Consider the following 196,380-nt stretch of genomic DNA (forward strand, 5'->3'; position numbering starts at 1 on the left):
ACGGCATCCCCGTCGCGGCAGCCATCTTCAAGCCCGAACTGCTGGTGGAGTTCGGCAAGAACATCCGCTACTTCAACACCTTCGGCGGGAACTCCGTCGCCATCGCCGCCGCCCAGGCCGTCCTGGACGTGATCCGCGACGAATCACTCATGGAAAATGCCTTCAAGGTCGGCGAAAAGATCATCACCGAACTGAAGGACCTCACTCAGGGTCTGGACCAGGTCGCCGAAGTCCGCGGAAGCGGCTTGTTCGTTGGAGTCGATATGGTGACTGATCGCTCCACGCTAACCCCTGACGGCGATACGGCCGCTGGCATCGTAAATAGGCTCCGGGAAGAACGTATTCTGATCTCGGCCTGCGGCGCCCAGGGTAATGTCCTGAAACTCCGCCCCCCGATGCCATTCTCCATGAATGATGCCGATCGTCTGATCGAAGCACTGGGTCGGGCCTTCAAGGAACTGCGCTAAGGCTCAACATCAAACCGGTCGGCGTACGTGCTGACACCAACTGCTTAGGGAGTGCCTTCCACCGTGAAGGCACTCCTCAAAGCGTTAAACGCCCGGATTCGCGCCCGTCCAGCGTTGGACGAGAGGCACGCGACCCGCCCGCGCGAGGTTAGCGAGATGCACTCTCTCAGGTTTCGCAATAGTCTGGCCGGGTGGATACAAGCACCGTGAACCCCGGCGAACAGGTTGGCAGGCAGTCGCGCATTCTCGAAGCGGTGCTGGACCTGCTGTCGCGCCACGGCATCTCAGGTGTCAATATGCGGGCTGTGGCACGGGAAGCCGGCGTCGCACTGGGGCTCGTGAATTACTACTACGAAGACAAGTCGAGCTTGATCCGTGCTGCCTTGCACCGGATGGACGAGCACGATCTTATGCTGGTCGCGCCCGACCCAGGGTCGCCCCCGGACGAACAGCTCCGTAAAGCCCTCCGGCGCGTTGCGGCCGCGGAATTCCTGACCACACGATATCTGTCTCTGCGTCTCCACCTGTGGGCTCTCGCGCAGGCCCATGAAGACTTTGCACTGATCAATGCGGCAGCGTTCGAACGGTATCTCGATGGGCTCGCTACGCTGATTGGGAATGCTAAGCCCGAACTTTCCCGCGATGAATGCAGGGAGCGGGCCGCCGACATTGTCGTCGTGCAGAACGGCATGTGGCTGACAGCACTCCTTGGCGTGGACAAAGCATCCATCCAGCGAAGCATCGCCCGCACGGAGCAGATCGCCTTCGCCGCTTCGCGATAAACGCACGGCCTGCGCGTCAGGTCTCAGAGGTCCCAAGCCCACTTCGCCCGGCGTGGACCGCGCGATTATTCTTGAACATTTGTTCAGCGCAGGTCTTGAACAGTTGTTCAACCTGAACTATTCTGCTTTATATGACCCACGCCACACCAGTCCAGCTCCGAATGCTCCTGGTGGGCGGGCTGCCCACGGACAACCACGGCAGCGCAGCTTCAAGTATCAGACCTACCCGGTCCAGAAGAACCTGACGGACCGGCACAGCGGTTGGAAGTAGCCATGGCTATAACCCCGTGGCTGCTTCCCGCCCAAGGCGGACTGGAAACCCGACTGCAAGACCGTCGATGAGCCTGTCGCCGTCGTACTACTAGTCGCCGCACTACTAAAGGAGACACTATGACCGAAACCGCATCCACCCTGTTCATCAACGGCTCGTGGGAGCCGGCGGCGTCCGGCGCGGTGCGCAAGATCCGCAACCCCGCCGACGGCGAACTGGTCGCCACAGTGTCTGAGGCCGGCCGGGAAGATGCCGAGCGCGCCATCGCTGCGGCCCGTGCTGCCTTCGACTCCGGCACCTGGGCCTCTGTCCCGGCCCCTGAGCGCGGAGCCTTCCTGATCAAGGTCGCCGCGGAACTGCGCGAACGCCGCGAGAAGTTCGCCCGCGCCGAGTCGTTGGACACCGGGAAGCGGATCGCCGAAAGCCGGATCGACATCGACGACATCGCCGCCTGCTTCGAATATTTCGGAAGGCTTGCCGGGCAGCAGGCGGGCCGCGTGGTCGACGCCGGGGACCCCGCCGTCGTCAGCAGGATCGTCTACGAGCCGGTGGGCGTCTGCGGGATGATCACCCCGTGGAACTACCCCCTGCTTCAAGCCGCTTGGAAGATCGCACCCGCGCTGGCCGCCGGCTGCACCTTCGTGCTCAAGCCCTCCGAGCTGACCCCGTCCACCGCCATCCTGGCCATGCAGCTCCTGCATGACCTGGGCCTGCCGGACGGCGTCGCCAACCTCGTTACCGGCGCCGGCGCGGAGGCGGGCGCACCGCTCTCGGAACACCCCGGCGTCGACATGGTCTCTTTCACTGGCGGATTGGAGACCGGCAAGCGCATTGCCGCGGCGGCCGCCGGCAGCGTGAAGAAGGTGGCGCTGGAACTCGGCGGCAAGAACCCCAACGTGGTGTTCGCCGATGCGGACTTCGACGCCGCCGTCGACAATGCGTTGAACGGAGCCTTTGTGCACTCGGGCCAGGTCTGCTCCGCCGGAGCGCGGCTGGTGGTCGAGGAATCGATCGCCGAGCGCTTCGTCGATGAACTGGTCCGCCGCGCGCAGGGCATCCGTCTGGGCGGCCCGTTCGACGAGGCTGCCGAAACCGGGCCGCTGATTTCCGCGGCCCACCGGGACAAGGTCCACGCCTACGTCCAGCGCGGCGTGGAGGAGGGTGCCCGGCTGCGGTGCGGCGGTGCGGCACCTGTCGGGGAGAAGTACGACGCCGGTTTCTACTACCAGCCAACCGTCCTGGACCGCGTACACAAGGGAATGTCCGTCGTCGTGGACGAAGCCTTCGGCCCGGTAGTGACCGTCGAGACCTTCCGCACCGAGGACGAGGCCGTGGAGACCGCCAACGACACTATCTACGGGCTGGCCGGCGCTGTCTGGACCCAGGACGCGGGCAAGGCGCAGCGCGTGGCCGGCCGGCTGCGGCACGGCACCGTCTGGATCAACGACTTCCATCCCTACCTCCCGCAGGCCGAGTGGGGCGGCTTCGGCCAGTCCGGCGTCGGCCGCGAGCTCGGCCCGACCGGCCTGGCCGAATACCAGGAACCCAAACACATCTACCAGAACACCAGCCCACAGGTAACCGGCTGGTTCGCTGACCACGGCAAGGAGAACTAGATGCACATCGACAACGTGGAGAACCTCACCGACCGCGAGTTCGACTACATCGTCATCGGCGGCGGATCCGCCGGCGCTGCGGTCGCCGCGCGCCTGAGCGAGGACCCGGACGTGTCCGTGGCGCTGGTGGAGGCCGGCCCGGACGACCGCGGCGTGCCCGAGGTACTGCAGCTCAACCGCTGGATGGAGCTGCTGGAATCCGGCTACGACTGGGACTACCCCATCGAACCGCAGGAGAACGGCAACTCCTTCATGCGCCACTCCCGTGCGAAGGTCATGGGTGGCTGCTCCAGCCACAACTCCTGCATCGCCTTCTGGGCCCCGCGCGAAGACCTGGACGAGTGGGAGTCCAAATACGGCGCCACCGGCTGGAATGCTGAGGCCGCCTGGCCGCTGTACCAGCGGCTGGAGACAAACGAGGACGCCGGCCCGGACGCGCCGCACCACGGTGCCTCAGGCCCCGTACACCTCATGAACGTGCCCCCGGTGGACCCCGCCGGCGTCGCGCTCCTGGACGCCTGCGAACAGGCAGGCATTCCGCGCGCAAAGTTCAACAGCGGCACCACCGTGATCAACGGCGCCAACTTTTTCCAGATCAACCGCCGCGCGGACGGCACCCGCTCCTCCAGCTCAGTCTCTTACATCCACCCGATAATCGAGCGCACGAACTTCACCCTGCTGACCGGGCTGCGCGCCCGTCAACTGGTGTTCGACGCTGACAGGCGCTGCACCGGCGTCGACGTCGTGGACTCGGCGTTCGGCCGGACCCACCGGCTCTCAGCCCGCTGCGAGGTCGTCCTGTCCACCGGCGCCATCGACTCGCCCAAGCTGCTCATGCTCTCCGGCATCGGCCCCGCCGGGCACCTCGCCGAACACGGCATCGAGGTCCTGGTCGACTCCCCCGGTGTCGGCGAGCACCTGCAGGACCACCCCGAAGGCGTCGTGCAGTTCGAGGCCAAGCAGCCGATGGTGCAGACGTCGACGCAGTGGTGGGAGATCGGCATCTTCACGCCAACTGAGGACGGCCTGGACCGCCCGGACCTGATGATGCACTACGGCTCCGTCCCGTTCGACATGAATACCCTGCGGTACGGCTACCCCACCACGGAGAACGGCTTCAGCCTCACCCCGAATGTCACGCACGCCCGCTCCCGCGGCACCGTCCGGCTGCGCAGCCGCGACTTCCGCGACAAGCCAGCGGTCGACCCGCGGTACTTCACCGATCCCGAGGGCCACGACATGCGCGTCATGGTCGCCGGTATCCGCAAGGCCCGCGAAATAGCCGCCCAGCCTGCCATGGCCGGATGGACCGGCCGCGAGCTATCCCCCGGAATCGAGGCGCAGACTGACGAAGAACTGCAGGACTACATCCGCAAGACGCACAATACCGTTTACCATCCCGTCGGCACCGTTCGCATGGGACCGGCCTACGACGACATGTCGCCTCTCGACCCCGAGCTGCGGGTCAAGGGGGTCACCGGCCTGCGCGTCGCCGATGCCTCTGTCATGCCTGAGCACGTCACGGTCAACCCCAACATCACCGTCATGATGATCGGTGAACGTTGCGCTGACCTCATCCGCGCCAGCCGGGCTGGCGAAACAACGACGGCGGAAGCTGAGCTCAGCGCGTCCCTCGCCTGACCGGCAGCGCGCCCCAGTTGGATCCGGCGCTGGCAAGGCGAACGCGTGGAGGGTGCTCCAAGCTCCCTCCACGCGCGTTTTCAGTACCAGCGCCGGTCCACGCTTATCCACAGCGCCCGGCTAAACAGTCGCGGACATTGCCCGCGTCGTTCCTCGGCCACTCCATCCCGGCGGCACGAGGCGCAATTAATCTGGACATTTGTTCATCCACAAGTCTTGAACACATGTTCAACATCAACTAGTCTGCATCGTATGACTTACGCCACACTTAGGGGACACCGCGGAAATGCGATTCTCTGTCCCCGACGAGGAGCCGACTGAGCTCGGCAGCGGGCCTCGACGAGTACCGGAGGCATGCACATCCGCGGCACGTCGAGCCCGTACGCAACTGCTGGCCTGCCTCATCCGCTGAGGAAACGGGGGCAGGCGCAGCCGGCTAGGCATCAACAATTTGGGGGAAAACGCCCGAGCACCCGCCACACGGGGGCCGGCCGATGATTTCGCCCGCGTCCAATGGCGGCCGCGGGTCATCACCACCGTGCTTTTCTGACTTAGGAGTTCAGATGTTGGAACCGAGCAAGAGTACTGATTCAAGTGGCATGGACGAGTTCGGCTATGCCCAGACCCTGGACCGGAGCATTGGCAAGTTCGCCAGCTTCGCCGCCGGCGTCAGTTACATCTCCATCCTTACCGGTGTTTTTCAACTGTTTTACTTTGGTTTCTCCATGGCCGGACCGGCCTACGCCTGGTCCTGGCCCCTCGTCTTCGCGGGCCAGCTCATGGTGGCCCTGTGTTTCGCTGAACTGGCCGGCCGTTACCCGGTGGCCGGGTCGGTCTACAACTGGGCCAAACAGCTCTCGTCAGGGACCTTCGCCTGGCTGGCCGGCTGGCTGCTGTTGATCTCTTCGATCGTGGCGCTTGGCGCCGTGGCCCTTGCGCTGCAGCTCACCCTGCCGCAGATCTGGTCCGGTTTCCAGATCATCGGAGACGGAACGGGCCCGTACGACTTCGCCGTCAACGGCGTCCTGCTGGCCAGCATCATGATCAGCATCTCTACGCTGATCAACGCCTTCGGCGTGAAGCTGATGACCAGGATCAACAGCATCGGTGTCTTCGTGGAGCTCGCCGCTGCCGTGCTCCTCATCCTGGCCCTTGCCTGGCATGTGGTGCGCGGGCCTGAGGTCCTTTTCGACACCGCAGGCTTCGGGGAGGGCCATGACCTTGGCTTCTTCGGGGTGTTCCTCATCGGCGCCATGGCGTCCGGCTACGTGATGTATGGCTTCGACACAGCCAGCTCCCTCGGCGAGGAGACCAAGGACCCGAAAAAGACCGCTCCCAAAGCCATCCTCCGCGCAATCACCGCGTCCTTCGTGCTGGGCGGCCTGATCCTCCTCGGCGGTCTCCTGGCCGCCCCTGACCTGAACGACCCTAAGCTGGGGGCCGCCGACGGCGGTCTGCAGTACATCGTGCTCTCCGTGCTGGGCGGGCCGTTCGGCAAGGCTTTCCTGGTGTGCATTGTCGTGGCCGTGATCGTCTGCACGCTCGCCGTCCACGCCGCCGCCATCCGCATGATGTTCGCCATGGCACGGGACAACAACCTGCCCTTCAGCCGGCAGCTCAGCAAGGTCCACCCCGAGCGGAAGACCCCCACTGTCGCTGCCATCGTGATTGGACTCATCGCGATCATGCCGCTGATTGTTAACATCTCCCAGCCGGCGATTTTCACCATTCTCTCCAGCATCAGCATCGTCCTGATTTACCTGTCCTACCTGCTGGTCACCGTGCCGATGCTGCGGCGGCGGTTCCTTAAGAAGTGGCCTCTGCAGGACGACGGGGCAGAAGCGGGATTCAGCCTCGGCAAATGGGGCCTGCCCGTGAACATCCTCGCGGTGCTCTGGGGCGGGGCAATGACCTTGAACCTGATCTGGCCTCGGCCGGAGATCTACAACTCGATGCCGCCCTTTGAGTGGTACCTGCAGTGGGGCGGCGTCATGTTCGTCGCTGCCGTCACCATCGGCGGCGCGCTGCTCTACCGTGTGAAGATCCGGCACCAGACAGGCGTCCTCGCCGAGCACGCCGCGGCCGCCGCAGGACATCCGTCGCCGGGCTCCGCCCAAACCGTAACTTCGGCAGCCACCGAGCTGGCGTCAGATCCTATCCAAACCGGAACCACGTGGTCCTCCGCGGACATTGAAAGTGAGATCCCTGACGCGCTGACGGTCAATAGTGCGACATCAAAGAATGGATCATAGGATTCGCTCGCGAGGTCACTGAGCACCAGCACCCGCAGCCCCGGACGGGCATCTCTTCGCCAGCGTCACCGGCGGAGGGGTGCCCGCCGGGCGTCTCTCCCCCACCTGCCTCTGGACTCTTAGTGCTTGCTGGAACGGCGCGGTGACGAAAGGTCCTGCAACATCATGATTGCCCGCTGAAGTGCTCTACGGCGCTCTCGATGGTGGAGAAATGGTGGGACCGGTCGAAGCGGTCGGCCAATCCAAATTTAGCCAGCCTGTCCTTCACTGGCCCCTTAAGTTCGGCAAAGACCAGGCTGATGCCTTTGTGCTCCAAGTCTTCGTCCAACTGAACCAGGTGCTCGACGGCGGTGGTGTCCACGCCGGTGATGCCCTCGGCGGCCACAATGACGCAGTGGACCGGCTGTGGCGAGACGTCCACGATATCCCGAACGTGCTCGACGAAGACCTGACCATTGGCGAAGAACAGCGGCGCGTCGAACCTGATCAAGGCCAGCCCAGGAATCCTTCGGCCCTCCGGATGGCGGGTTATATCGTGAAATCCCGGCCTTCCCTCGACCTTAACCAGTTCGGTCCGGTAAGGAGAAAACGCTGCCTGGACGAACACAGCAAGCGACAACACGACTGCGAGGACCACGCCCGGCAGGACTCCGAGAACCAGCACGCCCACGAACGTCCCAGTCATGAGGGCGGTTTCGATCCGGCTGCTTCTGATCAGGCCCTTCATGCCCCCGATATCTACCATTGAAGCCGCTGCCACAATGACGACGCCTGACAAGACACTGGAGGGCAGGTGGGCGGTCACCCCAGGCAACGTCAACATGAATACCAGTAGCCAGATTCCCGCTGACAGGCCAGCTAACCTGGTGCGTGCGCCGGCGTTCAAGGCCACCGGCGTGCGGGATGTACTGGCGGAGATGGGGAACCCGCCCAGGACACCGGCAGCTGCGTTGGCACTGCCCAGAGCCAGCATTTCCTTGCCCCCATCCACCCTCGCGCCGTTGCGCTGGGCAAGGCTGCGGGAGAGAACAGCGGTATCGGCAAAGGCGAGCAGGGCGATTCCGGCAGCGGGACCTGCCAGTGCGGTAACGTCTCCCCAGCCGAACCCGCCAAGCGCGGGCATGGGGAGGCCAGATGGGAGTGCGCCCACAACGGGCAGCGTCTTGTCCAGGCCAAGGGTCGCGGACGCCAGCATGGAACCCCCAACCGTCACAATGATGCCTAGGAGCCGGAAGTTCGGCGGGAGTCGAGCGGCAATGAGCAGTATGACGATGGTTGCGCCACCGATGAGTGCGGCGACGACATTGAAATCGCCCCGCACCAAGCGGTCCATAGCGGAGGAGAGTTGGCTCCAAGGCTCATTGGCGCCGTCGGAATCCCTGCCGAGGAGACCCGCCAACTGGCTCAGCCCGACGACGGCGGCCAACCCGGCCAGGTAACCCGTTCGGATCGGTCTGGACAGCAAGTTGCTCAGGAAGCCAAGCTTCAGGAAGTAGCCCAGGATCAGGAAGCCGCCGACGAAGATTGCCAGCAGCCCGGCCAGTGCGAGGGCCCGGCGCGGGTCGCCTCCTGACAGGGGAATCACAGCTGCTGCGATCAGGGGAGCCAGCGCTGAATCCGGGCCCAGGATCAGTACGCGTGAGGGACCGATCAGGCCGTAGACGATGAGGGAGACGATCGAGGCGTAGAGCCCGGCCACCGGCGGCAGGCCGGAGGCTGTGGAGTATGCCATGCCTGCAGGAACCAGAAAGGCGCACAGCAATAGCCCGGCAGTCACATCCGGCACTACGTTTTTCCGACGGAATCCATTGGCTGGATTGGTTTTCAGCGCGGCTTCGGAACCATCCTTTGCGGCCATGCGTCCCTCCGGTCTCCTCCGGTACTCAGGACAGCAGCGTACTTCTTATCCTTGGGCAATCCATGAAATGCCACAAAGGGGTTGGCGTAGGCATCGTCAATGTGCGTTGACGCCTGAAAGGGCGTCAACTATCGTTGACACCATGGAGGTGGACCGAATGAAAGCCCTTGTGGGCTCAATGGATGGAAAGGGGCCCGCAGAGGCGCTCTCCGCCGTTGCGGAGCTGCAAAAAGAGGTCGGGCGGGCAGAGGCTGCGCTTGTCCGCAGGGCGCGGCAGGAAGGTCTTTCCTGGGAGGCGATCGCCCTCTGCCTGGGCATCAGCAAGCAGGCAGTGCACAAGAAGTACGGCAAACAGTAACGCAACCGACGGCGATACTCCCCCGGCCGCGGCACTGCACAAATACATCCGCTGGTACAACATCGAAAGAATCTCAACAAAGCTCAAGGGTCTGAGCCCGGTGCAATACCGTGCTCAGACCCTCGCAGCTTATGCACTATTGGAGAGCCAGTCCGTCTCACTTAGACATGCCGGGACCTAGGCACTGTCACCTGACTGACGCTCTAGGATTTAGAACCGGGTTTAGAGACCGAGGTGCTTGTTCAGCTCGTCCAGGGACTTAACAGTGAAGATGTCGTAGCCCGGAGCGAAGGGCTCAGCGCCACGGTCCAGCATAATAAGGTCTCGGAAACCGATGTTGTGCATCGGGATGTGGTCGTACAGGGGGTGCGAGGAGACATGCAGGAAGTCCGCCGGGGTCGCATTGAGCTGGTCAAGCATGTACTCGAACGCCTGGAGGCGCGGCTTGTAGGCCCCGGCCTGCTCAGCGGTAAACACGGCATGCCAATCTGCACCTAGCTTGGGAATACTGATGTCCAGGAAGCTGTCGTCCGCGTTGGACAGAGCCACCAGCTTGTAGTTGTCGCCTTGGAGCTTCAGCGCAGCCGGCACGTCCTCGTGGGCAACGGCGTTGCGTACAGCCTCAGCCAGCTCTGCACCGGCACCGGGGGTCGGCCCAAGGCCAAACCGCTTACATGCGCGGTCAAAGGCATCCTGAAGGATCTGCTCGTAGGGCTTGTAGTCGCCATTGACCTCGTCGAACCGGTATGCACGGAAAATCTTCTTAAAGGCCAACCACTGCTCGTCTGGGATGCGGCCATCGAGCAGGCGCTGGGTGGTGGGATAAATGTTGAAGTTGATCAGCGTGCCGTAGACATCATAAGAGATGTACTTCGGCCGGAAGTTCGTGTCTGCCATGATTATTCCGTTCCTTGTTATCTTGTATTTTTCAGGGGCTGTTTCAACAATGGCGACACCTAGCGGATCGCCTTACTGAATGATTGATACTTAGCTCAGCGCCAGTGACGTGAGCCGTGTGTCTGGTCCGAGGAACCGCGCTGGGTTCATGAAGCTGACGTCGGTGGCCGTTGCTCCGTCCAGCAGGAGCTCGGCGGTTATAGCTCCGAGCGCAGAGGCCATCTTGAATCCGTGGCCGGAGAACCCGGCCGCCACGACGACGCCTTCCATTCCGGGCACTGTGCCGAACAGCGCGGTCATGTCAGGTAAATGACCGTCTGCGCATGTGGCAACCCGCACCGGGTCAGGAGTCAGTCCCGGAATGAATTCCCGGACCCATGCCCGGATGGTGTCCAAATGCTGAGGATCCCAACTAGGAGGCTTCTCCATGGACTCAACCTCGTCCAGAAATATGCTAGCGACGACTTTCACTGTCCAACCGTCAGCGCTCGGGAACCCGTAGAACTGGGCGTTGTCCGACCTTCCGTCTTCCTCCGCCCTCCTGAGGAAGACCGGCATGTCTTCCCTGCAGAATGCTGCCGGGTCCGCAGCGGGGAACCATGACAGGATCTGCGGCCGAACGGAAAGGTGAACACCGAGTTCCTTGCAAACTGCTCCCGCACCATTCCCCTGCGAGATGATCACCCGGGAGGCGATGATTTCTTCTTGATCGGTCCGCACGATGTACCGGTCACCGTACGGCTCCACGCTGTGCGCTTTCCGGTTTCCCAAGAACTTGGCACCAAGCCGTGTGGCCTCGGCCAGGGCCGCTGTCACGGCCCTCTCAGACTTCAGGTAGCCGCCCTCCGGATCAAGGATCGTGACATCCGTGTCCCTGATCACATGCTCAGGGTACTTAGCCCTGGCCTCGCCGCCCCGGAGAAACTCGTAGTCAAGGCCATTGTCTTTCCCGGCTGCAAGGAGCGATGCCAGCCGCGGATTGCGCTCGTCGTATATCGTGACAGCGCCCGTAGTGTTGAGCAGCCGGGTCCCGCTGATCTTCTCCAGTTCACGCCACAGATCCTGTGACCGCTGCAAGAGGGGCGTGTAGTGCCCGCCTTCCGCATATACCTTGCGGAAAAGGCGCGATTCGCCGGCGTAGGCAGAGAAGGGGCCAGGGATCGAAAACCTGTCTACTCCAATGACCCGCTGACCACGGGAGGCGAGCTGCCAACTGGCCATGCTTCCTACGGAGCCGACTCCGACGATCACGACATCCGTTTCGAGTGCAGTCATGCTTTTACCTTGCTTTCCCTTATTGCACGCCGTTGTCCCGATTCCGGGCTTGCCTCTGAAGGGCTGCCGTCGGCTGTGCTTCCAGTCAGATCAGCGTACGACACAAGAAGACACTGAATAAGAGCGCATGAGAGAATGCATTGTTGCCAAAAACGAAAGAAGTACTAAATGGACCTCACATCGATCGATGACTTGGAGTTCTTTGAACAGATTTCCCGTTCCCAGAGCCTTACTGAAGCGGCGAGGAACTGGGGAAAGTCGGTGTCAGCGGTGAGCAAACGCCTTACCGCCCTTGAGTCGCGGCTTGGGGTCCCACTGGTCCGGCGCAGCACCCGTCGGCTAACCCTCACCGAAGAAGGGGAACTGTATGCGACAGGCGCCTTGACCATCCTGCAGCAGAAAACTGATCTCGAAGAAGCTCTGTCCATGCAGCATGGTGAGCTCAAGGGACGCATTACTGTGCATTCGAGCCTGGGGATCGGCCGTAAGCACATTGCGCCGCTCCTGGGGGAGTTCGTCCGGCAGCACCCGATGATCCAGATAGACCTGGAGCTTTCTCCGCTGCCCTTGAACATCTCGGGTACAAATTTCGACATCGCCATCCGTGTTGGAGGACTGTCGGACTCCAGGCTCAAGGCAAAACTCCTGGCACGGAACCGGAGGATTGTGTGCGCGGCGCCCAGCTACTTTGACAGCGCCCCGCCGCTGCGGACCATCAGGGACCTGGAACGGCACAACTGCATAGTCCTACGCGAAAACAACGGCGATTACTCACTGTGGCGCTTTGGCGAGAAGGAGCAGGAGTACGTTGACGTCAGGGGAAGCATGATCAGCGACGACGGGGATGTTGTGACCGACTGGTGTATCCAGGGCCTCGGCTTGATCATGCGCTCCACGTGGCACGTCAACCCGCTGATCCAGCAGGGAGTACTTCAGCAGGTCCTTCCAGACGTCCCGACCCCCAGCGCCGACATTTACGCTCTCTACCCCGCCACGGCCAGGACACCCCAGAGGATCACCGCGGCCATTGAGCATCTTCGGCACGGCCTTGCGGGGAGGATAGGTTCTCAGTCTAACGACGCGCCGATGCCATCACCCTGAGGCTCAAGCGGTTAGAAGACACGCCGTAGCGTCGTGCGCCGTGGTCTTGAATCGTGCGTCTTGGATCGTGGCGACCCCCGCCTATGCGCCACGGGGCGCGGTCGTGGAGGCCGAGGGCGCCCTCGACGACGACGATCATAGAGCTGTACCGGCGCCCTCTCGAGGACGCCGGCCTGAGCTTTAGGGGACGCCGCCGACGGCAACGGTGTCAAGGGCGGTTTTGGACCGGAGTGCGATAGACCCCTACTGATCGATAGAGTAGAATCGTCAACAATTCACAACCCCGTGGAAGGAAAATCATGCGTCCATACGTATATGTCCCTGCAGCAAAGGTTCAGGGCGAGCTCGAGCCCAATGGCCACCGCGCCGGCTACGACTCAGGTGACCCCAAGACAGCAATCCTGAAGTTCGACACCGAGGTCAAGACCGGTGTTTGGGAGTGCCAGCCCGGCGGCTGGAACATTACCCCCCGCGAGGACACCGAGCTGTGCTACATCGTGAGCGGCCGCGTGAGGGTCACCGACGATGGCACTGGCAACGTGTATGAGGTCACTGCCGGCGACGTTGTCGTGCAGCCCAAGGGCTGGACGGGCCGCTGGGAGGTCCTTGAGACCGTTCGCAAGGTCTACTGCCACGGCTTCGACTGATCGTCGTCTGATCTGTCGCTAGACTGGCGGGCCGTACCCTCATAGAGGGTGCGGCCCGCTCGCGTCTCCGGCACCGCAGCAGGATCAAGTCGCGTCATCGGCCAGATGGTGCCGGACCCACTCAGAATCTTGCACGTCTCGCCATTGGGCCGGATAGCCTTGGACACTCCCGGTGTTGCCTCACAGAGACCCACCTTGAAGTCGTTCCTGGCCCAAAGGCGAAAGGACACAGCGGCTTGGCCGGGCGTAACCGAATTTTGCCTGGGCGCGCGTTCCCCCGGATTTGCGGTTGTTGCATCGCTCATCACAGTCGCCTTGACCATAGCTGCTCCTTCCCGTCTTTCACTCGTTGAATGCGACGTCCCGATTCCGCCTTTGACTTGCTACCCGTCAGACGAACGTACCAGACAAGAAGCGCAGGACTAACCGCACTTGAGGCAATACATTGTTTCCAAGAACGAAAGAAGCTGGAGGTAAGCCCTATCGATTGAAGGCCGCGGTGCCTAAGAAATGTGGTCCAGATATCTCGCGTGCACAATGCCAGGGGCATCGCGGGCGTGGTCCACGACCGCGGTAGTGCCGGATCGGAGTGGGCCCAGTCGAAACCCTGCAGCCCGTCCGCCGCTCACCCCACACCAAGAATGCGCCTGCCCGCTCGCGCAAGCAACCACCCGGCAGGCATCGTGCCACGCCCCTGCCTCTGGCGTAGACGGCCGTCGATCGACGGCCCGCATGCTGCTTCTTTCTCCCTTGGAAAAAATGCATTGCCTCAAGCGCAGTTAACCCGCATCTTCTTGTCTGGTACGTTCGTTTGGCTTTAAGTAAGCAACCCGGAATCGGGACGACGCATCAACGAGTAAAAGACGAGAAGGAGCAGCTATGGTCAAAGCGACCGTCATGAGCGATGCAACAACCGCGGACCCAGGCGAGCACAAACCCAAGGAAACCGCGATTCAGGCCGGGCAAACCGAAGCGTCCTTCCGTCTTTGGAACAGGGACAGCCTGAAGACCGGCATCTGGGAGGTAACACCGGGAGAATTTAAGAGCACTCGTCCCGGCTACGACGAGATCTGCCAGATCCTGAGTGGGCGCGGAACCATTACCGAACCAGACGGCAACAGCTTCGATATCGGACCCGGCACCCTGTTCGTGACCCCGGCTGGCTGGGAGGGTCACTGGACCATCCACGAAACGGTCCGCAAGATGTGGGTTGTGGCGGATGTTCCTGCCGCTGCCGAATAATCCCGGAAGATCAACAAGGCGAAACCTAGCGGGCAAGAGTCCCTGATCACGCTGAACTGCTCCCCGGAAGTTGGATTGAGAGATCAGTCCCGACTCCCGGGGAGCAATTTTTATGCCCTGACGCCGAGCATCCCCTACTTCTTTCGTTTCCAGAAATAATGCGTTCCCTCTTGAGCCGATAATCAGCATCTTCTTGTGTCGTACGCTGGTCTGGCTGGAAGCACAGCCGGCGGCAGTGCCCCCAGAGACAACCCGGAGTCGGGATAACGGCGCTCAACTAGGGAAACCCAATCATGACAAGTCCTACCTTCCAGGCCGGGTGGGCGCCGGCCCCTGCACCCGAACAAAAGTCAAGCCGCAGTTATCGGCCGTCTCCGTCAGAAAGAAAATCATGAACTCACCCTTGAACACCATCGCGATGCTGCACACGGTGCCCGGCCTGGTGTCGGACATGGAAGCCCGGGCCCAGGACACGGTTCCCGGCCTCCGTGTCCTGCACTACGTGGACGAGTCATTGCTCCAAGACACCATTGCCAAAGGAACAACGCCAGGACGTGTTCGACGGCGGCTGGTCAACTATGCCCGCTACGCCGAGGAATCAGGTGCCCAGGCACTGTTGGTGAGTTGCTCCTCCATCGGCGAAGCGGCAACCGCCGCCGCCGACTTCGTCTCCATTCCTGTCCTGCGAATCGACACTCCAATGGCCACGCTCGCCGTACAATCCGGCGAGCGGGTCGGCGTGCTCGCGACCCTGTCTGCGACGCTTGGACCCACCACCAGACTCGTCCAAGATTCAGCCACGAGTCAGAACAAAACGCCTATCATTACCGCCAGAATTGTCGACGGCGCTTTCTCCGCCCTGCGCGCGGGTGACCGGGCGATGCATGACAGGTTGGTTCTCGCCGCTTTCTCTGAGCTGGCGGCGGAGTGCGATGTCGTCGTTCTCGCCCAAGCATCCATGGCCCGGGTCATTGAGCACAGCAAGGACCAGCCTGGAGGACCAACCGTCCTGACTTCCCCCGACTCCGGGATGACCCAGCTCAGCGCTCTTTTCCCTTCCAAAGACTCATGAGCAGTTATCGCTGACGATTTCAGGAGCTGTGGTGATGCCGAGGCTGCTGGCGACAGCACCGGAGATTTCACCATGTGGCCAAGCATCTCCCCCGCCGTGCCATGGCTGATAACGGAAACCACCACCTCAGGAGTTATCCATGAAAATAGCTGTTATCGGAGCAGGAATCATCGGCGTGTCCATCGCCTCCGAGGCAGCTGCCCGTGGTGCTGATGTAACTCTTATCGACAAGAACGCCCCGGGCTCCGGGACTTCCTCGACCTCTTACGCATGGGTTAACTCGAATGGCAGGGAACCCATGAGCTACTACGAACTAAACCGCGCCGGCCTTAAAGCACACCACCGCCTTGCCGGCACCGGCGCGGACTGGTTTCGACCCACCGGTCACATCGAACTCGCAGCTACGCCTGGGCACGCCAACGAACTCCAGCGCCGATTGGAACGGCTGGGTCAGTTCGGATACGAAGCCACAGGCATCAGCAGTTCAACCGCCAGCGAACTCATCCCGGACCTGATCGTTCCTAAGGACTGCACCGCAGTAGCCTACTCCCCGAATGAAGCACACTGCTACCCTGCCCTTTACATTCGTCATCAACTACAGCGTGCCAAAGACCTCGGTGTTCGTCTCCGCGTCGGAGCGGCCGTGGAATCATTTGAAGAGATTGCTGAGGGCGTGAACGTCATCCTCAGCGACGGCACCAGTGCCGTTGTGGATCAAGTGATCAGTGCCGTTGGACGCTGGACGAACGACATCACAGAAGCCGCAGGATTGGGTTCGGTTGTCGCCGAGTACCAGGAGCCGGGCGATGTGACAGTGGGGTATCTTGCCGTCACGAACCCCCTGCCTGTAGCCATAGACCGGATTCTGACCAGCCCGAGGCTTAATATCCGCCCCGGTGGCGGGGGGCGCTTGTTGCTGCAGGCACTCGATCTTGATGCGACCGCGACAGCTGATACTGTCCCTGCCATCGATTCGGATTTGGCACGCGAGTTTATCCACCGGCTCCAAGAGATCCTGAAGAATACGGGAAACGCTCGTATCACCGAACTCCGTGTCGGAGTCCGAGCAATGCCTGCTGATGGGCACAGTATCATCGGTGCCGTCCCGTCCAGGTCTTGGCTTTACCTCGTCGCTACTCACAGCGGCGTGACCTTGGCCCCGTTCTTGGGACCGGCAGTCGCAGCTGAGGTGTTTGGTGAGCCCGAGCCGCTTTTCGATGAATTCCGGCCCACCAGGCTGTTGGACGGCTACCCTCACCAGGTCTTGGCCGCACCCCGTCATCCCGGGCAGCAATAGAGAACAGCGCCGCTATCCCTCTGGCTGGATTACGCTGCCCCCGAGCTCACGCTATGGGGACTCAAGCAAATGAGCGTGAGGGACCCCGGCTGAGCTGGGCGTCGAAGTGGCGTCTATATTCCGTCGGCGTGGTGGAAAAGGCCCTTGCGAAGTTCTGTCGGAGGGTCACGGCGCTGCCAAAGCCGCAATCAGCGGCAACCTGATCAACGGACAAGTCGGTGGTTTCAAGCAGCCGCCGGGCGGCATCGAGCCGTCGCGTGCGTATCCAGGCGGACGGGGTCGCCCCTGTTGAAGCCCGGAAGGCGCGGACGAAGGTTCGACGACTCATATGCGCCTGGGCGGCGAGGCGATCGACGTCGAGGGGCTCACCCAGGCGGCCCAATGCCCACTCGAGCAAGCGCGCCATCGGGTCGTCTGAGGAGCGGGGCGGAAGCGGGTGTTCAATGTACTGCGCCTGTCCGCCCTCCCGGTGTGGGGCGATTACCAGACTGCGTGCAACCTGGTTCGCTGCCTCCGCACCCAGACGGCCCCGCACCAGATGGAGGCACGCATCGAGTCCGGACGCCGTGCCGGCTGACGTCAACACGTCACCATGATCGATGTACAGCACTGTTTGATCGAGGAATACATCAGGGTGCCGGACAGCGAAGGAACTGAAGGCCTGCCAATGCGTGACGGCAGAACGTCCGGTAAGCAGACCAGCGTCGGCAACGGGGATAGCGCCAAGGCAAAGCCCCAGGATTGTCACGCCCCGCTCATGTGCCTGCTGAAGGACCTGCCGCAGTGATTCGCTGGAAGCGCGGCCGTCGTCGAACCACGAGGGTACGACGACGACGTCCGCGTCTGCCGCTGCTTTCGGACCCTGGACCTCTCCCAGCAGATAGCCCTCCGTTGTTCGAATGTGGCCCTCCTGGTCGGAGAAAAGAACGGTCTTCCACTCAGCGAGTCCCTGGCGCGCGACCTCGTCGAACACCATCTGCGGAACTGCGAGGTGGAACATTGTCACGTCGTTAAAGGCGAACACCGCGATCAGCATGCACCGCTCCTAGATAGTTTTGGCCTAAATCAATCGTACACAGGCATACGTGCCACTGGTGGACGATAGCTGACACGCGAAAGATGGAGGGGTTGCCAGCAGGCGGCCACTAAACCACTATCCGGGAGAACATCATGAACACCCCCCGTCGCGCCCTCATCCTCATCGACGTCCAGCAGCAATACTTCAATGGACCCCTCGAGATCCAGTACCCGCCACACCAGGAGTCCCTGCCGATGATCGCGCGAGCTGTCGACGCCGCGGCCGCCGCCGGCATCCCCGTTGCGGCCGTGCAGCACAGTGCAGGCGAAGGCGCACCGGTCTTCGCGCCAGGCACACCGGAATTCGAACTCCACCCCGACATCGAACGCCGCAGGACCGGGGCATGGAAGAGTGTCGTCAAGCAGTACGGCTCCGTCTACGCGGACACCGACCTCGCCGGTTGGCTGCGCCGGCATGACGTCGACACCGTCACCCTAGTCGGCTACATGACCAACAACTGCGTCCTCGCCTCAGCCGTGGAAGCGGAGTTCCTCGGCTTCAAGACCGAAGTACTCTCAGACGCCACCGGGGCCATCAACCTCGCCAACGATGCAGGCTTCGCCGACGCAAAAACAGTGCACACCACCCTGCTCACGCTGTTGAACTCGAACTGGGCCGCCGTCAGCACCACCGACGCTTGGACCGATACCCTTGAAACTCAGCAGGCCCTGGAAAAGAGTGATCTTGGAAGCTCGGCAGTAGCCGGGGCCGCACGCCTGACGCGAGCATAACCGGCTGCCTCGGCTCCTCCATCGGTGGAGCCGAGAACCCGGCTAAATCAAGTCACAGCGATCAACGACTCTAAAAGGACTAAATGCATGAAGTGGATACTTCTGGCCGGCGCGATCATCAGTGAAGTGGCCGCGTCCCTCTCCCTGAAAGCGGGGCTGACTGATCCGGCATTTTTCATCATTGTCGTTGTCGGGTATGTCGCCTCTTTCGCCTTCCTTGCAGGAGTCCTCCGGGCGGGGCTGGCTTTGGGAGTTGCCTACGGTATCTGGGCCGCGCTTGGCGTGATTCTCACCGTGCTGCTCGCAGCCCTCCTTTTCGGCGAACCATTGACGCCGATGATGCTTATGGGGGTCGCCCTGGTTATCGGCGGCGTCCTCTGCGTTGAAATCGGTTCGCATAAACGTCCCAACGAGGAGGTTGCGCGATGATGTGGCTGCTCTTAACGGCGGCAATCCTCACCGAGGTGAGCGCCACCCTATGCCTGCGTGTGGCTTCTCAGGGGAGAAGCGTCTGGTACGTCGCCGTCGGAATCGGCTACCTGCTCGCGTTTACGCTCCTCAGCCTGACCCTGGATCAGGGCATGAACCTAGGAGTCGCCTATGGCACATGGGCTGCCGCCGGCGTCGCTCTTACGGCGGTCGCAAGCCGTATCTTCTTCAAAGAACACCTGACCCCCGTCATGATCGCCGGCTTGGGCCTCATCATTTCCGGCGTTCTCCTTATTGAGTTGGGCGCAGCGCACTAGCTAGGAGGACACCTCCTCACAGCCGGCAGCGGCCGATGTGCTTTTCTGTGTCCCTTAGCCCGCTATTGGCCTGCATCACTCGCGGCCGACTTCCCAGATGCCTGCCCTTGCCTGCCCAGGAAGCTCACGCTCTTCCTTCCGATCGGCAATCGCGACGGCGGCACCGGCCTCGGCGAACGCCCTCGCCATCCCGGCGCCGTCCCCGCACTCGCGCCGCAATGCTCGGCCTCCTGCAGAACGGGGACATCTTCGCCCACCACCCTCATGGTGTTTTCCATCGGGACACGAGAATCCTTTCCCGCTGGTGCCTCACCGTTAACGGCCAGGAGTTGGAGCCGCTGGGTGCCTGGACTTCTTCCCCGTTTCGCGCAACCTACACATGCAGGGCTGTACGTGCGGACGGCCGGGCGGATAGCCCGCTAACGGTTATACGCAACCGGGAGTTGGGGGCCGGAATACTGGAGGACATTACCGTTCACAATTACTCCCGAGAGCCGTCTGACTGTGAAATCGTGCTCTCCGTGGATGCGGATTTCGCTGACCTCTTTGAAGTCAAAGATGGACGGTTCCATCGGCAATGGGAACAGACGCGCCGGCCCGAGGACGGGTCGCTGAGGATTGAGGCCATCTGGCAAGGGGTGAGGAAGGACGTCATCGTACGGGCATCTGACTGCGAGGTCAGCACCGATGGTCTCCGGTTCCACACGGTTATTCCTGCTCAAGGAGAGTGGAGCGTACGGACGACGGTAGTTCCGGAATTGGGGGACGTCGCGGAAGGACTGCTTTTCCAGCCGGCTCCGGACATCGTTTCTCCCCAGGACAGGCGGCAACAGGCCTGGGTTGCAACTATCCCTGTTGTGAAAATGGGCAATCCTTCCGTGGAGCGCACGATGCATCGCAGCCATGACGATCTCGGCGCCCTGCGCATCGTCGACCCGAACCATCCCGACCGCATGGTCGCCGCCACGGGTGCGCCCTGGTTCATGGCGCTGTTCGGGCGAGACTCGCTGTTGTCCTCGTCCATGATTCTGCCGCTAGATGCGTCGCTGGCCCTCGGAACGCTGCAGACACTGGCCGACCGGCAGGGATCAGTCGAGGACGTCCTGACGGAAGAGCAACCCGGGCGGATCCTCCACGAGGTGCGGTTCGGCGTCGGCACGGGTCTGGCACTTGGCGGCAAGTCCGCCTACTACGGCAGCACCGACGCCACGCCCCTGTTCGTGGCCCTGCTGGGCGAAGTCTCCCGCTGGGGGGTTCCCGCGGAGGACATCGCGGCACTGCTTCCGCACGCGGACCGTGCCTTGGACTGGATCCGGGACTACGGCGACCGTGACGGTGACGGGTTCGTTGAGTATGAGCGCCTTAATGATCAGGGCCTTATCAACCAGGGCTGGAAGGACTCCTGGGATGGAATCAATTCTGCCGACGGTAGCCTCGCGGAGCCTCCCATCGCGTTGTGCGAGGTGCAGGGTTACGTTTACAGCGCTTATATCGCCCGTGCCTGGATGGCCCACGACGCCGGCGACCGGGACTTGGCAGCTGAGCTCCAGGACCGGGCAGCGCGGTTAAAGAAGCGGTTCAACGAGGTGTTCTGGTTACCTGAGCGCGGGTACTACGCGATCGCGCTTGACCGGGACAAGCGGCCGGTCGATGCCTGCGCCTCCAACATGGGCCACTGCCTGTGGTCCGGCATTGTGGATGCCGACAAGGCCCAACAGGTGGCCGACCGGCTCATGTCTCCGGAGATGTTCAGCGGCTGGGGTGTCCGCACCTTGGCGACGGACATGGGTGCGTACAATCCGGTCAGCTAGCATAACGGCTCTGTCTGGCCGCATGACAATGCGCTCATAGTTGCGGGCCTCATGCGCTATGGATTTGTGAAGGAGGCGCAGACCCTTTCCACCGCGCTGTTGGAGGCCGCCGAATATACGGACAACAGGCTGCCGGAGCTGTTCTGCGGGTTCAGCCGCTCCCAGTGCCCTGAGCCGCTCCCTTACCCGACGGCCTGTTCTCCGCAAGCATGGGCGTCCGCTGCACCGGTGATGCTCCTCCGCAGCCTGCTGCGCTACGAGGCTCATGTCTCCCTAGGTGGGCTTTGGATGGACCCCGTGCTGCCGGAATCGTGGGGCTTCACGCATGGTTCAAATGCACCGGTGGGCACGGCACGGGTCACCGTGGACATCACCGGAACGCGCGCGGCGGTGGAGGGACTGCCGGAAGGAATGGTCTTCCACAAAGGAACGCGGCCTCCGCTGGACAACTTTTCAGAGCTGGAATTGCTGCGCCGCGACAAAGCGCCCAGACCTGACGGCTAATAGCCATCGATCACCATTGACCGCCCCTCGGCGACAGCACGATACCTAGTGGCGCCACCACCGGCGCCGCGTCAGTGAGCGCGCCGGCGTCTTTCGCGTGCCAGCGCTGCCTGGACTGGACGCTCTCCACTAACACTTATGCGTGCCAACGCCGCGTAAGGATGCCTTGACAATTAACTGAGCATGGTCATAATTGAGTATGCTCATTTACTAGCGGCACGAGCTTCAGGACAAGTCCTCCTCGCGCAGGCAGGATGCCAATCAACACATGTGACAGAAGGAGCACCACCCGATGCGAGCGTTCGTTATCACCAAGTACAAGGAGCCGCTGCGTGAAGCGGACGTCGCTGAGCCGACCGTCGGGGACCGCGATGTGCTCGTTCAGGTTCATGCAGCGGGCCTGAACCCGTTGGACGAGAAGATCCGGCTGGGTGAGTTCAAGCAGATCCTTCCCTACAAGCTCCAGCTGATCCTCGGCAACGAGGTCGCCGGCACCGTCATCCGTGTCGGGGCGAAGGTGCGGGGGTTCAGGCCCGGCGATGAGGTATACGGCCGCCCCAACAAAGACCGCATCGGCACATTCGCCGAGCGCATCGCCGTCGCAGAAGGCGACCTGGCACTGAAGCCCGCATCGGCCAGCATGGACGAGGCAGGTTCATTGCCGCTCGTGGCACTCACTGCGTGGCAGGCCCTCGTCGAGAAGGGCAATGTGCAGCCGGGACAGAAGGTTCTGATTCACGCCGGCGCCGGCGGGGTCGGCTCGATCGCGATCCAGCTCGCTAAACACCTCGGAGCTGCTGTTGCAACCACCACGAGCGGCCCCAATGCCGAGTTCGTGCGCGACCTCGGCGCGGACACCGTAATCGACTATCGCACGCAGGACTTTGAGCAACTCCTCACCGGATACGACCTGGTGCTGGACAGCCTGGGCGGGGAGAACCTCGAGAAGTCACTGCGCATCCTGAAGCCCGGAGGGAAAGCGATCGGAATCTCCGGGCCCCCGGACCCTACATTTGCGCGCGATGCGGCCCTGAGCCCTGTGCTGCGCCTGGCCGTCGCGGCACTCAGCAGCAAGATCCGGAGGCAGGCGAAGCAGCTCGGCGTCAGCTACGAATTCCTCTTCATGCGGGCCAGCGGCGACCAGTTGCGTGAGATCGCAACCCTCGTGGACAAGGGCGTGCTGCGCCCGATCGTGGGGAAGGTCTTCGACTTCGCCCAGACCCCCAAGGCTCTGCAATCCCTGGCCGAGGGCGGCATCCGAGGCAAAGCCGTCGTCGCCCTCAGCAGCTGAGCCTCCGACAGCCATGCATCCCAGCCATCCAGGAGAACCAGCATCATGAGTAAGACCGACACTTCGAACGAATCCGTCATTACCTCGTACGCCAAGGCACCGGCCGGCACTGTCACCGCCGGGGGCGTCACCTATGCATACCGCGAGCTGGGCCCGAGGGGCGGCATCCCCGTGGTGTTCTTCGTGCACCTGGCCGCGACTCTGGACAACTGGGACCCCCGCATCATTGACCCCATCGCTAAGAACCGCCACGTCATCACCTTTGATCAGCCCGGCGTCGGAGCCTCGACGGGTCAGGTTCCCGACAGCATCGAAGCCATGGCCGACGACGCCTACACCTTCATCCAGGCCCTCGGGTACGACAAGATCGACGTCTTCTCCTTCTCGATGGGCGGCATGATCGCCCAGGACCTGGTCCTTAAGCATCCCAACCTTGTCCGCAAGCTCGTGCTGACCGGTACCGGTCCGCGCGGCGGCAAGGACATGGACAAGGTCGTCGGCACCACCTACCGGGACATCCTCCGCGCGACCCTGACGCGATCGGACCCCAAGGAGTTTCTGTTCTTCAACCGCAACGCCACGGGAAAGCAGGCCGCGAAGGCGTTCATCAGGCGCCTTCAGGAGCGCACCGTGGACCGTGACAAGCCGATCAGCACCCAGTCCTTCCAGACCCAGCTGAAGGCAATCCAGAAGTTCGGCCGCTCCGCCCCGTCGGACCTGTCGAAAATCACCCAACCCACCCTTATCGCCAACGGCGACAATGACCGCATGGTGCCATCGATCCTCTCCGAGGACCTGCACCGTCGCATCAAGGGATCCGAGCTGATCATCTACTCCGATTCCGGTCACGGCGGCATCTTCCAGTTCCACGCCAAGTTTTCAACCGTCGCCGTCGAATTTCTCGCACGTTGACCAGCCCCGCCAAAACGGCATGGACTGCTGGACGCCCTCGCGAATGACCTTGGGAGGGGGCCGGGGACCTATACTCACAATTGAGTCCAGTCAGTTTATTCCGGGAGGAACCGTCATGTCTGTCGCTTCCCATCCACTCGGACGGCGCGAGCGGAACAAGCAGCAGAAGCTCGACCGCATCACTGCCGCAGCCAGCGAGCTGTTCGCTGAGCACGGCGTCGAGGATGTCACGACGCAGCAGATCGCCGACAAGGCTGATATCGGCACAGGAACCCTGTTCCTCTACGCCAAAACCAAGGGAGAACTCCTCCTGCTCGTGCAGAACGCCCACTACGCTGAAGCCCTTGAACGGGGTCGGGCTGATGCCGAAACCATCCCGGAGCTGTTGGATGCTGTGATGTCCATCGTGCGGCCGATCGTGGAATGCAACCGCGTCCAGGTCGACAACGGGCGCACCTACCTGCGGGAGATGGTCTTCGGCGATCCGACGGAGCCGCACCACGAAACGGCTCTCTCCATCGTCGCGCAGACCGAGGAAGCCGTTGCTGCCGTTCTTGGCAGGGATGAGCGGTTCGGGCCGGGTAACGCCGCAACGACGGCACACATTGTCACGGCGATCATGTTTCTCAGCATGGCGGTGAGTGTGAACGCCGCCCTGACCATCGACGCCATCGTGCAGGACATCCGGGCACAGATCAGCGTGCTGCTGACCCGCTGACGCCTCCGAGAATCTGCGTCGTATTCCTGGCGCGGCGACATCCTCCCTTGCGTTGACCTCTGAGCGGCAACACGCTTCAGCGCCGCGATACGCGACCGTTTTGTTCGGGCCCCCACCGACTGCCGAGGACGCCATTACCGGCCTCACCAACGAATTGGCCAAACCGAACCACCACTGAAGTGGGCGCGCTGGATCCGAGCTCCGCCTTCCGGCGGCGAGCCGGTATGGATACCCAATAGTGACGGGCCTGTAACACGGAGTACACATGCCGTTCGTAGCCTTGCAGTAGGAACTTTCCCGGAAGGACATGTGCATGAACGCCGCAGACACCGCAATCAAGCCGATCATCGGCCTGACCACCTATCTTGAGCGGGCCGGCACCGACGGGTGCGGCGACGTGCGCGCGGCATTCCTCCCGGAGAAGTACCTCACCCCCATCCTTGGCGCGGGTGCAGTTCCTGTCCTTCTCCCGCCGCAGCCCACGACCGGGGACATGATCGAGCACCTGGTCAGCAGGCTGGACGGGCTGGTCATACCTGGCGGCTGGGACGTGGATCCGGCCCGATACGGCCAGGAGCCGCATCCGGAAACGGACTCTCCCCGGCCCGAACGCGACGAGTGGGAAGCCGCCCTGATCCTTGAGGCGATCCGCCAGGATGTTCCTCTTCTCTGCATCTGCAGGGGTGAACAGCTGCTCAACGTCACGCTCGGCGGCACCCTGCACCAGCACCTGCCCGACGTCCTGGGAACCGGGCATTACCAGCTGGGCGGATACCAGTTCAATGGCATCCGTGTTGACATCCGGCGCGATTCCCGGCTTGGCCGCCTCCTGGGGGCTGACGCACTGGAAGCCGTTCCCGTTTCGCACCACCAGGCCGTGGACCGCCTTGGCGAAGGGCTCATCGCCACCGCCTGGAGTGAAGACCAGATAGTCGAAGCAATTGAGCACCCCGATGCGGGCTTCTGTGTGGGGGTGCAGTGGCACCCGGAACAGCTCGCGGAAGAGAAAGCGCTGTTCCATGGCTTCGTGGAGGCGGCCAGCGCCAAGATGCTGTCGCGGCTTCGCCCGGCTGCTGTGGATTCCCTGGAGTTTGCCCACGAAATGGCTGCTAACTGACTCGTATCTGACGCCCTGCTCCTTCTCTCACGGTCGAGGGGCGATCACGGGCGCCAAAGTGAGCGGCGGGCCGGCCAACGCAATCGATACCGCAGGGATCTCTTCCTAGCACACTTTCGCGTGCCGTAGTCTGGGCACGCCAAACCCCGCCTTCGAAGGTGAAGAAAGCGGAGAAGCAGGACACGTGACGCTTGGAAGGGGCCCGCCATGCTGATCTGCGCAACCTGTGCCGTCGAACGCGACGAACCTACCCCCGAGGTCTGCCCGATCTGCAGTGATGAGCGGCAATATGTGCCCGAAGACGGACAAAAATGGCTCACGCTGGACGGGCTGGCGCACGAGGGACAGCAGACACTGTTGACGGAGAATGAGCCGGGACTTATAGCGATCAAAACCGAGCCAAAGGTCGGGATCGGCCAGACCACTCAGCTTGTCGTGACACACGGGGGTTCGCTGCTGTGGGATCCAGTCGGCTACGTCGATGACAGCGCTGTGAAAGCAGTGCTGGAGCGAGGCCAGGTCCTGGCGATCGCCGCCAGCCATCCACACATGTTCGGCGTGCAGGTCGAATGGTCACATCGGCTCGGTGGGGTCCCCGTACTGGTCGCCGAGGCAGACCGGCGATGGCTGGGGCGCAATGATCCGATCATCGAATACTGGTCCGGCAGTCAAACCATCGCCGAAGGGCTGACGCTTCACCAGACCGGGGGGCACTTCCCGGGCAGCGCGGTGGCGCACTGGGCTGCAGGAGCGGGCGGCAGAGGAGTTCTGCTGAGCGGTGACAGCGTGTTCCCGAATCCAGATCGGCGCTCAGTCGCCTTCATGCGCAGCTACCCGAATCATTTGCCGCTATCCGGCGCGGTGGCGTTGCGACTCGCCGCCCAGCTGGGAGAGCTCACGTTCGATCGGATCTACGGCAACTTCAACAATGTAATCGCGTCCGGAGCCAAGGCCGTTCTGAAAGATTCTGCCAACCGGCACGCCGCATGGGCGCGAGGAGACTTCGACCATCTGACCTGAACCGCTCATCCCCCCTTTAGCGTCAGTTGGGGATCGAAGTGTCACTCACGGTGCCAAGCCCTCAAGCCCTCCGGGCGTCGCCGTCTCTGAGGTTGGCTGCGGCCTGGCTGGCCCTGAAGGCGCTGCGCCGTACAGGTCCCCGATGATGGCCTGGGCAATTGTCGACGCGGGGTCCCGTCCGTCGGGTGACGGGGCAAGGTTGGTCCACACCACCAAAGTCACTTTGTTCTGTGGATCCCTGCCCATGAAGGTGTTGTAGCCGGGGAGTTCGCCGGTGTGTCCGTAGAGCGGGCCGAACTGGGCCAGGGCCATGCCATACAGCGCCGCGCCTGGGTTGTCCGCGTCGATCGGCGCAAGGCTGTCCATCCGCCTCTTTTGAAGGTCCGGGTTGAGCAGCTTGCCATCAGTGAGGGCCTCGGCCAAGGTCATGAGGTCCCCCGCCGTGGAGACGCCCTGCCCGGCCGCCCATGTCCAAGAAGGGTTGGCGTTTGTGTAGTCATTCGGTTTCAATGAGCCGTCCTGTGCCTTGGCAATCAAGTCCGCCGGAAGCTTGGTCGTGGACAGGGTAAGGAGGTTGTCCATGTACATGTAGCCGCGGGAGAAGGGCTCGGGAAGGCTCGAGGAGTTCGACGCCGGAAAGGATGTCTGGCTCAGGCCGTGTGGTCCCAAGATTCGGTCGCGCACGATCTGGGCGAAGCCCTTGCCATCCAGCTTCTCGGCTATGAGTCCCAGCAGAACCGTATTCGTGTTCGAATAGTGAAACCCTTCGCCGGGCTCGAAATAGGCGGGCAGCGGCAGTGCGATGGCCACGAGTTCCTCAGGCTCCCAGACCCGTTGCGGCGTGGTATCGAGGGCCTTGCTGAGCTCGTACGACTCCGAGTAGTTGTAGATTCCGCTACGCATGGTGAGGAGTTGCTCGATGGTGATGTTGTCCCCGTTAGGTACGTCAGAGCGGTACTTCGAAACGGGATCCTCAAGCTTGAGTTTGCCTTCCTGTACGAGCTGCAGGATGACGGTCCCAGTCCACGTCTTGGTGACGGAGCCGATGCGGATGTGATCGCCGAGTGAGACAGGTGTTGTCCCTCCCGCGCTCGTCACGCCGTAGGTGAGGCTGATGTCGCCTTGAGTGGTGCGCAGCATCATGGCCGCTCCCGGCACGAGCAGTTCCTTGGCAAGAGCCTGGAAAGTGTTCTGGATCCTACCCTTGTCCAGTCCGCCCAGAGTCCCCGATCCCGTCTGTTCTCCCGTCGTGCCGGTAGTTGAAGCGGCCCCTGACGGCGGTGCAGTGGACGACGGCAGTGCAGCGGACGACGGTGGGGCCTCCGTGGGCGTGGACGTGCACCCGGAGATCGCCAACACACCTGCGGTTGCAATGCCGAGCGCGATGAGGAAACGGGAGGGTACATGCCGATTGTTCTTGGGCCTGCTACTGGTCACGGTTGACTCCCCGGCGACGCTGATAATAGCGCTCAACCTACTCCAGCGGCGTCGCGAGATCTACCCCTTCCCGGCGGTCGCTGCTGGCTTTGAGGCTCATGAGCGCCGTTCCGCTGCAGGACGCATTCCGGCCGCGTCGAGATAAAATGGATTGATCATGATCGGTGTCCAGCTCCGCATTCTGGCCTGGTTCGTCGTCCCAGCGACGCTTCTTTCGGGCTGCACGCCCGCCATCAGCCTCGATGAGGCTGCCACCGATCGGCCGGTCCAGACCTCCTCGGCCCCGCCAGCCGCACGCGACGACGTCCCCGCTCCTCACCAGCCCCCATCCCCCACCCCGACATTGGTTCCCACGCCGACGCCGGTGCCCCGGGCGTTCGCCCTCAACCTCTACCAGGAGGGGGACTTCGTTCCCCAATACACCTTTGAGTGGTGTGTGGCGGCGAGCATCCAGATCATGCACAACCTCATCGACGACACGAAGGCCCGGACGTGGGCCGATCCCGTTCAGCAGGGCCAGCTGTGGGAGATGGCCCGGGCACGGTCGTCCAACTCGTTCAACGGCGCCAATCCCTTAGGTTGGGCGCAGGTGCTGACCAAGGTCGGAATGGGTCCGTACACCGTCGTCAGCATTGCCGACTACGAGGAAGCGCTGCGGACCGCGGCGCGCGCCATCGCTGACACAGGCCGGCCGGTCGGGCTGGTCATGTGGCGCGGTCGCCACGTTTGGGTGATGAGCGGCTTCGCGTCAGTCGGCGATCCCGACCAGTTCCCCGATTTCTCGGTCACCGGTATCCGCGTTCAAGATCCGCTCTACCCGTACGGCGACCAGCGGTGGGGACCGTCCCCCGCGCCCAACGCCCTGCTCACCCCCAAGCAGTTGGCCACGCAGTTCGTCGTCCGCGAGCCGCGGCGCTGGAGCAGCAATCTGCCGACCGGCTATATGCTGGTGCTGCCGGTCGCCAAGGCCTGATGAGCCTTAATCGAACGTTGCGGAACCCGTCATGTGGAGCAGCTTCCCGGATCGCGAAGCTTCCCCGACTGCGGACAAACACCCGAGGAGGTCACCATGACGGTCGCTTTCAACCACACCATCGTTTACGCAACGGACAAGCGCCGTTCGGCGGAGTTCCTGGCCCACGTGCTCGGACTGCCGAAGCCCCAACCCATGTGGTCGTTCATGACCGTCCCCCTCGACCACGGAGTGGCCCTCGATTTCGCCACGGCGGACCGGCCCATCTCCCCGCAGCACTACGCCTTCCTAGTCAGCGAGGAGGACTTCGACGGAATCTTCGCAAGGATCCAGGCCCAGAGCATCCCCTACTGGGCGGACCCGGGACGGTCCCGGCCGCAGCAGATCAACCACAACGACGGCGGCCGTGGCGTCTACTTCGCGGATCCTGACGGGCATTTCCTCGAGGCGATCACGCGTCCATACGGAGCGGGTGCTGCATGAAGTCCAAGATACGCTGACGGTCGCCTTTGGCGGTGTTGCTAATCCAGAACGGCGGTTGCTTCGATCTCGACGAGCACGTCGGGCTCGAACAGAGACTCGACGCCGATCAGCGAGGTCGGCGGCATCGGCGTGGGCAGTCCGATCTCTGCGGCGGCACTTTCGATACCTTCCATGAGAGCGGTGATCTTCTCCGGAGCCCATAAGGTCACGTAGAACGTCAAACGCACCACGTCGTCGAAGGTCGCGCCACCGGCGGCCAGCCCGGTCGCCGTATTACGGAGAGCCTGAGCGACTTGACCGGCCAGATCGTCCGGCGCCACGGGCGTAGCATCGGCCAGACGCGAGATCTGGCCGGCAACGTGAACATGACGCGTACCGGTGCCGACGGCGACGTGGTGGTACGGGACGGGCTGCATCAGGCCTTCTGGGCTGAAACGCTGAACAGACATGAGACTCCTTAGAAGAGAGAGATGAACTTGGTATATCTTTGATACTTGGTAGATGCAGGACACTTCAACGAGACCAGGTTTCATGCCAGATACCACTAGCCATACTGACGCGCTGGAGATCAGCGCCCCACACCGGGAATTGCTCGATCAAGTTCTCGACAAGTGGTCACTGAGCGTGCTCAACGAACTCTGCGAGCGGCCGTGCCGGTTCAGCCAACTGCGGCGCGCGATCCCCGCGGTGTCGCAGAAGTCCCTGACGGCAACGCTGCGGCGCCTCGAACGCAACGGCATCATCGAACGCAAGCTGCTGAGCTCGCGCCCCGTGGCGGTCGAGTACCGCATCACACCATTGGGAAAGACACTTCGCCATCCCATCGACGTGCTCCTGGAATGGGCTGCAGAGCAGATGCCCCACATCGAACAGGCACGCGATGCCTTCGACCTCCAGGACCTGGCCCAAGACACCTGACGATTGAGCCTCCCGCGTAGTTGGCGCCGGAACAACGAGGTGCCGGCTTCAATCCTCGCGCCAAGGGCACTGTCAGCGCGTAGACCTCTGACGCTGCCTATCCTCGCTTTGCCCGAGCACGCGGCTAATCAACTCTCAGATGGACGGGTCCTCTCGCGGAGCACGCCGTCCGTCGAACGTTGCGCTGCTGCTGCTCTGCGGTACCACCACATGCACGGCGTTGCGCTCAATCGTGAAGTAGGCCGGCGTGACAGTCGCGATCTCGCCGTCGAGGTTCACCGACAACGGTGGCTCAGTGACCAGCCGGACACATCGGCTGGTCAGGTGGTGCACTCGTTCGTGCTCGACGAAACTTCCGTCCTTGAACAACCTAGCGATCCTTACGTGCTCCCGCAGCGGCGCAGCCAGGATGGCGTAGATGTCAAGAGTGTGGTCGTCGATCCCCGCCGTAGGCGAGACCGTGTTGCCGCCGCCATAGTGCCGGCCGTTGCCGACGGCCACTTGAAGCAGGTCCTCAAGCTCCATCGGCTCGTGGTCCCCCTCCGGGAATTCGAGACGGGCTCGGAACGGCTTGTGCCGAGCGTAAGCGCGCAGGGTGGCAACACCGTACGCCAATGGCCCGATATGCCGCTTCAGGCGGGGGCTGAGGGCCTCCGTAACAGTAACCGACAGGCCAACGGAGGCGACGTTGAGGAACGGCTGGCCCTTCGCCCGGCCGAGGTCGACGTCGACCACCTTCCCGTCTGCGACGACAGCGCACGCCTCTGCCAAATTGTTCGGTATCTCAAGCGTGCGGGCGAGGTCGTTGGCGGTGCCCAGCGGAAGGACACCAAGCATGACGTCCGTGCCGGCAACTCGACCGGCGGCGCAGGACACAGTCCCGTCGCCGCCACCGACCACGACCAGGTCGTGCCCGTCCGCAACCACTCGGTCGAGCGTCTCGGCCAACTCCGCTCCCGACAAGACGTGATGGACGGAGGTGATCGGCACGCCTGCCTTTTGCATCTTGTCCACCGCAAGTTCGCGCGCCGCCGCCCCCCGGCGTGATCCGGCATTAATAACCACAGCAGCAGAGCGCGCCTCTCGGGCAACCTTCATATGGGACATGTTAGGTCGATGGACCGAGCATTTGGCAATGTGGAACCAGGTTCGCATCAACGACTGCAACACGAAGAGGTCCGGTCGGTTCCTCAGCCACAAGCCGCTGCTTCCACCTGCGACGACGACTGCCACTTCTGCCGTGGGCCAGAAACCGACTGACAGCATCCATAACTGAATTCCGTTCCGGACACCGGATCCACACTCACCGGAACCTCCCGATTCTCGCAACCCGGGAGGTTCCGGTTTTCCGCTTCAGATGATGGGCTGGCCGATGAGCGATTCTGTAATGTCGATCAGACGTCGACGGGCAACGCTATCGTATGCCTGGGCCTTGGCATTGACAGGTCTGGTGATGTTGAAGTACGCCCCGGTCGTGTCAGAGAGGCTTGGATCAGCGACCAGCCGTGCGGTGGCCTCGACCCCTGTTTCCAGGCTGTCGATGCTATGCCCCACGGATTCCAGCACCATCTTGGTTGGCATGTAGGTCCCGGGGTGGAGGCTGTTGATCGTCACCTGAGGTGCCGGGATGCGGTCCGCCAGGATGAACCCGAGGGTGATGAGCGCGAGCTTGCTTTGGCAGTATGCCTGAGTCCCGCTGTATCCATGGGTAAGCATAACGTCGTCGAAGTCGATGGGTTGCTGTCCCGCGGACGCGACGTTGACGATCCGGGATCCTGGCCGTTGTTGCATGGTCGGGAGGAGCCGGGACATCAGGATTGCGGGCGCGAGGTAGTTCACGGCGAATCGCAGCTCGTGGCCGTCCACCGTGGTTGCACGTGTGGTCGTGTCGGGCTTCCCTATACCGACACCGGCGTTATTAACCAGCACATCGATGCCGATTCCGTCGACAGTGAGTTCGTCGGCCATGGTACGTACCTGGTCGAGTTCGGCCAAGTTGGCCAGCACAGTAGATACTTCGACGCCGAAATGGCGGATGTCGTCGGCGGCCCGTTCGAGGACGTCGGGTCGTCGACCGTGCAGGATGAGTGCGGCGCCGTCCTTTGCGAGTCGGCAGGCAAGCGCGTAGCCCAGCCCATCGGTCGCTCCTGTGATCAGCACGGTTTTGTCGATCAGTGTGGTCATGCTTGGGCTCCCGTGATGATGAAATTGCTCAGTTCGTCGATCACCGGCCGTTAGGGCAGCCCGACGGCGGGGTTCTGGCAGAGAGCAGCGAGAAGCAGGGCTTCGGCAAGGATCGCGTTTCGCAGTTCGCCCAAGTGAACGGATTCGTTGGCTCCGTGCGCACGCGAATCGGGGTCTCTGGGTCCTGTCAGCAGGATGGAGCAACGGGGATGGTGGCGGGTCAGTTCGGCCACGAACGGGACTGACCCGCCAGTGCCTCTGGTCACCGCCTCGGCTCCCCATGCCTCCCCAAGTGCCCACAGGGCTGTCTGCGCCATCCGGTCGCGCGGCGCCACCGCGAAGGGCTTGCTCTTTGTGCCCGGAGTAAATGTCACTTCGGCGCCAAAGGGGGCATGCTTCAGGGCGTGCCGGCGGACGGCTTCCATGGCCTCGTCCGGGTCATTGCCGGGCGGAATCCGGAGGCTGAACTTAACGGCGGCCGTCGGAATCAAGGTGTTCGGAGCGGTTGCTATTGGCGGGGCATCGAGTCCGACGAAGGACAGCGCGGGCTTGCTCCACAGTCGGGAGCTGATCTTTCCTGTTCCCGCCAGCTGAATGTGATCTGGGACGCCGGCATCACGCCGAAATTCATCCTCGGAGAAATCCGGACCTTCGATGCGTGCTGTTGCGAGGCCTTCCACGGCGACCGAACCGTCTTCGTGGTGGAAGGTGGCCATCAGGCGGGCAAGGACTGTGGGGCCATCGAGGGCGGGTCCGCCGTAGCTGCCTGAGTGCAGCGCATGATCCAGGGTTCGTACTTCGATGGTCCCGTCGACCAGTCCTCTCAGACTCGTGGTGAGCGCAGGGGTTCCGATTTTCCAGCTGCCCGCGTCAGCAACGATGGCTGCCTCTGCCTGGAAGCGCGGCTTGTGCTGTGCGAGGAGGGCCGGCAGCGTGGGCGACCCCCATTCCTCCTCTCCCTCGATAAAGCAGGTCAGACCCAAGCCGTGGCCCGGTCCTAGGACTGTGTCCAGAGCCCGGACAGCAGCAACGTGCATGAGGATTCCGGCCTTGTCATCGGCCGAGCCCCGGCCCCAAAGACGTCCGTCCCTCACCACAGCAACAAACGGGTCACTCTCCCATTCCCCGGCCGGCCCAGGCGGCTGGACGTCGTGGTGGGCATAGAGGAGCACCGTCGGCAGCCCGGGAGCGGCAGGCCTGGCGGCGAAGACCCCGGGTGCCCCCGGTGCGCCTGCCGGATCGGTGGCGCGGATGATCTCCGCGTCAGCAAAACCTGTCTCATGGAGCAGCATCCGGACGTTCCCCGCACTGTGCTCCAAAGCATTCGGATCGAAGTCGGGCCAGGCGATGCCTGGCACCGCGACCAGCCCCGCTAGGACGTTCACTGTCCCTGGCATCCCGGCATCAACGGCGGATACCAGCCTTGCAACGGTCTCCCGCGGCAGCCTGCCTGCGTCTTTCATGGGACCATGGCTCCTACCGTGCCCCTTCGTGAATCGATGGATCGTGATAAGCGTACTTCTCTTTTCCTGCTTGGGGTTGAAGCCGTTGCAAGCTGCCGTCGCCCGCGTTCAAAAATTGTTTATTGGAGGTCCACGACAAGGCCGCGAACCCTCGCGTGTCCTCCGGATGGAACATTGACCGGAACGGTGGTTGTTTTCAACTGCAGGCTTGCCCACCATGGAAACGTGGGAACAAAAGGAAAGGGGCACCGGCTTTCATTTGCCCTGTGCCTGCTGATCCCTATAAGCGGAACGGCGGGGTGCGTCTATGAATACTCCGAGCCCGAGCGCACGCCAGCAGGCCCCGAGACCGTGCACACACCAACAGCTGAACCGGCGCCGGTAATAGGGTCACCGAAGGCCTACAGCGACCCGCATGTACTGGAGCAGGAGGCTAAGAACTACGCTGAACTGGACCGACTGCTAGGGGCAGGGCCGGAGCCAGTCCTCCTTTCCGACGTGGGGCCACTGGACGGCCCCGTCAGGGGGTTTGGCAAATTCCAGAAAGTGCCGGTTGCCGGGCAGTACACCGTCACCGCAGCCTGCGTTGGTGCTTCCGGTGCGAAGGTCTTCGTTGGACAGGAGTATCCCGGTGCCACCTTTCGGCCTGTGGAGCTCGCGGTGGATTGCGCCGGGGTCACTTCGCAGGTCATTGCACTTCAGCAGGGGCATGTCTTCGCGCATCTGTTCCTGCCCGGCCCGGGCGATACGCCGTGGACCGGGGCGGTTGGCGGTGTGCGTGTGAGCGGGACCGTTGAGACGCCGCACCACTCCTTCCCTGCGTCCTCTTCTCTGTCATCCTTGAGCTCGCCGGCGGTGATGCGCTCGTGGGAATGCTCATACAGCCGCCGGTCCCGTCTTGGAGACCGTCACCCTAGTGGAAGGTTCCTCCTTCTGCATCTCTTCGACAAACGGCGATATCCATCCGTAAGCGAATCTGCTACTGGGAACATCGCGTTGAATCCCAAGTTCTCCTTGATCCAAGGTTTGATGTTCTTCGTCCTCTTGGACCAACCTCTACCCGAACAGTTTTCGCCTGCATGTCAGTCCACCGGGTCGGCAGGGTCATAGATCGATCCCCGACGTCTACCGGGCCGGTATCAGGGACAGAACCTCTCGGACCTCTTCGGCTATGAGGGCTTGGGCCGCGCGCGTACGTGCATCCGCTCGCCCTGCTGTCCAAACAGACTGAGGAACTCGACGGGTCTGCCGTCAGCGCTGGCGAACCAGTGCGGCGTGTGGGTGTCGAATTCCGCGGCTTCACCGGGGCGAAGTTCAAAGTCCTTGTCGCCCAGCACCAAACGCAGTCGTCCGTTGAGGATGTAGAGCCATTCGTAGCCTTCGTGAACGCGGGGGTCGGGCTCGGCCCCGCGGGCATCACCGGCGAGCACCATCTTAAAGGCCTGTAATCCGCCTGCGCGGCGCGTGAGAGGAACAGCCGTCATGCCGCCATGGGTGATGGGCCGGAGATGAATTCTCGGATCCCCGGTAGGCGGGGCGCCCACCAGGTCATCGAGGGGAACACCGTACAACCTCGCGAGGGGCAGCAGGATTTCGAGGTTTGGCCTGCGCCGGCCGGATTCGAGGCGGGAAAGGGTGCTGACCGAGACTCCTGATGCGGAGGACACCTCTCCGAGCGTGAGGCTCCGTTCCGCACGGAGTGTGCGAAGCCGGGGGCCGACCGCCCCGAGAAGATCGTCAAGCTCAGTTGTCATAGCGCCCAGTTTGCCATAACAGCAATTTTGGTTGCCAATCCGGGATCGTGCGATGGACGCTGGTGTTGCTACCCAGGAACTCTGGGCGGCAAACGATCGGGACGCGAGGAAGGACACATCAATATGGACACCACACACTATGACGCTGTAATTGTGGGCGGCGGTGCGGCAGGACTCAGCGCAGCCACGACGCTGGGCCGGGCGCTGCGCTCGGCACTGGTCATCGATTCCGGAACCCCGCGCAACGCAGTCGCAGCTGGTGTACACGGTTATCTATCGAGGGACGGTATGACCCCAGGGGAACTCCTGTCCATCGGACGCCGCGAAGTTCTCTCCTATGGAGGAACGGTCATTGATGGCGAAGCCGTTTCGGCACGGCGAACCCCCGACGGATTCGAGGTGATACTCGCAGATGCCCGCCGGTTCTTCGGGAGACGCCTCCTCGTCACCACGGGACTAAGAGACGAGCTGCCTCCCATCGTCGGGCTACGGGAACAATGGGGAAAGGGCGTCGTGCACTGCCCCTACTGTCATGGCTGGGAAATCCGCGGGCAGCGGATTGGAGTGCTTGGCACAGGCCCGCTGTCCGTCCATCAGGCACTGTTGTTCAGGCAATGGTCCCGTGATGTCACCCTTTTCCTTAACGACGCCGTGGAACCCACCGACGAGGAGTGGGAAAAGCTCGCCGCCCGGCCCGTAACGGTCGTTGACGGCGCCGTGGCTGCCGTTGACGCTGTCGACGGTGTCCTCACAGGGCTCACGCTTCGCCAGGGTTCCTCGTTCGAAGTACAGGCGCTGGCTGTCGGAACACGAATGGAGGCCAGATCCGCGCTTCTGGAATCACTCGGGCTAAGTCCTCTGGTGCACCCATCGGGGGCCGGACGGTTCATCGAGACCGACGCTATGGGTGCGACGGACGTTCGCGGCGTGTATGCGGCGGGCAATGTCTCCAATTTAATGGCACAAGTGATCGTTGCGGCCGCCGAGGGTGTCGTGACCGGCGCAAGAATCAACGCCGACCTCATCGAAGAGGAAACCCGGTGGGCCGTTGAGGGGCACTTCGGGCCGTTCTCCGCCGCCTCGGAGGCCGCCGTCGCTAAAATCGTCCTGGATCACCGCCGCCATGGCTTTGATGACGGGCAGAAAGCCGCCGACGTCGGCCCTGCGGCAACAGTAGAAGGCTGATTAGCATGGATCACCAGCCAAGCCGGACGCCGGACAACGACCACCAGCCCCAGCGCTCTGGCAGTCACGACCAGCACCGCGTCCTCAACCTTGACGCCGAGTTGTTCGGCTGAGACGACTGCCGGCAGGAACGGTGGAAGCGCCGTATCTGCCGCTCAACACTGGATGCCCACTTCCCCAGCGGGGTTTCGTAGTCATAGCGATTGCGTGAAGCTAACTTTCAGGGAGACGGTCGGATCCCGGCTTAGGGGAAGAGGGTCCGGGCACCTCCAAAGATCCCAGCCATGGTCCAGGCATCGAAGGAGAGCAGCCTCACGGTACCCTCGGCGGCCAGGCTTACGTGCTCACCGCCCAAGGTCGGGTAGACCCGGGCCGTGAGCGGCTTGCCGTTGGCGAAAATTTCGACGGCGGATCGGTCCACCAGGACACGCAGGTGTACCCGCCCGTCGGGCATCGGGAGCGGTCCGGACTTGTCCTCCACATCAAGGGTTGGATCGAGGCTGCTCCGAGTACGGTCGAGGCGGAGTGTGCCTTGGCCGCCGCCTTCAGTGGCCCGGCACACTTCGATCACTGTCTCCTCCTCGGATTTGCCGGACACACCAGTGTCAGCCGCCAGCAAACCCAGTCGCAGCACAGCACCCGGCTCGAGCTGCAAGTCCAATTCAAGGTCCAGTTGGCTGCCGGACACCCCCGTAGCCACAGATGCCGCGGCACCCACCAACTCCTGTCCCGGCAGGCCCACGTGGTCCCGGCGCAGCTTCTCGATTTCGGGCACGGGTGCGAAACGTAGGGTTCCGTCGTCGGCCAGGGTGGTGACGCGCGGCAAACTCATGACGCCCGACCACCCTGCCTCCACCATTGCGGCGTCGCTGCGGCCCTCCTGAAGCCAACCAAACATGATGCGCCGGCCGGACTCATCCAGGAACGACTGCGGCGCGTAGAAGAACCGCCCACCGTAGTCGAGCCGATGCAGCCCGGCGGGCTCGAAAGAGTCTCCCGAGTAGCGGCCGGTCCAGTACAGCGGGTGCCGGGTGTCGCCGTCGTCCCATGCGGAAAAGACCAGCACATCGGGCGCGTCACCAGAAGGAGGAACCGTTGCCAACGAGCCCCGGCCTGCCCGGAACAGGTCCACGCATTCCCACATGGTCCCGGTCCAGTCGGTATCGGCAGGATCGCCCTGTGAGGCGTCGCCGATGAACAGCGGGCCGACGTATTCCCAGGAGCGCAGATCCTCCGACTCGTACAGGAACGCCGTGCCCCCGCGCCCGCGAATGCCTGATCCCACCAGCTGCCGCCACTTTTTACCCTCGCGCCAGACGCAGTGATCGCGATACGCCGTGATGTCCACTCCGGCCGGCGGGGCTGGGATGACCGGGTTCTGAGGCAGTTTGCTCCAGCTCAGCAGGTCTGCGGATCCCACGGCAACGCATGGCAACTCCTGCTCGCCTAGCCGTCCCGAGTACACCAAGGTGGGCGTGCCGCCGTCGTTCACCAACACCCCCGACCAGCAGCCGTCGGCGTCCGGACCGGCCGACGGTTCCAGCGCCACCGGCTGGTCCGTCCAGTGGACGAGGTCGATGCTGGTGGCGTGGCCCCACTGGATGCGGTGGTGGAAGGCGCCTTCGGGGTTGTACTGGTAGAAGAGGTGGTAGGTGCCGTTCCATTGGCTCACGCCGTTGGGGTCGTTCAGCCAACCGGCCGGGGAAACAAAGTGGAAGCGCGGCCGGAGGGAGTCCGCATCGGCGCGGGCAATCAGTTCGTCCCGGGGAACGGTGGCGAGCGGGTGCGTCGATTCAGTCATGCGGAGGCCTTCTTGTCCGTAGGTTCAGTTGCCAGGGCGTGGCCGCCTGCTCCAACCTGCGGGCGGTAGCGGTGGCAGCGCACCCAGTGGCGGTTTTCGGGGTCGCCCACGCGGTGGCGGACGGGTTCCTCGGCCGAGCAGGCCTGGTTCGGGTCGCCGTCGAAAGCGCAGGTGGTCGACGCCATCACAGCCTGCCGCAGTTCGGCACGGCGGACGGGATCGTAGGAGCCTGCCCGGGCCGGATCCGGGACGGCAGAGACCAGCAGCTGCGTGTACGGGTGGGCTGGGTTGGCCAGGAGGTCCAAGGACTCGCCCTCTTCAACGAGCTCCCCCGCGAACATGACCGCCGTCCGGTCCGCCAGGTATCGGGCCGAGGCGAGGTCGTGTGTGATGTAGAGCATCGAGATTCCCTGCTCATCGCGGAGCTTCCGCATCAGGTTCAGCACGCCGATCCGGACCGAAACATCCAGCATGGACGTGGGCTCGTCGGCGAGAATGACCTGTGGTTCCACGGCAAGGGCCCGGGCAATCGCGACTCGCTGGCGCTGCCCGCCGGAGAGCTCGTGCGGGTAGGAGTTCAGCATGTCGGCCTGCAGGCCCACGGTGGTCATGAGCTCCTCGAGTCGCTGCTGCGTCTCTGTCTCGGAGCTGCCGCCCTTCCGGTGGATCGCTAGCGACCGCCGCAGGAAGTGCTCGATCCTGTGGGCGGGGTTCAGCGAGCCGAAGGGGTCCTGGAAGACCATCTGCAGCTGGGAGCGGAAGGCCCGGGAGGCTTGGAAGCGGTCGCGCTTGCGGACGTCGACGCCGTCGATCAGGATCTCGCCGGAGCTCGGCTTTTCCAGCCGGGCAACGCAGCGGGCCAGGGTGCTCTTGCCCGACCCGGACTCCCCCACCAGTGCGACGATTTCGCCGCGGCCAATGGTCAGGTCGATGCCGTGCAGAGCCCGGACGGACTCCCGGGAGAACAGGCCGCCTATGGGGAACGACTTTCCCAGTCCGCGGACCTCGAGTGCAGGTGTCCCGGTAGCAATGGCAGACCGCTGTGAAGATAGTACAGAGTGGCTCATCGTGCGACTCCTTCCAGAACGGCTGCTTCAGCGTCGGTACCAAACCCGGCCACGAGGTGGCCGGGTGCCGCCTCGGTGAGGTCCGGGATGTTCCGGAACTTCACGCCGTCGGGCAGTCCCGCCAGCGGAACCCGCGGGCCGCTGAGCGGCGGGAACGCACCCATCAGCGCCTGCGTGTAGGGGTGGCGGGGGCTGGCGTAGACGTCCTGGGCCTTGGCGGTCTCTACGATCCGCCCGCCGTACATGACACCCATGCGGTGCGAGAGTTCCACCATGAGGGACATGTCGTGCGTGATGAAGAGGACCGAGAAACCCAGTTCACGCTGGAGTTCCTTGATCTGCGCCATGATTTCCTGCTGCACCACCACGTCCAGCGCGGTAGTGGGTTCGTCGAGGATCAACAGGGACGGCTTGAGCGCCACAGCCATGGCGATCACGGCGCGCTGCCGCATGCCGCCCGAGAGCTGGTGCGGGTAGGACTTGAGGCGTGCGGGGTCGATCCTCACCAACTCGAGCAACTCACCGGCACGCCGCAGCGATTCCTTGCGCGAGTAGTCCGCATGAGTGGTGAAAATGTCCATGATCTGTTCGCCGATGGTCAGCACCGGGTTGAGTGAGTTCATGGCCGACTGGAACACCATGGCCACGTCCTGCCAGCGGAAGCGCCGCAGCTCCTCCGGGCTCATGGCCAGGACGTCCTTGCCGCCGAAGGAGATGCTGCCGCCGGCGATCTTCGCGGGATCCTTCAGGAGCCGCATGATCGAGTTGGCGATGGTGGACTTCCCACAACCGGACTCGCCCGCCAGCCCGAACACCTCACCGGTGCCGATGTTGAAGGAAACACGGTCGACGGCGGTGGTGGAGCGGGTGTCGCCGACGTACTTGACGGTGAGGTTCCTGACGTCCAGGACGGGCTCGTGGGAGCCGAAGGAAACTTGGGAGACAGTCACTTTGCGGCGCTCCTTTCGGTAATTTTTGGGGTTTTGATGTTCCGCAGCCGCGGGTTAGTAACCTCGTCCACGGCGTAGTTGATGAGGGCCAGGGCGAACGCGACCAGTGCGATGCAGACGCCCGAAGGCACGAACACCCACCAGCTGCCGGTTAGCAGGGCTCCCTCGTTGCCGGCCCAGAAGAGGTTGTTGCCCCAGGAGACCGTACTGACGTCGCCCAGGCCCAGGAACTCCAGGCCGGCCTGGGCTCCAATGCCGTAGATGACGCAGGCCAGTAAAGTCCCCATGACGATCGATGCCATGTTCGGCAGGATCTCCCGGAACATGATCCGGCCTGCCCCTTCGCCGGACACCACGGCCGCGGCCACAAAGTCCTTGGAGCGGATGGACAGCGCCTGCGACCGCAACACACGTGCCGACCCAGCCCAGCCGGTGACCACGAGGACCAGGATCACGGTTCCCAAACCCGGCGGCAGGAACGCAGCCAGGATGACAAGGAGCGGCAGACCGGGCAGGAGCAGGAAGACGTTGGTCATCAAGGACAGTGCTTCGTCAATGAACTTGCCAAAGTAGGCCGAGGCCAGGCCCACCAAAATGCCGATGAAGGTGGATGCGAAGCCCACAGTCAACCCGACGAACAGGGAACTGCGGGAGCCGTGGACAGTCAGGGCAAGTACATCCTGACCTTTGGCTGTGGTGCCGAGCCAGTGCTCGGGAGACGGTTCCAGCGAGGCCATCGCGGTGATCCGCGACGGGTCTCCGGGGAACAGCACGGGGGCCAGCAACGCAAGGGCGATGAACACGAGCATCACGGTCATGCCCAGCAGGGCCTTCTTGTTGGTGATAAGTCCGTGGACGAAACTGCGGTTGGGCTTGCGGGCAGCTGTTGGCTGAGTGGGCTGCTTCAGAATTGCGGTTGTCATGATGGTCCCTCTAGTTGCTGCGCACGCGCGGGTCGAGGCGGACGTAGAGGATGTCCACCAGGAAGTTCGCCAGCAGCACGGCGGCGGTGATGGTCAGGAACAGGCCCTGCATAAGCGGGTAGTCGAGGCCCTGGACTGCGTTGAGGAGTTGGTAGCCAACACCCGGGTACGCGAAGACCACCTCGGTGAGCAGCGCACCACCCACCACGAAGCCCAGGCCCATGCCGAAGCTCGTGACCGAAGGGAGCATGGCGTTCCGGGCCGCGTAGCGGAGCATGATGCGGCCCGGGCGGAGTCCCTTGGCTTCGGCCATGGTGATGTAGTCCTCGGAGTTTGTGGCGATCATTGTGTTCCGCATGCCCAGCATCCAGCCGCCGATGGAGACCAGCACGATCGTCAGCGCCGGGAGCACGAGGTGGGCGCCGACGTCGCCGATGAACTCCCACGTGAACCCGGGCTCCAGTCCGTCAGTGAAGGCGTGGCGGATGGGGAACCAGTTCAGCACCACGCCGAACAGGTACAGGGCACCCATCGCGAGCCAGAAGTACGGGAACGAGCCGATGAACACCAGCAGCGGCGGAAGCGCGGAGTCGATCGCTCCGCCGCGCCGCCAGGCTGCCAGGACGCCCAGCAGGTTACCCGCGACGGCGGCAATCACCAGTGCGGTTCCACCGAGCAGGAGGGTCCAGCCGATCTGGGACGAAATGACCTCGGTGACCGGGGTGGGGAAACGTGAGATGGAGACGCCCATTTGCCCCGTGAAGATGTTGTGAAGGTAGTCGATGTATTGCTCCCAGAGGGGCCGGTCGTCAACGCCGAGCAGCTTGCGCAGGGCCTCGATCTGTTCGGGCTGCATTCTGTCCTGGGAGCGGGCGAACATGCGGGAGACGGGGTCCCCGGGCATGAAGCGCGGGAGCAGGAAATTCAGGGTAATGGATGCCCAGAAGGCGATCAGGTAGAAACCCAGGCGGCGCAGGATGAAGCGCACGGTTTCCCTCCATTTCGGGAATTGCGGAAAGTTTGGGGCCACGCCCGGCGGGGCGATACGGCACTACGCCGGGCGTGCTGTGTTGGGGGCTGGTCGCCGGGTGTCCGGCGACCAGCGGTGGGACTACTTGCGCGGTTCCAGCGTGGTCAGCACCAGCACAGTGGTGGGTGACCGTTCGGACAGCGTGGCGTACGGGTTCTCCTCCGTGGGCCAGCCCGTGAACCGCGTGTCGTTGAAGGCACCCCATACCGGGCCGGAAAAGAGCGGCACCAGCGGCGCGACGTCGTTGTACTCTTCCTGGAGTTTGTCGGCGATGTCCTTCTGCTTGGACTCGTCCGCCTCCGCAGCGAACTCGGCCAGCAGGGCATCGGCCTTGGTGTCGCCGAAGCGGTGGTAGTTGTCGAACGTCTGGGTGCCCACCGGCTTGACCGTGGACGTGCCCATCATGCCTGCGAAGTACTTGTACGGGCTGGGGTCGTTTGGACTCCACACAATGCCGGAGTCGAAGTCGCCGGTCTCGTAGCCAGCCACCACGGCGGCCCAGTCCGGCGAGTCCACCTTGGCCGTCACGCCAACCTCGGCCAGATTCTGCGCGATCACGTTGGCCACGGACAGCCAGTCAGAAGAAGACGCGCCCACGGAGATCTTGAATTCGAAGGGCTTGCCATCCTTGAGCGTGCGCTTGCCGTCAGCACCCTTCGGGTAGCCAGCCTTGTCCAGCAGCTCGTTGGCCTTTTGGACATCCAGATTGGTCCAGGTGCAGTTGTCCTTGACCTCGTTGTTCTTCCAGCTCTCGTAGTTGCCGGAGAGTCCGGTGCAGTCTGCAGGCTTGGCGTAGCCGCTCATGCCGATCTTGGTGACCTGCTCTCGGTCAACGGCCATGCTCAGGGCCTTGCGGACATCGACATCGTTAAAGGGGGCCTTGGTGGTGTTGAGTTGCCAGTTGATCATGGCGCCCGTGGCCGGGAACCAGTAGTGGCGGTGTTCCTTGTCCTTGGAAACGAACGTCTTTTCGATGTTCGGAATGTACTGCGGAGCCCAGTCCACATCGCCGTTCGCGGCGGCGAGGTTGGCGCCGTCGTTCCCTGCAAAGGCGAGCATCTTGATACCGGCGATCTTTTGCTTTTCCGGCTGCCAGTAGTTGGGGTTCTTCTTCAGCACGAACGACTGGGCTTGGAAACTGTCAACCTCGGTGTAAGGGCCTGTGCCGACGGGCTTGGCGTTGGCGTTCTTCTCCGGATCGCCGAGGGTGGACCAGATGTGCTTGGGCAGGATGGTGAGTTGGCCGACGTCGTAGAGCGCCGGGGACCACGGCTTGTTGAAGGTGAAGGTGACCTTGTTGGTGCCTTCGGCGGCAACGGTCTTCAGATAGTCGTAACCACCCTTGATCTTCTTCTGGAGCTCGAACGTGTAGGCGACGTCCTCGGCCACGAACGGTTGGCCGTCGGACCACTTCACGCCGTCGCGCAGGGTGAAGGTGATGGATTTGCCGTCGGCGGCAGCCTTCCATTCAGTGGCGAGCCACGGCACCGTGTTTCCCTTGGCCGGGTTGAAGATCAGCAGCGACTCGTAGATGGACTGCTGGACCATCGGGTTGACGGTGGGCGCGAACGGGTTGAAGTTCTGCACGAACGTGCCCATGTCCTCACGCGGAATGGTCAGAAAGGCGCTGGCGTTCGCTGCGGCGTCGGTGCCGGCATCCTTGTTGACGGTGGCTGCACAGCCGGTCAGCAGCAGTGCGCCCACCGCCAGCCCGGCTGCCGTGATTCGGGCAGACCTCAGGAATCGGGGTTGTGTCATGATGGTTATCTCTTTCCTATCTTCATCAGCAAGGTGAAGGGGTGGGTAAGGGGTTGCTCTTCGCTATTGATTTCGCGGTCAGACCGAAGAGCGTTCTAGCAGCGGACAGCCGACTAATTGGTCGGCAATTATCGGCTGTCCTGCTGTAAGAGCTGCGAGCGTCTGGACTCCCAGGGCGCCCATTTTTGCGAACGGCAACGCAACTGTGGTCAGCTTGGGCCTGAGGTAGGCCGCAATCAGTTCCTGGTTGTCGAAGCCGATCACGGCGATGTCTCCGGGGATGGTCAGGCCCCGTTCTTTGATGGCGTCGTAAGCGCCCATCGCCATGCGGTCGTTGAGGCAGAACAGCGCGGTTGGCCTGTCCTTTTTCGGGTAGTGGTCCAAGATTTGGCACGCGGCCTCGTACCCGCCGTCCGCCGTTGCGTGTCCGGGCACCACGAGCTCCGGGTCCAGCTCGAGGCCGGCTTCGGCGAGTGCTTCGCGGGCACCCTCCAAACGCCCGACGGCGGCGGGAATGTCCGGGTCCAGGTTGATGACTCCGATCCTGCGGTGGCCGGCCTGGAGCAAACGTTCGACGGCGACGCGGCCTCCGGCGCGTTCGTCCGGGACAATCGAGGGCAGGTTCCCGTCCGCGTCGAAGCAGTTGATCAGTACGGTGGGTACTTCCTGGGCGCTTTCAGGCACGTGCACGCCACGGTGGTACGTTGCCGCGTACAGAAGTCCTTCCACTCGTTGTTCCAGCAGCTTTTCCACGGCTGCATCTTCCAAGCCCTGGTTGGGTCCTACCGCATCGGCCTGGTCGGAAGGCGCAATGAGGAGGAACCTGTGGTCAAGCCAGGCTTGGTCCTGGGCGCCCTTAATAATGTCCACCGCGAACGGGGCCGTCACGATCTCGGTGACGATTCCGTACCAGTCACTGCGCTGGGAAGCCAGTGCGCGTGCTCCAGCATTCGGGCGGTAGCCCAATGCCTGAACGGCGTCGTTGATGCGGGTGCGCGTTTCCTCAGAAATGCTGGCGTTTTCGCGATTGCTCAGCACGAACGAGACGGCCGTCCGGGAGACACCGGCGTGCTTGGCGACATCACTCATGGTGACACCCCGCTGCCGCACAGCCGCGGCTTTGTTGGGGTTCGTGGTTTTCGCCATTGAATGCTCCGGTGGTCTTGTTGATGCTGGGCGGTGCCAGCCGTTCGGGATTTGGGGCGTGTTTTGCTTTGCTGGACTTGCCAGTAACGCGCGCTAGTAACGCGGGTAACCTTGAACGTGTGACCTAGGTTACCCGCGTTACTTCCCCGCTGTCAACGATTCCCTCTACCTCTGGAAACTTCGCGTAGCGGCGTTCCTTGTCGGGGCACCCGGTCACGGCGAGGACGGTCCGACGTCATACCTTGAGGGACGCACTGTCGGGTGGGAGCCGAGGGCTGCATGCACTCAGTGTCGACGTGACTCTGCCCGCAGACAGGTCCCTCACTGCAACAGGTCCGGCCTGCTCCCCCGTTACTAGAGAACCTGTTCTACGGGCTCAGATTGCCCAAACAGGACAGTCACACCGAACCACGCTGCAAACGTATGACCAAGGAACCAGGGATCCCGGCTCGGACCGACCTCCAGAAAAAGCTCCAAAAGCCCTTTCTGTTGCTTTGACTTTCTCCGCGGCGCCAGACATCACTCCATGCCATCTCGGCATTGAGTGCTCAGGTAGACGAAATCGCGCTGATCGGCGGTCGACCCACAGCAATGAACGCCACGTCCAGTGGCTAGAGCCAAAACGCTTACTTTTATACCCCGTAGGGGTATATCCTAGCCGCAGGCAACACCTGGTCAGCAGAATTGAAGCTACAGGATAGCGCCGGTCACGCCGCTCTCAGTTGCCGGAACGTGTTGGGGCCCGAAGTCGTGTTCGTAGAGCTTGTATTCTGGAGCGCACCACCAATGGGACCGTCTCTGTCCGCAGGCTAACCCCTTATGCCGGCACTCCCTTCATGCTGCCCTGACTGAAACCAGTTGAGCTCACGCGTTCGGTTTCCGGTGCAGGTGCCGGAAGTCGGCACCGGCACCGGTCACAGCAGTGCCCGGACTATCTGGTGATTGACGGCCGGTTCGCTGGCGTTTCACCATGGTGGCACCGGCCCGACAGGTCATGTCCTAACTCGACACACACCATCACCCCCCCGGAAGGATCCCTTCATGTCGCAGACGCCCGGATATATGTATGGAGATCGAACGCTCGTTCAGAGTCCTGTGTCACTGGAGGACCTTGCCAAGCTCAAGGCCACCGTGCTGTGGAGCGAGGAGGACCATGCACTGCTGAAGCGGGCAGGGGAAGTTCTCGTTCCACGTGCCGACCGCGTTCTTGACGTCTGGTATGGCTTTGTTGGAAGTCTGGACCATCTCCTTGTGAGCTTCTCCGACCACCAGGGCACACCCGATGCCGACTACCTTGCCGCTGTGCGGCAGCGGTTCGCCGTATGGATTTCCGATTTGTGTATGCGCGAATACGACCAGGAATGGCTCGACTACCAGAACGAAATTGCCCTTCGGCACACCGCGGCCAAGAAAAACGAAACTGACGGAGTCGACTCAACCAGTGAGATCCATCTCCGCTACGTTGTGGCCTTTATCGTTCCGCTGACCATAACCATCCGTCCATTCCTCGCTGAAGAGATCAGCGACCAGGATGAACTGGATGCGGTGTACCACGCATGGCTGAAAGCCGTGACCCTGACCGCGACCTTGTGGGCCCAGCCGTACAGCCCATCCTGGTAATCGCGCCGAGCCGGCGAGCTGGCTAAGTGTGCCGATAGCGGCATTCCCAAGTCCGTTCTTGCCCGCGATTACGGGATCAGTCTGGAGACGATTTGTCAGGTATCTGGGCCTGACATCCGCCGCAGATCCGGTCAGGCCAGCCAGCGCCACCAGCGTGACCGCTCCGGTTCCGGCGTCGGTTCCGACTCCGGCTCCTCGCCCAAGGCCCGCGCGGCCTCGACGATGTCTTCCGCGGTGAGCGTCATGACGGCCTCACGATCGAGCGCGTCGAGACTTTGTTCCTCGTCGAGTGACAGCCGCAGCGCCTGGCGGTTGAGCGCCTGCTCGAACAGCGTGCGGGCGAACCGTGCGTTACCGGAGTCCTCGCCCGCGTGGAGCCCGGTGAGGATGCGGCGCAGCATCTGGTCCGCACCCGGCTCCAGCGTGTATTCGTGCTGGGCCAGCATCTGGTGGAAGATCGTCTGGAGTGCGTCGACGGAGTAGTCGGGGAACGTGATCTCTCGGGCGAACCGGGAGCGCAGTCCGGGGTTCGAGAGCAAGAAGGACTCCATCAGCCGCGGGTACCCGGCCACGATCACGACCAGGCGGTGGCGGTGGTCCTCCATCCGCTTGAGCAGAACCTCGATCGCCTCGGGACCGAAGTCCATCCGGCCGTCCTCCGGGGCCAGTGCGTAGGCCTCGTCGATGAACAGGACGCCGTCCAGCGCGCGCCGGATCACCCGGTCCGTCTTGATGGCGGTCGCGCCCACGTACTGCCCCACCAGGCCCGAACGGTCGACCTCGACCAGGTGGCCTTTCTGTAGCAGACCGACCGCGCGGTACATCTCGGCCAGGAGACGCGCCACGGTGGTTTTGCCCGTGCCCGGGTTTCCGAGGAACACCAGATGCTGTGATGTGGCTACCTCCGGCAGGCCGTGCGCCTTACGGCGGGCCTGAACCTGGAGCAGTGCGACGAGGGCCCGCACCTGTTCCTTCACGGTCTCCAGTCCGACCAACGCGTCGAGCTCGGCCTGCACCTCGGACAGCGGCCGGGCCGGCCCGGGCCTCGCACCGATGAGATCGCCGACAAGGTCGTCGACGCGCTCCGAAACGGGCAGCTTGAGCTGATCGGCCAGATGGCCGATGGTTTCGCGCAGGTCGTCGAGCGGATTGCGGCCGGAAGCCATGCATCTACTGTAGTACTCGACTCCCGACCGGGGTGGAGTTGGCCTCACCAGTATCAAACCCTTTTGGTCGTAGTACTCACGCGGAACAGGCAGTCTCCGTTAGATAATGCGGGCACTGGCCGTGCTTTCGGTGCTGACTACGGCACCAAGGATGAAGCGATTGCTGCCGGCCGGGACGCGGCGAGAGCCGACAAGGTGGAGCACGTCATCCAGAACCAGGACGGCAAGACTGCTGAGAAGAACAGCCATGGCAACGACCCCAACAACCACAATCAGGCCAAGAAGAAGGTCAAAGAAGCCCAGCCCATGGCAACGCTCACCATCAAATCCCGCGCCGACCTGCCCAGCTTCATCACACACCCTCGGCTTCTGGCCACAGGAGAACCTGGTCTGCATCACCGTGGACACCGACCGCCTCGGCGCCACCCTGCGCGTGAACCTCCCCCGGCATAACGGCGGCGAGTTCGGCTGCCAAACCCGCTGTGAATTCAGACCGCGCCTGCATCATCCTTTGGTGGGTGGGGTTTCCTGGATCAGGTTCCCATTCCCAGGTGTGCTCCGCCTGCCACGTCGAGGGACACGCCGGTGATGTAGCGGTTGTTTGGGTCGGCAAGGAAAAGGATGGCGCGGGCGACTTCGTCTGGTTCGGCGAACCGGCGCATGGGAAGTTGCGCGGCGCGCTTGGCCCGGTTGGCGGCTGCGTCCGGGCCGGAGTCCTTAGCGAACTGGGCCCACATGGGAGTGTTTACTGGGCCTGGCGCGATGGCATTGACCGATATGCCGTTGGGGCCGAGCAGCTCGGCGAAGGACCACATGATGTGAAGTACTGCGAGTTTGCTTGCGTTGTAGGGCAAGTAGTTGAGGCGGGCTTCTTTGGCTGCAACGGAGGAGAGGATCACGATGGCACCTGGAGTTCCGGTCCCAATCATTGATTGTGCGGTTTCCCGGACCATGGAGAACGTGCCGGAGCCGTTGATCCGCATGATGGAATCGAATTCTTCGGTCGTTGTTTTCATGATGTCCGGCGTGGCACCCAAGACTCCAGCCGCATGGACGAGAGCGTCGATGCGCCCGTACCTGGTTGTGATGTCACGGACGACTGTGGCGCATTGTTCTTCGGAGGTGATGTCGAGCGGGAAGAAGCCGGCCAGTTCCTGGCCCTCCTTCGGGCCGCGATCGGCACCTATGACGAGGGCCCCTTCGGCTGTGAGCGCGTCGACGACTGCATCGCCGATTCCGCCGCTTGATCCGGTCACCAGAACGACTTGGTCTTTAAGGCTCATCTGATAACTCCGCTTGTCAGATGCTGCCCTGCGGCTGGCTGGTGGGCTGCTCGTTTCATCTTTCTAGGTCCTTACTTGAGGTGTTTTCCAAAGGGTGTGCCATCGCTCCGGGCGCGGCTGCTTCAGTGGGCGCGCTCCGTACCCTGACCTGCTGCTGCACTGTTGAAGCCCGGGTTGCCTGCCATCCCCGGTCCAGGGTGGCGCACGTGCCCGTGCTGACTAGCTGTTGCCACTCGTGGCGTGGCTTGCCCATTGCCGGCCTTCTTGTTCTTCTGTGGGCAGTCCGGAGGCGGCGAGGACCCGGTCGAGCAGCCGCTGGGTATGGACGGCTTCGCGACCGGAGGTCAGTGGCTGCGCCCGGTCAGCGACCCGGTCCAGGAAATGGTGGACGGCGGCGGAGAATCCGAGCGTGTCCGTCGCTGTTGCCCAGCCGTAGGCCTCGGCGCTGAGCTCGCGTGACGTGGTGACTCCTCTGACGGTGGTCGACACTGTTTCCGGGGCGCGCACCTCCACGGTCTTGCCCTCGCCGTAGGCGTCGAGTTTCTCGTTCCAGGCACCTGCTGTTCGGGCAGCCATGAGCACTCCGGTGTTGCCGGTGTCAAAGCGAATCATGGCTGCGACGCCGTCTTCTTCCCAGGGGTCATCACCGGCGGCGTGTGCGGCCACGTCCACGGGTTCGCCGCCGCAGTACCAGCGGAGCAGGTCGACCATGTGAATGGCGTTCTCGAACGTTGCGCGGTATTCGGATCCGGGGCGGTTCTTTTGCGCCACGCAGAAGGTGGCGCCTTTCGTGCCGAACAGCTCACGGCCGGCGGTGTAGACGGGGGCGTAGCGGCGGTTGAAGTCGACCATCAGAATGCGGCCGCGCTCGTCGGCTAGGTCCGCCAAACGTTCTGCCTCCTCGGTGGCCGGGGCCAGGGGCTTTTCGCAGAACACGTCGACATCATTGTCCAGGCACAGCTGGACCGCGTGGGCGTGTTCGGACCGGGGTGTGAGGACGAAGACGGCGTCCAGGTCCCGAGCATCCAGCATGTCCTCCACGGAACGGTAGGCGGCGCCGAAACCCCAGCGCCGGACCAGGTTGCCCGGGTCCTCGCGGCGGGAGACCAGGGCTGCCAACTCGACATCATCGCGCTGGACGAGTGTGGGCAGCTGGGCGATGGTGGCGATATTGCCTGCGCCGATGACGCCGACGCGGAGGCGCTGGCCGTTCATCGGGCGTTCTCCATTTCAGCGAGATCAGTGAGCATTCCGCGCAGCGCGGTCGCGGATTCCCGAAATCCGTCCTCGGGGGTTGGGAGGTCTTGCGGGTGCCAGCGGTACTCGTACTCGATGCTCAGCAGGTCATCGTAGCCGTGGCGCAGCAGCGCCGCGAGGATCTGGGGCCAGGGAAGGACGCCGGTGCCGATGACCCGTGATCGGACGGCGCGCTCGGAAGCGTCGACGCGGGCCGTTTCCGTGGCGCGGAAGGCCGCACTGGGATCGGTGAACACAAGGTCCTTCACGTGCACGTGACCGATCAGGTCGCCTTGAACGGCAAAAGCCTCCTCGAACGTCTCGTCGTGGGTGAAGGTGAGGTTGGCCTGGTCGTAGAGAACACGAACGGCCGGGTGGGCAACCTCCTGCACGAGCGCGGCGGTGTCTGCCGCGGTCTGGGTCATGGTGCCAAAGTGGTTCTCCACGCACAGCCGCACGCCGGCCTGTTCCGCCTCAGGTGCCAGGGTCTGCAGGGCCTCCCGCAGTTTCGCCCATTGCCTGGCATGATCGGTGTCACCGGGATGCCAGGACCCCGCGTACACACGCACCCGGTCGGCGCCGAGCAGATGCGCGGTCTCAATCGCGCCACGGAATTCGTCGACTCCCCCGCGCCACTCGCTCTCGTCCAGGGCATTGATGGCTGTGGTGTAGGGCGTGAGGCCGATAATGGGCAGCCCTTCACCCTCCGCCGCCTTCAGTGCCTCCAGGGCGGCGCGCCGGTCCCCCTGAGGCAGACCTGAGGTGTAGCCGTCCTGGTAGATGACTTCGGCGGCATCGAGCCCTGCGGCCCGAAAAAGCTTCAGTGCCTCGGGGACCGTATGGTCCGGAGTGCCTAGTGTGTGACCTGCAAGCCTCATAGTTGATTGTCCTTCCTGAAAATGTCTTGTGTGGCTGTCCAGTCCGCTGGACCGACGAGCCGAGGTGGGGATGCGACGCGGGATCGGTCGACGATTTCCATCAGCAGCCCCCACGGGGTGATGAAGTAGGTCCAGCGGTTGCCGGCTACGCGCGGACTGTCGCCGGCGACTTCCTTGCGCTCCCCGAGCACGCGGACTCCCGTAGTTTCCTGCAGCACCGCGATCGCTTCGTCGACGTCGTCCACAACGAAGCACAGGTGGTGCCCGCCCGCGTCGCAGTGCCGGGGCGGGGTTTCCCGCCGCTCAGCGCTGCTCCATTCGAACAGCTCGATGTTCAGATTCGGGGGCAGGCGGAGCATGGCGAGGGTGAGCCGGGCATCGGCAGGGACATCGAAGTTGGTGGGCATGAATTCTTCGTCGGGTCCGCGGTCGGAGCGGTACAGCTCCTCGGCGCCGAGCACCTCGACGAAGAACCTGATAGCGTCCTCGAGGTTCGGAACTGTCAGGCCGACGTGGTCGGTGTGCCGCAGCCCGGGCAGCCGCCGAAGGGTTCCTTCGTTGGCCCCGTTCATTTGCGCGGTCCTGCGGTGGAGGCGCGCACCAGAAGTTCGGGTTCCAGGACGACGTGGTCCACCGAGCCGTTCAGGTTCTGCTTTTCCGCCAGTTCGATTGCGATGTTTCCCATGTCTGCGATCGGCTGCCGCACCGTAGTCAGGGGCGGGTTGAACCGGGCCCCCAGAGCCAGCCCGTCAAAGCCCATGACCGATACGTCCTCCGGTACGCGGATACCGCTTTGGCCCAGGGCCGAGATCACCGCGAAGGCGACCATGTCATTGGCGGCGATAATCGCCGTCGGAGGATTCTCCATCTCCAGATAGTGCTTTGCCGCGCGCGCCCCTGCGTCCGGATCGGAGCCGCTGTCGAGCACGAGGGGCGTGCTGTCGCCTTCAGATGACAGCTCCAGATAGGCGTCCATCCGGTCCTGGGCGGTGTGGGTCCCGGAGATACCGGAAACGTAGCCGATCGAGGTGTGCCCCAAGGAACGCAGGTGTTCCAGGGCGAGCATGATTCCGCGGCGGCTGTCGACGGTGACCGTTGGAACCGAGGAGTCGCCTTCCACACGGTCGATCACTACCACCCGGTGGCCAAAATCGAAGCGTTTCAGCGCGTCAGTGTCGACTTTCGTCGATGGCGCGACGATCCCGAAAGGCGCGTACATGGCCTGCATCGCGGTGAAGTACACCTCGGTCTTGGCCGGGTCTCCGTTGGTGACGCAGAGCAGCAGCTGGTATCCGCGGTCATCGGCCGCCTGGGTCATGGTCTTGGCAAGTTCGGCAAAGAACGGGTTGGTGATGTCAGGCACGATGAGGGGCACGAAGGTGCTGGTCTTACGGCGGAGCGCCTGGGCGAGCGGACTCATCGTGTAACCGAGCCCCTCGGCTACACGCAGGATGTGCTCGCGGGTTTCGCTTTTCACCGCTTCCGGCCGGGAGAATGCCCGGGAAACCGTGGACCGGTGCACGCCGGCCGCCTTCGCAACAACATCGATACTCAGGTCAGCCATTTTCTTCTCCTCCATGATGGTCGTCATACGCCTGCCAAATTGGGCGCATCACGTCTTCGAGCTCGGCCAGCGTCGGCAGCCCCCGGAATCCATCTTCCAGTGTCTGCGCGACACGGCGTACAAACGGATCATAAAGAGGGTCACTGTCCACGTCGATCACGGCGGACTCCGTCGTCCCGTCCAACGCGGTGAAGGTAGCAGACCCATCGGAGTCAACGGAGGCGAATCCCGCCTCGCCTGCCGACGTGTAACTGCAGTACCGCTTCAACGGCGAACCCGGGAAGGCGTAGCCCACCTCCACGATCGCTTCACATCCGCTCGGGGTGGTGACGATGAGGCTGGCATGGTCCTCAACAGCCCCGCCGTGCAGGGCCGACGAGAGCCGCGAGTCGACACTCACCGCAGACTCGTCACAGGCCTGCAGGAACAGGTCCACGAAATGCGGTCCCAGGTTCGCCAAACACCCTCCCCCTGCAGTGGCAGGGTCCAGCATCCAGGGATTGCCGTTATCCAGGTAACGCGAGGGCGGTCCGGCGATGAAGGAGATCCTCTGGTACGTGGGCCGACCAGCCTTGGCCAGCCACCGGTCGGCGGGGCCACCCCGCTGAACGAGCGGAACCGTTGCGGCCACCCCGGCCGCGTCCGCAGCCTTCCGCACCTGGAAAAGTTCCGCCAGGGACGTTCCGAGCGGCTTCTCCACAACGAAAGGAATGCCACGCTCGATCAGGGCCAGACACTTTTCCGCCATTCCATCGTGCGGGCCGAAGACATAGGCGAGCCCCACCTCGGGCAGATCGACCAGCTTCCGCCAGTCCGCCTCAACGGGAGCGCCCCAAGTCTTCGCCAGTCCCTGGACGAGCGACACGTTGTCGTCACTGATGCCGACGACCTGGTGTTCTTCGCCGATTGCCCGGGCGTACAGCGGAACGTGCCAGTGCGAAGCACCAAGAATGATCGTGCGTGTTTTGCTCACCCTGCCAGCTCCTTTGCTAAGTATGAGATCTTGTCGTCCGCTCAGTATGAGATCGATTGCTGAGATCGGTTGCAATAACACTATGGATGGTGGGAGAGTTTGTCAACGACACTTCAACAGCGGCCCAGGGGCGCCCCGGAACAAGGGAAACTGCCTGGGCCAGAAGAAAGGCCAGCAATGCATAAAAAACTTCGCACCCTGAAGACCATTGACCAGACCGGCGCGGTCCTGATCGTGCGCCTGGAAACCGCAGAGCTTGCAGAACAGGTGGCGGAAGCGGCAATCGCCGGAGGTTTTCGGGCCCTCGAAATCACGCTCTCGATCCCGGGTGCCGTGGACGTAATCCGCCAACTCTCTGCCAAGCACGGGCCCAACGGAGTCGCGATCGGAGCCGGAACTGTTCTGGACGAGCACTCAGCCTACGAGTGCATCCGAGCCGGCGCAGACTTCCTGGTCAGCCCCCAGCTGAACCCGGCGATGATCCGGACAGCTAACCGGTACCAGGTTCCGACCATCAGCGGCGCATACACGCCGACGGAACTTGTTGAGTCCGCCGAAGCCGGCGCTGACATCCTCAAGCTCTTCCCCACCGAAGCCGGCGGCATCCCCTACGCGAAGTCGGTCCTCGCCCCGCTGGCACACCTGCCGATCATGCCGGCAGGCGGCGTCACTCCCGGGAACGTCGCCGAATGGTTCGCTGCCGGCGTCACCTGCGTCGGCGTCGGCAGCGCCGTGACAAAAGCATGGCAACCCGACGGCGACTTCTCCCGCGTCACCGAGGCCGCCAGGGAATTTCTCTCAGCAGTGGCAGAGGCCCGCCAATGACAGCCCCCAAAGTCTTCATTGTCATCGGCCCTGCCGGATCCGGAAAGACAACCATTGCCCAGCAAACAGCCAAGGAGCACAATGCCGCGTACCTGGACAAGGACCGGCTATGCGGCCGCCTTGTCGAGTTCGCACTGGAGGCAACGGGACATGACCCCACCGACCGGGAATCCAACACCTTCTACCGGGAAAATCTGCTGCCCCTGGAGTACCAGACACTCATGGATGTCGCAGGAGTGAACCTGCGGCTGGGACGATCGGTCGTACTCGACGCACCTTTCGGCGCGTACTTCGCCGTACCGGACTACCTGGCGCGCGCCGCAGAAGAATTCCACTGGCCCCCCTCGCAGACCACGGTGGTGCGGGTACAAGTCTCCCAGGACGTTCTCCGAGAACGACTTATTCGAAGGGGCCTGGAAAGAGATCGGTGGAAACTTGCGCATTGGGACGAGTACTGGGCGGCACACGGCAGCCTGGACTGTGCCTGGTCCGGGGTCCATTTCCTTGATCTCAACAACGAGAAGCCCCTGCCCATTGAGGGATAACGGCTCAGGGCACGTTCCACGCGTTCCTGCCCGGTCGCTGACCTCCCCCGGCCCAACAGAGGCCGATTAATCGGAAAGCTTCCGATGGCGTCGCGCAACCTTGGCTTCTGAGGCCGGGGCCGGTCACCGCATTACGTCGACCCAGCCCGGAGCGTCTCCTCTTCGAGGGAATAGCCTTTGCCGCTAAGCACCAGAGGCAGCCCCTGACATCGAACGACGCCCGGGCTGCCATCTCAGGCTCTGCCACCGCCCCCGCCCAGCCCGGTCCGCGTCCGGACCCTCGAACAAAGACGGCAGCAGCTCCTCCTGACAGCCACTGGCGCAAGACCCGGACCTCCGTTTCCGAATCCAAAGAAATTCGTTGACAGACCCGCCTACCCTACGTATCGTTGCTTGCAACCGATCTCAGCAACCGATCTCAGCGGCGTGATCACTGCAACCGATCTCATTACCAGCCAAAGCAGCCGCATCGGCCTCCCTGGAGCTCATGCAATACCTTCCGAGCGAGGCACAGGCGGGCAAGACCGGACCACCACGTCGTTGCGGTTGTCCCGAATATTCCAAAACCCCTCCCCAGCAAACGTGAAAATATGGAGAGTTCAATGAAGACCTCAAAAGAAGCCGTCGGCAGTCCAGACCCTTCGGAGCTTCCCGAAGCGCCTGAGCGCCCTAACCGCTCCGTCAACATGGTGGCAGGCACCATCGGCCACTTCGTGGAATGGTACGACTGGTACATCTACGGGCTGCTGGCAGCGGTGTTCGCGGGACAGATATTCCCCAGCGATTCCCCGTTCGCCTCCCTTGTCGCAGCACTGCTCACCTACGCAGTCGGTTTTGTTGTACGCCCGCTGAGCGGAATCATCATCTCTCCACTGGCCGATCGCTACGGCCGCCGGCTCATCCTGACGCTGTCCATCTCCGGGATGGCGCTCGGCTCTCTGATCATCGGCCTCACCCCTTCATTCGCGACGATCGGCTACGCAGCACCTGTTCTCTTTCTGGTTGCACGCATCCTCCAGGGAATCTCGGCCGGTACCGAGCAGCAGAGCGCCATCGCGTTCATGGTCGAACACGCTCCCGCGAACCGGAGGGGCCTGTTCGGCTCGTTCTCCAACATGGCAAGCGGCCTGGCAACCCTCGCAGCGACCGGTTCGGCCGCGATCGTGACATCATCCTTTGCTCCCGCCGAACTCGCAGCCTGGGGCTGGCGCATCCCGTTCGTCGTGGGCGGCGTCCTCGGCATCGTCGGTCTGATCCTGCGGGCCCGCGCAGACGAGACCCCTGAGTTTGAGGCAGCTGCCCTCGTCGACCAAAAGTCCCCCTGGGCGCGCCTGATGGACCTGCTCCGCGAACACCCGAAAGCACTGCTGCAGGCAGCGGCACTCTCTGCCCCGGCTGTGGCCTACTACACCTGGGCCACCTTCCTCCCCACCTACGCCAAGCTGACCACCGGCCGGGACCTGTCCTCCACCCTGGCCGGGAGCGTTATCGGGCTGGCCTTGCTCGTCATTATCGTGCCGGTCTGCGGCGCGCTCTCGGATCGACTCGGCCGACGCAAAATCTTCCCAATCATCGGTGCCATCGGCATGATCGTGCTCTTCTACCCCATGCTCCTGCTGCTGAACCAGCCGGGCTTCTGGGTATACGTTCTGGTGTCAGCATCCGGATGGGTAGTTCTCGGTATCTGGCAGGCCGTTTACCCGACCATTCAGGCAGAGCTCTTTCCGGCCTCAGTCCGGGTAGCAGGCATCGGTTTCGCGCACCAGATCGTCATCGCCGTCTTCGGTGGCACCGCACCACTGATCGCCGCCGCATTCGTCGGCGCCGGACAACCCATGTTCGTTGCGGTCTACATGATCGCCATTGTCTCTCTCAGTCTCATCGTCTACTTCACGCTCCCGGAGACCGGAAGTAGGGCAGGGCGTGCCACCGTAGCTCCGGCGGACCCGGAGGTACTGGAGGGTGAGCACCTGCTCGCCGAGACTGCACACGGCGGGATCCAAGCGAATGGTTCCAAGCCGTAGGCGTCCTTCACGTACTCTCGTGACCATGTAACGCCCCGCACTTCGGGGATCGCCCTCGACCGAGGCCCGGTCGAGGGCGACCCCATGTCCGGCCAAGGCCAGCAATGGGCTGGTGGACGACAAACAAAAGTGAGTCCCGGACACCTTTAAAGTTCACCTACGCCGGGAACAAGCGCAGTCCGGCGGAACCTCATATCCCGATTGAGCTACACCCCAATCGATGTCAGGCACCCTCTCAGTTAGCTGTCAGAATAGGGTCCGATTCCCCTTAAGGGACAACGGCTCGAGAAACTCTTAGACCCCAGCCTGACAATGCTTAAGCGGGGAACGGCCCAGAGCAGTCATGCTGCCTTTCTACAGCGCATCCACGAAGGACCAGAATCAGCATCGCTGTCTGTCATTCTGCTACTCGATCATCGCGAGCTGGATCAGAACGACGCCCCAATCCAATGCCCACCGATCGAGAATCGGCCACGCGCTATAAGGCCCGGAATCAGGGAATCGCTCACCATCAAATCCCCCGCAGACCCGCTCAGCTTCATCGGACCTCGGCTTCTGCGCCCGCACGACACCCGGTGTGTCTTCCGTGGACACCAACCACCGCTGAGGGAATCAGGCCGGCGGCAGCGGACGCAACGGTGGCCAGAGGACGACGGCGGGAGGTACCGCCGTCGTCCTCTGGCCGTTTTGTTCTTACTGGTCGGACGCCGGGTCCGTACCGGCCGCTGACACAAGCGGTCCCAGCATCAGACTTCCTGGCGTGAACTCCTCACCGCATTCGGCACACGACACCACCGGTTTCAGGTCGGCCCCGCAACTGTGCCGGTAAGAGGCACGGGGTGTCTCGTCGCGCATCCATGTACTGCTCCACGCTGCGAGTGAAATGAGAATGGGCGCGACTTCGGCCCCGGAAGTTGTGAGGTGGTACTCGTAGCGCGGGGGGCGCTCGGAGTACTGGACGCGCTCGATCACGCCTTGGCTTTCGAGTGTGCGCAGTCGGCCCACCAGGATGTCGCGGGACGCGCCGGTATTACGTGCGATCTGATCGAATCGGTGAACGCCCAAGGACATCTCGCGAAGCGCCAGCAGCGCCCACCGCTCCCCGAGCACGTCGAGCCCCGCCGCGATGAAACACGCCCTGGGCGCATCTACTGCCTTGTCGGTCGGCCGATTCATCGTTCACCCTGCCTTCGATAATTTCTTCAAGTATACAAGTCAGTTGGAAAATCCAACTGACTCGGCTACTCTGATGCTCTGACGTCGCGACAACGGCGTCGCCGCCTATCTGAGATCAGGAGAATCCATGCCACTGCTATCTGGCGCCGTCGTCCTCGTTACCGGTGCAAATGGAGGCCTGGGCCGCGAGCTCGTGGAACAGGCCCTCGCTCGGGGTGCTGCAAAGGTGTATGCGACGGCCCGCCGCCCGCAAGAGTGGAACGACTCCCGGGTCGTCCCCCTCGCCCTCGATGTCACCAACCCTGACTCGATCCGGGCCGCCGTTACCCAGGCCCAGGACGTCACCGTTCTGATCAACAACGCCGGCATGAGCGTCGAATCGGACGCGTTCTTGGCACTCCCCGACGAGAAGATCCGTGAGGTCATGGAGACCAACTTCTTCGGACCGGTCGCCTTGACCAGGGCATTCGCACCGGTGCTCGCCGCCAGCGGGACATCAGCGGTCCTCAACATCCACTCGGTGCTCAGCTGGATCGCACTCACCGGCGCCTACAGTGCATCAAAGGCCGGGCTGTGGTCGGCTACCAACTCCTTCCGCGTGGAACTGGCCCCGCAAGGCACGCAGGTCACGGGTGTTCACGTCGGCTACATGGACACAGCCATGGCCAAGGGCGTGAATGCCCCGAAGACCTCCCCCGAGGAAGTCGCGCGGAAGTCGTTCGATGGGCTCGAGCAGGGTGATTACGAGGTCATCGTGGACGAAATCAGCGCCGGAGTGAAGCGCGGCCTGTCTGGCTCGATCTCGGATCTGTACCCTTCACTGGCAGCCAGCACCCCGGTATGACCGCGATAAACCCTGAAGACCTGCAGAGCTCTAAGGAGGAAACCCCGGTGTCGACCAACAGCTCGGCGCAACGCTCGGAAACCTTCACCTGGATTGATCCGGCAATCGCGCTCGAACAACTGCCACGGCTATCGGGCCTGGACTACTTTTCCGGCCTCCGCAACGGCAGCATTGCGCCGCCGCCGATCGCTTCGCTCATGAATTTCGATCTCGTCGATGCGAGGTACGGACACGTCGAGTTCCAGTGCTGGCCGGGAGAAGCGCACTACAACCCCCTCGGAATGGTGCACGGCGGCCTGGCCTGCACGCTCCTCGACACGGTGCTCGGCTGCGCAGCACACAGTACCTTGGAAGCAGGGATCGGCTACACCTCTATCGACTTGGCAGTCAAGTACCTGCGACCCATCACGCTTCAGAAGGGTGCTCTGCGCGCAGAGGGGTCGGTCGTAAAAACCGGCCCGCGGGTGATCTTCACCGAAGGCTGCCTCAGCACCGCCGACGGAGAACTCCTCGCCACCGCCACGAGCACGCTGCTCATCTTCCCCCACCAACCGGGCGCTCCGACAACATGACTGATACCGGCACCGCCGTTGCCCTGACGCGTGCCGCTCAGGATCGCGCCTTGCCCCCGGCCCCCTTCGGGCATGCCCGCGTTGAGCCGCTTCGGCATGCCCTTGGGGCTTGCCGGTCCTGGCGGCGGCTGGTCCGCCGCGAGGAGCTCTCCCGGTCCCCGATGTGGCCGGAGGAAATCCTCTACGGGGCAGCCAGCTCGCTGTGGCTGATCCTGACCGCCGTCAACGTGTTTCGGCGCCTTCGCCGGAAAAGACGAGGTACGAAGAGCTCGCCGCCGCCGTCAGCACCGCGCAGGTCGGTTCGCGGACCGAAACCACCGTTGCCTTGGCCTTGGATCGGGTAAGGCACCTCACCACGAGGCGGACCGTCCTGATGCGGCGCTGGACGCTCGATCCCGGCCGCGTAAGCTGCTCGATGGACTGGTCGGCGCCTGCCAAGTTAGCCTCACTGCGGCCAGCCTGCGGGCCAACGGAGGGCTGAGACTCCAGGTCCTGGTGACCATCGGCTACCGCGACCTGCTGGCCAAGATCCAGGAACGGCAGCTCAAGGACCAGTAGCACATCGAGATCACAGCTGAAGTCCACTGGTTTCTTCCGCCGCCGCATCTGGACCGGCGCCAAGAACCCCAGCGCACCCTCTGCTTCAGGTCACGACCCCACGGGAGTGACCTACCGCTACGGGGTCGTGATCCACCCGCCTCGCGCTACCGTCCGGCCGAGAAGTCGGCCGAGATTTTTTCAGCCGTCGCCACTATTTCCTTGCGGACCGAATCCAGATACGCATCGGGTTCCGGCTTGGCTGCCACGGACTGGGCCTGCAGCGAAACGTTGACGGCGGCCACCACCTTCTTGCCGTGATAGACGGGCGCGGCCACGGACATCAGCCCCAGTTCGAGCTCCTGGTCCAGCAGGCACCAGCCTTGGGCCCGGACTGTATCGAGGACTGCCAGAAGTTCCTGCACGGTGCCGACCGCCCGGGGCGTGAGCGGCTTGATCTCCGCCGCGGCCAGGTATTGCTTGAGCTGCTCCGGCGGGAGGCCTGCAAGAAGCACCCTGCCCATCGAGGTGGCATAGGCGGGGAACCTCGTGCCCACCGTGATGCCGATGGTCATGATCCGGCGAGTCGTGACCCGTGCGATATAGGCGATGTCGGTGCCGTCCAAAACGGCCGCCGACGTGGACTCACCGAGCTTTAGGGACAGCTCCTCGAGGTGCGGCTGCGCCAACTGCGGAAGGGACAGGCCCGACAGGTAGGCGTAGCCGAGCTGCAGCACCTGGGCCGTCAGTGCAAAGGTCTTCCCGTCGGTGCGGACGTAGCCGAGCTCCACGAGAGTGTGCAGGAAACGGCGTGCCGTCGCCCGGGTGAGATCGGTGCGGGCGGCCACTTCGGTGAGGGTCATTTCGGAGTGGTCCGTGTCGAATGCCCGGATCACGGCAAGCCCGCGTGCCAGCGACTGCACGTACTGGTCACTCGCCGCCGGTGCCGCCCCCGCCTTCGGTGTGAGGGTTGCCCCCGGCGTGGTCCCTGCTGCTGCGTCGCTCATGGTTACCAATCCTATTGGCGCGAACTGGCAGGTGATGCCCCCAAAATGGGGATTTGAAGGCATTTGCTGCCAGTTCGCGCGGGAAGGGGGAGGCGGGTGGTGTGGTTAGCGGTCGACAGCGGGGGCTGCTGTGAGGGGGACGGGAACCAGGGCCTGCAGCTCTTCGAGCGTGCAGCCGAAGGTTTCGCGGACCTGCACGCCGTCAGGGCCGGTCAGGAAGACTGCCTTGTCGGTGTAGACGCGCGTCACGCAGCCCACTCCGGTGAGTGGATAGGTACAGGCTTCGACGATCTTGGAGGCGCCGTCGCGGGTCAGGAGCGTCATCATCACGAAGACGTCCTTGGCCCCGGTGGCCAGGTCCATCGCCCCGCCCACGGCAGGGATGGCGTCCGGGGCTCCTGTGTGCCAGTTCGCGAGGTCGCCACTGGCGGAGACCTGGAAGGCGCCCAGCACGCAGATGTCCAGGTGCCCGCCGCGCATGATCGCGAACGAGTCGGCGTGGTGAAAGTAGGACGCGCCGGGCAGCTCAGTCACGGGGATCTTGCCGGCATTGATCAGGTCGCCGTCGATCTGGTCCCCTTCAGCGACCGGGCCCATGCCCAGCATGCCGTTCTCGGTGTGGAGCGTGATGTTCTGCTCGGGCTGGAGGTAGTTCGACACCAGGGTGGGCTGGCCGATCCCGAGGTTCACAAAGGATCCGGGCTTGATGTCGCGGGCCACCAGCCGGGCGAGGTCGTCCCGGCCCAGCGGCTTGTCGCTTGCCTGGAGGGACGCTGTTTGGTTGGCTGTCTGCGCGCTCATGTCAGGCCACCTTCACAATGCTGTTGACGTAAATGCCGGGGGTCACGACGTTCTCCGGGTCGAGCCCGCCCGTGGGCACTATTTCGGACACCTGGGCGATGGTGTGCTTGGCCGCGGCGGCCATGATGGGGCCGAAGTTCCGGGCGGTCTTGCGGTACACCAGGTTCCCCACGCCGTCGGCCTTGAGCGCCTTAATAAGCGCGACGTCGGCATGGATGGGAGTCTCGAAGACCTGCCCGCGGCCGTCGATGATCCGGGTTTCCTTGCCCTCGGCGAGCATGGTGCCGTAGCCGGTGGGGGTGAAGAAGCCGCCGATGCCGGCGCCGGCCGCCCGGATGCGCTCGGCCAGGTTGCCCTGCGGCACGAGTTCCAGCTCGATCTGCCCGGCCTTGTACTTGGCGTCAAAGTGCCAGGAATCGGACTGCCGCGGGAAGGAGCAGACCATCTTGCGGACCCGGCCCTCCTTGATCAGCAGCGCCAGGCCCTGGTCGCCCTGGCCCGCGTTATTGTTCACCACGGTCAGGTCGGTGGCGCCGCTGTCCAGCAGCGCGTCGATCAGTTCGAACGGCTGCCCGGCGTTGCCGAACCCGCCGATCATCACGGTGGAGCCGTCCTTGACCGCCGCGACGGCCTCGCCGACCGTATCTACGAAGTTCAGCATGGCTTAGCCCTTTCCTGTGCTGCTTCCGGAGGAAGCGGTGACGTTTTCGAGCACCACGGCAAGGCCCTGGCCCACGCCGATGCAGATCGCCGCGACTCCCCAGCGCTCACCGGAGGCCTGCAGGCTGCGGGCCAGCGTGCCCAAGATCCTGGTCCCCGACGCGCCCAGCGGGTGGCCCATGGCGATCGCGCCGCCGTGCCGGTTCACGATTCCCGGATCGATGCCCCAGGCATTGATGCACGCCAGGGACTGGGCAGCAAACGCCTCGTTAAGTTCGACGGCGCCCACCTGGTCCCAGCCGATGCCCGCCTTTGCGAGGGCCTTGTTGGCTGCCTCGACCGGGGCGTAGCCGAAGTACTGGGGGTCGTTGGCGTGTGCGCCCCGGCCCGCGATCCGGGCAAGCGGCTCCATCCCCAGGATCGAAGAAGCACTCTCGGAGCCGATCCAGGCCGCGGAGGCGCCGTCGGACAGCGGCGACGCGTTCCCCGCGGTGACCGTGCCACCCTCAGGCCCGCCGTTCTCGGTCCGGAACACGGTCTTCAGCCCGGCCAGCTTCTCCGCCGAGGAACCGGGCCGGATGCCTTCGTCACGGACGAGGTCCGTGCCGGGAACCGGGGCGACGAGGTTGTCGTAGAACCCCTCGTCCCATGCGGCGGCGGACAGGTTGTGAGAGGCGGCGGCGAACTCGTCCTGCTGCTGCCGGGTCACGCCGTACTTCTCGCGCAAGCGTTCGGTGGCCTCCCCCAGGGAGATGGTCCACTCCTTCGGCATGGCCTTGTTCACCAGGCGCCAGCCCAGCGTAGTGGACGCCAGGGTCATGTCCCCGGCCGGGTAGGGCTTCTCCGTCTTGGGCAGCACCCACGGCGCACGGGACATCGACTCGGCCCCGCCCACCAGCATCAGCTCGGCGTCGCCGGCGTTGATCTGCCGGGATGCGATGATCGCCGCGTCCAGGGACGAGCCGCAGAGCCGGTTGACGGTGGTGCCCGGGATCGACACCGGCAGCCCTGCCAGCAGGGTTCCCATCCGGGCGATGTTGCGGTTTTCTTCGCCCGCGCCGTTGGCGTTGCCGAATACGACTTCGTCGATGCGTTCGACATCAAGCTTCGGCGCGCGCTTCACGGACTCGCCGATCACGTGCGCGGCAAGGTCATCGGGGCGGACTCCAGCGAGGCCGGAGCCGAACTTTCCAAAAGGGGTTCGTACGGCGTCGTACACAAAAGCCTGTTTCATGAATTGCTGTCCATTTCAGTGTTGTCCATTGCTGTGTTGTCCATCGCAGCGTTATCCATCTGCTGGAAAACCTGCTGTGCTGTCTTGAAGGCGGTGTTGGCGGATGGAACTCCGCAGTAAATGGCGGTTTGCAGCAGGATTTCCTTGATTTCGTCCCTGCTCAAACCGTTGGTGATGGCGGCGCGGATGTGCATGGCCAGTTCTTCCCAGTGCCCGTGCGCCACCATGGCGGTGATCGTGACGGCGGAGCGCATCTGGCGCGGCAGGCCCGGACGGGTCCAGATGCCGCCCCACGCGATGCGGGTGATCATGTCCTGGAAGTCCTCGGTGAAGGAATCCATGGCAGCGTTGGCGCGGTCCACATGCGCGTCGCCGAGCACTTCGCGCCGGACCGTCATGCCGCCGTCGTAAATCTCCCGGCTGGTGGCATCTGGCTGGACAACACCGTGCCGGGCTGCGCCGGCTGCTTCGCTGCCGCTCATCTCGTTGCTCCGCGGGATTCGGTCCAGGACATGAGGCTCCGCATCAGGTCCGCCACGTGGCCAGGCGCCTCGGCCGGGGCAAGGTGCGCCACGCCTTCCAGCATGGCCGCGGAAGCGGTGCCCCCGCCTGCGGTGATCCCGGCCGCCACTTCTTCAGCGAACGACGGCGGTGCCACGCCGTCCAAGGCGCCCGCCACCACCTGCGTCGGAACAGTGATGCTGCCGAGCTCGTCCCGGACATCAAAGCCAGCGAGGGCCTCGCAGCAGAAGGCGTAGCTGAAGCGGTCGGCGTCGCGCAGGGCGTGCAGCAGCCGGCTGCTGAGTTCCGGTTCACGCTCCATGAATCCGGGGGCAAACCAGCGTTCGGCGGAGCCCTGGATCATCACCGGAGTGCCCTGGCTCAGGACGGTCTCCGCGCGTTCCAGCCAGACCTCGGGGGCGCCCAGCTTGGCGCCGGAGCACTGCACGGAGAGGCTCTTCAGCCGGTCCGCGTGCTTGATGCCCAGCTGCAGGCCGGTGGCCCCGCCCAGGGACACGCCGGCGTAGTGGAACTTCTCGCCGGGGGCAATCGAGTCGACAAGCTCGACGACGGCGTCCGCCAGGTCCGCGACGCTGAACGTCTCAGCGGCGGCTGGAGAGACGCCGTGCCCGGGAAGGTCCCAGGCCACGACGTCGTACTCGTTGCCAAGGAGTGAACCGGTCTGGGCCCACAGCACCGAAGAGGTGCCGAGCGACGGCCCGACAATCAGGAGCGGTTTGTCCCCCAGCGCGCGCTGGGGGGAAAGCAGCACTGCCTTCACTGCTGGTTTAGCCACGGGAATCTCCGTTTCCGTCTGTTTCGGTTGAAGTAAGCGCAAAGTCCGGATAGGCGGCAAGGATCCGCCGCGAGATCTCCGCTGCCTGGCCGAGGTAGCTGGCAGGGTTGAGCAGCTCCTCCAACCGGGCATCGGAGAGCCGGTCCGCCGGGACGGCCTGGCGGAGGAGCCGGCGGTAGGTGTCCGCCCGTTCGGCCGCAGGGGCCTGCAGGGTCCGGTCGACGACGGCCTGCAGCTGCTCCTTTCCGTCCGCGACGGATCCTTCAGCGCCGGTTCCGCCAGCGGGCAGAAGCGGCGCCACCGCGGCGGACACGCCCTCGCTCAGGAGCAGGGGCCCGGACAGGTCCAGGTTCCGGCGCATGCCCTGCGGGAAGACCTGCAGCCCTTCGCCCAGTTCGCGGACGTGGCCGGCGGCACCCAGGGCCAGGGCGAGCAGCTGGCGCAGAGCAGGCCATTCGCTGTGCCAGGCACCGTCGGGGCGTTCGTCGTTGAAGGTGGCCGCGGCAAGGTGCAGCTGGGCGGCCAGGGCCGGGGCCTGGAGGGCCGCACTGCGGACCAGTACGGACAGCACCGGGTTCTGTTTTTGCGGCATGGCGGAGGAAACTCCGCGGCCAGGAGCCCGGGGCTCGGCCACTTCCGCCACCTCGGGTCGGCTCAGGAACAGCACGTCCGCGGCCATCTTGCCGAACGCGTCCACCACGGAAGCCAGCGCGTCCCCCAGCGAGGTGACGGCGAGCCGGTTGGTATGCCACGGCGCCGGTGCGGCAGCTAGTCCCAGCTGGCCGGCAAGATCATCCGACAAGCGGAACGGGTCCATGGCCGAGCCGGAGGCCAGCACGGTGCCCGCGGCCAGCGTTCCGGCCGCGCCGCCGGTTTGCACCGGCAGGTCCAGCGCCTCGAGCCTGCGGGCCGCGGCGGCCAGCCCGGAGAACCACTGTGCTGCCTTGAGCCCGAACGTGAACGGCAGCGAATGCTGCGTCAGGCTCCTGCCCACGCACAGCGTCTCCGCATGCTGCTCCGCCAGGCGGGCGAGCGCCGCTGTCGTGCCTTTCACGTCCGCGAGCAGCGCCCCAACGGTGTTGCGGGCCACCAGCATGAGGGCCGTATCCAGCACGTCCTGGCTGGTGAGCGAGCTGTGGACGGCGCGCAGTGCACCAACACCCTCGGTGTCCAGGGCCTTGACCTGGGCGCGCAGGTCCGCCAGCAACGGAATGACCGGATTGCCGCCGCCCTGGGCCCGCCGGGCAATATCGGCAGGATCGTACCGGGAGGCGTCGGCCGCGTGAGCCACGACGGCGGCGGAGCCGGCGGGAGCGAGATCGTGCTTCTCCAGCACCGCGGCCCAGCCAGCTTCCACGGCGAGGATAGCCGCCAGGACGGCGCGGTCACCTGTCAGCGCCGCCACGAGGGGCGACGCCGAGACGGGACTGAGCAGCCCGACGTCGCCATAGCCGGCAGCTGGCTGGAAGGTGGTCACTGTGCGGTGCCCCCGGTTCCGGTTCCCTCGAAGTCGAGGAAGACGGTTTCGCCATCGCCCTGGAGGCGGATGTCGAAGGCGAGGCCGCCGTCCGCGTCGCGGCGGGCGATCAGGGTCTTGCGGCGTTCGGGGTCCAGCGAGGACAGCAGCGGGTCAGCCGCCAGCGCTTCCTCGTTCTCCGGCAGATAGATCCGTGTGAAGAGGCGGTTCATGAGGCCGCGGGCAAAGACGGCGACCGAAATAAAGGCCGCGGCGCCCGGCCTGGTGGGGCCCGGATTCACGGTGGTGAAGGTGTACACCCCGGTGTTGCCGACCGCGCTGCGTCCCCAGCCCGTAAAGGTGTAGCCGTCGCGGACCAGCGAGCCGGTCTTGCTGACGATGTTGCCTTCGGAGTCCGGCTGCCAGATTTCCAGGATGGCGTCCGGGATCGCGTGCCCGGCGCCGTCGTACACGGTGCCCTGCAGGCGTATGGAGCCCGGGGAGCCCGGCGCCAGCAGCTCGCGGTCCTTGTCGTAGGGCAGCGCATAGCCGTAGAAGGGGCCCACGGTCTGCGCGGGAGTTGCGGTGAGTTTACTCATGGTCGTCGCCTTCCGCGCCCAGTGCCTCGTTTTCGGTCCAGGTCCGCTTGGAGCCCGTCAGGACGATGTCCCAGTTGTAGCCGAGCGCCCATTCGGGCTGGGTCAGATCGTGGTCGTAAGTGGCCACGAGCCGGTCCCGGGCGTCCTGATCCACGATCGACTGGTAAATCGGGTCCAGCGGGAAGAGCTGGTCGCCGGGGAAGTACATCTGCGTGACGATCCGCTGGGTGAACTCCGTGCCGAACAGCGAAAAGTGGATGTGCGCCGGCCGCCAGGCATTAAGGTGGTTTTTCCACGGGTAGGCGCCGGGCTTGATCGTGGTGAAGCGGTAGGAGCCGTCCGGGCCGGTGATGCAGCGGCCCACCCCCGTGAAGTTGGGGTCCAGGGGTGCAGGGTGCTGGTCGCGCTTGTGGATGTAGCGGCCGGAGGAGTTGGCCTGCCAGATTTCCACCAGCTGGCCGGCCACTGGACGGCCGTCGCCGTCCAGCACACGGCCCGCGACGATGATGCGTTCGCCCTGCGGCTCGCCGTTGTGCTGGATGGTCAGGTCCGACTCCAGGGCGTGCACATCCTGGTGGCCGAAAGCCGGGGAATGCAGCTCGATGGACTCAGGGTCCGCATGGTGCAGGCTCTTGGTGGGGTGGCGCAGGATGCTGCTGCGGTAGGGCGCAAAGTCCAGCCTAGGCTGGGTTTCCTTCGGCGCACCGTTTTTCAGGGCCTCGGCGTAGGCATCCCCGAGTGCCTTGATCTCGGCGCTGAGGTCCTGCTGGGTTTCGATGCGGGGCGCCGGAGCAGGGCCGGCCGGCTTGTCCAGATCGGTCACTGCGTCAGTCAGGTCCTCGGTGAGCGCATCGGCGTTGTACGTCGCGAGATTCACGTCTTCAGGCACAGCAGCCTCCTTTCAGTGGGTGGCGGAACGGGTTGAATCGGTCAGTTGGTGCAGGTGGTCGTACTGGACGGCATGGCGCACCGGGGCGTTCGGTGCCCCATATCCGTCGTACCTGCCGCGGCGTTCGACCATTTCGAAGAACACGCTGCCCACCGTGGCGGTGTAGAAGTGCAGGAACTCGCCGTCCCCGTCACGGTCGTAGAGCAGGTTCAGATCCCGGAGTGTGTCCAGGAACCCGGGATCGAGGTCGAAGCGGGCGTCCAGGTCCTCGTAGTAGTTCGGCGGGATCTGCAGGAAGTCCAGGCCCCTCTCGCGGGCGGCACGGGCCGTGGCCACCAGGTCATCCACGGCGAACGCGATGTGCTCCTGGTAGGTCTTGTGCCGGGTCCCGTCCTGCTGGATGAGCGGGGCAAGGTTCAGCACCAGCCGCACCCCCCGGTCCGAGGTCTGCATGACCTGGGAGCGGACCAGCCCGTTGGGGCTCGCCACTTCCGCGTACGGCTGCGGTTCCAGGGCCAGAGCGCTGGTGTAGAAGAGGACGGCCTCGTCGAAATGCTGCCAGGGCTGGGCAAGGTTGACGTGGTCGATCACAGCGCTCCGGGCGCCGGAGGGGACGTCCAGTGCTTCCCCGAATTCACCGAGCTTCCCGAATTCACTGATCCACGCGGCGGTGCCATCCGGGCTGCCCTGGCACAGGAAGATCTCCGTGGAATCCGGGGCGGCGAAGCCCTGGAACACCTCCTCGTTGGCCTGGCTCTTGCGCGGCACTACCGGAGCCTTGAGCTGCTGGGCGCGGGCCGAGGCAATCACGGGCGAATCGACGTCGAACCCCACCGCTGCAATGGCCGGGGCTGCGGAGCCCGCCGGGGCCTGTTCGTTGATGATCACCCGGGCATGGCCCATGGTCCACAACTGCACGTCCTTGGTGCGGTGCCGGCCGTTGAACTCGAAGCCGAGCTGGCCCAGGACGGTTTCCAGTGCTTCGGTGTCGGCTGCCTTGACCTCCGCGAAGTTGAAGCCTGCCGGTTCGGCCACCTGCGGGAGGGTTGCCAGTTCCATGGGATAACGACGGCGGGCGGCCGCTTTGGTGCCAGCGGCACCGTTCGGCGCCACTTCCGATCCGGCGTTCGCCTCGAGCCATTTGGCGCTCTGTTCCTCCAGCCAGATCAGCGAACGCATGGCGTCCACGGCGGTGCGTTCGACGTCGGACTGGCGGAAGACGTCGTTGAAAACCTCAAGGGAGACCGGGCCGGAGTAGCCGGCGCGGACCACATGGCCCATGAACTTGGCGAGCTCAAACTGGCCCTCGCCCGGGAACACGCGGTAGTGGCGGCTCCAGGACAGCACGTCCATGGAGAGCTTGGGGGCATCCGCCACCTGGACGAAGAAGATTTTGTCCGGGTTGATGTCTTCGATAGGCGCGGTATCCCAGTCGCGGGACAGGATGTGGAAGGAGTCCAGGCAGGTGCCGAGGTTGGGGTGGTCCACCATGTCCACGAGGCGGTGCGCGTGCTCGTAGTCGTTGACGTACCTGCCCCAGGCGAGTGCCTCGTAAGCGACCCTGACGCCGTGCCCGCCCGCCAGGTCAGCGAGCGCGGCGAGCTGTTCGGCGCGGAGCCCGTCGTCGTCGATGGTTGCGGTGGCGACGTTGGAACAGACCAGCATGGTGTCCATGCCCAGCCGGGACATTAGCCTGAACTTGGCGTCGGCGCGGCGCAGGTTGGCGGCCAGCAGGTCCCCGGGAACGCTGTCAAAGTCGCGGAACGGCTGGTACAGGTCGAGGGTGAGGCCGAGGTCGGCGGCCATCGTACGGACATCCTCCGGGCTCAGCGGGGATGTCACGAGATCCTGCTCAAAGATTTCAATGCCGTCGAAGCCCGCAATGGCGCAGGCCTGCATCTTTTCCTTGAGCGTGCCGGACAGGCAGACGGTGGCGATGCCGGTGCGCATCAGACAGCCACCTCTTCCGCGGCGATGAGCTCCAGGAAATGGGCGCGCATGCGTTCGGCGTCGGCTTCGAGGCCGGTGAAGATCCGGAACGCGTCGGCGGCCTGGCCCACCGCCATCCGCCCTCCGTCGAGCACGTCGCAGCCTTTGGCGCGGGCCTCGCGGACCAGTTCAGTTTCGATGGGCCGGTAGACGATGTCCGCCACCCAGTGGCGCGGTTCCACGAGTGCCAGGTCCAGCGGGGTCCCGGGGTGGGCGGCCATTCCCACGGGGGTGCAGTGCACCAGGCCGTCGGCCCGGGGCATGAGCTCCGGCAGCGCCGCCGTCGTGTGTCCCGTGATGGCCCGGTCCGGGAAGAATTCGGACAATTCGGCGGCCCGTTCTGTACTCCGCACCGGGTCCATGTCCACGAGGTCCAGCGTCTGGACGCCGGCGGTGAGGAGGGCATAGGCGACGGCGGAGCCGGCACCACCGGCTCCCAGCTGGACCACGCGGTCCAGTTTGGCGTGGGGAAGGCCGGAGGCGAGGGCGGCGGCAAAGCCGGAGAAGTCGGTGTTGTGCCCGATGAAGCGTCCGTCCCGGATGACAACGGTGTTCACGGCGCCCAGCTTTTGCGCGTCGGGGGCGATCTCGTCCAGGTGCTTCAAAACCAGCTGCTTGCACGGATGCGTGATGTTCAGGCCGTTGAAGCCCATGCGGGCGGCACCCTGCAGTAGGTCGCCGATGGCCGTGGCGGGCAGGTCCAGCTCCAGGAGATCGATAGGGCGGTACAGGTAGCGCAGCCCCTGGACGTCGCCTTCGCGTTCATGCATGTGGGGAGAGAGTGACGGCATCACGCCATCGCCGACCAGTCCCACGAGGTAGGACTCAGTTCGATTGCTCATGCGTGCGGCTCCTTTGACAACGGCACACGGCCTGCATGGACGCGGAACGCGCCGGACGGCCAGGTGATGGGAATTACGGTACAACAAAAGTTCATATCATGCACTCTTGTTCGAGATACGAACATGACAGACCAAAATCAGCGCTGCGGCAACCTGGCGGCCAGCTCCGCCGCAGCGTCCTGCAGCAGCGGAACGAGCGCCACCAGCGCCTCCAGGCTGAGGCGGAAGACCGGAACGGCAGTGGCCAGCGAGGCGAAGGCAACACCCTGGGAATTGAAGACCGGCACTGCCACGGCGCGCATGCCGAGCTCGTTTTCCTCGTCCATGACCGCATAACCCTGGCGCCGGACCTTGTCGATTTCGGCACGGAATTCGGTGCGGTCGGTGATCGAGGCAGCGGTCAGCGGCTCCAGCGGAAGCTCCTGCAGAAGCCTCTCCCGCTCGGAGTCCTCGGCAAAGGCAACCAGCGCCTTGCCTACGGAGGTGGTGTGGAGGGCACCGAGATGGCCAGGGTCACTGGTGACGCGGAAGGTCTGCGGTCCGTCCACCTTGTTTACGGTGAGGTGGTGGAAGCCGTCCCGAACGGAGAGGATCGTGGCCTCCCGCGTCTCCTCCGTCACGCGCCGCAGGATAGGCAGCGCGGTCCCGGCAAACCCGTGGTGATTGGAGACCCGCTGGCCGAGCTGGAAAATCCGCAGGCCGAGATGGTAGCGCCGGCCGTCCGGCTCATAGTCAACGAAGCCGTCGCGGGTCAGCGATCCCAGAAGCCGATAGGTGGTGCTGAAGGGAAGTTCCGCCCGGCGGGAAAGCTCGGAGGCGCTGGCGCCCCGCGGCTCGTCCCCCAGCAGGACGAGCAGCCCCAGGGCCTTGCCCACCATGTCAGTCCGGGAGTCGTCCTTCGCGGATTTTGCCGTCTTTCCCTTCAGGTCCGGCCCTTCAGCCGATTCTTCTTGCGGGGACTGGATTCGGGCGCCGCTGCCTGTGGCTTCTTTCACACTCATAAGTCGATGTTGCCACAATGTGAGAGCTATTTCTAGATCGTGAATAACTTTCTTGACAGGTGACTGCGCTCACAGCCATAGTTGCTGTATCGCACAAGTAGCTTCCACCATGTGGCTACGAGTCCGGGTCTTCAAGAACCTCCAGCCGCCCTTCGCCAACCATGGACGGCGGCTGCGCCTTCCCGATACATCCGCGACAATGTCGTCACACTGAAGGAACTCCATGAGCCAGATACTCCCGTCCACCACGCCGGAAGCTGTTGCCCCGGCCGGGACCCCAAAGAAAGCTGCCCTTGCCAGCTTCCTCGGCAGCGCAGTCGAGTACTACGACTTCTTCATCTTCGGCTCCGCAGCCGCCCTGATCTTCCCCACGGTCTTCTTCCCGAATGCTGACGCCAATGCCGCGATCATGTCCTTCGCCACCTTCGGCTTCGCCTACGTGGCACGTCCGGTCGGCGCCGTCATTCTGGGCCACTTCGGCGACCGCGTGGGCCGGCGGAAGGTCCTGATGTTCACCCTGCTGCTCATGGGTGCCTCCACCTTCCTGATCGGCTGCCTGCCTGACTTCAACACTGTCGGCTGGTGGGCCCCGGCACTGCTGGTGCTTGCCCGCCTCTGCCAGGGGCTGTCTGCTGCCGGCGAGCAGGCGGGAGCTTCCTCCATGACGCTCGAGCACGCTCCGGACAACCGCCGTTCCTTCTTTACCTCCTGGACCCTCACCGGCACCCAGGGAGGGCAGATCCTCGCCGCCCTCGTCTTCATCCCAGTCCTCGCACTGCCCGACGAGATCAAGTACGGCATCGGCTGGCGCGTTCCGTTCTGGCTCAGCGCCGTGGTGGTCGTTGTGGCGTTCTTCATCCGGCGCACCCTGCACGAGCCCCCGGCCTTCGAGGAAGCGCAGAAATCGGCCCAGATCGCCAAGCTTCCCGTCGCCGACCTGCTCAAAACACACTGGCGCGACGTCCTTCGCGTCATCTGCTGCGCCTTCATTGCCGCCGTCTCCACCGTGTTCGGCACGCTCGCCATCAGCTATGCCAAGACCGTCGCCGGCGTGGACGGTACCACCACCTTGTGGCTTGTTGTCGGCGCCAACCTCGTGGCCCTGGGCACGCAGCCGCTGTTCGGCAGGCTCGCCGACAAGATCGGCCGCAAGCCCGTCTTCATCTACGGCGCGCTTTCCAGCGCCGTCCTCACGCCGGTCTTCCTGCTCAGCCTCGAGTCGGGCAGCGTGCCGCTGATGTTCTTGGCGGCGATCGGCTTCTTCTCGTGCGGCTACGCGGCCTCGAACGCGGTCTGGCCGTCCTTCTACGCCGAGATGTTCAGCACCAAGGTCCGGTTCTCTGGCCTGGCCATCGGCACCCAGCTGGGCTTCCTGATGGCAGGCTTCGCACCGGCGATCGTGGCTGCCATGGGCGGCATCAAGCCCGGCGGCTGGGTCCAGATCAGCATCTTCACCGCCGTGATCTGCGCGGTTGCGGCCGTCTCCGCCATGACAGCCAAGGAAACTTTCAGGGTTCCCACCCAGCAGCTCGGCCTCAAGTAACCCGACCGCCGCAGGTGCGTCCCGCCGTCGTGACCCCGTTTGCCTGCCAAACGCCCCATGACACGGCGAGTCCCCCGCCTATTCGGCCGGATTAGCTTCAAAGAAGGTCACGACGGCGGCCCGCCCCTTTAGCGATAAAGGGGCGGCCGTTGGTTCCCAGCGGGCCAGCGATAGGACTCTCCAACGCCACAACATCAAGAACTACGAGGCCCCACGCTAATAGCTGACCGGCCCCGCAATTCTCGTACGTCGCCGGGGCAATTTGTTCGTACTTCGTCCCGCTCACCAAGCTGGCAGTGCCGGCACCGGGCCCTCGGCCTCGATGTGCTCCGCCTCGCCCCGTGCCAGCCACTGGAGCAGGCCTTCCCGGTCCGACGTAACGTGTAGGGCGCCGTCACCAATCACCCATTCATCCCGCTCTTCGGTGACCAGGGTCATTCCCGGGGCACCCTTGGCACGCAGCGAACGCACCACGGCTTCGATGGCGTTCAAGAGTGAATCAGGGTCGGCTTCCTCGATGGTCCAGGCGGTGTCCAGGTCATGGTGGTGCACCACCACTTCAGCGATGCGAAGTGCAACGATGGATGTTGCAGGGATGACCTTGCCGTTCACGTTGACGTCCTGGGCAGCCAGCTCCGCGTTAAGCCGCTTGGCCTGCTCCGCGAAGTTCCGTGCGGACTCCCGCAGTTCCTCCAGGAGCTCCTCGCGTGGCAGTGCGGCCAGGGCGGAAATTTCCTGGGACCGGACCTCGTGTGAGGCATAAAGCTCCCGTTCCTCACCGGAGACAGCGCCGTCGATGAGGTTCACCAAGGCTCGGCCGCTTGATGCTACGTGGGCGATGACGTCAGCCCGGCTCCACCCCTCGCACAGTGAGGCAGCTGCCATCTCAGCATCGGAGAGGGACGCGACGGTGGCCAGGAACATGTCGGTTTCCCTGCCCAGGCGGGACAGATCCGAGTGCAGGCGGGCAGTATTGATCATCCGGCCAGCCTATCCGCGGTTTTCCTCGGAACACCACCGTTCGGGCGGCCCTCTTCCATACGGATATCGTCTGGACTGATAGGCGCCCCACGTGGATAGGGGAACGCGGCAGAAGACGCCCCACGTCCACGCGGGATTTATAGGATCTATTACTTAAAGCGCGTCTTTAGGTAGCGTTGCGCTCCTAATGCCCCCCGGGCCGGATCCCGGGTATTTGCCTCATATGCCCTGGATCACACCTCTGTCAGGCTGAAAGCAACCCGGGGCGGATGCCAGCTTTACGTCGCATGCCAGCGCCCCAACATCACCCAGAGAGGACTTGGGGACCATGACACAACCGCATGCCGTTATCGCTGAAAATCCAGGAAAAGAAAAACGCACCGCCAATTGGGTGGCCTTCATCATCTGCACGGCCCTGCTGTTCGATGGCTACGACCTGGTCATCTACGGCACGGTCCTGCCGGGGCTGCTCGCCGATCCCTCCCAGATCGGGAAGTTCGACGTGGCCACCGCCGGCCTCCTGGGCTCCTGGGCCCTCATCGGCGTGCTGGTGGGATCACTGGTCTGCGGTGCCGTGGGCGACTTCTTCGGCCGCCGCCGGCTGATGCTCCTGGGCATCGCCTGGTTCTCGGTGGGCATGTTCATCACCGCACTGACCACCACCGTGCCGGCCTTCGGCGCCATGCGGTTCATCACGGGCCTTGGCCTGGGCGTTGTCATCGCCAGCGCCGGCGCGACCATGGCCGAATTTGCACCCGCCGGACGCCGCCAGTTCTACAACGCCATCGTGTACTCCGGCGTCCCGGCAGGCGGAGTGGTTGCCTCCATCATGGGCATCCTGTTCCACGAGAGCCTCGGCTGGCGGGGCCTGTTCATCATCGGCGCACTGCCGCTGGTCATCCTGCTCCCCATCGCCTGGCGCAAACTCCCCGAGTCCCCCCGCTGGCTGCTGTCCCGCGGCCGGGAAGAGGAGGCCCTGGCCGCCGCGCAGCGCACCGGCGTCCCGCTGCTTGAAGAGCGCGTCATCCTCGACACGGGCGCAGCGCCGCAGAAGTCCGGGTTCGCCGCGGTCTTCTCCAGGCAGTTCGCGCTGGCCTCCATCCTGCTGGGGCTCATGTCCTTCTGCGGCCTCCTCCTCACCTACGGCCTAAACACCTGGCTCCCCAAGATCATGGAGGGCTACGGCTACGGCCGGACCTACTCCCTGTTCTTCCCGCTGGCGCTGAACCTTGGCGCGGTCGCCGGCGGCCTGGTCGCCTCCCGGCTGGCGGACAAGAGCGGCCCGCAGCGGGTCATCGCCACAACCTTCGGGCTTGCCACCGTTTCGCTGGTCCTCATGACCTTCAATTTCCCGCTGCCGATGCTCTTCACGTTCATTGCCGTGGCCGGCGTTGGAACGCTGGGCACCCAGGTGCTGATCTATGGGTTCCAGTCCAACTACTTCACCACCAACGCCCGCGCGGCCGGCGTGGCCTGGTGCGCCAGCGTTGGCCGGCTGGGCGGCGTACTCGGCCCGATCATCGGGGGCTGGCTCGCGGCAGCGGGCATCGGCGGCTCCACCGCCTTCTACATCTACGGCGGCGTTGCCCTCTTTGGCGCCCTGGTCACGGTCCTGGTCCCGCACCAGCGCAAGCTGGAGGAAGCCGAACACAAGGTCGAGGAGATCGCCGGGCACCGCACCGAACCCAACGTCACGGCAAAGCAGCCTCAGTAGTGCGCAGCGGCCTGCCTTGGACGTCATTGAGTCGAAAAAATGCACTAGTAAGTCCTTTTAGGGTTATTCTTTGAATCAATACCCGTCCAAGGCAGACCCTTGGCATTGCGCATGAGAGGGCACCACAGTGGACATCCGGCAACTGAACTACTTCATTGCGGTGGCGGAAGAGCGGCATTTCGGCCGGGCGGCCAAGCGCCTCCACATGGCCCAGCCGCCCCTCTCCCAGCAGATCCGCCAGCTCGAGGAGCAGCTGGGGGTCCAACTGCTCAACCGCACCACCCGGCGCGTGGACCTCACGGCCGCGGGGCAGCTCCTGCTTGACCGGGGACGGCAGATCGTCAACGACATAGGGACGCTGGAGGCGGATGTATACCAGGTGGGCAAGGGCGCCACCGGTGTCCTCCGGGTGGGATTTTCAGGGTCTGCAACTTACGGCGTCATGCCCCAGATCGCACGCCTTGCCAAGCAGGTCCTTCCCGGCCTGTCCCTGGCATTGCACGGCGAGATGCTCACCCCGTCAATGGAAGCAGGTCTCCGCGACGGAACCTTGGACGCAGCACTGCTGCGTCCCCCCGTCTCATCCCAGGAGATCGACTACCGCGTCGTCGCCCAGGAGCCGCTCGTCGTCGCGGTTCCCTCATTCAGCGCGCTGGCGGAGGACAGGTCCGTGGCGATGCATGAACTGCAGGATCAGGACTTCATCGCATATGCGCCCGAGTCCGTGCTCTACCGCATCACCTCCGACCTGTGCCGCCAGGCCGGCTTCCAACCGCGCATCGCCCAAGTTGTTGGCGAGACCTCCACGATGCTGGCATTCGTTGCCGCCGGCGGCGGGGTGGCGGTCATGCCGTCCCGGGTGCGGGCTTTCCAGCTCGACGGCGTTGCTTACCGGGAGATCGAAAATGTCCCTTCCGTGGAACTCGCTGTCGCCTGGCTGCGCGGAAACCACTCCACCCTGCTGCAGAACTTTTTGGACGTCGTCGGCGCCGCTACAGCCGCACAGCCGCTGCCCGACCCAGCCTCCGGGCCCGTCCCGCTTCCCACTGATGAAAGGCTGTCCCAGTCATGAAAATCGCAGCCATTGAGGCGATTCCTTACTCGATCCCCTACCGCCACCCGCTGCATTTCGCCTCCGGCTCCGTCCACGAGGCCGACCACGTGCTGGTCCGCCTCCGTACGGACGACGGCGTGGTGGGCCTCGCGGACACCCCGCCGCGCCCGTACACCTATGGTGAGACGCAAAAGTCCATCGTCGCGGTGGTGCAGGACGTGTTCGCTCCGCAACTGATCGGCGTCGACATTTTTGACCGGGAGAAGATCCAGGAGATCCTCTACCGCACCATCCACAACCAGACCGCCAAGGGCGCCGTCGATATCGCCCTGTGGGACGTCATCGGCAAGACACTGGGGCAGCCGGTGACCAAGCTGCTGGGCGGCTACACCGACTCGCTGCGGGTCTCCCACATGCTCGGTTTCAAGCCGGCCCAGGAACTGCTCGACCTGGCACTGGAGTTCCGCGAGACGTACGGCATCAACACGTTCAAGCTCAAGACCGGCCGGCACCCCCTCCACCTGGACATCGAGGCGGCCCGCGTGCTGCGCGAGGGCCTCGGCGGGGACACCGAACTGTACATGGACGCCAACCGGGGCTGGTCCGCGAATGAGGCCGCGGAGGTGCTGCGCCGCACCGCAGACCTGGGCCTGCAGTTCCTCGAGGAGCCGGACGACGCCCGCGAAGTCCTGGGCCGCCGTCGGCTCGTTGCCAACTCCCCCATCCCCATCGCCGCGGACGAATCCGCCCCCAACCTTGGCGAGGCCGCCCGGGAAATCCTCAACGGCGGGGCCAACCTGCTCGCCGTCAAGACGGCCCGCTCCGGATTTACCGAGGCGGCCAAGATCGTGGGGATGGCCGAGGGCATGGGCATCGATGTGTACATCGGCAACCAGATCGACACCCAGGTGGGCACGGTGGCTTCGGTGGTGTTCGGCGCTGCGTTCGCCCACACTGCAAAGCGCGCCGCGGAACTGTCCAACTACCTGGACATGGCGGACGATCTGCTGGCCGAACCCCTGCAGATCATCGAAGGGCGCATCCGCGTCCCTGAGGGCCCCGGCGTGGGCAGCGGGGTCAACGAGGAAAAGCTCGGACGCTACCGTAGCGACCGCTAAGCCACCCTTCCACGAAAGGAAAATCAGTGAAGTACCTGGTCCACATGGACGTCAAACTGCCCGCCGACCTGCCCGCATCCGAGGCGGCTGAGATCAAGGCCAAGGAGAAGGACTACTCGCAGGAGCTGCAGCGCTCGGGGAAATGGCCGGAAATCTGGCGCGTGGTGGGTGAATACGCCAACTACTCGATCTTTGACGTGGATTCCAACGACGAACTCCACGACATCCTGCAGAACCTTCCGCTGTTCCCGTACATGGAGATCTCGGTGGTGCCGCTGGCCAAGCACCCCTCCGACGTTAAGTAGGAGAGCCAGCCGTTCCGGGTCAGTCCTTGGCCCGGAACGCGGCGGCGAGCTCGCTGCGGGACCGGATGCCCATCTTCCGGTAGAGCCGCGTGAGGTGGTACTGCACCGTCTTCTCGGCGAGGAACAGGGCCCGGGCCGCCTCCTTGTTGGTCGCACCCCCGGCCACGAGTTCGGCCACCGCCTGCTCCTGCGCGGTGAGCTGGACGTGGTGGTCCCTGGCGGCGGTGAGTACCGAATCGGCAGGGTCAGGGAGATTTCCGACGTCGAGACCGGTCGCCTTGAGCTCCCTGTCGCAGCGCTCCACATAGGTGGCCGCGCCCAGTGAGTCGTAGAGGTCCCGTGCCGCACGGAGCACCGAAGACGCCAGCCGCCGCTTGCCGGCGCGGCGCATGCTCTGCCCGAAAGCAAAACTGATCCGGGCCCGCAGATAGGGCCGGTTGAGCCCGCGGAGGTGGCCCAAGGCGGCCTCGAAATGCTCCCTGGCAGCGTCGGGATCCCCTTGGGCCGCCAGCAGTCGGCCCCGCGCCCAAGCCATCCGTGCCATGTCGGAGGGGACTTCGCGTTCGCGCCGCAACCCCTCGAAGGAGGTCAGGAAAGCGTCGGCGGTGTCCAGCTGATCAGTCATCACCAGGGCGTTAACGTACGTGTCCTGCCAGGGCCAGAAGGACACCCGGTCCTCGGTCCACGGGTCCAGTTCGGTCAGCGGCTGCAGCACGGCGAGGGCGCTTTCATAATCAGCCCGTGCCTCGTGGAACCGGGCCCGCGCCAGGCTGGCCGGCACCTGCATGGCCCGGTAGGTTCCCGGCTGGACCGCGGCCTGGGAGACGTAATAGCGGGCGCGGTCCCAGTCGCCGCGCATGGACCAGAGCTCCGCGGCTGTCCAGTACAGCAGGGGCCGGATCAGAGGCATCCGGGAGGTTTCCAAGCGGACACTGGAGCGGGCGATAGTGGCCGCCGCGGCATCCCAGTTCCCCAGCACCAGATGGGTGCGGGCCAGCCACGCTTCGGCCCACAGGGAGATCCGCAGGGATCCGCCGCGGTACTCGGTGGGGGCGGCGGACTCGAAGTTCACCAGGGCCGCTTCCACGTTGTCCATCCGCAGCGCCAGCCAGCCAGCTCCCATCTGCACCCGCTGCTTCTGCGCGTTCTCGGCGGCGTGCGCGAACGCCCGCTGGTAGGATGCCTCCGCCTCCCCCAGCCGGCCCCGCGCGTACAGGCCCAAGCCGTAGATGGCTTCCGACTCGACGTGCGCCGGCGTCCCGGGCTCGGTCAGGGCCATCGCACGCTCCGCCCAGCCGGTGATCATCGGCCCGTCCCAGGATGCCACCCCGTGCAGGACGAAACGCTGTGCTACCTGGGCGGCGGCCTTCGGTTCGCGCTCCGGGTTGCTGGTGCGCCACGCCATTTCCAACTGGCTTTGCGCGCTGTCGTTCTGGCCCGACACCGTGGACAGGTAGCCCAGCACGGAGGAGCGCAGCGGCGAGGGCGGCAGGGCGTCAACGGCTGCGGACCAGGTCTGGGCCTCGGCTACGTTTCCGGCCCCCACCAGCGCGTCCACTGCGCGCAGGAGCCTGTCGTTGCGGGCCCGGATGTCCAATGAAAGCCGGGAAGCGGAAAACAGCGCCGTTGCCACGTCCTGCCATGCCCCCACGGCGGCCTGACGGTTGGCGAAATCCTCGAGTTCTTCGGCCAGCGACTGGTCCGCGGCCGGCGTTGCCGAAACCCGGTGCCCCAGTTTCTCGCCTTCCGGCTCCACGGCGTCGGCGGCCAGCCGGTGCAGCGCGATGCGGCGGCTGGGAACAATCTGCTCGTAAATCGCCTCGGCGGTGCCGGGCTCAACGAAGACGACGGCGGAGCGCGCCTGGTCCACGGACAGCCCAAGGAGGCCGGCGCGGTGGCCTTCGTCCAGGGCTTCGAGGACAGACGCCACCCCGCTGACCGCGGCCACTTCCGCCAGTCCGGCGCTGCGCCCCAGCACGGACGCGGCCTCCGCGACGGCAACGAGTCCGGGCGAGGCGGCGTCCAGGACGCTGCGCACCCTGGCCCGGAGTCTGGACGTGGGCGGCAGCGAGGGGAACCAGGTCAGCCAGGTCTCCGGGGGCAGTTCGCGCAGCAACTCCACAACGGGCCGCGGCAGGCCGCCCGTGTGCCGGACCAGCCCGTGGGCCGCCGTGACGCTGAGGTCAATGCCGTGGAAACGTCGGGCTACTTCCTGGACCTGCTGCGCGGTCAGCGGTTCCATGGGGATCCGCTCCACTTGGTGCCCGGTCAGGAAGTCCAGGACGCCGGCGGGGATGCGGGGCGCCTCGGCGGGATTGAGCGTCAGCAGGAAAAGAATCCGCTTGCCGTGCAGTCGGCGGATGACGAACGTGAGGATACGCAGGCTCTCCACGTCCAGTTTGTGGACGTCGTCGACGGCGACCACCACGCTTCCGTGCGACTGCAGCCCTTCGAGGTGGGTGCTGAGGGTGGACGCGTAGTTGACCACTTGGTCCGCGCTCAGCGCGGCGACGGGCCCAGCCGGAAGGTGCGGGCCGCCGTCGTACGCCTTTGCCGAACGCAGCGGCGAGGTGAGCATGAGCTGGGAGTAGCCGGCGAGGGCAAACTGCGCTTCCCACTCATCACCCATGGCCGAAAGGATGCGGACCCCGCGGGCGCCCGTACGGCAATGCTCAAGGAAGGACTCCAGCACGGCGGTTTTTCCGCAACCCGAGGGGCCGGTGAGGACCACGGTGGCCACCTTGCCCTTGCGGACCGTGCGGAGGATTTCCAGGAGCTCCTCGAACACCGCATCGCGGCCCACCAGCGGCGAATCCGCACCGATATCGCCCTGGGCGGACCCCGCAGTCATGGCCGCAAGTCTACCCGAGCGGCCTGCCCGCCCCTTCCGGCGGGGGTCCACGGGCTACCCCAGGTCCCCGCCGGCCACCGGGAGGATGCTGCCGGTGAGGTAGGACGCTTCGTCGGAGGCGAGAAAGACGATGGGCGCGGCCTGCTCGTCCAGGGTTCCGTAGCGCTTCATGAAGGACGACTCCACGGTCTGGTCCACGATCACCTGGTACCAGGCCTTCTCGGTGGCGGATTGGGCTTCCGGCCCGCGCTTGACCTTCCGCGGAGGCGCCTCGGTGCCGCCCGGCGCGGTGGCAACCACACGGATGCCGCGACCGGCCACCTCCATGGCCAACGCCTGGGTCAGGGCGTTAACGCCGCCCTTTGCCGCGGCGTAGGGGACGCGGTGCATGCCGCGGGTGGCCACCGAGGAAACGTTGACGATGGTCCCCGACCCCTGCTCGAGCATCACCGGCAGCACCGCCCGGCAACTCCAGAGGGTGGGGAAGAGCGAACGGCGGATTTCCTTCTCGATCTTCTCCTCGTCGTATTCCTCGTAGGGGCGTGCCCAGATGGTGCCGCCCACGTTGTTGACCAGCACGTCCACGCGTCCGTAGGCCGCGAGCGCCGCCTTGACCGCCTGGGTGGCGCCGGCAAAGGTCTCAAGGTCCGCGGTGACGGAAGTGGCCGAGCCGCCGGAGCCCGACGCGTTGGCGGCCTCTTCGATGCCGCGAGCCACGTCGTGGACCAGTTCCGCACGGTCCACCAGGACCACTGTCCCGCCTTCGGCACCGATGCGTTCGGCCACCTTCTGCCCGATCCCCTGGGCGGCACCGGTGACGACGGCGACCTTGCCGCCGAACCTGCCAGGCGTCACGAATTGCCCGGCGTACGGCCCCGCCATCAGCGGGCGGCCTTGGCGTCGATGGCCCCGGCCATGGTGTCCTTCGCGTCGTGGGCGTGCGCGGTGATGACCGCGCGGAGGCGGTCCTTATCGCTGCGTTCGAAGGCGTCCACGATGTCCAGGTGGTCCTGGGTGACGCGCTCGAAGATCGCCGTTCCGGCTTCGAATGCCGCGGCCATCTGGGCGTGCACGTCCAGGCGGCGGTAGGACTCCAGGAGCATCGGGTTGTCGCAGATCATGAAGAGGTACTCATGGAATTCCTCGTTGGTACGCGCGAACTCCTCGGGGTCGGTGATGTTCCCGCCTGCAACCGAGCCGGTGGTGGCTTCGGCGAGCCGGCGGAACTGGCGGAGCTGCTCCTCGGTGAGCCGGCCCAGCAACAGTTCGCTGACGGCAAGCTCCAGGCCCATGCGTGCGTCGAGCTGGGCGAAGCTGTCCTCCTTGCGGAAATCCAGCCGGCCGGTCTCCAGGGAGGACACTGCCTCGCCGCGGCTCATCGTGTCGCCTTCGGCCTGGATCCTTTCAGCCGGCGCCGGGGCGCCCGTTTCGGCGTCGCCTCCGGTGGTCTCCTTCGGCGCGAACCGTTCGAAGTAGAAGTTGGCGGGCTGGATGCCTTCGGTGTCCAGCCACTTGGAGACGGCGTTGACCATGGGGGGCGGGCCGCAGAGGTAGATGTCCACGTCGCCTTCGTTGAGGTGCGCGGGTTCGATGATCTGCGTGACGTAGCCGGTGTGCGGGGCGGACGTGCCGGGCTCGGAGGCAATGTAGTCCCAGGTGAAGCCGGGCAGCTTCGCTTCGTAGGCCCGCAACCAGTCGAGGCCCACGATGTCCGCCTCGCGGGTGAGCCCGTAAATCAGGTGGACCGCGGTGGACGGCGGGTTTTCGGAGAGCTTTTCCAGGATGGACAGGAGCGGGGCCAGGCCGGTGCCGCCGGCCAGGAGCAGCAGGGGCCGCTTCGGCTCGCGTAGGAAGAACGATCCGTAGGGGCCGGTGAAGTCGATGGAGTCGCCCACTGCTGCGCGGTCGCGCAGGTACTCTGACATGGCGCCCTGCGGGGTCACGCGCACCATGAAGGACGCGTCCTGGACCTCGGGGCCGCTGCTGAAGGAGTAGGAGCGCTCGGCATCGGTTCCGGGGACCTTGAGGTTGACGTACTGGCCGGGAAGGAAGGCCAGCGCGTCCCGGTTGTCCACCTCGAGGGTGAAGGACACCGTGGTGTCAGTGTGCCGGTTGAGCTCCTTGATGGTGGAAGTGAAGGTGGCCGCGGCCGTCTTCGCCGACTCCGACGTGGCCGGGATCTGGATGGCCAGGTCGGATTCCGGGACGGCCTGGCAGGTCAGCAGGTAGCCCTGTTCGAGCTCCTCTTCGGTCATGGCGTCGTCGATGTAGTCCCCCGGGTCGAAGGACCCGGAATCGCAGAACGCCTTGCAGGTGCCGCAGGCACCGTCGCGGCAGTCCGACGGGATGTTGATGCGCGCCTTGTAGGCCGCGTCCATGACGGTCTCGTAGTCGCCGACCTTAATGACTTTGGTGACGCCGTCCTCGAAGCTGAGGGCTACTTTGTGGCCCATAGGGTCCTCCTGACTGGGTGGGCGCGCCATCGCGGCCCGGGAAAAGTTCTGCGTGCCCGGCGGGCGCGGGTGTGGGACCTGCCGCGCGGCGCCCGGTAACTGCCGGGCGCCGGTTCGGGCAGATCAAATCATGTAGACGTCCACCACGTGGTGGATGTAGTCGTTCTTCAGGACCACTTTCTTCTTCAGGATCACCGGCTCCGGGCCGGAAAGGTCGATCGTGTAGAAGCTGGTGCCGAAATATGTGTCGGTCGTGTTGTAGCGGAAGTAGAGGGTGAACCAGTTGAAGCGCACCTGGACCTGGCCGCCGTCGTCCGCCAAAACCTCGATGTCCGTGATGTTGTGGCCCGTGCGCGGCTCGGGAAGGGAGGTGGCAGAAGACCGGTCGGTCTTGATTCGGAACACCCGGTCCTCGATGCCGCCGCGGTTGTCGTAGTAGATGAGGGAGATCTCGTTCTGGGGATCCTGCGTCAGCTGGTCGTCGACGTCCCACGCCGGCATCCAGAATTCGGAGTCCGGGTGGTAGCACTCAAGCCATTCATCGAACTGGCGGTCATCCAGCAGGCGGGCTTCCCGGTAAAGGAACGCCCGGATGGTCTCGAGGGTTGCGATCTCCTCCGCGGTCTTCAGGACCGGGGCGGTTTGGGTCAGGTTGCTCATGGGTTCTGCGCTCTCTGTGGTTCCGGTGGGCTCTGGTTCCGTGGTCTTTGGTTCCCGCGGCCGCTGTCAGGCGGTGGCGGGGACGGAATCCGGCGCGGAGCGCTCCTCTTGCTCCGCCAAGGCACGGTCCATGACTTCCTTCCAGTACGCGTGCTGGATGGGGTAAAGCCCTTCGTCTTCGGTGCGCACGCCGGAGGCAATCACCCTGGTCATGCCCAGGGCCTGGGCCTGCTCGTCAGGGCCGGCGATCTCATGGGTGGAGCCGCGGGTCATGTCGTTCCACGGGGCGCTGGTGGCCCAGTAGGTCTTGTTGCAGGAACGGAATTCCTCCAGGTCGTCCGGCGTGGCCATGCCGGTGGCGTTGAAGAAGTCCTCGTACTGGCGGATGCGCTTGGACCGGTTCTCCTGGGACTCGCCCTTGGGTGCGATGCAGTAGATCGTCACCTCGGTCTGGTCCGCGGAAATCGGCCGGAAGTGGCGGATCTGGGAGGAGAACTGGTCCATGATGTAGACGTTCGGGTACAGGCAAAGGTTGCGCGAGATGTTGATCATGAAGTTGGCCATCTCCTCGCCGTACTTCTGGACCAGTTCGTCGCGGCGGTCCCAGAGCGGGCGGTCCTCGGGGTTGGTCCATTCCTGCCACAGGAGCAGGTGTCCGTGGTCGTAGGAGTAGAAGCCGCCCTTGACCTTGCCCCACTTGCCGGCATCCATGGCCTTGGTCGTGTTCGCGGAGTCACCGGCGCCGCGGCGGGCGGTAGTGGCTGCATAGTTCCAGTGCACGGCCGTGACGTGGTAGCCGTCCGCGCCGTTCTCGGCCTGGACCTTCCAGTTACCGTCATAGGTGTAGGTGGAGGAACCACGCAGCACCTCCAGGCCTTCGGGTGACTGGTCAACGATCGAGTCGATCACCTTGGTGGCGTCGCCCAGATGCTCCTCGAGCGGGAGTACGTCAGCCTTCAGCGAGCCGAACAGGAAGCCGCGGTAGGACTCGAAGCGGGCCACCTTGGTGAGGTCGTGCGAGCCTTCCTTGTTGAAGGTCTCGGGGTAGCCGGCGTTCCGGGAATCCTTGACCTTCAGCAGCTCGCCGGAGTTCTTGAACGTCCAGCCGTGGAACGGGCAGGTGAAGGTGGTCCGGTTGTCCGTCTTGCGGCGGCACAGCATGGCGCCGCGGTGCGAACAGGCGTTGACGATGCAGTTCAGCTTCTCGTCCTTGTCCCTGGTGATCATCACCGGGGTGCGGCCGATGTACGTGGTGAAGTAATCACCCACGTTGGGGATCTGCGACTCGTGGGCGAGGTAAACCCAGTTGCCTTCGAAGATGTGCTTCATCTCGAGTTCGAAGATCTCCTGGTCGGTGAAGATCTCGCGTTTGGCCCGGATGATGCCGTTCTCACGGTCATCGATTACGGCGTCGGCAAGGACCTCGCGGGCATGGATCAGGTTCTCGGTCATGGCGTGCTCCTTCATTGGAGATTGCTGGACGGATGGGCGGGAGGTCCGGCCGGGGCATCGGTGCCAGCGGCGGACGTTAGAGGCAATTCTTCCCGCTCGTGACTCGACTCACATCAGGCAAACACCTAGGGTCGACCAAGGGTGTCTTTATGTATCGATAATGACCGAAAACGGGCATTATCGATATTTGTAGCGTCCTTATCTGGCGACCTACGATGAGACAGACATCACGCGATGCCGCGTGGCAGCAGGTTACCTGCGCCAGCGTCCCGCGGCGGGTGCAGGAGACCTTCCTGGCCCCTATTCAAAGACGAAGGTGGAGACCGCCATGACTGAGACCCGAGTGAATACCCGGAACGAGAACGAGGGCACTGCCGTTGAGGCTGGCTCGAAGGCCACCGAGCGCTTCACCGCCTCCGGCAAGCTCTCGGAACTGCACGTGCCCAAGGAACGCGTGAGCCTGCTGGCCGGGGCCCTCATCAAGGCCGCCAACGACATCGTCGTTGAGCACCAGGTCACCTACGAGGAGTACAACGCGCTGAAGGCGTGGCTGATCAAGGTGGGTACCGACGGCGAGTGGCCGCTGTTCCTGGACGTGTGGCTTGAGCACACGGTTGAGGACGTCAACTCCCAGGAGCGCCCCGGCACCAAGGGCACCATCGAGGGGCCCTACTACGTGCCCGGGTCCCCTGAGCTTCCTACGCCGGCAACCGTCCACATGCGCGACGGCGAAGAGGGCACCCCCCTGCGTTTCACCGGCCAGTTCACGGACACCAACGGCAACGCCCTCCAAAACGCGCAGGTGGAGATCTGGCACGCTGACGCCGCCGGCTTCTACTCCCAGTACGCGCCGGGCCTGCCCGAATGGCTCTTCCGCGCCACGGTCAAGGCAGATGACCAGGGCCGCTTCGAGATCAACACGATGCGCCCCGCGCCGTACCAGATTCCCACCGACGGCGCCTGCGGCCAGCTCATCGAGGCCGCCGGCTGGCACGCCTGGCGTCCGGCCCACATCCACATCAAGGTGTCGGCACCCGGCTACCAGCCCGTCACCCAGCAGCTCTACTTCCCGGGCGACCCGCACAACGCGGACGACATCGCATCGGCCGTCAAGCCCGAACTGATGCTCGACCCCCGACCGCGGACGGACGGCGGAATCGGCGAGGAAGTTGTCTACAACTACATCCTCGCCAAGGAAGGCCAGACCAAGTAGGTCCTTGCCCCTTCTTGTCTGATGCCGGGCTTGAGCCCGACAACGCCAGGCGCCCCGGAGCGTAACCCCGGGGCGCCTGCCTTTTCTACCCACGCAGCCAGGAGCCAGGATGCCCAGTTCCCGCCAGGACCCAGCCCCAATCCATTCCCAGACCACAACGGCGCCGACGCCCGCGCCAGTGCAGCAACCGCTCCTGGAACGGCCCGGGCACCGTCCGGCCGGACCTCGCCGGTTCCTTCGCGACGTGGACCTGCCCTACCTGTCCAACGGCGCCATCGGACTGGTCTTCACCGCATCAGGGCCCATCGCCGTCACCCTGGCCGTAGGCGCGGCCGGCGGGCTGACCCAGGACCAGCTCGCCTCGTGGGTTTTCGGCATCCTGTTTTCCGGCGGCGCCGCGACGCTCATCATGTCGCTCCTCTACCGGCAGCCGCTGGGGTTTGCCTGGTCCATTCCCGGCACGGTGCTGCTGGGGCCATCGCTGCAGCATCTGTCCTTCCCGGAAGTGGTGGGCACGTTCCTCACGGCCGGCCTGCTCATCCTGGCCCTGGGCGCAACCGGGGTGGTCCGGCGGCTCATGGCCACAATTCCCATGCCGATCGTCATGGCCATGGTTGCCGCCGTCTTCCTCCGCTTCGGCACGGACATCGTTTCCTCAAGCCAGGCCAATCCCGCCATTGCCGCCCCTATGGTGGGCGCCTTCCTCCTCCTGACCGCCGTTCCGGCCCTGGGAAAGTTCCTTCCCCCGGTCCTCGGCACGCTGGTGGCAGGATGCCTGGCCGTGGCCGTCAGCGGGCAATTCGTTCCCGGCGGGCCGGGACCGCTCCTGGCCGCCCCGGTCTTCACCCCTCCCGTGTTCACCTGGGCCGCGCAACTGGAGCTCGTGGTTCCCTTGGCACTGACAGTGCTGTTCGTCCAGAACGGCCAGGGCATCGCCGTGCTCCGCGCCGCCGGGCACCGACCGCCCGTCAACGTTTTTGCGATTGCGTCCGGCGCGTTCTCCGTACTGAACGCCGGCTTAGGTGCCATATCGGCCTGCGTGACCGGCCCCACCAACGCCCTGTTGACGTCCTCGGGAGCCAAAGATCGCCAGTACACCGCAGCGGTGACCTACGGCTGCCTCGCACTGGCCTGCGCCGCGCTGGCTCCCGCCCTGACCCGGCTGATGCTGGCCATGCCCAAGGAATTCGTCCTGGTCCTGGGCGGAATCGCGATGCTGCGGGCACTCCAGCAGGCGTTCGTGACCGCGTTCTCCACCACCTACACCCTGGGCCCGCTAGTGACCTTCGTGGTGACCATCTCCGGCCTGGATCTGTTCAACATCCACGCGGCCTTCTGGGGCCTGGTCATCGGATACGCCGCTTCACGGCTGCTGGAGCGTCCGGACCATGCAGGATCGTAAAAGCGGACCGGTGAGTTCTTACGAAGCCAGGTAATTGCCCCCAGCGGCGCCACAACTGGCCCGTCCCGGCGCAGGATTCCTGCGCGCACATTTTTTGCAGGCTCTCCCGAAACTACCCGGTGAAGGCACCTCAAGGGCTTCACCCCAGGAGTCGTCTCGAAAGCTTGCGATATGCGACGTCTCGCCGGCTGAACTAGCGCGATGACGTTATCGCCTTAATTCTCGTGGAGTCGTACGGGTTCGTGCGTGGCTGGCGATTCTCGTAAGAACTCGGTAGCAGACACCGGTGCCCCCGAGCGAGCCCGCGTGCTTCTGCCCGCACGTCACTGATGCAACTTCACAAGCAGCTGAAGGAGCCTTTGATCAAAGAAGCAGGACTGCGTCAAGCTTTGTCAACACTCAGCGAAGAAAAAGCCTCTGACCTCCTGAAACACGGTGCCCGAGGTGGGACTCGAACCGGGTGCCAACCCTTGAAAAACCGCCACTGCCCCGAAAACATAGCCAATCCGGCCCGGTCCGATGCCGGTACAACCGAATCCGAAGCCCCGGGTGTGCACATTGTGCACACCCTCTTTTGTGGCCATTTTTGCTAGCGAAGTCCCGCCGCCCTTCACAGCGTGAGAGTCCCGCTCCATCGCAGTCCGTCATTGAGAACTTCCGATAGTAATTAGGAAGGGTACTTACTATTCAATAGTAATCATGCTTACTATTATCCAGCGTGCTGGTTCATCAACAGCAGCTACCCCTGAACAGGAAAGAGATCAATGATGACCGAGAACCAATGGCCGCAGACATCTGATCCCTACGCGGCTGACCCTTACGGCAGCGCTGGAACAGCGACCTCATCCGCGGCGGAGGGTGGGGCCACCACCAAGAAGGATGCTGCGAAAGAAGAAGCGTCGAACGTGGCCGGGAAGGCAGCAGGTGCAGCCCAGGGCGTGGCCGAGACTGCCAAGGCCGAAGTGGCGAACGTCGCCTCCGAGGCGAAGAGCAGCGCCAAGGATCTTCTGCACCAGGCGAAGACGGGCATGACGGACCAGGCGGGGGCTCAGCAGCAGAAGGCCGCCGAAGGGATCCGCACGGTCTCCTCGCAGCTGCGCACGATGGCCGAGTCTCCTGAGCAGCAGGGTGTCGCGTCCGATCTGATCCGCCAGGCCGCAGACCGTTCCGAATCCGTCGCGTCCTGGCTGGAGAACAGGAACCCGGGTGCGCTGCTGGATGAGGTTAGGTCTTTTGCCCGCCAGCGGCCAGGAGCGTTCCTGCTGATCGCGGCCGGTGCCGGTCTGCTCGCCGGACGGCTGGGCCGCAGTCTTCAGGCCGGTGCCCCGTCAGCCACGGAAGCGGCAGGCGGCGCCGCTGCACCGCAGGCGGCCCGTACCCTGGCTCCTGAGAGCACCATCGCCTCGGGGGCGGGTGAGCCGTTCTACGAAGGAACAGCCACCGGTTTGCCCGCCTACGGGGAAACCGCGTACGGCGAACCCACGGTCCAAGGCACGGGCGGGGCCCGGGCACAGACCCTTCCGGGGAGTTCCACTGCAGGGGTGCCGCTGCGCGATGTTGAGGACCCTTATGCAGAGGGTGAAGGGCGCCACCTGTGAGCAGCCAGATACCGGAGCCTCCTCCCACGGCCGCGCATGCCAAGGCGGACACCAATTCCCTTGGCGAGCTGCTGGGTGACGTCACCCGGGACTTGTCCACCCTGATGCGCCAGGAACTGGAGCTGGCCAAGGCCGAAGCGAAGCAGTCGGCCACGAGGGCCGGCAAGGGCGGCGGCATGCTTGCCGGCGCCGGCGTAGCCGGCCACTTCGTGCTTCTGTTCCTGTCCGTCGCGCTCTGGTACGCACTGGGCGAGCTGATCGGCTTGGGCTGGTCCGCCGTCGTCGTCGCGGTGATCTGGGGCATCATCGCCGCGGTCCTGGCCTCGATTGGCCGCAAGGAACTCAACAAGATCAAGGGCATGCCCCAGACCGCAGAAACACTCCAGGAAATCCCACCCACCCTCAAACCCAATGGAGAGAACCGATGAGCGAGAACCCGGACGCTATCCGCGCCGACATCGAAGAAACCCGCGCCCGCTTGGGCACGAACGTGGACGCCGTGGCGGACAAGGTCACACCCTCCAACATCGTCAACCGCCAGACCGAGAAGGCAAAGGACAAGGTTAGGAACGCCGTCTTCGGCGTGAAGGAGAAAGTCATGGGAGCAGCGGACACCGCGACGTCCAAGGTCTCCTCCGCCACCGGCAGCGCAGGCTCCACCGTGGGTGATGCCGGATCCACGATCGGGTCCACCCTCAGTGACGCAGGATCCGCGATCGTTGACGCACCGCATCAAGCGGCTGCAAAGGCCCAGGGTAACCCCCTGGCTGCAGGCCTGATCGCCTTCGGCGCAGGGCTGCTCGTGTCCTCCCTGATCCCGCCCAGCCAGAAGGAACGCGAAGCAGCCCAAGCGCTCAAGAGCGCGGCCGAACCCGTCACCACTCAGCTCACCGACGCAGCCAAGGACATGGCCCAGGGTATGAAGGAACCCGCCCAGGAAGCCATGGAAAACGTCAAGGCCACCGCCACCGACGCCGTCAGTAACGTCAAAGACGAAGGCCAAACCGCAGTTTCTGACGTCAAGTCCAGCGCCACGGACGCCAAGGACCACGTCCAGAACACGTGAACAGCCGGGACCAGGTCCCCGCGCCGCCCCCCGATCCGGCGGGGCGGCGCAGGGAACACCCCGGCCAAGGGCTTGCCCGTTCGGCGGGCCCGGATGACTGGCCGATACACCGGCTTCTGAGCATTGCCGCACGTCTGGACGAGCGGTGGATCAACCGACACCTCACGCAACTGGGGCTGACCAAGAGCGCCCTCGACGTGCTGGAGGCCGTCGCCGACCTGCAACCGGCCAACCTCTCAGACCTGGCATCGCTGCTCTGCATCAGCAAACAAAGCCTGGGCAGCACGGTCCGGCGCCTTCACGCTGCAGGCCTCCTCGCCAAGGAACGCGGCGATGACCGCCGGAACGCCGACATCCGGCTCACCGAGCGCGGCGAGTCGGCGCTGCAGGCCGCGGAAGATCTCCTGCACCTTCTGCCGCATACCGGCCCGGAGGCTGAGAACACGCTCCGCGGACAGCTGGAACTCCACATCCAGGAGCTCAGGCAGTACGAAGCGCAAAACCAGTTCCCATAACCACCAAGGAGTCCACGATTATGATGACCACCAACCGCACAACCGCACCCAAGACCAGACTTCAAACAGCATCCCAGGCCGTCGGGGCAGTATTCCTACTCGTCGGCATCCTGGGATTCATCCCCGGCATCACGAGCAACTACGACGCCCTGGGATTCGCAGGACACGGATCCGAAGCCCTCCTGCTCGGCATCTTCCAGGTGTCCGTGCTGCACAACATTGTCCACCTGCTCTTCGGCGCCGCAGGTATCCTCATGGCCCGCACCCACAGCCAGGCCAGCAGCTTCCTCCTCTACGGCGGCATCATCTACCTGGTCCTTTGGCTCTACGGACTGCTCGTCGGCCACGCCACACCCGCAAACTTTGTCCCCGTCAACAACGCCGACAACTGGCTGCACCTCATCCTCGGCCTCGGCATGATCTCCCTGGCGGTACTCCTGTCCCGGAACACCGCACCCCGCCGATGACGACCGCCAAAGCCACCTACGGCTCATCCCTGCCGCTCATCCCCTGCCGGGATGCCGTTGTGGCGGGCGGTCCGGGTGGAGTACCAGACAGGGCAACATCGCAAAGGGCGGAATATCCCGATCCCGGACACATTTATCGCCCCGGCCAGCCACCCACCCCCATGACCGTCACCATCGAAAGGCCGCTGATGCTTTTCATCTTCGGACTAAGTACCAAACTCAAGGCACTACCCTCCCGAGCCGCAACATGCCGATACTGCATGGCTTTCGTTCAGCACTACCTCGAAGAGCGCGCCACCAAGATCACACTCTTCTTCATCCCCGTCTTCACCACCTCCAGGTCGTACCGCATCACGTGCTCAAACTGCGGGCAACACTCCTCCATCAGCAAACGCGAGAAAAACGCCCTAAGCCGGTAACAAGACGGTTCCCGTTTCTGACCCGAGGGAAAAAGCTGTGATCTGGTGGGGGACTTAGTCTTACGGGCCTTGGCTTACGAGACATGCAAACTTCACGACACGACTCCGGCCAGCAGTAGCCTGCCTACGCGCAGGAGCGTCAGAAGCCCTGGCGAGCCCCGTCGCCGCTGGCTCACCCAGCAACTCAGCGCCCAAACCGTGGTGCAGTGCTGCTCGGGGCGTTGCCAGGAGGTATCCGCCGGCAGGTGCGCACGGAGGCCTCCGCCCGCCGGGATTACCGGCGTACGAGTGTCCGCAGGAGTTTCAAGGCCACGGAGATCGAGGCGATGTCCACCTGCCCCGGCTTGGTCGCTTCGGCAAAGGTGTCCTTGATTCGAGCCAGCTGCTCCTGGTGCCCGCGCTCCCACGCCACGATGCGTTCCACCACGTCGGTCCGGCCGGACCCGGAGCCGGCGTCCGGCGTCATCTGCATGACGGAGATCGTCATGTCGGCCACCGCGGAATAGACGTCGTCCCGCAGCGCCGCCCGGGCCAGGGTCTCCCACCGGCTGTGCCGGGGCAGGTCGGTGATGCGCAGCAGCAGGCTCGCCGCGCCAATGCGCTGGAAGACTGCGTAATAGAGGTCGGCGATGGCGGTGATGGGTTCGTGCACCTGCTCGGACACCAGGGAGATGTCGAGCAGCCCGAAGCTCTCCAGCATGTCCGCCGCGCGTTTGCCCAGCTCGTGGGGGAGCCCGACACTGCCCCAGCGCGTGAGGCGCTCCTGGACGCGGTCAAGGTCGGAGCCGCGCAGATAGTCCGCCGTTCTGGCTCGCAGCAGGTCCAGGGTGGGCATGATCCGGTCCAGGGCCTCGCCCACCGGCTGGTCCCGATGGTCATGCGTGACGTACCAGCGGGTGGCCCGGTCCAGGACCCTGCGCATGTGGATGGCCACTTGCGCGGCGTGTTCAGTGGGATATCTGGCGGGCAGGGCGCCCAGTTGGCGCACGAACCACGGCAGGTCAAAGACCTCCCGCGCCACGACGAAGGCGCGGGCCACGGCGGCGGCCGTGGCGGTGGTTTCCTCGATTGCGCGGAAGGCGTAGGTGATCCCGCCGAGGTTGATCATGTCGTTGGCCAACACTGTGCACACGATCTGCCGGCGCAGAGGGTGGGCGTCCAGCTCGGCATCGAAGCGCTCGGACAGCTGGCGCGGGAAGTAGCCGCGGAGAACCTTCTTGAACCAGGGGTCATCCGCAAGGTAACTGGCGGTCAATTCCCTGGCCAGCTCCACCTTCGCATAGGCGGCGAGCACGCACAGCTCCGGAGTAGTCAACCCCTTGCCTGAGCGCAGTCTCTCCCTGAGCTGTTCCGTGCTGGGCAGCGCCTCCAGCCCGCGGTCCAGATCGGTGGCATTCTCCAGCCAATCCATCATCCGCTCGAAGCCCGGGCTCCATTCGAGCACCAGGTGCCGGTCATTGAGCAGGAGGACGTTCTGGTCCACATTGTTGGCCAGCACCAGCCGGGCCACCTCGTCGGTGAGGGACTGCAGGAAGCCGGTGCGCTCGAAGGCCTGCATCTTTCCTGCCGCGATCATCCTGTCAACGAAAATCTTGATGTTGACCTCGTGGTCGGAGCAGTCCACCCCCGCCGAGTTATCGATCGCGTCGGTATTGAGCAGGACGCCGCTGAGGGCTGCCTCGATTCGGCCGCGCTGGGTGACACCGAGGTTCCCGCCCTCGGCCACAGCCCGGGCCCGCAGCTCGTTGCCGTTGATCCGGATGGGGTCGTTCGCTTTGTCGCCCACGTCGGTGTGGCTCTCGGACGATGCCTTGACGTAGGTTCCGATACCGCCGTTGTAGAGCAGGTCAACGGGTGCCCGCAGAATGGCCTGCATGAGCGCGTGGGGCGTCAGCGCTGCCGTTCCCGGGTCCAGGCCCAGGGATGTCCGGACCTGTTCGGTAATGTCGATCGCCTTGGCCCGGCGTGAGTGGACCCCGCCTCCCTCGCTGATGAGCGACAGGTTGTAGTCTGCCCAGGAGGACCGCGGCAGGCCAAAGAGCCGCTGCCGCTCCGCGAAGGAGGCTGCGGCGTCAGGGTCGGGATCGAGGAAGATGTGCCGGTGGTCGAACGCGGCCACGAGCCTGATGTGCGGCGAGAGCAGCATCCCGTTCCCGAAGACGTCGCCGCTCATGTCTCCGATGCCGACCACCGTGAACTCTTCCTGTTGCGGATCCATGCCAAGCTCGCGGAAGTGGTGTTTGACGGACTCCCACGCCCCACGGGCGGTGATCCCCATCTGCTTGTGGTCGTAGCCCACGGACCCGCCGGAGGCGAACGCATCCCCGAGCCAGAAGCCGTACTCCTGAGCCACGGCGTTGGCGGCGTCGGAGAAGGTTGCCGTTCCCTTGTCCGCCGCCACCACGAGGTAGTAGTCGTCGCCGTCGTGGCGCACAACACGGTCCGGGGGCACCACGGCTTCCCCGTGCGCCAAAGTGACCAGGTTATCCGTGAGGTCCAGCAGCCCGCTGACGAAGATCCGGTAGCACGCAAGCCCTTCGGCCTGCCAGGCCTCCCGGTCCGCGGCCGCGTCCGCCAGCTGTTTGGGGTAGAAGCCGCCCTTGGCCCCGGTGGGCACAATGACGGAGTTCTTCACGTTCTGGGCCTTGACCAAGCCCAGGACCTCGGTCCGGAAATCCTCGCTCCGCTCGGACCAGCGCAGCCCGCCGCGCGCAAGCTCCCCGAAACGGAGATGGACACCTTCCACGCGCGGGGAGTACACCCAGATCTCGTACTTTGGCCGCGGAAACGGGGCGTTGGCGATGGCCGCGGGATTCAGTTTGAAGCTCAGATGCGGCTTGTCCTGGAAGTAGTTGGTGCGGAGCGTGGCTTCCACCAGGTTCATGAACGTGCGCAGCAGCCGGTCGGCGTCGAGGACGGGGACCTCGTCTATCGCCGACAGCAGTTCAGCCCGCGCCGCGGCAGTGTCCCGGAAACGTCCGCTCACGTCCAGTGCCGGATCGAACTTCGCCTCGAACAGGGCCAGCAGCGCGTGCGTTGCCCGGACGTTGGCCATCAGGGTATCTGCGATGAAGCCGTACGAGTTCGTTGTCCCCAGCTGCTGGAGGTACTTGGCATAGCTTCGCAGGATGGACGCCTGCCGCCAGCCAACCCCCTCCCGGATGACCAGCGCATTGATCCGGTCCGATTCCACGTCGCCCCGCATGGCAGCGGAGAACGCCTCCGCCAGCAGGCCGCTGGTGGCCTCCGGATCCACACCGGCGGGGTACTTCACGCCAAGGTCGTACAGGAACAGGTCCTGGCCGTCCCCGCGCCGAATGTCGAACGGCCGCTGGTTCAGCACCTCGAGGCCGAGATGATGCAGGAAAGGCAGGATCTGGGTAAGGCTACGGGCCTCGGTCAGGTACAGGCGGATCCGGACCGGACCGGCCAGGGTCGGCGACGTTGCCTGCGGGACCTGCACCGCCAAGAGCGGGTCATCCAAGGAGCGGCCACCCGTGCCGTCGAGGTCGAAGGTGTCGAAACTGATGATGTCCCTCATCGCGGCGTCCGGTTCATGATCAGCCCGGTAACTCGCCGGAAAGGCCTCCGCCCACAGCCGCGAAAGCCGGGCAGCATCCTGCCCGCGAAAACGGTCACTGATCAGTTCATCGAGCCCCTCCGCCCAGGACCGCGTGGCGGCTATCACGCGCCGCTCCAGCGCGGCGGGGTCGACGGCGGCCGGGCGGGGTTCGGCCCCGACGGCACTTGCCGTCCGGGTACTCGCGGGGGAATTGTCCATGAGGATCCGGAAGAACACGCGGGCCATGGGGGAATCGGTCAGCCGGACCTCGAACTCGATGGATTTCGCTTTGAAGGCCTGCCGCAGTTCCTGCTCCATGAGCAGCCGGACGGCAGTGCTGTACCGGCGGCGGGGGAAGAACACCAGCACGGACATGAACCTGCCAAAGCTGTCCGGCCGAAGGAACAGCCGCGTGCGCCTTAGCTGCTCAGCGCGGAGGACATCGGCCGAGAGCCGGACGAGGTCATCGGTCTCTATGTGAAAAAGCTCATCCCGGGGGAAGGATTCCAGGATGGCCAGCAGATCCTTGCCCTGGTGGGACTTGGGGGACAGCTCAAGGTGTTTCCTGACGGCCTGGACCTTTTCGCGGATCACCGGGATCCGGCGGACGGACTGGTGTGCTGCGCCGGGGGTGAACAGCCCCACGAACCGCTTCTCCCCGGTGACTTCACCGTCCTGGCCGAACACCTCCAGGCGGAGTTCGTCCAGGTAGGAGCCCCTCAGGACGGTTGACCGGAGGTCGGACGTGGCAAGCGTCAACACCCGCGGACCCGGGATGCCGGGCTCGCCGGTTTCCGGCCGCCAAGGCCCTGGCTCCCCAGACGCCGGCTGCCGGTGACCGTCCCCCTGCGGGCGCCGCAGCAGGCCCAGCGCGGAACCCCGGTGCTCTGTGAACAGCTCCCGGCCGCCCGTCGTCGTGCGTCCATACTCGCAATAGCCGAGGAAGACGAAGTTGCCGTCGGCGAGCCAAAGGAGCAGGGCGCGCAGCTGTTCGACGGGCGGAACCGCAGCGGGCGGAAAGTTGTCCAGGTCAACGACAGCCTCGGATACCCTGGCGTTGATTGCGGCGCCGTCCGCGGCGGTGACCCGCACGTCGTCGAGTACTCCCTGCAGCCGTTCCGTAAGCTCGTTGGTGGCGGCGGCGTCCGCCATCCTGCCTATTTCGACGGCGAGCCAGATCTCGGTTGATTCGCTTCCCTTTGGCCCCTCGGGAACGGGGACCTCCGCCAAAGGGACCTCCGGTGCCGGCTCACTGTCCAGGCCTTCCCTGGCAGGGCCGGGCCGGATCTCCAGCAACTGGTGGGAAACAGGATCGCGCAGCACCAGGAAGGTCGGGTGGACGAGCAGCCCGATCGAGGCGTCCTCGCGCGTGAGCTCTGCCGTCACGGAGTGAACCAGGTACGGCAGGTCCTCCATGACCACGGCCACCACACTCGCATCCAGCTCATGCAGGACGCCCACAGCTGCTTGCCCGGGAGGCCGGCGGGATGCAACCTCCAGATGGTGCATGGCCCTGGCCCGGAGGGTTTCGGCGCTGTAGTTCCGGAGGTCCTCCTCGGCTACGTGCGCATAGTAGTCGGCGAGGAAATGCCGGTCGGGCTCAAAGGGATCAGCCGCCGCGGGCTGCGGGGGCCCCGATCTGCGTGACATGCCAATGCGCCTCCACAGCGCGGTTATGCTGCCGCCAAATGCGGCTGTTCATCCTGCCCCGCACCTCTTTTCATCATGGCCGCCGACGGGAGGCACGTCCAGTGTTGCCGTTCAACACGGGTACTTAGTGGAGCCCCATCGGATCCTCGCCAGTGGAGTCTGCCACGGCCAGGACGCTCACGGATGGCGTCGTTGTCCCCGCCGCCCGAACTGCCGAAGCAGTAATCCGCGCACCCCGACCGGTGGTAATGCGGACTGTATGTATCACCCCGTGTTGGCAGCTAACCTCCGCCGGAACCCCTGTACCCGAACGCTCAGAGCCGACAGAAGCAGCGAGCCAGACAAGTGACGCTTTGCCTCCTGTCAGGATGGGGCGGCGGACGCTGCGGGCGCCCAGGCGCCATCGTCTTCGTAGTGTGTGGCATTTGCGAGGTCGCGTCCGGCGATGTAGCCAAAGGTCAATGCCGGGCCGAGGTTTATTCCTCCGGCCGGGTAGTGCCCGCCCATGACTGAGGCCTGGTCGTTGCCCGCAACGTAGAGCCCACGAATGGGCTTGCCCTGTATATCCAGGACCCGCGAGCGGGCATCGGCTGCGAGCCCGGCAAAGGTGCCAAAGGAGCCGGGGACAATTTTCACCGCGTAGAAGGGACCCTTTTCAAGGGGGCGCAGGGAGGGGTTGGGCCGGTTCCCGGGGTCACCGCCGTACCTGTTGAACTCAGTCCCGCCGCGCCCGAAATCGGGATCCGTTCCCTTACGTGCATTGGCGTTGAAAGCCGCAACGGTCTCCGCCAGCCCCTGGGGTTCAATGCCGCATTCTGCGGCCAGCTCTTCAAGCGTGTTGCCCTTCTTAAGGTAGCCGGATCGCAGGTAGGGGAACAGCGGCACGGGAAGCGGCTTCGCCATGCCCAAGGGGAACTTGCGTACGAAGGCTGCATCAGCGATCTGCCAGGCTTCCACCCGTTCGCCCTCAGGGGTGGCGTTGATCAAGCCTTCGACGTAGTCGTAGTAGCCGTTGGCCTCGTTGACGAATCGCTTGCCGTCCCGGCGGACACCGATGCTGCCCGGCTTTGCCCGGTCCATGATGTGGGGGAACGTTCCGGTACGTCCATTGCGGTACGGGACCAGCGAGACCGGGCACCAGGCGGCCGGGGACTCCACATCGGTCTCGAAGCGGGCGCCCACGGCCTGCGCCATGGTGATGCCGTCGCCGGTGGTTTCCTTCGGCGCGAGTGTCCAGTGCTCATGGCCGGTGGGCGTCTTGGGGAACAGCTGCTTGCGGCGGGAGACGTCATGGGGGAACCCGCCGGCGGCCAGGACGACGCCGCGGGAGGCGTTGATCTGCAGTTCGCCTTCGGGGGAATTCACGACGGCGCCCGTCACCGTGCCGGACCCGTCGGTGAGCAGGTGCTTGGCGGGCGTGGAGACGCGGATCTCCACGCCCAGGTCATCGGCGGACTTCAGCAGCCGGCCGGTGAGCGCGGTTCCGTTGACCAGCTGCATGTTGCGGCGGTGTGTGAGGAGGTCCAGGAGGTGAAAGCCCACCCGCCAGCCTGCGTGGAAAATGCCCCGGATGTTGCCTTGGGAGGCGGAAAGGAACTTTGTCAGGTCTGGGCCTGCCATGATGCCCATGCCCAGAAATGAGGTCTCATAGAGCTGGTGGCGCATCTTGGCGCGCAGTTCGGGCTTGATCCGGCGGGCGTTCAGGGGTTTTGGTCCTACTGAGCGGTGCCCTGTGCCCGCACCGGGAGTGCTGCCGTAGATGTCCTTGATCTTGGCTCCCGGGACAAACTGGAGGCTGGTTTTGTCCTGGAAGAAGCCCACCATGTGAGGGACCGCCTCGAGGAATGCATCCACCCTGTCTTCCTGGTAGTTCCTGCCGAGCCGGTGGCGCAGGTAGGTGCGGAACCGTTCGCGGTCCTCGTTCACACCATCGGCTTTGGCCAGCGGGTTGCCGGGAGTCCACGCCCACCCACCGGACCAGGACGTGGCACCGCCACAGACGTCTGCCTTTTCAACAACCACTACCTTCAGTCCGTGGTAGGCCGCGGTAACTGCGGAGGCGAGGCCGCCGGCGCCGGAGCCGACGACCAGGACATCGCAGTCCAGGCTTGGGAGGGCAGATGGAGGATTTACGGGTGCAGGCATTTTCAGTGCTTTCTCAGTGGAAGTAGGTGTCGGAGTCCAGGCGCGGCGGTGCACCGGTTTCGAGTGCGTCAATTGCAGCCATTTGCTGCTGGGTCAGGGCGAAACTGAAGACGTCCAGGTTTTCCCGTTGACGTTGGTTGTCGGCGGACTTGGGCACAGCCACACGGCCGTGTTGGACATGCCAGCGCAGGATGATCTGGGCCGGGGTCTTGCCGAGCTTCCTGGCAGGACCGCTGACTGCCTGATGGCTGAGGAAGCTCCCGTTGCGGCCGAGGGGGCTGTAGGCGGCAGTGACTATTCCGTGCTCGCGGTGGTATGCCAGTTGGGCCGGCTGGCCGTGCTCAGGATCAACCTGCACCTGGTTCAGCGGGACGGCCAGGCCTCCGTCCTGGACCAGCCGCAGATGCGCGGGTTTGAAGTTCGAGACACCCCAGGCCCGGATTGAACCCTCGTTGACGAGGTCCTGCAGCCCTTCGCAGACTTCAACGAACTTCCCCTGGGCGGGGTTGGGCCAGTGCACCAGGAACAGGTCCAGGTAGTCGGTGCCTAGCCGCTCCACGGCACGGCCAAGGGCCTCGCGCACGCCGGTCCGGCTGTGCCAAGCGGTGTTGAACTTGGTGGTGAGGAAAAGGTCTCCGCGCTCGATTCCACTGCGGCGGATCCCCTCCCCCACGGCGGCCTCGTTGGCGTAGTTCTCGGCCGTGTCGATGTGTCGGTAGCCATTGCTGATGGCCTGGTGCACCGCCACTGCGGCATCCTCACCGGTCAGGGGCCATGTTCCCAAGCCGATGAGCGGAATGTGCACGCCGGGAGTGACTTCTGCTGTCGTGATCTCTTTCGTGATGCCGTTCATTTGGTTCCTGTCCCCTGAAGATTTGCTGTGCTCTGGACAGTTCCGGCCGTTGCCAGCACGGCGTCCACCCCCGATTTGAGTAATCGCGCCCACCCCAGCTCGCCGAGTTCGGCCACCCGCCGGTCCGACGGTGTCTCTGCACTGACGGGAAGCCCGTCCGGTAATGCGGCCACAACGTCCGCAAGCCCGAATGCGCCTGCGCCGGGGACCTCACGCTCAGACCTTGACTCGGCGACGAGCGCTTCCCGCGTGACTGGCCGTTCCGCCGGGCCGTCGCACAGCTGAAGCAGCGGCACCAAATCTGCGTTGGCATGCAGTTCTGCCCACTGGCTGGCAGCCCCGTCACCGTTGAAGCGGTTGAAATGGAGAGTGTCCACCACCATGCTGCAGCCGGCCTGGCGGGCGATGTCCGCGGCCTGTGCGATCGAGGCGACGTGCTGGTAGGAGATCGCTTCAAGGGTGGGGGTGATACCGAAACCGCGCCCGTCCTCGGTCATCCGGGCCAATGTGTGGACCAGCCGCGAGCTGTCCGAATCAGCTCCCGCGACGGTGAGGGAACTTGCCCCCAAGGCCTGGCCGGCTTCCATCATGCGCAGCCAGGCTTCGCGCTGCTCGCTGCCGTCCAGCAGCAGAAATTCGATGTCCCGCACGGTGACGCCGGTGTCCTGCATCCTGGAGAGGGTTTCGCGCAGCATCGGCGAGCCTGGCTGGAGGTTGTAGGGCCGTTCCGTTGGCGTCACCGGGCGCACCCGGACGCCGATGAAATCAAAGCCTGCCTGGGCAGCGACTCCCACCATTTCAGGCGGCGCGGTGTTCAGCAGGGACAGCTGGGCCAGGCCGCTGGGCCTGTGCGCGGTTCGGGTCATGAGTTTGCTCCGTTCAGGCTCAGTTCGTTGTTTGAAGTGGCGCCTGCCGACAGGAGAGAGGCGATCCGCTGTGCTGCGTCGTAGCCGCTCTTGACGGCGTTGGAGGCGATGGCGGGTGTCTGGTCCACCACGGTCCCGGCCAGCGTCACCGGCACTCCGGCCCGGCGGCTCAGGTCCGCGTCGCGGATCTCCGCCGGGACAGTGGCCTCCAGCGGGACCACGGAGCGCGAAACCAGGATCGGTCCCGGCGCGTCCAGCCACTCGCCTCCTGAGGCAAGGCCTGGACCGCTGATCCGGACCCGGCCGCCGTCGTATTCCTCGATGGTTGAATCGAGGCGGATTCGCACCCGGGGGTTTCCCTCGAGCCGGGGCACGGCCAGGATTTTGGCTCGGCGGCCGGACTCGGGGGCAATGGTCGTCTGCGGCCCGATGAGCAGGACGGCAGTCCCCCGGTCAGCCAGCGTGTCCGCGACGCTCATGGCAACGGAATCCGCACCCCAGATGGTCACGGCATCCGGAATGACGGGATGCGTGGCGTCTGCGTCAAAGGCCTCGGGGTGGGCGGCGAGCCATTCGCGCACGTCCAGGACGTTGGCGGACTCTTCCCCAATGAACCCGGCGGCGGGCGGGAGCCCTCCGGTGGCCAGCACGACGGCGTCTGCAGCAGTGTCGCGGACAAGGCCGTTCAGGTGGTCAGTGTCCACGTGCGAACCCAGCCGGACGTCGATGCCAAGCCGTGCGTTCTCCGCGGCAGACCATTCGGCGAAGCGGTGGAAGTCCGGGGTGGACTTCATCCGCTCCGCGAGGGCGAACTGACCGCCGGCGCGGGCGCCGTCGTCGAGCACAGTCACCTGTGCTCCCGCTTCGGCGAGTTCCCGGGCGGCCGTGAGGCCCGCGGGACCGGCGCCCACCACGACGACGCGGGAACGTTTGCGGACGGCTGGCGTGGGGATCGGGACGCGGGAACGTCCCACCGCGGGGTTGACAGTGCAGGTCACCTGGCCCAGGCCCAGGTTGTCGATGCAGACGTTGCAGGCGATGCAGGGGCGGTACCGCTCATCACGCAGGACGCCGCCCACGAACGCGGGATCGGCGTGGATGGCCCGGGCCAGGCTGACGAAGTCGCAGGTCCCCTGGCTGAGGACCTCCTCGATGATTTCCGGGGAGTTCAGACGACCGGCCATGCCGAGCGGCAGGCCAAACTGCCGGTAGGCCTTGGCGTAGTCGGCGAGGATACCGGGCTTCCATTCGCCGGACTGCACGATCCATTCGCCGGCCTCGTAGCTGCCGGCGGAAATATCCAGGAAGTCCAGTTGCTCCAGGTGCGCCTTCGCAATGATGGCCAGCTGTTGTTCGGCGGAGATGCCGTCTGCAGGGCCCTCAATTACGGACACGCGCATGCCCACGACGGTGTCCGGGACCGCTGCCCGCACGGCATCGATGACGAGGTTCATAAAACGTTCGGGTACGGCGAACTCGTCCGTGCGGTGGTTGGAGATGGGTGACATGAACTGGTGGATCAGGTAGCCGTGGGCGCCGTGGATGTTGATGACGTCGAAACCGGCCTTCAAGGCGCGGCGGGCAGCTTGGGCGTAGGCCTCCACCAGCTCGTGGCACTCCTCGACGGTGAGTTCACGGGGAACTTCGCCGCCTGCGACCTCGCATGCCACCGGTGAGGGCGCCAGGTTTTTGTGCCCGGAGAGGGCGGTCTGGGCAGTGCGGCCGCCGTGGTTGAGTTCGACGGCGGCCAGCGCACCTTCGGCGTGCAGGGCGTCTGTGAGTCTGCGAAGGCCCGGGATCATGGCATCGCTGTGCAGGCCCAGCTGGTGGGTGCGGCCCTTGCCGTCGGCGCGGACGTAGGTGGCCTCGGTGGTGACCAGGCCCAGGCCCGCCTTCGCGCGGGTCACGAGGTAGTCGATGTACTGCTCGGTGATGTGCCCATCGGTGGTGCCGTAGTTGCGTTCCATGGGAGCGGAGGCCAGGCGGTTGCGGAGGGTCTTCGGGGTGCGGCCGTTGCGGCCCAGTGTCAGTGGGCGTGCGGCGTAGCGTGTGTTCGTTTCCATTGCTGTTCCTTAGCCCGCGATCTGCGCAAGGGGTCGTGTGCTTGCAGGCAGCGGGGTGAAGCGGATGGGATTACCTGTTCGGGACGATTCATAAACCGCCAGCAGTATCCGCAAGGCCTTCGTCGCGTCCTGGCCGGTGATGGCCGGTTCACCGCCTCCGCGGATGCTCCGGACGAAATCTCGGACCTGCGCGGTGTGGTGCGGGATGAGCTGGCCGTTGATCGTGGCGAGGCTGACGTTCGGGTCAACTCCCGCGGGGTAAACAGGCTCGGTGCTGATCGTCCCGGACACGGCCCACAGGTCCACGCGCCCGTCGCTGCCTTCCGGGAATTCGGTCAGGGAAGCGGAGGCGCCGGTCTCCCCCGTGACCCGGACCTGTACGCCCAAGCTTGGCGACACCGCCGTCGACGCTTCGAGGGTGGCCATGGCGCCAGAGGTGAACGTGATGACGGCGGTCGCTGAGTCTTCGACTTCGATGTGCTCGCCATGTTTATAGGTGCTGATTTTCCCGTAGACCTCGGCCACGTCTCCCATAAACCACTGCAGCAGGTCGATGTAATGGATGGCCTGGGTCATGAGGACCCCGCCGCCGTCACCGGCCCATGTCCCGCGCCAGGCGTCGCAGGAGTAGTACTCCGGCTCGCGGTGCAGCATCACCGAGCATTGGCCCATGATGGGCCGCCCCAGCGTGCCATCGTCGATCGCTGTGCGGATGCGCTGGGCGGCTGGCCAGAACCGGCGTTGGAAGAGGACACCCAGCTTCACGCCGGCATCGTCGCAGGCCTTCACCATGCGCTCTGCGGACGCCAATTCAGTGGCGATGGGCTTTTCACAGAGCACGTGGACTCCTGCCGCGGCGGCCTCCAGCACCACCTCCTCGTGGGTGGGGTGCGGGGTGCAGACCGAGACGATGTCCAAATCCAGCCGCAAGAGCTCCTGGACTGTGTTGACCGCTGCAGGGATTTCCCATGCTTTTGCGGTGTCTTGGGCGCGCTTCAGGTCGATGTCGCAGACGCCCACGATGACGACTTGGTCAAGGGCGATGAACGCCTCCAGGTGGTTGCGGGAGATCGCCCCGCATCCTGCGATTCCGATGCGAAGGGGGCGGACGGTGACAGGTGATGGGGTGGTCATCAACAGGGCCATCTTTCTGGTGCTGGTAGGAAAGTGTGGTGCGGTCCGGCAGGGGGCTGGGCCTGGCTAGTACGTGGCCCGGCCACCGGACAGATCGAAAACGGAGCCGGTGGTGTAGGAGGCCGCCGGTGACGTGATGAATTCGATGAGGGCGGCCGCTTCGGCGGGCGTCCCGAACCTGCCCATGGGGATCTTGGCGGCCTGGGCCGCCTGCTGTTCCGCCGGAACTTCCGCGAAAAGCGGGGTCACCACATTGCCCGGGGCGAGGGCATTGACGGTGACGCCGGAAAGCGCGAACTCCTTGGCGAGTGACTTAACGAGGCCCAGAATCCCGGCCTTACTGGCCGAGTAGGCGGGCATATTAACCACGCCTTCCTTGCCCGCCGTCGAGGAGATATGGAGCAGCCGTCCGTAGCCTGCCTCGGCCATGCGCGGCAGGACAGCCCGCGAGAGAATGAACGCCCCCGTCAGGTTGATCTTCATGATGCGTTCGAAGTCTTCGACCGAAGTGGTGGCCGCCGGGGCCACCGGTCCCAGGATGCCCGCGCAGTTCACCACCGCGTCGAGCCCTCCCATCTCCAGGGCGCATGCAGAGACGGCCGCCGCAACGGATGCCGGGTCCGTGACGTCCATGGCGAGTGATGAGTCGCGTTGTTCTTCGGGCCAGGTGGCCGAGGGCAGGTCCGCCCCTACCACCGTGGCACCGGACGCCCTGAGGCGTGCCGCCGTCGCAAACCCGATGCCGCTGGCTGCCCCGACCACTAGGCAGCGTGACTCGGCGATGGTGCTCGGTGTCTGGGCATCCATGCTTAGCTGACCGCCTGACGAAACGTGGCCAGCATGGCGTCGGCGTTGGCGCTGATGCCGGTGAAGAGCTCGAAGGCGGCGGCGGCCTGACCCACCACCATGCGTCCGCCGTCGAGTACGGCGCAGCCCTTGCCGCGGGCTGCCTGGATCAATTCGGTTTCGAGCGGCCGGTAGATCACGTCCGCTACCCACAGCCCGGAGTGGATCAGGCCGGGATCCACGGGCACACCAGGGTGGCCTGTCATGCCGATGGGCGTGGAGTTCACCAGCCCATCGGCCTCCCGGATCCTTCCGGCGACAGCATCCGTCCGGGTCACCGACAGCTGGCTGTCCGGAAAGTGCGGAGCCAGCCGCGCGGCGAGGTCTTCTGCCTTTGCCGGTTCAATGTCGGCGATGACCAGGTGCCGGGTTCCGGTGCTGAGTAGCCCGAAGGCCACCGCTGCACCGGCTCCCCCCGCACCGATCTGCACCACGGAGTCGGTCACGGCCGACGGTAGGCCAGCCCTGAGGCCGCCGACAAAACCGGTGTGGTCCGTGTTGTGGCCCACTGCCTTGCCGTCGTGAAAAGTGATGGTGTTGACGGCACCGAGAATCCGGGCTTCAGGCGAAAGCTCGTCCAGGCCGTCCTGCACCAGTTGCTTACTCGGGTGGGTGACGTTCAGGCCGTCGAATCCGAAATCAGCTGCGTGCCGCACCAGCGCCGCGGACCTTTCTGCAGGTTGTCCGATGGCGTCCAGATCGATGACGCGGTAGGTGTAGGCAAGGCCTAGTCTGTCGGCTTCCGCTTCGTGGAGGCCCGGGGTGAGCGATCCGCCAATACTGGAACCGAGTAAACCCACCACGAACCGATGGTTCATAGCGGCTTCACGCGGCCGGAACGCCCAGGTGCCCGCCAGGGTTTGCTGGCTCATGCCCGTGCACTATCGGTAACTGCGCCGGCGGCGTCGTCGGCTGTGCTGGACTGCCGTGCTGCGGATTCCGGGGTGACGGACGACGCCGCGTGTAGCCGTGGGTCGGTTTTTTTCAGTCCCAGCAGGGCCGTCGGAGTCTTGAACGTCTCGGGTGCCATCAGCGCTGCGATGGCGGAGATGGCGCAGGCCAGGGCGGCGAACGTTGCTACTGGAACCCAGTTGGCTTTGTCGCCACCGATCAGCAGCTCGGAAATGACCGGTGCGAATCCTGCAAGGAGGAGTCCGAACATGAGGCTGATGGCCATACCGGAATAGCGGACCTTGACCGGGAACTGCTCCGGGAAGTAAGCGGGGTAGATGGAGTTCGACCCGGTGTATGCAACGCCGATCAGAAGGATGCCGGTGAGGAAAATCAGGGGAACATTTGCGGCGGAGAGTGCCGTGAAGAACGCGTAGATCATGCCCATCTGCAGCACCAGAGCGGAGACGAAGACGGGTTTGCGGCCGACCCGGTCCGAGAGAATTCCGGCCAGTGGGCCCATGGCCACCGCGGCGAGGTTGGCCACGGCGATCACTGTCAGCATCAGGCCCTTTTCGACGCCGACGACGGACGTGGCATAGGACAACGCAAAGACGTTAATGATGGTGTTGATGATGGTAAACAGCGACATAGCGGTGACACGGATAACGGTGACCCAGTGGTGCCGGAACAGGGTGACGAGAGGAACCTTGACCACTTCGTCGTGCGCTTTGACTTCCGCGAATACCGGGGGCTCTTCCAGGAGGCGCCGGAGCACAAAGGCGATGACGGTAACCACCGCGCTGGCCAGGAAGGGGATACGCCAGCCCCAGGCAAGCAACTGGTCCTCGGGCATGGACGCCACGGGAATGAACACAAGCGTGGAGAGCACGATGCCGAACATGATGCCGCTCATCGTCCAGCTGGTGTAGAAGGCGCGCTTCCTGTCAGGGGCGTGCTCAAGGGTGAGGGAGCTTGAGCCCGGCGATTCGCCGCCGGCGGAGAGGCCCTGCAGAAGCCGGAGAGCCACAATGAGGATCGGTGCTGCCATTCCAATGTCGTTGTAGGTGGGCAGGCAGCCGATGAGGAAGGTTGAGGCGCCCATCAGCAGCAGAGTGAGCAGCAGGACCTTCTTGCGGCCGAATTTGTCGCCGAGGTGACCGCAGATGACTGCCCCGAGCGGGCGGGCGATGTACGCGACGCCGACTGTTGCGAAGGACAAGAGCATGGCTGAGGGGCCCGGGGCGAAGAACAGCTTGCCGAAGATCAGCGCTGCCGCCGAGCCGAAGATAAAGAAGTCATAGTACTCAAGTGCGCTGCCCACGAACCCCGAAACTGCTGCGATCTTCGCATTGTTCTTGGGGCGTGCTGGCGCCGATGTCGACACTGACATGGTGTTCCCTTCATGTAACCGGGACCGTCTCGGGCGGCTCCTCGCGTGGGCCGGCTGCGAAACGGTTTGCCGCGCTTTGCGGCTTCTCCATCCAGTGTGGCTGCCATCACTTAGTTCGTCCACGACTAAAATGATCTATCACTATGCTGCAATTCGACTATATGAGGTGAGGGTCAGTCGGGGATCTCAGGAAAAATTTCCTCGACGACGGCGAGCACAGCCGCCAGCACGGCGGAATCATTTTCCTCGGACCACGCGATGGCGTGATTCATGAAATGCTGCGGCTGATCAAGGGCCACGTACGTTGCGCCGGAGGGTATGATCCCGGCTATCCCGCTGCTCATGAGGGTGACTCCCACACCGGCGGCCACGAAGGTCAGCACCATGTAGGGGTCCGACAACTCCTGGACAATTCGCGGGCGGAAGCCGGCTGCCATGCAGGATGCGAGCATCACTTCAGTCATGGAGGACGAGCCGTCCAGCGGCGGAGATATGAAGTCATCGGCCGCCAGAGCCTGCAACGGTATGGACTTTTCCTGTGCCAGCGGATGATCCAGCGGCAGCACCGCCCCGATTTCCTCGCTTGCGACCAACCGCGTCATCACTCTGGGGACCGGGGTTTCGGGAAGGCCCACGAAGGCAAGGTCCAGGGTGCCGTTCGCGACGCTGGCTAATCCGTCCGCCGTGCGCACACGGCTCGTGAGGTCCATTTTGATGTCGGGGTGACGCCGGCGCACGGCACGGGTCAGCGGCGGGAGGGTCAGATGGTTCACGGCTCCAGAGAATCCGATTCTGATGTTGCCCCGGACGCCCTCAACCTCGGCCTGGGCCGCCTCCCGGGCCAGCCGCATCTCGCGCAGCACACGGTACGCGCGCGGCAGGAGGGCATACCCCGCCGGCGTTAAGGCCACGCTTCGGGTGTTGCGCTCAAAAAGGCGCGTCCCCAAATCAGCCTCAAGCTTCCGGATCGTCTGGCTCAGCGGGGACTGTGAAGTGTGCAGGCGCTGAGCAGCACGGCCGAAGTGCAGTTCTTCGGCCACGGCAACGAACGCTTCCAGCCAGCGGATCTCTGTCATGTCTTCAGAATGTACCCTTTACCTGAAGATCGAACCGACAGGGGGCTGGAGCTTCCAGGGATTACCCTCCGGACCAGCACAGGGAGCCAGCGAATGGAACAGCGGTAAATCAACGCATTTCTGGCCGTCGCGGAGGTTTTTTCCAGCTTCTTGATGGTCTGGCTCAGTGGGGACTGTGCCAGATGCAGGTCGCTGGTGGCCCGGCCGAAGCGGAGCTCCGGACCTTGCCCGCCGCGCGGCAACGACCGAGAGCGGCACGTTGTACGGCCGCCTGGGCATTGGTTTCTCCGCCGCGCTGAACCACAGGACGATCCCACCTCTTACGGGCGCGGCGCCACCGCTTTGACGCTCTCCGGAGGAGTCTAGAACGCTGGACGCTGGATGCACTGAACCTCTTCCGAACACTGTGACGGCAGGATGTGTCATCAGCGTCTCGGCACCTCCGGTCACGTCCTCCGCTGCGGCTGGCCTCAGCTACGAATACCAGTGGTACTCCTTCAGCAGTAGCAGTCCTTGGACCGCCAGCGCCATTCCCGGCGCCACCGGGCCCACCCATACCGTCAGGGCTGAGGACGTGCCAAGATCCTGTACGCCACGGTCAAACCCGTCGCTCCCGGCTACGACTCGAATACCGCCCTCCGGCGCAGCCTGTGGAGCCCGACCGTCCAGGGCAGGTTCACCGCGCCGGCAGCCCCCACCATCAAGGGCACCGCGCTGGCCGGCCAGCTGCTCACCGCCATACCGGCCCAGCCCCCACCCCGGCAGCGGACAGCGTGCAGTACGTCTGGTACCGGGACGGGCAGCACATGACCTACCACTCGACCGACCCGACGTACCGGCTTACACCGGCCGACGGCGGCCACAAGATCACCGTCAAGGCGTTCTACAACAAGGCAAACTACCTCAGGGCTGTCAGTCCCGCCTCCGCTGCGGTGAGCCCGCCGGGATACTTCCGCCTACCCGGCCGCGACGTCCGTGACCTGGCAGTGGCAGCGGGACGGGAAGCCAATCGCCGGAGCCACTACTTCGACCTATCGGCTCACCCTGAATGACCGCGACAAGTTCATCCGGGTCGTGGCAACCTACAGAAAGCTCAACTACCTGACCGTCGCTCGGGCCTCCGCGATCCGCTGGGTTCCCGGTCCCACCACGGTCTCCTAGGCATAAGCTCGGGTCTTCCAGACCGTGCTGCCCGAACGATCGCCCAGCCACAGACCCGAGGTCAGACCCGGCGTCTGCGGCTGATCGCGCCAAAAGCCAGGAGCACGAGGACTGCGCCAATAATGGCCAGGATCCAGGTGCGGAGGTCAAAGAAATCACCTAGCCCAGCGCCCAGGACCAGCGACCCGATCCATCCGCCAAGCAGGGCGCCGACGACACCCACTGCGAGGGTGACGAGCCAGCCGCCGCCTTGAGCTCCGGGAAGGATGGCTTTTGCGATGGCTCCCGCGATCAGGCCGAGCAGGAGAAATGCAAGAAGTCCCATGACGTTTCCTTTCCAGTGATCATTGAGGGCCGGCGGCACCGGCCCTATTCATGAGTCAAGCAGCGGGCTGGCCGCCTGGCAAGGCATTTCGGAACGGCCAGATTGGCCTGAGACCGCCAGGGCTTGGGGCAGCGACAGGCCAACCGCCACTGCAGCGAAACGGCTCAGGGCGGTGCCACCAGGGCAACCAGCGGCGGCGGCACCGGTGGTGGTGGAGACGGCGGAGGTGGTGGCGACTAGTACGCCACCAACTGCACGGAAGCTCCCCCATCTCAGTTGCACACTCCTGGCGGTCAATCTACCGCTCAGCCCCCGGCGCCGCTATCAAGGAACACCTCGACAGCCACGACGTGCGCCTCGGTCAGGCCGTGCTCCGGCGCCGGCTTCTCCAGCAGGACGGGCTGGCCGTGGTGACGGGCCCACTCCCGGGCGTCCGGCCCGAGCACGTCGTCGACCCACACGACCGAGTCCCAATCCGCTTCGCCCAGGTCTTCCATCTGGGACAGCCACCGGACCACCGAGAGCAGCTTCGGGGTCGGCTCATCACCATCGTCGGGGCGAAGCGTCAGCGTAACGCGCAAGGGTTCCACCTCGAGCTGCAGCTGCCTCTCCAGCCCAGCGGTCATGTCCGCCGGCCACGTCGACACCCAGGCGATCCGGCCGCATCTGGCGAGCCGTCTGACCAACGACACTGTGGCATCCGAGAGCCTGAGCTCGGGACGGTCCTCGCCCCTGCGAGCATGCACCGCCGGGTTAAGCACTCCGTCGACGTCCAGCAGGATCAGCGGCTTCATGAACGCGACACTAGCCTGCGCCCCGATCCGGCAAAAGCCGCAAACCCGTGGCGGTCAATCAATCGTTCAGCCTCCGTCGCCGCCATCAACGAATGACTCGACAGACGCGACCTGCTCTTTGGTCAGGCCATCCTCCGGCGACGTCTTCTCCAGCAGCACCGGCTGGCTGAACCCGCCCGCCCACTCGTGTGCGTCCGCCCCAAGCACGTCATCGATCCACACCACAGCGTCCCAGTCCGCCTCGCCTGCAGCCTCCTTCTGGCCCAGCCACTCGGTCACCGCCCGCAGCTTAGGTGTCGGCTCATCCACGTCGCTCTCACGCATCGCAAGCTCCACGCGCAGGGGTTCCGCATCGAGCTGTAGCTGCGACTCCAGCTCCTCGGTCAGGTCGGCCGGCGACGTCGACACCCAGGCGATCTGCCCGCACTTGGCGAGCCTCCGGACCAGCGACACCTTCGCATCCGGCAGGGACCGCTCGGCGCTATCGCCGTCGCCGTTTGGATGCGCCACAGGGTTCAGTACTCCCTCAATGTCCAGCAGGATCAGCGGCTTCATGTATGCGACATTAGCCTGCACCCCCGTCCGGCGGTAGCCGCAAACGCAACCACCTGCTCCGCGGGCTGGCCACCCGGGCGCGGAGCGGACGGCGGGCGATAGCCCCGGTGTTGTCGCTGGGTTGAGCGGTGTTGCCGGCCTGGCTGTGACGTGGGGGTGAGCTACCAAAGACCTAGAAAAGAAGCTCATACCGATTTGTCCTCACGTCATGTTGGCCGCACCATGAACGTGCATGAAGAGGTATAGAACGACAAACCGTCGATCCAGGAAGCCAAGGAGGCCACCAGCCACACCACCGGCCACCAATGAAAAGGCCCCCGAAGGCGCCCTTCACAACACAATATCTGCACACTCAGAGACTAAAAAACCCCTGAACTGGGAAAACGTGCCCGAGGTGGGACTCGAACCGGGCGCCAACCCCTGCAAACACTGGGAACTCCCGAAAACAGTCCTCGTCGAGAAGTGATGCCGAGTGGTCCCCTTTCAGGTGCACGACGCCGGGACGCGCCTGCTGACCGTCAGACGCATCCGGTAGCGCCAACGAACTCCTCGGACCTGCGGGTTCATTGAAACGGTGCGTCCAATGAACCAATTATTCAGATTTTGGAGCAGGCGCTCTCCCCGCCTCCGGGCCACGGACCAAATCCCGCAGTGTACCGTTCTGAACACCCAATGCCCGGGCCAATGCAGTCCTTGAGCCACGATCCAGACTCATCCACAACGGCCAGCTTTCCTTGACGCTAAACGATCCACTTCGACGGGCGGGTAAGAAGGACAAAATCCGTGGCGGACCTCTCTCCGCCTCGTGCGTCCGGCTCTCACACGAGAGCCTGACTCACTGGGCGACGTCGAGCTAAACGGACAGGGTTATTCTTCAGGTGCCAGGGTGACTGTGGCTCCATTGAGATGCCGGCTGAAGCCAAGCTGGCAGGAGAGCCGGGAACCGCATTCCCTGTAACCCTCTGCTTCGACGAGCAGTTCCAGTTCATCCTCGCTGCGTTCCCCCAAGGTGTCGAAGACCTCCTTCTCCACGAACACGTGGCAGGTGGCACAGGAAGCGGTTCCGCCGCACGAGGCCAGGACCGGAAGGTCGTTGTCACGCAGGGCTTCCATCAGGGTCTGGTCCGGCTCCCATTCGAGGTCGTGGGTGGAGCCTTCGCGATCGATAACGATCAGTTTGTTGTTGCTCATGGCGGTTCCTTAGATTCGGGCTGCTGCAATGTCAGCGGCGGTGTGCTCGGGGTCGGCGGGATTGGGGTCGTTGAGAATGGCGTCGGTGAGGGGGATTCCGGGATCCGCTGCCAGCGCCGGGTCGATCCTGGCTCCCTGGGCGATCAGCTTCCTGGCTGGCCGGAAGTCCGTCAGGCCAGCGATGGTGTCGACGGCGGCGAGGCGGCCGTCCCGGAGATAGACCACCGAGAACCTGCTGCCTGCGGGTTCGCCGCGCACGATCACGTCGTCGTCCGGGTGGCGCACGCCGGCGGTCTGCAGCCGGACACCGTGCTGGATGGTCCAGAACCAAGGGATTTCCGGACCTGCGGCCTGCTGGCCGGTGATGTGGGCGGCAACCTGGTCCGCCTGCGCCTGCGCGTTCTGGATGCATTCCAGGCGCTGGCTGGCACCGTCGATCGGGCTGATGAACCGGGTGACGTCACCGGTGGCATAAATCGCAGGGTCAGAAGTCCGGCCGTCCGCGTCCACGAGGATGCCGTCCCGGCACTCGAGTCCGGCTTCGGCGGCCAGCTCTTGGTTCGGCAGCACTCCGATCCCTGCCAGTACGACGTCGGCATGGAAAACGGTACCGTCGGCGGTGACCACGCGCTCGGCGCGCCCGTCTCCCTCAATGGCCGTGACCGCAGCGCCAAAGACAAAGCGGACACCGTGCTGCTCGTGGAGCTTTTCGAAATGGTGTGATACCGGGGCGGATGTCACTCGGCTCATGACTCGGTCCTGGAACTCTAGTACTGTCACATCGCAGGCTTTCGCGGCTGCCGCGGCGGCTACTTCAAGTCCGATATACCCGGCGCCGATGATGGCCACGCGGGCTCCACGAACCAGCAGCCGCTTGAGCTCGAGGGCGTCCTCCCGTGTTCTCAGCGACTGAACCCCGGCAAGCCCGGCGCCGGGCACTGTGAGGGGCCTCGCCCGCGAACCCGTGGCGATGACGAGCCGGTGGTAGGCGTGACGGCTGCCATCGGACAGCAGGACTGTCGCGCCCTTCCTGTCGATGGAGTCCGCAGTGATGCCCGTCAACCGGTCGATCCGCTTGTCCTCGTAGAACTTCTCCTTGCGCAGCACGGCCGACTCATCTGGCGCGCCGTCTTTCAGGAGTTCCTTGGAGAGCGGGGGGCGTTCATACGGCGTCTCCTTCTCCGCGTCGAGCAGAAGGATGCCGCCCTCCCAGCCCCGGGCACGGAGTCCAGCGGCGACAGCAACGCCGGAGTGTCCGGCACCGGCGATGATCACCGGAGCGGTGATCCCCGTCATCGGTTCGTGTTTCAACGTTTCGTGGTCACGCATCGAACTGCTCCAGCATCACGTGGAGGTGCTCCGGGCCCGAGTTGGTCAGGTTGTTGCCCCGCACGTACTCGATAGGCCTGTCAGGATCGAAGGCTAGCGACGTTAGCTTCTCGGCGAGGAGCTTCACCGTCACCAGGACCTCAAGCCTTGCCAGGGGCGCACCGAGGCAGCTGTGTACCCCGTGCCCGAAGCCAAGGTGGCCGTCGGTGTTGCGGTCCATGTCGAAGCGCTCCCCATCGGGATACTTGCTGCTGTCCCGATTCGCGGCGGCCGGCAGCAAGCGGACAATGGCACCGGCGGGAATCGTTACTCCGGCAACCTCCACCTCCTCGGTGGTGATCCGGCTGGCCCGCTGCACGGTGCCCCGGTAGCGGGCCAGTTCCTCGACAAAAAGGCTCGCATCGTCCGGGTTCCGGCGGATGCGGTCCAGCAAGTCAGGCTGTTCGCTGAAGACGCGGAACGCGTTGGCCAGCAGGATGGTGGTGGTGTCGTGGCCTGCGACGAAGACGAAGGCGCAGAGTTCCTTGGCTTCCTTCTCGCTGAGCAGGCCGTCCTTCCACATCCGGGCGATGTGGCCACCGACGGAGTCGCTCTCTTCCCGGTAGAGGCGCTCCATGGTGTCCTTCAGATACGCGAAAAACTCGAAGGTGCTCTGTTCGTCGGTACCTGTGCCCCGGGCGTTGCGGGCCAGCCGGCCGAAGTAGCTGAAGGTTTCGTCGGACCAGAACTTCATCTTCTCGAAGTCCTCGGCTGGAACGTCGAGCAGGGCGCTGATTGTGGACATGCTGAGCGGAATCGCGTAGTCGTCCACAGCATCGCCACCGCCGGCGGCGAGCAGCGGCGCCAAGTACTTTTCGGCGTTTTCGCGGACCCGATCCTCAAAGCGGGCGATCGCCTTAGGGATGAAGGCCTGCGCCACGACCTGGCGCAGCCTGGTGTGATTGGGGGCGTCGAACAGCGTCAGGAAGGTCAGCGGGACCGGGTCCACAACCTGCGAGGAGAAGACCTTCGGCGCCCGCATGGCCCGGCGAACGTCGTCATAGCGGGAAATGAACCACACATCCGATATGGGTGAATGTGCACGAAGCACAGGGGCGTTCTCCCTCATCCATTCATAGTGAGCGTAGGGATCCCCCTGCGTCCCGTCGTCGACCACCTTGAAGGGCGCCATGTTCTCGGGCCAGTCCAGTTCGTGCGAGTAGGGGGGCAGCATGATGCTTTCGCGTGCGCTTCCGCCGGTGCTGGCGTCCGCGGAGACCGGGGGTGTTGGAGTCAGTGGGGCAGACATCATCGTCCTTCTTTCCGTTGGTTTCGACGTGAGCTACGTCTCAACCCACCATGCCGGGTCCGCCGCCCCCGCCCCAACAGGTCTTCCGTTCATCGGTTGCGGAAGTCTGCCGCTTCTGCAGCCTGGCGGCCTTAGGCCGGGCGGCTTTCACTGTCGACAGATTTCAGTTCGCGGGAGATTCCGTGGGCGGCGGTCAGCAGGGCGGGGACGGTCAACGGAACGGCGGCCTCCTGCCGAGGCACGATGACGTTGAGCGCCGCAGCAATCGTGTTGTCGGGGCCGAAGACGGGCACGGCAATGCCCGTCCACTCGGTGACGCCTATGCCGGGCAGGGCGACGTAACCGCGTTGCCTGATCTCGGCCAGGTGCTTCCGGATGAGTGCCGGGTCGGTGATGGTCTCGCGGGTCACGGCCGCTAACGGCTTCGAGAGCACCTCAGCCTGAACGGCGGACGGAGAGAACGCCAGCAGCACCAGGCCCGACGAGGCTGCGTGGATGGGCATTCTTTGCGCAATATGGGCCGCGTTCAGACTGGAATGCGGCGAGGAGAGGCGTTCCACGTACAGCACCGTCCCGTGGTCCAGCACCGCCAGCGTCGTGTGCTGGTGGACGGCGGCCTGGACGTCCTCCATGAACGGCAACGCCAACTCGCGAAGATTCAGCGCGTGCGAACCCCGCGCAGCAAGCTCCCACAGCCGCATTCCGGGGCGAAGGTTCCCGTCCGGCCGCCGTTCCATCAGGCCGTGGAGAACAAGGTCATCCACGAGCCGGTGCGCGGTGGTCAGGGGCAGACCCGCGCGGCGGGCGAGGCCGGAGAGCGTCATGGCCGGCAGGTCCCGGTCAAAGGCACTCATGAGCCGCACAACACGGCTAATCACCGATTCTCCCGATGGAGAGTTGGCCATGACGGTCTCCGGCCGGTCGCCTAGGGTGCCACCACGTTGGCGGGCTGCGACCCGGTCCGCTCCGCGGCGAGCCTTGCGATGTCGCGGCCCGCCCGGTAGCCGAACACGAGGGCCGGGCCAATGTGGGAGCCGTAACCAGGGTAGCCGCCGCCGAAGACACTCACGGCGGCCGCGCCGACGGCAAGGAGGCCGGGGATGGCCGTTCCCTCCGCGGTAACAACTTCCGCACGCTCGTTGACGCCGACACCGGCGAAGGTGCCCAAGTCGCCCATCTGGATCTTGGCCGCGTAGTACGGTCCCTTGCCCACCGGGGCGAGGTTCGGGTTCGGCGTATGCTCCATATCGCCGCGAAAGTGGTTGTACAGGGTGGAGCCGCGGTCGAACGCCGGGTCCTCGCCGCGCTCAGCGGCCGGGTTGAATTCGGCGACGGTGGCTTCCAGGCCTGCGGCATCGATGCCGAGCTTTCCTGCCAGCTCGGCAAGGGTGTTCCCCTTGACCAGGTAGCCGGTTTTGTAGAAATAGCCGCGGGGCATAGGCCAAGGCTTTGCGTATCCAATGCCATATTTGTGCATCGTCTTCGCGTCTCCGATGACATACCCGTAGGTTTTATCCTCGTACTTGTTATGACCGATCATAGCGCCGCCGAAGTCGTGGTAGCTGAGGGCCTCGTTTCCGAAGCGCTTGCCGTGACGGTCGACGGCGATCAGGCCGGGCAAGCCGATCGCCCGCAGGTGCGGAAAGAGCCGCTGTTGGCCGTTGAGGTACTTGAATACTGTCACCGGGGCCCAGGAACCCACGCTGAACACGGAGTCGTCGATGTATCCGCCGGCACTCATCGCCAAGGTGGCGGCATCGCCGCCGTGCCCGACGGTGGGCGTGAAGTGGTCGTCGGCGTCGTGCGGGAAGTACTGCTGCCGCAGTTCCTTGTTGCCGGAAAAACCGCCCGCGGCGAGGATCACGCCCAGCCGCGCCGTGACAGTGGCGGCATGCTCACCCCCGATGACCGCACCGGTGACGGTTCCGGCGTCGTCGCGGGTCAGTGAAAGGGCCGGTGAGGACTTCCACAGGCGCACGCCCAGGTCATCGGCGCTCTTGACCATGCGGGTCATCAAGGCGTTGCCGTTGGAGCGCAGGACGGGACGCTTGTAGCGGGCGGCGTCGGCCCATGTACGCAGCAGCTTCTTCGCCACATAAACGAAGGATTTCACCGACTGGTTCACGTGGAAGAACTCGTTGATGTCTGGTCCGACCTGTGGCATGTAGCCGAAGACTGTGTAGGAACTCATGTACGGCTGCATCAGGAGTCGCTTGTCTCCGAGCACGCGCGCATCAACGTCCTGCGGAAGGATGGCCCGGCCGGACAGCTTCGCCCCGGGCAGGTCCATCTGGTAGTCCGGGGATTTTTCCGGGTAGGTGAACTTCACCTCGGTTTCGTTCTCGAAGAAGGAGATCGCCTCAGGCACGGTATCCAGGAAGTCCCTGACGCCCGCTTCGTTGAACGTCTCCGGGGCCAGGTTCTTCAGGTACGTCTCGGCTTCCTCCCGGGTATCGCCCTGCGCCACGCCCTGCTTGTTGCCGGGGACCCACGCCCAGCCGGCCGAAATGGCGGTCGTTCCGCCGAAGTACTGTTCCTTTTCCGCGACAATTACGCTAAATCCCTGCGAAGCGGCTTTCAATGCTGCGGCCATTCCGGCCACGCCCGATCCGATGACGAGGACGTCACAGACCGCACTCTTTGTGGTTTCTGTCATGGTTCCTGCTCCGTTCTGCCTGCGGCGCCACTCCTTTGCGGCGGCAGGCGTTGACTGACAAACCCCCAGTAGATCCGGGAGCACGGCCGCCTGCGAGGAGGATTACCATTGAGCGGGAATCCTGAGGAGGAATCGTGGCCAATTCCCCATCCGGCGAGTCGATCATCGGCCGCTTCGTGAAAATCGTGAGCGCGTTCGACGACCGCCACACCTCCATGAGCGTCGCCGAGCTGGGACGCCGCACCGGCCTGCCCGTAACCACCACGTACCGGCTGGTGAACGATCTGCTGCTCGAACGGCTCCTCGAACGCGAACCCGGGGGTGATATCCACATCGGCACCCGAATGTGGGAACTCGTATCCCGCGGGTCCAAGATGCTCGGGCTGCGGGAGGCCGCCCTGCCGTTCATGGAGGACGTCCAGGCCGTGGTGCAGCACTCCACCACGCTGGGCATCCTTGATTCCGACGAGGTCCTGTACATCGAGCGGCTGGGCTCGGACAAAACCATCGTCGACATCACCAAGATCGCCGGCAGGCTGCCCATCCATGCAACGTCCTCGGGCCTGGTGCTGCTGGCCCACTCCCCTGCCGACTATCAGGACACCATCCTGGCCAAGCCATTGCCGAAGTTCACCGAAACCACCCTGACCGATCCCGCTGTACTTCGCCGCCACCTAGCCGAGATCAGGCAGCGCGGCTTCGCAGCCATGCCGGGCGTGATCGTGCCCGAGTCCAGCGGCATCGCCGTCCCCGTCTTCGGGTCTGACAACACCGTCCGCGCGGCACTGAGCGTAGTGGTCCCCCGGAACGAGGAGAACGCTGCCGCCCGCGTGCCCGTCCTGATGGCCGCCGCACGGGGCATATCAAGGGCACTCGGCTGGCGGGGGGAGTTGAAGGGAACACTCCGCCAGAGTCACGGAAAGTAAGTTTTTCCGTTCATCGGTAATCGTGTGGTTCGGCTCACAACTCCCCTGCCACTCTGGCTAGGACGCAGCGCAGAGGCTGCAGGAGCACGAGGAGCACCACATGAATTCCACTCACAACCGGGTGACCGGAAAGACTGCCATCGTCACCGGGGGCCGGGGCGACCTGGGCAGCGCCACCGCTGCACTCCTGGCTGAACACGGCGCGGTCGTCGCCAGCCTGGACGTTGCCGGCATCCCGGCTGCCGCGGCACACGCAAACATCAGCGAGTACGACGTCGACGTCACCAGCGAGGCCAGTGTCGCCGATGCCATCCGCCGGGTCCGCGACGAACTGGGCACACCGGACATCCTGGTCAACGCCGCCGGAATCATCGGCCCCGCCGGCGCATCCCACACGGCATCCGTCTCGGATTTTGACACGATCTTCAGCGTCAACGTCAAGGGCGTCTGGCTGATGACCAAGCACGTGGTCCCCGGCATGATCGAAAAAGGCAGCGGCAGCATCGTCAACTTCTCTTCCATCCACGGCATCACCGGTGGCAGGAATGTCCCGCTCTACCACGCCACCAAAGGCGCCGTCCGGCTCCTGAGCAAGTCGGATGCGGCGGCCTACGGGAGGTACGGCATCCGGGTGAACTCCATCCATCCCGGATCGATGAACACCAGGATGAGCCGCCGCTCGGCCGAGCAGTCCGAGATCGGCGCCGAGGCCTATTACAAGCAGCTGGTCGGCTCCAACCCGTTGCCCCGCCAGGGTCAGCCGGACGAGATCGCCTACGGCGTGCTGTATCTGGCATCCGACGAATCGCGATTCACCACGGGGGCCGAACTCGTGATCGACGGCGGCTACACGGCTGTCTGACGCCACACCCCAACTGCAGCTGCGACCATCTTCCTCCTGAAAGGCAACACCCTATGAAATTCGTCAACGGCACCCCCGCGGACACTTACGACGTCGTCGTCGTTGGTTCCGGTGCGGGCGCGCTCACCGCGGCGGCCACCGCCGCCCGCGCCGGTAAGTCCGTCGTCGTCCTCGAGAAGAGCGGGCTCCTGGGCGGGACCTCCGCCGTGTCCGGCGGCATGCTCTGGGTGGCAGACAACCATCACGCACGTAAGGCCGGCATTGCCGATTCCAAGGAGGCAGCCGCCGAGTATGTGCGGGCCGTCGCCCGCGGACGCGGCCGCGACGAGCTCTTGGATGCGGCATTGAGCTACGGGGACCAGATGCTCCGCTTCGTGGAAGAAGAATGCGGCGTTCGCTTCATCTTCCTCGACAACTTCCCCGACTACCGGCAGGACCTGCCCGGCGCCGTGAAGGGCGGCCGGACGGTGGAGCCCGAGCTCTTCAACAGCAGGGAAGCCCTGGGAGGTCTCACGGCGCACGTCCGCAGCGACGGCCGCGCGCCGTTCACCATGCAGGAATACGAAAACTGGGGCGCCTTCACCAAGTTCCCGTGGGCCGAACTGGCCAGCCGCCAGGACGAGGGTCTCGTGGCCAAGGGCCAGGCCCTCGTCTCCATGCTGCTGGCCAGCCTGGTCCGCAAAGGTGCCGCGCTCGTCACCGGAGCGCGGGGGCACCGCCTGCTCACCGACGGCGGCCGGGTGACCGGCGTGGAACTGGAATCCGGCGAAGCCTTCCGGGCGAACGACGGCGTCGTGCTGGCCACCGGAGGCTTCGAGTGGGACAAGGCTCTAGCCGACTCGATGCTCGCCTCGCGGCTGTACACAATGTGCTCGCCGCCCTCGAACACTGGAGACGGGCTGCGGATGTCCCAGCGCATCGGGGGCCAGACCCGCGGCACCCGCGAAGCGTGGTGGGCGCCGATGTCCATCACGGGCGACATGCGCGACGGGCAGCCTGTGGGCACGCTGCTCCGCTTCGAACGCCAAGGGCCCGGATCGCTGATGGTGAACCGCCATGGCCTTCGCTTCGCCAACGAATCGCAGAACTATAACGATCTGGCCCGCAGCCTGCAGTCATGGGACTCCGGGGCGAACCGGACGCTCAACACCCCGGCGTACGTCATTGTTGACCACGGCTACCTGGAGCGCTACGGCATTCTGGCACACCGGGCCGGCCAGCCCACCCCGGACTATCTGGTCGAGGCGGCCACCCTTGAGGAACTGGCCGCGAAGATCAACGTTCCGGCTGCCAACCTCGCCGCGACAGTGGCCCGGTTCAACGAGTTTGCCGTCAAGGGCGAGGATCCCGACTTCGGCCGCGGCGAGAGCGCCTACGACAAGTACTGGGGCGACAACGACAACCCGTGGCCCAACCCCGCGCTTGGCCCGCTCCAGTCCGGACCGTTCTACGCCCTGGAAGTGGTCAACGGCGCCTTCGGCACCAACGGCGGCGTGGCCACCGACGGGCTGGCCCGCGTGCTCGACGTTGACAACCGCCCCATCCCAGGGCTGTTCGCCGCCGGCAACACCACTGAAAACGCCTACGCCGCAGGCTATCCCGGCGCCGGCGCAACCCTGGGACCGATCATGACTATGGGCTACCTCGCCGGACGGACCATAGCCGGCCAGTCACCGGAATACCGTGCCGCGGAACAGACTGCCGCACAGGCTGGGCAAACCGCGGAACTGGCAGGTGTCTGAGATGATCCGCCACACCGTGCTCTTCAAGTTCAAACCGGATTTTCCGCCCGCCGACAAGCAGGCCTGGATTGCCGGCCTCAACAACATGACCGGCAAAATCCCCGGCATGCTCAGCCTCAGCCACGGCGCGGACGTCCTCAGCACCGAGCGCTCCTTCGACTACGCCATTGTGGCCGACTTCGAAACGGTCGAGGACATCGCGGTATACAACACGCACCCGCTCCACGAGCCGCTGAAGGCGTATTCGTTCCCCAACAGCGAGCAGATCCTCTCGGTGGACTTCCACCTCGGGGACGCCTCTGCTGCAACCACTGAGACAGCGCAGTCTTAAGGAGATTCCCATGCAGTCTGCATCCACACCCCGGCCCGCAATGCAGCCGGCTCCCCGGAAAACGCCCGGCAAGGCCGCCCTCGCATCTTTCCTCGGCAGCACGCTGGAGTACTACGACTTCTTCATCTACGGAACCGCCGCCGCCTTGGTGTTCCCCCACCTGTTCTTCCCGTCCGCGGACCCTGCCATTGGGCTCATTGGCGCCTTCGCCACCTTCGGCGTCGCCTACGTGGCCAGACCAGTCGGCGGCCTGGTCATGGGCCATTTCGGCGACAAATTGGGACGGAAGAAGATCCTGCTGCTGACCCTGGGCATCATGGGCCTTGCCTCGCTCGGCATCGGCTTCCTCCCCACCTACGAGCAGCTCGGCGTCTGGGCGCCCATCCTTCTGGTGACCGGCCGGCTGGCCCAGGGATTCTCCGCGGGCGCTGAGTCCGCGGGCGCCTCCACCCTCACGCTCGAGCATTCGCCCGAGGGCAAACGGGGCTTCTTCACCAGCTTCGTGATGACGGGCTATGCCTCCGGCATGGTGCTGGCCACCCTCGTGTTCATCCCGGTCACCGCCCTGCCCCAGGAAGCGATGCTGAGCTGGGGCTGGCGCATCCCGTTCTGGCTTTCCATCGTGGTCCTGGCCATCGCCTACTGGGTCCGGACACACCTGGACGAAACACCGGTCTTCGAGGAGGCCCAGGAGAGCCACCAGGTCGCCCCGATGCCCATCAAGGACGTACTCCGTTTCCAGGCCGCGGACGTGCTGCGCGTCGCGGGCATGTCCATCATGTCCGTGATGCAGACCATTTTCACGGTCTTCGGGCTCGCATACGCCACCTCCACTGCAGGCTTCGACCGTGCGTCCATCCTCACCGTGAACGCCGTCGCCATCGGCCTGTCCATGTTCGCCATGCCGTTGGCGGCGAAGCTTTCGGACCGGATCGGCCGCAGGCCCCTGCTGCTCACCGCCGCGTTCGGGTGCTCAGCCACGATCTTCCTGTACTTCCTGGCGCTGTCCACCGGAAACATCGTGCTGGTCTTCCTGGCGGCTTTCCTGAACATGACCGTGCTCTACTCGGGCTTCAACGGCATCTGGCCCGCGTTCTTCGCCGAGCAGTTCGCCGCTCCCGTCCGCTACACCGGAATGGCCATGGGCAATCAGCTGGGGCTGGTCCTCGCGGGCTTCGCGCCGATGATCGCCGGCATGCTGCTGGCGCCGGGAGTCACAGGCTGGGTTCCGGTGGCCGTCTTCGGCACTGTCTGCATGCTGGTTGCTGCAGCGTCCGCGTTCTTCTCCCGGGAAACGTCCAGGACGCCGATTCAGGACCTTGGTGCACCCTACCTGGCGGGCACCGCCCGGCGTCGGGAGACGCTCGACGAGCAGAAACGGACCCAGCAACCGGTCGTCCGGCTTCCCTAAGGCCCCGATCCAGAGATCCACGACGAGAAAGGAATGCACATGCCGCGACACACCGTCCGTCGGACCAGGTACACCAGCCACTGGCCAGTTCAGATATCGGGAACGCCCGCCGGCCCGCAGCCCTGGCCCCAGCCGAGGGAGGCGCCAGTGGAGACGTCTTGGCCCCCGACTCAACAGGCCGACAACGGCGAACTGACGGCGTTGCCATGGATCGGCCTGCACTACACAAGTGACGGGCCTCACCTTGCCGGCGGACAAACGCTCCCCGGAAACTGCTCTTCCGTTGAACTGAGTACTCCTGGGAAGACCGGTTTGCCGTCAGGTTCCCTGGAATACGACGCAGGCGCGGTATTCAAAGGAGAATCATGCCACTAGTAGTTCGCGGTACCCCACGTACCCCCCTCGACGTTGTTGACGCTCTTGCAGAGCTGGGCGTTGCCACAGTTCATGAGTCCCAGGGCCGGACCGGCCTGCTGGATATCCGCCTTCGTCCCATCTTCCCGGCCAGAATTGCGGGGAACGCGCTCACCTGTGAGGTTGCTCCCGGTGACAACTGGTCAATACACGTTGCTGTCGAGCAGGCCCGCCCCGGTGACATTCTGGTCGTGACTCCCACAAGTCCCTGCGACGACGGATACTTGGGCGACCTGCTCGCCGAAAGCCTCCTTGCGCACGGTGTACGAGGCCTCGTGATTGATGCCGGCGTCCGCGATGTAGACACCCTGACCGAAATGAGCTTCCCGGTCTGGTCCAAGGTCATCGGGGCGCAGGGAACCGTGAAGGAGACTCTCGGCAACGTCCAGATCCCCATCGTGATCGCCAACCAGCTCGTCCGCCCAGGCGACGTGATAGTGGCGGACATTGACGGTGTCTGCGTTGTTCAACGAGAGGACGCCGCCACCACCCTCGCCAAGGGCCGTGAGCGTGAAGCGAACGAGACCGCCAAACGCGCACGTCTGAAATCGGGTGAACTGGGCCTGGACATTTACAACATGCGCGACAAACTTGCCGCCAAGGGTCTGGTCTACGAGGACTACGCGAAATGACCAATACTCAAGTGGCTGTGCCCTGCACGGTGATGCGTGGGGGCACCTCGAAGGGGCTCTATTTCCTGGCAGAGGATCTGCCCCCTGGCCGCGCTGCACGGGACACCTTCCTGCTGGCGGCAATGGGTTCGCCGGATGAACGCGAAATCGACGGTATGGGCGGTGGGCACCCGCTCACCTCCAAAGTGGCTGTCATAAACCGGTCCAGCCGCCCAGGGATCGACGTAGACTATCTGTTTCTGCAGGTCTCGCCGGACCGCGCCGAGGTCAGCGACCAGCAAAATTGCGGCAACATCCTGGCAGGCGTAGGTCCGTTCGCCCTGGAAAAGGGACTTGTCCCTGCTGCCGACGGCGTCACACCCGTGGCCATCCACATGGTGAACACCGACTCCAAGGCCACCGCCTTCGTGGAGACCCCGAAGGGAGTGGTGAACTACGACGGTTCCGCCCGCATCGACGGTGTCCCTGGAACCCACGCCCCCATCACCATCAATTTTGACAATGTGGCGGGTTCCAGCTGTGGTTCGCTGTTGCCCACCGGCAATGTGACCGACCTGGTTAACGGTGTCGAGCTGACCTGCATCGACAACGGCATGCCCGTTGTCTGCCTCAAAGCCACAGATTTTGGCCTCACGGGATACGAGACGCCAGCCCAACTCGAAGCCAATTCTGAACTTAGGGCCCGGGTGGAAGAGATTCGCCGCCAGGTGGGACCCATGATGAACCTCGGCGACGTCACCAGCAAGACGGTTCCCAAAATGAGCCTGCTGGCCCCGGCCAAGGGAGGCGGTTTCATCAGCACCCGCACCTTCATTCCTCACCGGGTCCACGAATCCATCGGTGTCCTCGGTGCCGTCTCGGTTGCTACCGCCTGCACGCTGGAGGGCAGCGTCGCTGCCCAAATTGGCGGCCCTGGCGCTATGCGGCCGAGTGGCGCCGGCGTGGAGGTGGGGGTCGAGCATCCAACTGGCTTCTTCACCGTGCAGATGAAAGTGGACAACTCCTCAGGCCAGCCCGTCGTCACCAAATCCGCCTTGCTTCGCACCGCCCGAATGCTGATGTCGGGCACCATTTTCGTTCCTCAATCATCCTGGGAGATCGCATGATCATCGATTGCCACGGCCACTACACAACCGCTCCACAGCTTCATAACCAGTGGCGGATTGATCAGCTGGCAGCCTTCAAGGCCGGCCAGCCCAGCCCCGCCTACCCGGCCATCTCCGACCAGACAATCATTGACTCCATAGCGTCGAACCAGCTACGCCTCATCAACGACCGTGGCATCGACCTCACCATCTTCTCCCCACGGGCATCGGCCATGGGCCACCACGAAGGTGATCAGCGAATCAGCCTCGAATGGACTACAGCCTGCAACAACCTGATCAAGCGCGTCGTAGATCTCTTCCCTGAGGTCTTCGTGGGTGTCTGCCAGCTGCCCCAATCCCCTGGCGCAGACCTCACCGAGTCGATAAGGGAACTCGAACGTTGCGTCAATGACCTCGGTTTCATAGGTTGCAACCTCAATCCAGACCCCAGCGGCGGGAGGTGGGACTCGCTGCCCCTGACGGACAAGTACTGGTACCCCCTCTACGAGAAGATGGTGGAGCTCGACGTTCCCGCCATGATTCACGTCTCGGCGTCGTGCAACCCCAACTTCCATGCCACCGGCGCGCACTACATGAACGCCGATACCACCGCTTTCATGCAGCTGCTTCAGGGGGACCTGTTCGGAGACTTCCCGACACTACGGTTCATCATCCCGCACGGCGGCGGTGCTGTTCCCTACCACTGGGGCCGGTACCGCGGCCTCGCGGACATGCTCAAGCAGCCTGCCCTCGATATGCATCTTATGGACAACGTCTTCTTCGACACCTGCGTTTACCACCAGCCGGGCATCGACTTGCTGCTTGACGTCATCGATAACAAAAACATCCTGTTTGGTTCGGAAATGATCGGCGCCGTGCGCGGCATCGATCCCCACACCGGCCGGTACTTCGACGAGACGAAGCGCTACATCGACGCCGCTGACATCTCTGACCAGGAGCGCGAACAAATCTTCGCTACCAACGCAAAGGCAGTCTTTCCCCGCCTCAAACAAAGGCTGGAGGCCCTGGTCTGGTGAACACACTCTCATTCGTGAAGGATGCTGACTGGCTTGACTGGAAGCCAAACCCGAGCAAGCCGAAGTTCCGGGTTCCGGCCGGAGCCGTCGACGCGCACTGCCACGTTTTTGGACCCGGCAGCATTTTCCCCTTCGCCCCCGAACGCAAATACACTCCGTGTGATGCCAGCAGGGACCAGCTGTTCGCGTTGCGGGACTTCCTCGGCTTCGAAAAGAACGTCGTTGTCCAAGCCACCTGCCACGGCTCCGACAATTCGGCTCTTCTGGATGTCCTGGAGCGCTCGAACGACAAAGCCCGCGGCGTGGTCACCGTCAAGCCCGGCATAACGCCCGGGGAACTGGCCTGGATGCATGAGCTGGGTGTACGCGGGGTCCGGTTCAACTACGTCAAGCGCCTGGTCGATCCCAAGCCGGACGAGTGCTACCGCGAAATCATCGAGAAAATCCGTCCCCTGGGATGGCACGTCGTGCTCTACTTCGAACCGACGGATTTGATGGAAAAGTGGGACTTTTTCACATCCCTGAACATCCCTATCGTCATTGACCACATGGGCCGGCCCGATGTCACCAAACCCGTGGAAGGCCCGGAGTTCGCTCAGTTCCTGCAGTTCATGCAGGAAAATCTCAACGTCATTTCCAAGGTCAGTTGCCCGGACCGCATCACGGACAGCGGAGCACCCGCCTATGCCGACGTGGTGCCGTTTGCCCGAACGGTCGTGGAGGAGTTTCCTGACCGGGTCTTGTGGGGGACCGATTGGCCGCACCCGAACATGAAACAAGAGATGCCCGACGACGGAATCCTCGTCGACTACGTCCCGTCGATAGCAACGACCCCGGCCCTGCAGGAAAAGTTGCTCGTAACCAACCCCAACAACATTTATTGGAGCTGATGATGAAGCCCGATTTTGAGCAGTTCAAGGACCTTCCCGGCACGACCATCTTCACCATTGAAAAAGCCCGCGAGGGATTCCATTTCAACGAATTTTGCATGAGCCTTCGCCAGGAGGAGAACCGCAAGCGGTTCCTCGCGGACGAGCGCTCCTACCTGGACGAGTGGGAGATGACGGAGGACCAAAAGCAGGCGGTCCTCACCCGTGACTTCCAGAAAATGCTCGACAACGGCGGCAACGTCTACTTCCTGTCCAAAATTTTCGCGGCAGAAGGACTTTCATACGTCCAGGCAGTGAGCACCATGACCGACATGAACGTCGAGCAGTACCAGGCAATGATGCTGGCCGGCGGCCGCAACATCGAAGGCTGGCGCTCAAAGAAAGAACGAGGCGAAGCGTAATGGCAAAAATCACCGCTGGGATCGCGACCAGCCACGTGCCCGCAGTAGGCGCAGCCATCGACATGGGCCGCACCCAGGAGGACTACTGGAAGCCCATGTTCGAGGGCTATGAGTTCTCAAAGAACTGGATGAAAAGCAACAACCCGGACGTGGCGATCATCGTCTACAACGACCATGCCTCCTACTTCGGCATGGAAATCATGCCCACGTTCGCCGTCGGCGTGGCCGAAACATTCGAGATCTGCGATGAAGGCTACGGGCCCCGGCCGGTCCCCCCGGTGGAAGGCGCCCCGGAGCTGGCAACCCACCTCGCCGCCTCCCTCATCCTTGATGACTTCGACCTGACTGTGTTGAACGTCCTCGAAGTGGACCACGGGTTGACGGTGCCCATGTCGCTCATGTTCGGCACCCCGGACAAATGGCCAGCCAAGGTTATTCCTCTGGCAGTGAATGTCGTGATGTACCCCCAGCCCTCCGGCGAACGTTGCCTCTCCATCGGACAAGCCATCAGAAGGGCGGTGGCAGAGTTCGACGAAGACCTCAATGTTCAGATCTGGGGCACCGGCGGCATGAGCCACCAGATCCAAGGCGCCCGCGCAGGTCTCATTAATCTGCCCTGGGACCAGAAGTTCATGGACGACCTGATCAACGAGCCCGAAGTCCTCCAGTACAAGCCCCACCTCGAATACATGAGGGAAGCCGGGTCCGAAGGCGTTGAACTCATCATGTGGCTCATCATGCGCGGCGCCCTCGGCGACAAAGTCGACGAGGTCTACCGCTTCAACCACGTACCGGCTTCCAACACATCTGTTGGACACCTGATCCTTACTCCGAAGGAAGACGCATGACCGTCAAACTCGCCGTCGTAGGCCTGGGCGCCTTCGGCCACAAGCACCTCGACGCCATCACCCAAATCCCCGACGCCAAAATCCAGTACGTCGCGCACAGCACGCTGGAAAAGGCCAAGGAGGTAGCCGAAAAGTACGGGGCGGAAGGCGCCTTCACCAGCTACTCCGAGCTGCTGGCCCAGGATGACCTGGACGGCGTCATCCTCGCTACTCCAACCCAGATGCACCACGCCCAGACCTTGGAGGCCCTGCGCGCCGGCAAGAACGTCATGGTGGAAATCCCCATGGCAGACTCGCTGGCAGGAGTCCAGGAGATTGTGGACGCCCAGCAGGAAACAGGCCTCATCGCCATGGCAGGCCACACCCGGCGTTTCAACCCTTCACACCAGTACGTGCACAACAGGATCACCACCGGCGAATTCTCCATCCAACAGATGGACGTGCAGACCTACTTCTTCCGCCGCACGAACACCAACGCCCTCGGCCAGGCCCGCTCCTGGACCGATCACCTGCTCTGGCACCACGCCGCACACACTGTCGACCTGTTCCAATACCAAACCGGCGAAAAGATTGTAAAAGCCAACGCAATCCAAGGACCCAAGCATCCGGAGCTGGGCATTGCCATGGACATGTCCATTCAGCTGCAAAGCGAGAACGGCAAGATTTGCACGTTGTCGCTTTCCTTCAACAATGACGGCCCGATCGGGACGTTCTTCCGCTACATCGGCGACACGAACACCTATATCGCACGGTATGACGACTTAGTCGTCGGCAACGAAAACGCCATCGACGTCTCGAACGTAGCGGTATCGATGAACGGCATCGAATTGCAGGACCGCGAGTTCGTGGCCGCCATTAATGAACAGCGCGAGCCCAACTCAAGCGTGGCCCAGGTTCTTCCCTGCTACGTGGTGCTTGACGCACTGCAGCAGCAACTCGAGTACTAGATGTAGATGTCTAACCCGGTTGGTAACGCGGTGGACAAGTGAGGCGCCTTTGAGTGGGGATGGGGCCTGCGCTGATTGTAGTGGTCGATGAAGTCCTGGTGACAGGCTTGGCGTTCGGCCTCGAGTCTGTAGGGCTTGGCGCAGGCCCGTTCCTAAGTCTTCAGGACCGGCAGGTACGGAAGCTTCAGCTTCACTCCGTGGGCAGCGAAAGCGGTGCTGACATCGTGCATGAACGCCGCCGCGGTCGCCTTCGTTTATCGGGCAGGATCTCTAAGCAGATTTACCTGGAAAGATCGTCGATGGCGTGGTGAATGAAGGAGTGTGTCCTCGGATCTGGCCTCGCTCACTGCGGCCGCCTGCCGCCGGGTTCGCCGGGCCGGCCGGGCGCATCGCCAGTTCACACGCAGGCTGAGCAGACGTCGTTCTGTCCGGACTTCGGTGCGATGCGGACATGTGGCGGACCAAGCGCGTGCGGTCCTCCAGCCCCGCCTCACCTGACTCCCGAGACCACCTAGGGGCGCTTACTGAACGGAATTTTCTGTCCGTGCAGGATACGCCCGTAGTTGAATTCAATGGCCGCGATCATGGTGCTCTCGTAGCCGGATTCAGCGAGCATCGCAACGACATCCATCATCTCAATTTGCCGACGCTTCACGTGCTGGGCGGTACCAGACAGTTGCCGATTGGCCGTCTCGGCTGTAATGGAATCGAACTCGTCAAGGATCTCCTGGTACGCCCAGTTCTGCAGGCCCAGGCTTTCTGCTGCCCAGAGGCAGTCGATGATGACTCCTGCCATACCCTTGGCCAGCAGGCTGCGGATGAGTTTGCGAGCAGTTGCTTCGCTCGGCACCTCGGAAACATATTCAAGGGTCAGCCCGAACGGCTCGAGCAGTTCTATCAGCCTCCTGGCACCGGTTCCGGCAACATCCATCACGACCCCTTCGGCCGCGCCGGGATCCTGCTGCACAACGGCCACATCCACAAACGAACCATCCGGGAAGAGTGTCGCGAGCTTCCTTTTCATTGAAGGCGTGCCGGTGTTCAAATCTGCATAGAGGGCACCCTCTTTGAGCAGGGGAGCAACCTGCTCTGCAATCCTTGACGGCGCAGCGGACGATGCCAGGGAGAGGACCACGTCCGCCCCTGTCACGGCTTCCTCAAGACTCCCGGCGAGAGGTGTCGTGGACGTCGTTTTCGTAGCGGGATCAAAACCTACGACGGTCGCCCCGGCCTTTGTGAGTCCGTCGACAATCCGGGACCCGGCTTCGTTGTGGCCAATGAAGGCAACTCTGGGGTGTGCAGTCACGGGGCTAACTCCTTGACTGATCTTTGAGCGTGTTCTCCCGGTCGAAAAGCTTCATCTGCAGGGCAGTATGGTGATCACCCACAGGCTGCGTAACGTTATCCAGATCCAGGATTTGTTCTGGGGTGAGCTTCACATCAACTGCGAGGAGGTCTTCTTCAAGGTGGGCAACACGGATGGTGCCAGGAATCGGCGACCAGTCCTCACCCTTGCTGAGTAGCCAGGCCAAGGCGACTTGGGAAAGGGTGGCACCGGCTTCCTCAGCAACAGCTTCGACCTCCTTCAGCACAACGAGGTTCTTTTCCAGCGCATCATCCATGAAGCGTGGGTTGCCCAAGCGCCAGTCGTCGTCATCAAGATGGTCCAGGGACCGGATCTTTCCGCTGAGAAGGCCCCGACCGAGCGGTGAATAGGGCACAAAACCGATCCCCAGCTCCTTCAACAGCTCCAGGGTTCCGTCCTCGCCATCGCGTGTCCACAGCGAGTACTCCGACTGCAGCGCAGTGACCGGATGGACCGCGTTTGCCCGCCGTATGGTGTCCGGGCCGGCCTCGGAGAGGCCGATGTGGCGGATCTTGCCCTCGGTGATAAGTTCGCTGAGCGTTCCCATGACGTCTTCGATCGGCACCATCTTGTCGACGCGGTGCTGGTAATAAAGGTCGATGTAATCGGTGTCGAGGCGGGTGAGGGAGCCTTCTACCGCGGCCCGAATGTTTGCTGCCGAGCTGTCCGAAGGCCCCGGATTCCCCACGTGTGAGATCAGACCGAACTTGGAGGTAACCACAACTTGGTCGCGGCGACCCTTCAAGGCCTTCCCAAGAAGCAGTTCATTCTTGAAGGGCCCGTAAAGCTCCGCGCTGTCAAAATGGGTCACGCCCAGTTCCACGGCACGATGGATAGTGCGGATCGAGTCTTTCTCGGGTTGATTGTGGCCGGTGTAAATATGGGACATTCCCATGCAGCCGAGTCCGATTGCGGAAACGGTGAGGTCGCGGAGCTTGATGTATTGCACAGATCACTTCCGGTTCGTGTCGATTCAGATGAAAGCAAAAGGCGCTTTACCAGCGGGAACGGTTACAGGCTAGGTATTGGCGCCGCACCTAGCGCATGCCGGGCCAGCCGGTGTAGGCCTCGGCGAGGTACGCCATGCCGTGCCCGGAGGAGACTACGGAGTTCAGTTCCCCCAGTTGGCGGGCGCGGGAGAAGTCGTCGGCGTCGGCGGGGGCGTGCAGCATGGTGGTCATCCAGTAAGAGAACTGCTGCGCTTTCCATACCCGGTCCAGGGCGCGGTCGCTGTAGGTCTCGAGGAGATGGTCGGAGCCGGAATTGTAGTGGGTGTCCAGCCCTTCGAAGAGGACTTTGACGTCGTTGATCGCCAGGTTCAGGCCTTTGGCGCCGGTGGGGGGAACCGTGTGCGCCGCATCCCCGGCGAGGAAGAGGTTGCCGTGGCGCATCGGGGTGTGGACGAAGCTGCGGAACGGCAGCACCATCTTCTCGATGACCGGGCCTTCCTTCAGCTCAAAGCCGTTGCCGTTGACCCGGCTCCGGAACTCACCCCAGATCCGGTCATCGTCCCACTCGGCCACGTTCTCCTTGGGGTCGCACTGGAAGTACATACGCTGGACCGTCTCTGTGCGCTGGCTGATCAGGGCGAACCCGTTTTCGGAGTTGGCGTAGATCAGCTCGTCGGCGCTGCGGGGGGCTTCAGCCAGGATGCCGAACCAGGCGAACGGGTATTCGTGGAAGTACCACTTGCGGTGGGCCTCAGGGATCTGGAAGCGGCAGTGGCTGCGGGAGCCGTCCGCGCCCACCAGGAAGTCCGCCTGGATCTCATGATCCACACCGTCGGAGTCGGTGAACCAGACTTTTGGTTTACCTTGGAGATCGTGGACGGTGGTGTCTGTGACGCTGTAGCGGACATCGCCGCCGTCGGCCTTCCTGCGCGCGGCGAGGTCCACGAACACGTCCGTCTGCGGGTAAAGCCAGACAGACTCCCCCACGAGCTCTTTGAAGTCAATGCGGTGGCTCTCCCCGTTGAACCGTAGTTCGATTCCGTCGTGCCGGTCGCCGTCGCGCAGCACCCTGTCTGACACCCCGCTGTCCACGAGCATGTTGACGGTCCCGTGCTCCAGGATGCCGGCGCGGACCGTTTCAGAGATTTCCTTGTGGCTGCGGACCTCGATGACGGTGGAGTCGATGCCGGCTTTGGCCAGAAGGTGAGAAAGCATGAGCCCGGCAGGGCCGGCGCCCATGATGGCCACCTGTGTCGTGATGATCTTTCGTGTTGCCATGCTTGGTTCTCGCTTCGTTGCGGGGCCATGGTCGGCCGGTTGGGTGCGTCTGGAACCAGTGTGCAGTCAGGTGCCTGATGGGCGGAACCTTGATTCCGCTGAACGGAATGGTGCTTCTACGCGTTAGGGTCACCCAGCCCTCGCGCGATGCCGCGGGCGGCCGTCTGGAGTGCAGGAACCAGCGCCTGCAGGCGCATCTCCTGCAGGGGAACAACGACGCCGAGGGCAGCTAGGGCGCGCTGCCTGCCGTCAAGCACGGGAACGGCTATGCCCCAGGTGTCCGGATCCACCACTCCCGCAAGTTGCGCGAACCCCTGAAGGGCAGTTTCGCTGAGGAGGGCGCGCACGGCATCCTGCGTCACTTTCCCTGCCGGGTCCTCGAACTGGTCCAGGTACTCACTTTGTAGCGCCTTGTCCTGATAAGCCATCAGCGCGAGCCCGGCTGAGGTGACATGGACCGGCATCCTGCCGGCCACCTTGGCCCTGTTCGTCACAGAGCCGCGCCGGGAAAGCCGCTCCACAAACAGGGCCTCCCAACCATCCAGCACTGCAAGGTTAACGTTCTGGTTGAGGACCTGCTGGATGTCCTCCATGAAGGGCATGGCCGCTTGCCGGAGGGCCAACGTGGGCGAGTTGCGGTTCACCAGCTCCCACAAGCGCAGCCCCAGCCGCACCGTTCCGCCCGGTCCAGTCTCGAGCAGCCCGTTCGCGGCCAGCTGATGCACAAGCCGGTGGGCCGTTGTAAGCGGCAGGCCGGCCCGGTGCGCAAGGTCTGAGAGCTGAAGGCTGCCGGGCCCCTCGGGAAACGACGAAATAAGCCGCGCTACCCGATCGACCACCGAATCCCCGGACTCCGAGTTGGCCATGTAATCTCACTTCCGATCAATGGATTTCCGGCCTACTCTAGCGGATTGCTGGTTACGAACCCGTGTCTAGGTGCAACGAGGCGCCCCTCATTGGGGAGAGCCTACTGTTCCGCCAGAGGAAGTTAGTCGTAGGTATGTCCGCCCACGGGCAGTGCTGAGGTGGGAGCGCCGCCCGCATTGGCGATGTCTGACGCTGCTTGGCGTGGTCCCACGCGGATGGTCAGCTTACTCCTGCACCTGAGTATTGCGCGGAGGTTCCGTTGTCCTTATGTGCCCACCGCGGCCAGATCACGGCCTGCGATGTAGCCGAAGGTGAGGGCAGGGCCTAGAGCACAGGTGCGGGCCTGTTCGGAGTTGGCGCTCGGAGACCAGATTGAGGCTCGGCGTGATGGGCGGGTCCTGCACCGCGGGCGGGTGCTGGCTGTCGTTCCGACCTTGGAGCTCTTCTGGATCCTTGATGCCTGAACCGGTACCCGGGAGCTGTTGGATTTGGAGATGCTGGATGTGCTGCATTCCCCCGTGTCGGCTGCCCCTGACCTGCCTGATCCGGAGCCGTCAGCAGCCTGAAACGCTTTGGTCAGGATTGAGGATGCTTGAATGATCGCAGTGTCAGGATGGCTCCGTGGTTAGGGGCCGGGCTGACGCGGCGCCCCGTCCTGACTGGGTTCTTTTGTACCGTGCGGCCTGTCCCGAAAGCAGATCGCTGAACGTACCGGTGCACCACTCTCGGCGGTGAGCTCCCACCTCGCCGCCGCAAAGGCCGCGGACCCGGCACTGAAAGCGGCCCATGCCGCAGCCGCCGGCAAGTCAACCACCCAGGTCCCACGGCCCGGCTTGAAGCGCATGGACCAGGTGATTGCGATGGTCCAGGCAACAGGACGCTATCCGTCACCCACGGCAGATGCTGCATGCGAACGGAAGCTGGCGGCATGGCTGCGGCGTCGGCGCCGCGACGCCAACATGGGAATCCTTGACCCCGCGGTTCGTGAGGGTCTGGCAGTGCTGCCGGACTGGCGCCGCCGGCCCGGCCATATCGAAAGGGAAGCCCTCTGGCAGGACTGGCTGAACACTCTCATCGCGTACCGGGCAGCAGGTCACGATTGGCCGCGCCGGAAAAGGGCGGAGACCGACGTGGAGCGCGAGTTGGGCGAGTGGCTGAACGCGCAGAGGTTCAAACTGGGCCGCGGCAGACTCAGCACCGAAAAGGCCACAGCATTGGACGCCGCCCTGCCGGGGTGGCGTGCCGGCAGGAAGCGCGGTGGGAAACTCGGGACCCAAGCTCCGCTGGCCACCTGCTGGATCCGGTTGCCTCCGGCGTGCTCAGGGGACAGAAAAGTCCGAGCTGCCGGCCTGACGCTTCGGATGCAACACGTGCTTCCCGCCCCCGACCAACTATTAACCTTCCGGACATTCGAGGTATGGCAGTCTCGTAATTCGGATTCAGGTACCGGTGGTTTCGTAATTCCGTCACCCCACCACCTGACGGAAGGCCCACCATGCACGCTCGTGCAGGCATCATCGCCGCTTCACTTGCCGGAATGCTCGCCCTCACCGGATGTTCCGGCGGAGCCAGCGCCTCCAGCGCCGCCCCCTCCACGGAACTCACCTTCGCCACTCCCCCCGGCACCGACGATCCCGCAGAACAGCAGATCATGGCCGACCTCGCCACCATGGTGGACGAGGCCTCCGGCCGCACGGTCAAAAACCTCCAGCCTGCCGACTACCTCGGCGTCGTTGAAGCAGTCCGCAACGGCTCCGTGGACGTCGCCGTCCTCAGTCAGTTCTCCGCCGCCCTCGCCTATAAGACCGACAGCGTGGATCCGCTCCTGGTCTGGGGCGCCAGCACGGAACCTGCCAGCTTCTGCCTCACCCGGACCGACAGCGGCATCAACAACCCGGCCGACGTCAAGGGCCGCCAGGTCGCCTTCGTGGACCCCGGCTCCACCACCGGCTACTTCATGCCCAAGGCACTCCTGGCCAAGACCGGCCTGACCGACGGCACCGACTACAAGAGCACCTTCGCCGGCTCCCACGACTCCGCCGTCATGGCCATGGTCAACGGCGGCGTGGACGTCGCCTGCACCGCCCGCCAGCTCTACCCCACCTTCCTCGAGAAGAAGGTCTTTACCGAGGAGAACGTGAAGGTCATCGCCAAGTCCGACCCCATCCCGGTGGGCATTTCCATCGTGGTCCGCAAAGACCTCGACGACCAGGCCCGAACAGCCCTCAAGGACAAGCTCCCCTCTCTCATGGCCGGCAACGAGAAAGTCGCCAAGACCCTTGGCCTCACCGGCGAGCCCACCGCCGACCCCGAGTTCAGCACGTACGAACCGCTTGTCAAGGTTGCCGAATCCGTTGGCGTGGACCTCGAGGACCTCCGGTGAGCAGCCCCGCGATCACTCGTCCCACCGTCACCCCCGCTGCCGGCCTGACACAAGAAAGCCCGACGGCGGCACCTCCGACCGTCGTCGGCCGTCGCCTCCGCGTCCAATATGGCGAGCAGATTGCCCTTAACAACGTCGACCTGACCGTCTTTCCCGGTGAGGTGGTGGCCCTCCTGGGGCACTCCGGCTCCGGGAAGTCCACGCTGATGAAAGCGCTCACCGGCATTACCCCCTTCACGGCCGACGCGCTCGACGTCGCCGGGCGGGACGTCGCGAAGCAGCCGCCGGCCGGACTGCGGGAACTGCGTTCCGACGTCGGACACGTCTTCCAGCACTTCAACCTCGTCCCTCGGCTCAGCGCCCTGACCAACGTGCTCACCGGCGGCCTCCACAACGCCGGGGCCATCAACATCCTGGGCACGTTCAGCTCCGCCCAGCGGGCGCAGGCACTGGACCTCCTGGACCGCGTGGGCCTGGCGCATAAGGCCAAGCAGCAGTGCCGGAGCCTCAGCGGCGGCGAGCAGCAGCGCGTCGCCATTGCCCGTGCCCTCATGCAGCGTCCGCGCCTCATCCTCGCCGACGAACCGGTAGCGTCCCTGGACCCGCGTCTGGCCGGGAACATCCTTGGCCTGCTGCGCAACATCGCCCGCGAGGAACACATCCCGGTCATTATCAGCCTGCACGTTGTCGGCCTCGCCCGCCGCTACGCCGACCGCGTTCTCGGCCTGCACTCCGGTGAGGTCGTCTTCGCCGGTCCAGCCGCACTCATCACCGAAAAGGAGGTGCACCAGATCTATGGCACCGACACTGAGCTCCTCGAAAACTGAAACGCAGGCAACCGAGGCCCGGGAAGCATCGCAGAAATACGGCACCGATCTGCCCGCCGCGGCAGCCGGCACAACGCTCACCGAAGCGGACCGGCTCCGACTGTCCCGGCCGTTCAGCCTCCCCACGCCGAAGGGCGCGGCGCTCTGGGTGATCATCGCCGTCGTTCTCGTCTGGGCAGGGGCCGGGGCCGGCCTCAGCCCCGACAAACTGGTCAGCGGGCTTCCCAATATGGGCGATTTCCTGTCCCGGCTTTTCCCGCCTACGTTCGACAAGTTTGGCATCATCGCCAAGCTCCTGATCGAAACCCTGCAGATGGCCGTGGTGGGCACCGTACTCGGGGCAGTTGCCTCGCTGCTGCTGAGCTTCGGCGCGGCCAGCAACATCGCCCCGCGCTGGGTCTACACGGGCTGCCGGGCGGTTCTCAACGTGTTGCGCTCCATTCCGGAGCTCATTTACGCCCTCATGTTCGTCTCCGCCGTGGGCCTCGGGCCGTTCGCCGGCATCCTCGCCATCGTCCTCGGGTCGGTGGGCTCCATCGGCAAGGTCTATGCCGAGGCCATGGAATCCGTGCAGCCCGGCCCGGTGGAGGCACTCACCGCCGTGGGTGCGGGCAAGCGGCAAATCATCACTTACGCGGTGCTCCCGCAGGCCGCTCCCCTGCTCGTCAGCTACACCTTGCTCCTGTTCGAGGGCAACGTGCGGGGTGCCACCATTCTGGGTCTCGTGGGGGCCGGCGGCATCGGCCTGGAGCTCACCACGGCCATGCGTATGTACGACTACGGCCACCTCTGCGCCATCATCATCAGCATCATCGTCCTGGTCAGCATCATCGACCGCCTCAGCGCCTTTATCCGCGCCAAGCTCAGTTAGGAACCCTGTGCACGAAACTACCTACTCCCCCTGTGACTCCGAGTTAGGCGCTCTCGAACTGAGCGCTCCCCAGCTGGATCTCGCGCCGGTCAACCTCCGCGATCTCGGCGGACTCCCCGTCGACGGCGGCGTCACCCGCACGGGTGTACTGCTGCGCAGCGACGACGTCTCCGTGATGCCCGCCGCCTTCGCCCAGCAGATGATCGACGACGGAGTCCGCAGTGTCATCGATCTCCGCTCACCGGAGGAGGCACTCCTCACGGGCCGCGGACCGCTGACACTGCCCGGCGTCAACTACCACCACCTTGCCCTGACCGCCTCGGTGTCCATGCCCCCGGACATCAGCCGGGAGCTCATGTCCGCCTCGGCGACCCCTGCCCTCGTTGGGGAATGGTACGCGGGCCTCGTGGAGTCCCAGGCGCACCAGCTGGCCCTGGGCGTCACACTCGTGGCGATGGGCGAGGGTGCCACCGTCTTTCACTGCGCGGCAGGCAAGGACCGTACAGGAGTCTTCGCCGCTATCGTGCTTTCCCTGATGGGAGCCTCAACGGAAACCATCTCCGCAGACTACGCCGCGACCGCCACCCACCTGCCACGGCTATACCCGCGGCTCCGGGCGATCCTCGGGCAACTCATTCCGGAAACGCAACTGGCCGCCGGCCACGATCAGGGCGCCATGATGGGCGCCCACGCGGCCTCGATGGATGCCATGCAGCAGATCCTGGTGGAGCGGCACGGCAGTGTCGCTGAACCCGTGCGCAGGGCAGGACTCAGCGATGCCGTCGTCGAGCAGCTCCGCTACCGACTGGTGGAAACCCATGACTGACACCCTTGCTGACCGCCGACCGGGCAGGCCCCGCGACACCTCACTTGAGGCATCTGTCCTCTCAGCCACTGCGGACCTGCTCCTGGAGCGGGACACGAAGGAGGTAACCCTCGCCGCCATCACCGAGCGCTCCGGCGTCAGCCGCGCCGCCGTGTACCGGCGCTGGGCCAGCCGGGAAGAGCTGCTCGCCGCCGCCTTGGACAGCGTGCGGTCCGACGTCGAGCTGGTGCCCGGGGCCACGACCCTCGAAACGATCCTCAACAGCTACGAACAGGCGTCCCTTGCCGTCGAGGGGCGGGTGGGGACCCTCGTAAAAAAGCGCGTGGCAATGGGCTTGGAAAACGAAGAGCTGCGTGCGCTCTCCTGGGACCGGCACGTATCCCGCCGCCGGGAACCGGTCGCCGACGAAATCCGGCGCGGCATCGAAACCGGGGAGATCGACCCGTCCGTCGACGTGGAGGCCATGATCGACCTCATCAACGGCCTCTACTACTACCAGTTCGTGGTGCGGGCGCCCTCGGATCCAAAGCAGGCGAGGGACAGGGTCCGCGCTGCCGTGAAGCTGGTCTTCGATGGAGCGCGTCCCGCCGTCGTCTCACGGGACAACGCCGCAGCCGGCGATGCCACCCCGCCCTGATCCGCGGCCGATGACGTGGGGAAATCTTCGCCGATTTTTCATCTTCATTCAGCCCGTTCCCTCCGCTTAACCTTCCCCCAGGGCGCCGAAGTTTAAGCAGGACGGTGGCCAGCAGCCCTGCTGCGAAGGGACGGGACACGAGAGGTTTGCGAGTTTTCACCTCCCAAACGCTAGGGACAAGGGTTTCCGTCCTGGCCGCCAGTCGGGAAACAATATCTGAACAAGTGTCTAATCAGCGATGACCAAGGGCTGTGCGGCCCCGGGCGTTCGCCCGTGGCCGCACAGCGGCAGCGCACAACCCCGGCGGCCGCCTTTCCACTGTCAGGCCTTCAAATCCCTGCCAGGGATCTTGCTACTGCTGGGCAGGGCCCAGCGGTAGGGGCGATATGGGTTGGTCATTGGCGGTCAGGTCGATGCCAAAATCCTTAGCGAAGACAAGCCGGGTGTTTTTGTAGACCCGCGGGTGGCTTTCGTCGAGCTCAAAAACCCGTGCCCCGCGCAGCCGGTTCCGGCCCGCGCCGGGCAGTCCGTAGGCGCCGAATCCGGTGCCCGGCGCATATCCGAGCTCAACGCCGTAATAGTTGCCCACATAGGTGTTGACGTGGTCGTGGCCGACAAAGTAGCCGAGCACGTCCCCGCGCTCCAGGAAGGCGTTGAACAGACCGGAGTTGAAAGGCCCCGGGCACTCGTCCTCGTTCCGCTCACCGATGATGCTGTGCTTGGCGAGAGCCCGCGCATGATCTGCGTCCGTCCTGGAGTCGAGGCTGGCGAACCACATGTTGCGGTGCTCATGCAGGGCGATATGGCCCCACATGAGGGAAGGGATTTTTGTCCCGTACTTCTGTTCGGTGGCGATGGACTGGTTCCGGTACCAGGTCACCTGGTCCATGCGGACCCAGTCCCAATCGGGGTAGCCCGCGAAGTCCTGGCCGTTGATGCTGTCCGGGGCGTACCGTCCTGTATCGATCAGCCACAGGCCGAAGGCCGGGGCCTGGGTCCGGGCGGACTGGATCAGCAACTGCGAGTTGGACGTGCCGGTCAGGCCCTCGATGGAGTCGGCGTTCATGTTGTACCGGTAGCTCTGCAGGAACCGGAGCATCTTCGCCTCGGTCATGCCCGTCCGCTGTACAGAATCTTCGTCGTGGTTGCCGAAGGTCACGGCCCAAGGGATCTGCCGGGTCTCCATAGGGCGGACGACATGGTTGAGCGCCTGTTTAACCTCAAGTTCGGAGTCGCAGCCTCCGTTGATGACGTCGCCGTTGATCACCACGAAATCGGGCTTCTCCGCATCAAGGGTCCGGTCCATGAGTTCGATCGTGCGGCGGTCAGTCTGCTCATCGTCTTGTGTGTCGTTGAACTGCACGATCTTGAACGTTCCGTCCGCGCGAAACGCCAATGTCGGCTTGGGCGCCTTCGCACCCGGCTCGGCCTTGCTCGCCGCCGCGGCTGACACCGTTATGCCGAGTGCCCCCAACGCTCCGGCAGCGGCCAGCGCCGTCCGCCTGCTGACTGTGGATTGCTTGATGGGGGTGGACTTCATAATTTGCCTCTCTTCACAGTTCCGGCCGCAACTCAGGGCCGTCAATTCCGCTCAGACAGTAGGAGAAGAAAGCATCGGGCTAAGGAACATGCGGTGAACGGAAAACTCCTCCGGATGTTGCAGGTGCAGGCCGCAAGTCAGAGCCTGGTCTTGAGGCATGTGTCGGCGTGTCACGCGTTGGGCGTGCAGCAGGGCAGGGATCGCCGTTTACGCCAGGCAGCTGGTCTAGCGCCAGAGCATAATTGCGCCGGGCCCGGGCATCCCTGAAGCCCAAATGCCTCGGCATTGCGCACTAAGGCGGCGACTCTATCCGCCGACCCGACCGGCAGTGCCCCTTCGTCAAGTCGATGCTTTAAGTGCGCCGCTGTATCGTGGCGAGCTGAAGGCCCGCCGGTCCCCCAACCGGTGGGCCTTCTTCGTCCCCACGCCGCCGGGAACGATACGTATGCCCTCAGCACGACGAGGCATCCGCCTGGTCAAACCGCACCAGAAAGCCTGATGAAGGCGGCGGCTTGAGACAGACTTGATGAGACAGGACTGACGACGAATAAGGTGCACGTACGTGGACGAGGCGGACGCTCCCCTAGAACTAGACTTCGTGAGACTCCCGCTGCCGTGCCGCACAGAGGGTGATGCCCGACCAGCCGCTCAGGCACTCGGCCCATTCGGCTAGAAGCCCCGGTGCAGTTCCGTTCCGGGGGCCGTAATATCTGCCCCTTTTGGGGCGCGTCTCATGCGGACGTTCCCGCCGGACTACCTGCTCAACCGCATTGGCGGCGGTGCGGTCACTGGGCTGCGAGGGATGTTCATCTCTGCCGAGATGAAGCGCAGGAACCTCTTCACCACCGAGACTGAGGCCCCGGATCCTATGCGGTGACCGGGCCCTCGGGTGATGCAGCTCGGGTTGCACGTCTGCGGCTGACGCTGCGCCACATCAGAACAGCCATGACGAACGCCCAAGCAGTGGTGAGTACCAAGGCGACGCCCCGTGGCGGTGAATCGAACAGGCCAAAATAGGGGACCATCAGGCCGTGGATGATCCATGCGACCCCAGCAGCTGTAGCAAGCCATCCCGGCCAGCGGGAGTACGCGTTGTTAAGTGCGATGGCCAAGCCATAAAAGATAAGCGTGAGTCCCAGCAGGATGTTGGAGTAGCTCTGTACGGCGTACTCCGTCCATCTAAGCGCCATCGCTGCCGCAGAGGTTGACTGCTCCTGATCGGCGGGAGCATCGACCCACGCGTCCACCGCCCATTTGAGCCCAATCCCGTCCACGGCCTGGAGCATGGTGATGGCCGCCGCGGTCAGCACTACTCCAGCCAAGCCGAAGCGGGCCAGCACCGTCGGTCCTTCCCGCTTGGCCGTCATGGAAAAATACAGGGCGACGAGGCCGCCGAAAAACACCAAAGCGGCGATCCACTGAGCGAAGTGAATGGGAATCCAGCCGTCGCTAAGTGCATACTCCCTGAAGACCGCCTCATGGTTCATGGGGTTTTCCCTGGACGGATGCAGGGCCGTGGCGGCTAGCAACAGGATGACGCCTAGGGGAAGCGCAATCGCTCCCGTCCTCGCCCAAATCGCCTTTGATTCCACACGCGTTTCCATCGCCTTCCCCTCTCCGAGCCGGCGGCATCCAGACCCATGCCCGTAGTCCTACAGGACGCATCACCAGGCTTGTCATCTCTTCAATATGGCTGGAGCGGGCGAGAAGCGCCTTCGCCCGTAGCAACAGATTACGAGCTTCGAAGGAGAAGGTATACGAGCTGCGAGTCGGCGGTGAGACGGCACAGGTTCGAACCCAACGGTGTGAGGCTCCGGCCTCAGCGCTGAAGCCGGACCGCCTCCACGACGTCGTCCTCGTACAAGTGGTGCATCGTGGCCTGCCAGGATTCGTAGCGCCCGTAGTTCCCCGGGTCCAGGATGAACTCCCAGCTCCGTTCCAGTTCGGTCCGCAGGTCCTCCGGCCGGTGTCGGTATCCCGCATCAACTGCCACCCCGGCCGCGCGGATCCTGTCATCGACTTCATCAAAGACGCGCTCGAGCCGGGCCATGTACTCCTCGTCGCTCTCACCGGGGAGCTCGATGATCAGCCGACTCCGGTTCAGGGCCGAATGCCAGTCGCCGAACTGTGAGAGCAGCACCCGCTCACGGGGCACGCTGCATGTCAGCAGTACCTCCCCCGAGGAGCGCTTGCACAGCTCCACGAGATCCTGGCGCCTGATCTGTGCCCAGAACCAGACGGCCCCGTCGCCCTTAGTGGGCAACCGTGTCGCCATCTGCCGGTACAGCCACTCGTAAGCGTCCGCATGGAGCGGCTCCACACGGGACGGGTCGGGCACGTGCACCCCATTGGCGAGGAGTCCCTCGATAGCTTCGTCCGTCTGGATCGTGTGCAGGAGCAACCGGTCCGCTGAAAGGTCGTAGCCCATGCGTCCCTTCGGAACGGCGTCAGCGGGACGGGCTTTGTTGATCGGAAAAGCAGGCACACGGCACCATCATCGCGGAGAAGACTGACAGTGAGAGCCTCCACAGCCGTGGCGCTCCCGAAGCGCAGCCCGAAATGGCTGGTGCCGGTCAGTGCCGGTTAGGGAAGAATCTGTCCTGGCGCCTACTCTCTAAAAGGGGCCCTCTCCCTGGCCGAAAAGGTGCGGGTCCCGTCGCTATGAACGAGGCGTCTCGAGCAGGACTTCACGGTGGTGCGCTGGCAAACGGACGATCGAGAGTTCCGAGATGTCGAGAGGGCGGTGACTCCCTGTCAGGGTGTCCAGGATCCAGACCAGTCCATGCTCAGGGGCGATGTCGGTCACCGGCCCGCGGTGGACCAGGCTGTTCTTATAGAACGCTTCGATGGCGTCCCCGGGTGCGAGCTGGACACAGGAGCCAATAACAACGTGGTCAATGGTGATCATGACCCGTCCTTTCCATTTTCCGAAGGACTCCCCCAATCCCAAGTCTGCCGGTTCAAGATTGCCTGCTCGTGTCCTCAAGATGATGTTCTGCTGACGTTATTGACCCAGTCAGGCAACTGCAGTCCCTGTCCGCGGGAGGCGCTGAACCTAGTCCTCCAGGTCGAAGTCCAGGTCGAGGTCTTCCAGCGCACCCAGCTTCCGCCAGGTGGTCCCGACACGGACAGTGCCGAGGGTCGCGGCGATGGGCATCCGGTCCACTTCAATTAGCTGCTCCAGGTCCAGGCCGGTCAGCGTGGCGATGTCCCTGATGGGTGTCTGGAAGGTCCGAAACGGGCCCAGCGGGGGTGCTTCATCCAGGGCACCGGGCCGCGGGACATCAGGCAGCTCAGCCAGCTGCGGGGTCTGGTCCACGACGTACCCGGTGGCCGCAAGCTCGCCCTCGTGGATGAAGACGGCGACCTTGAAGTAGCGCAGCGGAATGTCCACGCCCCGGTAGACCGGATCGAGGTCGCTGAAGATCGGGCCGGTGAAGACCACGAGCCGCCGGCGGTTGTCCGCTGCGTGCTCCAGCAGGTAGGTCTCCATGCCCAGCCACAGCTCCAGGCCCTGGTTGAACGTGGCCGCCTGCGGAGCGGCGTTCGTGTAGTGGAAGGTGTCTGCGTTTGCCTGGGCTGCCTCGGCGCGGGTGTCGCCCCAGACAGCGGAAGCCCGGCGGACCAGGTGCCCGCGATCGATGTCGTTGCGGGCGTAGACCCGCCCCCCTGTCTGCTGGTCTTCCCTTAGCCTCGGGTCCAGCCGCCAGTTGATCCCTGACCGGTCCAGGTCCATCAGCTTGGCTCCGTCGATGCCCAGCCCGGTCACGGCAGCGAGGCGTTTGTCCAGGCGCATCAGCACGGAGAAGTGCGTGTACGGCAGCAGGACCGTCTCCGGCCCGGCCAGAGACGGCAAGGGTACAGGCTGGCCCAGGAAGTTCTCGTCGAAGCCTTCCCGGCCGGCGAGGTCGGCGACGGTAGCAGTCGCGGCTATCAGCAGTTCATCCATGACCGGACACTACCAGCGGACAGTAGCCGCCAAATGAACAATGGCTGGCCTGCACCGGAAGTGTCGTTGACGCCACTTGGTCATGGCAGTGAGCTCACCCTCCAGTTGGTCCTACCCAAGCGCTGAAGTCGCCCTTTCCTCCGCCGCCGCTGTCGTCATCTTTGCCGCACCGCAGGCAGCGCTTATACAAGCCCCCGTCCTCGGTGTGTTCGACGTGCCATTCGTGCTGAATATTCAGCTTGCACAGCAGGGCCTTTAACATGACCTTCTCCGATCCGCGTAGGCAGCCGCTCTGGCAATTCAATGATGGCCCTTGCGCCACCTCTGGAGAAGAAGCTGCCCCTAGGCACGCGTCGGTTCAGGTCAGAAGCGTGGAACATTGTGGTGACGTGGCTGACGCTTCCGCCAATGGTGCACCTGGAAGGCCAGCCAGACCGTGCCGGCGATTGGCAGCAGGGGAAAAACAAATTGGTCTTGGGCCATGACGACGGCGATGCCATAAATGGCCCAGAGCACGCCTGTGATGACGGCCGCGGAGATCAGCGATTTGCGGGTGACCGGATAAGAGGGCAGCTCGATCCCTTCAGCCCGTAGCTGGCGTGTTTCCAAGACTGCCGCCCGGATAAGGGGAACGAAGACGGCGGCCAGCACGGCTAGCACGAGCAGTGCCCGCCATGGCTGCGGAACGCCCGCTGCCTCAATGGCAGATCCTAAGAGCCCGCCCAGCACGAAGAACCAGAAGACCAGCGCCCAGCCCGCGAGGCGCCTACGCTTCGGCGGCATGCCCTCGAGTGAATCCGGCGGCCAGGATTGCCACTCATACTTGTTGCCGTCTTTGCCTGCCCCCGTTGCCATAGCCATAGAGTAGCCGTGCTTCAACTGCTAGAGTCTCGGCATTGTCAGGTAGAGCGGCGGGTAGGAGCGGGCACATGGAATTCGTCGTGATGTATAGTCTCAGCGAGGGCATCGATCGCTCACGCGTTCTTGAGACGTATCCCCGCCATGAGGCCTATTTTGAAGCGTTCCGTGCCGGCGGCGGTGGGCTCCTCGCGCTGGGCCCGTTCCAGACAGTGGATCCGGCCGGTGCGTCGATGGGGATCTTCACCTCGCGCGAGGACGCTGAGCGCTTTATCGCCGGTGACCCGTTTGTTCTTGAGGGCCTCGCCGTTCCACGAATTCTTGAGTGGGACGCCGTGCGCTTCGATTGAGCGCATGGCTGCGGCGCCGGAAGACTCATGCTGCCTCTGGGAAGAAAGGCGACGTTCACTCATGCCCCTTCTCCTCACACTGGCCCCGCCGTAAACTGCGTCGGAGATACGGCAGCCAATCTGGAGCCGGACAATGGCAGGGGGAGCCAATGAATGATGCTCAAATACAGTCAGGCGGAACGGCGTCCGAGGAGGTTGCGCCCCAGGACCAGGGGTTCTTCTCCGGAGGCTGTGAGCGTCCTGTACGCCCCGAGGTTTCGGCCGGGTACAACCGGGACCATTGGCCTGACTACTGACCATTAGTCGGGCCCAACTCGATTCGGCCCGAACGTCAAAGACACTGGGACGTCCTCGCTAATTGAGGACCTGCGGTCGTCTGACCGCTGACTCCGTCAACGCGGTGATCACCTCGAGTGGAGCTTCCAGGGGCTCCCGAACCATCAACGGCTGATCGGACTCCTGGCCCATGCCGATCCGGGGTTTGTCGCGGGAGACTTTGCCACCAGGTTCAGGAGTGGATCCGGGGTGGTGGGCCAGACGGGCTCGTTCCGGTACTTCCCGGGCGGTTTCTGGGAGGTCACCAACGACGGTGGTGTGGCCGGTTTCTCATGGCGCCATGGGGCCTGCGCGCCGAGCTGGAATCAGACCTTGTGGAGGAAGCCCCGGACAGGGGCGCCCTGCCGCCGCGGTTTTCTCCGTGGTCCCTCGTGCTGCCGCGGTACTAGACATTCCTGGGCCGGGACCGCGATGACTGGCAATTGGACACGAGTCGGCCGATCGTGGAGGAGCCGGCGCGCGCTGACGGCTGCGCTCGTGAACCCGGAGGATCCCCAATTCAGGGGCTGCCAGGCCGCGACCAGCACACGCGCCACCATCAGCACGCATGCTCAGTAGCGGGCATACTGTGGCTTGCTGTCAGTACTCCGCAGCCACATAACGGAGGGGGCCGCCCTGGACAAGAAACGGCCTGTTACCGGCGATAACAGGCGAATTGAGAAAGGGCCACAAACGTCTTTCGACTGCCCCGATCCGGGCCTTGGATTTACGCTCCCGTGACCGGTTTTCCGGCGCTTTAACGGTTGTACGAAGAATCGGAAACGTCCCTCGTTTGGGGCTTTTGGCGCTCCTACTCTGGTGTCATCCAATCACTCACACCCGAAAGGGGTACCACATGAAAAAAGTAAGCGCCTGGCTGACTGCCATCATCATGGCTCTCGGGCTGGGCCTGCTGGTTCCGGGGTCCGCCTCCGCAACCCCTTCCTACTGCGGACTGGTCTGGAGCTCGCTGGCCAAGACCAGCCAGACCATGAGCGCCGCATCGGTAACCAACGTTCGCTCAGGAAAGCACTACTGCTTCGACCGCCTGGTCATCGACATCAAAGGGAAGGCAACCGGCTACAACGTCCGCTACGTCTCAAAGGTCGCGCAGGCCGGGTCGGGACTGCCCATCAAGCTCAGAGGTGGTGCATTCCTGCAGGTCACCACCCACGCACCCAGCTATGACAGCACCACAGGCAAGGCCACCTTCGTGCCGGCCAACCGCTCCGAGGTGACCAACGTTTCGAACTACAAGACGTTCAGGCAGGTTGCCTGGGCAGGCAGCTTTGAGGGCCGCACCACCCTGGGCCTCGGCGTCCGCGCCCGGCTGCCCTTCAAGGTATTCACCGTTGCAGGTCCCGGCAACGGATCCAAGCTCGTGATCGACGTCGCCCACCAATGGTGACAGCTAAAGCCAGATAAGTAGCGGTGCCCTGCTCCCCATGGGAGGCGGGGCACCGCTTTGCCTGCATCACGCAGCCAGCCCGCCACGGTTGGACAAGCCGAGGAGGTGGTCATCACCCCATTCACGTTCTCGGGCTCGACCGAACGGGCCCTGGTGCAAGTAGCCCACCTGCAGCGTTTCTCATTGCACGGACTCCCCGACTTCCACCTGTCCATCGACGTGAGGCGTGGGTGGTGAGGCCGCGCGGGTGTACTCGACGTCCTGAGCGGTCACGGACACCCGGTTGCCCCGCCGCGGCTAGCCACGTCGACGAGGGCACCGATGAGTTCGGGACCCAGCGCCAGTGCTGCATCGTTGTGGTTCGCCTCCGCTACCTCCACCTCGATGACGTAGTTTCCGGACTCCCGGGCCGCCTGAGCCACGTCCCGGCTCTGCTGTGCGGGCACGATGGTGTCCTCGCTCCCGTACACCACGGCGATTGGGACGTCGGCGCGCGCTACGTTCTCGCGTACCGGGTAGTGATCGCGAAGCATCCAGCCCACCGGCACGCCATAGGCTGCCCGGCCGGCGTCGGCGAGCGAGGTAAAAGGTGAGCGCAGCAGCATCGCGGCTGGAGGGTGCTCGGTGGCGAGCTCCGTGACCACCCCGGCTCCGATGCTCTCCCCGAAATAGACGAGCGAGCCTGCAGGTAGTCCTGCCGCACCTGTCAGGAACTCACGAGCGGCGCGGACATCACGCGCGAGACCGTCCTCGGACGGGTGCCCCGGATTCGCCCCGTAACCTCGATAGTCGAAGAGCAGCACGCCCCACCCGAGCTCGCTGATCGCTCGCCCCAGCCCTGCCCGATAAGCCCGGTTGCCGCCGTTGCCCGGTGCGACGAGCACGGTCGTGCGACAGCCGACTGCGGCTGGCAAGTACCAGGCACCGAGCTCGAGGCCGTCACTCGTCGTGAGTGTGACGTCCCGGGCTCCGGGCAACAGCTCCGCGGCCGGGCGTGGCTGACCGCGATCGGGAAAATAAATGAGCGAGCGTTGAAAGAACCACGGCATACCAATCAGGAGCCCGACGACGACGAACACGGTCGCGAGCGGCATGATCCTTCGCACCGTCAACTTTTTCGGCACCGTCCAATGATCGCAGAGCGGTTCGCGCCGCACACCCACACGTCGCCCACGACCTGATCACCGATTGCTGACGCACGCAGTCGAGCACGTGATACTTAGAGCAGAAAAAATTCGACAGTCGTGGGCAGACGGCATTACTGCCATGACGCCGGCGATCGAGGCACATCTGACCATCGTGTTCACCGCGCTTATTACGGCCGGTCCCCCAAGTTGCACTCCGGCCCCTCCTACCCAGCGGTGAATCCTCTATCAGAACGGCACCCATATCCCAACGACCACCTCCAGGCCAAGAAAAAGGTCAAAGAAACAGGACCATGGAAACGTCACCATCAAATCCCCCGCAGACTTGCTCAGCTTCGTCGGACACACCCTCGGCTTCTGGCCGCAGGAGAGCCTGGTCTGCATCACCGTTGACACCGACCGCCTCGGCGCCACCTTGCGGGTGGACCTCCCCCGGCACGACGGCGGCGAGCTGGGCTATGCCCGATCCGCCGCTGGCTACCTCACGCACGACCCGAACGCCACAAGTGTCCTAGACGTTCACCCAATACGATGGCGCCCCCCCCCGCACAGTGCCGCAATCCCCCTGACAGCGACCCAAACCAGCACAACCAACGCCGAATTCATTTCCCGCGGCAGCACGTCGAATTTACTACGGACTTCCAGAAAGGCGACAAGTCTGCCCGGGCACCAGCTCAGACAGGCCTCACGGGTGTGTTGACAATGTCAACACACCCAAAGGCATCAAGAATCCGTCCGTGAAGCCCCGCCGTCGCGCGCGAAGGAATTCAGGAAGACTTGAAAGTCACCAGAATCATGTCGCCGGCGCCTGGCCGCCCTATGAACAGGCGTCGGACAAAAACCGACAACCAAGAACAATCAGAAAGGGCGCGCCGATAGTCACGCTCCAGCAAGCTCGGGCGTTCGCCGCGGCAGAACAGGGTTTCGAATTTAGGCGCGGGACCTGCCACGGATGAAGTGGAAGACGAGGACGACCACGGCTATGACCAAAAGCAGGTGAATTAACCCGCCGCCGATGTTGCCGAGCAGGCCGAGAAGCCAGAGAACTGCGATGATGATGGCTATCCAAAGCAACACGAGAGTCTCCTTCGTTTGGGCCGATGGAAATGCTCATTTTTGGGCCCCGGCCGCTATGCGTACTTATGTTGCGGGCAGGAGTGACATGACTGCGAGACAATCGCCCAGGGGCGCTGCCGGCAAGGATCGTCCTCGTACTCATCGGGCCCGACTCCACATCTCCAGCGGTGATGATTATCAGCCTATGTCAGGATGAGGTTGCCGGAAATAGCCATACCTCGCCTAATTAGCTAGAGAACTCGGGACAATTAGACGGTCACCGTATCTCCCGGCGCCTCGTGGCCGCCGCCCCAAGCCGCGTACCATGCGGCGATATGGGAGATAAAGATTCGGTCAGCTGCTTTTTCGCCGGAGTTCCGCCACTTCGGGACGCGACGCGAGATCGGACAACTACTTGCTGAATCAATTCAGGTGCCCATCCCGCGGGCAGGTCCGGCCTCCACCCCTCCTCCCCTTAGGTGACGAAACAACGGTTATCGGCGCCCGAAAATAGGCGGGTAGTGACCGAAAAGGGGCTGCTCCTGGCCTCGGCCCGGATCGTTTCTTCGCCCCCAAGTGCAGGGATCAGAACTGTGCAGCTTGGGCCCGGTCGTTAAGAGCGAAGAGCTGAAGTTCCTGGCTACATCGCCTATCGCAGAATTGAAGCGTCGCGCTCAACCCACCCCGAACCTCTTTCGCATGGTTCGGAGCCTGTCCTCGAAGGTCACCAGATTGATGTCCAGGATCGATCATCACGTGTCCAATGAGCGTCTGGAGGCCGATAACGCTCCAGACGCTTCCAAGTTTGGCCTTGGCCCTCTTTCGTACTAGCCCGTGTTAATCGACTCGGGGCTGGGTATGTCGCCGCAAAGTCGGCACCCGGACTTAACGAGTCGATGACATCGGCAGCAAACCAGCGCCCTATGCCTCTCCGGCGCCAACCTTTCAATCAATCTCACGCGCCTGCTGGCCGATTATCTTGCCGCCCCCAATTTGCCTTCCGGTTATGACCCCTATGGGCGTACCCTTAAATGAATGTCGTTCGTTTTATGAGACTTGGGTTCAAGCCGCGCCGTCGTCGTTACCGATTGAGCCAGTCCGCCATATCCAGTGAAGGAAGATCATGGCAAGCATGAGTACTGAGCGGAGCGAGGTTACTGTCGGGAACTGGCAGAAGCCGGGCAGTTTGGCGTGGTCCTTCCTGCACATGGACGAACTGTTTCCCGGAGCTCAGATCAAGGCCCGGGACTCCCCCGTCGCCGAACTGCTCGAAAGCCGGGCAGATTTCCGCGGGCTCACGGTAGTGCTGCCGGACGGCTCAGGCGCTACGGTTGCCGAAATTCTGGCGACCACCAAAACGGACGCCTGGATGGTCCTGCGAGGCAATGAGGTGCTCGTCGAGGAGTATTTCGGCGACATGGGCCCTGGTGAGAGGCACCTGCTTATGTCCATCAGCAAGTCCATCGTTTCCACGGTGGTCGGTGCCCTGGTGGCTCAAGGAAAGATCGATGCCTCTGAAGGGGTAGACCACTACATCCCGGAACTGGGTGCGTGCGGCTACCGCGGCGCGACTGTACGGGACGTACTGGACATGCGCAGTGGCGTCAGGTTTTCCGAGGAGTATCTCGACCCTTTGTCCGAAGTGCGGCAACTGGACAAAGCCGTGGGCTGGGCGCCGCGCCGTGACGGCGAAGCGGCAACGCTCAAACAATTCCTGGTGACTTTGGAGCAGGAGCGCGAACACGGCGGTCATTTTGAATACCGCAGCTGCGAAACTGATGTCCTTGGCTGGCTATGCGAGGCAGTGAGCGGCCGGAAGTTTGCCGATCTCGCCTCCGATATCCTCTGGTCACGGCTTGGCGCCCGCCATGACGCTTTCATCGCCGTCGACGCCGAGGGCACCGGAATGTTCGACGGCGGAATCTGCGCGTCGCTGGAGGACATGGCCCGCTTCGGAGCGATGATTCGCGACGGCGGGGTCTCATTGGGTGGCCAACGAATCCTGGAATCTGCGTGGGTTGATGACATCTTCGCCGGTGGGCAGGATTCCGGAGAGGCGTTCGCGGCAGGGAAGGAATCCGAGGTGATGCCTGGCGGGAAATATCGCAGCCAGTTCTGGTTCCTCTCCCACGATTGGGATACGGCCTACTGTCTGGGTATCCATGGGCAGATGGTTTACATCAACCGCAAGACAGGCGTGGTGGGGGTCAAATTCTCCTCCGCTGCACTACCTGTTGATCCGGTCGCCGGTGCTGCGGCAGCAGCGATGTTCGAGGCCATCAGCAGGGCCCTCATCCGATGACTAATCCCGGGCAGTGCAGGAACAGCCTGAGGTGAGTGGGTAAGCTGGCGGGCGGCCCCGGGCCGCCCGCCTGGTAGTAGATTGCCGAACCTGCTCAGGCCACGGACACCTGCTGGTCCACCACCACTTCGCCGTCCACCATCGTGAGGATTACCGGGGCGTGCGCAAACTCGTCCGGGTCCGTCGTCAGCGGGTTGCAGCCAAAAATGGTCAGATCGGCCCGTGCGCCGACTTCCAGCTCTCCGCCCTTCTCACCGACCGACTGCCAGTATTGGTGGTGTAGCCTTCCAGGGCAGCGCGAGCGGAAAGTGCCTGTTTCGGCTGAACGGGTTCGATGTCGGGCCGGCGAGCTGGTCGGCGGGTCTGGGCGGCGGCAATGATACCGCGAGGATCGAAAGGCGCGACGGGCCAGTCCGATCCAAGGGCAACCACGGCCCCGGCGTCCCGGAGATCGCGCGTCCGCCAGGCGTGGTTGGCCCGCTCCGTGCCCAGCCTGCGGGACCAGTTGTCGGTGTGGTCAGCCCGGCTGTACAGGGTGCAGTGGGTGGGCTGCAGGCTCGTGGTGGCGCCGGCGTCGACTATGTCTTTCAGGACGGAGTCAGGAATGGACTCGACGTGCTCAATCCGGTGCACAGTCCCGTTCGGAGCCAGGGCTCCGATGGTCTTTGCCACGAAGGCCACGGCCTTGTCCCCGATGGCATGCGTCGCGGTGGGGACCCCGTTCTCGTGGAAAAACTTCATGGCGGCGGCGAGTTCCTCCGGCTGCCGCCACAGCGGATGCAGGGACTCCCCGTGGGTGTCAGCGTCAAACAGCCATGCGGTGCCGTTGTCGATAGTGCCGTCCATCATGAGTTTGATGCCATGGACGTACCAGCGACGCCCCCGCCGGCCCTGCAACGCCAGAATAGCGTCAAGGTCCTCCTGGGTAGCTCCCGGCATGATCCACGGCGAGACCCGCAACCGGATGGCGAGCTCACCACACTCTTCCAACGCCTCGAGCACGTCAAGGGAATCGGGGTGGCCAAGGTCCAGCATGTGACCCGCAACCAGGCCGGTCTCCGCCATTGAATTCAGGAGCCGGTCAAGCTCCTCCACTCGCTGTTCAAACGACAGCTCCGGCAGGATGGCCCGGACCAGGTCCATCGCCGCCATCTCGTAGAGCATGCCGCTTGGCTTGCCGTCCAAGCCCACCCCGACATATCCGGAACCGTCCAACTGCTCCTGGACGGTTACGCCCGCGAGCCTCATCCCGGCATCGGACACCAAAGCTCCGTGCGCATCGAACAGGGTGATGAACACCAGCTCCTCATCCAGGATCCCCCGGAAAAGGTTGTTGCTGAAGTCCCCGTCGCCAAAGATGACCGGGTCGAGTCCCCAAGCGAAGAGCCAGTCCCTGCCGACGACGTGGTCCGTTGCTGCGGCGTAGTCCGCGAGGGCAGCACGGACGGCCTCAAATTCCGTGACCCCGCTCAGGTCCAGGCCACGGGCTACGCTCGCGCCAAGGATCGGGTGGATGTGTGCGTCGATCAGTCCCGGAGCGACGGTGGCGTCTCCGACGTCGATCACGCGGCCGGCGCGGGCCATCCAGTCCGCGGCGTCCCAGGAAGGCCCGACGGCGGCGATGCGGCCGCCGGCGACGGCCACGAATCCCGCTACTTCCTGGAGCTTCTTGCCATAGAGGATGCTGGACGAGAGGATGACGAAGTCGATGGGCTCCGGGGTGTTCAAGGCTGGCTCCTGTTGGGGTTGGCTGGATTGCGGGACCCCTGGGAGAACTCAGGCGTCGCCGTCGATGGCCGTCCGCAATCCGGCCGACAGGACGTCGGCGAGGAACGCGAAGCGGTCCACTGGGCTGGTTGTTACGGCTTGCTGCGCCGCTGATAGGTGGGGGTAAGTCGGCCGGTCCTCCTCGGCGATGCTCCAGGCGGACTCCATGGTGATGGCATCGAGGCTCGCGCCGATAGCGGCGCTGTCCAGGGTCTCCAAAGTAGGGACGACAAGGTGCGCAGGCACGCCCGCACCGATGAATACCTCTGCGAAACGGTCGTAGAGGGCGAGTGCCGCCGGATGCGATACCGGCTGGGTGAGCAGCTCCGGGAGAAGCGCAGGCACCTGGCTGTAGGCAATCCTGAGTGCCTCGAAAATCTGGCGGACGGCCGCATCCAGGTCGCCGGAAGGTAATCCGGGAATGCGGACCTCCTCTACCAGGGATCCCCGGGCGAGTTCGACAATTTCCTGGCGGCCTGTGACGTGCTTGTAGAACGAGGACTGCCGGACCCCGAGCCGTGCTGCGAGGCGGGGGATGGAGAGCCCTTCCTCCTTCTCGAACATCTCCAGCGCTGCACGTCCAATGGCCTTCCGGGAAAGCCTGGGGCTCAGCGGCCGCCCCATCCGGCTGGTTTTTTCGGGAGTCTGCATGTCTCAAGACTAGGCTCAACAATCCGCGTGACCGATTCGCTGGTAGGCGAGCGGATTCACGCGCCGCAACACGATGGCCAGGATGATTCCGGCGACGCATACCAGCGGGGCCGTGACCAGGAGGATGGTGTTGATGGGGTCCCCGTCAGGGAGGCCGGTGATTAACTCCGCGTTATCCATCATCAGGTAGGCCACCACGATCATGATCAGGCTGGCTGCCACGGCCGAGGGAATGACGTACCAGCGCAACCTGTTGTTCTTGCGCCGGGCAAAGAAGACCACCACGCCGACGCCGGTGAGCGCCTGCAGGAGCAGGATACCCACGACCCCTGGTGTGTTTGCCCAGATGAGGAACTGGGTGAACGGGTCGAGTTGGAGCAGGGCTGCCCCGGCCACGAGGACCAGTGAGAGCAGGGTCTGTTCAAAGCCGGCCGCGGACGGTGTGCCATGGCGGGGACTGATCCGGCCGGAGCGCTTCGGGAAGATGCCTTCGCGGCTCAAAGAAAGCGTGTACCGGTTGATGGTGTTGTGGAAGGACAGCTGGGACGCGAAGATGCTGGTGACGATCAGGACGCTCATGAGGTTCACGCACCATTCACCGGCAAACGTTCCGGCCATGATGTACGCGGTGTCACCGGTATCCAGGTGTCCGGCGGCGAAGGCCTGAATGGTTTTCGGTCCGAAGGCCTGGACAATCACCCACACTGCGAACGCGTAGAAGGCCCCGATGAAGGCAATGGAGATGTACGTGGCGCGGGGGACACTCCGCTCCGGGTCGCGGGCTTCTTCGCGGTAGAGGGCGCCGGATTCAAACCCCATGAAGGCGGAGAAGCCAAGGGCTATGACCGCGGCGAACTGCGGGGAGAAGATGGCGTCCGGGCTGAAGGATTCGAAGCCGATGCCTTCCGCCCCTCCTTGGGCCAGGACGTATGCGGCAACGAGGGCGACGATAGCGGTTTCGAGGGTGAGCAGAACAGCAAGGACTTTGGCGCCGACGTCGATTCCGCGCCAGCCCAGGTACCAGACGGCTCCGATCGCCACGACAGCGTACGCCCACCAGGGCAACTCAATGCCCGTGAGGGATTTCATCGCCAGATCCGCCTGGATGCCCAGCAGTCCGTAGAGGCCGATCTGAATGCCGTTGTAGCTCATCCAGGCGGTGAGTCCGGAGCCTAGTCCGATCACACGCCCCAGGGATTTGGCGATGTAGCCATAGAAGCCGCTGTAGGACTTTACGTGGCGGGTAAGCGCCATGAAGCCGATGGCGAAGAGGGACAGGCCCAGGGCAGCGGCGATATAGATGACAGGGGCACCGAGGCCGCCCACCGCGAGGGCGAGTGGTGCGATGCCTACCACGATGGTCAGCGGCGCTGCCGCTGACACCAACATGAACACAATGTCGCGGGTTCCGATTGCGTTCTTCTTCAGTCCAGCCGCGGGGGCGGGATTTGTGGGCGGCACCGTTGCCGCCGCTTGATTAGTGAAAGCCATTCACTTATTGTTGACCTGGGTCACATGCCAAGTCAAGAGCGCAGCCTGTTCGACCCTCCCCACGAGTGCAGCCGAGACGTCGGCCCCTTACCTTCTGCGCAACGTTGCGCAGAAGCGGACCTACCCATATACCCCAAGGATTCCCATGAGCAATGTCTCGCAACAGGAGCGGGTGGTGCGCAAGCACACCTCGCTTCCGGCAGTTGCCGCATCCAGCCTGGCCGGCACAGCAGTCGAGTGGTACGACTTTTTCCTCTACGGCACAGCAGCTGCCCTTGTTTTCAACAAACTGTTCTTTCCCAGTGCCGACCCCTTTGTGGGCACCATGCTGGCCCTGGGCACCTTCGCGGCGGGCTTTGTTGCCCGCCCGCTGGGTGCCATCGTCCTCGGGCATCTGGGCGACAAACACGGGCGCAAGTCCACGCTGGTGGCGAGCCTGCTCTTGATGGGCGTCGCCACCTCACTCATCGCCTTCATCCCGCCATACGCCTCCATTGGCATTGCCGCTCCCCTGATCCTCCTCTTTCTGCGCCTTGTGCAGGGTTTCGCGCTCGGCGGCGAATGGGGTGGAGCCGTCCTGCTTGTCTCCGAATACAGTGACCACAGCACCAAGCGCGCGTTCTGGGCTTCGTGGCCGAACGTTGGCCCTCCCTTGGGCAACCTCATGGCGGCCGGCGTCCTGGCTGTTCTGGCCGCCGCAATGCCGCCGGCGGAATTCCTGGCATGGGGCTGGCGCATCGCTTTCGGGCTCTCGGCGCTGCTCGTGATCATCGGGCTGGTCCTGCGGTTGTACGTTCAGGAGACCCCCCTCTTTTTGGCATCGCAGGCAAAGGCGGACGCCGACCATGCCAAGCAGGCCAAACTTCCCCTGGCCGCCCTGTTCCGCGGCCATTGGAAAGAGATCCTCATCGCCGCCGGAAGCCGGATGGGTGAGAACGCGGGCTTCTACATCTATTCGCTGTTCCTCATCACTTACGTCACGGAGATTCTGAAGATGGACCGTCAGACCGGCCTCACCGCCGTTATGATCGGCCAGGGCGTCGCCGTCGTAGCGATTCCCCTCCTGGCAATCTTCGCGGACCGCATTGGACGCAAGCCCATGATGGTTGGCGCCTCCGTGGCCACGGCAGTCTGGGGTTTCGCTTTCTTCGCCCTCCTGGACTCCCGCCAACCGGGTCTGATCATTCTGGCGGCAGTGGGTGGCCTGTTGATTTTCGCCGCCTACAGCTCGGTCATTGGAGCCTTCTTCTCTGAACTGTTCCCCACCAAGGTCCGCTACAGCGGAACGTCGGTGGCGTACAACGTGGCATCCCTGATCGCAGGCTCGCTCTCACCCATCATCGCCCTTGCCCTCTACCAGGCGTTCGGCTCGGGCCAGGCCATCGCGCTCTACCTGGTGGTCATGGGGGTCATCTCCATTGTCGCTGTTTCCTTCGCCAGGGAAACCAGGGACATCAGGCTCAGTGAGCTCGACGAGGTGCCCGGCACGAGGGCACAGCCATGACCGCCACAACCTCCACACATCAAGGAGCACCCATGGACCTTGCACTCGTCCAGCTGTCCAGCCCGGACAACGAAACCCAGAGCCAGCGCAGCGATCGCGCAGAGGCAGTGCTGCGCGAACAGCGCGGAGCAGACCTCATCGTCCTCCCGGAGCTCTGGAGCGCAGGCTACTTCCACTTCGGGCAGTACCCGGAACTTTCCGAGACCGTGACCGGCCCAACGGTGGCGATGTGCGCAGCCGTGGCAAAGGACCTCGGCGCCTACGTCCATGTGGGAAGCATCGTGGAACGGATCGACGGCCCAGCCACGGATGGATCTCCCGCTTTCCGGAACACCTCGGTCCTGGTTGATCCCCAGGGCAACCTCGCCCACCGGTACTCCAAGCTCCACGTCTTCGGCTACAAGTCCCTTGAAGCGGACCTGTTGGCGCCGGGAATCTCGCTGCCTGTCGCGGCAACACCCTTTGGACAGATGGCGGGAACCACCTGCTACGACCTGCGCTTTCCGGGCCTGTGGTTAGAGCTCAGCGTCCGTGGTGCCGAAATCGTCATCGTCCCTGCCGCTTGGCCGGCCGCTCGCCGGGAGCACTGGAAGCTCCTGACGTCAGCACGCGCCGTCGAGCACCAGGTCTTTGTCCTGGCCTGCAACGCCGCCGGCACCCAGGAAGGTGTGGAACTTGGCGGCACCAGCCGCGTCATAGACCCTTGGGGCCGCCTTGTGGCAGAAGCCGGAACCGGCGAAGAGGTCCTCCGTGCCAGCATCGACCCCGGCCTTGTCCAGGCCACCCGCAGCGAGTTCCCGGTCATCGCCGACCGGCTCGCAGACTACTCGGGCCTTGCCCGCTAACACCAAGAAAGAAGATCCATGAAGACCAGCACGGAAACGCTGACATTCAACGTCGCCGGCACCGGCGGGACGATCGAACTCACCGGATTCCACACCGTCGTCGCCGGATACACCGGCCGTGACGCGGCAGCCGTCCAGCACCACATCGACGAACTTGCCGCCATCGGCGTTGCACCGCCGCACGAGGTCCCGATGTTCTACCCCGTGGACAGCAATACCGTCAGCTCCGCGGCGGAACTGACGGTAACCGGAGACAAAACATCCGGCGAGATCGAACCCCTCTACGTCCGGCACGGCGGACGCTACTACCTCGGCATCTCCTCGGACCACACGGACCGCCATATCGAAACCTTCGACATCGGTGATTCGAAGCGCGCCTGCCCTAAACCCGTGGCTGGGACCGTCATCCCCGTCGACAGCCTGCAGCGGCTCTCGCTCGATGACTGCCGGGCGAGGAGCTGGGTGGACGGCCGCCTGTACCAGGACGGAACCCTGGACGGCCTGCGCACGCCGGTCAACGTCGTCGAACTTCTCCTGGAGCGCACCGCAATCGGGGGCGGTGATTTCATCTGCCTCGGCGGCACCCTGCCCGTCATCGGCGGCGACTTCATCTACGGCCGGGAATGGCGGCTCGAACTCGCCTTCCCGGACGGCACCACCATCAACCACACGTACACCATCACGAAAGGACACCAGGCATGAGGACCGGAGACCAATACATCAAGACGCTCAACGACGGGCGCACCGTACTCATTGACGGCGAAGCGGTGGACAGCGTCGCCGAACACCCCGCATTCCGCAACGTCACCCGCACCATCGCCGAGCTGTACGACATCGCCGCGGACCCCGCCAACGGAATGCAATACCACAGCGCAGAAATCAACGGCACCGCCAACCGCGTCTTCAGCATCCCCCGCACCGCAGAGGAGCTCAAGCTGCGCCGCCAGGCCGTTGAACGCTGGGCCAAGCACACTCACGGCTGGGTAGGCCGCAGCCCCGATCACGTGGGCACCTTCTTTGCTGCCTTCGGCGCTCACCCGGAGGTCTTTGAGGACTCAGAGCGCGATTTCGCCGGAAACATCCGACGCTTCTACGAGCGGATACTCGCCGAGAACCTCTACGTTTCCTACGCGATCATCCCGCCCCAGGTTTCCCGTTCGACGACGGCGTCCGGCTGGGAGGGCGACTTCCTGCAGGTGGGCGTCGTGACGGAAACGGAGGAGGGCCTGATCGTCCGCGGCTCGCAGATGCTGGCCACCGGCGGCGCTATCGCCGACGAAGTGTTCGTCACCTGCATCAAGCCGCTCGGCCCGGACGACGTTGACTTCGCCATCAGCTTTGCCCTGCCCGCCGCGACGGACGGCCTGAAGTTCCTCTGCCGCCGCCCGTTCGCCCCGGCCGCCACCAGTGAGTTCGACTATCCCCTGACCAGCCACTACGACGAACCGGATGCCTTGGTTATTTTCGAAGACGTCTTGGTCCCCTGGGACCGCGTTTTCATCGACCGCAACGTGGACACCATGCGACGCCAGTTCTTCGACACCGGTGCCCATGCCCTGGGCAACTGGCAGGCCCAGACGCGCTTCACGACTAAGCTGCAATTCATCGCAGCCGTGGCTCGCAAAATCACCCAGGTCAACGGCACGGACAAGATTCCCGGCGTCCAGGAAAAGCTCGGTGAACTTGCGGCACTGGTCTCCTCGGTCGAATCCGCGCTGATCGCCGCCGAGTACACGGCTACGACCGACTCCTCCGGGATGCTTGTCCCCGGCAAGCGTTCCCTCTACGGGGTCATGGGCCTGCAATCCGAAACGTACCCGCGCGTCATCGCCATCCTCCGCGACCTGGTGGGTGGCGGCGTCCTGCAGCTGCCCTCAAGCGTGGTGGACATGAAGAGCCCGGTGACGGCACCTGACGTGGAGCGCTACATCGTCTCCCCCGGTGTGACGAGCGAGGAACGCATCAAGCTCTTCCGCCTGGCCTGGGACATCATCGGTTCGGAATTCGCTGGCCGCCACCAGCAGTACGAACTCTTTTACGCCGGCGCCCCCTTCGTGGTGAAGGGTGCCTACACCTACCGAAACTATGGCTACGAAGCGCAGGTCGCGGAACTCGACGAGTTCCTGGCCACCTACGGCGTTGACGGACGCCAGGAGGAGAACTAGAAATGGCAAAGCCCGAATTTGAATTCACTCCCACGTCTTCAGTGGAGTTCACGCCGTGCGTGCCGCACATTGAGGGTCTCTCCGAGGCAATCCTCGCCCGCAATGACTCGGATGACTCGGTAACCCGGATCCTCAAGTTCGAGCCAGGCACGGACACGTCCCCCAACGGCGCGCTGGCCCATGACTTCTGGGAAGAGGTCTTTATCTTTGAAGGTTCCTTCGTGGACCAGCGCCTTGGCAGGACCTTCAAGGCCGGCGACTGGGCCACCCGTCCGCCGGGCATGGAGCACGGCCCCTGGATTTCCGAAGGCGGGGCCAAGATGTTTGAAGTCCGGTACTACCAGGACGGAAACAGCTGACATGGGCACCCCAGCAGTTTTCGCCATGCCCGATGGGCTGGCCATGCGCCGGACGATGGGCCGGTTCCTCACGGGTGTTGCCGTGGTGACAACGGAACACGACGGCGAGCAGTACGGCATGACCATCAACTCGTTGACATCCATCAGCCTGGACCCGCCCATCCTGATGATCTCGCTGAACTTCAACACCCGTACCGGCGATGCCGTCCTCGCCAGCGGGAAATTCGCGATCTCCATCCTGGGCGCCAAGCAGGAAGCCGTGGCACGCCAGTTCGCCCAGCGGGGCGGGGCCCGTTTCGAGACCGGGGACTTCGACAGGACCGAGCGCGGGCTGTCAGTGGTCAGCGGTGCGCTGTCCCAAGCAGACTGCAAAGTGGTCCATCAGTACGACATCGGTGATCACCAGGTGTTCTTTGGGCAGGTTGTGGCCTGCCGTGACCGTGACGGGGAGGGCCTGGCATTCAATGCCGGAAAGTTCGGATCATTCCGGGACTTCAACCACGACGCCATGCCCTGGACGTTCTAGGAACGGAACCATCGCCGTCACCGTTGCCCCTTCCCGGGCAACGGTGACGGCAGGCAGTTACGCACTGCCCGTCGTTGGGCAAGCGAACCGGCCAAGTGCTCAACACATCGCTCCCCCGGCTGATACTGTCGCGCCTCGCGAACGACAGGTTTGGTGACTCCTTCCACATAGCCACCGACTTGAACAGACAGAAGGCCGGTTATCGGCGTTCGAAACTAAAGAAGTTGCCGGAGAAAAATAACGTATCGACCCACCGACTCACCGGCTACGTTCCCCGTCGAGCCCCCTTGCCGAGCGAGTGGGGAGGTCGCTGGCTCCTTGGCTTATCGAGAATTCGTCTTGACAAGGGACGGGGGGCACTTCACAATCAAGTGGAGCGCTCCATAAGCAAGCCATGGAAACTTCTAAGGAGGGCTGGTAAGCCAGGCGACGACGTCGTTCGGGGCTACTGCAAAACCGACGTCTCCGGGGCTACAGGAAACCACGGTACCCCTGTCGATTTCGACGCCAACCAACAGCCACGGCCAGCAAACAGCCACCCAGCTACAGGAACCCGAAGCGCGGCATGATGCATTTGAACCTCGACATTGACCGGAACTCTCCTGTGCCCCTTCACCACCAAGTGGCGCTAGTTTTCGAGGAAGCTATTCGCGATGGTCGTCTTGCCCAGGGGCAACGGCTTGAGAGCGAGATTGCCCTCTGCGCGCGGCTTCAACTCTCCCGCCCCACTGTGAGGCAAGCCATGGACTCGCTCGTTCGGCGCGGACTACTCGTGCGGAAGCGAGGGGTCGGAACTCAGGTGGTGGGCGGGTCCGTTCGGCGACCCGTCGAGCTCACGAGCCTCCACGAGGACCTCCTGGCGGCTGGCCATGACCCGACAACGCTTGTCACATCTTTCGGTTGGGAGACGGCCGAGAGGAACATCGGTGAAGGCCTCGGGCCGGCCCCAGATATGCAAATTTGTCATTTCACCAGAATCCGGTGCGTCGGCGGACAACCGCTGGCACTGATGGAAAATTGGGTTTGCGGCACAATCAAGGGCCTGTCCGCCCAAGCACTCGAAACGGACAGCCTGTATGACGTGCTGAAGCGCGCCGGAATAAACCTTCGCGTCGCCAGCCAGAGCATCGGTGCCGCCAGTGCCGACGACGACCAGGCAGCAGTCCTGAACATCCCGCCCGGTGCCGCTCTCGTGACCGTGAATCGAAGGGTCGCTGATGACACTGGCCGAGTAATCGAGATGGGACGCCACTTTTACCGCGCTGACTCTTACACCTTCGAGATGACGCTGGTCGGTACCTGCGAATGAGGTAACGGGGCATTGGCGGGGAAAGCCCCGCCGCTGCAAGGTTGCCACCGCTCGAAGTTTTCAGCGGCATGGCGATGCCCGCCTCATGAATGTGCGGTAGTCAGGCCGGAGGGGCTGTAGATTCCCTGAGCACGAGTTCGGGGCCCACCAGCACTGTCCGCGGCGGCGCCGTAGGATCCGTTACGCGGGCAAGAAGGGCCTTTGCGGCTTCAATGCCGACCTGCCCGCTTCGATCGTCAATTGTGGTCAGTCGCAACAGGTTGGCGGACGCAAGGGGCGAATTGTCGTACCCGATGAGTGACAGATCACCGGGGATGTTCCGTCCCCTGTCGCGGGCGGCACCCGCAGCGCCAAACGCCATAGTGTCATTGGCGGCGAAGATGGCGGTGATTGAGGGGTTCTCATCCAGCAGCTTCAGGGCCGCTTGGTAGCCGTCGGATTCCGTCGTGAGTCCGTGGCCTTGGGCGATGTGCGCTCGTAGCCCACGTTCATGCATCACGACTTCGAAACCTTGGGCTCGCAGGCGGGCGGCGCCTCCCCCGCCGGTGAGATGGCCAATTTCACGGTGGCCCAAACCGAGCAGATGCTCAGTGGCCAGCCGAGCGCCCGCCAAGTCATCATTCGCAACGACGTCGGCACCAGGAACGGTTGTGTCTCGGTTTCCGGCGACAACCACCGGAACGTCTACGCCGGTGAACATGCCCTCAGATGGCTCTGTGGCAATGACGATGCCGTCAACCCGCAGGGATATAAAGCCGTCCACGGGCGTCCTGTCAATGTGCGCATTGAAGGAGGGGTCTGCCACCGCGACGCGGTAACCGTGGGGCGCAAGTTCATCATGCATTCCCCCCAGTAGTCCCACGAACCAAAGGTTCCGGTAGTCATCCAGCACTACGCCAATGGTCTTTGACGTGTTGCCGGCCAAGGCTGCAGCAGCACGGCTGGGACGGTAATTCAACCGTTCCATCGCTTCCTCGACAGCCGCCCGGCGGGCAGGTGACACGCCTGCGGCTCCCCTGAGGACCAGCGAGACGAGGGACTTGGATACTCCCGCAGCCGAGGCCACGTCGTAAATGTTTGGGCGCCTGCCGCTGGTCTCCTGCGTCATTCTGCCATTCTTACTCATTCCTCCTCCTTCAAAGACATTGACAGGACAAAGCTGTGGGCTTATCGTTTTTCTGGAGCGCTCCATTTCACATTACCCCCACTTCAGCTGCTGTGTCCGCGCAGCTCCGGCTGAGTTTCAAAGGAGAAATCAATGCCCAAAGATATCGGCGTCGCCGTCATCGGGGCGGGTATGGCTGGTAAGGCCCATGCCGCTGCCTTCCGCACCGCGTCCGCACTCTACAACCCTGTTCTTCCACCGGTTCGGCTGGTCTCCATCGGGGACGTGAATGCTGAGTTTGGTTCCATCGCAGCAAAACGGTTCGGGTATGAACGCAACGACACCTCGTGGCAGGCGATTGCCGAAGCCGACGACATCGATGTCGTCAGTGTCGTCATCGCAAACTCCCTGCACCGTGAAGTGGTCGAGGGACTCCTCGCAGCGGGCAAGCATGTACTCTGCGAGAAGCCGCTCAGTGACACCCTGGAAGACGCACGGGCCATGGCCGAAGCCGCTCGGAACGCCTCCTCCATCGCCCGGATCGGCTTCACCTTCCGCCGCACTCCCGGCATCGCCTACATCCGTGACCTTATCCAGAACGGAACTCTCGGAAATGTGCTGCACTTCAGCGGCCGCTACTGGACGGACTACGGCTTCAGCCCCGATGCCCCCATGAGCTGGCGGTACAAGGGCGGCCCCGGCTCAGGTGCGCTGGCCGACGTCGGATCCCACCTCACGTACGTCGCGGAGTTCCTCTGCGGAGACATCCGCTCCATCAGCGGCGGACGCTTCAGCACCGCCATCAGCAAGCGCCCGCTCCCCCTGGGAGCCGTCATGGGCCATGACCACGCAGCCGTCAGCGACGTCTTCGAGAGCGTAGAAAACGACGACTACGCAGCGTTCTCCGCCGAGTTCGCCCAAGGCTCGGGCGGCTTTGAAGTCTCCCGCGTCGCCGCCGGACACGCCAACAGCCTCATCTTCGAAGCCTTCTGCGAGAACGGTGCAGCACGCTTCGATCAGCGCCGCCCCGCAGAAATCGAACTCTTCCTCAACTCCGGCCCCTCCTCGGAGAACGGCTACCGCCAGGTCATCCTCGGACCCGAACACCCCTACCTGGCCGGCGGCCTGGCCATGGACGCCCCCAGCGTGGGCTTTGGCCAGAACGACGCCTTCGGCTACCAGGCCCGGGCCTTCCTCGAAGAGGTCGCAGGGATCGACGAAGCATCCTCCCTGCCCCGCTGCGCCACCTTCGATGAGGGAGTGCACAACATGGAACTGCTCGCCGCCGTCGCGGAATCAGCGGCCGGCGCCGGAAAGAAGGTAACCCTGTGAAACTCGGCGTCTACAACGCGATCCTGCACGACCGGCCGCTCCCGGAAGCACTAAAAGTCATCGCCGACCTCGGCCTGACCGGCATCGAAATCAACTCCGGCGGCTTCCTGCCAGCCGTGCACATCCCCACCTTCGATGACATCCTCGAAAGCGACGCCGCCCGCGACGACTACCTCGCCATCTTCGAGGGAACCGGGGTCTCCATCGCCGGGCTGAACTGCAACGGCAACCCCCTGCACCCGAACCGCACCATCGGCGACAAGCACGCCGAAGACATCCGCCGCTCCATCCGCCTGGCGAACCGCCTCGGACAGAACCGCGTGGTCACCATGTCCGGGCTCCCCGGCGGCGAACCCGGAGCCACGGTGCCGAACTGGATCGTCAACGCCTGGAACTCTGCAGCCCTGGACGTGCTCGACTACCAGTGGGGCATCGCCTCGGACTTCTGGAAGGAAACCGACCGCCTCGCACGTGACCTGGACGTCAAGGTAGCCCTGGAACTGCACCCGCAGAACCTCGTGTTCAACCCCGCAGATGTGTACAAACTCGTCGAACTCACCGGAGCAACCCACGTCGGCGTCGAGCTCGACGCCTCCCACCTGTTCTGGCAGCAAATGGACCCCGTCGCCGTCGTCCGCGAACTGGGCCCCTTGGTCCTCCAGGCCGCAGCCAAGGACGTGCGGGTCAACAGGGAAACAGCAGCCATCTACGGCGTCCTGGACAACCGTTTCCGCAGGCTGTCCCCCGAGGAGAACCGCACCAACCTCGGCGGCGATGAATGGGCCAACGAATGGCCCAAGCCCGCCGCGTGGGACTTCGTAGCCCTAGGCAAGGGCCACGACACCGCCTACTGGACCGAATTTCTCCGTGCACTCCACGAAGTGGACCCCAACATGCTCGTCAACATCGAACACGAAGACGTCGAGCTCGGCCGCATTGAAGGCCTGGAAGTCGCAGCCAAAGTCCTCAAGGACGCAGACGCAGCCCTGGCCGTCCCGGCGTAAGGACGTGGGGCCGCTTACGTGGCGGCCCCACAGCCCGCCGTTCCCGAAAAACCAACCAGCGAATACTGGATTTCCGATGGCTCGCAGAGCAGCGGCCGTCCTAAGGAGCAAAAGTGCCTCTCGTACGCATCGACGTAAACCAGGGCCGTAGTACGCAGCAACTGCAGGATTTGAGTCGGGCCATCCACGACGCCATCCTCGCTGAATACGGCATTCCGGAGCGGGACTACTTTCATATCCTCACCGAGCACCCGGACGGCCAGATCTTCGCACAGGACGCCGGCCTCGGCTTTGAACGGTCCAGCGACGTAGTGATGATTCAGATTTTCACCCAGGGCGGCCGCAGCCAGGAAGCCAAACAGTCCCTGTTCGCCACAGTTGCGGCCCGGCTGAGCGACCTGGGAGTAGGCGGTGAAAACGTATTTATCGGCTACACCGAGAACACACCCGGCGACTGGTCCTTCGGCTTCGGCAGGGCACAATACGTCACCGGTGAGCTGGCCGTACCCAAGAAATAACCCAAAGTTCCCAGCACCCGCTCCCGCTTGCGCTTGGCCACTAGGGTCACGAGCGCTTGTTCCGTAACTCACGGAGTACCAAATAGAAAGGTCCGCGATTACCGTGACCCACGAACTGCTCACGATCGGGCGAATCAGCGTTGATATCTACCCGAATGACATCGGGGTGGGATTGGAGGACGTGACGTCCTTCGGCAAGTACCTCGGCGGATCACCGTCCAACGTCGCCGTCGCCGCCGCCCGCCATGGTCGCCGCACTGGGGTCATTACCCGCACCGGCGATGACCCCTTCGGCACGTACCTGCACCGCGAATTGGAAAAGTTCGGTGTGGATGATTCCTTCGTCACCCCGGTCCAGGGGCTCCAGACGCCGGCGACCTTCTGCGCCATCCAGCCGCCGCATGATTTCCCGCTCTACTTCTACGGCCGTTTCCCCACGGCCCCGGACCTGCAGATCAAGGCTGACGAGCTCGACACTGAGGCCATCCGGCAGGCACGCATCTTCTGGTCCACCGTTACCGGCGTCTGTCAGGAACCGAGCCGTGAAGCGCACATCAAGGCCCACGAAGCCCGCCCCCGCACCGGTCTCAAGGAAGGCCAGTACACCATCCTGGACCTTGACTACCGCCCCATGTTCTGGGCCTCCGAGGAGGAAGCCCGGGCCGAAATAGCCAAGATCCTGCCGGACGTTACCGTCGCCATCGGCAACGACCAGGAATGTGCCGTGGCCGTCGGGAAGGGCACGCCTGATGAGCAGGCGGACCGCCTCCTGGCAGCCGGCGTGGAAATCGCCGTCGTCAAGCTCGGCCCCGAAGGCGTGATGGCCAAGACCCGCACAGAGCGCGTGGTCTCCGCCCCCGTCCCTGTTGAGACCGTCAATGGACTGGGTGCCGGTGACTCGTTCGGCGGAGCCTTTTGCCACGGACTGCTGTCCGGTTGGCCCCTGGCCCAGGTCCTCGACTACGCAAACGCAGCCGGCGCCATCGTTGCGTCCCGGGTGTCCTGCGCCGACGCCATGCCCACCCCGGCCGAGGTCACCTCCCTGCTGGCCGAGCGGGGACGACTTGTTCCCGGCACCTCAATTCCTGAAGGAGCGGCACTGTGAGCCTCAACCCTGGCAGCGCCACCCTTACGGTGGATGATGACCCCCGCCGCTACGAACACCTGAGCCGCATCCGCCTCGAGGACCCCGATGCCGTGGCCCGTGCCGCCAAGGCGCGCCGCCGCCACCCGGGGCCGAAGGCGGGCCGGCAGAACTTCATTGTCGCTGCCGACCACCCGGCCCGCGGCGCCCTTGCCGTCGGCAGCGATCCGGTGGCCATGGCGGAGCGCCGCCAGCTGCTGGACCGGCTGCGGATTGCGCTGGCCAACCCGGCCGTGGACGGCGTGCTCGCTTCCCCGGACATCATGGATGACCTGCTGCTGCTCGGTGCGCTGGAGGGCAAGCTGCTCTTCGGGTCGATGAACCGCGGCGGCCTCACCGGGCTGGTCAACGAATTCGATGACCGCTTCACCGGCCATACCGCTGCCGCCCTGGAGGCCCTCGGCGCCGACGGCGGGAAGATGCTTACCCGCATCTGCTTTGAGGACCCGGACACCGTGGTCACGCTGGAAGCAACCGCCAAGGCCATCGACTCCCTGGCCGGACGCAAGCTGATCGCGATGGTGGAGCCCTTCCTCTCCGTCCGCGTCAACGGCAAGGTCCGCAACGACCTCTCAACCGATGCTGTGGTCAAGTCCATCGCCATCGCCGAGGGCCTGGGCTCCACCAGCGCCTACACCTGGATGAAGCTGCCTGTGGTGGCGGAGATGGAACGCGTCATGGCGGCAACCACCATGCCCACCGTCCTCCTCGGCGGCGACCCGGAGGGAACGCAGAACGAGGTCTTCGCCAGCTGGGAAGCGGCGCTTGCCCTCCCCGGCGTGCAGGGACTCACCGTGGGCAGGACCCTGCTGTACCCGCAGGACGGCGACGTTGCCGGCGCAGTCGCCGCAGCGGCTTCGCTCCTCCACCACACCAAAGAAGTCACGGAGTAAGCAATGGCAACCCGCAGAATGACCGTGGCGCAGGCCGTGGTCGAGTACCTTTCCAAGCAGTACACCGTTGATTCCGTGAGCGGGGTCGACTTCCGGGAGCGGCTGATCCCGGGTACGTTCGGCATTTTCGGGCACGGCAACGTGGCCGGTGTGGGCCAGGCGCTGAAGCAGTACCAGCAGCTCGATCCGGCGGTCATGCCGTACTATCAGGGCCGCAACGAGCAGGCACAGGTCCACCAGGCTGTCGGCTACGCCCGGCACACCCGGCGCCGGCAGACGTTCGCGATCAGCACCTCGATCGGTCCGGGTTCCTCCAATCTGCTCACCGGCGCGGCGCTGGCGACGACGAACCGCCTGCCGGTGCTGCTGCTGCCCAGCGACACCTTCGCTACTCGTGCGGCCGATCCCGTACTGCAGCAGCTGGAGCAGCCGTACGCGTACGACATCACGGTCAATGACGCCTTCCGGCCGCTCTCGAAGTTCTTCGACCGGGTCTCCCGGCCCGAGCAGCTGTTCTCCGCGTTCCACCACGGCCTGCGGGTGCTGACCGACCCGGCCGAGACCGGCGCGGTGACCATTTCGCTGCCGCAGGACGTCCAGGCCGAAGCCTTTGATGTGCCTGAGGAGTTCCTGGCCGAACGCGAGTGGCGGATCCGCCGCCCTGAAGCCGAGAACGAGGACATTCGCCGCGCTGCCGAAGCGATCCGTGCGGCGAAGCGCCCGCTGATCATCGCCGGCGGCGGCGTGCTCTACGCCTACGCGAACGAGGAACTTGCCAAATTCGCCGAACTCACCGGCATTCCGGTGGGCAACACCCAGGCCGGAGTCGGCGTGCTGCCGTGGGACCACAGGTTCTCGCTCGGAGCCATCGGCTCCACGGGCACGACGGCGGCCAACGCCATCGCTGCCGAGGCGGACCTGATCATCGGGATCGGCACGCGCTACGAGGACTTCACCACCGCGTCCCGGACCGCGTTCCAGAACCCGGACGTGAAATTCATCAACATCAACGTCGCCGCCATCGATGCCTACAAGCACGGCACCACGCTGCCCATCGTCGCGGACGCCCGGAAGGCCCTGGTCAAGCTGAACCAGGCCCTCGGCGGCTACCGCGTGGGCGCGGACCTGGAACAGCAGGTCGCTGCCGAGAAACAGCGCTGGGACGCCACCGTGGACGAGGCCTTCGGCACCCGGTACACGCCGCTGCCCGCGCAGAACGAAATCATCGGAGCCACGAGCCGGGCCATGGACGCCCAGGACGTCGTGATCTGCGCCGCGGGCTCGCTGCCCGGTGACCTGCACAAGATGTGGCGGGTGCGCGATCCGTTCGGCTACCACGTGGAATATGCCTACTCCTGCATGGGCTACGAGATCCCGGGCGGTCTGGGCGTCAAGCGGGCCGCGCTGGCAGAGGCCGCTGCCGGGGGAAAACAGCGCGACGTGGTCGTGATGGTGGGGGACGGCTCCTACCTGATGATGCACACGGAACTGGTCACCGCCGTCGCCGAACGGATCAAGCTGATTGTGGTCCTGATCCAGAACCACGGCTACGCCTCCATTGGCTCCCTCTCCGAATCACTCGGTTCACAGCGCTTCGGCACCCAGTACCGCGTGCTGGACGAGGAACAGCACAGCTTCGACGACGGCGAAACCCTTCCCGTGGATCTGGCCACCAACGCTGAGAGCCTGGGCGTGAAGGTGATCCGGATTGAACCGGGGGAGAAGGTCATCGCCGAACTCGAGCAGGCCATCCGCGACGCCAAGGCAGCCCCGGAACGCGGAGGACCGATCCTCATCCACGTCGAATCCGACCCGCTGCTGGATGCCCCGAGCTCCGAATCCTGGTGGGATGTCCCCGTCTCCCAGGTCTCGGACCTGGAATCGACGCAGCAGGCGTACAAGACGTACGCCGACCACAAGAGCCGCCAGCGCAAGCTGCTCGGCTGAACCCCCTTCAAACTTCGACCACTCAAATTTGATCACTCAAGGAAGAGTCCCATGACGACCACCACTGAAGGCACCACCACCATCAACCACTTCATCAACGGCGTTGAAACCGCCGGTGAAGGCGACCGCACCCAGCCCGTCTTCAACCCTGCCACCGGCGCCGTCAGCGCTGAACTGCGGCTGGCCAACCGGGCGGACCTGGACACCACGGTCGCCGCGGCCCGCGCCGCCGCCGACAGCTGGGGGGACATCTCCCTGGCCAAGCGCACCGCGGTGCTGTTCAAGTTCCGCGAGCTCGTCGCCTCCCACATTGACGAACTTGCCGAACTGATCACGGCCGAGCACGGCAAGGTCCTCTCCGACGCGAAGGGCGAGATCGGCCGCGGCCTGGAGGTCATCGAGTTCGCCTGCGGCATCCCGCAGCTGCTCAAGGGCGACTACTCGGACCAGGTCTCCACCGGCATCGACGTCTTCTCCTTCCGCGAGCCGCTCGGCGTCGTCGCGGGCATCACGCCGTTCAACTTCCCTGTCATGGTGCCGCTGTGGATGGCACCCATGGCGATCGCCACCGGCAACGCCTTCATCCTCAAGCCCTCCGAGCGCGACCCCTCCGCCTCGATGCTGCTGGCCAAGCTGTGGAAAGCCGCGGGCCTGCCCGACGGCGTGTTCCAGGTCCTGCACGGCGACAAGGAAACCGTTGACGGCCTGCTGACCCACCCGGACGTGGACGGCATCTCCTTTGTCGGCTCTACCCCGATCGCCAAGTACGTCCACGAGACCGCCACGGCGCACGGCAAGCGCGTCCAGGCCCTGGGCGGGGCGAAGAACCACGCCATCGTCATGCCCGATGCCGCCCTCGACAACGCCGCCGACCACCTCGCCGCTGCCGCCTTCGGCTCCGCAGGGGAACGCTGCATGGCTATCTCCGTCGCCGTCGCCGTCGCGGACGCCGCTGACCTGCTCGTGAAGAAGGTCGAAGAGCGTGCCCTGGCCGTCAAGGTCGACAACGGCACCGCCCCCGGCGCCGAGATGGGCCCGGTCATCACCCCGGCCTCCAAGGAACGCATCGTGCGGATCGTCACCGAAGCCGAACAGGCCGGCGCCGCCATCGTGGTGGACGGCCGCGACCTCGTGGTCCCCGGCCACGAGGACGGCTTCTGGGTCGGCCCCACCGTGATCGACCACGTCACGACAGAAATGACCGCCTACACCGAGGAAATCTTCGGACCCGTCCTCGTCGTCGTCCGCGTCGACAGCCTCGAAGACGGCATCAAGCTCATCAACTCCAACCCCTACGGCAACGGCACCGCCATCTTCACCTCCTCCGGCGCCTCCGCCCGCAAGTTCCAGCGCTCCGTCACGGTCGGCATGGTCGGCATCAACGTCCCGCTGCCCGTCCCGGTCGCTTACCACTCCTTCGGCGGCTGGAAGGCTTCGCTCTTCGGCGACAAGCACATCTACGGACCCGAAGGCGTCTCCTTCTACACCCGCGGCAAGGTCATCACCTCCCGCTGGCCCGAACCCACCCACGCCTCCGGTGCCTCGTACAACTTCCCCTCCCACGCCGACGACAGCCACGCCGTCCGCCACGACGGCATCGCAGAAGGACTCCCCGACGAGCTCGCCGGAGGAGAGGACGCCGTTCCCGGACGCGCCGACGACGCCACAGAAGGCCGCGGACGACGCGACTGAGAATGCGCGGCTACCTGTTCCAACGAGCCTCACCTGAGCTGTCTCAGGCCGGCAAACTGGATGGAAAAAGCGCTGGCCGACCCCACTCGTTAAAGACGAAGTGGTCCTCATAGCCGCTCCCTTGTAGCTGGTTCCTGGCAGGGGAGCGGCGGCAGCAGCCGCCTCTCCCCTGCCGGCACATCCGCCTCCCAAACTGATCCACATTGGAGTCCCACGTGAAAATTGCCCTTGATCCCACCCCGTTCCACCACAGCCACAGCCTGCTGGAGTTCCCCAAGGTCGTGGCGGACCTTGGTTACAAGTACATGCAGATGACGCCGCACGCCGACTTCATCCCCTTCTACAACCACCCCAAGGCCGACGACGAACTGGTGGGCCAGCTGAAGAAGGCCAGTAAGGACGCCGGAATCGAGATCGCCTCGGTGCTGCCGGTGCTCCGCTGGTCCGGGCCGGACGAAGACGCCCGCGAAGCCGCCGTCCGCTACTGGAAGCGCGCCATCCAGATCACCGTGGACCTGGGCGTCAGCACTATGAACACCGAGTTCAGCGGCCGGCCGGAGAAGGCCGAAGAATCCGAGCGCGCCTTTTACCGCTCCATGGAAGAGCTGCTGCCCATCATCGAACGCGAAGGCATCGACCTGCTGATCGACCCGCACCCGGACGACTTCGTGGAAGAAGGCCTGGCTGCCATCCGGGTAATCCGCGGCCTGAACTCCAAGAACGTCGGCCTGGTCTACGTGGCCTCGCACAGCTTCCATATGAAGAACCGCCCGCTGGACATCATGCGCGCGGCAGGGGACAAGCTGCGCCTGGTCCATGTCGCGGACACCATGGACCACCACGCCTCGCACGGCCTGCGCTACATCACCAACCCGCCGGGCAACCCGGTCAGGGTGCACCAGCACCTGAAGATCGGCGACGGCGACGTCAACTGGGAAGAATTCTTCGGCGGCCTGAACGAGATCGGCTTCCTGGACCGCGACGACACCGTGATGGTGTCCAGTGTCTTTGCTGAAAACGAAAATGCCGCTGAAGTATCCCGCTATCAGCTGGAGACCATGAAGCAGCATGTCCAAAAGGTCAGGAACTGAACAGCAATTGCTGCCGCCAGGGAACCAAAGGCGCCTGCTGACTGTACTGTGCCCGGATGTTAATTGACCGGGGAATTCTTAAACACAATAGGAGGACCTCCGGGTTTGTGTGGTGCTCTCCGAGCGCTATCAAACAAGGAGGTCCTCTTTGTGCATTAGCGTGTTTTGGCCCCCGGGGGTGCCTTGCGCACACGAGGCTCCCTAGGGCGGACCCGGCGAAGTGTCAGTGTTTCTCGACAGAGCACTTTGCGGTGAGCCCTAGAGCGACCGGGAGTCGAGGGAGGCCGGGCTGGGGGATCCCCGCAACCGGCCTGGCCGTCCAAACAATGAATTCGGGGTCGGGACCGCGCGTGTCTGATGGTTTCGTCGAGGGAACCGCAAACCCGGGGTCCCGCGCCGCCCTGACGACCGGTGGAGCGGGAGTAATCGCAACGGCGTGAACGAGTGTAACTGACCGATGCCACCGAACACGCCAGCCGGGGGAAGCTCTACCTCTGCCCGGCCAAGGATGTCTTCCGGCAGGATTCTCGGCTGATCGCCCCCGGATGAAGTCCCCGCGGGCGTTGGCCGGGCTGGAAACCTGCGTACGGGTGAGCCGCCCCGCCGGAACGGGTGTGCAATTCAGGGTTCTGGATCCCTGGTGAGGAGGTCGCGACGCTTCACGAGCCCCTCTAGTACCGGCTGACAGGTTTGCCGGGCCGGGCCAGCACGTGCGCGAACAACTCCGCGACGGCGCCAGGCTGCTCCGCGATGCAGAAGAACAACTTGGAACCGCCATCTGTGCCTTTCGCGAAGGGAACTTCGGCGGCGGACTATGGACTTAGGTGAAGCACCGCCGCACCACGCATCAGCAGACCGCCAGGCTCATAGATGAGCCTGGCGGTCTGCTGACAATCAGTGGAACTGGTAGGGCGGCCTGCTGCTAGCGGGCGCTGCGTGCTTCAGTTTCCACGCCGGCCACTTCAGCATGGACTTCCTTGACGATGTCGCCGTGGCCGCCGAGCTGTTCGAGTTCGTGGGCGAGTTCGGCGAGTTCTGCGCCGCCGGCCATCTGGGCGGTGAGTTCGTCGAGGGTGATGTCCTTTTTGTCGTAGTAGCCGATGGAGCGGCCGCGCTTCAGGAGCAGGAACCGGTCGCCCACGGGGAAGGCGTGGTGGGGGTTGTGGGTGATGAAGATGACGCCCAGCCCGCGGTCGCGGGCCTGCAGGATGTAGCGGAGCACGACGCCGGACTGCTTCACACCCAGCGCCGCTGTGGGTTCGTCCAGGATCAGGACCTTGGCGCCGAAGTAGACGGCGCGGGCGATCGCGACGCACTGGCGTTCACCGCCGGAGAGCTGGCCGATGGGCTGCTCGACGTCGCGGAGGTCGATGCCCATGTCGGCGAGTTCCTTCTTGGTGATGTCCTTCATCTTCTGGACGTCCAGGCTCTTGAACGGCCCGAAGCCGGTGGTCAGCTCCGAGCCGAGGAAGAAGTTGCGCCAGATGGGCATCAGCGGAACCACGGCGAGGTCCTGGTAGACCGTGGCGATGCCCACATCGAGGGCGTCGCGCGGCGAGCTGAACTTTCGTTCTTCGCCCATGATGTTCAGCACGCCTTCGTCGTGCTGGTGCAGCCCGGCGATGATCTTGATCAGCGTGGACTTGCCGGCACCGTTGTCGCCCAGGACGCAGGTGACACGGCCGTTGTCCACGGCCATGGTGACGTCGGTGAGGGCGACGATGTTGCCGTAATGCTTGCCGACGTTCTCCAGCGAGAGCAAATGCACCGGGGTGTGGGTCAGCGGATCCTTCTCATCCTTGAGGAGCTGCTGCTGGTCGATCTGCTTGGCGTTCATGGTTTCAGCCCTTACTTGCTTGCGTCTGCGCGGCGCTTGACGATCAGGTTCACGATGGTGGCCAAGAGAAGCATCAGGCCCAGGAAGAACTTGAACCAGTCCGGGTTCCACTGGGCGTAGACGATGCCCTTGTTGGCCATGCCGAAGATGAAGGCACCGATCGCGCCGCCCACGGCCGAGCCGTAGCCGCCGGTGAGGAGGCAGCCGCCGATGACCGCTGCGATGATGTAGAGGAATTCGTTGCCCACACCCTCGCCGGACTGCACGGCGTCGAATGCGAACAGGTTGTGCATGCCGAGGATCCAGCCGCAGAAACCGACCGCCATGAACAGGCCGATTTTGGTCGCCTTGACCGGGACGCCCACGGCGCGGGCAGCGTTGGCGTCACCGCCGACGGCAAAGATCCAGTTGCCCACCTTGGTGCGCAGCAGCACCCAGGACGCCACGGCGACCAGGGCGATCCAGATGAAGACCGTGTTGTTGACGTCAACCCCGGCGATGTTTACCGAGGAGGCAAAGATGGCCCGGGCTGCCTGGTAGCCGTCCATGCTGGAAATCGACGGGGAGGACACGCCGCCGCCGATCATGCGGGTCAGGCCCAGGTTCAGGCCGGTCAGCATCAGGAACGTCGCGAGCGTGACGATGAAGCTCGGCAGCTTGGTCTTCATCAGGATCCAGCCGTTGATGTACCCGATGCCGAGCGAGACCACGAGGGCCAGGATCACGCCGACCCACACGTTCATGCTGAAGTACCAGCTGAACATCGAGGCGGTCAGGGCCGAGCTGATCACGGCAACGCCGGTGGAAAGGTCGAACTCCCCGCCGATCATCAGCAGCGAGACTCCCACGGCCATGATGCCGATGGTGGAGCTGCCGTACAGGACGGTGGCGAAGGCGTTCGGCTGAATGAACGTCTGGGAGACCGAGGCGAAGAAGACGAAGAGGACGATTGCGCCCACCAGGGCGCCAACTTCCGGGCGTCCGAGCAACTTCTGCAGAGGGTTGCGTTTTGCAACCCTCTCGTCTGTCACAGCTGGTTTTGTCAATGTCGGGGTCATGGCCATGATGATTCTCCTTGCTGCCGGGCCCGGGGTTGAGCCGGACCCGGCTGCGGGTTGTTAGCGGATACCCTGCTCGGCGAACTTCAAGACGTCCGCCGCATTGGATTCATCGACGATGGCCGGACCCGTCAGCACCGGGAGGCCGCCACCGAGCCGGAACCCGCCGCGCTTGTTCTGCCACAACGCATCCACGGCGCTGTAGCCCTGCAGCCAGGGCTGCTGGTCCACCGTGAACATCACATCGCCGTCGGCGATCTTCTGGGTCAGTTCACGGTTCAGGTCGAAGCTGGCAACCTTGGCCGAACTTCCCGCCGTCGAGACCGACTTCAGGAGCGTCAGCGTGATGGGTGCACCCAGGCCGATGATGACATCAGCGTCCTTGGAGGCCTGTAGCTTTGCCGTCGCCGTCGACTCGACGGCGGTCATGTCCGCTCCGTTCACGTAAAGGATCTCCGTTCCGGGAACCTTGGATTTCACACCTGCACAGCGGGCTTCCAGACCCACGTGACCCTGGGCCTGGATCACGCAGATTGGATGCTTGACTCCCTGCCCTGCCAGCTTTTCTCCTACAGCCTGCCCTGCAAGTTCCTCGTTGGAACCGAAGTGGGTGAAGGCCCCGAGTTCCTTGGAGACGGATTCACCCGCATTGAGGCTAACAATGGGAATGCCCGCATCAGTAGCCTTTTTCAGTACACCCTTCAGGGCATCGGGCGTCGCCAGGGTGACGGCGATACCGTCCACCTTCTGGTCAATTGCCTGCTGGATCAACTGCGACTGCCGACCCGCTTCGGGGTCATTTGTGTAAAGCAGCTCCACGTTGTCTTTCGCCGCCGCTTCCTCGGCACCCTTACGGACGGTGTCCCAGAAAGTGTCCCCTGCCGGAGCGTGCGTAACGAGGGCGATCTTCATCCGGTCAGTCGAGGCGACCTGGCCCCCGCCGGCGGCGTTGTTTGCTTCGGGTGCCCTTCCACCCTGGCTGGAGCAAGCTGTAAGCGCCAGCATCGGAACTGAAACTGCGGCGATCGCCGCGCGGCGCCAAAAGAACTTCTTCACTGCTGATCTCCTTCGATCGAGCCTAACGAGGAATGCACACCGCCGAGGTACTCGGACTAGGAGAGCAAGCGATGTGATGTAGAGCATATGGAGCGCTCCATGAACCGAGGCTACGGTCAATACTTTGTCCTGTCAATAGCCCAATAATCCCTGGAGCAATGTCAGCGTTAGCAGGCCCGCTTGCCATCATGTGAGCTTGCCTTGGTGACAGTCAGTAGCAACGCCTTTCTGGCGAGAGGCTGTTCAGAAGAAGAATTCGAACTCATCCGCCGCATCTGGGGATCTGCAGAATGAAGGTGCTGGGCGACCGAAAGAAGAAGTCACTGTTATTGACAGGACAAAGTGACATGCGTAACGTTTCGTGGAGCGCTCCAGAATCAGGGGTAGCCAGCAAACACAATCACCCAAACAATGGAGTCCCGGTGAACTCGAACCGATTACTGCGCCCCAGCCTGCCAGCATTGACAGTGGGCCCCCACAGCAAGAAGCTCGGGCTCGTGGCAGTAGTTGCCACTTTCGGCGGCCTGCTTTTTGGCTACGACACAGGCGTGATCAACGGCGCCCTCGCCCCCATGACCACGGACCTTGGCCTGACGCCAGTGACGGAAGGGATCGTCACAAGTTCGCTGCTCATTGGTGCCGCAATTGGCGCAGCGCTGGGTGGCCGGCTTTCAGACTTCATTGGCCGCCGCAGAGGAATCCTCATCCTCGCTATCCTGTTCTTCCTGGCTGCTCTCGGCTGTGTCGTGGCTCCCGACGTCGCCGTGATGGTCGTAGCCCGTGTCTTTCTGGGTCTGGCAGTGGGCGGCTCGTCGGTGATCGTCCCCGTTTATCTGGCCGAGCTCGCTCCTACGGAGCAACGCGGCGGGCTGGTCACGCGTAACGAGCTGATGATCGTGACCGGCCAGTTCGCCGCCTTTGTAGTCAATGCGATCATCGGTAACGCGTGGGGCGAAAGCGCGGGAGTTTGGCGCTTCATGCTCGCAGTGGCGGCTTTGCCAGCCATTGTCTTGTATTTCGGCATGCTGCGCATGCCAGAAAGTCCCCGCTGGCTCCTGTCAAAGGGGCGGGAAGCAGAAGCCCTTCAAGTACTGTGATCCATTCGATCCGATGAAAGGGCCGAAGCCGAGCTGGCAGAAGTTCGTGACCTGGCCCAGCTCGAACGAGTAGCTCAAACCGGCGGACTGCCTGACCTGAAAATCCGCTGGGTGCGCCGACTGCTCTTTATAGGCATCGGACTGGCGATAGCCCAGCAGCTCACGGGAATTAACTCGATCATGTACTACGGGACACAGCTGCTCACGGAGGCCGGATTCTCCAGCGGAGGAGCCCTCATCGCAAATACTGCAAACGGCGCAATCTCCGTGACAGCCGTCCTGATCGGAATACGCCTGATCCACAGCTATTCCCGTCGCGCTCTGCTCCTCATCGGCTTCATCGGGACAACCTCGGCCCACCTCATGGTGGGAGTCTCATCGCTCCTACTCCCCGAGGGATTCCTTAGAGCCACGGTTATTCTCTTTTTCATCGTCATGTTTGTTGCCTTCATGCAAGGAACCATTGGCCCGATAGTCTGGCTGATGCTCGCCGAAATCTTCCCTCTCAAGGTGCGTGGACTTGGACTGGGCATCGCAGTTTTCTGCCTCTGGATTACGAACTTCCTCATCAGCCTCGCCTTCCCCTCCTTCGTGGCTGCGGTGGGGATCTCGGGAACGTTTTTCGTTTTTGCGGCCTTGGGAGTGGCCGCCATCATCTTTGTCGCCAAACTGGTGCCGGAAACAAAGGATGCGTCTCTCGAGGACCTGGAGGAACGCTTCCGCCTCCGGTACGCCTAAGTTTTCGCGTTCCATCACCTTGAGTAGTAGTTCCATGGAAGGAGCACAGACATGACTCAATGGGTTTATCCGCTGGGGGCAGCTGCAGAGGGCAGCTGGGACATCTCGCTCGGAACTGTTGATTCCGCCCATAAAGTGGAAGGGTGGGCTCATACCGGATTGAAGGTCGCCACGCTGGGCCCGGGTGCCACAGTAGAACTTCCTGCCTCATGTGAGGAACGCTTGGTGGTTCCGCTTAGCGGAGCCTTCACTGTGACGGTCGATGGCACGAAATACTCTCTGGCTGGCAGACCCTCAGTATTCAGTGGACCCAGCGACGTCCTCTACTCCGGAGCCGGCGCCGAAGTCACGGTCCGCTCTGCGGAAGGCGGACGGGTTGCCGTCGCCACTGCCCCCGCACAGGTCCGGTACCCAACTCGTCGCATCGAAGCAGCGGAAACGCCAGTGGAGCTGCGGGGAGCGGGTAACTGCTCACGTCAGGTACACAACTTTGGCACCCTTCCGCTCTGGAAGCCGACCGCTTCATCGTCTGCGAGGTCATCACTCCGGCCGGCAACTGGTCCTCCTACCCACCTCACAAGCATGACGAGGAAAAAGACGGCGAAACCAGCCTCGAAGAGATCTACTACTATGAAACGCGCCTAGCCCCCACCGTTACCGGCGGTCCCGCTTTTGAAGCCGACCCCGTGGGCTATCAGCGCGTTTATTCCTCCGACGAGCGCCCCATTGATATCTCTACCGAAGTACGCACCGGCGACGTTGTCCTGGTTCCGTACGGGTGGCACGGGCCGGCGATGGCAGCCCCGGGCTACGACCTGTATTACCTCAATGTGATGGCGGGCCCCGGTCAGGTGCGCGATTGGCTTATCAGCGACGATCCACATCACGGCTGGGTCCGACAGAGCTGGGAAGGCCAGGACGTGGACCCGCGTCTGCCGTTCAGCGATTAGCGCCACCCTTGGCAATCTGCATAGAAGCACTGACCTTGCTGGTTCCTCCCAGCGGGGCCGGACCAACTCTCGCAAGAGAGACGTCAGACCGGGTTTGCGAAAGCCTCAGTATTCGCGTTGAAATTACTCCGAAGGATACAAAGAAGATGTTTGTTGTCGCAGACTTCTACGTCGAGTACAAAGCCGAGATGGACGAAAAGCTGCATGCCGCCGTCTCGGCAGCTTGCAGTGATGCATCGGCCGATCGAACCGGTGGAGTGCTCGTAACTCGCCACGATTTTTGTCATTTCTCCGTGGCGCTTTCACCAGAAGTTCCGTTCGGACTTATCCACGAGCAGGATCTGGCCCGTCGGGTCTGATTTAGGCGGGTGCCAGCCTCCAGAAGGAGGTTGGGCAAGCCAAGCTGCCCAAGGTCCGTCGCATGGCGAGGACGAGTACCCGCCGCCCTGAATGACTCAGTAGCAGCGCCGCCGTCCCCCATCCCCTTGGCACGACAACGAGTTCGGCTGCTGCTGCCAAATGGTCCGCGTCATGGAGGAAATGGCAGGTGTCGACCCGCTGGCCTTCCCCGCCAAGGACTCCTTCAAGGATGCGGCCCTGGTGTTGGCCAACGCGGGGCAGGGCCGCATCCAGCGCCGACTGGTTAGGCGAATTCAACGAACGAAGGAAAGAAGGGCCAAACCAGGGGTGACCATGACAGACCATTCCCCGGAGGACGTCCGCCACTCCCCCACGGGGAGCCAGTGGAGCCCGCGGCTGGCGTTGCTCGTGGCGGCCACGTTCTTCATGGAGTTCCTGGACGGGACGGTGCTGGTGACCGCCATTCCGACCATCGCCGGTGATTTCGGTGTGGCCGCTGCCAGCGTGAACATCACCATGACGGCCTACCTGATGACCGTGGCCATGGGCATCCCGCTGAGCGGTTGGCTGGCCGAGCGGCTGGGAGCCCGACGTATCTTCTGCCTGGCCATTGTGCTCTTCACGGTAGCTTCCCTGCTCTGTGCTCTGAGCCAGGACCTGACCACGCTGACCCTCAGCCGCATTCTGCAGGGCGCGGGCGGCGCCATGATGGTCCCCGTGGGTACGCTCGTGGTACTCCGCGGGACGCCCAAGTCTGAACTGCTGCGCGCTACTGCCTATCTTGTGTGGCCCGGACTGCTGGCCCCGGTGCTGGCGCCGCTGGTAGGAGGGGCGCTGACGACGTACCTGTCCTGGCACTGGATCTTCCTGGTCAATCTACCGCTGGGCGTCGCGGCGTTCCTGGCAGCTCTCCGCCTCGTGCCAGGGGTGCCGGGTGACCGCGAACGCCGGCTCGACTGGCTTGGGTTGGTTCTGACCACGGCCGGCGTCGGCTCGCTCGTTGCCGGGCTGGAGTTGGCCAGCGCCCACCCGGACGGGCCATGGACTCTGCTGAGCCTTGTGGCGGGAGCGGCCGCCCTGGCCGCCGCTGTGCTGTGGATGCGCAGGGCAGCCAATCCGCTGTTCGACCTGACGGTGTTCTCCGCGCGCACGTTCCGGGCGACGAACACCGGCGGCTTCATCTACCGGCTCGCCATCAGCGCTGTCCCCTTCCTGCTGCCGCTGATGTTCCAGGAGGTTTACGGATGGAGCCCCATCCATGCCGGCATCATGGTGGCAGCCGTGTTCATCGGGAATATCGCCATGAAGCCGGCCACCACGCCGTTGATCCGCCGCATGGGGTTCAAGCCGGTCCTCGTTTTCGCGTCCCTGGCGTCAGCGGTGACGTTCGCGCTCTGCGCCCTGCTCACTCCCGGGACACCCGAGCCGCTGATCTTCGTGCTGCTTGTCTGCAGCGGCGCGTTCCGGTCGATCGGGTTCTCCGCCTACGCCTCCGTCCAGTACGCAGACATCGTGCCCGGTCAGCTGACCTCGGCCAACGCCGTTTCAGCCACGCTTGTCCAGCTCGCCACAGGGGCAGGCATCGCGGTGGGAGCCCTTCTCCTCCGCGTATTCGATGCCGCTCCCCTGTTCACCAGCGAATGGGACGCGGTGCTCGGCGCCGCAGCGGGCGGAGAGGCTATGGCAGCTTACCGGGGCGCCTTCTTGGCAATCGCCCTGCTGATGCTCCTCAGCACGGCAGACAGCCTGATGCTGCACCGCCATGCCGGAGCCGCAGTCAGCCGGCCTGGGCGAGGGGGAAGGGTGGAATAACCGTGAACGCGCGGCAGCCGCCCTTGGGCTGTCACGCAACCTGATTGCAGCTATCAACGGAAAAACCCTCGATCCAAGGAAGAAGGACGGCGCGAATCATGGGCCATAACGTAGGCCAACATTTGCCGCGTGCCCGCGTGCCCCGAACCCAGAGCATGGTGCCGGAACCAGTCGTCATTTCAACATGGCATAGAAGCAACTGGACGAGTTGGGCACCCGGCGGGGTCGGCCCGGGCTGATCTCATAGTCCCGCATGGTGACGCCAAGCAGGACCAAAGCTCCAGCCAGCACATCCACAAGGTCTGGTTGAACCTACAGGGACGCCAATGACGTGAGAGTTGTGGCGAGAGCGTCTGCCAGCTCCTTGCCTTTCGTCACGAAATGCTGGGAAAAGTAGTTGCTGTGCTCCTCGTGCTCGTGGAAATGGTGAGGAGTTAGGACGCCGGAGAATACTGGTACGTCCGTTTCCAACTGCACTCTCATAAGGGCGTCCACGACGCTTTGTGCGACAAATTCGTGGCGATAAATACCTCCGTCAACCACCAGGGCGGAGGTGGCTACAGCGTCATAGCGGCCGGACGCTGCGAGCCGTCGGACGTGTAGCGGAATCTCGAAGGCTCCGGGCACTTGGTGGACATCGACATTGGTGATGCCCAGTTCCTTGAGCCGCGCCTGGAAGCTGTCGACTGCACGATCAACGATGTCGGCGTGCCATCGGGCACTAACGATCGCTACTCGGAAAGAGGAAGGGTCGAGAGGTGACAAGGTGAAGTCCTTTCTTTGGGAGGCCATTGGAGGATTCTTTCACGCTGATAGTGACCTTGGCGGGTATGTGTCCAAGGTGTGGGCAGGCGCATGCTCACCGGTGGTGGTTTTGTTCCCGTCTTTCATTTGGATACTGACGGCCGGTTGCCGTGCCACCACGGGCCGCAGTTTTCGGCGTCGGTCGTTCCCATGTGGGAGTTACCCGATGACTTCGCCGGTTGCTTCGTAGGTCGCGATCTTGCCGATCCGGCGGATGTGGCGTTCGTCCTTGCTGAAGGGTTCCTGTAGGAAGGCATCGATCAGGGCTGTTGCTTCTTCCATGCTGTGTTGGCGTCCGCCGATGGCAACGACATTGGCGTCGTTGTGCTGCCGGGCCAGTGTGGCGGTGGAGTGGTTCCACGCCAGGGCGGCGCGAACGCCCCTGACCTTGTTGGCGGCGATCTGCTCGCCATTTCCGGACCCGCCCAGGACGATGCCCAGTGCGTGGATCCCTGCCTCCCGATCCTCAACTACCGCTAAGGCCGCGTTGATGCAGAACGACGGGTAGTCGTCCAGGGCGTCGTATTCCTTCGGGCCATGATCCGTCACGTAATAGCCCTTCTCCGACAGGTACCTGACCAGGTGGGCGCTCAACTCCATGCCGGCATGGTCGGTGGCGATATGGACGCGGGGAAATGCAGGAGATTGGGTCACTGTAGCTTCCTTTTCTTGTCATATAGAGCCGGGGTTTAGCGGATAGATGCTCCCCTGGGGCATGAGATGGGCCCCCGTCAACCCCTTCCGCGAACGAGTTCATTGACAGGCGGTTGTGGCTTGCGTAACATTATTGCACATACAGTCACTACTGAATGGATATGCAAAATGTTAACTGCAGATGCTTCCCAGGCCGCATCCTGGCGATCCCTCCGCCAGGAGGTGTTGGCCGGTGACGCCGACTTCCGCTCCGAGAAGTTGCACGAGCGTGCCCAAGCCACCCGCCGCTCGATCTTGAAAATGATCTCCGACTCCGGTCAGGGACACATCGGCGGAGACTTCTCCGTCACCGACATCCTGACGGTCCTTTTTGACGCCGTCATGAACGTCGATCCCGAGGATCACCGCAAGGAAGACCGCGACCACTTCATCCTCAGCAAGGGCCACTGTGCAGCTGCGCTGTACTCGACCCTTGCCCACAGCGGGTTCTTTCCCGTGGCAGAGCTGGACACCTTCATGGCGCCGCTGTCGGCGTTGAACGGGCACCCGAACAGGGTGAAGGTCCCCGGTGTCGAAACGAACACCGGCCCGCTGGGCCATGGACTCCCGGTGGCCGTCGGCACCGCAATCGGCGCCAAGCTGCTGGGTACCGGCACCCGCGTCTTCGTGGTCACGGGCGACGGTGAAATGCAGGAAGGCAGCAACTGGGAAGCGCTGATGTCGGCCTCCCATCAGAAGCTGGACAACCTGACCCTCGTCGTTGACCGCAACCGCCTCCAGCAGGGCGCGCGGACGGAAGAAACAAACGGGCTGGACCCGCTCGATGCCCGGCTTGCCGCCTTCGGCATGGAAGTACGGGTCGTCGACGGCCACAACTACAACGAACTCATCGAGGCACTGCGCCCGTCCACCACAGGCTCCCCCGTCGCCATCATCGCCAACACCATCAAGGGCAAAGGCGTCTCCTTCATCGAAGACCGCGTCGAGTGGCATCACAAAGTACCGTCCAAAGAACAAACCCTTCAGGCTTTCCAGGAGCTGTCATGACGACAACCACCGTGCAAACCGACGCACCCACGTTCGATAACCGCCAGGACTTCGCGGACGAACTCATCAATCTGGCCCGCACCAACGACCGAGTGGTCGCCGTGTGCAACGACTCTGTGGGCTCCAGCAACCTGACGAAGTTCCGTGAGGAGTTCCCGGACCGGCTGATCAACGTCGGCATCGCCGAGCAGAACATGGTGGGCGTCGGCGCGGGTCTGGCCAACGCCGGTTTCATTCCCTTCGTGTGCGCAGCTGGGCCCTTCCTGACAGGTCGTTCCCTGGAACAGATCAAGGCAGACGTGGCCTACAGCCAGCACAAGGTCATCCTGTGCGGCATGAGCCCTGGGATGGCCTACGGCGAACTCGGCCCGACCCATCACTCCGTCGAGGACTTCTCCTGGTTGCGGGCACTACCGGGCCTGGACATCGTCGTTCCCGCTGACGGTCCGCAGACCCGCTCCGCGCTCCGCAACGCCGTCGCCGATCCGCGGCCGACGTACATCCGGGTTGGCCGGTTCAAAGTTCCGCAGGTGTCCAGAGACAACTCGACGCTGGAACGCGGCAAGTTTGTCCTGGCCCATGAGGGAAGCGACGTGACCATCATCGCCACCGGCACCGAGGTGTCCCGTGCGCTGTGGGCCGCCGCATCACTGGCCTCCGAAGGTGTCTCGGCGCGCGTCCTGAACGCCGCCTACCTGAGCCCGTTGGACGAGGATGCGATTAAAGACGCGGCCCGCCAGACCGGTGGAATCATCACCGCAGAGGAAGCCAACGTTGCCGGCGGTCTTGGAGCGGCAGTAGCCAGCGTCGTAGGCCAGCTGGAAGACGGTGCCCGCGTACCCATGCGCATCCTCGGCCTGAAAGACCACTTTTCTCCCACCGGCAGCACGGCCTTCCTCCTGGACCACTTTGGCCTTACAGCCGACCACATCGCTGCCGCGGCTCGTGAGGTTCTGAACCGTGACTAACCTGGCCCCTGCCCCTGCCGGATCCGCCGTCGTCGTTGCGGTGGATCAAGGCACGAGCGCCACGAAGGCCCTGGTCATGGATGGCTCGGGAGGAATCATCGCCCGGGCGCAGGTCAGTCTCACGCAGCAGCATCCCCAGCCCGGGTGGGTCGAACAGGACCCGCTCGTCATACGCGACAGCGCAGTTCAGGCGGTCACTGACAGCCTGAAGGGACTGGACACCATGGTTCTGGGCCTGGGTGTGAGCACCCAGCGCGAGTCAGCAATGATCTGGGACCGTGAAACGGGCCAGCCCCTGGGACCCGTTCTGGGTTGGCAGGACCGCCGGACGGCCGAACAGGCAAAAAACCTCATCGGCGACGGCGCAGGCGACCTGGTTCGCCGCTCCACCGGCCTGCCGATCGACCCGATGTTCTCGGCACTGAAAATCCAGTGGCTGCTCGATGAGGCTGACCCGGGCCGTCGTCTCAGCAAGGCGGGTAAGATCGCGGCCGGAACCGTCGATTCATGGCTGTTGAGCTGCCTGACCGGTGAACACAGGATCGAGGCGGGCAACGCAAGCCGCACCCAGCTCCTGAACCTGGATGCAGTCGATTGGGATCAGCAACTGCTGGAACTCTTTAACGTGCCCCGCCAGGTCCTCCCGGAGGTCGTGGCGTCCAACGCGGCGAGCTCCCCACTGTTGGGCGGACTGGCCGGCGGCTCCCGGGTGCACGCGGTCATGGGCGATTCACACTCGGCGCTGTATGCACACGGTGTCCGGGGCCCTGGAACGGTCAAGGCAACCTACGGCACGGGCAGCTCGATCATGGGCCTGCTCCAGGACGAAGCTCATCCCGCCGATATGGGCGGGCTGGTGAGGACGCTGGCCTGGCATGACGGCGCACCCCGGTATGCCTTCGAAGGGAACATTCTTGCCACCGGCGCGACCGCGGTTTGGCTGTCTCAAGTGCTTGATTGTGACGTTGCCCATTTGGACTCGCTGGCCCGGACGGTCGAGGACAGCGGCGGGGTCAACCTTGTCCCGGCGTTCGCCGGACTCGGTGCTCCTTGGTGGGACGAACGGGCAGAAGCCACGATCAGCGGATTCAACCTCGGCACGACCTCGGCCCACCTGGCCCGGGCAGCATTCGAATCCATTGCCCTGCAGATCGAAGATGTGCTGCGGGCGGCCGAGAATTCGGTCTCGCCGCGCATCAGTTCCGTTCTGGCCGACGGTGGACCGACTTCCAATGCCTGGCTGATGCAGCTGCAGTCGGACCTAAGCCAGCGCACCGTGCTGCGCAGCGCGATACCGGATCTTTCAGCGCTGGGCGTCGCCCACATGGCCGCGATCGAGACCGGACTGCTCAGCCCGGAGGCAGTTGAAAATCTCCCGCGGAGCAGGACGGCGCTCGCGCCGGCCATGGCGGTCCACGACGCGGGCCGGAGGCGCTCAAGCTGGTCCCGGGCGGTGGCCAGAGCACGCTGGTCTCCGGAAGAAACCACCCGGGTCCCCAACTCACCCGGCACAATGCACGACGCATTGGCCCCGGCAGTAACGGAGTGACACCAATGAACACCATCGGATCTGAGATTTTTCAGGGCCACTTCAAGGGGCGCCGTGCCCTGGTGACCGGCGGAGCCAGCGGCATCGGCTACGGCATCGCCCAGGCCTTCGCCGAAGCCGGCGCATCGGTGCTCCTTGTTGACCGCAGCCCCCAGGTCAGCGAGTCCGCTGAGAAGCTTAGGGCAGCAGGTTTTGACGTTGAGCACGCGATAGCCGATGTCACCGACGAGGACCAGGTCAAAGCGGCGTTTGCCAAGACGGTGGAGCTTTGGGGTGGGCTCGACATCCTGGTGAACAACGCCGGGATCATCACCATCTCGAATCTCGAAGACCTTAGCCTGGACGAATTCAACAAAGTCCTGGCCGTCAACACCACGGCCGTGTTCCTGTGCTGCCGGGAAGCCGCTCCCCTGCTGAAAGCCAGCAAACACGGGGTCATGCTCAACGCATCCAGCGGGCAGGGCCGGCAGGGGTTTATCTTCACGCCCCACTACGCGGCCAGCAAGTTCGGCGTCATCGGTCTTACTCAGTCCCTGGCCAAGGAACTCGCCCCATCCGGGGTCCGGGTCAACAGCTACTGCCCCGGCATCGTCAAGACCGAGATGTGGGAATACAACGACCGCGAATGGGGCAGCCGGCTGGGTGACTACAAGCCCGGCGAGCTGATCCAGGAGTGGATCGACGGCATACCGCTCAAGCGCCCCGCCGAAGCAAGCGACGTGGCGAACCTGCTGCTGTTCCTCGCATCGGACGCGGGCAGCTACATCACCGGACAGGCCATCAATATTGATGGCGGAATGTTCATGAACTAGGGCCAACCTCTACTGCCAACGGAGTCAATCATGAGTCAACAACTAGCCCACCGGCCCGGTGGAGCACCACAGGAAAACGGCGCAAAGGCGCCAATGTTTTCACAACTCAGTGCACGCCTGTTTTCGGGTAGCGGCGGGGCCCTGCTGGGCCTGATCGCCCTGTTCATCGTCCTGAGCTTCGCCTCGCCCTTCTTCCTAACCGGCCGCAACCTCATCAACATCCTGGACCAGGTGACCGTTCTTGGCATCCTGTCCGTCGGAGCAACAGCGGTAATCATCACCGGCGGCATCGACCTGTCAGTGGGTGCCGTCCTCGGACTTTCCACGATGGTCCTGGGCTGGCTCTCCCACCAGGGCGGCTGGCCAATGTGGGCCGCCATGCTGGCAGCCATAGCCGTGGGCGCACTCGCCGGTTCGCTTAACGGCCTGGGCATTACGTACGCCAACCTGCCACCGTTCATCGCCACTTTGGCCATGCTCTCCATAGCCCGCGGCCTGGCGAACCTGATTACCGACGGCCAGCAGATCGTGGGGTACCCGGAGTGGTTCTTCAACCTTTCCTCCGAACGGTACCTCGGGTTCTTCTCCATCACGCTGCTGGTCGTAGTGGCGTTGTATCTGGCCGCCTGGGCGTGGCTGAAGTACCGGGCGTCCGGGCGCTCCATTTACGCCATTGGCGGCGGCGCAGAAGTGGCCCGCCTGGCCGGCATTCACGTCAAGAAGGTCACCATCTGGGTTTACGTCGCGGCAGGCGCCCTGGCCGGCCTTGGCGGAATCGCGTTGGCCAGCCGTCTGGATTCCTCCCAGCCCAGCGCCGGACTCGGATATGAGCTTGACGTCATCGCCGCCGTTGTCATCGGTGGCGCAAGCCTGAACGGCGGCGTCGGACGCATCGGCGGAACGATCATCGGTGTTCTGCTGATCGGCGTGCTGCGCAACGGCCTGAACCTCCTGGGCGTTTCACCGTTCATCCAGCAGATCGTTATCGGCCTCGTCATCGCCATCGCCGTGATGGCAGACGTGCTCCGGCGCAAGAAGGCCTAACCAGTCCCATCCCTCACCAGCATTACCAACCAAGCAGTACCCCCAATCGGATTTATCAATGGAGATGAAAATGTTTCGAAAAATCGCAGTAGCCGCGGTCGCCGTGGCCACCACCTTTTCCCTGGCCGCCTGTGGCGGCGGAAACGCGGGCACGGGCGGAGGCGGCGGGGAGCAGCAGAAGACCATCGGCCTGGCGGTAGCCAACCAGCAGGCAGACTTCTTCAACCAAATCCGTCAGTCGGTCGAAGCGGCCGCCAAGGAACAAAACGTCAAGGTCGTCGTCGCCGACGCGAAGGGCGACTCCAACACCCAGGTCTCGCAGATCCAGGACTTCATCACCCAGCAGGTGGACGCGATCATCTACATCCCCGCCGGTGCGACCGCGGCAACTGTCCCGGTCCGGGCGGCCAAGTCAGCGAACATTCCCATCGTTGCTGTTGACCGGAACCCCGAAGGCGCACCCGGTGACACGTTCATCGCCACCGACAGCGTCGGGGCAGCCAAGTCCTTGGGCGAGTGGGTCGGTAAGCAGGTTGACGGCAAGGGACAGCTCGGCGTCATCCAGGGCCAGATCGGAACGACGCCTGAGGTCGCCCGTGACACCGGCTTCAAGGAGGCCATGAAGCAGTTCCCCGGCATCAAGGAAGTCGCCCGCCAGGCCTCACAGCAGTGGGCACAGGACGAGGGCTACCAGCTGGCCACCGACATGCTCCAGGCAAACCCGAGTATCAACATCTTCTTTGGCCGCGCCGACGCCTTGGCTCTCGGGGCTGCTCAGGCCGTCCGTAACGCCGGCGTCAAGGGTGTCACCATCGTCGGGTTCGACGGCGACAAAGCCGGCCTGGAAGCGGTAAAGAACGGCACTCTGGCCGCGACCATCACCCAGCCGACCCAGGGCATGGGCAAGCTCGCCCTCGAATCTGCGATCAAGCTGGCCAACGGTGAGAAGCTGCCGGCCGAGCAGCTCCAGGAAGGCGTTCTGACCACCAAGGAAAACGTCGAGCCCTTTATCGCCAACCACCCTTAACCCGTCCCACGGGTGGTGCCCCGCCGGGGCACCACCCGCCCAGGCCGTTTCTCTAGCCAATGGAGCCCCACATGCCTACTGCGGATAACCGCGGACTTCGCGTCCGCGGCGCCACGAAAGAATATCCCGGCACTATCGCTGTCCAGGACATTGACTTGGACATCAATCCCGGGGAAGTCGTTGCCCTGCTCGGAGAAAACGGGGCCGGTAAGTCCACCCTCTCCAGCATCATCGCCGGGGTCACCCAGCCGACCACCGGAACCATGACCTGGAACGGAGAACCTTACGCACCCACGTCCCCCGGTGACTCCATCGCCGCCGGGATCGGCCTGATCCATCAGGAAATGCGCCTGCTGCCGGACCTCACCGTCGCCGAGAACGTCATGATCGGACGCTGGCCCATGCGCAACGGCTTCCTCGACGCCCGCACCATGCGCGAGAAAGCCAAGAACCAGCTCAAGCGCCTGGGCTTCAACGGCAGCATGGACGCCAAAGTCCGGGACCTCAGCGTCGCCGGCCAACAACAGGTCGAAATCGCCAAGGCCTTGATGCTCGACGCCTCACTGCTCATCCTCGATGAGCCCACCGCCGCACTGGGCCAAGCCGAAACTGACGCCCTCTTCGAGTGCGTCAGGGCCCTGAAAGCCGAAGGCGTGTCGTTCATCTATGTCAGCCACCGCCTCGCCGAAATCGCCCTGATCGCCGACCGCATCGTCGTTCTCAGGGACGGCAAAAAGATCACGGAACACGCCTCCGGTGAGGTTTCCCCCCACCAGCTGGTCGAAGAAATGGTCGGACGCCCTGTCGAGCGGCTCTTCCCCGAAGTGCCCCCGCCCAGGGAGGAGATCGTGCTGGAAGTCAAAGACCTGCACGACAAAGCGGGGGACTTCACTGATGTTTCCTTCACGGTCCGGGCCGGGGAGATCTTCGGCATCGCCGGCATCGTGGGAGCCGGGCGCACTGAGCTCGTCCGCGCGATAGCCGGCGCCGAGCACCGCCTCGGCACGGTCCTCGTCGACGGGAAAGACCTAAAGCCGGACGACCCCATGGCAGCCATCAAAGCCGGTGTCGTCCTGATTCCCGAGGACCGTAAACAGCAGGGGCTGGTTGTTAGCGACACGATTGAGAACAACATCGTCCTGCCCAACCTGGGCAAGGTTAGCTCATCAGGCTGGATAGCACCGTCCAAGGTGCGCAGCTTCGCCACAATCGTGGCGAAAGGCATCGGGATGAAGGGCAACGTGGCGCTGCCCGTGTCCTCCCTCTCCGGCGGCAACCAGCAAAAGATCGTGATCGGAAAATGGCTCCAACGCGATCCCCGCCTGATCATCCTCGATGAGCCCACCCGCGGCATCGACGTCGGTGCAAGGGCCTCCATCTATGAGGTCGTCGCTGAGCTGGCCCGCAGCGGAAACGCCGTCATCGTGGTCAGCTCCGACCTCGAGGAAGTCCTCGGCCTCGCTCACCGGGTCATGGTCCTCGCGCGCGGACGGAACCAGGGAATCCTCGACGCAGCCGAGGCCACGCCCTCAAAAGTCATGTCACTGGCCACACTCTAAGAGAAAGGAGGAACGTGAAATAATTGGACCCTTGCCTGACGACAACCGAAGGAACGCCGTGGCACCGAGAACGAGGACTTTCACGTCCCAACAACTTGGCCTGATGGTCAAGGCTGCGAGGATGTACCACGAGCAGAACCTGAGCCAGGCGTATATCGCGGAAAAGCTCAACGTCTCCCAGTCCAGGGTCTCCCGGTGGCTGACTGATGCTGTGCGAGAAGGCATCGTCCGGACCATTGTGGTGGCACCTGCCGGAACCGAATCGGACCTGGAGGACGCAGTGGCGGCCAAGTACGGCCTGCGGGCCGTGGTCATCGCAGACTTGCAGACCGACGATGAAGCAGCCATCATCCGAGGCATCGGCGCGGCAGCCGCGGGGTACCTCGAGGTGACGCTCACCGGAGGCAATAGGATCGGCCTGTCGTCTTGGTCCTCAACGCTTCTGGCCACGGTGGACGCCATGTCCCCGCGGAATGTCAAGACTGCGGAAAGCGTCGTCCAGGTTATCGGCGGAGTCGGGAATCCCGAAGTCCAGGTGCGCGCCACGCACCTGGCCGACCGGCTGGCAACGGTCACCAAGGGCACACCGCGCTACCTTCCCGCTCCCGGCATCGTGTCCAGTCGCGGCGGCCGTGACGCCCTGCTCGAGGACCCCTTCGTCGCTGACGTTGCCGCCGACTGGGACAGGCTGGACACCCTTCTGGTGGGCATCGGAAGCATCGAACCATCACCGCTGCTGCTCCAATCAGGCAATTCACTCAACGAATCCAACCTCAAAGCCCTCGCCGCGTCGGGAGCGGTAGGCGACATCTGCCTTCGGTTCTTCGACAAACACGGAAAACTCATCGAATCCGAACTGAATGACAGAGTCCTAGGCATCAGTCCTGAACAGATGCTCCGCGTCGACAGGCGAATCGGCATCGCCGGCGGCATCAGGAAGTACGCCGCGATACGGGCAGCCACCGAAGGCAAATGGATCAACGTACTCATCACGGACAAAAAGACCGCGCTGAAGCTGGAATCAGATAAGGCGCCATAAACCTCAAAGGACAGCAATTGAACCCGAAACTCAGCTTCGCCCTGGACGGACGAACAGCTCTCGTGACCGGAGGCGGCTCCGGTATCGGGCAGGCCATCGCTTTCGGCATCGCGCAGCAAAGCGGCGCCATCGGCATCGTTGACCTCCCCGGAGAAGGACCGGACGAAACCGTGCACCGCATCAAGGAAGCCGGAGGACGGGCCATCTTCGTCGCGGCAGACGTGACAAAAGCGGACGAACTTGAAGAAGCCGTCGCCAAGATCGAAGCCGACCTCGGTCCGCTCACCTTGGCCGTCAACTCGGCAGGGATAGCCAACGCCGCACCTGCCGAGGAAATGCCTTTGGCACAGTGGCAGAAGGTCTACGACATTGACGTCACCGGCGTCTTCCTCAGCTGCCAGGCCGAAGGCCGCGCCATGCTCCGGAACGGCGGTGGATCCATCGTGAACATCGCCTCCATGTCAGGGAGCATCGTGAACCGTGGCCTGCTGCAGGCACACTACAACAGCGCAAAAGCAGCGGTGATCCACCTGAGCAAATCCCTGGCAATGGAATGGGCCGATCGCGGCATTCGCGTCAACGCCCTCAGCCCGGGGTACACCATGACCAAGATGAACTCTCGCCCGGAGATGGTTCACCAGATGGGGATCTTCGCGGATGAGACGCCGATGAAGCGCATCGCCGACCCGTCAGAAATGGCCGGCCCAGCGGTGTTCCTTCTCTCGGACGCCGCATCGTTCTGCACCGGCATCGACCTCCTGGTCGACGGCGGCTTCTGCGCCCAATAGCCAGTGCTGCCGGAAGGCGGCCCTCGATTAGTTCTCTAGGGCTGCCACCAGCTGGGCGATGCTGATAACGGGCAAGCCCTTTTTGCGCCCCAATTCCAGCAACCCTGGAAGCCGCATCATTTCACCGTCATCAGCCACCACCTCGGCGATCACCCCGACCGGGCTGAGGCCGGCAAGCTTCAGCAGGTCAACGGCGGCCTCGGTGTGGCCGGGACGCTCCCGCACTCCCCCATCCACTGCACGAAGGGGAAGCACATGTCCCGGACGGATCAGGTCACCCGGGCCGGAGGAAGGATCGGCCAGCACCCGCAGGGTCCGTGCCCTGTCGGTCGCGCTGATACCGGTCGTTGACTGTCCGGCCGCATCCACGGTGATCGTGTATGCAGTGCGGAGGGAGTCCTTGTTGTCCTCGGTCATCAGCGGCAGCTTCAGTGCATCGGCCAGTTCGTTCGTCATCGGCGCGCACACGAAGCCGCTGGAAACCCGGATGATCCAAGCCAGCCATTCGGGGGTGGCGTGCTCGGCGGCCATGATGATGTCGCCCTCGTTTTCGCGGTCCTCATCATCCACAGCGATGATCGGCTGCCCGGCTTTCAGGGCAGCAACTGCCACATCGATCTCAGCAAGTGCCATGTTTTTCCTGTCTGGTTCTTCAAAAACTACAGATTCATACTAGTGCAGCAGTGAATAGCCATTCGCTGTTGCATTACCCCGCGGAATATCCGGTCGGCCGGCTGATCCATCCTCCCAGAAGCCCGGAAGCTCAGCCTCATCCCGTCCCCTGCGTCCGAACGAGAGCACGATTCACATGTCAACAGAAAACCTTCCCGCATCCGGCGACAATGCGTCCCGCGCACTCTCCCCGGACTCCAGTTCTGACCGCGCCCCTACCACTCCCACCCATCAGCTTTCCGACGCCGGTGTTTCCATCTGGCTCGATGACCTCTCCCGGGGCCGCCTGAAGACCGGCACCCTGCAGAAGCTGATCGAAGAGAAGAACG

The 196,380-nt window shown here is 64.0% G+C and carries 178 protein-coding genes and 8 pseudogenes; 100 read left to right on the plus strand and 86 right to left on the minus strand.

Going from position 1 to position 196,380, the window contains the following annotated elements; genetic code table 11:
- From AC5RUM_RS17180 to AC5RUM_RS17200, 5 genes are all read left to right on the plus strand, one after another.
- Positions 1–467: aminotransferase class III-fold pyridoxal phosphate-dependent enzyme (locus AC5RUM_RS17180; RefSeq protein WP_494036082.1), on the plus strand; the 467-nt coding region annotated here is incomplete at its 5' end.
- 191 nt (positions 468–658) lie between these two features.
- A complete protein-coding gene (locus tag AC5RUM_RS17185) occupies positions 659–1,249 on the plus strand; it encodes a TetR/AcrR family transcriptional regulator (RefSeq protein ID WP_494036083.1) in 591 nt (196 codons plus the stop codon).
- A 390-nt stretch (positions 1,250–1,639) separates the two neighbouring features.
- Complete coding sequence (locus tag AC5RUM_RS17190; RefSeq protein WP_494036084.1) at positions 1,640–3,136, plus strand: aldehyde dehydrogenase family protein; 1,497 nt, start codon at positions 1,640–1,642, stop codon at positions 3,134–3,136.
- Positions 3,137–4,777, plus strand: coding sequence for a GMC family oxidoreductase (locus AC5RUM_RS17195; RefSeq protein WP_494036085.1), 1,641 nt, complete (start codon positions 3,137–3,139; stop codon positions 4,775–4,777).
- A 563-nt stretch (positions 4,778–5,340) separates the two neighbouring features.
- Entirely contained in the window at positions 5,341–7,029 is a 1,689-nt protein-coding gene (locus AC5RUM_RS17200) for an APC family permease (protein WP_494036086.1), read from the plus strand.
- Between the two features lie 163 nt (positions 7,030–7,192).
- On the opposite strand, the gene AC5RUM_RS17205 is transcribed toward AC5RUM_RS17200, so the two are convergent.
- On the minus strand, positions 7,193–8,887 hold the full coding sequence (locus AC5RUM_RS17205) for a SulP family inorganic anion transporter (protein ID WP_494036087.1): 1,695 nt from the start codon (positions 8,885–8,887) through the stop codon (positions 7,193–7,195).
- A gap of 157 nt (positions 8,888–9,044) precedes the next feature.
- Here AC5RUM_RS17205 and AC5RUM_RS17210 point away from each other — a divergent pair, with 157 nt between their 5' ends.
- Positions 9,045–9,245: an AsnC family protein gene (locus AC5RUM_RS17210; protein WP_494036088.1), complete on the plus strand. Its 201-nt coding sequence runs from the start codon at positions 9,045–9,047 to the stop codon at positions 9,243–9,245.
- 34 nt (positions 9,246–9,279) lie between these two features.
- Positions 9,280–9,426: pseudogene (locus tag AC5RUM_RS17215) on the plus strand (IS3 family transposase); the annotation flags it as partial.
- 41 nt (positions 9,427–9,467) lie between these two features.
- Here AC5RUM_RS17215 and AC5RUM_RS17220 read toward each other — a convergent pair.
- Together AC5RUM_RS17220 and solA are read right to left on the minus strand one after the other, a co-directional pair.
- Positions 9,468–10,142, minus strand: a complete 675-nt coding sequence (locus AC5RUM_RS17220; protein WP_494036089.1) for a haloacid dehalogenase type II — start codon at positions 10,140–10,142, stop codon at positions 9,468–9,470.
- Between the two features lie 90 nt (positions 10,143–10,232).
- A complete protein-coding gene (solA, locus tag AC5RUM_RS17225; RefSeq protein ID WP_494036090.1) occupies positions 10,233–11,417 on the minus strand; it encodes an N-methyl-L-tryptophan oxidase in 1,185 nt (394 codons plus the stop codon).
- 168 nt (positions 11,418–11,585) lie between these two features.
- On the opposite strand from solA, the gene AC5RUM_RS17230 reads away from it, so the two are divergent.
- From AC5RUM_RS17230 to AC5RUM_RS17250, 5 genes are all read left to right on the plus strand, one after another.
- Positions 11,586–12,518 (plus strand): LysR substrate-binding domain-containing protein, encoded by a 933-nt coding sequence (locus AC5RUM_RS17230; RefSeq protein WP_494036091.1) that lies wholly within the window; start codon positions 11,586–11,588, stop codon positions 12,516–12,518.
- A gap of 299 nt (positions 12,519–12,817) precedes the next feature.
- Entirely contained in the window at positions 12,818–13,165 is a 348-nt protein-coding gene (locus AC5RUM_RS17235; RefSeq protein ID WP_400581264.1) for a cupin domain-containing protein, read from the plus strand.
- A gap of 879 nt (positions 13,166–14,044) precedes the next feature.
- Positions 14,045–14,407: a cupin domain-containing protein gene (locus AC5RUM_RS17240; protein WP_494036092.1), complete on the plus strand. Its 363-nt coding sequence runs from the start codon at positions 14,045–14,047 to the stop codon at positions 14,405–14,407.
- Positions 14,408–14,798: 391 nt separating this feature from the next.
- The gene (locus tag AC5RUM_RS17245; protein WP_494036093.1) at positions 14,799–15,479 is read left to right on the plus strand and encodes an aspartate/glutamate racemase family protein; all 681 of its coding nucleotides are present in this window, start codon (positions 14,799–14,801) and stop codon (positions 15,477–15,479) included.
- Positions 15,480–15,618: 139 nt separating this feature from the next.
- On the plus strand, positions 15,619–16,776 hold the full coding sequence (locus AC5RUM_RS17250) for an NAD(P)/FAD-dependent oxidoreductase (RefSeq protein WP_494036094.1): 1,158 nt from the start codon (positions 15,619–15,621) through the stop codon (positions 16,774–16,776).
- A 61-nt stretch (positions 16,777–16,837) separates the two neighbouring features.
- Here the strand turns inward: AC5RUM_RS17250 and AC5RUM_RS17255 are convergent, their stop codons facing one another.
- Entirely contained in the window at positions 16,838–17,812 is a 975-nt protein-coding gene (locus AC5RUM_RS17255) for a GlxA family transcriptional regulator (RefSeq protein WP_494036095.1), read from the minus strand.
- A 134-nt stretch (positions 17,813–17,946) separates the two neighbouring features.
- Between AC5RUM_RS17255 and AC5RUM_RS17260 the strand changes: the two genes are divergently transcribed.
- The 3 genes from AC5RUM_RS17260 to AC5RUM_RS17270 all read left to right on the plus strand — a co-directional run bounded on the left by AC5RUM_RS17260 (position 17,947) and on the right by AC5RUM_RS17270 (position 19,331).
- The gene (locus AC5RUM_RS17260) at positions 17,947–18,585 is read left to right on the plus strand and encodes an isochorismatase family protein (protein ID WP_494036096.1); all 639 of its coding nucleotides are present in this window, start codon (positions 17,947–17,949) and stop codon (positions 18,583–18,585) included.
- An 87-nt stretch (positions 18,586–18,672) separates the two neighbouring features.
- A complete protein-coding gene (locus AC5RUM_RS17265; protein ID WP_494036097.1) occupies positions 18,673–19,014 on the plus strand; it encodes a DMT family transporter in 342 nt (113 codons plus the stop codon).
- A complete protein-coding gene (locus AC5RUM_RS17270) occupies positions 19,011–19,331 on the plus strand; it encodes a DMT family transporter (RefSeq protein WP_494036098.1) in 321 nt (106 codons plus the stop codon). Before AC5RUM_RS17265 ends, AC5RUM_RS17270 begins: the two co-directional genes overlap by 4 nt.
- Positions 19,332–19,406: 75 nt before the next feature.
- On the opposite strand, the gene AC5RUM_RS17275 is transcribed toward AC5RUM_RS17270, so the two are convergent.
- Entirely contained in the window at positions 19,407–19,550 is a 144-nt protein-coding gene (locus AC5RUM_RS17275; protein ID WP_494036099.1) for a hypothetical protein, read from the minus strand.
- A gap of 17 nt (positions 19,551–19,567) precedes the next feature.
- Between AC5RUM_RS17275 and AC5RUM_RS17280 the strand changes: the two are divergent.
- The 6 genes and pseudogenes from AC5RUM_RS17280 to AC5RUM_RS17305 all read left to right on the plus strand — a co-directional run.
- Positions 19,568–21,646 (plus strand): annotated as a pseudogene (locus AC5RUM_RS17280) (amylo-alpha-1,6-glucosidase); the annotation flags it as partial.
- A gap of 292 nt (positions 21,647–21,938) precedes the next feature.
- Positions 21,939–22,937: an NADP-dependent oxidoreductase gene (locus AC5RUM_RS17285; protein ID WP_494036100.1), complete on the plus strand. Its 999-nt coding sequence runs from the start codon at positions 21,939–21,941 to the stop codon at positions 22,935–22,937.
- Positions 22,938–22,982: 45 nt separating this feature from the next.
- Complete coding sequence (locus tag AC5RUM_RS17290) at positions 22,983–23,849, plus strand: alpha/beta fold hydrolase (RefSeq protein WP_494036101.1); 867 nt, start codon at positions 22,983–22,985, stop codon at positions 23,847–23,849.
- A 115-nt stretch (positions 23,850–23,964) separates the two neighbouring features.
- The gene (locus tag AC5RUM_RS17295) at positions 23,965–24,567 is read left to right on the plus strand and encodes a TetR/AcrR family transcriptional regulator (RefSeq protein WP_494036102.1); all 603 of its coding nucleotides are present in this window, start codon (positions 23,965–23,967) and stop codon (positions 24,565–24,567) included.
- A 313-nt stretch (positions 24,568–24,880) separates the two neighbouring features.
- On the plus strand, positions 24,881–25,684 hold the full coding sequence (locus tag AC5RUM_RS17300; RefSeq protein WP_494036103.1) for a gamma-glutamyl-gamma-aminobutyrate hydrolase family protein: 804 nt from the start codon (positions 24,881–24,883) through the stop codon (positions 25,682–25,684).
- A gap of 207 nt (positions 25,685–25,891) precedes the next feature.
- Complete coding sequence (locus AC5RUM_RS17305; RefSeq protein WP_494036104.1) at positions 25,892–26,704, plus strand: MBL fold metallo-hydrolase; 813 nt, start codon at positions 25,892–25,894, stop codon at positions 26,702–26,704.
- A gap of 45 nt (positions 26,705–26,749) precedes the next feature.
- Here AC5RUM_RS17305 and AC5RUM_RS17310 read toward each other — a convergent pair whose 3' ends face one another.
- A complete protein-coding gene (locus AC5RUM_RS17310; protein ID WP_494036105.1) occupies positions 26,750–28,141 on the minus strand; it encodes a serine hydrolase domain-containing protein in 1,392 nt (463 codons plus the stop codon).
- Between the two features lie 157 nt (positions 28,142–28,298).
- Between AC5RUM_RS17310 and AC5RUM_RS17315 the strand changes: the two genes are divergently transcribed.
- Both AC5RUM_RS17315 and AC5RUM_RS17320 read left to right on the plus strand, forming a co-directional pair.
- A complete protein-coding gene (locus AC5RUM_RS17315; RefSeq protein WP_494036106.1) occupies positions 28,299–29,114 on the plus strand; it encodes a hypothetical protein in 816 nt (271 codons plus the stop codon).
- Positions 29,115–29,210: 96 nt separating this feature from the next.
- Positions 29,211–29,597, plus strand: a complete 387-nt coding sequence (locus AC5RUM_RS17320) for a VOC family protein (protein WP_494036107.1) — start codon at positions 29,211–29,213, stop codon at positions 29,595–29,597.
- Between the two features lie 38 nt (positions 29,598–29,635).
- Here the strand turns inward: AC5RUM_RS17320 and AC5RUM_RS17325 are convergent, their stop codons facing one another.
- Complete coding sequence (locus AC5RUM_RS17325) at positions 29,636–30,046, minus strand: RidA family protein (RefSeq protein ID WP_494036108.1); 411 nt, start codon at positions 30,044–30,046, stop codon at positions 29,636–29,638.
- An 82-nt stretch (positions 30,047–30,128) separates the two neighbouring features.
- Between AC5RUM_RS17325 and AC5RUM_RS17330 the strand changes: the two genes are divergently transcribed.
- The gene (locus AC5RUM_RS17330; protein ID WP_494036109.1) at positions 30,129–30,515 is read left to right on the plus strand and encodes a winged helix-turn-helix transcriptional regulator; all 387 of its coding nucleotides are present in this window, start codon (positions 30,129–30,131) and stop codon (positions 30,513–30,515) included.
- Positions 30,516–30,650: 135 nt separating this feature from the next.
- On the opposite strand, the gene AC5RUM_RS17335 is transcribed toward AC5RUM_RS17330, so the two are convergent.
- The 4 genes from AC5RUM_RS17335 to AC5RUM_RS17350 form a co-directional block, all read right to left on the minus strand.
- Positions 30,651–31,613, minus strand: coding sequence for a lipid kinase (locus tag AC5RUM_RS17335; RefSeq protein WP_494036110.1), 963 nt, complete (start codon positions 31,611–31,613; stop codon positions 30,651–30,653).
- 255 nt (positions 31,614–31,868) lie between these two features.
- Positions 31,869–32,699, minus strand: a complete 831-nt coding sequence (locus AC5RUM_RS17340) for an SDR family NAD(P)-dependent oxidoreductase (protein WP_494036111.1) — start codon at positions 32,697–32,699, stop codon at positions 31,869–31,871.
- 50 nt (positions 32,700–32,749) lie between these two features.
- The gene (locus AC5RUM_RS17345) at positions 32,750–34,162 is read right to left on the minus strand and encodes a M20/M25/M40 family metallo-hydrolase (protein ID WP_494036112.1); all 1,413 of its coding nucleotides are present in this window, start codon (positions 34,160–34,162) and stop codon (positions 32,750–32,752) included.
- A 1,169-nt stretch (positions 34,163–35,331) separates the two neighbouring features.
- Positions 35,332–35,916 carry a helix-turn-helix domain-containing protein gene (locus AC5RUM_RS17350; RefSeq protein WP_494036113.1) on the minus strand — a complete coding sequence of 195 codons (585 nt, stop codon included), beginning with the start codon at positions 35,914–35,916 and terminating at the stop codon, positions 35,332–35,334.
- 123 nt (positions 35,917–36,039) lie between these two features.
- On the opposite strand from AC5RUM_RS17350, the gene AC5RUM_RS17355 reads away from it, so the two are divergent.
- Positions 36,040–37,101 (plus strand): NAD(P)/FAD-dependent oxidoreductase, encoded by a 1,062-nt coding sequence (locus AC5RUM_RS17355; RefSeq protein ID WP_494036114.1) that lies wholly within the window; start codon positions 36,040–36,042, stop codon positions 37,099–37,101.
- 244 nt (positions 37,102–37,345) lie between these two features.
- On the opposite strand, the gene AC5RUM_RS17360 is transcribed toward AC5RUM_RS17355, so the two are convergent.
- The 7 genes from AC5RUM_RS17360 to AC5RUM_RS17390 form a co-directional block, all read right to left on the minus strand.
- Positions 37,346–38,902, minus strand: coding sequence for a glycoside hydrolase family 32 protein (locus AC5RUM_RS17360; protein ID WP_494036115.1), 1,557 nt, complete (start codon positions 38,900–38,902; stop codon positions 37,346–37,348).
- Positions 38,899–39,969, minus strand: coding sequence for an ATP-binding cassette domain-containing protein (locus AC5RUM_RS17365; protein WP_494036116.1), 1,071 nt, complete (start codon positions 39,967–39,969; stop codon positions 38,899–38,901). Before AC5RUM_RS17365 ends, AC5RUM_RS17360 begins: the two co-directional genes overlap by 4 nt.
- Complete coding sequence (locus AC5RUM_RS17370) at positions 39,966–40,919, minus strand: ABC transporter ATP-binding protein (protein WP_494036117.1); 954 nt, start codon at positions 40,917–40,919, stop codon at positions 39,966–39,968. Before AC5RUM_RS17370 ends, AC5RUM_RS17365 begins: the two co-directional genes overlap by 4 nt.
- Positions 40,916–41,842, minus strand: a complete 927-nt coding sequence (locus AC5RUM_RS17375) for an ABC transporter permease (protein ID WP_494036118.1) — start codon at positions 41,840–41,842, stop codon at positions 40,916–40,918. Before AC5RUM_RS17375 ends, AC5RUM_RS17370 begins: the two co-directional genes overlap by 4 nt.
- Before the next feature lie 10 nt (positions 41,843–41,852).
- A complete protein-coding gene (locus AC5RUM_RS17380) occupies positions 41,853–42,830 on the minus strand; it encodes an ABC transporter permease (protein WP_494036119.1) in 978 nt (325 codons plus the stop codon).
- A gap of 123 nt (positions 42,831–42,953) precedes the next feature.
- The gene (locus AC5RUM_RS17385; RefSeq protein ID WP_494036120.1) at positions 42,954–44,630 is read right to left on the minus strand and encodes an ABC transporter substrate-binding protein; all 1,677 of its coding nucleotides are present in this window, start codon (positions 44,628–44,630) and stop codon (positions 42,954–42,956) included.
- A 78-nt stretch (positions 44,631–44,708) separates the two neighbouring features.
- Positions 44,709–45,776 carry a LacI family DNA-binding transcriptional regulator gene (locus AC5RUM_RS17390; protein ID WP_494036121.1) on the minus strand — a complete coding sequence of 356 codons (1,068 nt, stop codon included), beginning with the start codon at positions 45,774–45,776 and terminating at the stop codon, positions 44,709–44,711.
- Between the two features lie 1,041 nt (positions 45,777–46,817).
- Between AC5RUM_RS17390 and AC5RUM_RS17395 the strand changes: the two genes are divergently transcribed.
- Positions 46,818–47,396, plus strand: coding sequence for a protoglobin domain-containing protein (locus tag AC5RUM_RS17395; RefSeq protein ID WP_494036122.1), 579 nt, complete (start codon positions 46,818–46,820; stop codon positions 47,394–47,396).
- Positions 47,397–47,527: 131 nt separating this feature from the next.
- Here the strand turns inward: AC5RUM_RS17395 and AC5RUM_RS17400 are convergent, their stop codons facing one another.
- A complete protein-coding gene (locus AC5RUM_RS17400) occupies positions 47,528–48,562 on the minus strand; it encodes an AAA family ATPase (RefSeq protein ID WP_494036123.1) in 1,035 nt (344 codons plus the stop codon).
- Between the two features lie 63 nt (positions 48,563–48,625).
- On the opposite strand from AC5RUM_RS17400, the gene AC5RUM_RS17405 reads away from it, so the two are divergent.
- Complete coding sequence (locus AC5RUM_RS17405) at positions 48,626–49,015, plus strand: DUF2188 domain-containing protein (protein ID WP_494036124.1); 390 nt, start codon at positions 48,626–48,628, stop codon at positions 49,013–49,015.
- An 80-nt stretch (positions 49,016–49,095) separates the two neighbouring features.
- Here AC5RUM_RS17405 and AC5RUM_RS17410 read toward each other — a convergent pair whose 3' ends face one another.
- From AC5RUM_RS17410 to AC5RUM_RS17435, 6 genes are all read right to left on the minus strand, one after another.
- Positions 49,096–49,845 (minus strand): SDR family NAD(P)-dependent oxidoreductase, encoded by a 750-nt coding sequence (locus tag AC5RUM_RS17410; protein ID WP_494036125.1) that lies wholly within the window; start codon positions 49,843–49,845, stop codon positions 49,096–49,098.
- A 219-nt stretch (positions 49,846–50,064) separates the two neighbouring features.
- On the minus strand, positions 50,065–51,060 hold the full coding sequence (locus tag AC5RUM_RS17415; protein WP_494036126.1) for a Gfo/Idh/MocA family protein: 996 nt from the start codon (positions 51,058–51,060) through the stop codon (positions 50,065–50,067).
- Positions 51,057–51,959 (minus strand): sugar phosphate isomerase/epimerase family protein, encoded by a 903-nt coding sequence (locus AC5RUM_RS17420; RefSeq protein ID WP_494036127.1) that lies wholly within the window; start codon positions 51,957–51,959, stop codon positions 51,057–51,059. Before AC5RUM_RS17420 ends, AC5RUM_RS17415 begins: the two co-directional genes overlap by 4 nt.
- Positions 51,956–52,531, minus strand: coding sequence for a VOC family protein (locus tag AC5RUM_RS17425; RefSeq protein ID WP_494036128.1), 576 nt, complete (start codon positions 52,529–52,531; stop codon positions 51,956–51,958). The genes AC5RUM_RS17420 and AC5RUM_RS17425 overlap by 4 nt, the downstream gene beginning before the upstream one ends.
- Positions 52,528–53,523 carry a LacI family DNA-binding transcriptional regulator gene (locus AC5RUM_RS17430; protein ID WP_494036129.1) on the minus strand — a complete coding sequence of 332 codons (996 nt, stop codon included), beginning with the start codon at positions 53,521–53,523 and terminating at the stop codon, positions 52,528–52,530. The genes AC5RUM_RS17425 and AC5RUM_RS17430 overlap by 4 nt, the downstream gene beginning before the upstream one ends.
- The gene (locus tag AC5RUM_RS17435) at positions 53,516–54,496 is read right to left on the minus strand and encodes a Gfo/Idh/MocA family protein (protein WP_494036130.1); all 981 of its coding nucleotides are present in this window, start codon (positions 54,494–54,496) and stop codon (positions 53,516–53,518) included. Before AC5RUM_RS17435 ends, AC5RUM_RS17430 begins: the two co-directional genes overlap by 8 nt.
- Before the next feature lie 177 nt (positions 54,497–54,673).
- Between AC5RUM_RS17435 and AC5RUM_RS17440 the strand changes: the two genes are divergently transcribed.
- The 3 genes from AC5RUM_RS17440 (at position 54,674) to AC5RUM_RS17450 (ending at position 57,890) form a co-directional block, all read left to right on the plus strand.
- A complete protein-coding gene (locus AC5RUM_RS17440; RefSeq protein ID WP_494036131.1) occupies positions 54,674–55,321 on the plus strand; it encodes a bifunctional 4-hydroxy-2-oxoglutarate aldolase/2-dehydro-3-deoxy-phosphogluconate aldolase in 648 nt (215 codons plus the stop codon).
- Positions 55,318–55,866, plus strand: coding sequence for a P-loop nucleotide/nucleoside kinase family protein (locus AC5RUM_RS17445; RefSeq protein ID WP_494036132.1), 549 nt, complete (start codon positions 55,318–55,320; stop codon positions 55,864–55,866). Before AC5RUM_RS17440 ends, AC5RUM_RS17445 begins: the two co-directional genes overlap by 4 nt.
- A 602-nt stretch (positions 55,867–56,468) precedes the next feature.
- Complete coding sequence (locus tag AC5RUM_RS17450; protein WP_494036133.1) at positions 56,469–57,890, plus strand: MFS transporter; 1,422 nt, start codon at positions 56,469–56,471, stop codon at positions 57,888–57,890.
- A 693-nt stretch (positions 57,891–58,583) separates the two neighbouring features.
- Here AC5RUM_RS17450 and AC5RUM_RS17455 read toward each other — a convergent pair.
- The gene (locus AC5RUM_RS17455) at positions 58,584–59,066 is read right to left on the minus strand and encodes a winged helix-turn-helix transcriptional regulator (protein ID WP_494036134.1); all 483 of its coding nucleotides are present in this window, start codon (positions 59,064–59,066) and stop codon (positions 58,584–58,586) included.
- Between the two features lie 127 nt (positions 59,067–59,193).
- Between AC5RUM_RS17455 and AC5RUM_RS17460 the strand changes: the two genes are divergently transcribed.
- Positions 59,194–59,910 (plus strand): SDR family oxidoreductase, encoded by a 717-nt coding sequence (locus tag AC5RUM_RS17460; RefSeq protein WP_494036135.1) that lies wholly within the window; start codon positions 59,194–59,196, stop codon positions 59,908–59,910.
- A complete protein-coding gene (locus AC5RUM_RS17465) occupies positions 59,907–60,482 on the plus strand; it encodes a PaaI family thioesterase (protein ID WP_494036136.1) in 576 nt (191 codons plus the stop codon). The genes AC5RUM_RS17460 and AC5RUM_RS17465 overlap by 4 nt, the downstream gene beginning before the upstream one ends.
- A 222-nt stretch (positions 60,483–60,704) precedes the next feature.
- Here the strand turns inward: AC5RUM_RS17465 and AC5RUM_RS17470 are convergent, their stop codons facing one another.
- The 13 genes from AC5RUM_RS17470 to AC5RUM_RS17530 form a co-directional block, all read right to left on the minus strand.
- Positions 60,705–61,067 (minus strand): hypothetical protein, encoded by a 363-nt coding sequence (locus AC5RUM_RS17470; protein WP_494036137.1) that lies wholly within the window; start codon positions 61,065–61,067, stop codon positions 60,705–60,707.
- Between the two features lie 119 nt (positions 61,068–61,186).
- A complete protein-coding gene (locus AC5RUM_RS17475; RefSeq protein ID WP_494036138.1) occupies positions 61,187–62,026 on the minus strand; it encodes an IclR family transcriptional regulator domain-containing protein in 840 nt (279 codons plus the stop codon).
- 105 nt (positions 62,027–62,131) lie between these two features.
- Positions 62,132–62,827: a 3-oxoacid CoA-transferase subunit B gene (locus AC5RUM_RS17480; RefSeq protein ID WP_494036139.1), complete on the minus strand. Its 696-nt coding sequence runs from the start codon at positions 62,825–62,827 to the stop codon at positions 62,132–62,134.
- Position 62,828: 1 nt separating this feature from the next.
- The gene (locus tag AC5RUM_RS17485; RefSeq protein WP_494036140.1) at positions 62,829–63,488 is read right to left on the minus strand and encodes a 3-oxoacid CoA-transferase subunit A; all 660 of its coding nucleotides are present in this window, start codon (positions 63,486–63,488) and stop codon (positions 62,829–62,831) included.
- Between the two features lie 3 nt (positions 63,489–63,491).
- Positions 63,492–64,721, minus strand: a complete 1,230-nt coding sequence (locus AC5RUM_RS17490) for a thiolase family protein (RefSeq protein WP_494036141.1) — start codon at positions 64,719–64,721, stop codon at positions 63,492–63,494.
- Positions 64,718–65,203: a 4-carboxymuconolactone decarboxylase gene (gene pcaC / locus AC5RUM_RS17495; protein ID WP_494036142.1), complete on the minus strand. Its 486-nt coding sequence runs from the start codon at positions 65,201–65,203 to the stop codon at positions 64,718–64,720. Before pcaC ends, AC5RUM_RS17490 begins: the two co-directional genes overlap by 4 nt.
- The gene (locus AC5RUM_RS17500) at positions 65,200–66,018 is read right to left on the minus strand and encodes an alpha/beta fold hydrolase (protein ID WP_494036143.1); all 819 of its coding nucleotides are present in this window, start codon (positions 66,016–66,018) and stop codon (positions 65,200–65,202) included. Before AC5RUM_RS17500 ends, pcaC begins: the two co-directional genes overlap by 4 nt.
- Complete coding sequence (locus AC5RUM_RS17505) at positions 66,011–67,495, minus strand: lyase family protein (RefSeq protein ID WP_494036144.1); 1,485 nt, start codon at positions 67,493–67,495, stop codon at positions 66,011–66,013. Before AC5RUM_RS17505 ends, AC5RUM_RS17500 begins: the two co-directional genes overlap by 8 nt.
- Positions 67,492–68,073, minus strand: a complete 582-nt coding sequence (pcaG, locus tag AC5RUM_RS17510) for a protocatechuate 3,4-dioxygenase subunit alpha (RefSeq protein ID WP_494036145.1) — start codon at positions 68,071–68,073, stop codon at positions 67,492–67,494. The genes AC5RUM_RS17505 and pcaG overlap by 4 nt, the downstream gene beginning before the upstream one ends.
- Positions 68,066–68,908, minus strand: a complete 843-nt coding sequence (pcaH, locus tag AC5RUM_RS17515; protein WP_494036242.1) for a protocatechuate 3,4-dioxygenase subunit beta — start codon at positions 68,906–68,908, stop codon at positions 68,066–68,068. The genes pcaG and pcaH overlap by 8 nt, the downstream gene beginning before the upstream one ends.
- Before the next feature lie 66 nt (positions 68,909–68,974).
- The gene (locus tag AC5RUM_RS17520; RefSeq protein ID WP_494036146.1) at positions 68,975–70,912 is read right to left on the minus strand and encodes a bifunctional sugar phosphate isomerase/epimerase/4-hydroxyphenylpyruvate dioxygenase family protein; all 1,938 of its coding nucleotides are present in this window, start codon (positions 70,910–70,912) and stop codon (positions 68,975–68,977) included.
- A complete protein-coding gene (locus tag AC5RUM_RS17525) occupies positions 70,912–71,793 on the minus strand; it encodes a shikimate dehydrogenase (RefSeq protein WP_494036147.1) in 882 nt (293 codons plus the stop codon). The genes AC5RUM_RS17520 and AC5RUM_RS17525 overlap by 1 nt, the downstream gene beginning before the upstream one ends.
- A 137-nt stretch (positions 71,794–71,930) precedes the next feature.
- Positions 71,931–72,794 (minus strand): IclR family transcriptional regulator, encoded by an 864-nt coding sequence (locus tag AC5RUM_RS17530; protein WP_494036148.1) that lies wholly within the window; start codon positions 72,792–72,794, stop codon positions 71,931–71,933.
- Positions 72,795–73,017: 223 nt separating this feature from the next.
- On the opposite strand from AC5RUM_RS17530, the gene AC5RUM_RS17535 reads away from it, so the two are divergent.
- Entirely contained in the window at positions 73,018–74,337 is a 1,320-nt protein-coding gene (locus AC5RUM_RS17535) for an MFS transporter (protein WP_494036149.1), read from the plus strand.
- Between the two features lie 282 nt (positions 74,338–74,619).
- On the opposite strand, the gene AC5RUM_RS17540 is transcribed toward AC5RUM_RS17535, so the two are convergent.
- Positions 74,620–75,318, minus strand: a complete 699-nt coding sequence (locus AC5RUM_RS17540) for a maleylpyruvate isomerase family mycothiol-dependent enzyme (RefSeq protein WP_494036150.1) — start codon at positions 75,316–75,318, stop codon at positions 74,620–74,622.
- Between the two features lie 328 nt (positions 75,319–75,646).
- Between AC5RUM_RS17540 and AC5RUM_RS17545 the strand changes: the two genes are divergently transcribed.
- The 4 genes from AC5RUM_RS17545 (at position 75,647) to catC (ending at position 79,509) form a co-directional block, all read left to right on the plus strand.
- Positions 75,647–77,032, plus strand: a complete 1,386-nt coding sequence (locus tag AC5RUM_RS17545) for an MFS transporter (RefSeq protein WP_494036151.1) — start codon at positions 75,647–75,649, stop codon at positions 77,030–77,032.
- 127 nt (positions 77,033–77,159) lie between these two features.
- A complete protein-coding gene (locus AC5RUM_RS17550) occupies positions 77,160–78,104 on the plus strand; it encodes a LysR substrate-binding domain-containing protein (RefSeq protein WP_494036152.1) in 945 nt (314 codons plus the stop codon).
- Entirely contained in the window at positions 78,101–79,204 is a 1,104-nt protein-coding gene (locus AC5RUM_RS17555) for a mandelate racemase/muconate lactonizing enzyme family protein (protein WP_494036153.1), read from the plus strand. The genes AC5RUM_RS17550 and AC5RUM_RS17555 overlap by 4 nt, the downstream gene beginning before the upstream one ends.
- A 26-nt stretch (positions 79,205–79,230) precedes the next feature.
- Positions 79,231–79,509 carry a muconolactone Delta-isomerase gene (catC, locus tag AC5RUM_RS17560; RefSeq protein ID WP_494036154.1) on the plus strand — a complete coding sequence of 93 codons (279 nt, stop codon included), beginning with the start codon at positions 79,231–79,233 and terminating at the stop codon, positions 79,507–79,509.
- A 19-nt stretch (positions 79,510–79,528) separates the two neighbouring features.
- Here catC and AC5RUM_RS17565 read toward each other — a convergent pair whose 3' ends face one another.
- The 5 genes from AC5RUM_RS17565 to benA form a co-directional block, all read right to left on the minus strand.
- Entirely contained in the window at positions 79,529–82,360 is a 2,832-nt protein-coding gene (locus AC5RUM_RS17565) for an AAA family ATPase (protein WP_494036155.1), read from the minus strand.
- A 54-nt stretch (positions 82,361–82,414) separates the two neighbouring features.
- The gene (locus AC5RUM_RS17570) at positions 82,415–83,242 is read right to left on the minus strand and encodes a 1,6-dihydroxycyclohexa-2,4-diene-1-carboxylate dehydrogenase (RefSeq protein WP_494036156.1); all 828 of its coding nucleotides are present in this window, start codon (positions 83,240–83,242) and stop codon (positions 82,415–82,417) included.
- On the minus strand, positions 83,242–84,813 hold the full coding sequence (gene benC / locus AC5RUM_RS17575; RefSeq protein WP_494036157.1) for a benzoate 1,2-dioxygenase electron transfer component BenC: 1,572 nt from the start codon (positions 84,811–84,813) through the stop codon (positions 83,242–83,244). Before benC ends, AC5RUM_RS17570 begins: the two co-directional genes overlap by 1 nt.
- A gap of 123 nt (positions 84,814–84,936) precedes the next feature.
- Positions 84,937–85,473, minus strand: coding sequence for a benzoate 1,2-dioxygenase small subunit (gene benB / locus AC5RUM_RS17580; protein ID WP_494036158.1), 537 nt, complete (start codon positions 85,471–85,473; stop codon positions 84,937–84,939).
- 66 nt (positions 85,474–85,539) lie between these two features.
- The gene (gene benA, locus AC5RUM_RS17585) at positions 85,540–86,925 is read right to left on the minus strand and encodes a benzoate 1,2-dioxygenase large subunit (protein ID WP_494036159.1); all 1,386 of its coding nucleotides are present in this window, start codon (positions 86,923–86,925) and stop codon (positions 85,540–85,542) included.
- A 328-nt stretch (positions 86,926–87,253) separates the two neighbouring features.
- On the opposite strand from benA, the gene catA reads away from it, so the two are divergent.
- The 8 genes from catA to AC5RUM_RS17625 all read left to right on the plus strand — a co-directional run bounded on the left by catA (position 87,254) and on the right by AC5RUM_RS17625 (position 93,605).
- Complete coding sequence (gene catA / locus AC5RUM_RS17590) at positions 87,254–88,138, plus strand: catechol 1,2-dioxygenase (RefSeq protein ID WP_494036160.1); 885 nt, start codon at positions 87,254–87,256, stop codon at positions 88,136–88,138.
- Between the two features lie 178 nt (positions 88,139–88,316).
- Positions 88,317–89,540, plus strand: a complete 1,224-nt coding sequence (locus AC5RUM_RS17595) for a benzoate/H(+) symporter BenE family transporter (protein ID WP_494036161.1) — start codon at positions 88,317–88,319, stop codon at positions 89,538–89,540.
- A 764-nt stretch (positions 89,541–90,304) separates the two neighbouring features.
- A complete protein-coding gene (locus AC5RUM_RS17600) occupies positions 90,305–91,138 on the plus strand; it encodes a hypothetical protein (protein WP_494036162.1) in 834 nt (277 codons plus the stop codon).
- Positions 91,135–91,566 (plus strand): phage holin family protein, encoded by a 432-nt coding sequence (locus AC5RUM_RS17605; protein ID WP_494036163.1) that lies wholly within the window; start codon positions 91,135–91,137, stop codon positions 91,564–91,566. The genes AC5RUM_RS17600 and AC5RUM_RS17605 overlap by 4 nt, the downstream gene beginning before the upstream one ends.
- Positions 91,563–92,204: a DUF3618 domain-containing protein gene (locus AC5RUM_RS17610; protein ID WP_494036164.1), complete on the plus strand. Its 642-nt coding sequence runs from the start codon at positions 91,563–91,565 to the stop codon at positions 92,202–92,204. Before AC5RUM_RS17605 ends, AC5RUM_RS17610 begins: the two co-directional genes overlap by 4 nt.
- Positions 92,201–92,719 carry a MarR family winged helix-turn-helix transcriptional regulator gene (locus AC5RUM_RS17615; protein ID WP_494036165.1) on the plus strand — a complete coding sequence of 173 codons (519 nt, stop codon included), beginning with the start codon at positions 92,201–92,203 and terminating at the stop codon, positions 92,717–92,719. The genes AC5RUM_RS17610 and AC5RUM_RS17615 overlap by 4 nt, the downstream gene beginning before the upstream one ends.
- Before the next feature lie 20 nt (positions 92,720–92,739).
- Positions 92,740–93,186: a DUF4383 domain-containing protein gene (locus tag AC5RUM_RS17620; protein ID WP_494036166.1), complete on the plus strand. Its 447-nt coding sequence runs from the start codon at positions 92,740–92,742 to the stop codon at positions 93,184–93,186.
- Positions 93,187–93,446: 260 nt separating this feature from the next.
- On the plus strand, positions 93,447–93,605 hold the full coding sequence (locus AC5RUM_RS17625) for a zinc ribbon domain-containing protein (RefSeq protein ID WP_494036167.1): 159 nt from the start codon (positions 93,447–93,449) through the stop codon (positions 93,603–93,605).
- 274 nt (positions 93,606–93,879) lie between these two features.
- Here AC5RUM_RS17625 and AC5RUM_RS17630 read toward each other — a convergent pair whose 3' ends face one another.
- The 10 genes from AC5RUM_RS17630 to AC5RUM_RS17675 form a co-directional block, all read right to left on the minus strand.
- Complete coding sequence (locus AC5RUM_RS17630; RefSeq protein ID WP_494036168.1) at positions 93,880–98,817, minus strand: NAD-glutamate dehydrogenase; 4,938 nt, start codon at positions 98,815–98,817, stop codon at positions 93,880–93,882.
- Positions 98,818–99,180: 363 nt separating this feature from the next.
- Positions 99,181–100,962, minus strand: coding sequence for an FAD-dependent oxidoreductase (locus AC5RUM_RS17635; RefSeq protein WP_494036169.1), 1,782 nt, complete (start codon positions 100,960–100,962; stop codon positions 99,181–99,183).
- A 13-nt stretch (positions 100,963–100,975) separates the two neighbouring features.
- Positions 100,976–101,815: an aldo/keto reductase gene (locus AC5RUM_RS17640; protein ID WP_494036170.1), complete on the minus strand. Its 840-nt coding sequence runs from the start codon at positions 101,813–101,815 to the stop codon at positions 100,976–100,978.
- Positions 101,812–102,681: a TIM barrel protein gene (locus AC5RUM_RS17645; RefSeq protein ID WP_494036171.1), complete on the minus strand. Its 870-nt coding sequence runs from the start codon at positions 102,679–102,681 to the stop codon at positions 101,812–101,814. Before AC5RUM_RS17645 ends, AC5RUM_RS17640 begins: the two co-directional genes overlap by 4 nt.
- Entirely contained in the window at positions 102,678–104,744 is a 2,067-nt protein-coding gene (locus AC5RUM_RS17650; protein WP_494036172.1) for an FAD-dependent oxidoreductase, read from the minus strand. The genes AC5RUM_RS17645 and AC5RUM_RS17650 overlap by 4 nt, the downstream gene beginning before the upstream one ends.
- 9 nt (positions 104,745–104,753) lie before the next feature.
- The gene (locus AC5RUM_RS17655; protein WP_494036173.1) at positions 104,754–105,878 is read right to left on the minus strand and encodes a Gfo/Idh/MocA family protein; all 1,125 of its coding nucleotides are present in this window, start codon (positions 105,876–105,878) and stop codon (positions 104,754–104,756) included.
- 66 nt (positions 105,879–105,944) lie between these two features.
- The gene (locus AC5RUM_RS17660; protein WP_494036174.1) at positions 105,945–106,685 is read right to left on the minus strand and encodes an SDR family NAD(P)-dependent oxidoreductase; all 741 of its coding nucleotides are present in this window, start codon (positions 106,683–106,685) and stop codon (positions 105,945–105,947) included.
- Positions 106,686–106,687: 2 nt separating this feature from the next.
- Positions 106,688–107,596 (minus strand): shikimate dehydrogenase, encoded by a 909-nt coding sequence (locus tag AC5RUM_RS17665; RefSeq protein WP_494036175.1) that lies wholly within the window; start codon positions 107,594–107,596, stop codon positions 106,688–106,690.
- On the minus strand, positions 107,593–109,008 hold the full coding sequence (locus AC5RUM_RS17670; protein ID WP_494036176.1) for an MFS transporter: 1,416 nt from the start codon (positions 109,006–109,008) through the stop codon (positions 107,593–107,595). The genes AC5RUM_RS17665 and AC5RUM_RS17670 overlap by 4 nt, the downstream gene beginning before the upstream one ends.
- Positions 109,009–109,181: 173 nt before the next feature.
- Positions 109,182–110,084, minus strand: coding sequence for a LysR family transcriptional regulator (locus AC5RUM_RS17675; protein WP_494036177.1), 903 nt, complete (start codon positions 110,082–110,084; stop codon positions 109,182–109,184).
- A gap of 773 nt (positions 110,085–110,857) precedes the next feature.
- Between AC5RUM_RS17675 and AC5RUM_RS17680 the strand changes: the two genes are divergently transcribed.
- On the plus strand, positions 110,858–111,136 hold the full coding sequence (locus tag AC5RUM_RS17680; RefSeq protein WP_494036178.1) for a hypothetical protein: 279 nt from the start codon (positions 110,858–110,860) through the stop codon (positions 111,134–111,136).
- A gap of 170 nt (positions 111,137–111,306) precedes the next feature.
- On the opposite strand, the gene AC5RUM_RS17685 is transcribed toward AC5RUM_RS17680, so the two are convergent.
- The 8 genes from AC5RUM_RS17685 to chcC2 all read right to left on the minus strand — a co-directional run bounded on the left by AC5RUM_RS17685 (position 111,307) and on the right by chcC2 (position 119,467).
- Positions 111,307–111,570 (minus strand): GlsB/YeaQ/YmgE family stress response membrane protein, encoded by a 264-nt coding sequence (locus tag AC5RUM_RS17685; RefSeq protein WP_494036179.1) that lies wholly within the window; start codon positions 111,568–111,570, stop codon positions 111,307–111,309.
- Positions 111,571–111,875: 305 nt separating this feature from the next.
- Positions 111,876–112,364 (minus strand): HAD domain-containing protein, encoded by a 489-nt coding sequence (locus AC5RUM_RS17690; protein WP_494036180.1) that lies wholly within the window; start codon positions 112,362–112,364, stop codon positions 111,876–111,878.
- Between the two features lie 66 nt (positions 112,365–112,430).
- Entirely contained in the window at positions 112,431–112,919 is a 489-nt protein-coding gene (locus AC5RUM_RS17695) for an HAD domain-containing protein (protein ID WP_494036181.1), read from the minus strand.
- Positions 112,920–113,786: 867 nt separating this feature from the next.
- Positions 113,787–114,110: a 2Fe-2S iron-sulfur cluster-binding protein gene (locus AC5RUM_RS17700; RefSeq protein ID WP_494036182.1), complete on the minus strand. Its 324-nt coding sequence runs from the start codon at positions 114,108–114,110 to the stop codon at positions 113,787–113,789.
- Positions 114,111–114,119: 9 nt separating this feature from the next.
- The gene (locus AC5RUM_RS17705; RefSeq protein ID WP_494036183.1) at positions 114,120–115,439 is read right to left on the minus strand and encodes an NAD(P)/FAD-dependent oxidoreductase; all 1,320 of its coding nucleotides are present in this window, start codon (positions 115,437–115,439) and stop codon (positions 114,120–114,122) included.
- On the minus strand, positions 115,432–116,730 hold the full coding sequence (locus AC5RUM_RS17710) for a cytochrome P450 (RefSeq protein ID WP_494036184.1): 1,299 nt from the start codon (positions 116,728–116,730) through the stop codon (positions 115,432–115,434). The genes AC5RUM_RS17705 and AC5RUM_RS17710 overlap by 8 nt, the downstream gene beginning before the upstream one ends.
- A 128-nt stretch (positions 116,731–116,858) precedes the next feature.
- Complete coding sequence (locus tag AC5RUM_RS17715) at positions 116,859–117,632, minus strand: IclR family transcriptional regulator (RefSeq protein WP_494036185.1); 774 nt, start codon at positions 117,630–117,632, stop codon at positions 116,859–116,861.
- 20 nt (positions 117,633–117,652) lie between these two features.
- Complete coding sequence (gene chcC2, locus AC5RUM_RS17720; protein ID WP_494036186.1) at positions 117,653–119,467, minus strand: 4-oxocyclohex-2-ene-1-carboxylate 5-dehydrogenase; 1,815 nt, start codon at positions 119,465–119,467, stop codon at positions 117,653–117,655.
- Positions 119,468–119,517: 50 nt separating this feature from the next.
- Between chcC2 and AC5RUM_RS17725 the strand changes: the two genes are divergently transcribed.
- The 12 genes from AC5RUM_RS17725 to AC5RUM_RS17780 all read left to right on the plus strand — a co-directional run bounded on the left by AC5RUM_RS17725 (position 119,518) and on the right by AC5RUM_RS17780 (position 130,909).
- Positions 119,518–120,309 (plus strand): IclR family transcriptional regulator, encoded by a 792-nt coding sequence (locus tag AC5RUM_RS17725; RefSeq protein WP_494036187.1) that lies wholly within the window; start codon positions 119,518–119,520, stop codon positions 120,307–120,309.
- Between the two features lie 100 nt (positions 120,310–120,409).
- Complete coding sequence (locus AC5RUM_RS17730) at positions 120,410–121,171, plus strand: SDR family NAD(P)-dependent oxidoreductase (RefSeq protein WP_494036188.1); 762 nt, start codon at positions 120,410–120,412, stop codon at positions 121,169–121,171.
- A gap of 53 nt (positions 121,172–121,224) precedes the next feature.
- Entirely contained in the window at positions 121,225–122,913 is a 1,689-nt protein-coding gene (gene chcC1, locus AC5RUM_RS17735) for a 4-oxocyclohexanecarboxylate 2-dehydrogenase (protein WP_494036189.1), read from the plus strand.
- Position 122,914: 1 nt separating this feature from the next.
- Positions 122,915–123,244 (plus strand): Dabb family protein, encoded by a 330-nt coding sequence (locus tag AC5RUM_RS17740; protein ID WP_494036243.1) that lies wholly within the window; start codon positions 122,915–122,917, stop codon positions 123,242–123,244.
- A gap of 10 nt (positions 123,245–123,254) precedes the next feature.
- Complete coding sequence (locus AC5RUM_RS17745) at positions 123,255–124,655, plus strand: MFS transporter (protein ID WP_494036190.1); 1,401 nt, start codon at positions 123,255–123,257, stop codon at positions 124,653–124,655.
- 365 nt (positions 124,656–125,020) lie between these two features.
- Complete coding sequence (locus AC5RUM_RS17750) at positions 125,021–125,701, plus strand: 4-carboxy-4-hydroxy-2-oxoadipate aldolase/oxaloacetate decarboxylase (protein ID WP_494036191.1); 681 nt, start codon at positions 125,021–125,023, stop codon at positions 125,699–125,701.
- Positions 125,698–126,807, plus strand: coding sequence for a 4-oxalomesaconate tautomerase (locus AC5RUM_RS17755; protein ID WP_494036192.1), 1,110 nt, complete (start codon positions 125,698–125,700; stop codon positions 126,805–126,807). The genes AC5RUM_RS17750 and AC5RUM_RS17755 overlap by 4 nt, the downstream gene beginning before the upstream one ends.
- On the plus strand, positions 126,804–127,823 hold the full coding sequence (locus AC5RUM_RS17760; protein ID WP_494036193.1) for an amidohydrolase family protein: 1,020 nt from the start codon (positions 126,804–126,806) through the stop codon (positions 127,821–127,823). The genes AC5RUM_RS17755 and AC5RUM_RS17760 overlap by 4 nt, the downstream gene beginning before the upstream one ends.
- Positions 127,820–128,713 carry an amidohydrolase family protein gene (locus AC5RUM_RS17765; protein WP_494036194.1) on the plus strand — a complete coding sequence of 298 codons (894 nt, stop codon included), beginning with the start codon at positions 127,820–127,822 and terminating at the stop codon, positions 128,711–128,713. The genes AC5RUM_RS17760 and AC5RUM_RS17765 overlap by 4 nt, the downstream gene beginning before the upstream one ends.
- Positions 128,713–129,114: a protocatechuate 4,5-dioxygenase subunit alpha gene (ligA, locus tag AC5RUM_RS17770; RefSeq protein WP_494036195.1), complete on the plus strand. Its 402-nt coding sequence runs from the start codon at positions 128,713–128,715 to the stop codon at positions 129,112–129,114. The genes AC5RUM_RS17765 and ligA overlap by 1 nt, the downstream gene beginning before the upstream one ends.
- On the plus strand, positions 129,114–129,962 hold the full coding sequence (locus tag AC5RUM_RS17775) for a class III extradiol dioxygenase subunit beta (protein WP_494036196.1): 849 nt from the start codon (positions 129,114–129,116) through the stop codon (positions 129,960–129,962). Before ligA ends, AC5RUM_RS17775 begins: the two co-directional genes overlap by 1 nt.
- On the plus strand, positions 129,959–130,909 hold the full coding sequence (locus tag AC5RUM_RS17780; protein WP_494036197.1) for a Gfo/Idh/MocA family oxidoreductase: 951 nt from the start codon (positions 129,959–129,961) through the stop codon (positions 130,907–130,909). The genes AC5RUM_RS17775 and AC5RUM_RS17780 overlap by 4 nt, the downstream gene beginning before the upstream one ends.
- 511 nt (positions 130,910–131,420) lie before the next feature.
- Here AC5RUM_RS17780 and AC5RUM_RS17785 read toward each other — a convergent pair.
- From AC5RUM_RS17785 to AC5RUM_RS17800, 4 genes are all read right to left on the minus strand, one after another.
- Positions 131,421–132,215 carry an NAD(P)-dependent oxidoreductase gene (locus AC5RUM_RS17785; protein WP_494036198.1) on the minus strand — a complete coding sequence of 265 codons (795 nt, stop codon included), beginning with the start codon at positions 132,213–132,215 and terminating at the stop codon, positions 131,421–131,423.
- 4 nt (positions 132,216–132,219) lie between these two features.
- Complete coding sequence (locus AC5RUM_RS17790) at positions 132,220–133,224, minus strand: aldo/keto reductase (RefSeq protein WP_494036199.1); 1,005 nt, start codon at positions 133,222–133,224, stop codon at positions 132,220–132,222.
- A gap of 88 nt (positions 133,225–133,312) precedes the next feature.
- Positions 133,313–134,503 (minus strand): 4-hydroxybenzoate 3-monooxygenase, encoded by a 1,191-nt coding sequence (locus AC5RUM_RS17795; RefSeq protein ID WP_494036200.1) that lies wholly within the window; start codon positions 134,501–134,503, stop codon positions 133,313–133,315.
- A 116-nt stretch (positions 134,504–134,619) separates the two neighbouring features.
- Positions 134,620–135,369: an IclR family transcriptional regulator gene (locus AC5RUM_RS17800; RefSeq protein WP_494036201.1), complete on the minus strand. Its 750-nt coding sequence runs from the start codon at positions 135,367–135,369 to the stop codon at positions 134,620–134,622.
- Between the two features lie 960 nt (positions 135,370–136,329).
- Between AC5RUM_RS17800 and AC5RUM_RS17805 the strand changes: the two are divergent.
- From AC5RUM_RS17805 to AC5RUM_RS17830, 6 genes and pseudogenes are all read left to right on the plus strand, one after another.
- Positions 136,330–136,548: pseudogene (locus tag AC5RUM_RS17805) on the plus strand (helicase associated domain-containing protein); the annotation flags it as partial.
- A 317-nt stretch (positions 136,549–136,865) separates the two neighbouring features.
- Entirely contained in the window at positions 136,866–137,753 is an 888-nt protein-coding gene (phnD, locus tag AC5RUM_RS17810; RefSeq protein ID WP_494036202.1) for a phosphate/phosphite/phosphonate ABC transporter substrate-binding protein, read from the plus strand.
- A complete protein-coding gene (gene phnC, locus AC5RUM_RS17815; RefSeq protein WP_494036203.1) occupies positions 137,750–138,580 on the plus strand; it encodes a phosphonate ABC transporter ATP-binding protein in 831 nt (276 codons plus the stop codon). The genes phnD and phnC overlap by 4 nt, the downstream gene beginning before the upstream one ends.
- Positions 138,549–139,451, plus strand: a complete 903-nt coding sequence (gene phnE / locus AC5RUM_RS17820; protein WP_494036204.1) for a phosphonate ABC transporter, permease protein PhnE — start codon at positions 138,549–138,551, stop codon at positions 139,449–139,451. The genes phnC and phnE overlap by 32 nt, the downstream gene beginning before the upstream one ends.
- Positions 139,452–139,458: 7 nt before the next feature.
- Positions 139,459–140,277 carry a tyrosine-protein phosphatase gene (locus AC5RUM_RS17825; RefSeq protein WP_494036205.1) on the plus strand — a complete coding sequence of 273 codons (819 nt, stop codon included), beginning with the start codon at positions 139,459–139,461 and terminating at the stop codon, positions 140,275–140,277.
- Positions 140,270–140,914, plus strand: a complete 645-nt coding sequence (locus AC5RUM_RS17830; protein ID WP_494036206.1) for a TetR/AcrR family transcriptional regulator — start codon at positions 140,270–140,272, stop codon at positions 140,912–140,914. The genes AC5RUM_RS17825 and AC5RUM_RS17830 overlap by 8 nt, the downstream gene beginning before the upstream one ends.
- A 352-nt stretch (positions 140,915–141,266) precedes the next feature.
- Here AC5RUM_RS17830 and AC5RUM_RS17835 read toward each other — a convergent pair whose 3' ends face one another.
- Positions 141,267–142,454: a metallophosphoesterase family protein gene (locus tag AC5RUM_RS17835; protein WP_494036207.1), complete on the minus strand. Its 1,188-nt coding sequence runs from the start codon at positions 142,452–142,454 to the stop codon at positions 141,267–141,269.
- A 733-nt stretch (positions 142,455–143,187) separates the two neighbouring features.
- Here AC5RUM_RS17835 and AC5RUM_RS17840 point away from each other — a divergent pair.
- Complete coding sequence (locus tag AC5RUM_RS17840; RefSeq protein WP_493758382.1) at positions 143,188–143,331, plus strand: hypothetical protein; 144 nt, start codon at positions 143,188–143,190, stop codon at positions 143,329–143,331.
- Here the strand turns inward: AC5RUM_RS17840 and AC5RUM_RS17845 are convergent.
- From AC5RUM_RS17845 to AC5RUM_RS17865, 5 genes are all read right to left on the minus strand, one after another.
- Positions 143,321–143,941 carry a hypothetical protein gene (locus AC5RUM_RS17845; RefSeq protein WP_494036208.1) on the minus strand — a complete coding sequence of 207 codons (621 nt, stop codon included), beginning with the start codon at positions 143,939–143,941 and terminating at the stop codon, positions 143,321–143,323. The genes AC5RUM_RS17840 and AC5RUM_RS17845 overlap by 11 nt on opposite strands.
- Before the next feature lie 332 nt (positions 143,942–144,273).
- Positions 144,274–144,939: a DUF3841 domain-containing protein gene (locus AC5RUM_RS17850; protein ID WP_494036209.1), complete on the minus strand. Its 666-nt coding sequence runs from the start codon at positions 144,937–144,939 to the stop codon at positions 144,274–144,276.
- A 174-nt stretch (positions 144,940–145,113) separates the two neighbouring features.
- Positions 145,114–145,362, minus strand: coding sequence for a hypothetical protein (locus AC5RUM_RS17855; protein ID WP_494036210.1), 249 nt, complete (start codon positions 145,360–145,362; stop codon positions 145,114–145,116).
- 147 nt (positions 145,363–145,509) lie between these two features.
- Entirely contained in the window at positions 145,510–146,403 is an 894-nt protein-coding gene (locus AC5RUM_RS17860; protein WP_494036211.1) for a DNA/RNA non-specific endonuclease, read from the minus strand.
- Positions 146,404–146,766: 363 nt separating this feature from the next.
- A complete protein-coding gene (locus AC5RUM_RS17865) occupies positions 146,767–147,258 on the minus strand; it encodes a hypothetical protein (RefSeq protein WP_494036212.1) in 492 nt (163 codons plus the stop codon).
- A 74-nt stretch (positions 147,259–147,332) separates the two neighbouring features.
- Here AC5RUM_RS17865 and AC5RUM_RS17870 point away from each other — a divergent pair, with 74 nt between their 5' ends.
- The gene (locus AC5RUM_RS17870) at positions 147,333–147,611 is read left to right on the plus strand and encodes a YciI family protein (RefSeq protein WP_494036213.1); all 279 of its coding nucleotides are present in this window, start codon (positions 147,333–147,335) and stop codon (positions 147,609–147,611) included.
- 1,171 nt (positions 147,612–148,782) lie between these two features.
- Positions 148,783–149,334 carry an AMIN-like domain-containing (lipo)protein gene (locus AC5RUM_RS17875; protein WP_494036214.1) on the plus strand — a complete coding sequence of 184 codons (552 nt, stop codon included), beginning with the start codon at positions 148,783–148,785 and terminating at the stop codon, positions 149,332–149,334.
- A gap of 269 nt (positions 149,335–149,603) precedes the next feature.
- On the opposite strand, the gene AC5RUM_RS17880 is transcribed toward AC5RUM_RS17875, so the two are convergent.
- Positions 149,604–150,218, minus strand: a complete 615-nt coding sequence (locus tag AC5RUM_RS17880; protein ID WP_494036215.1) for an alpha/beta hydrolase — start codon at positions 150,216–150,218, stop codon at positions 149,604–149,606.
- A 586-nt stretch (positions 150,219–150,804) separates the two neighbouring features.
- Between AC5RUM_RS17880 and AC5RUM_RS17885 the strand changes: the two genes are divergently transcribed.
- Entirely contained in the window at positions 150,805–151,179 is a 375-nt protein-coding gene (locus tag AC5RUM_RS17885; RefSeq protein ID WP_494036216.1) for a DUF4192 family protein, read from the plus strand.
- 230 nt (positions 151,180–151,409) lie between these two features.
- On the opposite strand, the gene AC5RUM_RS17890 is transcribed toward AC5RUM_RS17885, so the two are convergent.
- A complete protein-coding gene (locus tag AC5RUM_RS17890) occupies positions 151,410–151,556 on the minus strand; it encodes a lmo0937 family membrane protein (RefSeq protein WP_494036217.1) in 147 nt (48 codons plus the stop codon).
- Between the two features lie 1,102 nt (positions 151,557–152,658).
- Here AC5RUM_RS17890 and AC5RUM_RS17895 point away from each other — a divergent pair.
- Complete coding sequence (locus AC5RUM_RS17895; protein WP_494036218.1) at positions 152,659–153,837, plus strand: serine hydrolase domain-containing protein; 1,179 nt, start codon at positions 152,659–152,661, stop codon at positions 153,835–153,837.
- A gap of 94 nt (positions 153,838–153,931) precedes the next feature.
- Here AC5RUM_RS17895 and AC5RUM_RS17900 read toward each other — a convergent pair whose 3' ends face one another.
- Genes AC5RUM_RS17900 through AC5RUM_RS17915 form a run of 4 tightly spaced genes read right to left on the minus strand, consistent with a single transcriptional unit; the run spans position 153,932 to position 157,746 of the window.
- Positions 153,932–154,075: a hypothetical protein gene (locus AC5RUM_RS17900; protein ID WP_494036244.1), complete on the minus strand. Its 144-nt coding sequence runs from the start codon at positions 154,073–154,075 to the stop codon at positions 153,932–153,934.
- Complete coding sequence (locus AC5RUM_RS17905) at positions 154,048–155,565, minus strand: amidohydrolase (RefSeq protein ID WP_494036219.1); 1,518 nt, start codon at positions 155,563–155,565, stop codon at positions 154,048–154,050. The genes AC5RUM_RS17900 and AC5RUM_RS17905 overlap by 28 nt, the downstream gene beginning before the upstream one ends.
- Positions 155,566–155,613: 48 nt before the next feature.
- A complete protein-coding gene (locus AC5RUM_RS17910) occupies positions 155,614–156,255 on the minus strand; it encodes a TetR/AcrR family transcriptional regulator (RefSeq protein ID WP_494036220.1) in 642 nt (213 codons plus the stop codon).
- A gap of 15 nt (positions 156,256–156,270) precedes the next feature.
- Entirely contained in the window at positions 156,271–157,746 is a 1,476-nt protein-coding gene (locus tag AC5RUM_RS17915; protein WP_494036221.1) for an APC family permease, read from the minus strand.
- Positions 157,747–157,891: 145 nt separating this feature from the next.
- On the opposite strand from AC5RUM_RS17915, the gene AC5RUM_RS17920 reads away from it, so the two are divergent.
- The 8 genes and pseudogenes from AC5RUM_RS17920 (at position 157,892) to AC5RUM_RS17955 (ending at position 164,454) form a co-directional block, all read left to right on the plus strand.
- The gene (locus tag AC5RUM_RS17920) at positions 157,892–159,250 is read left to right on the plus strand and encodes an MFS transporter (protein WP_494036222.1); all 1,359 of its coding nucleotides are present in this window, start codon (positions 157,892–157,894) and stop codon (positions 159,248–159,250) included.
- Between the two features lie 32 nt (positions 159,251–159,282).
- On the plus strand, positions 159,283–160,095 hold the full coding sequence (locus tag AC5RUM_RS17925) for a carbon-nitrogen family hydrolase (RefSeq protein WP_494036223.1): 813 nt from the start codon (positions 159,283–159,285) through the stop codon (positions 160,093–160,095).
- Positions 160,096–160,113: 18 nt separating this feature from the next.
- Complete coding sequence (locus AC5RUM_RS17930; RefSeq protein ID WP_494036224.1) at positions 160,114–160,797, plus strand: DUF2848 family protein; 684 nt, start codon at positions 160,114–160,116, stop codon at positions 160,795–160,797.
- The gene (locus tag AC5RUM_RS17935) at positions 160,794–162,260 is read left to right on the plus strand and encodes a 4-hydroxyphenylacetate 3-hydroxylase family protein (protein ID WP_494036225.1); all 1,467 of its coding nucleotides are present in this window, start codon (positions 160,794–160,796) and stop codon (positions 162,258–162,260) included. Before AC5RUM_RS17930 ends, AC5RUM_RS17935 begins: the two co-directional genes overlap by 4 nt.
- Positions 162,261–162,262: 2 nt before the next feature.
- Positions 162,263–162,619, plus strand: coding sequence for a cupin domain-containing protein (locus AC5RUM_RS17940; RefSeq protein ID WP_487442504.1), 357 nt, complete (start codon positions 162,263–162,265; stop codon positions 162,617–162,619).
- 1 nt (position 162,620) lies between these two features.
- Positions 162,621–163,145, plus strand: coding sequence for a flavin reductase family protein (locus AC5RUM_RS17945; RefSeq protein WP_494036226.1), 525 nt, complete (start codon positions 162,621–162,623; stop codon positions 163,143–163,145).
- Between the two features lie 568 nt (positions 163,146–163,713).
- Positions 163,714–163,887, plus strand: a pseudogene (locus AC5RUM_RS17950) (GntR family transcriptional regulator); the annotation flags it as partial.
- Positions 163,888–164,001: 114 nt separating this feature from the next.
- The gene (locus AC5RUM_RS17955; RefSeq protein ID WP_494036245.1) at positions 164,002–164,454 is read left to right on the plus strand and encodes a GntR family transcriptional regulator; all 453 of its coding nucleotides are present in this window, start codon (positions 164,002–164,004) and stop codon (positions 164,452–164,454) included.
- 100 nt (positions 164,455–164,554) lie between these two features.
- Here AC5RUM_RS17955 and AC5RUM_RS17960 read toward each other — a convergent pair whose 3' ends face one another.
- On the minus strand, positions 164,555–165,580 hold the full coding sequence (locus AC5RUM_RS17960; RefSeq protein WP_494036227.1) for a LacI family DNA-binding transcriptional regulator: 1,026 nt from the start codon (positions 165,578–165,580) through the stop codon (positions 164,555–164,557).
- 132 nt (positions 165,581–165,712) lie between these two features.
- Here AC5RUM_RS17960 and AC5RUM_RS17965 point away from each other — a divergent pair, with 132 nt between their 5' ends.
- The 8 genes and pseudogenes from AC5RUM_RS17965 to AC5RUM_RS18000 all read left to right on the plus strand — a co-directional run bounded on the left by AC5RUM_RS17965 (position 165,713) and on the right by AC5RUM_RS18000 (position 175,180).
- Positions 165,713–166,891 carry a Gfo/Idh/MocA family protein gene (locus AC5RUM_RS17965; protein WP_494036228.1) on the plus strand — a complete coding sequence of 393 codons (1,179 nt, stop codon included), beginning with the start codon at positions 165,713–165,715 and terminating at the stop codon, positions 166,889–166,891.
- Complete coding sequence (locus AC5RUM_RS17970; protein WP_494036229.1) at positions 166,888–167,895, plus strand: sugar phosphate isomerase/epimerase family protein; 1,008 nt, start codon at positions 166,888–166,890, stop codon at positions 167,893–167,895. The genes AC5RUM_RS17965 and AC5RUM_RS17970 overlap by 4 nt, the downstream gene beginning before the upstream one ends.
- 113 nt (positions 167,896–168,008) lie before the next feature.
- Positions 168,009–168,413 (plus strand): tautomerase family protein, encoded by a 405-nt coding sequence (locus AC5RUM_RS17975; protein WP_494036230.1) that lies wholly within the window; start codon positions 168,009–168,011, stop codon positions 168,411–168,413.
- A 103-nt stretch (positions 168,414–168,516) separates the two neighbouring features.
- Positions 168,517–169,518: a 5-dehydro-2-deoxygluconokinase gene (gene iolC, locus AC5RUM_RS17980; RefSeq protein ID WP_494036231.1), complete on the plus strand. Its 1,002-nt coding sequence runs from the start codon at positions 168,517–168,519 to the stop codon at positions 169,516–169,518.
- The gene (locus AC5RUM_RS17985; protein WP_494036232.1) at positions 169,515–170,450 is read left to right on the plus strand and encodes a Cgl0159 family (beta/alpha)8-fold protein; all 936 of its coding nucleotides are present in this window, start codon (positions 169,515–169,517) and stop codon (positions 170,448–170,450) included. Before iolC ends, AC5RUM_RS17985 begins: the two co-directional genes overlap by 4 nt.
- An 18-nt stretch (positions 170,451–170,468) precedes the next feature.
- Positions 170,469–172,397 (plus strand): 3D-(3,5/4)-trihydroxycyclohexane-1,2-dione acylhydrolase (decyclizing), encoded by a 1,929-nt coding sequence (gene iolD / locus AC5RUM_RS17990; protein ID WP_494036246.1) that lies wholly within the window; start codon positions 170,469–170,471, stop codon positions 172,395–172,397.
- Positions 172,398–172,448: 51 nt separating this feature from the next.
- Positions 172,449–173,960, plus strand: a pseudogene (locus AC5RUM_RS17995) (CoA-acylating methylmalonate-semialdehyde dehydrogenase); the annotation flags it as partial.
- 344 nt (positions 173,961–174,304) lie between these two features.
- Positions 174,305–175,180, plus strand: coding sequence for a sugar phosphate isomerase/epimerase family protein (locus tag AC5RUM_RS18000; RefSeq protein WP_494036233.1), 876 nt, complete (start codon positions 174,305–174,307; stop codon positions 175,178–175,180).
- 922 nt (positions 175,181–176,102) lie between these two features.
- Here the strand turns inward: AC5RUM_RS18000 and AC5RUM_RS18005 are convergent.
- Genes AC5RUM_RS18005 through AC5RUM_RS18015 form a run of 3 tightly spaced genes read right to left on the minus strand, consistent with a single transcriptional unit; the run spans position 176,103 to position 179,131 of the window.
- Positions 176,103–177,017: an ATP-binding cassette domain-containing protein gene (locus AC5RUM_RS18005; RefSeq protein ID WP_494036234.1), complete on the minus strand. Its 915-nt coding sequence runs from the start codon at positions 177,015–177,017 to the stop codon at positions 176,103–176,105.
- An 11-nt stretch (positions 177,018–177,028) separates the two neighbouring features.
- Entirely contained in the window at positions 177,029–178,075 is a 1,047-nt protein-coding gene (locus AC5RUM_RS18010) for an ABC transporter permease (protein WP_494036247.1), read from the minus strand.
- Between the two features lie 60 nt (positions 178,076–178,135).
- Complete coding sequence (locus AC5RUM_RS18015; RefSeq protein ID WP_494036235.1) at positions 178,136–179,131, minus strand: substrate-binding domain-containing protein; 996 nt, start codon at positions 179,129–179,131, stop codon at positions 178,136–178,138.
- Positions 179,132–179,421: 290 nt separating this feature from the next.
- Between AC5RUM_RS18015 and AC5RUM_RS18020 the strand changes: the two genes are divergently transcribed.
- From AC5RUM_RS18020 to AC5RUM_RS18040, 5 genes and pseudogenes are all read left to right on the plus strand, one after another.
- Positions 179,422–180,228 carry an MFS transporter gene (locus tag AC5RUM_RS18020; protein WP_494036236.1) on the plus strand — a complete coding sequence of 269 codons (807 nt, stop codon included), beginning with the start codon at positions 179,422–179,424 and terminating at the stop codon, positions 180,226–180,228.
- 3 nt (positions 180,229–180,231) lie between these two features.
- Positions 180,232–180,966 (plus strand): MFS transporter, encoded by a 735-nt coding sequence (locus tag AC5RUM_RS18025; protein WP_494036248.1) that lies wholly within the window; start codon positions 180,232–180,234, stop codon positions 180,964–180,966.
- A gap of 51 nt (positions 180,967–181,017) precedes the next feature.
- Positions 181,018–181,916: pseudogene (gene iolB / locus AC5RUM_RS18030) on the plus strand (5-deoxy-glucuronate isomerase).
- A gap of 146 nt (positions 181,917–182,062) precedes the next feature.
- A complete protein-coding gene (locus AC5RUM_RS18035) occupies positions 182,063–182,275 on the plus strand; it encodes a hypothetical protein (RefSeq protein ID WP_494036237.1) in 213 nt (70 codons plus the stop codon).
- 334 nt (positions 182,276–182,609) lie between these two features.
- Positions 182,610–184,088 (plus strand): MFS transporter, encoded by a 1,479-nt coding sequence (locus AC5RUM_RS18040; RefSeq protein ID WP_494036249.1) that lies wholly within the window; start codon positions 182,610–182,612, stop codon positions 184,086–184,088.
- 312 nt (positions 184,089–184,400) lie between these two features.
- Here AC5RUM_RS18040 and AC5RUM_RS18045 read toward each other — a convergent pair whose 3' ends face one another.
- Positions 184,401–184,853 (minus strand): 6,7-dimethyl-8-ribityllumazine synthase, encoded by a 453-nt coding sequence (locus AC5RUM_RS18045; protein WP_494036238.1) that lies wholly within the window; start codon positions 184,851–184,853, stop codon positions 184,401–184,403.
- 198 nt (positions 184,854–185,051) lie between these two features.
- Positions 185,052–185,546, minus strand: a complete 495-nt coding sequence (locus AC5RUM_RS18050; protein ID WP_494036239.1) for a ribose-5-phosphate isomerase — start codon at positions 185,544–185,546, stop codon at positions 185,052–185,054.
- Between the two features lie 168 nt (positions 185,547–185,714).
- Here AC5RUM_RS18050 and AC5RUM_RS18055 point away from each other — a divergent pair, with 168 nt between their 5' ends.
- The 9 genes from AC5RUM_RS18055 to AC5RUM_RS18095 all read left to right on the plus strand — a co-directional run bounded on the left by AC5RUM_RS18055 (position 185,715) and on the right by AC5RUM_RS18095 (position 195,379).
- Complete coding sequence (locus tag AC5RUM_RS18055) at positions 185,715–186,593, plus strand: transketolase (RefSeq protein WP_487444161.1); 879 nt, start codon at positions 185,715–185,717, stop codon at positions 186,591–186,593.
- On the plus strand, positions 186,590–187,561 hold the full coding sequence (locus tag AC5RUM_RS18060; RefSeq protein ID WP_487444160.1) for a transketolase family protein: 972 nt from the start codon (positions 186,590–186,592) through the stop codon (positions 187,559–187,561). The genes AC5RUM_RS18055 and AC5RUM_RS18060 overlap by 4 nt, the downstream gene beginning before the upstream one ends.
- Positions 187,554–189,110: an FGGY-family carbohydrate kinase gene (locus AC5RUM_RS18065; protein ID WP_487444159.1), complete on the plus strand. Its 1,557-nt coding sequence runs from the start codon at positions 187,554–187,556 to the stop codon at positions 189,108–189,110. The genes AC5RUM_RS18060 and AC5RUM_RS18065 overlap by 8 nt, the downstream gene beginning before the upstream one ends.
- Positions 189,111–189,115: 5 nt before the next feature.
- A complete protein-coding gene (locus AC5RUM_RS18070; protein ID WP_487444158.1) occupies positions 189,116–189,922 on the plus strand; it encodes an SDR family NAD(P)-dependent oxidoreductase in 807 nt (268 codons plus the stop codon).
- 93 nt (positions 189,923–190,015) lie between these two features.
- Positions 190,016–190,966 (plus strand): ABC transporter permease, encoded by a 951-nt coding sequence (locus tag AC5RUM_RS18075; protein WP_494036240.1) that lies wholly within the window; start codon positions 190,016–190,018, stop codon positions 190,964–190,966.
- Positions 190,967–191,036: 70 nt separating this feature from the next.
- Positions 191,037–191,993, plus strand: a complete 957-nt coding sequence (locus AC5RUM_RS18080) for a sugar ABC transporter substrate-binding protein (RefSeq protein ID WP_487444156.1) — start codon at positions 191,037–191,039, stop codon at positions 191,991–191,993.
- 71 nt (positions 191,994–192,064) lie between these two features.
- Positions 192,065–193,552 (plus strand): sugar ABC transporter ATP-binding protein, encoded by a 1,488-nt coding sequence (locus tag AC5RUM_RS18085; RefSeq protein WP_494036241.1) that lies wholly within the window; start codon positions 192,065–192,067, stop codon positions 193,550–193,552.
- 58 nt (positions 193,553–193,610) lie between these two features.
- Positions 193,611–194,591 (plus strand): sugar-binding transcriptional regulator, encoded by a 981-nt coding sequence (locus AC5RUM_RS18090; RefSeq protein WP_487444154.1) that lies wholly within the window; start codon positions 193,611–193,613, stop codon positions 194,589–194,591.
- 17 nt (positions 194,592–194,608) lie between these two features.
- Positions 194,609–195,379, plus strand: a complete 771-nt coding sequence (locus AC5RUM_RS18095; RefSeq protein WP_487444153.1) for an SDR family oxidoreductase — start codon at positions 194,609–194,611, stop codon at positions 195,377–195,379.
- A 33-nt stretch (positions 195,380–195,412) separates the two neighbouring features.
- Here AC5RUM_RS18095 and ribB read toward each other — a convergent pair.
- Positions 195,413–196,012: pseudogene (gene ribB, locus AC5RUM_RS18100) on the minus strand (3,4-dihydroxy-2-butanone-4-phosphate synthase); the annotation flags it as partial.
- A gap of 175 nt (positions 196,013–196,187) precedes the next feature.
- On the opposite strand from ribB, the pseudogene AC5RUM_RS18105 reads away from it, so the two are divergent.
- Positions 196,188–196,380 (plus strand): annotated as a pseudogene (locus tag AC5RUM_RS18105) (hypothetical protein); the annotation flags it as partial.

This window comes from Arthrobacter sp. B2060, assembly GCF_059090445.1.

Bases quoted from the DNA above. Each gene is read 5' to 3' on its own strand.
- AC5RUM_RS17190 (WP_494036084.1), top strand. From the start codon at position 1,640: ATGACCGAAACCGCATCCACCCTGTTCATCAACGGCTCGTGGGAGCCG.
- AC5RUM_RS17195 (WP_494036085.1), top strand. From the start codon at position 3,137: ATGCACATCGACAACGTGGAGAACCTCACCGACCGCGAGTTCGACTAC.
- AC5RUM_RS17200 (WP_494036086.1), top strand. From the start codon at position 5,341: ATGTTGGAACCGAGCAAGAGTACTGATTCAAGTGGCATGGACGAGTTC.
- AC5RUM_RS17205 (WP_494036087.1), bottom strand. From the start codon at position 8,887: ATGGCCGCAAAGGATGGTTCCGAAGCCGCGCTGAAAACCAATCCAGCC.
- AC5RUM_RS17210 (WP_494036088.1), top strand. From the start codon at position 9,045: ATGAAAGCCCTTGTGGGCTCAATGGATGGAAAGGGGCCCGCAGAGGCG.
- AC5RUM_RS17220 (WP_494036089.1), bottom strand. From the start codon at position 10,142: ATGGCAGACACGAACTTCCGGCCGAAGTACATCTCTTATGATGTCTAC.
- solA (WP_494036090.1), bottom strand. From the start codon at position 11,417: ATGACTGCACTCGAAACGGATGTCGTGATCGTCGGAGTCGGCTCCGTA.
- AC5RUM_RS17230 (WP_494036091.1), top strand. From the start codon at position 11,586: ATGGACCTCACATCGATCGATGACTTGGAGTTCTTTGAACAGATTTCC.
- AC5RUM_RS17235 (WP_400581264.1), top strand. From the start codon at position 12,818: ATGCGTCCATACGTATATGTCCCTGCAGCAAAGGTTCAGGGCGAGCTC.
- AC5RUM_RS17240 (WP_494036092.1), top strand. From the start codon at position 14,045: ATGGTCAAAGCGACCGTCATGAGCGATGCAACAACCGCGGACCCAGGC.
- AC5RUM_RS17245 (WP_494036093.1), top strand. From the start codon at position 14,799: ATGAACTCACCCTTGAACACCATCGCGATGCTGCACACGGTGCCCGGC.
- AC5RUM_RS17250 (WP_494036094.1), top strand. From the start codon at position 15,619: ATGAAAATAGCTGTTATCGGAGCAGGAATCATCGGCGTGTCCATCGCC.
- AC5RUM_RS17255 (WP_494036095.1), bottom strand. From the start codon at position 17,812: ATGCTGATCGCGGTGTTCGCCTTTAACGACGTGACAATGTTCCACCTC.
- AC5RUM_RS17260 (WP_494036096.1), top strand. From the start codon at position 17,947: ATGAACACCCCCCGTCGCGCCCTCATCCTCATCGACGTCCAGCAGCAA.
- AC5RUM_RS17265 (WP_494036097.1), top strand. From the start codon at position 18,673: ATGAAGTGGATACTTCTGGCCGGCGCGATCATCAGTGAAGTGGCCGCG.
- AC5RUM_RS17270 (WP_494036098.1), top strand. From the start codon at position 19,011: ATGATGTGGCTGCTCTTAACGGCGGCAATCCTCACCGAGGTGAGCGCC.
- AC5RUM_RS17285 (WP_494036100.1), top strand. From the start codon at position 21,939: ATGCGAGCGTTCGTTATCACCAAGTACAAGGAGCCGCTGCGTGAAGCG.
- AC5RUM_RS17290 (WP_494036101.1), top strand. From the start codon at position 22,983: ATGAGTAAGACCGACACTTCGAACGAATCCGTCATTACCTCGTACGCC.
- AC5RUM_RS17295 (WP_494036102.1), top strand. From the start codon at position 23,965: ATGTCTGTCGCTTCCCATCCACTCGGACGGCGCGAGCGGAACAAGCAG.
- AC5RUM_RS17300 (WP_494036103.1), top strand. From the start codon at position 24,881: ATGAACGCCGCAGACACCGCAATCAAGCCGATCATCGGCCTGACCACC.
- AC5RUM_RS17305 (WP_494036104.1), top strand. From the start codon at position 25,892: ATGCTGATCTGCGCAACCTGTGCCGTCGAACGCGACGAACCTACCCCC.
- AC5RUM_RS17315 (WP_494036106.1), top strand. From the start codon at position 28,299: ATGATCGGTGTCCAGCTCCGCATTCTGGCCTGGTTCGTCGTCCCAGCG.
- AC5RUM_RS17320 (WP_494036107.1), top strand. From the start codon at position 29,211: ATGACGGTCGCTTTCAACCACACCATCGTTTACGCAACGGACAAGCGC.
- AC5RUM_RS17325 (WP_494036108.1), bottom strand. From the start codon at position 30,046: ATGTCTGTTCAGCGTTTCAGCCCAGAAGGCCTGATGCAGCCCGTCCCG.
- AC5RUM_RS17330 (WP_494036109.1), top strand. From the start codon at position 30,129: ATGCCAGATACCACTAGCCATACTGACGCGCTGGAGATCAGCGCCCCA.
- AC5RUM_RS17335 (WP_494036110.1), bottom strand. From the start codon at position 31,613: ATGAAGGTTGCCCGAGAGGCGCGCTCTGCTGCTGTGGTTATTAATGCC.
- AC5RUM_RS17340 (WP_494036111.1), bottom strand. From the start codon at position 32,699: ATGACCACACTGATCGACAAAACCGTGCTGATCACAGGAGCGACCGAT.
- AC5RUM_RS17345 (WP_494036112.1), bottom strand. From the start codon at position 34,162: ATGAAAGACGCAGGCAGGCTGCCGCGGGAGACCGTTGCAAGGCTGGTA.
- AC5RUM_RS17350 (WP_494036113.1), bottom strand. From the start codon at position 35,916: ATGACAACTGAGCTTGACGATCTTCTCGGGGCGGTCGGCCCCCGGCTT.
- AC5RUM_RS17355 (WP_494036114.1), top strand. From the start codon at position 36,040: ATGGACACCACACACTATGACGCTGTAATTGTGGGCGGCGGTGCGGCA.
- AC5RUM_RS17360 (WP_494036115.1), bottom strand. From the start codon at position 38,902: ATGACTGAATCGACGCACCCGCTCGCCACCGTTCCCCGGGACGAACTG.
- AC5RUM_RS17365 (WP_494036116.1), bottom strand. From the start codon at position 39,969: ATGAGCCACTCTGTACTATCTTCACAGCGGTCTGCCATTGCTACCGGG.
- AC5RUM_RS17375 (WP_494036118.1), bottom strand. From the start codon at position 41,842: ATGACAACCGCAATTCTGAAGCAGCCCACTCAGCCAACAGCTGCCCGC.
- AC5RUM_RS17385 (WP_494036120.1), bottom strand. From the start codon at position 44,630: ATGACACAACCCCGATTCCTGAGGTCTGCCCGAATCACGGCAGCCGGG.
- AC5RUM_RS17390 (WP_494036121.1), bottom strand. From the start codon at position 45,776: ATGGCGAAAACCACGAACCCCAACAAAGCCGCGGCTGTGCGGCAGCGG.
- AC5RUM_RS17395 (WP_494036122.1), top strand. From the start codon at position 46,818: ATGTCGCAGACGCCCGGATATATGTATGGAGATCGAACGCTCGTTCAG.
- AC5RUM_RS17400 (WP_494036123.1), bottom strand. From the start codon at position 48,562: ATGGCTTCCGGCCGCAATCCGCTCGACGACCTGCGCGAAACCATCGGC.
- AC5RUM_RS17410 (WP_494036125.1), bottom strand. From the start codon at position 49,845: ATGAGCCTTAAAGACCAAGTCGTTCTGGTGACCGGATCAAGCGGCGGA.
- AC5RUM_RS17415 (WP_494036126.1), bottom strand. From the start codon at position 51,060: ATGAACGGCCAGCGCCTCCGCGTCGGCGTCATCGGCGCAGGCAATATC.
- AC5RUM_RS17420 (WP_494036127.1), bottom strand. From the start codon at position 51,959: ATGAGGCTTGCAGGTCACACACTAGGCACTCCGGACCATACGGTCCCC.
- AC5RUM_RS17425 (WP_494036128.1), bottom strand. From the start codon at position 52,531: ATGAACGGGGCCAACGAAGGAACCCTTCGGCGGCTGCCCGGGCTGCGG.
- AC5RUM_RS17430 (WP_494036129.1), bottom strand. From the start codon at position 53,523: ATGGCTGACCTGAGTATCGATGTTGTTGCGAAGGCGGCCGGCGTGCAC.
- AC5RUM_RS17440 (WP_494036131.1), top strand. From the start codon at position 54,674: ATGCATAAAAAACTTCGCACCCTGAAGACCATTGACCAGACCGGCGCG.
- AC5RUM_RS17445 (WP_494036132.1), top strand. From the start codon at position 55,318: ATGACAGCCCCCAAAGTCTTCATTGTCATCGGCCCTGCCGGATCCGGA.
- AC5RUM_RS17450 (WP_494036133.1), top strand. From the start codon at position 56,469: ATGAAGACCTCAAAAGAAGCCGTCGGCAGTCCAGACCCTTCGGAGCTT.
- AC5RUM_RS17455 (WP_494036134.1), bottom strand. From the start codon at position 59,066: ATGAATCGGCCGACCGACAAGGCAGTAGATGCGCCCAGGGCGTGTTTC.
- AC5RUM_RS17460 (WP_494036135.1), top strand. From the start codon at position 59,194: ATGCCACTGCTATCTGGCGCCGTCGTCCTCGTTACCGGTGCAAATGGA.
- AC5RUM_RS17465 (WP_494036136.1), top strand. From the start codon at position 59,907: ATGACCGCGATAAACCCTGAAGACCTGCAGAGCTCTAAGGAGGAAACC.
- AC5RUM_RS17475 (WP_494036138.1), bottom strand. From the start codon at position 62,026: ATGAGCGACGCAGCAGCAGGGACCACGCCGGGGGCAACCCTCACACCG.
- AC5RUM_RS17480 (WP_494036139.1), bottom strand. From the start codon at position 62,827: ATGAGCGCGCAGACAGCCAACCAAACAGCGTCCCTCCAGGCAAGCGAC.
- AC5RUM_RS17485 (WP_494036140.1), bottom strand. From the start codon at position 63,488: ATGCTGAACTTCGTAGATACGGTCGGCGAGGCCGTCGCGGCGGTCAAG.
- AC5RUM_RS17490 (WP_494036141.1), bottom strand. From the start codon at position 64,721: ATGAAACAGGCTTTTGTGTACGACGCCGTACGAACCCCTTTTGGAAAG.
- pcaC (WP_494036142.1), bottom strand. From the start codon at position 65,203: ATGAGCGGCAGCGAAGCAGCCGGCGCAGCCCGGCACGGTGTTGTCCAG.
- pcaG (WP_494036145.1), bottom strand. From the start codon at position 68,073: ATGAGTAAACTCACCGCAACTCCCGCGCAGACCGTGGGCCCCTTCTAC.
- AC5RUM_RS17520 (WP_494036146.1), bottom strand. From the start codon at position 70,912: ATGCGCACCGGCATCGCCACCGTCTGCCTGTCCGGCACGCTCAAGGAA.
- AC5RUM_RS17525 (WP_494036147.1), bottom strand. From the start codon at position 71,793: ATGAGCAATCGAACTGAGTCCTACCTCGTGGGACTGGTCGGCGATGGC.
- AC5RUM_RS17530 (WP_494036148.1), bottom strand. From the start codon at position 72,794: ATGAGTGTGAAAGAAGCCACAGGCAGCGGCGCCCGAATCCAGTCCCCG.
- AC5RUM_RS17535 (WP_494036149.1), top strand. From the start codon at position 73,018: ATGAGCCAGATACTCCCGTCCACCACGCCGGAAGCTGTTGCCCCGGCC.
- AC5RUM_RS17540 (WP_494036150.1), bottom strand. From the start codon at position 75,318: ATGATCAATACTGCCCGCCTGCACTCGGATCTGTCCCGCCTGGGCAGG.
- AC5RUM_RS17545 (WP_494036151.1), top strand. From the start codon at position 75,647: ATGACACAACCGCATGCCGTTATCGCTGAAAATCCAGGAAAAGAAAAA.
- AC5RUM_RS17555 (WP_494036153.1), top strand. From the start codon at position 78,101: ATGAAAATCGCAGCCATTGAGGCGATTCCTTACTCGATCCCCTACCGC.
- AC5RUM_RS17565 (WP_494036155.1), bottom strand. From the start codon at position 82,360: ATGACTGCGGGGTCCGCCCAGGGCGATATCGGTGCGGATTCGCCGCTG.
- AC5RUM_RS17570 (WP_494036156.1), bottom strand. From the start codon at position 83,242: ATGGCGGGGCCGTACGCCGGGCAATTCGTGACGCCTGGCAGGTTCGGC.
- benC (WP_494036157.1), bottom strand. From the start codon at position 84,813: ATGGGCCACAAAGTAGCCCTCAGCTTCGAGGACGGCGTCACCAAAGTC.
- benB (WP_494036158.1), bottom strand. From the start codon at position 85,473: ATGAGCAACCTGACCCAAACCGCCCCGGTCCTGAAGACCGCGGAGGAG.
- benA (WP_494036159.1), bottom strand. From the start codon at position 86,925: ATGACCGAGAACCTGATCCATGCCCGCGAGGTCCTTGCCGACGCCGTA.
- catA (WP_494036160.1), top strand. From the start codon at position 87,254: ATGACTGAGACCCGAGTGAATACCCGGAACGAGAACGAGGGCACTGCC.
- AC5RUM_RS17600 (WP_494036162.1), top strand. From the start codon at position 90,305: ATGATGACCGAGAACCAATGGCCGCAGACATCTGATCCCTACGCGGCT.
- AC5RUM_RS17610 (WP_494036164.1), top strand. From the start codon at position 91,563: ATGAGCGAGAACCCGGACGCTATCCGCGCCGACATCGAAGAAACCCGC.
- AC5RUM_RS17620 (WP_494036166.1), top strand. From the start codon at position 92,740: ATGATGACCACCAACCGCACAACCGCACCCAAGACCAGACTTCAAACA.
- AC5RUM_RS17625 (WP_494036167.1), top strand. From the start codon at position 93,447: ATGGCTTTCGTTCAGCACTACCTCGAAGAGCGCGCCACCAAGATCACA.
- AC5RUM_RS17630 (WP_494036168.1), bottom strand. From the start codon at position 98,817: ATGTCACGCAGATCGGGGCCCCCGCAGCCCGCGGCGGCTGATCCCTTT.
- AC5RUM_RS17635 (WP_494036169.1), bottom strand. From the start codon at position 100,962: ATGCCTGCACCCGTAAATCCTCCATCTGCCCTCCCAAGCCTGGACTGC.
- AC5RUM_RS17640 (WP_494036170.1), bottom strand. From the start codon at position 101,815: ATGAACGGCATCACGAAAGAGATCACGACAGCAGAAGTCACTCCCGGC.
- AC5RUM_RS17645 (WP_494036171.1), bottom strand. From the start codon at position 102,681: ATGACCCGAACCGCGCACAGGCCCAGCGGCCTGGCCCAGCTGTCCCTG.
- AC5RUM_RS17650 (WP_494036172.1), bottom strand. From the start codon at position 104,744: ATGGAAACGAACACACGCTACGCCGCACGCCCACTGACACTGGGCCGC.
- AC5RUM_RS17655 (WP_494036173.1), bottom strand. From the start codon at position 105,878: ATGACCACCCCATCACCTGTCACCGTCCGCCCCCTTCGCATCGGAATC.
- AC5RUM_RS17660 (WP_494036174.1), bottom strand. From the start codon at position 106,685: ATGGATGCCCAGACACCGAGCACCATCGCCGAGTCACGCTGCCTAGTG.
- AC5RUM_RS17665 (WP_494036175.1), bottom strand. From the start codon at position 107,596: ATGAGCCAGCAAACCCTGGCGGGCACCTGGGCGTTCCGGCCGCGTGAA.
- AC5RUM_RS17670 (WP_494036176.1), bottom strand. From the start codon at position 109,008: ATGTCAGTGTCGACATCGGCGCCAGCACGCCCCAAGAACAATGCGAAG.
- AC5RUM_RS17675 (WP_494036177.1), bottom strand. From the start codon at position 110,084: ATGACAGAGATCCGCTGGCTGGAAGCGTTCGTTGCCGTGGCCGAAGAA.
- AC5RUM_RS17685 (WP_494036179.1), bottom strand. From the start codon at position 111,570: ATGGGACTTCTTGCATTTCTCCTGCTCGGCCTGATCGCGGGAGCCATC.
- AC5RUM_RS17690 (WP_494036180.1), bottom strand. From the start codon at position 112,364: ATGAAGCCGCTGATCCTGCTGGACGTCGACGGAGTGCTTAACCCGGCG.
- AC5RUM_RS17695 (WP_494036181.1), bottom strand. From the start codon at position 112,919: ATGAAGCCGCTGATCCTGCTGGACATTGAGGGAGTACTGAACCCTGTG.
- AC5RUM_RS17700 (WP_494036182.1), bottom strand. From the start codon at position 114,110: ATGAGCAACAACAAACTGATCGTTATCGATCGCGAAGGCTCCACCCAC.
- AC5RUM_RS17705 (WP_494036183.1), bottom strand. From the start codon at position 115,439: ATGCGTGACCACGAAACGTTGAAACACGAACCGATGACGGGGATCACC.
- AC5RUM_RS17710 (WP_494036184.1), bottom strand. From the start codon at position 116,730: ATGATGTCTGCCCCACTGACTCCAACACCCCCGGTCTCCGCGGACGCC.
- AC5RUM_RS17715 (WP_494036185.1), bottom strand. From the start codon at position 117,632: ATGGCCAACTCTCCATCGGGAGAATCGGTGATTAGCCGTGTTGTGCGG.
- AC5RUM_RS17730 (WP_494036188.1), top strand. From the start codon at position 120,410: ATGAATTCCACTCACAACCGGGTGACCGGAAAGACTGCCATCGTCACC.
- chcC1 (WP_494036189.1), top strand. From the start codon at position 121,225: ATGAAATTCGTCAACGGCACCCCCGCGGACACTTACGACGTCGTCGTC.
- AC5RUM_RS17740 (WP_494036243.1), top strand. From the start codon at position 122,915: ATGATCCGCCACACCGTGCTCTTCAAGTTCAAACCGGATTTTCCGCCC.
- AC5RUM_RS17745 (WP_494036190.1), top strand. From the start codon at position 123,255: ATGCAGTCTGCATCCACACCCCGGCCCGCAATGCAGCCGGCTCCCCGG.
- AC5RUM_RS17750 (WP_494036191.1), top strand. From the start codon at position 125,021: ATGCCACTAGTAGTTCGCGGTACCCCACGTACCCCCCTCGACGTTGTT.
- AC5RUM_RS17755 (WP_494036192.1), top strand. From the start codon at position 125,698: ATGACCAATACTCAAGTGGCTGTGCCCTGCACGGTGATGCGTGGGGGC.
- AC5RUM_RS17760 (WP_494036193.1), top strand. From the start codon at position 126,804: ATGATCATCGATTGCCACGGCCACTACACAACCGCTCCACAGCTTCAT.
- ligA (WP_494036195.1), top strand. From the start codon at position 128,713: ATGATGAAGCCCGATTTTGAGCAGTTCAAGGACCTTCCCGGCACGACC.
- AC5RUM_RS17775 (WP_494036196.1), top strand. From the start codon at position 129,114: ATGGCAAAAATCACCGCTGGGATCGCGACCAGCCACGTGCCCGCAGTA.
- AC5RUM_RS17780 (WP_494036197.1), top strand. From the start codon at position 129,959: ATGACCGTCAAACTCGCCGTCGTAGGCCTGGGCGCCTTCGGCCACAAG.
- AC5RUM_RS17795 (WP_494036200.1), bottom strand. From the start codon at position 134,503: ATGGCAACACGAAAGATCATCACGACACAGGTGGCCATCATGGGCGCC.
- AC5RUM_RS17800 (WP_494036201.1), bottom strand. From the start codon at position 135,369: ATGGCCAACTCGGAGTCCGGGGATTCGGTGGTCGATCGGGTAGCGCGG.
- phnD (WP_494036202.1), top strand. From the start codon at position 136,866: ATGCACGCTCGTGCAGGCATCATCGCCGCTTCACTTGCCGGAATGCTC.
- phnE (WP_494036204.1), top strand. From the start codon at position 138,549: ATGGCACCGACACTGAGCTCCTCGAAAACTGAAACGCAGGCAACCGAG.
- AC5RUM_RS17830 (WP_494036206.1), top strand. From the start codon at position 140,270: ATGACTGACACCCTTGCTGACCGCCGACCGGGCAGGCCCCGCGACACC.
- AC5RUM_RS17835 (WP_494036207.1), bottom strand. From the start codon at position 142,454: ATGAAGTCCACCCCCATCAAGCAATCCACAGTCAGCAGGCGGACGGCG.
- AC5RUM_RS17840 (WP_493758382.1), top strand. From the start codon at position 143,188: ATGCGGACGTTCCCGCCGGACTACCTGCTCAACCGCATTGGCGGCGGT.
- AC5RUM_RS17845 (WP_494036208.1), bottom strand. From the start codon at position 143,941: ATGAACCATGAGGCGGTCTTCAGGGAGTATGCACTTAGCGACGGCTGG.
- AC5RUM_RS17855 (WP_494036210.1), bottom strand. From the start codon at position 145,362: ATGATCACCATTGACCACGTTGTTATTGGCTCCTGTGTCCAGCTCGCA.
- AC5RUM_RS17860 (WP_494036211.1), bottom strand. From the start codon at position 146,403: ATGGATGAACTGCTGATAGCCGCGACTGCTACCGTCGCCGACCTCGCC.
- AC5RUM_RS17865 (WP_494036212.1), bottom strand. From the start codon at position 147,258: ATGGCAACGGGGGCAGGCAAAGACGGCAACAAGTATGAGTGGCAATCC.
- AC5RUM_RS17870 (WP_494036213.1), top strand. From the start codon at position 147,333: ATGGAATTCGTCGTGATGTATAGTCTCAGCGAGGGCATCGATCGCTCA.
- AC5RUM_RS17875 (WP_494036214.1), top strand. From the start codon at position 148,783: ATGAAAAAAGTAAGCGCCTGGCTGACTGCCATCATCATGGCTCTCGGG.
- AC5RUM_RS17895 (WP_494036218.1), top strand. From the start codon at position 152,659: ATGGCAAGCATGAGTACTGAGCGGAGCGAGGTTACTGTCGGGAACTGG.
- AC5RUM_RS17910 (WP_494036220.1), bottom strand. From the start codon at position 156,255: ATGCAGACTCCCGAAAAAACCAGCCGGATGGGGCGGCCGCTGAGCCCC.
- AC5RUM_RS17915 (WP_494036221.1), bottom strand. From the start codon at position 157,746: ATGGCTTTCACTAATCAAGCGGCGGCAACGGTGCCGCCCACAAATCCC.
- AC5RUM_RS17920 (WP_494036222.1), top strand. From the start codon at position 157,892: ATGAGCAATGTCTCGCAACAGGAGCGGGTGGTGCGCAAGCACACCTCG.
- AC5RUM_RS17925 (WP_494036223.1), top strand. From the start codon at position 159,283: ATGGACCTTGCACTCGTCCAGCTGTCCAGCCCGGACAACGAAACCCAG.
- AC5RUM_RS17930 (WP_494036224.1), top strand. From the start codon at position 160,114: ATGAAGACCAGCACGGAAACGCTGACATTCAACGTCGCCGGCACCGGC.
- AC5RUM_RS17935 (WP_494036225.1), top strand. From the start codon at position 160,794: ATGAGGACCGGAGACCAATACATCAAGACGCTCAACGACGGGCGCACC.
- AC5RUM_RS17940 (WP_487442504.1), top strand. From the start codon at position 162,263: ATGGCAAAGCCCGAATTTGAATTCACTCCCACGTCTTCAGTGGAGTTC.
- AC5RUM_RS17945 (WP_494036226.1), top strand. From the start codon at position 162,621: ATGGGCACCCCAGCAGTTTTCGCCATGCCCGATGGGCTGGCCATGCGC.
- AC5RUM_RS17960 (WP_494036227.1), bottom strand. From the start codon at position 165,580: ATGAGTAAGAATGGCAGAATGACGCAGGAGACCAGCGGCAGGCGCCCA.
- AC5RUM_RS17965 (WP_494036228.1), top strand. From the start codon at position 165,713: ATGCCCAAAGATATCGGCGTCGCCGTCATCGGGGCGGGTATGGCTGGT.
- iolD (WP_494036246.1), top strand. From the start codon at position 170,469: ATGACCGTGGCGCAGGCCGTGGTCGAGTACCTTTCCAAGCAGTACACC.
- AC5RUM_RS18005 (WP_494036234.1), bottom strand. From the start codon at position 177,017: ATGAACGCCAAGCAGATCGACCAGCAGCAGCTCCTCAAGGATGAGAAG.
- AC5RUM_RS18010 (WP_494036247.1), bottom strand. From the start codon at position 178,075: ATGACCCCGACATTGACAAAACCAGCTGTGACAGACGAGAGGGTTGCA.
- AC5RUM_RS18020 (WP_494036236.1), top strand. From the start codon at position 179,422: ATGAAGGTGCTGGGCGACCGAAAGAAGAAGTCACTGTTATTGACAGGA.
- AC5RUM_RS18035 (WP_494036237.1), top strand. From the start codon at position 182,063: ATGTTTGTTGTCGCAGACTTCTACGTCGAGTACAAAGCCGAGATGGAC.
- AC5RUM_RS18040 (WP_494036249.1), top strand. From the start codon at position 182,610: ATGACAGACCATTCCCCGGAGGACGTCCGCCACTCCCCCACGGGGAGC.
- AC5RUM_RS18055 (WP_487444161.1), top strand. From the start codon at position 185,715: ATGTTAACTGCAGATGCTTCCCAGGCCGCATCCTGGCGATCCCTCCGC.
- AC5RUM_RS18060 (WP_487444160.1), top strand. From the start codon at position 186,590: ATGACGACAACCACCGTGCAAACCGACGCACCCACGTTCGATAACCGC.
- AC5RUM_RS18070 (WP_487444158.1), top strand. From the start codon at position 189,116: ATGAACACCATCGGATCTGAGATTTTTCAGGGCCACTTCAAGGGGCGC.
- AC5RUM_RS18075 (WP_494036240.1), top strand. From the start codon at position 190,016: ATGTTTTCACAACTCAGTGCACGCCTGTTTTCGGGTAGCGGCGGGGCC.
- AC5RUM_RS18080 (WP_487444156.1), top strand. From the start codon at position 191,037: ATGTTTCGAAAAATCGCAGTAGCCGCGGTCGCCGTGGCCACCACCTTT.
- AC5RUM_RS18085 (WP_494036241.1), top strand. From the start codon at position 192,065: ATGCCTACTGCGGATAACCGCGGACTTCGCGTCCGCGGCGCCACGAAA.